Here is a 230,686-nt window from a genome sequence, read left to right on the forward strand (position 1 = left end):
GATGCCTCTGCAATGGAAAATGCCCCTGTAACCGTTGCAGCAATAGCAAATTTAAAGGCAACAAGTCCTGACGCATCGTTCATCAGGCCTTCGCCTTCCAGCAGTCTCATGATCCCCTTCGGCATATTCACACGGCTGGAAAGGGCACTTACAGCAACGACATCTGTCGGTGATAAAATCGCTGCAAGCGCAAATGCAGCTGGAAGTGGTATGCTTGGAATCATCCAATGGATGGTATATCCTGCGACAATGACTGTCGCAAATACGAGCCCTAAAGCTAATAGAAGAATGGGCGCTCTTAATTTCCACAGCTCGTCCCTTGGGGTACGCTTCCCATCATTAAATAACAGCGGTGCAATGAATAAAACGAAGAATAGCTCAGGATTTAAAGAAATATGTAAACCTGAAGGAAAAGCTGCGACCAATATCCCTAAACCCACTTGGATTAATGGAACTGGAATAAAGGGCAGAAAACGATTGATAATATTAGATGATGCAATGAGTGCTAGTAGTACGAGCACTGCCAAAAAAATCTCCAAGTACATGTCCCTCCCATTTCATTTTTTCCGTCATGTTTTGCTTACATGCAAAGATGTGTTCATTTCTTTCAGATCCATCCGTTCGGTCATGAGCGTTTCTTTAGTATCCCGCAAAAAGCGAAACCAACACATAACAATCCATCTAGGCAAAAAAAGACTGAATCTACATATTCAGTCAAATGACAACATTTTCATCTCGTGTATTGTTCCAATGATGAATAAAGAACCTACTTTTATTTTACACGAAAACAGCTTGACCTGCTGACATCAAGCTCGAATAACACATAAAAAAAAGAGCGACACATCGCCCTCTTTTCGTTTTACCCTTTATTTAAAAAATAAGATCTAGCGGGAAGCCGCCATTTGAATAAGTAGGAACAAACCCTGCATATAACGAGGATGACAAACAGCAGATATAAAGCAAGCTCTCCTTGCGCTAAGCCGAGTCCGACGAGTAAGCCGCCAAGGGCTGCCCATACTGCGTAAATCTCTGCTTTTAGCACAAGTGGCTTTCGTCCTGCCAATAAATCACGCACAATGCCTCCGCCGCTTCCAGTCAAAATCGCTGCCACAATGACCGCACTGAGCGGGAGCTCTCTTTGTACAGCAAATAATGCACCTTGAATTGCAAAGGCTGCTAAACCGATCGCATCCGAGAAATTCCCCCACGTGCTCCAGTGCTTGAGCAAAAGCTTTGGAAATAGAAACACGATCGTAATGGATACAAGGGCAATGGTAAACATTTTGCCCTGTGACCATAAAGCAGACACCGGAAGACCAATTAATAGATTCCGAATCGCTCCACCGCCAAATGCTGTGACAATCCCTAAAATGTACACACCAAGAATATCGTACTCTTCCTCCATTGCGACAATCGCACCACTAATGGCGAATGCCACAATGCCAATAATACTTAACACTTCCCATGCCATTTTCCGCTTATCTCCTTACCATTGTCTGATCATCTAACACTCTCCCCTTAATGTATATCTGACACAAATGAAAAGCAATACAAATTTTCTTTAAATTTTATCTTTTTGCAAAAATAAAAAATAGCCTGCTTAAAAGCAGGCTCAGATTGTTGACAAAGGGCTAAAATGAACTTGATTTTATCCCTTTGTCTTCATTTCAGCGTGATAGAAAACCTTTGCAGTCTAGGAAGGACGAGTACTGGCGCGGAGCGAATTTGACATTCGTGAGCACCAGCACGCAGGACTGACAAAGAATGCGAGGGTTTGTCTACACGCTGATAGCCTGCTTAAAAGCAGGCTATCTCCTCAATCTTCTTTTGCATTTAAAAGCAGCATACTAATGATGATCAGAATAAATGCAATGAGAGCTAAGAGTGGAATGGTGATAAAACCAAACCAGTTCAGATAATCAACGGAACAAGGAATACCGCTTAGACAAGGACGAATCGATGCAAAGCCTGGAATCTTTTGTTCCATATAATGATAGATGGAAAAGCAAGCACCAATCCCGGCCAAAGGGAGAACGTAGTACTTCACTTTGACATCGCCACGGAATGTAGCAATTCCAAGTAAAAGCACAAGCGGATACATGAAAATGCGCTGAAACCAGCACATATCACATGGAATAAACTTCTTTACTTCGCTTAAATACAGGCTGCTCATCGTCGCCACAATCGAGACGATCCAAGCGCTGTATAAGTAAATCAGTTTATTCTTCATGATTTTTTCCCTTTCAGCTCTTGATCAATTAATTCTTTGATTTCATCATAGTCATAAAAGTTTTGGACTTGTTTATTGTTAATGAAAATAGTTGGTGTTGCATTTACTTTGTATTGATTCACCAGCTGATCATCTGTGTTCAACTGTGGCTGATATGTTTTCTTTGATAGGTTATCTTTCAGCTTGTCCGTATCAATTTTCGTTGTCTTCTTCGCCAATTCGGTGAGCTTTGCTGGCGTTACCCATTCTGCTTCACTATCTGGTTGTGCGTTGTAGACCGCTTCATGAAATGCCCAGAAGTTTTTCGGATCTTCTTTCCACACTTCTTCAGAAGCCAGTGCTGCTAATACCGCACCGTCCCCATGAACAGGCAGTGGTAAGTTAATAAATGAGAAGGATACATCGCCATTATCTATGTAGTCTGCTTTCAATTTTGGGAAAATGTCAGTCTCAAATGATTTACATGATGGACATTTGTAATCCCCAAACTCGACAACTTGCACTTTTGCCTTTTGATCTCCCATGACAGGCTGTCCTTTAATAGACGGCTTACTGTCAACTGTTTGTGCTTCTTGGCTGTTGTTGTTACCGATCACAACGAAAATACCGATGAGAAGAGCTGCAATGATGGTTAATATAACTGCAAACTTGATGGATGAAGATTGATTATTTTTTTTACTCACAAAAGCACCTACCTTATCTTTTTCATTCATTCCTTCACAAAGAAAAAGGATAACAGCTCAAGAAAATGCCATTATCCAACTTCTTCTATTTTAACAAGAGGGGGTCTATTATGAAAGACGCTATTCATGAATTTTTCCTTACAATTTTATTTCATGACCCTCATCGCATTTAAAACAGCCAGTACAGTGACACCAACATCCGAGAAGACGGCTTCCCACATCGTTGCAATACCGAATGCACCAAGTATGAGAAAGACGGCTTTCACACCAAGAGCAAACGCAATATTCTGCCATACGATGGCTCTCGTTCTTTTAGCGACAGCAATAGCTTCCGCTACCTTCGATGGCTGATCTGTCATAATCACAATATCAGCCGCTTCAACTGCTGCATCTGAACCAAGTCCACCCATGGCAATACCTATATCCGCTCTTGCCAAAACCGGCGTATCGTTTATGCCGTCACCAACAAACAATAATTTGTCTTGAGATGCTTTTTTCTCATACATGTCTTCGATTTTGGCGACTTTATCCTGTGGCAATAATTCAGTGTGAACTTCGTCAATGCCGATCTGTTGTGCGACTGCATTTCCTACTTGCGCAGCATCCCCTGTAAGCATCACGGTTTGAATGCCCGCAGCTTTTAGAGAAGATATCGCTTCAACTGCATCGTCTTTTACTTCATCTGCAATCAAGATCGATCCCGCAAACTCACCGTCTATTGCTAAATACACAACCGTTCCGCTTCGTTTTTCTTTTTCAAAAGCAATGCCCTCTCGTTCCATCAGGCGATGGTTACCTGCCAATACATGAGCTCCGCGAATTGTCGCTTTGATCCCATGACCCGCAATATCCTCGTAAGATTCGATCTGGCTCTCATCAAGAGACGCCCCGTAAGCCGCCTTAATCGATTCCGCAATCGGATGCGAAGAATGCGCTTCTGCCAGTGCCGCAAAAGAAAGCAATTCCTCTTCTGACCATTTCTCATTCGCTGCTTCGATATGAGTGACTGTAAAGTTCCCTTTTGTCAAAGTACCTGTTTTATCAAACACCGCATAGCGCACAGAGTTCAAGGCTTCTAAGTAGTTACTGCCTTTCACTAAAATGCCTCGTTTTGATGCGGCACCAATCCCGCCAAAGAAACCTAATGGAATGGATACAACGAGAGCACATGGACACGAAATGACAAGGAAGACAAGTGCCCGGTATACCCAATCAGACAATTGAGCTGATGGGATGAGAAGCGGTGGTACAAAGGCAAGCAATAAAGCTAGCACGACCACAGCAGGTGTATAATATTTAGCGAACTTTGTGATAAAGTTTTCTGTCTGCGCTTTACGGCTGCTTGCATTTTCGACCAAATCCAAAATCTTCGTAACCGCTGACTCACTGAGCTCTTTTTGCACTTCAATTTCAAGAATGCCGTTTTGGTTCACAAATCCAGCAAGCACTTCTTTTCCTGCTTCCACATCTCTTGGAACAGACTCCCCAGTTAGTGCAGAGGTATCCACAAGAGAATAACCGTCTATCACGCGTCCATCCAAAGGAATTTTTTCACCTGGTTTAACGACAATACGGTCACCAGCTTTGACTTCTTCCGGCTTTACCTTTTTTGTTTCTTGCCCCACTTTGAGATTTGCGTATTCTGGACGTATATTCATTAATTCGCTAATTGATTTTCTAGAGCGATTCACAGCTGCCCCTTGGAACAGTTCTCCAATTTGGTAAAACAGCATGACTGCCAGTGCCTCAGGATACTGCTGAATCACAAAAGCACCAACTGTAGCTATGGTCATTAAAAAGTTCTCATCAAATACTTGACCGCGCACAATATTTTTCAGCGCTTTCAAGACAACATCTCCGCCAACTAGTAAATACGCGGCGAAAAACATGATGAACTTCAGTAAGCCATTGTCAGGTATAAAATAAGCCGCCGTTCCAATGACTGCACCACCAATTAATTTCAGTACAATCGTTTTTAAATTCTTTGTTCCATGATCGTGATCGTGGTGATGTCCTTCTTCTTTTGGTGATACACTCACATGAGGTTCAATGGACTGAACGGTTTTTTCAATACGCTTTGACATCGTTTCTTGTGCATCAGCATGTGTCACAGTTAATGTACCCGTCGCAAAATTAATTGAGCAGGCTTCCACTCCTTCAAGTTTGCTGACGCCTGTTTCAATTTTACGGGCACAGTTTCCACAATCAAGACCGCTTAATACGTATTCATCCTTCATCTTTTTCATGTTCTCACCTTTTTCTATATAAGTAGCCTTCCCTGATTCAATCAAACCTATCAGCTGCTGTAGATATTATATATGAGCACATATTCATATATTGAATTACCCTTATTATATGAGGAGTTCTTACAAACTGTCAATCATTTATAAGCAAATGTTTGAGATTTTTCGTATTCAAGGATGTCACGTGAATTTTCAATAATCCATGCTCATGTCCCCTCTTCGTTGCATAACATAAAAACGATCGCTTGATGGGAATATTCAGCATTTCTCTTTACAAAAGAAGGACATACGATTAGAATAAGATAAAAGTTTCCTTAAGGAAACAAATTAGCGTTAGAGAATCATTTCATCCTTTAGTCAAAATTATTAAATGTATGCATATATTTTTAGGAAACGCAATTGATGATCGAAAGGGGCCGCAAGAGATGTCAAATGCTTTAACAATCGACCGCCTGTATGTCTCATACCACGGACAGGATGCACTAGAAAACGTCTCTCTTTCCATACAGGAAGGAACGATGACTGGAATCATTGGTCCAAATGGTGCTGGTAAATCGACTTTATTGAAAGCTTGTTTAGATTTAATTGAAAAGGATCAAGGGGACATTCGTTTTTTTGAACAACCCTTTAAACAAGTGAGAAAACAGATCGCCTATGTACCGCAAAGAAATGATCTAGACTGGACGTTTCCTATCCATGTGCTGGATACTGTACTGCTTGGCACATACCCAAAGCTCGGATTGATCAAACGACCGAAAAAAGAAGACCGTGCCTATGCGTACCATTGCTTAGAAAAGGTCGGGATGCAGGACTTTGCCAAAAGGCAGATTGGGGAATTATCTGGCGGTCAGCAGCAGCGTGTCTTCCTTGCACGAGCACTCGCTCAAAACGCACAGCTCTTTTGTTTAGATGAACCATTTGTCGGAATTGATATGGCAAGTGAAGAAACGATGATCGGCATTTTGAAGGAATTACGAGATGAAGGAAAAACCATTCTGGTTGTCCACCATGATTTAAGTAAGGCCGATGATTACTTCAGCCATCTCGTTCTTCTAAATAAGAAGCTGGTCAAAGCAGGGCCTGTCCATGATATTCTTCGTCCTGAGGTCATGCTCCAAGCATACGAAACACAGCTACCATTTTTAAAATCAGCAGGAGGAGACGCGTAATGGAATTCTTAACCGGACTTTTTGAATATGCGTTTTTACAAAAAGCGTTATTTACATCCGTGATGGTAGGGATCATCTGTGGCGTCATTGGCTGCTTTATCATTTTACGGGGAATGGCTTTGATGGGAGATGCGATTTCACACGCTGTACTTCCAGGTGTCGCCATCTCTTATATGCTCGGCATTAACTTTTTCTTTGGTGCGGTTCTAACTGGTGTACTAACAGCCATCGGCATCGGATATGTCAGTCAAAATAGCCGTATTAAAAATGATTCTGCCATCGGGATCGTATTCACTGCTTTTTTTTCCATTGGGATCATTTTGATTACATTTTTAAAAAGTTCCAGCGATTTATATCATATCTTGTTTGGAAACGTACTAGCTGTTCGTTCATCTGATATGTGGATCACGCTTGGCATCGGCATTTTCATTTTGCTGGCTGTCATCGTTTTCTACAAAGAACTGCTCATTAGTTCATTTGATCCAGTGATTTCTTCGGTTTACGGTTTACCGAACCGCATGATCCATTATTTCCTCATGACCTTATTGACCTTAGTGACCGTGGCATCCCTGCAAACTGTAGGTATTATTCTTGTTGTTGCAATGCTTATTACACCAGCTGCCACCGCTTATTTACTGACAGACCGGCTATGGATCATGATTTATTTATCTGCTTTTTTTGGAGCAGTTTCAGCCGTCGTAGGACTTGGGCTCAGCTTTACGTATAACTTGTCGTCTGGTGCTTCCATTGTGCTGGTCGCGACCATATTATTCGGCAGTGCCTTTATCTTTTCACCGAAACAAGGGATATTGTGGAGATCCTTAAAATCGAAGCGAAAACGAACACAGTTAAAAAAGGAAGCGTCTATGTAAAAGGAGGACATATATGAAGAAGGTATTAGCAATCCGTTTGGCCGCAGTATGTATTGCCCTTTTGGTCATCGCAGGCTGTTCTACTCAGCAAAAGAGTTCCGGAAAAGATGACGGTACATTAAAAGTTGTCACAACCTACTCCATTCTTTATGACATTGTGAAGGAAGTAGGAGGACAGCATGTCTCTATTCACAGCATTGTTCCCATTGGTACAGACCCACATGAATTTGACCCACTGCCAAAGGATGTTCAGTATACGACGGATGCAGACCTTGTTCTATCTAATGGCTTGAACCTTGAAACAGGAAATGGCTGGTTTCAAAAACTGCTTGAATCGAGCGGAAAGGACGGGGATGATGCACCTGTAGCCGAGCTGAGTAAAGGCGTCAAAGTGAAGCATTTGTCTTCAAAAGGGCTTGAAAGCCAGCAGGACCCACACGCATGGCTGAATGTCGAGAATGGGATTCTTTATGCGCAAAATGCCAGAGATGCGCTCATTCAAGCAGATCCTGAGCATAAAGAGGATTACGAGAAAAATGCTGAAACCTATATCAAAAAGCTTCAAACGCTTCACGATGAAGCAAAAGACAAGTTTGATCAACTGCCAAAAGACAAAAAACTCCTTGTCACAAGCGAAGGGGCATTCAAATATTTTGCGGATGCGTATGGACTGAAAGCTGGCTACATTTGGGAGATCAACACAGAAAGTGAAGGAACACCTGGACAAATGAAGCGCATCATTCATTTTGTTAAAGACCATCAAGTTCCTGCCCTTTTTCTTGAAACAAGTGTAGATAAGCGCAGCCTTGAAAGCCTATCTGAGGAAACCGGAGTTCCGATTAAGGGGAAAGTATTTACGGATTCTATTGGCAAAGAAGGTGAAGATGGGGACAGCTACTATAAGATGATGAAATGGAATATTGACACCATTTATAAAGGACTGTCATCATAAGAAAAGACAGGTGGAGTAAATCCGCCTGTCTTTTTTGTCAACCTGCTATATTTTCTGGGTGTTTTTTCGGCCAAATGACGTAGCTGATGCTAATGATGAAATCAATGGTTAAGACCATCCCCCACACACTGACAAGCTGCATCAGAGATTCCGTTCGTTCTGGTGCTTGGATGAGATAGGTCAATCCATATAATAGCCCCGCTCCGATGACATAAGAGATGAAATGACGCGTCCAGCCCACCATTTCATACAAAGACCGCTCCTTCCCGTACTTTGGTTTCCCCTTTGGCTTAGAACCACCTGCAAAACGATAAGCAAACTTAGCATCCGCCCATTTCACCATTTGATGTCCAAAGGCCAGACTCACACCAATATAGACAGCCGCAAGCCCATGAATGACGCTCGCCACAGCCCCTTGCTTTAAATCTATATAAGTAGCCGCAAGAAGGATGAGATCTAAAACCGGCGTACAGACAAGAAAGAAAGCACCCCATTTTTTCTGTTTAAACACATAACGCAGTGTTAAGCCCATAAGAATAAACAACCAAAAACCAATTTCACAGGCCACAATCAATAAACCGACCAATTTCCCCACATCCTTTTTAACACAATTGTATTAAATAAAAAATAACACAACTGTGTTAAAAAAACAATAGCTGTGCTAAAATCAAGGTATGCCAAAAATCGTCGATCACCATAAACAAAAACAAAAGGTCGCTCAAGCTGCTATGAGAGTGATTAAACAAGAGGGATTAGAAAACGCTTCTGTACGAAAAATAGCCGTTGAAGCTGGCATTTCAGCCGGCTCTATGCGTCATTATTTTTCCACACAGCAAGAATTATTTCTATTCTCCATGAATTTAATTCAGGAAAGAGTGAAGGAGCGAATTGCTAAGCTTCCATTAAACGGTTCAACAAAGGAAAATGTATTCACATTATTGGAGCAGGTTCTTCCACTAGACGAAGAACGAATATTTGAAATGGAGGTGTGGCAGGCTTTTACAGTCAAGGCACTGACTGAACCAGATTTACAGCCGCTCAATGCAAAGATGTATGACGAGCTTTTTCAAACCGTTCAATTTTGCTTAATGAAATTGAAAGAGGATGAGCTACTGCTAGATCATATCGATCTTTTATTAGAAACTGAGCGGCTTTATGCGGTCATCAATGGGCTTGCATTGAATGGAATCGTACAGCCCCATCGTTTACCGCCTCAGCTCATGCGCTCCGTGCTACAGATGCATCTTCAATCCATCACAAAACAAGACATGCCCTCCTTATAGAGAGCATGTCTTCAGATTGTTGACAAAGGGCTAAAATGAACTTTATTTTGGCTCTTTGTCTTCTTTTCAGCGTGATAGAAAACCTTTGCAGTCTAGGAAGGACGAGCATCGGCGCGGAGCGAATTTGACATTCGTGAGCACCGAAGCGCAGGACTGACACCGAATGCGAGGGTTTGTCTACACGCTGAGACATGCCCTCCTTATAGAGAGCATGTCTTTTTTAATCTTCCATAAAAATGCGTTTTGCCTCGTAATAGAGCACCTGTACAAATTTCTTCACATTGATACGTGTGTGCTCTTCTCTTCCACTTGTCTCTTTTGTGAGTTCACTCATTTTCTTACGCACAATGGTAAAATCGAAAAATTTTGATGCATAGTTTTCAAAGGTTGGGTGAGAAAAATCGGTTAACCCGAGCGAGGCGATGTGTTTCAATGATTGGTTGATCGCACGTCTCACCCGCTGTTCCGCTGCTTTTGCTTCTCTTGCGATGTCTGCTGATGTAAAAGGTTCGTTTAATTTATCCTCTGTGATGCCAGTGAAAATCACTTTTAATGAAGGAAAAGAGTCGTGCTGATCGGCATGTAACGCTAAATACTGATCTGTGAAAAGAATCATATCTAGTAAATCCTTAGACCCCTTTTCACCGACAATCCCAAGCTCCGCGAGCAAAAACTGACCTGCCTCTGCAAGACTTTTCCCACGCTGCTTCGTTTTCGTGGTCTGTCCGCGCTGCTGGAACTGCATGACCGATTTGAGCGAATGCTGAATATTTTCAATTGAGTGCTCTAAATGCAGACGTTCAATCATGAGGTGGAGCACACTTAAGACCTCTACCCGATTGATCGGCTTTGTCACATAATACTCGACACCGAGCGTATATGCCTGGCCGATGAGTTCCTTTGTTTCTACCTGTGACAGCATTAAATATTTCCCGTGAAATTCATCCTTGATCGCTCGAATCGTCTCAAGACCGTCCCTTTCCGGCATCAGAAGATCAATACACAAGATATCAATATGCAAATCATTTAAGTAGCTCGCTGTTACTTCAGCACCATCCTCTGCTTCCCCTGCCACAATGCCAAGCTCTTCATCTTCAATGAGCTGTGCCAGTGAAGAACGAACGGCTTCATCATCATCAACAATAAAAAATCTCATCTCCCATTCCCCTCTTTTCTGCTGACTTGATCAATTGGTATCGTTAAAGTGAACCTCGTTTGTTGATTCGGGACACTCTTCATTTCAACACTGCCGCCAAGCTTCTCAGCTGTGTCTTTCACATAGGAAAGACCGATGCCGCTTGATGGGTTCCCGGCTTGGTCGTATTTTAAAGTGAAGCCCGGTTTAAAGATCACATGATGGTTACGCTCTTTAATGCCTGGCCCGTTGTCACTGACTTGAAAGATCACATCATTCTCTTTCCGTGAAATGGATAGTGATACCTCTCCATTCACCGGAATGGCTTCAATGGCATTGGATACAATGTTATTTAATAAAGATAGAATGGTATACACATGATAAGCAGGGTGCTGTCCTTCTTCATCATAATGAAAAACGATGTGTTTTTTAAGAGATTCCGCGTAATTTTCATGGATACGAATCACAAGTCCAGCGATATGAGCAGGACTTGCATACTCCTGAAAGTTTTCCTCATGAATCAGTTTTGATAAGGCAGAAAAAATCCGCTGATTATCCTTTTTGATTTCGTGTACCTCACCTGCAATTTGCAGGGCTGTTTTTCCGAGTTTTTTCAAATCTAATGATTCCGTATCCTTTGCATGATGCAGAGATTGATACAATTGATAGGAAGTAGCTGTAATGTGCTCAGCATGTGCAAGGGTTTTATAAAAATATGTAGATTCCGTATAAAGATTTGACAGCAGCATCAGCAGGTGTTCCTTTTCCTTCTTCATTTGGCGCTCTCTCGCCTGTTCTTCGTATAATCGAATCATCGTATAACAAGCCAATACGAAAAAGCTTCTGAAAATCGCCAATACAAATAGTTGAAACAGCGTTCTCACTGTTAAAATTTCATCAATGGCTCCCCTGAGTGCAATCATTTCAACTACACTTGCGCATAGTTCCATGATGATCCCTGTCGCCCCAATGAGCCAAGGCTTATCACGGAAACGTCTGACCTGTAATACATAAAAAAGCGTACCATAGACGACGTAATACAGCAGGGAAGGAAATCTTAAAGAAACGGCCTCTTCCAGCGCTAGGTGGCCTGACACAGCAGTATCAAGAAGCACCCGGAATGCAAACACTGATCCCCCCGCAATGATGCCGCTTGCCCATGCCGGGAATTTTTTCATTTGAAGCAGGATAAAGAAAAAGACAACGGTTCCAAAGCTGACCCGAAAGCTATCCTCAAATGGATAAAATTTCAGCTCTCCCCCAATCGGAGTCAGAACAATAAGCATGATAATTAAATAAGGCTCTGTATTCAACCATTTTTTCAGTAGATTCAAACGCAGTCACATCCCTAATAATTGACGATAGTATACTATGTGCGCTTCAGAAAAACAAACAGTCCATGAAAAAACGCACACCGGACATTTGTCGGTGTGCGCTTCTCATGATGCCGCTTAATCTTCTAAACGATCCTTTTCTAAAAGTGATGCGCCAGCAATACCTGGTTTCGTCATTTCAAAAGGATTTAAGATGATATCAAGCTCTTCCTCTGATAACACATCATTTTGCAGACAAAGCTCACGTACAGATACGCCTGTAAGTATCGCTTCTCTCGCAATTCGTGCAGCAGCTTCATAACCAATATGCGGATTGACCGCCGTCATGACACCAGCACTCTTTTCTACATATTCTTTTAATCTAGATTCATCTGCTTTTAGGTCACGCAAGCAGTTATCGACAAAGGATTCAAATACATTTTTCATCATGCTGAGTGACTGTAGTAAATTGAATATTAAAACTGGTTCCATGACGTTCAGTTCAAGCTGACCAGCCTCTGATGCAAGACAGATCGTGTGGTCATTTCCAATGACTTGGAATGCCACTTGGTTCATGACCTCAGGCATCACTGGGTTGACTTTCCCTGGCATGATAGATGAACCTGGCTGTCTCGGCGGCAAGTGCAGCTCACCAAAGCCCGCTCTTGGACCTGAAGCCATCAAACGAATATCGTTTGCCATTTTGGACATATTCATCATACATACTTTCAGTGCAGCTGATACTTCTGTATAAGCATCTGTATTTTGCGTAGCATCGACCAAATCTTCTGCTCCAACTAACGGCAATCCGCTAATGTCAGCTAGATAACCAACGACCTGGCGAATATATTTAGGATCAGCATTCAGTCCTGTTCCAACTGCGGTTGCGCCCATATTGACTTCATATAAATGCTGTCTAGACTGCTTGATTCGTTTAATATCACGAGCAAGAACCTTTGCATATGCACTAAACTCTTGACCAAGTCTGATTGGAACAGCGTCCTGAAGATGCGTACGTCCCATTTTGATGACATGATCGAATTCTTGCGCTTTTTCTGTCATGACTTGATGCATGTTTTCCATCGTATAAAGTAGTTTTTCAATCATATTCAATGTTGAAATATGAATCGCTGTTGGGAAAACGTCGTTTGTTGACTGCGACATGTTCACATGCGTGTTTGGACTTAGCTCAGTATAAGCGCCTTTTTCCTTTCCTAGTAGTTCAAGCGCTCTGTTTGCAATGACTTCATTGGCATTCATATTCATTGAAGTGCCAGCCCCGCCTTGAATTGGATCGACAATAAATTGATTGTTCCATTTTCCTTCAATCACTTCATCTGCGGCTTGAACAATTTTTTCTCCAAGACCAGCATATAGTCGCTTTGTATCCATATTTGCAAGTGCGGCTGCCTTTTTGACAATCCCTAATGCTTTGATGAGTTCCTCATGAACATGGTAGCCAGTAATTGGAAAGTTCTCTACTGCACGTAATGTTTGAATTCCATAATACGCTTGAGTGTCTACTTCCTTTTCACCTAGAAAGTCTCGTTCGATACGAACTTGCTTGTCCTGTAGCTTCGTCATTTGAAAAGATCTCCTTTTACGCTGCTTTTGTTTGTTGTTTTAATTCCTCAATATACTTCTTCGATTTCTCTTGATCAAACACTTTTTCCCACTTAGACATGACAATGGCTGCAAGTGAGTTACCAAATACGTTAACAGTTGTACGAACCATGTCAAGGATACGGTCGATCCCAACGATGAAGGCAAGTCCTTCAAGAGGAAGTCCCATTGCTCCAAGTGTTGTGATGACAACAACGATCGATGCACCTGGTACACCAGCCATTCCTTTTGATGTGAGCATTAAGATTAATAGTAACGTAATTTGCTCATAGATGGAAAGAGGCATGCCGTACATTTGTGCAACAAATATGGCGGCAATGGATTGATAAATGGCACTTCCATCTAAGTTAAAGGTATAGCCTGTTGGGATAACGAACGACGTGATCGCTTTCGGGCATCCGAACTTCTCCATTTTGTCCATTAATCTAGGCAATACAGCTTCTGAACTTGCTGTTGAGAATGCAAGAATGATTTCTTCTTTTAACACTCTAAATAGTGTAAAGACGCTTGTTCCAGCTAATTTTGCGATAATGCCAAGTACGACAATCACGAAGAATGCCATTGTGCCGTAAACGACAAGTACCAGTTTACCTAGCGGGAGAAGCGCTCCGACCCCGAATTTGATCACCGTCACACTGATGAGCGCGAATACACCAAATGGTGCAAACTTCATCACTTTATTGGTCACCCAGAACATTGCTTCGAGTATCCCCTCAAAGAATCCTAACACTGGTTTTCCTTTGTCTCCAACTGCTGCAATTCCTAATCCGAATAACACTGTAAAGAAGATTGTTGGTAATAGATCACCTTCTGCAATGGATTGGAACACGTTTGTTGGCACAAGATGCACAATCGTTTCAGAGAAACTAGCTTTTTCGGCAGAAGACTTAGATGTCTCTTCATATTTAGAGATATCGCCTTTCTCCATGTTACTCATATCAATTCCTGTACCAGGATGGAAAACGTTTGCTGCAAGCAGTCCAACTGCTAATGCAATCGTTGTCACAATTTCGAAGTAAAGAATCGTTTTCCCACCGAGTCTTCCGATGGTTTTCATATCGCCTACACCTGCAACGGCTACAATCAATGCAGCAATAACAATTGGAAGAACGATCATTTTAATTAAGTGGATGAATATATCGCCAATCGGCGTTAACACATTAATAACGGTTTCATTTTGATAAAATAGTGCTCCTACGACAACACCCAAAACAAGTGCGATGAGTATTTGAGAAGCTAACCCTAACTTTTTCATACGTGGACCCCCTTTTTTTGATAACGCTTTCTTTGTTGCCTAATCGCATCTTAACGATGAACCTACAAAAAACGACAAAAAGGAACAAAAAGAAGTGAATTTTTTATGAAAAATCTTTTAAAAGGTGGGTTTTTCCACAAAATTGTTAAAAAAAGACTTCGCTTTTGGCGAAGTCTCTGATTGTTGAGAAGAGCTAAAATGAACTTTATTTTAGCTCTTTGTGATAGAAATCCATTGAAGTCTAGAAAAGACGAGTACCGAAGCGCAGGACTTACACCGAATGCGAGGACTTCGCTTCTGATGAAGTCTCATGTTGCATATGATCAGCTGGCGGCTCTTGAAGAGGAGAAAGTTCGACATAAACCGCATAACCTATCAGTACAAAGGCTACATAAATCACAGCACTCAACGTCCACACCCATTTGACATTCAGCTTCATTTTGCTACACCCTCTCTGACAGGTTTCAATCGCTGTAATCTTAGTGCGTTCAGCACAACCGATACAGAACTAAAGGCCATTGCCGCTCCTGCAAGCCATGGTGCCAGGAACCCAAATGCGGCGACTGGTATACCAATACAATTGTAAGCAAGTGCCCAAAATAGATTCTGTTTAATGTTTCTCATCGTTTTTCTGCTAAATTCAAGTGCATCTGCAATGGCATGGAGATCTCCTGTCATGAGCGTAATATCTGCCGCTTCCATGGCAACATCTGTACCTGTTCCGACGGCCATCCCGATATTTGCTGTTGCAAGGGCAGGGGCATCATTGATGCCGTCTCCAACCATCGCCACTTTTTTTCCTTGTTTCTGAAGCGCTGCAATATGAGCCGCTTTTTCCTCAGGAAGAACTTCAGCGATCACATGATCTATGCCTGCCTCACTCGCAATCGCTTCTGCTGTGCGTTTGTTATCTCCTGTCATCATCACGACGTGAATCCCTTGCTCTTTGAGACGAGCGACCGCTTGAGAAGAAGACGATTTGATTGTATCTGCAACGGCGACAATACCTGCTGGCTCGCCGTCAATGGCAATGAGCATCGCCGTTTTCCCTTGTTCTTCAAGCTCAGTCACAACTGTTTCTAGTGCTTCGCAGCTGATATGATGTTTCTTTAGGAGCTTCCGTGTGCCAATCAAAAGCTCATGTCCTGCAGCCCTTGCTTCAATTCCATGACCAGGATCTGCTTGAAAAGCTTCAACCTCGACCGTTTGGAGACCCCGGTTCTTCATGCCTTCTGTAATCGCTCTGGCAAGTGGATGCTCTGACTGCTGTTCTGCCGATCCTGCTAACTGAAGCAGCGTATCTTCTGTCCAATTGGCAGACGCAATCACATCTGTAAGACTCGGCTCCCCTTTTGTCACAGTCCCTGTTTTATCTAGCACTACTGTATCTAGTGATTGGGTTACCTCTAAGTGTTCTCCGCCTTTAAACAAAATCCCTGATTCAGCTGCCCGGCCGCTGCCTGCCATAATAGAGGTCGGTGTAGCAAGGCCAAGCGCACAAGGACATGCAATCACGATCACAGCAATAAACGTCTCAAGTGCCGATGTCACATTTCCTGGATCAACAAAGATATACCAAATCAGAAAAGTGAGCACAGCCAATCCTACAACAATGGGGACAAATATCCCTGAAATTTGATCTGCCATTCTTTGAATTGGTGCTTTTGAGCCTTGCGCTTGTTCGACGACTCGAATGATTTGTGAAAGAGCCGTTTCTTTTCCTACTTTTGTTGCTTTCACTTTCACAAATCCATTTTTATTGATGGTTGCCCCGATGACTGTATCTCCTGTGGTTTTATCAACTGGCAGACTTTCTCCTGTAATCATCGATTCGTCGATCGCTGTTGTTCCTTCGATGATTTCTCCGTCTACCGGGACTTTTTCACCCGGCTTGACGAACACAAGATCATTCACTTTCACTTCAGAAATAGGAACGGTCATTTCTTTCCCATCTCGCTCTATCACAGCTTCTTTCGCTTGTAAGCCCATCAGTTTTTGAATCGCTTCTGATGATCTCCCTTTCGCTCTTGCTTCCATTAACTTTCCGAGCACAATCAACGTAATCAGCACAGCACTAGTTTCATAATAGAGGGACGCTTCATGTGTGCCTTGAACCGCTGATTGAATACTTTCATATAAACTATAGAAAAAAGCAGCCGATGTCCCTAGTGCCACAAGGACATCCATATTGGCACTTTTATTTTTCAACGCTTTATAAGCACCTACATAAAAAGGCCAGCCGACAATGAACTGGACGGGCGCTGCTAATGCGAGCTGAACCCATGGATTCATAAACGCTTCTGGCAACCAAATAAACGATGTGAAAGAAAAATGACTGACCATTGCCCAAAGAAGAGGCAATGACAAAATCATCGAGAACAAAAAGCGTGCCGTTTGTTTCTCAATCGCTACTTGGCGATGGTCTTTTTTTCCTTCCTCCGCATGCTCTTCGGCTGGTTCGGTTAATGAATATCCAATGGATTTCACAGCCTCTTTTATGTCACTTGGAGATATTTTCCCTGGATGATATGTCACCTGAAGTGACTCAAGCGCAAAGTTCACTGATCCTTGATCAATACCGTCCATTCGGTTGACTTTTTTCTCAATTCGGTTTGCACAAGCCGCACATGTCATTCCCTCTATATCAAATTCAGCTTGCTCCATCACCACATCATAGCCAAGAGATTGAATTTTTTGTTTTAGATCCTCTGCTGTGAGTTGTTCTGTTTCATACACAATGTGGGATGTTTCAAGCGCAAAGTTCACACTGGCGTCGTCCACACCTTCCAACCTGTTCAAGCCCTTTTCAATACGGCCTGCACAGGCGGCGCAAGTCATTCCCGTAATTTGAAAATCAATTTCTTTTTTCATTTATCTCACCTCTCCACATACTCCATGGGGGTATTGTAATTTTCAAAAAAATACGTGCTGTCTTATGCAGCACGTATGCTCATTTTATACGACATCATATCCCTGTTCTTCAATGACATCAGAGATCTGGTGTAACGTGATTTGATCTGGGTGAAAGGAAACCTCCACCTGACCCTTATCTAAATGGACTTTTACAGATTCAACACCTGCTAATTCTCCTACATTTCCTTCGACTGCTTTCACACAATGTCCGCAAGACATGCCTTGCACTTGTAGTGTTGCTTGTTCCACTTCTCATCGCCTCCATCAATCATTTTCTATTTTTACTATACCCTAGTAGGGTATAGTTGTAAACATAAATGATCCGCTTTTTGCTACGATTTTGTCAGCTTCGTGAAGACATTCATTAACTCCTCAATCGCTTCATCCCCATTACCGCTCTTAATGGCATCTGCTACGCAATGATGTGTATGCTTTTCCATTAATTGAAGACTCACTTTTTTTAAAGCTGCATTGACAGCAGAAATTTGATTCACGACATCTATGCAGTAACGATCGTTTTCAATCATTTGCTGAATCCCTCGCACTTGACCTTCCACTCGTTTTAAGCGATTGATTAATTGCTCTTTTTCCTTCTCAGCTCTAGGCGAAGCGATATGTCTTTCTTCATGTTCTGTCATCTGATCACCTTTTTTCTATCATACTTGTGTTACATTCAATTAAAGCATATCTTCACCTGAAAAGGCAAAGATATGCTTTGATCACCGTTTGCTTATCCTAGTTTGTTAGTTGTTCAATATCTTGCAAAAGGCTGACCGATTGCTGAAGCTGCTTCATGAGCCCTTGTTGATCCTCTAAAATAGCTGCAGCATCGAAGTTGTCCATTTTCAATTGCTGTAAATAGGTTTGAATCTCCTCTGACAGCACTTTATTTTTCTCTATGATTTGTGCATGCAGGTCTTCTGCTATTGATGGGGCTGTGAGTTCATTAAATTCTTGAATGTCTGCTTTCAATGATTCAAGTTGCTGCGTCAAATCTGCTCTTTTGGCAGCATCTTGTACAGCTTCTTCCGCAAGCTGTGGAAAATCCTCTGTGAATTGCTGAATATCCGTCACATACTCATTCGCCTCTGTGACATATGTCGTTGTATCGTTTACTTCGTCTAACAGTCCTGAACATCCACTTAACAAAAACGTACCGGTAAATAGAAACGCCATCACATATTGTTTCAAGATCCATCATCCTTTCATCTGCTATGTTGAAACCCCTCATTTGTCCAGCTCCCAACCACACAGATGCAAAAAGACCTTAAAAAAAGCCAGATCTTTGCCTCATGTGTGATAGGCAAAGGTCTGGCTAACATGTTCATGCCGGAATGGCCGAGAAACAAAGGATGTTTCTGTAATGACGACCAAACCGTAAAAGCTACTCCCCTTTAGGAAACCGTTCAAATGTTATGTTTATCATATCTAAATGAAGGACAACAGTCAATGAGAAGCAGGGGGAAGATCCTGCTTTTGGTATAGCATATAGCCCGAACCAGTTGATGCATAAATCCGATTACGTCCTTGGCGTTTTGACATATACAAGGCTTGATCTGCCTCAAATAGAAGCGTTTCTAATATAGAGGGATCATTCGCTGTATGGGCGACGCCAAAGCTTGCTGTCACTCTTACTTTCTTCTCATCTGTCTGAAAGAAACTCACTTCAAATGAATGTCTCATCTGTTCCGCAATATGACATGCCTCTTCAAATGAATGATGCGGGAGACAAATGGCGAACTCTTCTCCACCATATCGGCCAAATAAATCATCCATCTTCAAATGCTGCTGACAAATGGACACAACATGACGCAACGCCTCGTCTCCAATATGATGTCCGTGCGTATCATTGATTTGTTTAAAGAAATCAATATCAAATAGCAATATCGCAGTATCCTGCGCATCCTCTTCCAATAACATCTGCGTTCGTTCAATAAAAGAAGATCGATTGAAGATATTCGTCAAACCATCAATATATGCTCGGCGCTCCAGCTCTTCCTGCAATAGTCGCTGCTCCGTAACATCGCTGATCACAATTTGCCTGCCCTCGACTTCGCCTCTTCTATTAAAAAGAGAAGAAGCAGTGAGATGATAATAGAAGGGCTGCTCTTTTTCCCACATTAAATCATACTGTGAATGATCCTGCGGAGAACGTAGCCACTGTATAAACGCTGGCTCTTTGATGATCCCTGAGAATATATCATCGATTTTATAGCCGATTCCCTTTTTAGCGAGCACAGGAATGATCAATGCAGCCGCAGGGTTATAATCAATCAGTGTTCGGTATCGATCCAATAGAAGAACACCTTCTGACATATGTTCAAACACACGCTCCATCGCAATGGGAGAGAGCTTAAAGAGATGAAAAGACATAATCGCCCATAAGTAGAGTGCATTGGTTAAAAACATCACCACTGGTACTGGGTCAATGTGAAAAGGCGTGACACCTAATAAATAGATAAAAGAGGTCGTGATCGGCAATAATATTCCAACGAGCAAGATCAGAACCTGTTTCAAATATTCTCTCTTCACACGTAAAAACCAAAGCAGCATAAAAATAGCGAGCATAGAACAGCCAAATGTATAGACCCCATGAATGATATACCAATAACCAATGGTAAAATCAGCTAATAAAAACCCGTCTACTGTATTCATCGTGATGCTTCGGTAAAAGAGTGAATGAAAAGAGTTGGTGAACACCAGAATGGTGGTTAAAATTGGAATCAGCAAGAAGAGAATCACGCGGCGCTTTGTTACATATTGATGGAAACCAGTAAACTGCAGCACAATCATCAGGCTGAACGGTGCAATAAACGGAAGACCTATGTATTGAAAACTAACCCAGAATGTAATTTCTTGAGGGGTGCGCGCCAATAATTCAAATGTATGTCCAAAAATATAAATCGCAGTTGCTCCAGACATATACATAAACAATTGACAGCCAATATACCGATGGCGATTTGCATGAGCAATGATTGATAATATTACGGACAGAATGCCAGAAACACTCATGATCACAATAAAATGTAAAACAATCGAATCCATGTAAACGCCCCAATTTCAGTTATTTAGAACTAGTCTAATCTTACTATATATGAGGACGTCTCAAATGGGAAGATGTGATTTTGAATTGGTTGGCGGTTTTTTGGAAAGCGTTCGTCATTTTACTAGTCGTGGCGCCCCATCTATTCATTACTTCTTACTTAATTTAAGGATAAAGCATATTGTTGCAAGTGAATTATCTGTACAATGTGGAGATGAATGAAAAGGAGGCTTGATAGGAGATGACTTTTTTGATCATCATGGCAGGTTTGTTTATGCTGATTCTTTTAGAAAAGCCATTTCAGAAGAAACGATCTGGGCTGTTATTTTTAATGGGTTATTTGCTGCTGATTGCGGTTTATGTGATTCAGACAACATTTGTGGAGATTATGCCTGATGGGCTTTTGTTGATGATGGCGGTGATAGTGGTTTGTCCTTTGTTTGTTCGAATGATCCAGTCTTTTCAGAGGAACGTTTGACTTAGTAATAGAAAAAACCTCTACTTGTACCCTCGCAAGTAGAGGTTTAACTTTAATGATTACGAGTAAATACTTCCTTCACCACTCGTTCACTTGCTTTTCCATCTTCAAGCGAACAGAATCTGTCATGGAATACATCGTATTTTTCCTTGTAAGCATCTTTTACGCTTTCAATGTTCTGAATGCTATGAAGCACTTCTTCAGACGTATACAATAACGGACCTGGCAGATCTTTTTCGACATCAATATAAAAACCTCTCAGCACATCTTTGTATTTATCAATATCATACGTAAAGAAAAGAATCGGCTGCCTTAGGTTTGCAAAATCAAAGAATACAGACGAGTAATCCGTGATAAGGATATCACTTGAAATATATAAATCATTGATATCATTATATTTAGAATAGTCAAAGGCAAACCCTTCAAACCCTGTTAAATCAATATTATCTGAAATGAAATAATGCATTCGTAAAATGATGACATATTCTTCGCCTAACTTTTCTTTTAACAAATTTAAATCTAAAGTGAGATTAAATTTGTATTGCCCCGCTTTATGAAATTCGTCATCTCTCCATGTTGGAGCATATAAAATGACTTTTTTATCAGCAGGTATACCAAGCTTCGATTTAATCTTCACTTTATCCGCTTCTGTAAAGTTTTTCAGAATATCATTTCTTGGATAGCCATATGTTAATATTTTTTCTTTCGGATACATAAATGCACTTTCGAAGATTTTTTCAGAATATGGGTTTGCTGCAATTAGGTAATCCCATTTTCGAGATTGTAAATAAAATTCTTTTTTATAATCGGGATTTGCAGATACTACATTATCCATATCAAATACTAATTTCTTAAGTGGTGTACCATGCCATGTAGATAAGATAATTTGTTCATCTTTTTTATAAAGTGACTTGGGCTGTCTCATGTTTAAAACAAAATATTTTGCCACTGTGACATAGTAAAAATAGCTCCAGCTAAATCGCTTAATTACTTTAACGTTCTTGTGCTGAAATTCTTCTTCATTTGCCACCATTTCTTTATCATTCAGAATCCAAACATGCTTCCATTGATTTGGCTCATGCTCAAGAAGATATTTAAATATAGCCTTAGGGCTATCCGAATAGTTTCTTCCTAAAAAGCTTTCATAGACAATGGTGTTAGGTTTAATAGGCAATCTTGAGAAGAACAATTGTTGAACGATTCTTTGTCTTGCTCTCTTCTTTTTCGGTTTTATGCCCTGATACAAATTATAATAGAGAACTCTCTTTTTACTTAGACGATATGCCTTATGATAATTCCCGACCTTAATTGCATTAATTTCTTTTAAATGTCTTTTCTTCAATTTGATTGGATTTGACTCTGCATTCAAAATGGTCTGACAGGACTGATAAATAGGTGTTAAACGTTGAATGCCCTCTTTAAACACTGGGCTTTTTACAACCTTATATAAATATTGGCTGATCGCTTCAAGCTTTACTTGTTTCACTAAAGCCAAATCGTCACATTGTTCGATTGATTTGCTTAATGTTCGGAACATTTCTTCAAATCGATGATCCTGTTCTTCCTGGGAAAGTGAAGGGAAATTGATAGGATCGTTATGGATCAGCTTATAGTATAGACAAATTGATGTTTCCAAAATAGAGAATGCATCTTGATAAATTTTCATTAAGAACGGAATATCACTATACAATGGTGCGCTTTCATCAAACTGTATTTGATTGTTCAACAAATATTTCTTTTGAACAACGAACCCATGTGATTTTAATTGATAAGAAATCTTCTTAAAGAACTTTTCCTTTGCAATTTCATGATAATGAGCTGATACAACGTTCTCCTCAAAAAGCATCTGCATGACTTCGTTTTCATTTGCATCAACATTTAATTTTTTCAAAACATGACTTAAGTTATCCAACGTATCATGCTGATACAAAGCCTGTTTCTTTTCCTTTAATGTTGTGTTTCTGTCTACAATTGTCTTTTTCGCTTTCAGCTTAAAAACATTCAATTGTTCTTGATCAATGATTTGCTTTGCATATATCAGCGCATTGGGATGTAAGAAATCATCAGCATCTAAAAATAAGATGTACTCTCCTCGAGCTTCTTCTATGCCTTTATTTCTACTAATGCCTGCATTTGTATGAGGTCCCATATTGATTGTTCTATAATTAAAAGTATAAGGCGCTAAAATTTCTTCTAGGTGTTGACTATCTTGATGGACCAAAAGGACTTCGAAATCTTTAAAAATTTGATCATCTAAACTTTTCATGCAGTTATCAGTATACTTTTTATTGGTATCCTTATAAGGAATAACAATAGTAAATAACATAAGATCCCTCTTCCAAATTTTATATAAACAACAATGTTTGATCTTTTCATCACTTAATATGATTTAAAAAACAATAAATATTATAACAAAAACGTGTTTTTATTCAAAAAAAAGATTCGTCTAAAAAGACGACTCACTAGAAATTCGTTTATCCAAAATGTTTTCCATCTATACTTCTATGATACAACAATTTATCATACTTAACATAAAAAAACCACTGTTCTAGCCGACTTGAAATAAAAATAATAAGAACGTATTTTGTCTGTATGATAACATCCAGTTTTGTTTAAAATTCAGATTGTTTAAGTTTCTAATAGCAAAGAAAAATGACGCTGTGATAGCGTCATTTCATATAACCATTCATTTTTTAAAGATACCAGACCCGCACCAAGGGCTTTCAAACCCTTGATACGACTGTATTCTAAAAGTTTGATGGAGACGGTGGGAGTCGAACCCACGTCCAGAGACATCGATTACTTAAGCGTCTACGAGCGTAGTCAACATATTTACGTGTTCACTCATCCTCATGCCTGCTGACGGGCGCTTGGAGAGCTAGTCTGATGGATCTCTTCTTACGTCCTCAGACGAAAACGTAAGCGTAGCCTACTTCATTGGGCTCCTCGCAGACACATAGGCGATGTCAGGAAGAGCTCGCTGCGCTTATTAGGCAGCTAGTGCTAAGTTTTGGTTAAAACTTTTAGTTTTGCCAGTTACATTTAGGTGCGTGTTAACGAGATCGCCTCTCGGCTCGCAGCCTAAGCTCGAACCATCCCTGTCGAATCCGTAACGTCCCCTTGTAAAAGGGATATACGGGATGGAAACGTTCTTTAGCTTAACTGCTTCCGTATATGACTATTATAACAATCTCATCGCTCGAAACAACTGGTGGTTTCTGTAAAAAGACGACGATGATTGTTTACTGCATAACATATTGTAGCATAATGCTTCCGCTCTCAGCAAGCCATCTGCATGCGTCTAGAATTGCTTTTGCCGGTCACGGAAAGCTCGCTCGATTTCACGTTTCGCATCTTTTTTCTTCAGATCTTCACGTTTATCGTATTTCTTCTTCCCTTTACCGACTCCAATTAGCACTTTGGCAAAGCCATTTTTCAAATAGAGTTTAATGGGAACAAGTGAGTAGCCCTCTTCCTTTGTCGCACCAATCAATTTACTGATTTGTTTGCGGTGGAGCAGCAGCTTTCTCGTTCTGAGCGGATCATGGTTATAACGGTTCCCCTGTTCGTATGGGCTCACGTGCATATTGTGAAGAAACACTTCTCCTCGTTCGATTTTGGCAAAGGAATCTTTTAAATTCACTTTTCCTGCTCGAATGGATTTGATTTCAGTTCCTTGTAATACAAGGCCGGCTTCATATGTTTCTTCTATAAAATAATCATGGTTGGCTTTTTTGTTTTGGGAAACAACCTTTCCCTCTCCCTTTGGCATTGGCGTACACCCTCCTTTTGACACAGACACGGTCCAAATCGTACGGATTATTTTATCAAACAATCCAGCTTTCGACAATGCTGCTGCCACGTGGTCAAAAAGCAAATAGAGCGTGATGCCCTATTTGCTTTTTGTCACGTTACTTTTTCTTTTTGCGCTTTTGTTTCGGTGCGTTATCAAATACGCGTTTTTTCTTTTTCTTCTTTTTACGACCTGTAAACCAGTCGCCGCCTTTATCCTCTTTGCCTTTTTCCCCAGAGGCCTTTTGACCTCCGCGTCCTTTTTTGGCTGGTGGATCTGTCCGTTTTTTGAACTTGAAGTCTTTTGGTGATTTACGGCGAGTGCCTTTCATCCCGACGATTTCAAAATCAATGGAATGCTCATCTTTATTCACACTCACCACTTTGACAGTGATTTCGTCACCGATACGGTAGACATTCCCTGTCCGCTCACCGATCATGGCAAAGTGCTGTTCATCAAAACGATAGTAATCGTCTGTCATGTAGCTCACATGGACAAGGCCTTCTATCGTATTCGGCAGTTCAACGAATAGTCCGAAATTCGTGACAGAACTAATCATACCATCAAACTCTTCACCGATTTTATCAAGCATAAACTCTGCCTTTTTCAGGTCATCTGTTTCGCGCTCAGCATCAACAGAGCGGCGCTCCATTGTAGATGCATGATCTGCGATTTCTGGCAGCAGTTGTCCCCATTTTTCAAGGGTCGCTTCGTCTGTCTTTTTCTCTATTAAATAGGTTCTGATCAGCCTATGCACGATTAAATCCGGGTAACGGCGGATCGGCGATGTGAAGTGTGTATAGAATTCCGTTGATAATCCAAAATGGCCAATGCTTTCTGGATCATACTTCGCCTGTTTCATAGAGCGAAGCATCACAGTTTGAATGACGACTTCTTCTGGTTGATCTCTGACAGCATCGAGGACACTTTGAAGTGCGCGCGGGTGAATGTTCGTTGACGTCCCTTTCACAATGTAACCAAACGTCGTCACGAATTCTAAAAAGCGCTGAAGCTTCTCAGGATTTGGTTCTTCGTGAATTCGGTAAATGAACGGAACATTCATCCAGTGGAAATGCTCGGCAACTGTTTCGTTTGCCACCAGCATGAATTCTTCAATTAGTTTTTCGGCAACAGAACGTTCACGAATGACTACGTCTTTTGCTGCGCCTTCATCATCTACAAGCACTTTTGCTTCCTTGAAATCAAAGTCGACTGCTCCGCGCTCCATTCGCTTGTCACGCAGAATTTCTGCAAGCTTCTCCATCTCTTGGAACATTGGTACTAACGGCTCGTATTTGTCTAAAAGCTCTTCATCTTGGTCAACTAAAATCTTATTCACATCGGAATAGGTCATTCTTTCCGTCGTTTTGATCACACTTTGGAAAATTTCGTGTTTGACGACTTTCCCATTTCGATCAATGATCATTTCACAAGAGAGTGTGAGACGATCAACCTTCGGATTCAATGAGCAAATGCCATTTGACAGGCGATGAGGAATCATTGGAATGACGCGGTCGACAAGATACACACTCGTTCCACGCTCATAGGCTTCCTGATCAATCGGCGAATTCTCTGTAACGTAATGAGAAACGTCTGCAATGTGCACGCCGAGCTTATATTTGCCATCATCGAGCTTTTGCACGGTTACGGCATCATCTAAGTCCTTTGCATCTGCACCGTCAATCGTCACGATCGTTTCATTGCGCAGATCACGTCTACCTTCAAGGTCCTTTTCATCGATCGTTTCAGGTGTGTCTGCTGCCTGCTGGAGCGCTTCTTCCGGAAACTCACCTGGTAGACCGTGTTTATGAATAATCGACAAAATATCGATGCCAGGGTCATTTTTGTGACCAAGGATTTCCGTCACTTCACCCTCTGCGCTCATTCTTCCTTCTGGATAGCTTGTCAGCGTGACAACGACTTTATGACCTTCGACCGCTCCGTTTTTAGCGGATTTCGGAATGAAGATATCGTTTGTGATTTTTTTATCATCAGGAATGACAAAACCAAAACTTTTCGTTTCTGTATAGGTACCGACAACCGTCTGAGTATTACGCTCCAGAATGCGGATGACCGTTCCTTCTTTTTTGGTGCCATTTGATTTGTGGCTGACACGAACCATGACGGTGTCGCCATTCATTGCTGTGCCTAGCTCATTTGGCGGAATGAAAATATCATCCTGTCCAAACTCTTCTGGTGTCACAAATGCAAATCCTTTTGCATGCGCAGACAGCTTCCCTTTTACCAAGTTCATTTTTTCCGGTACACCATAGCGGTCGCTGCGGGTACGGACGATAAGTCCCTGATCCTCTAATATCACAAGTGCTTTGACGAGCTCTTTATAATCATCTGGATTGGTAATTTCCATCATGACTTCTAATTCCTGCACCGTTAATGGTTTGTACGCCTCTTCTTGCATAAACGCAAGTAATTCATCCATAAATTCTTCTTTTTGCACACTCTAACCCCCTATATATTTAAATTGACCAATCGAGTGATTCTAAGAATGCATATACATCCTGATGAACCTTCTCTCGCTCTTTATCAAGCGTGATAACATGGCCCGATTCTTCATACCACTTTAAATGTTTTTCATCTGTCTCTACTTCGTTATAAATAATGTTTGCACTGTCTGTATTAATCATATGATCATGACGTGCCTGAACAACAAAAGTAGGTGAATAAATCATGTCAACATTGTTTCTGACATCTGCAATGAGTTCTTGAAGAGCCTTGAGCGTGCCCATTGGTGTTTTCTTGAACTCTTCCATCTCTTGCTCAATTTGATCCTCTGACTTACCCTCGAATTTTTTATAGTTACGGGCATAATCTAGTACACCCTGGTACATGACTTCTTCACTTTTTATGTACATAGGTGCACACATAGGTACAATTCCCTTTACAGGTACAGTGTAACCTAATTTCAATGAAAAAACTCCTCCGAGGGATAGTCCGCAGACCGCAATTTCCTCATAACCTTCGTCTTTTAAAAATTGATAGCCTTCTTCTACATCTTTCCACCAATCTGTAGGACCTGTATGAACAAGCTCCTCTGGCGGTACACCGTGTCCTTTGTATTGAGGTGCATGGCATGTATAGCCTCTTTCATTCAAATAACGCCCAAGCATGCGAACATCGGCTGTATTCCCAGTAAAACCGTGAAGAAGAAGCACCGCCTTTTCTCCACCTTTAAACGTAAATGGTTTTGGTGTAACAACTTTCATGATGTGACTTCCTTTCCTTCTGATATGGTTTATATTTTCCACTTGTATGTATGAAACAAACACAAAAGAGTGCTGATAATAAAAAAAGGTCTGAAAAAAGATCAGACCTTCTGTTACTCGCGCCTACACGCCTAAATATGCCAATGCAAGTGTTAAGATGAAGAAAAGCACTGACAAAATGACAGTTAATCGGTGAAGAATCAAGTCAAGACCTCTCGCTTTTTGCTTACCGAAAAGCTGCTCGGCTCCACCTGAAATAGCGCCTGACAGTCCTGCACTTTTACTTGATTGTAATAATACAACGATGATAAGTGCGATACTGACAATTACGAGTAATGTGATAACAAATGCGTGCATGAAAACACCTCCAGACAAACTGGTACACATAACTTTATTTTACATGAAAACAAGGTGCATGTCACGAAACATCAAAATAAAGATTTCCTATATATTGTCGACTCTATATGTCATTTTGATTCAATTTCGCTCCAATGGATTGTATGCAGCATTTTTTATATGCAATTTTTGAGGTTAAAAAACGTTTTTAGCGAGTTGCTTCTTCTTTTAAGAGCTGTTTTAATTCTACTAACAACCGCTCAGCTCCTTCAGGACTCAGCACGACGTTACCATTTCCATAGCTTTTGTTGTATTTCGTTATTTGGCCAGTTAATAAGCAGCTCTTATCTGCATCATATTTTTTCAGCATAATGGTTTGATCTTCGATGAAAATTTCCAACAGCTGCTCTTCTTTTATATTGAGTACCTTCCGCATTTCTGAAGGCAGAACAATTCTGCCAAGCGAATCAATGTGTCTTACCATTCCAGTTCTTTTCAATGAAGCCGCCTCCTTTATGATGATACGATGATTTCACTCATTGACTTTTGTCAACATTTTCATAGTAAAATAAATCTTCAAATTTTTTATCAAAGTAATGAATCATTTTGCCAATGACAAGCTGTCCTGGTTTCCGGTGACCATTCAATACCCTGCTGAGTGTGGCAGGAGAAATGCCAATTTCATCTGCGAGCTGATTTAAAGACATATCGTTTTCAATCATATACTGCATCACAAAAGCCCGCCTGATCTGAATCTTTTCGACCATCATTACAACCTCCTATAGGATCAATATGTACAACATGTAGGACTCTCATATCTCCCAGATCCATTAACTTATGTCAACACTTTTACGCCCTTTCTATTTCCTTTGGTCAATGATCATACTAAAATAAGTCATATACTGAAATGTGAGGTTCGATGACATGAATCACTTTGGTGAACAATTACGCATTTTAAGAGAGAATAGAAAGATGTCTGTCAATCAACTCGCCATGTATTCAGGCGTAAGCGCTGCCGGTATTTCTCGGATTGAGAATGGAAAGCGTGGTGTGCCAAAGCCTTTAACCATAAAAAAATTAGCACGCGCTTTGAAGGTGCCTTATGAGGATTTAATGCTACTTGCCGGTTATATTGAACAGGAAAAAGTGCATGAAATGAAACCGAAATATGAGTCCATATTAAAAATCTATCAAACGGCGCTTCAAAAGGATGTAGAACATCTCCCTATTTTCGATGGAGACCAATGGGAAACACTCACCGCACAAGACATCAGCCAGCTGAATCAATACTTTCTCACGCTCATTAACCAAAAAAAGGCGAACAAATAGCGGGGCATAAACATAAGATACATCCACCATTAACTAATGTCAATATTTTCATGGTGCACTTATTGCCAATAGTCAACAAATCAGGTACACTAGAGATAACTAATCTTTAACCATGTGAGGTTTTGAGTTGATGAACTTCGGTGCATATTTAAGAGCATTACGTGAGAAAAGGAAACTATCGGTGAACCAATTAGCGATGTATTCAGAGGTCAGCGCTGCTGGTATTTCTCGGATTGAAAACGGGAAGCGCGGCATTCCGAAACCTCCTACAATTAAAAAACTAGCAGGTGCATTAAAAGTACCTTATGAGGACATGATGCAGGCTGCAGGGTATATTGAAGAAGCATCTTCTGCCCATGTCATAAAGGAAGAAGAAACGGCTTTTACCCAAATAAGAGAAGCAGCTGAGCAATATGAACTTGATGATCTTGAAATATTTAATGGGGACATATGGTCCACCCTTTCTAAACATGAAATAGAGGATTTAAACCGCTATTTGTTATTTCTACTAAACAGCCGTTCGTCATCGTAAAATGTTTTGATCATTGACAAGCTTTTTGCGCCGATTTTTGACAGAATTACGGTATAATGGGTTCAGATTGGAGTGAAGAAAGATGAATCAATCTGATATGTGCCCGCGGTTTGAAAAAGCAGTTGAGTTATTAAGTAAACGCTGGGTGGCACTGATTGTTTTTCAGCTTCTCTCAGGTTCACAGCGCTTTAGTGAAATCGAAGCAGCTCTGACCAATTTAAGCGGAAGGGTTTTATCTGAGAGATTAAAAGAGCTGGAAGCAGCAGGCATTGTAAAACGGGAGGTTTTTGCTGAAACACCCGTGCGTATTGAGTATTCATTAACTGATATGGGGCGCTCACTTGCACCCGTTTTTGAGGAAATTGCGAAGTGGTCCTCTGAATGGATCACACTTGAATCATAAATGTCTCCTGATGTGAGCCGCCTAATCATGATAAAAAAACCTCCCCTACAGATGTAGAGGAGGTTTTGTCTTTTCAAGCATTTATGCGGACGTCATGTTTTTTTCAGCTAACGCCTTGCTTTCTTTTTTCTTGTTGGTTGGGCTTAAATAGCGTTCAAGCCAGCCCATGACAAGGTCGGCAATAATGGCCATGAGCGCAGTTGGAATAGCACCTGCTAAAATAATGGCTGTTCCGTTTGTCGCGTTTGATCCTCTGATGATGATATCACCAAGTCCTCCTGCACCAACAAATGTCCCAATCGCTGTAATACCGATTGCGATCACAAGTGCGGTTCTTAAACCAGCCATAATGACAGATAAAGCAAGCGGTAATTCAACCATTCTCAGCACTTGCCATTTCGTCATGCCCATCGCTTTCCCCGATTCTAAATAGGCATGCTCAATGCTGACAATACCTGTGTACGTGTTACGGATAATCGGCAGAAGTGAATACAAAAAGAGTGATAAGATGACTGTATTTGCGCCAAGTCCTAATACAAGCATCAACACAGAAAGCATCGCTAACGCTGGAATGGTTTGAATGACATTGGTTATTGCGAACACCCAATTGCTCAGTTTGCGATAATGCGCCACAAAGATGCCGACTGGTATTCCGACAATTGCCGCAAACAATACCCCATACGCTGACATGAGGAAATGCCGGTAAAATTCTTCTAACACATATGAACCGTTCTGTTGATAATACGCCCATAATTGCTGCAGTGTGTCCATCAGCTCTGACACCTCCCAATCTTACTCAAAGTAATTGTGTTTCTTTAGAAAATCTCTCGCAACAGTCGCTGGTTCTTTTAGTTCTCCATCGACTTGATAATTGAGCTCTTGCATTTGTTCGGTATCGATTTTTCCAATCAACCTATTGATCACCTTGTCCAGTCCTGGATTATCTTTTAATACCTTCTCAGGGACAACTGGTGATGCATCGTATGGTGGGAAGAATCGTTTATCATCTTTTAAGATTTTGAGATTATACGCTTTGATCCGGCCATCTGTTGAATAGGCAAGCACAATATCCATTTTTTCATTTTTCAATGCGTCATAGACTAGACCGATCTGCATCGGAAAAGTGCTTCCAAATTCAATTCCGTATGTTTTCACAAACCCTTCGTAACCGTCACCTTTCTTTTTCAGCCAAATATTATCCACACCGAAGCGATAATTTTTGGCATTCTTTTTTAAATCAGAGACTGTTTCTAGGTTGTTTTCCTTCGCCATCTTCTGCGTCACAGCAAAGGCATACGTATTATCAAACCCATAGGAATCAAACCATTTGTAATCATAGCGTTTTTTGAATTCTTTCTGGACGATTTCCATTGCACGCTTTGGATCTTTTTCTGCATCCATTCCTAGCGTACTTGTTAAATCCGTGCCTGTATATCGTGTTGCCGAAATGTCGACATCCCCGTTTTCCATTGCTTTCTGCTGCACCGTATTTGAGCCTAAATTCTTCACAATGGTTGTCTTTTTATCTGTGTAATGCTCAATGATGTCTCCCACCATATAGGCCATAATTTCTGATTCTGTAAAGTTTTGTGCACCGATTCGCAGCGTGCTCCCTGAAGAGCCGGCTAGTCCAGGAAGTGAACAGCCACTTATGAATAGCAAGCATCCGGCAAGCAGTGCACTGATCCATTTTGTTTTTCGATTCTTCACATGAGCCAACTCCTTATGAAACTTCCTTCAATCCTTTTAAGCCTTCTGGTGTTACTTTTTTCTCAAGCTTCATCAATGTAAGGTCAATGATGACGGCTAAAATAGTGACAGGGATTGCACCCGCAATAATGTATTCCGGCTGGTAAAGCTGAAGCCCAATTAAAATGTAGTCACCAAGACCGCCTCCACCGATAAAAGCAGCAAGTGTTGTCCACCCAATTAAATAAATCGTTGAGGTTCTGACACCTGCCATAATGACCGGAACAGCAAGCGGCAGTTCAACAAGACGAATTTGTTCCCATGTCGTCATGCCAATCCCTTTACCAGATTCGAGCAAGTTTTTGTTCACACCTTGAACACCGGCATACGTATTTCTTAAAATAGGCAAAACGGAATAGAAAAATAGCGCAACGATCGCAGGTATTTTTCCAACTCCCAAAATAGGAATAAAAAATGCAAGAATCGCTAAACTAGGGAGTGTTTGAAAGATATTCACGATACCGATGACAAAACCGGCGCCTCTTTTCATTCGTGTAAGAATGACGCCTAAAGGAACGGCCACGATAATGCCTAACACAACGGCAATTAAAGAAATGTATAAATGCTCCCACATTTTTGTGAGGAGTTCCCCACCATTTTTCTCAAGAAAATCGATGATTTGATCCATGTGTACACCTCCCTTAGTTCATTTCAGTGACAGCCTCCGGGGTATCTTCTCCCCAAATAGAGTCATATACGACATCTACAAGACTTGCACGTGTGACGATGCCTTTTAAGTGCCCTTTTGCATCGACAACCGGTACATATTTAATGCCGCGTATTAAGATCTTTCGGACAGTATCTCTAAGAAGCGCACCTTCTTGTACTGTATAAAATTCTGTATTTAAAATATCGCCAACGAAGGCTGCTTTTCTGCGGTTTGCATCGATGGTTTCAATGTCGATATAGCCTTTCAGCACATGATTTTCATCAACGACAAGCAGGGAATCAACCCGCTTTTCTCTCATAATAAAGATGGCATCTGTCAATGTTTTTTCGACGGTAATTGTGACTGGGGACGTGTTCATCATTTGTTCCACACGTTCCATATTCGGATTTGACTGAAGCAGACGTTCTTTCCCGATGAATTCTTCTACGAATTCGTTCGCAGGATTACGTAAAATATCATCAGGCGTGCCCACTTGGATAATCTCTCCATCTTTTAAAATGACAATGCGGTCTGCAAGTTTAATCGCTTCATCCATGTCATGTGTGACAAATACGATTGTTTTATTTAACGTTTTTTGCAGTTTCTTAAATTCTTCCTGCAATGAATCTCTTGTAATTGGGTCAAGTGCTCCAAATGGTTCATCCATCAGGATTAAAGGGGGTTCTGCTGCGAGTGCGCGAAGAACGCCGATACGCTGCTGCTGTCCTCCACTGAGTTCATGAGGGTAACGCTCTAAGTATTCCGGCCCCATGTCGACGAGTTTGAGCAATTCACGCGCTCGTTCTTTTCGTTTTTCTTCCGGCCACTTCAGCAGCTTCGGCACAAGGGAAATGTTTTGTGCGATGGTCATATGAGGGAAAAGTCCAATTTGCTGAATCACATAACCAATTTCTCTTCTTAATTGGACTGGATCTTTTTTCATAATGTTTTCTCCCTCGATCAATATGTTTCCTGAGGAAGGTTCAATCAGTCGGTTAATCATCTTCATGGTTGTCGTTTTACCACAGCCACTCGGTCCAATAAAACAAATAAATTCTCCTTTTGCTATTTCTAAATCAATATTTTTGACAGCTTTTTTTCCGCCTTTATACGTCTTAGATACATTCTCTAGTTTCAGCAAATGAGACACCTCCAATTAGTCGGATATATATTTTCAGAAAATTTACACCTTATTTATTATAGTGCAAACTTTATAAAATAAAAAGTTTACGATGTGTTTGTATTGCATAAGATTTATTTAAAATTTTCAGTTAACGGCCTGATATGTACCGATCCCTCCTTTTTTCTCCAACTTACGAGCAAATACTCAATATTTATTGTTTTCATGAACAAACAGGTATATGATATATTGTGTTACAAATTGTCAGTCGTGAAGGGATGAAGCGGGGAATGGACAAGCAAGCGTTAGGCGCCATTCAAAAAGCACAGGATCATTATATTGAAAAAGCTGCCGAGAACATGAATGCCTTTGGTCTTTCTGCCACAGTGGGTAGAGTGCTTGGTATCATTCATATGAACCGTAAACCAATGACGCTCGGTGAGCTCTCAGAGGCGACCGGCATGAGCAAAACAAGAATGAGTCAAGTCGTTCGAGAAATGCTTGATCTGAATATTGCTGAAAAGGTTTATGAAAAAGGAATACGCAAAGATTTATATGACGTTGAGCAAGATCAATATCAAACCTTTATTTCATTGTTTGCAGCCAATTGGTCACGTGTTGTCAGCAAAAATCGCAAGGCACATAAGAAGACATGCAAGGAATTGCTGGAGCTGCTTGAACAAGATGACCTGCCAGAAGAAACAGTAGATAAAATCAATCTTCTTCTTTCAGAAATCAAGGAAAGTCTCGATTATTATGACTGGATTAGCCGGTTAATTGAGTTCTTTGAAAGTGAAGAAGTATTTCAACATGTGCCAAAACCTTAAAAAAAGCTGTTTTATTTTACAATTTTGTAGAAGAAAACAGCTTTTTTATATACACTTATGACATTAGCATTGGGAACATCCCTTTGATCCCTGCGCCAATCATCTCTACTGCCACAACAGCTAGAATCAATCCCATTAATCGTGTCACGACATTCATCTCTGTTTTCCCCATTTTTCGCATAATGAAACTTGAATAATGAAATGCATAATAGGTCATGGCAAGTACAACCACAATGCCAATAAGAATCGCAAGCAGATGAAGCGTTACTTGGTGGCTTCCTGGCGTTAAGCTCATGACAGTCGCAATTGTACCAGGTCCGGCAATGATCGGAATGGCGAGCGGGGTCACCGAAACATCGGCCTTCTCTTTGCTCTCTGCCTTTTCATCCGAATGAGGGTTTTGAACATGTGATTCTTTTGCATTCAGCAAATTGTAAGCGATACCAAAAATAAAAATACCTCCGGCGATACGGAGTGCATGGATATCAATGCCAAACAATTTGAAAATGAGCCTGCCTGCCAAAAGAAAGGCAATCAAAATCATAAAAGACACAACAATCGCTTTTTTGGCCGTCTGGGCGCGTTCTTTTTCTGAGTAGCCTTCTGTTAAAGTGATGAAAAGAGGCACGTTTCCAATGGGATTTGAGACAGCAAATAATGACACAATGACATGAATCATAAAGGAAATCAACAGACACCCTCCTTTTTTCATAGTGTCTGCTAATCTGATGCGAATATTCCCTTGTTCTGTTAAAACCTGGTTTGTTTTAACCGATGATAATAGAGGTTTAACGAAAGGGGAATAGAACATGAAAAAAAACATCACGATCATTGTCCTGTCTGTGATCATCCTAGGTGCAACTGGCTGGATTGTGTGGCAGCAGCAGTCGCTCACCGCGGCAGAGAAAAAACACCAGCAAGAAATGAGAAAGAATGATGAGCAGCTGACACAATTAAAGTCAGAAGGAACGGATATGAAAGATGAAATGGATGGTCAAAAAAAGGAATTGTCCACCGTCACAAACAAGCTGAAGAAAGAAAAGAAGGCGCATCAAAAAGAAACCAAACAGCGTAAAGCGCTTGAGTTAAAAATAGATCAGCTTCAAAAAGAACTGGCATCAGCGAAAGCAACGGCTCAAGCGAATAAGCAGGCAGCACAAACGACTAGGAAAACAACTGTTAAGAAAGACCCAAATGTCACCCATCATCCTCCTTCTCAATGGGTGCAGGATCAATATGATTGGGGTGTTAAACAAGGGTATATCAAAGAATAGAGAGGATGAAATGATTTGATACAGATTCGGCCATTGTATCATGATCAATCTGTTCCTATGGATCTTTTACTATTAGCTGACCCTTCAACTGAAAAAGTCATTGCCTATGTACAATCTGGTTCTTGTTATGTTGCTTTTCATAAACAGGACATGATTGGTGTGTATGTTCTGACGCCTCTGTCTCAGCAGACAGTGGAAATCATGAATGTCGCCGTGAAAGAGTCATGGCAAGGAAGAGGAATTGGGAAGCAGCTGATCCGCCATGCTATTTCAGAGGCCAAGGCAGCTGGCTATCATACAATTGAAATTGGCACAGGCAACTCTAGCATTCAGCAGCTAGCCCTTTATCAAAAATGCGGTTTTCGCATGGCATCCATCGATCACGATTTCTTTCTGAAGCACTATGATGAACCGATTTATGAGAACGGTATTCAGTGTATGGATATGGTGCGGTTGTCACTCGTTCTTCAAGCAGACTGACTTCATTCAGCCTGCTTTTTTTATGTTCTGCTCTTTTTCACTGCATGAATCACATATTGAATCAAGAAGTAGAGAGCGGCACCCGCTAAAAAACAGACCACGCACCCAAAGAGCGTTGCCTCTGAGCTGAATTGATACTGTTCAATTTTCATGATATAAAAAGGCATACCAAATAGGGTTGGACTTGATTCAACATGATGAACCTCTAGCAACATTAAAAATACTGGCGTCATAAACACAGCAAACACATAAAGCATCGCAAGCGTTAAACCGCTAGAAAACGAATGAAATACTTTAACCATTTAGTTCTCTCCTTTCATCTCTTTTAAACTGGCGATGATATTTTTCCCGTCTGGGCAAGCTGGATGCAGCATCACTGTATTTAATAAAGAAAAAAGCAGCAATGGATGCGTCAATGGATGCCTCCACATGAAGAAAAGCACACCCGAGCAGATCACTGGAAACACAGGACCTGCAAGTGCGACCATCATATTAAAACCCGGCCGTGAAAATTTCTCATGGACAATCGACACGTGCTTCCAATCGATCATTACCACATAATCAAAGATGGGTCTTTTTTCGATTTTGTTGCACACCATCACCATCAGGATATGACCGAGTTCATGAATGAGCACAACTGCTATTAAGCAAAATAAAAGCGTCATCATCGCACAATCGGCCTCTTTAGCATGGCAGCATATATGAAGATGAAGAATGCGGCTGAACAAGCCATATAGGCAGTTGAGAGCAGCTGGGTATTTGCAGAAAGCCACTGGACTAAAAGCATATCCAACATACTAAACACAGCAATCATCATCACGATCACAAACAGTTTATTAAAATCACTAATCTTCACGACAAACCCGACACATGCCGCCATGACAGTGATCAATAAAATGGACAAACTCGCCAAACCGTGCCCTTCACTTTCAACCCCAATCATGAAATAAGCAAGCCCGATATAGACAAAATAAATCAATATATTCATTGTGTAATAAAATAAAATTCTTGATAATAAATAGGCACCCTTTGATGTATTTAACATAAAAATGGCTCGCTGATTGAGATGATATTCCCTGCCAATCATGAGCGGTAGCATAATAAGGATCTCCTTTAAGGCAAACTGCACAATAAAAGCATACAGCCAGCCAGTCTCTGCCGGAGTAAAGATGAATGGGAGACCTATCGTGAAACAGACAAGAAACAGGAACAAAATACCTTGTTCTTTAAACACAGCTGATCGGCTAAAATAAACAAGCTCCTGCCGCAGATGTGTGAAAAATGAAGAATCCGATCTAATTTTTTGGTAAGAAAACGACTTCACCTCTACCTTTAGCTGCAAAAACATCCGATTGACATAACAAGCCGCCAACCCTTTCAGCCAAAACCACCCTGCACATAGAAAGATCATCAGAAATACAAGATAGATAGACGGCCATACGTGAATCATCTCAACCGCTTTTTGAAAAAGGAGAAACAAGAAAGCACCGAGCGTCACAAATCCAATCGTTTGCAGCAGTAAATGCTCTTTTGTTTTTGATATAAAATGGCTCACACCAATGCGTATCAGCATCCAAGAAGCAAGCGTATACAGCGCCAATCCACAGCAAGTGATCCCCACCACAATGATCCAATACAAAGATAGTGTAACGCCGCTAATGATCAGCCCTAATAGGATGGGTAAAAAAAGCAGACCAAGCATGATGAAACAAAACAGCACTGGAAAGAAATACACACAAAGGACAAATGAGACACTTTGCATCGCACTATTCAAAAAGAAGAACTGATACTCTTGACGCTTCATTTTATGACGGGAAAAGACAATACCTGCTCCCAAAAGCAGCAGGGTCATTTTCACAAATTGAAGGTATAAAGCAACTGGTTCGCTCTCCCCTACTTGCATAAAAAAACGCAGGCTCATGACAACGTATATGGCGTAGATCAGCAATAAAAAAACGGCTGCGGCGAGAAGCTGCAAAGGATATTTTTTGCCGAGCTGCTTGATTTTCGTTGTGAGCATGCCCCATTCTATTTTATGAAGAACGTGTCGTGTCCAAGTCATTGAGCAACCTCTCCACCTGCATATAGTAATCTTGATTCACTTCTTTATAAATATCCTCAAGTGCTTGATGAGGGAATGTTTTGTTTGTTTCTTGACGTGACATATCCAGCTTGATATCACCGTTTCTTAAGATCATAAGGTGGTCATACAATGTCTCACCAAAGCCCAAATGATGGGTAGAAATGAGAATGCCTGCACCTTGATTTCTCAGCTTCATGAGCACCTTTTTTAAGATGATCATCATATCTGGATCAAGTCCATTTGTAGGCTCGTCGAATACATAATAATCACAAGACCTAAGGAGCTGTGAAATGATTTGGGTTTTCTTTTGATTGCCATGAGACAGCTGGGCAATTGGCTGATCCATATAAGGTCTCAGCTCAAACAGATCGACGAAGGCCTCTTCTCGAGGTCCATTTCGTTTGTCTGGAAGCTGGAGTAAATGAAAATATTCTCTCGGCGTTAAATAATCAAACAAAGCATGATCATCAGGAATATAGGAAACATGTTCTTTCAAAAAGGAGATATGTGCTGAGGATTGAAAATTCAGCTGTTTACCATCTAAAGAGACAACACCCGTAAATGGTGTCAGGCCAAACATAGACTGAATCATCGTGGTTTTTCCTGCCCCATTATGCCCCAAAAGCAGAAGCATACGTCCTTTCTCTACATTTAACTGAATATCGCGGAGAGAAAAGGTGCGGCTATACGTTTTTTCTGTTAAGTGTAATGTCAGCATCATGTCCCTCCATTTATTTCAGATAGAACAGATGACCTCGCATCTGTTCTCACCATTTGTTAGAAGCCGCATTTGATTTTAATATACAGGCCTAAAAACTTGAACTCTCCTAAAAATTTCGAGCCTTTTCCAAATGTTTTGCATGCCCAAATCAAAGCTGCAGCTGTCACAATGCCTAAGATAGCGGCAAGGACATAAATCCAAAATGCATTTTTCTGTACGTTCTTAGAAGTTAGAATTCGTTGCTTCCTTTCATCATATGCCGCCAGTAGGTGAAGGACATACATGTACACGCCTACTGGAAAACGAAGGCTAAAAGGATTCAGCATCTCATCACCCCCTAATATATGTAAAATGATACCACCCCCATGCAAATAGCATAAGTTCAATTCAGATCATATTTTTAGAAGAGTTTTCATGATTTATTGCTTATAAATCGTCAAGCTCATCGTTTCACCTCTGACTGAAGGATGATTTTTTACAAAAATAGGATATGACAAAGGAAGCAGAGCCTATTCGCTTGAGCCAGCTTTGCGTCTTTATTTCAACATAAAAAAAGCGCTGCGATACGCTCTTTTCAAAAGAGCGCACGTAGCGCGTTGCTTTACATTACTTATTCAAGTTGTAGAATGTAGCAATGCCGTGGTATTGAGCTGTTTCAGCCAATTGATCTTCGATGCGAAGTAATTGGTTGTATTTCGCCACACGGTCCGTACGAGACGGAGCACCTGTTTTGATTTGTCCAGCGTTTGTTGCAACTGCAATGTCTGCAATTGTGCTGTCTTCTGTTTCACCAGAACGGTGGGAGATAACAGCTGTATAGCCTGCACGTTTCGCCATTTCGATTGCATCAAATGTTTCAGTTAATGTACCGATTTGGTTTACTTTGATGAGGATTGAGTTACCAACGCCGTTTTTGATTCCTTCAGAAAGCTTCTTCGTATTTGTTACGAACAAGTCGTCTCCTACTAGCTGAACCTTGCTGCCAAGACGCTCAGTTAATAGTTTGTGACCTTCCCAGTCGTTTTCATCAAGGCCGTCTTCGATCGAGATGATTGGGTATTTCGATACCATATCTTCATACCAGTCAACCATTTCAGCAGATGTTTTCACAACACCTTCGCCTGATAAATGATATTTACCGTCTTCTTTGTTATAGAACTCAGAAGATGCAGCATCCATCGCAAGTTTCACTTCTTCACCTGGTTTGAAACCAGCTTTTTCAATCGCTTCTACGATTGTTTGAAGTGCTTCTTCGTTAGATCCAAGGTTTGGAGCAAATCCACCTTCGTCACCTACAGCTGTGTTTAAGCCTTTTGCACTTAATACAGATTTCAGGCTATGGAAGATTTGAGCGCCCATGCGAAGTGCTTCACGGAAGTTCGGTGCACCTACAGGCATAATCATGAATTCTTGAATGTCTACGTTGTTATCCGCATGCTCTCCGCCGTTGACGATGTTCATCATCGGTACTGGAAGCGTTTTGGAGTTGAATCCACCAAGGTATTGGTAAAGTGGAATTTGTAAGAAATCAGCAGCCGCACGTGCTACAGCGATAGATACGCCAAGGATTGCGTTTGCGCCTAATTTCCCTTTGTTTTCAGTTCCGTCAAGTTCGATTAACATTTTGTCAATTGCTACTTGTTCAGTGACATCAAAGCCCAAAAGCTCTGGTGCAATGATTTCGTTTACGTTGTTTACAGCTGTCAGAACACCTTTTCCAAGGTAACGGTCTTTGTCTCCGTCACGTAGTTCTACTGCTTCATATTCACCAGTAGACGCACCACTTGGTACTAGTGCACGGCCAAAGCCGCCAGATTCTGTGTAAACTTCTACTTCAACTGTTGGGTTACCGCGAGAGTCTAATACTTCGCGTGCATATACGTCAACAATGTATGGCATCGTTATTTCTCTCCTTTTGAATCAATTTGTTATTTTTGAATCAATGATGTTCCTGTCATCTCTTTTGGTTTTTCAAGACCAAGTAAGTCTAAAAGCGTTGGAGATAGATCGGCTAAAATGCCGCCTTCTCTAAGCGTCGCCCCTTTTTTCGTTACGATGACTGGAACAGGGTTTGTAGTATGTGCAGTATGCGGCTTTCCTTCTTCGGTAATGAGCACGTCTGCGTTACCGTGGTCTGCCGTGATGATGGCATGTCCGCCTTTTGCTAGGATTGCGTCGACTACAGCTCCTAAGCACTCATCTACTGCTTCAATGGCTTTGATTGTTGGCTCAAGCATACCTGAATGACCCACCATATCTGGGTTAGCAAAGTTCAGAATGATCGCATCATGCTTGTCCGCATTGATGTCTGCAACAAGTGCATCCTTTACCTCATAAGCGCTCATTTCTGGCTTGAGGTCATAGGTTGCGACATCTGGTGAATTGATTAAGATGCGGTCTTCTCCAGGAAATTCTTCTTCACGCCCACCGCTCATAAAGAACGTCACGTGAGGATATTTCTCTGTTTCAGCAATCCGCAGCTGCTTCAATCCATTTTGAGAAAGTACTTCTCCTACTGTGTTATCCAAATTCACTGGTTTGAAAGCCACATAGCCATCTACCGTTTCACTGAAGTGTGTGAAGCAGACGAAGTGTAAATCCTTCGGATGTGCTTCCCCGCGGTCAAACGAGCGGAAATCTTCATTTGTGAATGTGTTTGAAATTTGAATCGCACGGTCTGGACGGAAGTTATAGAAAATCACAGAGTCGCCGTCGTTTACTTTTGCTACCGGCTCACCATTTTCTCTCGTAATGACAGACGGAATAACGAACTCATCGTAGATTCCATTTTCATAGGAGTCATCAACGACATCATAGATGTTTTGATAACTTGGGCCTTCACCATACGCCATCGCGCGATATGCTTTCTCCACACGATCCCAGCGCTTGTCACGGTCCATTGAGTAATAGCGTCCAGAAAGTGTTGCGACTTCTCCGACACCGATTTCTTTGATTTGTTCTTCAAGCTGCTTTAAGTATACTTTGGCTGTCTTCTGACCAACATCACGTCCGTCTAAGAAACCGTGAATGTATACTTTTGTTAAGCCTTCTTTTTTTGCTAGTTTCAGCAAGGCAAAAAGATGCTGGATGTGGCTATGCACACCGCCGTCTGACAAGAGACCGAATAGATGAAGGGCCTTGTCATTTTCTTTTGCATAAGTCATTGCATCTAGGAACGTTTCGTTTTTCTCAAATTCCCCATCACGAATGGCCACATTCACTCTTGTTAAGCTTTGGTACACGATGCGTCCTGCTCCGATGTTCAAATGCCCAACTTCAGAGTTTCCCATTTGACCTTCTGGGAGACCTACTGCCTCACCTGAAGCCGTTAAGGTTTGATGCGGGAATTCGTTCCAGTAGCGGTCGAAGTTCGGTTTCTTTGCTTGGGCAACAGCGTTACCGACTGTTTCGCCTCTTAAACCGAATCCATCTAAGATGATTAATGCAGCTGGTTTCTTACTCATATTGACCTTCCTCCAATAATTGAACGAAAGACTGAGGTTCTAAGCTTGCGCCGCCTACCAAAGCACCGTCAATATCGGATTCTGCCATATATTCTTTAATATTCGCAGGTTTCACGCTTCCGCCATATTGAATGCGAAGGCTGTCTGCCGCTTCTTGACCAAATTCGCTTGCAACCGTTTGGCGAATGTGCGCACAAACATCGTTTGCATCTTTTGCTGTAGAAGATTTACCTGTACCGATCGCCCAGATTGGCTCATAGGCAATCACAGATTCAGCGACTTGCTGCTTCGTTAAACCAGCTAGTGCTTTCTTCACTTGATCAGCGACAAGTTCGTTTGTTTTGCCTGCTTCACGCTCTTCAAGCGTTTCACCTACACAGATGATTGGAACGATGCCATGCTTGAATGCAGCATGTGCTTTTTTGTTCACTGTTTCATCTGTTTCAGCGAAGAATTCGCGGCGCTCTGAATGACCGATCACTGAGTAGCCGATGCCAAGATCTTTAAGCGCAGCAGGGCTGATTTCACCAGTGAATGCACCGTTTTCTTCAAAGTGCATGTTTTGCGCACCAATTTTAAGGTCTGTTCCGTTAGAAAGGCTGTTCAGCTTTTCAAGGAAAAGGGCTGGTGCACAGACAATAGATTCCACTTTGTCAGGAGATGGAATAGATGACTTGACTTCTTCAACGAAGCTTACAGCTTCACCAAGTGTTTTGTTCATCTTCCAGTTCCCAGCTATAATTGGTTTTCTCATGATTGACACTTCCTTATAGCAGTTTTGGTCTTATTTATCGTTTAATGCAGTCACACCTGGAAGTTCTTTGCCTTCCATAAATTCAAGTGAAGCGCCGCCGCCTGTAGAAATATGGCTCATCTGATCGGCAAGACCAAATTTCTCAACAGCTGCTGCTGAATCTCCACCACCAATGACAGAATATGTATCTTTTGCTTCTGCCAGTGCTTCTGCGATTGCTTTTGTTCCTTTAGCGAATGCATCGATTTCAAATACACCCATTGGTCCGTTCCAGACAACAAGTTTGCTGTTTTTAATGACATCAGCATACTTCTCTCTTGTCTCTGTTCCAATATCAAGTGCTTCTAGATCACTTGGAATTTCAGAGATTGGCACAATGCTTGTATTCGCATCATTTGAAAAGTCGTCGGCTACCAGAACATCTGTTGGAATCAGGAAGTTCACGCCTTTTTCTTTTGCACGGTCCATAAAGGATTTCGCTAAATCTACTTTGTCTTCTTCTAATAGAGATTTCCCTACTTCGTGGCCAAGTGCTTTGACAAATGTATAAGCAAGTCCGCCGCCGATGATCAGGTTGTCCACTTTATCAAGAAGACTTTCAATTACACCGATTTTATCCTTTACTTTTGCGCCACCGATAATCGCTGTAAATGGGCGATCAGGGTTTGAAATGGCTTTTCCTAGAACCTCAAGCTCTTTTTGCATGAGGAAGCCTGAAACAGCCGGAAGATACGCTGCAATACCAGCTGTGGATGCATGTGCACGGTGTGCAGCACCGAACGCATCATTGACATACACATCGGCTAAATCAGCAAACGCTTTTGATAATTCAGGATCGTTCTTTTCTTCACCAGGATAGAAACGAACGTTTTCAAGCACTAGCACATCTCCTTCTTTTAAGTCAGAGATTTGCTTTTTCACGTTGTCGCCGTAAGCTTCATCTGCTTTTTTCACTTCTTGTCCAAGAAGCTCTTGCAGACGTTTTGCTACAGGTGTCAGACGCAGTTCTTCAGTAACTTGACCTTTCGGACGACCCAAATGACTAGCTAGTAGTACCTTTGCGCCTTGTCCTGTTAAATACTCAATCGTTGGTAATGCTGCGCGAATACGAGTATCATCCGTCACTTTTCCGTCCTTCATTGGAACGTTAAAATCTACGCGGCAGAACACAACTTTACCTTTTACGTCAATGTCTTTTACTGATTTCTTATTCATGCTCGTCAGGAGATCCTCCTTTATTCTGGTTTCCTTACGCATTAGACAAGTCTCTCTTTATCCTTTTCCCATTTTGCCCTCATCAAAACGAGAAATCGTGCAGAACGGATAAATACAGAGAAAAAGGGAAAGGGATGCTTCCCCTTCCCTTGTCCGTCTTCATTATATCGTGTCTCTAGGAAAGAACCAAGTGAGTTCCTTCAGTGTGAGAAATTAAAGACCTTGTTTTGCAATGTAAGCTGCAAGGTCAACAACGCGGTGAGAATATCCACTCTCGTTATCGTACCAAGAAATGACTTTCACCATGCTGCCTTCCATTACCATTGTAGAAAGAGCATCGATTGTTGAAGAGTTTGCATTACCATTGTAGTCACCAGATACTAATGGCTCTTCGCTGTAGCCAAGGATTCCTTTAAGTTCTCCTTCAGCCGCTTCTTTAAGTGCTGCATTTACGTCTTCAGCTGTCACATCTTGATTTAATTCAGCAACAAGATCAACTAAAGAAACGTTAGGTGTTGGAACACGCATAGCGCCACCGTTTAATTTACCTTTAAGTTCAGGCAATACAAGTGAAACAGCTTTCGCAGCACCTGTAGAAGTTGGGATGATGTTTTCCGCAGCTGCACGAGCACGACGGTAGTCTTTGTGCGGAAGATCAAGAATTTGTTGGTCATTTGTGTATGAGTGAACAGTTGTCATCATACCGCGTTTGATACCAAATTTATCGTTAAGTACTTTTGCAAATGGAGCTAAGCAGTTTGTTGTACAAGATGCATTAGAGATGACATCGTGGCTAGCTGCATCGTATTTGTCTTCGTTTACACCCATAACGATTGTGATATCTTCTTCGTTAGCAGGAGCAGAGATGATGACTTTTTTAGCGCCAGCTTCTAAGTGTTTAGCAGCGTCTGCACGTTTTGTGAAGAATCCAGTAGATTCAACAACGATTTCTACGCCTTGTTTACCCCAGCTTAATTTCGCAGGGTCACGCTCAGCTGATACTTCGATTGTTTTACCGTTCACTACTAAGTTCGTACCGTCTACAGAAACCTCTGCATCTAGTTTTCCGTGAACAGAGTCATATTGTAAAAGGTGTGCAAGCATGTTAGCGTCTGTTAGATCGTTAACCGCTACTACCTCAACTTCAGGATTGTTTAATGCTGCACGAAATACGTTACGTCCAATACGTCCAAATCCGTTAATACCGACTTTTACTGCCATGATGTTTCCTCCTTTTATAGGTCACAATGTTTTATATTGAGGGATCAATTGACTCCCTTAATAACTCTTTTGCGGCTCCTTCGTCTGTGACGAGAACCGTTCGGCGGGGTTTTTTGAAATAAGCTTCAATGGCCCCAGCCTTTGATGATCCACCTGCAACAGCAATGATGTGTGGAATGCTTTCTAAATCATCTAGCTGCATGCCGACGGAGTGCACTTTGTGGACGACCTCGCCATTACGATTAAAGTAATAGCCAAAAGCCTCTGTCACTGCGTCATGCTCATCAATCTTTTTTAAATCTTCAGCGGGTGTGTTTCGTCTCATCGCCATTGTTTTTGCTTCACCGATTCCATGAATGAGCATCGTGGATGATTTAATCGTTTGAAGCACTTCTTTGACAGACGGCTCTTCAATAATGGAAGAGTAAGCACCTTCTGACAGCTGTCCTGGAACAAACAGCAGTTTGTAAGTACCGGAAGCTTTTTCAGCCATGTGGGCACAAATGGTGTTTGCCTGATTTTTTACATTCTCCCCAAGACCGCCTCTCGCAGGGACAAACATCATGTCTCTGTTTTTGGCATCAGGGGTCATCATTTCGGCAACAGCTTCCATCGTCGTTCCGCCAGTGACGGCGACGATATTATTTCCAGTAAACCTTTTTTTCATACACTGGACAGCAGCTCTTCCCATTTCTTGCTTCACCCACGGGGATTCATCGCTGTCACCAGAAACAATGATGACTTCTTCCAGGCCTAATTTCCTCTTTAATGTATTTTCCAAAAAGGTTAAACCTAAAACGTCCTTCATCATTCCTTCAAGCATTTCAAGCAAAGCATGACCTTCAGTCGTCAGCATCATACCGCTCGTTTTGACATCCAGCAGATTTTGTTCCTTTAAGAACTGAACTTCAGCTCTTAAAATACGTTCACTCAGACCAAGACTTGTCGCAAGACTTCTGCGACCAATTGGTTCAGCTAATCTGATGTACTGCAAAATGTCGTAGCGTTTTTGCATAACTGTGAGAAGATCTGGTAATAATTTTTTTTGAGCTTCCAATAAACGATTCATGGCTAACGACCCTTTCTTTTCACGTTGGACTAAAAACGTCCCACTGTGACAAAAAACGTCCCGCCACAGCCAAAAAAAATCAATCCCTGCTTTCTTTAATTATTTTAACAGGATAATCTTGCATTTTCAACTCTTACAAACACATTTAGACAAAAAATAGACACATTTTGACCGATAACCTGCTTGTCATCTAGCTTTCCGCTATTTTATTTTTTTCAAACTATTTATTTTCTTCTATATTGAATGCATTTGTCTTTGAAAAGGTGCAGGCGGTCAAAAGCCGCCTGCTTATGTTTTCGGTATCGTTTCTTTCTCTTCATTAAATCGTTTCGCATCTTCCTTCGGTTTAATCTTGAGGTAGTAAATGATGTAGCAGGCGGCCATAAATGGAACTCCGCAATAAAGACCAATCCGCTGATCCTCAATAAAGAATAAACTGATAAGAACAATGCCAAATGCGATAAAGCCTGCTAATGGCACAAATGGATAAAAAGGCGTTCGGAAGACAAGATTCTTTACATCTCCGCCCTCTTTTATGAATTGTCTCCTAAAGAAGTATTGGGATAAACAAATAGACATCCAAACAACGACAAGCACCATACCCGAAATGGATATGAGCCAGACATATACCGTTTTTGGTGCTACAACACTCGTGAGCAGTGATAGAGCGGATACACCCATTGTCACCAATAAGGCATTGATCGGGATTTTACGTTTGGATAATTTTTTCGTGAAAACAGGTCCTTTCCCGTCTTTTGAAAGCGCCCATAGCATACGTGATGATGCATATAATCCAGAGTTCGCTACAGATAAGACGGCTGTAATGATGATAAAATTCATGATATCTGCGGCGTATGGTATGCCGACCTTGTCCAATACCACAACAAACGGACTATCCACTGCGCCGGCGGTCTGCCATGGAAGAAGGGCTGCAAGAACCGCAATCGATAAAACAAAAAAGACCATCGTCCGCCAAATAATATTCCGAATAGAACGCGGGAGTGTTTTTTCCGGACTTTCACTTTCACCTGCTGCAATCCCTACAAGCTCTGTTCCTTGAAAGGAGAAATTGACTGTGACCATGGTTAATAAAATCGCCAAAAGACCATTAGGAAAAAGGCCGCCATGATCCGTCAAATGACGAAATAGCGGGGCAGGTTCCCCGCCTTTTAAGTGAATCATTCCGAAAATTGCGCCAATTCCAATGATAATAAACAATAAGATCGCAGCAACCTTGATGGCTGAAAACCAGAACTCTGTTTCAGCGAAACTGCGTGCCGAGATGGCATTGATGGAAAATAAGATGACGCTAAAGGCAAGACACCAAAGCCAAACAGGGATATCTGGGAACCACCTTTGGAGTAGAATACCTGCTGATGTAAACTCAAGTCCAATTGTACATGCCCAGCTAAACCAATAAAGCCAGCCGATCATAAAGCCTGTGGACGGACCTATATATTTGGTTGCATACTCCTGAAAGGAACCAGCTGTCGGCATCGCCACTGCTAATTCACCAAGACAGAGCATCACCAAATACATGAGCAATCCGCCAATGATAAACGAAAGAATGGCTCCCCCTGGGCCTGCCTGATGAATAATGAGTCCTGACCCAAGGAAAAGGCCTGTTCCGATGACCCCACCTAAGGCAATCATAAAGAGATGTCTGCTTTTCATGGAACGCTCTAATTCATTATGCTGTTCTGGCTTCAAATCCGCTTCCCCACTTTCACTCTTCTATTCATCAACCTTTGACAAAATTCGCCGTTCATTGAAAGAGAAAGGGAGAATTTGAAGTCTTCTCCCTTGATCATTTATGCTTGAAATAACGCTTCGATATGAGCGATTGCCCAATCCAAGTCTTCTTTTGAAATGGTGAGCGGCGGTGCAAATCGAATTACTGTCTCATGGGTTTCTTTGCATAACAGCCCGGCTTGCTTGAGCTTCTCGCAATAGGGTCTAGCTGCCTCAGTCAGTTCCATTCCAATAAATAGTCCACGCCCGCGCACTTCCTTAATGACAGGACTTTGAATGCGTGACAGTTTGTCTTTGAAATATTCCCCAAGCTCCAATGAGCGCTCGGCAAGCTTCTCGTCGATTAAAACATCTAGTGCAGCTAGCGATACTGCGCACGCAAGAGGATTCCCGCCAAAGGTAGACCCGTGAGATCCTGGGTTAAACACACCTAAAATATCACGATTTGCTACAACACATGAGATCGGGAATACCCCGCCGCCAAGTGCTTTACCAAGAATCAGCATATCCGGCTCAATGCCTTCCCAGTCGCATGCAAACATCTTGCCAGTCCGCGCTAATCCCACTTGAATTTCATCTGCGATCAATAACACATGTTCCTTCTCACAGATCGCTTTTGCCTCTTTTATAAAGCCCTCGGGCGGCATGACAATGCCCGCTTCCCCTTGAATCGGTTCAAAGAGAAAAGCTGCTGTTTGCGGAGTGATCGCTTCGCGTAACGCCTCAATATCTCCATAAGGGATGAACTTTATGCCCGGAAGCATCGGACCGAAACCTCTTTGATATTCTGCTTCCGAAGAAAGTGACACAGCCGTCATTGTACGACCATGAAAATTCCCGGTACATGCAATGATTTCTGCCCGATTCTCTTCGATACCCTTGACATCATAGCCCCATCGTCTCGCTGCCTTTATCGCCGTTTCCACAGCCTCTGCTCCTGTATTCATCGGCAATGCCATCTCTTTATTCGTTAATTTGCAGATCTTCTCATACCATGGGCCAAGCTGATCATTATGGAAGGCCCTTGATGTGAGTGTCACGCGGTCAGCTTGTGTTTTAAGCGCTTCAATAATGCGGGGATGGCGATGTCCTTGGTTCACTGCAGAATATGCACTGAGCATATCCATGTAGCGGTTGCCCTCAGGATCAGTCACCCACACTCCCTCAGCCTCTGAAATCACAATTGGCAACGGATGATAGTTCGCCGCACCGTATTGTTCTGTTTGATGAATCAATGCTTTTGTCTGTGTCATCGTGTATTCCTCCTTCTATAAGCTTGCCTCTTTTGATTGGGTTCATCTTCACTCTTATGTTATGCAAGGATCATGCCAACTTAGTGATCGCTCTGTGCCTAGGATTGTGCTCATCTTTAAAGCAAAATAATTTTGCATATGCAAAATTATTTAGAGGAAACCGCAAAATTTTTCATGTAAAATAGAGGTAATGTCTGGAGGTGGCGCAAGTGAAAAAAGATCAGCATACCGCAAAGCTCGAAAATGAGATTGATCTATATAAACAAATGCTCGATTTAATTGATGTTGGGGTTCACGCCATTGACGAAAATGGCAATACCATTGTTTATAACAAAAAAATGATGGAGATCGAATCTTTAAAACGTTCTGATGTCCTTTATAAAAATGTCTTAGACCTCTTTGTGTTTCAGGACGAGATGCACAGTACACTTGTCCAAGCGCTGCGAACCGGGAAACAGACGGTTCATGCAAAGCAGACGTATCACAACTACAATGGAAAAGAAATCACAACGATTAACCATACATACCCGCTCGTTCGAGACGGTTTGATTCAAGGGGCAGTTGAAATTTCGAATGATGTCACGAAACTGGAACGGCTCATTCATCACAATATGAAGAAAAAAGGAAACACACGCTTTACATTTGATTCAATCATTGGGGAGAGTCCTGCCTTTTTAGAAGTGATTGAACATGCGAAACGAGCCACACGTACCTCTTCTTATGTGCTGATTGTTGGTGAGACAGGGACGGGGAAAGAACTATTTGCACAAAGCATTCATAATGGCAGCAGCCGTTCATCTGGACCATTTATTACGCAGAATTGTGCAGCACTGCCTGATAACCTGATTGAAAGTCTGCTTTTTGGAACACAAAAAGGGGCTTTTACAGGGGCAACAGATCAGCCGGGTCTATTCGAACAAGCACAAGGAGGTACACTGCTTTTAGATGAGATCAACTCATTACACCCAGCTCTTCAAGCAAAACTATTGCGCGTCTTGCAAGAGAAACGTGTAAGAAGGTTAGGCAGTACAAAGGAAATCGCCATTGATGTGAGAGTGATTGCTAATATGAATGAGGACCCTGTAGATGCGATCGCAGGTGGACGGATGCGAAAGGATTTATTTTACCGGCTTGGCATTGTCACCTTGTTTATCCCGCCACTCTCTGAGCGAAAAGAAGACATCCCCACATTTGTCATGCATTTTATTCAAAAATATAATGAACTGTTTCAAATGAATGTGAAGGCGGCTGATGAAGAGGTACTTGCCCTGTTCCAAACGTATCATTGGCCGGGCAATGTAAGAGAACTGGAGCATGTGATTGAAGCTGGGATGAATATGATGATGGACGAAACATCCTTAAGCTTGCATCACCTTCCTTACCATTTCCGATTCAAGCAAGGAGAAGGTCATCCTAGTGAACACATGCAGATGAGTCCGGTGCAGCCTACAGCTGCAGCTGATACCTTCGTCTACACGAGCTCAGAACATACGACTGATTTCCAAACCCAAATGGAACGATTTGAAAAACAATACATCGTCCATTACTTAAATAAAATGGACGACAATATTTCACAGACTGCAAAGATATTGGGCATGAGCAGGCAAAGTCTGCAATATCGAATGAAAAAATTGCATATTTCTCTTCAATAATAGAGCTGTGCCCTTATGCGGCACAGCTTAGATTGTTGACAAAGGGCTAAAATGACCTTTATTTTAGCCCTTTGTCTTCTTTTCAGCGTGATAGAAAACCTTTGCAGTCTAGGAAGGACGAGTACTGGCACGGAGCGAATTTGACATTCGTGAGTACCAGCGCGCAGGACTGACAAAGAATGCGAGGGTTTGTCTACACGCTGAGCTGTGCCGCTTTTCGGCACAGCTTATTGTATATCTGGCTTTCCTTCCTGTTCTTGCAGCACATCACCAAGAAGTTGTTCTACTTTTTCCAAATGTGTGAGCATCGCCCGCTCTGCTTCTTCTGGCTGTTTGTCCATGATAGCTTGATAAATTCGTTCATGGTCCTTGTAAAGCTGATGTATGGACGCTTTTCTTGAGAATAACACGACTTTTCTTGTTTCTCGCATCGTTTCCATTAACAAGGTTGAGACCTGATTCATTAAAGCCTCTAGTAAATGATTCTTTGAGGCTTTGGCGATGGCAAGATGAAATGTGAGGTCTGCCTCCTCACCAATTTCTTTATACGCTTCTGCACGCTTCATTTGTTCAAGTGCATCACGCAGTCGATGGAGGTCATCGTCTGTCCGCAGCAATGCTGCCTTTTTGACAGCACCTGATTCAATGATTGATCTCACTTCAAGAAGCTGCGCGATATCCTGCTGCTTCATCAAAAAAGCAGGAGATAAACAAAATGTGAGCTGCTCAGGATCGAACTGCTTCACATATGTGCCTTCTCCTTGCTTCATCTCTATTAATCCGATCGCTTTCAGAGCGGACAGCGCCTCTCTCACAGCGGAACGGCTGACTTGAAAGTTTTCAGAAAGTGCTTGAACCGAGTCTAATTTTTCCCCCGGAAGTAGCTCCCCCGTTCGAATGGATTCGACTAATGCGTCCGCAATTTCTTCATATATTTTTTTCGTTTTAATTTGTTTATATTTCAATTGGTCTCACCTCATCACTGTTGTCTTCCTATCAACTCATGCCCTATCTTATACTTTACCCCAAAATTCAGATCACACCTCTCCCCTTTTCTCAATTCTCAAGAAATCTTCGATCGCTCTTCCACTCATCAAAAAAGAAGCACGTGCCATTGTTTCTGGCATGTGCTTCTTTTTAATCATAGCGTTTCCGCAGCGTGGAAGACGGAAGGTTCATTTGCTCACGATATTTGGCAATAGTCCTGCGAGAGACACGGATACCAAAGGTTTGCTGAAGTTGCGTCATGATTTGCTGATCCGAATACGGTTTTTTCTTATTTTCTGATTGAATCAGCTCTGCAATGTGCGTCTTCACTGTGTAGCTGGATGCTTCTTCTAGCGAATGCCCTTCTAGTTTCGCTTGGAAAAACTGTTTCATTTCCATTAACCCATAAGGGGTCTGCACCATTTTCCCTTTGACTGTTCGACTCACTGTCGACTCATGCACTTGTAATATATCTGCAACCCGCTTCATCGTAAGCGGTTTCATTTTATGCTTCCCGGTCAGGAAAAAATCAGTCTGTTGTAAGATAATCTCACGAACGACATTTGTCATCGTTTGTTTTCTCTGCTTCAGCGCTTGAACAAGCCAATTGTACTGCTGCTGCTTTTCCTTTAAATATGCATATGCTTCATGCCGCTTTTGATCTTGAATCATGGCGAAATACCCTTCATTCATTTCAATGTCCGGAAAAGCACGCTGGTTCAGCTCGAATGTGATGTGACCTCCTGCAGCTGTAATCAACACATCTGGTTCTATATACACATCCTCTTCTTCATAAGAGAAATGAAGGCCTGGTCTTGGTTCGAGAAGCGACACCTCATCTTGTATGGCTTGCAGGGTTTTCAACGACATACCTGTTTTAGCTGCGATTTCCTTCCAAGCCTTCCTTGCGAAAAGAAAGAAATGCCCTTCGATGATCAGCTCTGCTTCATACCAGCGATCCTTTTTTCGTCTAAGCTGGAGCAGGATGCATTCTTGCAATGATCTAGCGCCAATACCGGCAGGATCTAATGACTGAAGCTGATGAAGAACAGCTTCTACTTCTTCTGCCGAAGCCCCTAGAGCAGCGGCCATTTGGTCAATCGGTTCATTTAAATAGCCATTGGAATCAATGGACTCAATCATAAATTGAAAAATCCTTTGATTCTTTTCACTTAAATTCAAATCAATGGCCTGTCTCTTTAAATACATTTGCAGGCTTTCTTTTTGATGCGTACGATACGGCTCTGTCATTCGATCTTGCGTTCTTTTATGATAAACTGGTTGATAGCTGTCCGTGTCTTTCCGCTCAATCAGAGGGTTCTCAAGCGCTAACTGATCCAGATACTCACCCAGCTCTGCACAATTCAATTGTAGCAGCGTAATCGCCTGCCTGAGTTCTTGCGTGAGTACCTGCTTTAATACTAGTTCTTGTTGCAGTTTAAGGCTCATTGTCTCCCCTCCCTCTCATCATTTTACATGAAGATTGACGGACCGTATATACGAAATAGGAGTGATTTCCATGTCTGAACTTTTTTCCGTTCCATACTTTATCGACAATTTAAAACAGCACATTGCCATGAATCAACATGAAGACAAGATTCATGCCATGAACGCTTATTATCGTTCGGTGGTTTCTACACTTGTGCAGGACCAATTGACGAAAAATGCTGTTGTCTTGAAGCGAATTCAGCATCTCGATGAAGCGTACCAAAAGGTGAAAAAAGAAGGCGAATAAATGGACGACAAACAACACCCTTTCTCATGATTGCAAAGGGTGTTTTTCATGCAGGAAAAGCTTTTGATCCAGCTTCGATTTGTACATCATCAAAAAGCCTGACCGCCCTAAAGTATAAATGATAAAGGCAAACCATAGTCCGTGATTGTGCCATATCGGAATGACTGCCGCTTGAACAGCCACAAACAAAATCATCGCAAAGAGCATTGAATTCCTAACAGGAGCAATTTCTGTCGCACCTGTGAATACACCATACATCACCAAACCAAAGCAAGCAGCAAACGGATAAAGAACGAGCCAATCGGCATATTGCAGTGTCACATCAAGAAGCTGAGGCAAATTTGTAAACAGGCTCAAAATCGGTACTTTAAAGAAAAAGTAACCTGCCGCAATGACACATGCCATCACAACTGCCCATTGTCTCGAAAGGGTTAAAGTTTTATCATAAAGCGCTCGGTCGTTCGCACCTACTGATCTACCGACAAGGATGCTGGACGCATTGGCAAATCCATCGAACAAATAGGCCATGATATAGTGAATTTGAAATAAAATGGCATTCGCCGCCAATTGCTCTGTTCCGAAAGAAGCTCCTTTTGCTGTAAACATGTTGATCACAACAAGCAGACAGATCGTTCGGATAAATAAGTCTTTATTCACATGAAACATTTTCTTTACTGCACGTGTGTCCATCACCTGCTGGATAGACGGCATCCGAAAACCGTTTGACGTATGCTTCAAGATGATCCAGGCCCCTAACACAAAAGCAGTGAGTTCAGAAATCAAAGTCGCCGCTGCCACACCTTTGACGGCAAAAGAAAACGCATGAACTAAGATCAATGCCAAGATCATATTCATGACATTGATCAAAATTTGTAAAGAAAGGGCTTCTTTCATTTTTGCCATCCCCATCAGCCAGCCGAGTATGACGTAATTCATCAAGGTAAATGGCGCTCCCCAGATCCGAATATGAAAATAGTCCGCTGCATGTTGGCGCACATCAGCAGCAGGAGAGATGATCCATAATGCGGATTGAATAATGGGCCATTGAAGAGCAATAAAACAAAGTCCGACGATAATAGCTAGCAAAAAAGGCCTTAGAAAAGCAAGAACACCCTGCTCCTCGTTCTGCGCTCCGTTTGCTTGGGCAGCAAAAGCAGAAGTACTTACCCGCAGAAAACCAAACAGCCAGTACAATGTACTAAAAATGAGACTGCCGACTGCGACGCCTCCTATATAAGCGGGGTTGGCAAGCTGGCCAACAACTGCTGTATCGACAGCTCCAAGTAATGGCGTGGTCATCGTTGAAATGGTTAAAGGGATCGCCAAAGCTAAATATGCTCGATGGTTCACGATGCCACCTGCCTTTCATGAAAAATAGCCTCTCTTAAAAGAGGCATTGAGGGAATGAAAAAGTTAACGAACCGGCCTGCCAATCGTTCGAGACAAAGGGTGGCTGGCGAGCGTTGCCTCCTTCATTTTCAGCACAGCTTCGTGCTCTGATATAAAGAAATCATCCTTCGATTGAAACTGAGCCACAAGCTCACCTTGATCAAGAATCGCTAATTGATCACTTAAATGATAGGCCGCTGTCAAATCATGTGTGATAAATAAGTATGCAAGCTTCAGCTCTTTCTTTAATTCGACTAACAAATCTAAAATGACTGCCTGCGTAACCATATCTAAGCTACTGACTGATTCATCCAGCACAATGAGCTTTGGCTGAAGCACCAGTGCTCTGGCGATGTTGATCCGCTGTAGCTGGCCGCCGCTAAATTGGTATGGGTACTTGGACAAATCCTGCTCACTGAGCCCTACTCTTTCTAACCAGTGAATGAGTATATGCTGACGATTTTTACGGTTCATTGGTTCATAATTTTCAAGCGGCTCAGATATAATTTGTTCCACTGTCCACCTTGGATTCACCGCTGAATATGAATCTTGAAATACCGCTTGTACATGTCGGCGGAAATGCTGATGTGTCCGCTGATCTGCACGAATGATATCCTGACCTTCAAACAGAACTTGTCCGCTACTCGGCTTCTCTAGTCCAAGGATGATGCGGCCGAGTGTACTTTTCCCTGCACCACTTTGACCTAATAGCCCAAGACAAGTGCCTTCTTCAATGGTCAAATGAACGTTTTTCAGGACAGGGGTTCTCCCTTTTGTCCTCATCAGAAACGATCGGTTGCCATATGAATGACTCACTGCTTTCACTTCTATTAAATGCAACGGTCTTCTCACCTCAAATCGTGCAAACAGCTGACATGGATGGACGAGCTGCTAAAAGTTTCTTTGTATAATCATGCTTCGGGTGTTCAAAAAGCTCAAGAACTTCAGCCTTTTCAACGATTTTTCCTTGTTTCATCACCACAACCTCGTCTGCCATTTCCGCAATCACACTAAGATCGTGGGTAATGAGCAAAATCGCCGTTCCGTATTCATGACGAATTTGATTCAAGTGCTCAAGCACCAGCTTCTGATTGTGTACATCTAATGCGGTTGTCGGTTCATCTGCGATGATCAGAGGCGGATGCATACAGGCAGCCATAGCAATCATGACACGCTGGAGCATCCCCCCGCTTAATTCAAAAGGGTACTTACTCAGTAATTGATCTGGATGCGGCAGGTTCATTTTCTCTAAGGCTTTAATTGCCTGGACCCGTGCCTGCCTTTTACTGACAGCTGTATGCCGGCGGATTGTTTCAATCAATTGATGTCCAATCGTCCATACAGGCGTAAAGCTATTCATTGGATTTTGCATGATATATGAGAGATCTTTGCCACGAATAGACCGCATATGCTGTTCACTCAAACCGATCAATTCTCGACCTTGTAGAGTGATACTGCCAGTCACTTCCGTTGTTTTTCGATCAAGCATGTTTAAGATCGACATACTTGTCACCGTTTTTCCGCATCCGCTCTCACCAATTAATCCAACAATTTGACCGCGCTTTACCTCAAATGCTATTTCCTGAACGAGAGAAATGGTTCCTTGCGGCGTTTTCGTATGCACATGCAGGTTCTCTATATTTAAAATAGACTCTTCCAACTGACTCATTCCTTTACACACGACGTTTGATGCCATATTTCTCTGAAAGAGCTTCTCCCAGTAAGTTGAATAGAATGACCACAGCCATAATCACAAGGCCCGGATAAAGCATCAGCTGAGGATTTGTTTGAATATAAGATTTTCCTTCATGGATCATCGCTCCCCATTCAGGCGTAGGCGGCTGAACCCCTAAGCCTAGAAAAGACATGGCTGAAATGTCCATAATCGCCCAGCCCATTTCAAGTGTGCCCACAACCGCGAGTGGCGGCAGTACATTCGGAATCATATGCTTTCTCATGATATTCCAATGGGAAGTACCACTAATCTTCGCAGCTGCAATAAAGTTTTGTTCCTTTAAACTAAGCACCATCCCTCGAAAGACGCGGGCGTAATACACCCACTGCACAAGCATCAAAGCCAGCACCACTTGAGAAAGCCCTGGTCCAAAAATACCGACTAATCCGAGGATCAGCACCAAATTCGGAAATGCCATGACCCCGTCGCACAATCTCATCAATACGTGATCGATCCAGCCGCCTTTATATCCAGAAATCAGCCCTACGATTAAACCGATAGATAAAGAGGAAACAAAGATTAACAACGCACAGCCTAGTGAAATACGAGCACCATATAGAATACGAGATAAATTGCATCTTCCCAATTGGTCGGTGCCTAGAGGATACTCCCATGAAGAACCCTTTAGCTTCATTGCAAGATTGACAGCCGCTGGGTCATGCGGAGCGATCCATGGTGCACATATTGTCACAATGAGCAGGAGACCGAGCAGCAGCACACAGATCGAGATCATCTTTTGATGATAGAAAAGATGTTTTACTTTTGTCATCATGGCTGGCGGCCTTCCTTTCTAGAAATACGGGGGTCAATGAGCAGCAGAAGAAGATCCACTATCAAGCTGCTTAAGATAAAGATACACGCTGCCATCAACACATAAAATTGAATGACCGGCAGATCTCGGTTAAAGATCGCTTCAATAAAAAATCGTCCAAATCCAGGCCATGAAAAAACAGCCTCTACAATAATGGTCCCTGTGAGCAGCTTGCCAAGATTCACGCCAAGTCCTGTCAGCATCGGTGATATCGCCATTCTGAAGACATGTTTGAACATAATCGATTGTTCCTTTAACCCTCTCATTCTCGCATATTGAACAAAAGGCTCGTGAAGCGTCTCACTCACACTCGCTCGCAATAATCTCGTATACATCGCAATTAACGGCACAGCCAGTGTAATGGATGGCAGTACAAGATGTTCCCATGTACCAACACCTTCAACAGGTAAAAGATCGAGTTTCACTGAAAAAAAGAAGATGAGCAAATACCCCAAAACAAAGGTCGGGATAGATGCTCCTAGGAAGGAAATCAACCGGCTCACATGATCTACAACGCCATTTTTTCTCACCCCGCTGAAAAAACCCAGTGGAATACTGACACAAATTGCGATCAGCAGACTAGTGAACGCCAATTGAATCGTCGCAGGTATTCGATAGATCACCTCATCAAGCACAGGCTGATTGGTCATATACGACCGCCCAAAATCAAGACGGACGACTTTTTCAATCGTATGAAGGTACTGCATGTAAAAAGGTTCATCTAAACCAAATTCACTTCGTTTTTGGGCTAATACCTCATCAGTAGGCTGAATATGAGCCGCTGCTAAATATGCCTCCGCTGGATCAACTGGTGACAGATGAATCATACCAGTTGTGAACAGTGTGGCTAGTAGAAATACAGGAATGATAGATAACATTCGTTTGATGATATAGCGGCTCATTTGCTTACCTTCCTTCTGTTACTTCAGCTTGATGCCTGTGAAAGGATGTTCATCTCGATTCGCAGGGAAATCAAAGTCTTTCACATCTTTTTGATAAACAGCTGTCTTTTTAAAATAAGAGATTGGCATAATCGCCCCTTGATCTTGCAAGGAAGATAAGACGGACGAATAAAGTGCTTTGCGTTTGTTTTCATTTGTTGTCGATGGAATCTCCGTCATTTCTTTGATCAGCTTATCTTTATTCGGATACGCTGAGATCGCCTCTTTGAATCCAAAACCATCTGATGAGACAACGTTCATAAATGTATGCGGATCATACGGCGCTCCGTAATTGCTAAAGAAGTTCATATCAAATTTGTTCGCTTTAAACCGCTGAACCTGCGTCGCCAGCTCGACACCTTCAAGTTTGACGCCAACCCCAATGGCTGCCCATTCTGCCTGCAGTGTTTCAGCCATTGTTTTTTGAATCGATTCTGCTGAGTCATACATCATACTAAACTCAAGCGTTTTTCCGTCTTTTTCCCGTATGGTTTTTCCTTTTGGAAGTGTCCAGCCCGCTTCATCCAGTAAAGCCTTCGCTTTGTCCACATCATACTGGAAAGATTTCACCCGGATGCCTGACGTATATGGCATGTTTGTCGGCAAGATGTGATCTGCTACATCCTCTAAGCCAGAGGTCACACCTTCCACCAATGATGTTTTATTGATCGCATACTGAAGGGCGTGACGCACTTTCTGATCTGACAGCTGATCGACTTTTGTGTTCATGACAAGCTGTCTTGTGGCTACAGGCTCTGACATCTTCGTTTCATACTTGCCGCTCGCCTCTAGTTGTTTAAAAGCATCAAGGCTAATCGTTCCTTCTCCATAAAGTAAATCTACATCGCCTTTTTCAAATGCCATCACTCTTGTTTCAGCATCTGGAATGACCTTCACTTTGATTTCTTTGACCTTTGGTTTCTCTCCCCAGTAGTGGTCATTTCGTTCAAAAATCGCGTAATCATCTTTTTTGTACGTCTTTAATACCCAAGGACCTGTCCCCACTGGTTTTTCGATTCCTTTTGATGTATCTCCGTTTTTCGGAAAACCTGCTTCTCCTAGGAAACGAACAGGGCGCACAACAGCTAACTCCTGAACAGTTGGATAATAAGGCTCAGTTAATGTGAGTTTAAACGTTTGCTTGTCCACTGCTTCTGTCTTTTTGATTTTCTTTATGACACCTAACCAGCTATGTACTTCTTTGTTTTTTAAAATCGTATCAAAATTCTTTTTCACAATGTTCGCATTAAATTTAGATCCATCTGAAAACGTGACATTGTCTCTAAGATGGAACGTATACACCTTGCCATCCTTGGAAACATCCCATGATTTTGCTAATTCAGGTTTAAGCTTTCCATTTTTCTGATAGCTCACCAATGGTTCGTAAATCATGGATTGGGCAAACAATTGTGATGGATTGTATATGTGTGGATTCATTTCGCCAATATCTCTTGGCCATGCCATGGTGATCATATCAGGATGATCCTTGTCTCCACCTGCTCCATTATTTGCTTGAGAACAGCCTACTAGTAAGAAGATCAGTAGGATAGGTAATATTGTATTTATTTTAATTTTCGGAAAATTACTCCAAATCGACATAAGTTGGTTGCTCCTCCTAATTGATGCTGATAATCATTTTCATTTTAAGGAGGATGGACTCTGTTGTCAATATCATATTTGAAACGAAATAACAATATATATTCCTTATTATTCCATAAATTAAGGGATTTGTTAAAAAGAGAGGCAGGCTGCTGATGAACGAGCAGCCTATGAGGAGGGTAATGCTTTCTTTTGCAGGGCGTTGTACAGTGTATCAATGACCAGCTCCTGTTCCGCGTCTGTCATGCTTGTACCAGATGGCAGGCAAAGACCTGTCTCAAATAACAACTCAGATGCAGGGACTTCATCGGCTGTTGTATAAAAAGGATAACCATGAAAGAGCGGCTGCTGGTGCAGTGGCTTCCATACACGCCTTGCTTCGATCTGCTTTTGTTCTAAAGCATCTATCATCTCTACTGGAGACATCTGTGCATGATGATCAATGGTGAATGTGGTCAGCCAGCGGTTTGATGTGGTTTCTTGATATTCTGGCATAAATTGAAGGCCTTCAATATCGGCTAAAGCATCTTGATAACGCTCGAAAATGCGGCGTTTTTGCTGAACACGCTCCTCTAACACTTCCATTTGTGCAATTCCTACACCTGCGAGCAGGTTACTCATCCGATAGTTATATCCCTCCTCTTGATGTTCATAGTGTAGGGCATGTTCTCTTGCCTGTGACGCGAGAAATCGGCAGCGGTCGATGGCTGCTTCATCATCACTGACAAGCATTCCGCCTCCTGATGTTGTAATGATTTTATTTCCGTTAAAAGAGTACACACCGAACCTGCCCATTGAACCACTTTTTCTTCCTTTATATATACTGCCTAACGATTCAGCCGCATCTTCAATGATTGGCACATCATATGCCTCACACACCGCTATGATTTCATCCATTTTCGCACTTTGTCCGTATAAATGAACGACAATAACCGCACGGGGTCTTTTCCCAAGTCGTTTTGTTTCAGCAAAGGCTTTCTCTAACGCCAGCGGACACATATTCCATGTCTCTTTTTCTGAATCAATAAAAACAGGCGTCGCTTGTTCATATAAAATAGGATTTGCACTGGCAACAAATGTGAGAGTGGAACAAAAGACCATATCTCCCTTTTGAACGCCAATGAGTTTTAAGGCAAGGTGAATGGCTGCTGTTCCTGAAGATAATGCCGCTCCACTCTTCACGCCTGCATAATCCGCGACCACTTGCTCAAATTCATTTACAAGCGGTCCTAATGGTGCAATCCAATTGCTTTTAAATGCCTCCTCTATTTTCTTCTGTTCTTTTCCACTCATATGAGGAGGAGATAAGTAGATTCGTTTCCTGTCTCTCATGATTTCCCACCTTCTCTTCGATCTTTGATCTCAATTGCAGGAACGCCTACGGCGACTTTCTGATCATGTATATCTCGGGTCACTGCCGCTCCTGCGCCGATTACTGCCCAGCTTCCAATGGTTCTGCCAGGTATGACAGCAGCCCCAGCTCCAATATGAGCACCCTCTCGCACAGAGACACAGCCGGTGAGCACGGCTCCCGGGGATAGGTGCGTAAAGGATTCGAGAAAGCAATCATGCTCCACGATAGAACCGGTGTTGATAATGGCATGCTCACCAATCACTGCATCTGCTTGCACAACAGCCCTTGCCATCACAACCGTTCCCCGGCCAACCTTCGTTGACGAGCTCACAACTGCCTCTGGATGAATCAGTGTGGCAAATGCCCTCTCTTCAAATGCGAGACGTTCTTTGATCCTCTGTCTGATTTCGTTTTGCCCAATGGCAATCAGCCATTGCATATCAGGTATTTCATCTCTTACCTTTTGACTGATAGAAATCGGACCATACAGAATGCCGGTTTGAGTGTCAGCTTCCTCAAATCGATCGTCTAATACCGCACACAATGAGTAATCAGGATGCAAAAAAATCAACTCCTGAATGACCTTACTGTGTCCGCCAGCCCCTATTAAGCCAATGGGCTGCTCTTTACGTATCAGTTCCTTTGAATTTTTCAGCTGTTGCATGATTTGGCTGCTGCACCCCTTCTGTTTTGATGACTTTCAGCAAGGTCATCCATAAGATTTTCATATCGAGCCAAAACGATTGGTGCTCTACATACCAGAGGTCATAGGTGAATTTCTCCTCCCAAGAGAGAGTATTTCTTCCATTCACCTGGGCCCATCCAGTGATACCAGGCTTTACAAGATGACGCTTCGCTTGCTCCTCTGTGTACATTTGTAAATACTCCATTAAAAGCGGTCTTGGTCCAACGAGACTGATTTCCCCTTTGAGTACATTGACAAGCTGCGGCAATTCATCAAGACTGAGCTTACGAATAAAGGCGCCGGTTTTTGTTAATCGAAGATGGTCTGGAAGCAGTACGCCATGTTCATCGCGTTCCTCGGTCATCGTCCGAAATTTATAAAGCATAAACGGCTGTCCGTACAGACCAGGCCGTTCTTGTCGAAACACCACAGGCGCTCCGATTTTCCACCGAATGAGTCCATAGATGAGAAGGAAAAGAGGACTCCCTGCGATGAGCAGTGTCAGTGCCACGACCACATCTATTATTCTTTTCATCATTGCTTCTCCTTTCCACACTAGCGGGAGACAGCTCGTTCAATAGCAGCTTGTTTCACCTTACGCATGAGCTGTATCCGCTCTTGTTTTGTTCCTGCAAATTGATACAAATAGCCTAAGTAGAGAACGAAACATATTCCGCCAATACAAAATAGCTCCCACCATCTCGTCACATCATACACAGCCTGAATGCCGGCACAGATCCCCCATATGAACAGAGCCCCAAACAGCGGAACGACTGTATGTTTATAAAAGATGGTACTTTTCTGTTTCGTGATCTTGGCTGTATACAATGGGAGAAAGACGATATTTTTCATCAATAAAACAACGGCTCCTGCTGATGCAATGCCATATAACCCGAGCTGAAGTAGGTGAGTCAGTCCATAGGCGAACAGGACATTGGAACCGCCTAATATGAGTGTCACAACCGCCGGCACTTTAAATCGGTTAAAGGCAGTCGGTACATAGGTCAGCGGTAAAAACATCAACGTGAAACACAAATAAGCCGCATGAATCATCAGCAGCCATTTCAGCTCCTCAAAGGCTGGTCCAAGCCATAACAGCATGAGCGGACCGGCAAGACCTCCTAACAGAGCCGCGGGGAATGCCACAAATAAACCACTCCATTTCATGGCTTTGGCAGCGTATTGAATGAGCCCCTGCTCGTCTTGATTTGAATATAATTTTGTGATCGTTGGCGCAAACACAACCGCAAGTGTCCCTGCAAGGGTGCGCAATAATAATGGAAATTGTAAAATGGCGGCATACTGTCCAGTCGCTTCTGCCCCAATCAGTAAGTTGGTCATCAATAAATCGATTTGTAAAAACAACAAAATGCCCATTTGTTCAAATGAATGCCACACCCCTGATCGAACCAGCGTGAGACTTGAAGATAAAGAAACGTACCGCCACTTAAACGAAAACCAAGGAATGAGTTTCTTAAAATAATAGAGACCCATTCCCAAAGCGGCGAGACTCCCTATAACGGCTGCAAGCGGAATATGCCAAATGGCTGGTGTTGTCACGGTAAATAACAGAACAATCACAAGCGCCCTGCCAAACATCTGAATGGCCTGTCCAACACTCGATACATATAATTTGTTCGCATAAAATGGTGCCGCCCCAATACCAGACATGACGAAATTGAGCATAAATAAAAGACCCCCTAACACAAAGGCGATCTGTGTATCTTTTGCAAGATGAGCAGGCACATGGAGCCAGTCAACCAGCTGCTGAGACATGAATAGACAAAGTAAAAAAAGACAGATGGATAAAAAAAGAGAACTGACAAAATAGGAAGCGAGATAGCGCTGCGCTTGTTCCATCTCTCCTTTATGAGCGGCAACAGAAAAAAAACGCACCACCACAGCACTTAATGAAGCCGTAATGACCGATAAATAATTGATCATATTTTGCGTCAGATGAATCAGACCAAACGCTTCCACTCCAAGTGTATGAACAATGTAAGGCGTTAAACAAACAGACATCAGCATCATCAAGATAAACGTCATCACATTTGCACTGACATTGTAAAGAAACGCACGGTTCATGGTGATTTCACGCAGTGTTTAAGGGCCTTCATCCAGCTTCCTCTCCCTTTTGTCCGCTTGTTTTCATATGCTGATGAATGGCCTTTTTCACCGCTTCCTCCGTTGGTTCCTTCAAAAGGGTCATAAATGGCAAGTGCGCTACCCATTCATATCCTTCCATGACTTTATGATCAAACGACCTGATGACAACACACGGTGTATGTGTGATCGCACAAAAGATCATGCCATGCAGTCGATCTGTCACGACGACTTGTGCCTGTCTTAACTGCGTCCATAACGTGGATAATTCCTCTAAACGAGTCGTTCGATTCACTCGCTTCCCAATGGTTGTTGTGATAAAACCAACTTGATCATACGTTTCTTTGATATGCTCCTGCAGTTGTTCTCGTTTCTCTTTCGTGAGATATGCCTCCTTATCCTCACGCAGACAAAGCAGCACTCCTTTACGGGTTTGACTCTTTGATGTTTCGTCTAATGTCAGGACCATATCAGGCTGTTTCCACACCTCTTTATTAGGAAAATGCTGCTTCATCCATTGATAGGTGGTTTGATCTCTTGCCATCAAAAGAAGCCTCGGGTGTTGCTGATATGCTTGAATGGCGCGGCGTTCTTCTCTTTTCCCTCTCTTTGTTTCTGTAAAATGAGCAGTAGTGGGCAGCTGAATGACGGAATAGGACTTAAAGGCATTCATGATAAATTGTCTTGTCCATTCTTCATATCGATATAAATCGCCCATATTGCCCCCACCGATGATACAGACAATGTCCTCTGGGTGCCGCGCGTGCTTCAGCGGACGTGCTAGACGATACATCTCCTGCATGTCTACTTCTATGATTTGATAGTCTGGAAAATGCTTTTGTAAAAAACAGCAGCTCGCATAGGCAATCGCATGATCACCTAAGTTGTCATGTGCCGGTAGCAGCGTGAGAATGATCTTCTTCTGATGACGCAGCTCTGGCAGTCTTTGGCGGCTCAACCTATATTGAAGTGGATACTTGACCTTTAAGAGCAGCCACTCTGCGGCATGTGCTTTTAATTGCTGGAATGTCACACTCATCACCCCGATTTTCTCGTTTGATATTCAATCCATTTTTGATAGCTTGAAGCTGCGGCAGAGAGCGGATACACCCACTGCAGCCTAGCAAGGAATAAGATCATTCGCTTTCGCACAGTCAGCTTCGATGGTTCCACTTGTTTCACAGCCTTCTGAAAAGCTTCATGTGTCACCATTTCACGCATATGACCAAGCTTTTTTTGAAAGGACAGGGAATTTTGGCTCTTCCATTCATTGAGCATACAATGCAGCGTATGATTCACGATAAAAAAACAAAAAGCCTTCTCATATGGTGTCAGCTCATCATGCTCTTTTAAAAACAAACGCTGCGCGTCATAAAACGCCAGTCCATGCTGAAAATACTGCTTTTGATATCGCTGGACAATGGATGACAAATGAACCCGGTAATAATAAAGCGGCTCATGAACAAAGGCAATGACACGTGATAAAGAAAAACAGCGCAGCGTGACATATTGATCTTCAATATTCTCAAGCTCACCTCTCAACGGAAAACGGATATGATGCTTTTCGATAAATGCCCGCCGATACAGCTTATTCCATGAAAATCCCGTGATCTCACCATGTAATAACGATTCTATTAAACTTGTCTTATCGGCTTTCTGCTGAGCTAACAGCGTCGTCGGTATGATCCGTTTTGACTGTTCAAACTGAATCCAATATTCACTAACAACAAGATCGGCACCAGTGTTTTCGGCTTCTTGATATAAAGCCTCACAGTATTGAGGAGCGAGAACATCGTCTGAATCAACAAAGGCAAGATACGTTCCTGTTGCTTCTTCTATGCCCCTGTTCCTCACCGCTCCCAGCCCTTGATTGGTTTGGTGAATCACCCGAAATCGCTCATCACGCGCAGCAAACGCTTCAAGGATGTCTCCACTGTGATCGGTAGATCCATCGTTAATGAGGATGACCTCTATATCTGAAAAGCTTTGGTCTGCAATCGATTGAAGACACTGCTCCACATATTGACTAGTGTTATAGACTGCGACCAATAGACTGATAGCTGGCATGACAGTAAGCCCCACCTTTCTTCAAATCTACTTTGTAAAAATCGTTCGGTACGGTAAAACAGAAGAATCAAACGGCATCAGCATGATGCTGTACAAAATATAGCAAACCCCAATTCCGATATACATAAAAAAATTGGTTCGCTGATCAAAAATCCGTGTGAAATAAGGCAGTAAAATGAGCTGATACAGACCAAAGTAAATATGAAATCTTGCATAAATGACATCCTTCGTTGCAAGGATGCCAAACAAAAATCCAAGCAAGCAAAAATTCACAATATAATCACTCTCTGGCGTCAGCTCACGAAGTCGTTTTCGATAAAAGAACGCAAGCAATAACGGCAAAATCAAGACACCAATTTTCGTCACATTCATTCCATTCGTATTCGTTGTCAGCCACTCCTCGTAATGACCATAAGAACTCCCTTGCAGCATCACCACAAACACGGAGACAAAGCGGTCATACAGAGCGGTTAAGCCTAGAAAAATCATACATAACACAAGCATCATCCAAGACCATGCCTTTGTTCTGACGATGAAATAGACTGGAATCATAATGAGTGCCGAGGAATGAAACAGCGCGCATACAAGCACGAGCGGAAAATACCATTTCCACTGACCTTTGATGACAAATCGGATGGCATAAAAAAGAATCGCCGCCACCATATACTGCCGCATGCCATTAAACGAAGCGTAATAATGAAATGTGCCGAGAAATAGCAGCATACTAAGCTCAAATGGCCGTCCATATCGCACAAGTGTTTTGATAATAAAAAAATAGGTGATGATCCCAACTGTGATATACATGATTTGCGGCTCATGTGACAGTTGATTGAGCATCCACAAGATCAATGTAAAGCCCGGATCAGTGGCGGCCTTGTCTACACCGAATCCGAAAATATGCCAAGGCTTGTCATAGTTGACGGAGAACTCATACATTTGTCCATAGGTGACGAAATCAGTTCCTACTTTGTAGCGTATGCCCGCCACAATACAAAGAAATAAAAATGGAAAAAACACCAGAAGCTTGTTCGGCCGCCAGCCGCTTTGTATGGTATCATCACGTCTGCCATAAAATGCAGCAAAGCTCGACCATAAATAGACCATGATCATGTTCACCAAATAAACCGCCATCTGCCAATCCTTCCTTATAATCCATACACATTCATCACACGGGTGATGTTCTGTTTCACATCAAATCCTCTAATGCCAAGCTGAGAAATAATCGTCTCCTGAAGAGGAGGGTCTGCATGGTAGGCTTCTAGTATGGCTTTCATCCACTCATGTGCTGAATCTTGCAAGGACTTCCGTTTCACAAGCCCACAACCTAAATCGACTTCCTTTGTGATATGATCTGAAATCACACATGGGAGTCCAGATGCCTGCGCTTCCAATAATACGAGCGGAAGACCTTCAAACAAAGACGGCATCACAAACACATCAAATGCTTTCATATACTGCGGAACCTCTGAGACAACGCCCGTAAACACAATGTCTTCCATTAATCCTGCTTTCACTGCATACGATTCAACCACTGGCCGGAGCGGCCCATCTCCTATGAGAACTAGCTGAAAGGAGACCCCTTGTTTTTTCAGTGTCTGCGCTAATTCGATGAAAAAAACATGGTTTTTCTGCTCATGAAATCGGCCAATATGTCCAATGATCAGTTTTCTCTCGTGAAGATGGAGGTCTTTTTTCATCTTCACCTTCGCTTCTGGCTCCAACTGAAAAAAAAGGTTCAAATCAATCCCATTTGGCAAAATGTCCACTCGTCCATCGTGCATTCTTTTTTGTCCAAATAAAAAGACACCGGCATCTTCACCGCATGCAACAAGCTTCGTAGAAAAGGCAAAGATCAGCTGACGAAATCCTTTGAGCATCAAATGATCCACCCGGCTAGGAGACTGTTTCCAAGCCGTATTATGTGAATGGCAAATGCGTATCTTCACACCTGCCAGTTTCGCAGCAAGGGCAGAAAAGCCCGTTTGAAAATCTGTATGTGCATGCACCGCCTGATAAGGTCCCGTTTGCTTAATCGTCTTCGTCAACGTTTTGACAAACGTCCATGGAGAGGACGCTCCAATACTTGGGACATAAAAAATCCGCCCGCCAAGCTGACGAATTTCCTCATCGTAATCACAGACATCCTCTCGGTGGGTAATGAAATCAAATTGAAGAACATTTCGGTCGATTGCACGATAGATGTTCATGATCATCGTTTCTGCACCGCCTCTGTTCATTCCGCCCACAACATGAAGTACACGCTTTGGCTCACTCATCCCGAATCGTCCTCCTTTTCACCATAGATCCTCCAAGTTTCCGTTGATGATAAAACCTCATGATCTTTGGTGACATACAGGCACGGATGACCGGCTTAAGCGCAAAGAGATAATCAAACGGCGACAATTTTAATTGCTTGCATGCTTTTAACACAAGCCAGGCATTGTCCATTGAGTATCGGAATTTCCGGCGCTGAAAGGCCGCTTCATCCTCCCTTACAAGGTATAAGGGCTCTTGCAGATTAAAGCCTTTTCTCCCCGCAGCAAAAAAACGAATCCAAAGATCGATATCTTCCATCCGTCTGGTTGTTTTGACAGAACGATAGCCATTTAAAGCCTTGTAGGCAGACGCTCTCATCATAATCGTCCCATGACAAAAAGGCGTTCCTCTTGCTAGCACCCTTCGATCAGGCTCTGAGACAAGTGCTCGAACGCCCTTCGTCCCTGACTCATCAAACACCGTCATCGCCGTACCAACTACATCATATTCCGGATGTGCATCAAGGAAACGAACCTGTTTTTCTAATCGTGTAGACACCGATATATCGTCGCCATCCTGTCTTGCAATCAGTTCTCCATTCGTTTCAGTGAGACAACGATTTAAACTGGCGGCAAGTCTTTGATTGTGTTCATTTCGGATGAGGCGAATTCTATCGGGTTCACGCATGGTATAGTGCAGCACTTTTTCATAGGTGCCATCTGTTGATGCATCATCACATATGATGAGCTCCCAGTTTTCATAGGTTTGACGGAGAATCGATTCAATGCTTTCTTCTACTGTCTCTTGGCAATTGTAAACACCCATGATAATCGATACTTTCGGCTGACGCATGCTCACATCACCTTCTCTGTTTGATCCATATACGTTGTGTAAATTTCCTCCATTGCACTCACCGTTTGCTCCTGTGCAAATGCGTGAGCCATAGACCGTCCCGCTTTCCCCATCAGATGGAGCTGGTCCTTTTTATGATAGAGCTGCTGTAAATAAACGGCTAAACCATTCACATCATGCGGTTTGACTAAAAAGCCGTTCACTCCATGTTTGACGAGCTCACAATGCCCTCTATTTTCTGTTGCAATCACCGGCTTTTCAGCAGACATCGCTTCAAGAAGATTCATCCCAAGTCCTTCTCTCAAGCTGGTTGATACACATACATCGCTCATATGCATCCAATCTTCGATGTGTTTGCAAAATCCCGCAAACTGTACATGTTCCTCAAGATTCAGCTGACAGACCAGCTTTTCATAGGACGACCGACTTGTCCCTTCTCCAGCAAATACAATTTTCACTTGTGGTATATTCCGATACACCTGCGCGCAAGCTTTGATGAGCATTCCTTGATTTTTATTGTCATTTAATTCACCAGCACACAGCACGATAAAATCTTGCGTGGTAAAACCATATGCTTTGCGAAGGCGGTCTTTTTCTGTGTCATCAACTGGTGCAAACCGCTTCATATCGACACCCATACCGGGAACATAATGCACAGCTGCCTTCTCTTTTGACAGACGATCGGCTCTTTCATAGTCTTCTCCATTAATGGTGATGAGTGCATCTGTATATTGAACGAGCCATCTCTCAACTGGATAATAAAGCAGCCAATTTTGAAGCGGTGCCCCCTTCCAAAAGTGAAAGCCATGCGCTGTGTAAAGAACTTTCGTCCCTTTTTTGCGTGTTGTTTTCGCCGCTAGCCTGCCAATGACACTCCCCATCGGTGTGTGACAATGGATGAACTGATAATGCTCTTTTTCTAACAGCTTTTTCAGCTCCACATAAGCAAGCCGGTTGTGCAAATGAAAAGGGGAACGCTGAATCGGAATGGAATGCGCTTGATCCACATACGGCAGCTCCAGCTGGCCATTTGCCGCTGTATGCACTTCCCATCCTTGTTCCTGAAACCACCTGAAATACGGGAGATGGAACGCCTTAAAATGATAATCAACCGTTGCGCAAAACAAGACTTTTTTCTTCATTAGCAAGTGGCTCCTCCTCTCGTTGCATCGGTTCAGGCAATACATCATGCGACTCAATGGCGGCAAACAAGGCCTGTCTTAATTGATCGTCACTCATCATGTTAAATTCGTGAATAAAGCGGTTCAGCACATACGGATCACCATCCAAGGCATGGCCGATATGGATTTTCGGGAAAATTTGCTCCTGTGCTTTTTCATGCTGGTTGAGTAACTCCTCGTACATTTTCTCTCCGGGACGAATACCCGTAAATGTGATTGGAATCTGGTCTGTGGTGTAGCCTGAGAGGTGAATGAGGTTTTCTGCGAGGTCGACAATTTTGACTGGCTCCCCCATATCTAAAACAAAAATCTGCCTTCCTTCTGCTAGTGCACCAGCTTGAATAACAAGCCTTGATGCTTCTGGTATCGTCATAAAATATCTTGTCATGGCTGGGTGCGTGACGGTCACTGGCCCGCCTTTTTCAATTTGTTTTTTAAAGATTGGAATGACACTCCCCCTGCTCCCGAGTACATTCCCAAACCGAACGGCGACAAATTTCGTTTCACTGCTTGCCCCCATTTGCATAATCACCATTTCAGCAAACCGCTTTGTGGCTCCCATCACATTGGCAGGGTTGACCGCTTTGTCAGATGAGATGAGGACAAATGTTTCAACTCCGTGCTCATGTGCAGCTTCTGCCACATTTTTTGTCCCGATAATATTGTTTTTCACCGCTTCTTTCGGGCTAATTTCCATGAGCGGGACATGTTTATGAGCGGCGGCATGATAAATCATATCCGGCTGAAAATGACCAACGATTTCACTCATTTTTTGTTTATCTTGAATATCCGCAATTTGTGGATATAGGCTAATGCTATCTCCATACAATTCTTTCAGCTCTAGTAAAATAGAATGAATGCTAAATTCTCCATGTCCCACAAGCACGATCGCCCGAGGGGCAAATACACAAATTTGACGACAGATTTCTGACCCGATAGACCCGCCAGCTCCTGTCACCATAATCGTTTTTCCTTTTAGGTGAACGGATAGACGGCTTGTATCTAATTGAATCGGCTCTCTTCCAAGCAAATCCTCTGGCTGTACATCCCGCAATTGATTCAGCGCATGGGTTCCTTTTAAAATCTGTTCCATTTCCGGCATAATCTGTGTTTTGATTCCAGTCGCTACACATTCCTTATACAGTCCTTTTAATGTGTGACTGCTTTTGGATGGAATGGCGATAATGATTTTTTGAATATCCATCATCACAACAGCCGTTTGAATATGTTCTTTTCCCCCAAGAACAGGCAGCCCCATAATTTCAAGCTTATGCTTTGTTTTGTCATCATCAATGAAAGCGACCGGCTCAATATGTACATCACTCGACTGCTGAAGCTGACGAACGATAATGGTCCCGGCTGATCCAGCGCCAATGATTAGTGCCCGCTCCTTTTCAACTTGATACCGCTTCGCACCATCATGAAACAGCCTGGATGCCATACGAGATGCACCGATGAATAACACATGGAAAAGCCAGACAATAAATAAAAAGCGAAATGGCCATGTCTGCACAAAAATGTACAGCATCGTCATGGAAAATAAAAATGAACACGCAAAGGTCTTCATTAAAGAAAATAGCTCTCTAACCCCTGTATAGGCCCATACTTGCTTGTACACGTGAAAAATATACGAAAACAAATGGTGCCCGATCAGTAGACTGAGCGAAGAAATGACGAGCATTTCAAATGTATATACGGTTAACGCTGCCTCTTGAACAAATTGAAAGCCAAAAAAGACGGCTACTAAAATGAGATATGAATCTAGTGCCACGATGATTGATAATCTTTGGGCGTAAGTCAACGCTCCTCCCCCTTTTTAATGCATCACTATTCTTACATAAAATGGGCATCAAACCCGTCCTCACATCCCACTACCGATGACGAGCATCTAAGGCATATGTCATGCCCACAGCAGGATCGAGTGCCTCCGTTGTTAAAGATTAGGAGACATCACCTATCAATCTCTTTAATACATATAGTGCCTTCCCTTTTTCACTTTCTTGCCATTTAGCATCGCCCCAAGCAGTTTCCCTGTCGTCCCCTCTAATACTTCTTTTGATTTCTTCACAGCGGCAATCTTCGTTTTACCGCTTAAAACCACAAGAATGCTTCCATCCGTTCGGTTCGCTAATATTTTTGCATCGGCTACAGGCAGAAGCGGTGTGGAATCAACAATCACCATGTCATACTGCTGCTCAATCTCGTAAAATAGCTGCTTCATCACAGAGGAGGAAAGCAGCTCAGCGGGATTTGGCGGAATGGTCCCACTCGGAAGCAGCTCTAAATGCTCAATCGGAGTAGGCAAAATAGCTTCCTCCAAACTGCAATTATTTAATAGCACATTGGTCAAACCGGTGTGCGGACTCAGATCAAAATATTCATGAATGGCTGGTTTACGTAAATCAGCATCCATGAGCAAAACCCGTTTTTTCTGCTGTGCAAAAACAGCTGCCAAGTTTGCAGCCGTAAATGATTTTCCTTCCTTCGGCAAGGAGGATGTGACCAATATCGACTTCAGCCTCGTTTGAATCGACGTGAATTCGATGTTCGTTCGGATCGTTCGGAATTGTTCCGCAATGACAGAGTGAGGATTTAATACAGAAATACAGGATAAATCTCTTTTTTCTCGTTTTTTCCTCTTAAAAATCAATGTTCTGTCCTCCCGTTATGACGGACTGCTTGTCTTTTTTTGCCCTCCTGTCTGCATGCATCTGATAGACACTACCGAGCGACGGCAATCCGATCTCTTCTCTTATTTGATGTGTTCGTTTCACCGTATCATCGAGTAAATTCATTAAGAAAATGAGTGTCATTCCCCCTAATACAGAGGCGCCTAGTGCCAGAACGATGTGAACGAATTTACGTGAGTTCATTAGTATCGTGTTGGACAGCTTGGCTTCAGACAAAACATTAATGCGATCCATATTCATGGTTTTTTTGATTTCTTCTTGCAGCACCTCTGTGGCTGTATTCGCAATGGCTACTGCCTTCGCTCGGTCCTCATCTTGTACAGAAATATTTATGACCTCTGACTCATTTTCTGTACTTGTGGCAATTTTGTGTTTTAATCCTTCCGCCGATTCTGTAAGATTGAGTGTTTCTTTTACTTTTTCAATAACGATTGGACTTTTTAATAGGACTTGAAAGGTACGTGTATATTGAAGGTTCATCTGAATATCGTTTAAATTCGCTTGTGCATCATTGCTTCGTTTATGAACAAGAATTTGAGTGGTTGCCTGATATACAGGAGTCGAGACATAGAACTGATAGTAGGCTGAAATGCCCGTTACGATCAGGACAATCAGGATCAGAAGGGCCATTTTCTCTTTTATGACAGAAAACAGCTGCTTAAAACCTATATTCTCATTCATAGATACCTCCCGATTTCATCATAAAAAGGTTATATATGGTTTCTTTTTGTTAATGATTGGATTATAAAAGATAATACCCGCAAAGAAAAATGTCATAATAGGTCTTATAGTTCTTTTTAAAGAACGAAATCGTTCGTTTTCTTTTGTTTACTTCCTGTTTCTTACGTTTTTGAATTTTATAAAGAACAATTTATTTCTTATAATGAACGAAAAGGTCGCAGAACGATTCGCCGGGGAGAAGGGAGATCATATATCGAATGATAGGAAAGGTGATACGCATTTACCGAAAGAGGAAAGGATACTCAATCCAGCAGCTGGCTGAAGATGCCCATGTCTCTAAATCGTATTTGAGTAAAATTGAGCGTGGTGTCCATCGTAATCCATCTGTCCAGTTTTTAAAAAAGGTATCCTCATCACTAGACATTGATTTACAAGAGCTGTTTGATGCAGAAACGATGATGTTTCATTACGCTGAGGGCGGTGAACAGGAGTGGCGGGATCATATCGTTCATGCCGTCCAATCTGGCATGCCTAAAGAAGAACTGTATCAGCTGCTCCAAACCTACAGAAAGGAGCAGGAAGGAAAGACGTTACATGTCCATCATAGAAAGCTGACCGACTCAAATATGTCAGAATGGAAGCGTCTCATGAGTGAAGCAAAGGCCATTGGCTTAACCATCGAGGAAGTGAAAGCGTTTCTTACCAATATGGGAGAACACCGGGCGTAAGCCACTGAGATCAAACCAATTTGCGGGGAGAGGCGCTTGTCGCTTCGATGAAATAGAGCCTTTTTATATGAAAAGGCTCTTTTCAGTTTATGGACAAAGGGCTAAAATGAACTTATTTTAGCCCTTTGTCTTCTTTTCAGCGTGATAGAAAACCTTTGCAGTCTAGTAAGGACGAGCACCAGCGCGCAGGACTGACACCGAATGCGAGGGTTTGTCTACATGCTGAGAGCCTTTTTGCATGAAAAGGCTCTGTTTTCTGTTATTCTTCTTTTTTGGTTCGTGCTTTTTTCGTAATATCATTGTTCTTCCAATAGGCCCATAGTGATGTGATGCCAAGAAAGGCTAACGTAATGAATTGCTGCACACCTTCTTCATCAATTGGAATTGGGCTTTTTCCTGCAGCAGTGAGAGCGCTGTTCACAAGTGCCAATAAAAGCAGCACAAGCCTCGCAATAGTGCCTGCACTAATTTTTTGAACCTTCAACTGTAACCCCTCCCCTTATCCTTTCATACGGGCGATACTGCTCGTTCCCTCTCATATGTATGCAAAAAGCGAATGAATAGAAGAACGAATCAAAAAAAGAGACATCATTCCTAGATGCGGAATGATGCCTTGATTTATCTGCTGTTTATTTAGAGAACATCTTTTTTGCTTCATCCATTGCCATTTTGTTTCCTAGAGCTGAATAATCTAACCATGGCTGATCTGCAATCGGATACACTTGGTTTTTCTTCACGGCTTTTAGGCCTTTCCAAATCGGCGTCTGCTCTAACTGTTTGAATGCCTGTTGCGCCTTATCATCACGGTTCACGACGACAAAAATAGCATCTGCATCAAAGTCAGGAAGCACTTCTTGAGAAATGACTTCAAATGGACGTTTGCTGTCCAGTTTTTTCACACCATCTACAGGTGTCAGTCCTAAATCATCGTATAAAATTGGCCCCATCGGACGTTTCATACTAAATACTCGAAGCTCTTTTGCTGTTACACGAATCGCCATCACTTTTCCATTTCCAATCTTTTTCTGGATGAGTGATTTGACTTCTTTTGCTTCTTGATTGTAGTCCTTAATATATTGATCGGCTTCTTTTTCTTTATTGACGAGCTTGCCGATTTTTTTTAAATGATCACGCCATGTGCCATCATTTAAATTAAACACTTCGGTTTTGGCGATTTTCTTGTATTTTGATAAGTCTTGTCCAGCTAGTTCTTCATCGACGTAAATGACATCTGGTTTTAAAGCAAGCAATGACTCCATATCAGGATCTGCTGCGATGCCCAGCTTCTTCGTTTGGCTAAGCTGCTTTTTCGCATGTGGAAGGAAATCTTTTAAGTCTCCCCCTACAACAGAGCCAGCAGGTTTTATCCCGAGTGCTAATAAGTCATTTGTTAAATGAATTGACAAGGACGCAATCTTAGGTGTTCCGTTTTCATCTTGATTTGTTGTCTTCTTTGTTTCCTGTTGACCACAAGCGGCCAGAATCAAGAAACAGAGCGTTAAACCAAACACAAGTACTTTTTTCATGATGAGTTCCTCTTTCTTATTTTGTTTTTGTTAATAAATAGAGAAAATAAGGTGCTCCGATAAAAGCCACAACCACACCCGCTGGGATGGCATTTGGGGCAAATATGGAACGTCCGAGTGTATCGGCACTGACCAAAATCAACAATCCAAGCAAGGCGCTCACTGGTAAAAAATATTGGTGCAGTGAGCCAACAAGACGCCTCGCCAAATGAGGTGCAACAAGGCCAATAAAACCAATTCCGCCTGTCATCGATACACTTGCACTCGCTAGACCAACAGCTAAGGTGAGTAGCAACAGACGTTTACGCTGTACACGTACGCCAACACTTGAGGCGACGGCATCACCTAACGTTAACGCATTGAGTGTGCTGGACTGCATGAGCGTAAGCGGGACAAGACATACGATCCAAGGCAGGAGCGCAAGTACATGAATCCAGTCTCTTCCCCATACATTTCCCACAAGCCACCTTGAAGCGAAGGTATATGTATCTTCATCCAGTTTCAATGACAAATATAACGTCAATGCACTAAACCCCGCAGCTACGGCAATTCCAACAAGAATCAGCCGGATAGGTACAAGCCCTTCATGCCTGTCGTACGCAAGAAGAACGATGACTGACGCCGCAAGTAGGCCTCCACCAAATGTAAAGAGCGGAATGAGTAAAGATGGATTTCCTTCTAGTACGTGAAAATACGTCACAAAGATGATTAAGCCGAATGCGGCTCCTGCATTCAGACCAATAATCCCAGGATCAGCCAGTGGATTGCGGGATAAACTCTGCAAAATGCCACCTGCGATGCCTAGACCTATTCCAGCTAGTATCGTCACGACGATTCGAGGCAGACGATAATCAAACAGCACCGTCTCACTTTGGAAATCTCCAAAGCCAAATAACGTTTTGACGACAACGAGAGGACTGAGTTTCAGCGTGCCGGTATTTAAACTATACAGCACGACAGCCGCACTCAGACAAAGCAAAACGGCTGTCACGACAAGAGCACGCCGTTTCTCTTTCATGACAGGTTCCTCCCTTCTTTTCTGGCAATATATAAGAAGAAAGGAACACCAACAAGTGCCACCATAACGCCAATGGCAAGCTCTCTTGGCGGATTTACTGTCCGGCTGGCAAGATCAGCGAAGACGAGAAGCATTGCGCCTAAAATCGCTGACATCGGAATGACGAAACGATAATTGACCCCAACCAGCTTTCGTGCAATATGTGGAATGACAAGCCCGACAAACCCAATAGACCCAACCGCCGATACAGACACGCCTGCCAGCAGAACCGCAGCAGCCATACCTAGTATTCGCACTTGCCTGGTTTTCACCCCTAAATTCGCAGCTACATCTTCACCAAGTGATAATAACGAGAGGGATCGTCCTAATAACATCGCCCAAACGATGACAATGAGAATGACTGGAGCAAGGATCATCAGCTGCGGCCATTTGACACCTGCCACACCCCCTGCATACCAAAAAGCCAGATCCTGACTGAGATCAAAGTAAATGGCGATACCCGAGCTTAGCGCATGCAGCAATGCGGCAACAACAGCTCCAGCTACAGTGAGCCGAAGTGGGGTCAGCACGCCGCCAGCCGCCCCAATGGCAAAGATCAGCAGTGTACTGAGAACGGCACCAAAAAAAGAAAATAACATCAATGCGGAATAAGGCATTCCTGGAAAAAAAGCAAAACAGAGAGCGACTACAAACATCGCACCGCCGTTAATGCCTAATATCCCCGCATCTGCCAGCGGATTTCTTGTAATGCCTTGCATCAGCGCACCTGCCACAGCAAACGCCGCTCCAACAAGCGCCGCTCCTAGCACACGAGGAAGCCTTAATTCATGAATGATCTGCTGCTCTGTCACATGAGAGTGATAGTCAAACACAGCTGTCCAGACCGTTTGCAAAGACAATGACTTTGCACCGTAGGAAACAGCCAAAAACATAGCCGCCAATAAACCAATGACAGCGAGAAAAAACAATAAAAAGAACAAAATAGGTGATGATCGTTTTTGTTGAGATGTTCGCTTATCCGGCAAAATCGGTGTCATCCTTTTCTTCATTAAAAGTCAGTTTGAAAATGAGAATCATAATCATCAAAATTATAGCCGTCAGCCTCTGAAAAATCAATGTACGGCTCAATTTTTTAATTATTGAAGGTATTGGTAGACGGCAAATAAGAGAATTCTTTCCTTCTGCTTTTTTTCGTTCTGAAAGACCTATCATTTTTTACAGTAGTTTAATAGGAAAATAGTTGACATTCCGCATGAAAATCCCCTAAAATTACAAAAGTAAGTCAAATGTTATAAAAATATTACAAACAGATGTCAAAGAAATAAAGAATGACCCGTCATGAGAGGAGAATTGAAAGTTGTGTCAGTAAAGGGAAAATGGAGTATCATCCTATTTGCGCTTGCCATCGTCATTGGAGCAGTTGCATTCTTTCAAAATCAGCAAGCAAGCGGTACAGAGAAGAAAAATGTGAAGCAGGATACGAATTATAAAAATGTTGAAATTGTCACTCTTGTAAATGACGGGAAGTTTATGAGATATGCGGTGAACTATCCACTTTTTCATCAAAAAAAGCTAGATGACAAGATTCAAAGCTATGCGAATTCAGCATTAGAGCATTTCAAAAAGACATTTAGTGAAGCAAAGGACATTGATGAAAACAAACGGTTTGAACTGAATATTGACTATGACATGGTGCACTATGCAAAACAATCTGCGGCCATTTATTTTACGACCTACACATATACAGGTCAGCAAAATGGGACCACTCATCACGTCACAATCAATTTTGATTTTCAGAAAAAAGACTTTCTTGACACAAAAGATTTATTTCAACCCAAAAAGGACTATTTGAAAAAATTATCCTATATTACATACACGGAGCTTAAAAAAGATAAAACCTTGTCTAAGGATCTATCACTCCTTCAAAAAGGAACAGCCCCTACTGATCAAAACTTCAGTCAATTCGCCTTAAAAGAGAAATATATAGAGTTCTATTTCCCAGCTTCTCAAGTAGCCGCAAAGGACTTAGGTCCGCAAACGCTGGCGATCAAAAAGACGCTACTAAAAGATATCTTGAAGCCGGAATATATGAATAAGACCAAAAATCAGAATGAAATCAAAGAACCAAATCCAAAAAGAAAAGCCGTCAAGCTGCCGCAAAAGCCAAAGCTTGATCCGAATAAAAAAGCCATCGCACTCACATTTGATGACGGTCCAAACCCAGCCACAACTTCAACCATTTTAGCAGCGCTAAAGGAAAATAAAGGACACGCCACCTTTTTCGTATTAGGAAGCAGGGTTCAGTATTATCCTGGAATGCTTGCCGACATTTTAAAGGGCGGAAATGAGATCGGAAACCATTCATATAATCATCCTTTATTAACGAGACTCCCTCTAAAAGAAGCGGTCAAACAAGTAAAAGACACGCAGAAACTGATTGAAAAGGCCAGCGGTTATACTCCTACGCACTTTAGACCGCCATATGGAGGAACAAATCCCGACATCAATCAAGCGGTTGGCATGAACGTTTCATTGTGGGATGTCGATCCTGAAGACTGGAAAATTCGCAACAGCCAGCAGATCACAAACCATGTTCTCTCACATGCAGCAGATGGCAAAACCGTACTCATGCACGATATTTATGACAGCTCTGCTCGAGCAGCAGTGAAGATCATACATGAACTCACCAAACAAGGCTACCAGCTTGTCACAGTCAGCGAACTTGAACAATTGAAAAAAGAACGAAACGAACAGACCCCTGTACAGTAAACACAGGGGCTTTTTTTATGACTCTAACAACTTCTTTCTTTTTAACAATGCTTGAAACGTCTCTTCAAGCTCACGAGAAGGCTCGATGCTTAAACGACTGAGCACTTCAGACAGCTGCATATCAATCAGCAGGAGCTCTTCTTCTTTCTTTGTAGCAACTGGCTTTTCTTCCTTTTGTTTATATTCTTCATAGGTGCCATCAAAGCGTTCAATGGTCCCCTCGTGCACATGAAGAATACGAGTAGCCACCTGCTCAATGAGCCTCCTGTCGTGGGAGACAAACACAACTGTGCCCGGGTAATCTTTTAAAAGTCCTTCAAGCGCTTCAACTGCCGCAAGGTCTAAAAAGTTCGTCGGTTCATCAAGCATCAGAACATTGGCATCACTGACGAGCAGCTTGGCAAGCATCGTCTTCACCCGTTCCCCGCCGCTTAATACGTTCGTCAGCTTATACACATCGTCTCCCCGAAACCCAAGTCTCGCTAAAACGGTGCGAACGACAGTCTCATCTTGAATCGCCTGTTCCAGTGCATTTTGTAAGATCGATTCATCTAGATTCAGTTCTGAAAGATCTTGGCTGAAATAACCAATCTTCACGGCTTCTGAACGAAAAATCCCGGGATGACCGTTTACAAGCATTCGGAGAAATGTCGTTTTACCGCTCCCATTCTTCCCAATGATCGCGACTTTGTCTCCGCCTCTTACTTCTACATTCGCCTTTTTCCAAAGGACTTTATCTCCTGCCTTGCCATCTACATGTTCGACACGAAAAATGGTGCGGCTTGCCACTTCCTTCATGGTGTGCTGCGTCATTTGAAGAGGCTGGGCTTCCTTTACCTTCTCCACCTTTTCTAATTTCTCCATTCTTGTTTCGATGGATTTGGCTGTTTTTTGAAGCTTTTTTTGCTTGTTTGCATAGTAAGGCTTTGCAATTTTAGGCCCCGAGGATTTCAGCTTTGGAGATGGCTTTGTCGCTTTGTCGGCCTTTTTCATTTTCTTTTGCATGGCATGTTCTAACTGTTTTTTCTTTTGGGTATACGCCTCGTACGCCTCCATTTGCTGACGATGTTCGAGTTCTTTTTCCCGGGCAAAATCGCTGTAGTTGCCTTTGTATGGTTTGAGTTTCCCATCCTCCAATTCCCAAATGTCTGTACATAACGCATCTAAAAAAGCACGGTCATGCGAGACGACAATCAGAGCACCTTGATGATAACGAAGCTTTTCTTCTAGCCACTCAATATGCTCCGTATCTAAGTGAGTCGTGGGTTCATCGGCTAATAAAAGGGCAGAAGGCCGACTTAAAGCTCTCTCAATATAAGCTTGAGTCATCTCTCCGCCACTTTGTCTGCCATCTCCTGTCTTTAGTTGAGGAAGCAGCGTACAAGTTGTAGTGTGTGCAAATGTGCCGCTGTCTGGTTTTTCCCTACCCGCCAGTACATGGAGCAATGTCGTTTTCCCACTGCCATTCGTTCCCACAAGGCCGATTCGGTCCCCTTGATGAATGGCCAGCTCCTCTATATCAAATAACAAGCGATCCTTTCTAAATACTTTTAATTGGTGGGCTCTCAGTAACATCCAACCCTCTCCTTTCGTATCAGGAGACATGAAAAAGCCTCCCATTCTCAGAATAGGAGGCAAAATGGTGTACAAAAATAAGAGCGTATCGATACAGAATGACATGCGGTTCATCAAATAAGCACACATATCCCCCGTATCCATCACTTCAATCTTTGATTCCCAAGCTGTACCATCCTATTCCGAAGCTAAAAAATGAAAACGCAGCAAACATAGCAACACATATCGTTTGCTCACTGCCTTCGTTCTTTCATTTTGCTTACAGGTCATAGGATTAGTACTTCATTGCATTGGGTCACCCTTCCGTCGTTTGTTACGTATACGATAAAAGATTGGTTATTTTTTGTCAAGCTGAAAAGGCATGAGTGAGTCTATTAGCTTGAGCGTAAATGGATGAGTCGCTTCAAACAGCTGGTCACTTTTACATTCTTCCACAAGTTTTCCCTCATGTAAAAAAAGAAGTCGATCACATAAATAAACGGCTGCCTCTAGATCATGGGTAATCATGAGAATGGTCATATCTAACTCTTGCTTTAATGTCTCAAGAAGCTCCAATATTTGAACTTGGACAGAAACGTCAAGTGAGCTAAGGACTTCATCTAAGATGAGAATGGCTGGATTCGTCGATATGGCTCTTGCTATGCATACACGCTGGAGCTGACCGCCGCTTAGCTGATGAGCATATTGATTTAGCAAAGACGATGGAAGTCTTACTTGCTTGAGCAGGGACAACACTTTTTGGTTCATATTCATGTTTCGCTTTATTATTTGCATGGGTTCTGCTATGATCTCTTTCACTGTAAAGGAAGGATGGACAGAAGATAGATAATCCTGAAAAACAACACTCATTTCCCCCCGGTTCATCTTACGCCATGTATGAGCTGGCCATCCATCTATCTTTATCTCTCCGCCGTCTAATGTTTCTAAACCAAGCAGCGTACGTGCTATTGTACTTTTACCACTACCGCTCTCACCGACTAACCCGACACATTCACCTTCTCCAACCTGAAATGAAACCTGAGCTATGCGTGCTATGGATTCCTCTTTATGAAAAAAGCGCCCTTTATCTTCTCCATGTTTAAGTAGTTGATTTGCTGTGATCAGCATGGGAATGCCCTCACTCTCTTCTGCTGCCTCAGTGCTTCAAGGGGTGCCGATAAGCGAAGCCTCGTTTCTAGTAAATGCCTCGTTTGAGGATGCTCAGGTGATGTAAATATCTCTTTTGCATGACGATGCTCAAGCATCTTCCCTTGGTGCATCACCAACAATTCATCAGCGATTGCCTGAACGACGCCTAAATCATGAGAAATGATGATCAAGGCAGCTCCTGTTTCTTCTTTCAGCCTCTGTAATTGTGTGATGACTTCGCGCCGGTTATATGCATCTAATGATGCTGTAGGCTCATCGGCAATGATCACGTCAGGAGAAAGCATGATCGTAATGGCAATCATGACACGTTGAAGCATTCCTCCCGACAGCTCATGAGAATATTTTTTCATTAACATATGCGGATTGTTTAAATGGACACGTTCTAGCCCAGTGATCGCATGTGCTGTCCCTTCTTTTCCACGTAAACCCAAATGCCGCTGGAACGTTTCAAGTATTTGATGACCAATTGTTTCAATTGGATTGAACGCATTCATAGCATCTTGTGGAATGTAGCCAATTCGCTTTCCTCTCCACTGCTGTGCAGTCTGACTTGTCAATTTTTCACCGTCAAACAAAATGGTCCCAATCATCTCTAGCGAAGGAGGGATAAGGCCAATTAATGCTTTTGCAACGGTTGATTTTCCGCTTCCACTTTCTCCAATAACGCCTAAACAACGTTGTCTATGTAATGTAAACGTGATATTTGCCGCCAAATCCTTTTGTTGAATCGGATCATGTACGGACAGGTTTTTTATCTCGATGAAAGGCAAATCGTCTCCCCCTTTTTTTGTTGCTAAGATGCATGGCAGGGTTCATGACCTGCTGAAGACTGTCTCCTAAAAAATTCAGTGCCATGACCACAAATAAGATCGCAAGTCCAGGCGGGAGCATATGAGCCGGGTGCGTCACCATGACATTCTTCGCCTCGTTGAGCATCATGCCCCATTCCGGTGTAGGTGCACTCACACCTAATCCAAGAAAAGACAGAGCAGAAATATTTAAAATGACCCAGCCTGCGTCAAGTGTAGCAAAGACAGCTATCTCTCCTGAGATGCGAGGAAATAGATGTTTTCGAAGGATATAAAAAGGTGAACCTCCAGATACTTTCGCAAACTGAACAGATGGTTCATTCGTATATTGCAGGACTGACGAACGAATCATCCTTGTATACCAAGCCCATTTTGCAAGGACATTGGCCAAAATAATATTGAAAAGCCCAGGTCCCATAATGCCCACAACAGCCAAAATCATCACCTCTGCTGGAAATGACAGCATGACATCACATATTCTCATCAACACTTCATCAACTTTCCCTCTAAAAAAGCCAGCTAAGAGTCCAAGTATCGTGCCAATGAGCATCGTGATACACATTGTCAGCACGGCAGCAAGCATCGTTGTCCGAATACCATATAAGAGCCGGGACAATACGCATCTCCCCAGCTGATCGGTTCCGAGGGGATATGTTAGACTCACACCAGCATATTTTTGAAGAATGTTCGTGTCAGTTGGGTCATGCGGCGCTAGAAACGGTGCAAACAGCCCAGCTAATGTGACAAGTACCAAAAGCCAGATAGACAGAATAGCCATTCGATCTTTTCTTAATTGATTCCATACGATCAAATTTTTTAGACCTCCTTTCTTAACTGCGGGTTCATGATCATTTGTATGACATCAGCAACGAGGTTGCACACAACGAACAGGCATCCCATCACAAACAAATAGGCTTGAATAATAGGGAAATCGGCATGAAAAATAGCTGTTACACACAAACGGCCAACCCCTGGCCAAGCAAAGAGATTTTCAATAATGACGGTTCCTGCAATGAGCTTTGGTACTGACATACCGAGTGCTGTTACTGCTAGTTGAAGGGCATGTCTCATCACCTTCAATTGAATGGTTCGTTCCTTTAAACCACGAGCTCTTGCATAAAAAACAAAGGGCTCGTGCTGAAACTTTAGGATTTGATTTCGAATGAGTCTCACATAGGTCGATAAGTAGCCAAGTGATAAAGTCATCGCTGGCAAAAGAATCGATTTAAATCCTTCCATTCCACTCGTGTTGACCCAGTTAAATTTGACTGAAAAAAGCCAGATAAACAAAATGCCCAACCAAAAACTAGGCATGGAAGCTGCAATAAACACAAATGCTCTCACGATTCGATCCAACCATGTATGTGCCGCATATGCACATACCATTCCGAATAACAAACTCAGCACAATAATAAACAAAAGGGACATCCCTGCAAGCTGTAAAGTCGCAGGAAGTGCCTCCATCATCAGGTCAAGTACAGGCTCATGTGTGACATAACTACTGCCAAAATCACCTGTTAATCCGTCTTTAAGCCATGTGACATAGCGTATGAAAAACGGTTGATCTAAGCCTAGCTCTTGACGCATAGATTCAACCATCTCTTCCGTTGGGGTTACTTGGTTCACACGTAAAGCGACCTCAGCTGGATCACTCGCACGCATCGCAAGTAGCACAAACGCAAAAAACGTAATGAATACAATGAGCGGCAAAAGAAGCAATAATCGTTTTATGATATAGCGTGTCATGTCTCAGCCTCCGATTTATGACGAAAAATACATTCGATCAAAGGGAATTTCATACTGAGATACATGAAAATCTACACCTTTGAGGCGCTTATTATAAACGGCCTTTGTCACAGAATAGGAAATAGGGATATACACATTTTCATCATGAATATACGTCAAAATATCTCGGTACATTTGTGCCCTCTTTTGCTCATCCGGCTCCACCAATACTTTCGTAATGGTCTCATCCAGCCACTTTTTCTTTTTCAATCCTAACTGAGCTTGATAATCAGCATGGGATGCAACACGGAATGAAGAGACGTATGTTTGAGGGTCATAAGGAAGTCCCCAAGATAGAGAGTACATAAGATCAAACTTTCCTGTTTTTTGACGATCTAAAAATGCCTGTTTTTCTTCACCTCTAATATCCAGCTTGATTCCAACCTGCTTGAAGTCCTGCTGAATCGATTCACTAATCGTTCTTTCACCTGCATTATCCGAATTATAATAAATGGTCACGCTGAGCGGCTTGTCTTTTTGATAGCGATAGCCGTCTTCTTTTAGCTTCCAGCCTGCCTCATCTAATAATGCCTCTGCTTTCTTTTTTTGATAGGTTTTCTTTTTAAGCGGAATATTTGCGTAAGGGACTGATGGGGCGAGCAGTGTATGTGCCACCTGTTCAGTTCCATTTAAAATCCCTTCTGTAATCATCTCTTTTTGAATGGCATATTGAAATGCTTCTCTTACTTTTGGATCTTGTGTTATTGGTTGATTGGAGTTGATTACAATAGATCTTGAACCAACAGGAGGACTCACAGTCACACCATATTGACCAGCTTCTTTTAAAGCCTGAAATGAATCTCCATCAATCATGTCACCATCTGCTCCAAATAAGAGATCAACCTCCCCTTTTTGAAGAGCGAGTAAAATGGTTTGATGATCTGGCATGACCTTCCATTTCACCGTTGAAATCTTTGGATTCTTTCCCCAATAGTGATGATTCACTTCAAAAATGGCATATTGATTTTTCTTATGTTCCTTTAACACATAAGGACCTGTACCTGCATAACCTTTTACGCCTTTTGATGTGGTGCCATCAATAAAGCTTTTGGGAGAAATAAAACGGAATGGACGTGTTAAACCAAGTTCTTCTAATGTTGGATAATAGGGCTCCTTCAATGTGAGAACAAAAGTATGTTCATCTACAGCCTTTGTGGATTTAATTTCTGACACGAGATTGAGCCAAGCATTTTTTTCAATATTTTTGACAACTGCATCAATATTCATTTTGACAGCCTTCGCATTAAATGGCTCACCATCTGAAAAAGTCACGTTTTCTCGAAGATGAAATGTGTAGGTTTTTCCATCTTTAGAAATATCCCAGCTTTGGGCCAGGGCAGGTTGAATGCCTTTTTCCGTATTCACAACAAGCGATTCAAACACCATATTTTGAGCGGCCATCTCCCCGCCATATAGATGGGGATTAATGTCTCTTATATCTTTTGTACTTGCATACACCAGTTCATCATCTTCTCTTCCACTTAAACTGGAAGAGGTCTTATTTTCAGAACAAGATGCCAATAGAAAACAAGCCATGACTGAAAACAGCATCAAGGTATATGTCACAAAGGACTGCTTTTTCTCGTCCTTTTTCTTTATGTAATCAGGTTGATGATTCATATGTACTTCCCCCAAATGTTCATTTTATCGTAATCATTACGATTATTAATCGAAATGATTACGAATTGAATATTAGCATACAGATCTGGGAAATACAATGGCTTTTTTCACCGAAAAAACAGACTCATGATTGAGTCTGTTTCGCTTGCATAAACTGATCAATGACACGTAATGCTTTTTCTGTTCCACCTGCTGTTTGGAAACTTTCTTCAATCTTTTCAATCCCAGCACGATATGTGTCACTTCCGAGTACACTCTCTACAGTATCTCTCAGCTGTTTTGCTGTCAGCTGGTCTTTATCGAGTGCACGAGCAGCAGAGAGATCAGTCAGTCTTTTTGCCACCATCGGCTGATCTTTGTCAACCGGGATGACAACCATTGGAACATGATAATGAATACCTTCATTGACACTGTTCATCCCGCCGTGGGTCACAAACACATCTGTCAGTTCAAGGACTTCAAGCTGCGGCACATAAGGCTCGATAAGAAAATGAGATGGCGCTTCTTTTAGGAGAGACATGTCGATTTTTTCACCAGTTGCGAGAATCACTTTTCCATCAAAGTCGGCAAAAGCATCAATACACATATTAAAGAATGCTTCAGTATCTCCAAGAACCGTTCCCATTGAAATAAAGACGACCTTCTCTCGCTCAAGCGCTTCTAACGGGAAATCATGCTGGTCAGCACGTTTTAGAAAGCTCGGTCCAATGAAGACAAACGAATCATCCAATGCATCAACAGACGGCTGAAAATATTCACTTGTATACACCATATTCAGTTCTCCGCGGTTTTTCATGAATTGCATCAAATGTGTTGGCTGAACGCCAAAACGTTCATGTATTTCTTCTAACAGATGAGCCGCCTTCTCATCTTTTCTGTATAAAGGTGTATCAAAATGCGCCTCCTGCAGCACAAAAGAAGGATTCGAACCAATGCCTGGAATTTGTAAGTAATCCCGCACAAGCTCACCTGCTCCAAACATATCAAAATAGACCAAATCAAATGAATGCTGTTGAGAAAGAGTTTCCACCACTTCTAAAATGTCTAATGACGTTTGCAGCATGGCATGGAAAAATGGCTGCATGGACTCTAAATCGCTTTCTTCGACACTTAATGTGCGAATATAATCTGGATGTATATGTACGTGAGCGCCTAAGCGTTTGATCCGCTTTTGATAATGTTCAGTTGTGACCACATGCACTTCATCACCTCGATCAACAAATGCTCTTATCATTCCTAACATTGGGTTCACATGTCCTTCAGCTGGAAACGTAATCATTAAAACCTTCGCCACAAGAATCCTCTCCTTATTGTCAATTCTCTACCATGTTAATCTTATACAGTGATCGGGCTCAACAAATACGCCTGAAAAGGGGATAAATGAGACTTATGGCTAGTATTTTAAGAGGATAGCAGAAAAAAAGACAAAGCCTCCTGTTTAAGTGCTTTGTCTTTTAGATCGGATCTGATATTTTGATATTTATTCAAAGCAGGCTGAATACACATTTCCTATATTGAAAAATTCAAGTAGTGCTCTTTTTGCTTCAGGACTAGCATTTTTCGCTGCTTTATTTACAGCTGTTTTTACAGCATTCGCCTTACTTTTTCCTGCCTCTCTAGCCGCTTTATACGCTGGAATCAATGTTTTAACAAATTTTGTAGCACCTCCTGCAGCTTTTAATGCGGACTTGACTTTTGCGATTTTTGCTATCGGTATAACATTGGTTATAATGGCAGTTCCAACCGCGGAAATACAACCAACTACCCCCATAGTAACAACCTCACCTTGTCGTTGAAGAGGGATATTAGAGTTCTCTTCCAACCATTTAACTACAGCTTCATCCCCTTTGGCAATAACGCTGTCAGGTAAAGCTTCAATCGCCAATAAAACCTCTAGCAACTCTTGATACTCTTCATCCACTTCTGAATTAGGACTAATTGCTGTTGCATTCGCAGTAAAAATCGTTGACAATAGCATGAAAAGAGCTGTTATGAAGCATATTACACTCTTTTTATGAAAAATAGTTTTCATCCAATATACCCCTTCCTTGTTTATTTTTTGAATACGAGGTAAAAATATCATATTATAATAATTGTTTCAATTTTATAGATTCATATTGGAGGGATATTTTGTGAAAGTCTTGGAGAAATACAGTTATTTAATCATCATTCTTTGTCTGGCGGCAATGATAGTGACAAACTTCACTGTGAATGACAATATAGTAAAAAATACTGTATCCGTGATTGGATTTATCATTGTTCTTTTTACAATTATACCTGCGGCTATTTACAGGAAAGGCCAAAAAGGCAGGTAACCCCTTTATAGCAATCAACCCCATTCTTATGTTAAGAGTGGGGTTGATTTTATTATACTCGGATAGATGTTGCTGGCTTGCAGCCAAACCATTTTATCACTTGCTTATCCTAACTTTATTAGAAGAAAACGATCAATTCGATTAAACATAAAAAACCCCTCTTCATATGAAGAGGGATTCATGAAAGACCTTTATCATCGTAAGCAAGGTCAAGTACGCGCTCGGAGGGATTCGAACCCCCGGCAGACGTGGTACCGGAAACCACCGCTCTATCCAACTGAGCTACGAGCGCACGATATGTTTTTTAAACGTCAGCATATCAAATTATAAGGGAAATGCTGCAAGAAAGCAATGATTAATCGCTATCCCTGTCGATGCATTTTCTTCATTCCCATACATATACTCATATGATGGTTTGAAGTGGAAGAGTTTTGGGGAAAATGGATAGGGGTATTTGATTTTAGGTCAGCATTTTGTTTGACCTTTATTGACCAAAAATGTATCATTGAATTACATACTTACCTAAAAGGTGAAGGAGGAACATTATGAATTTAATACCTACAGTCATTGAGCAAACAAATCGTGGGGAAAGAGCTTACGACATTTATTCTCGTCTTTTAAAAGACCGTATTATCATGCTTGGTTCTGCGATCGATGACAATGTTGCCAACTCCATCGTATCACAGCTTCTCTTCTTAGAAGCCGAGGATCCTGAAAAAGATATCTCTATCTACATTAACAGCCCTGGCGGTTCGATCACAGCTGGTATGGCCATTTATGATACGATGCAATTTATTAAACCAAAGGTATCAACTATTTGTATTGGTATGGCTGCATCTATGGGTGCGTTCCTGCTTGCTGCTGGTGAAAAAGGTAAGCGTTATGCCCTTCCAAATAGTGAAGTGATGATTCACCAACCACTAGGTGGTGCGCAAGGTCAAGCAACAGAAATTGAAATTGCGGCAAAACGAATCCTTTCTTTACGCGATAAACTGAACCAAGTACTTGCTGAACGTACTGGTCAGCCAATTGAAGTCATTGAGCGTGATACAGATCGTGACAACTTCAAAACAGCGGAAGAAGCACTTCAATACGGACTCATTGACAAAGTCTTGACCCGTAATACAGAAGAACAAAAATAATCACAAAACAAACCGTCTGCTCTTTGAACAGACGGTTTTTTGTTATGCATCTATTTTAAGACAGCTCCGTCCATTTCTGCTGAAGAGACGGTGTTTGATAGGAAGCCATCTGTGACATCAATTCTTCCGGTTCTCCAGAGGCATGTAGTAATTGAAGATGTGATTCATTCGAAAAACCTTCCTGTACACTAAACTTCACCATGTCTATGAGCGGATTGAAATAGTCATTCACTTGATACAATCCGATTGGCTTTTGATGGATGCCAATTTGCGCCCAGCATAGCACCTCAAATAATTCTTCATATGTACCAAAACCACCTGGCATGGCAATAAACCCATCGGCCAGCTCGCTCATTTTCGCTTTTCGTTCATGCATCCCTTTGACTTCAATGAGTTCAGTGAGCTCTTGATGCACAACTTCTCCTCTAAAAAGCCCTTTTGGCATGACTCCGATCACTTGCCCGCCGTTTTTCAATACCTCATCCGCTATAGCTCCCATTAAGCCAATTCGTGAGCCACCGTATACAAGGCGGATTCCTTGCTCTGCCATATAAGCCCCTAGCTCGACAGCTTTTTGTTTGTAGATGTCATTCACACCTGGATTCGAACCAGCAAACACACAAATCGTTTTCATCAAAACAGCTCCATCTCTCTCTATGATTTCTTCACCCACTCATTCTACTATAATTCATTGTAAAGAAACAGCCGCTTCATCTATATATAGTGTAAAATCAGAAGATGAACACCATATAAGGAGCTGTATAAAGAGAATGCAAACAACTGAAATGGAAAAATGGATCAAAGATTTCTACAAAATGAGAAATTGGACAGAATACGGGCCGTTTATCAGGTTAGGTTTCCTGATGGAAGAAACAGGTGAACTCGCTCGCGCAGTCAGGGCGGTCGAAATTGGACGCGATCGACCTGATGAGAAAACACAGGAGGACGCTGCGTTAAGAAAGGACCTTATTGAAGAAATGGGAGATGTCTTAGGAAATCTACTTGTTCTAGCTGATCTCTATGATGTAACAGTAGAAGAGGTCTTCTCTTCCCATCAACAGAAACTCACACAACGGTTTTCTAGTGAAAAAGAGCAGGTAAAAAGCCCGTGACCGACATGTCACGGGCTTTGACAAAGGGCTAAAATGAACTTGATTTTAGCCCTTTGTCTTCTTTTCAGCGTGATAGAAAACCTTTGCAGTCTAGGAAGGACGAGTACCGGCGCGGAGCGAATTTGACATTCGTGAGCACCGGCACGCAGAACTGACAAAGAATGCGAGGGTTTGTCTATACGCTGAAGCACGTGACCGACATGTCACGTGCTTTTTTTAGCCTTTTATAGCTGCTGTGGTGAAATATCATCCGTTCGTTCAAAGAAATGCTGCTTTCCAATGTGATGGAAAAGACCGGTACGATGTAAAAGCTCTTTTGGCTGTGATTGAAGCCCTACAATCATCAATTTTCCATTGTGATGCTTTAAACGATTGGAAATGTTCATCAGAACCGCTTCTGCTGAGGTGTCCATATAATTCACTTTGTTCATAAGCAAAATGAGTGTTTTCGGCTTTGTCTGAACATGATCCAAAATCGAATTTTCCAATGAATCGGTTGTACCGAAAAAGAGTGGCCCTTCAATCGAATACATACTAACCCCTTTCTGATCGGTCTCCCTTTCTAAGGCAGCCGCCGTTTCGATTTGAGGAACAGCGACATTTGTGTGGATATTCGTTGTCTGGCTCATTTTTTTGATAAAGGCGATAAACGCTAAAATGAGACCTGCAGTCACCCCAATTATCAAATCACCGATGACCGTTAGCAGGAAGGTCACGACAAGCACAAGGGAATCCGCATTTTTGACTTTGACAATATTGATAAACTCTTTTTTCTCACTCATATTCCACGCCACAAACATCAAAATCGGTGCCATGGCAGCAAGTGGAATCATCGATGCATATGGTGCAAATAACATTAAGATGAGCAAGACAACGACACCATGCACGACTCCTGAAATGGGGCTTGCTCCACCATTTTTAATGTTTGTTGCCGTACGAGCAATCGCTCCCGTCGCTGGGATCCCTCCGAAAAGCGGTGCCGCCATATTGGCAATTCCTTGCCCGACAAGCTCCTTGTTGCTGTCATGCTTTGAGCCTTTCATATTATCAGCAACCATAGCTGACAAGATGGACTCCACGCCGCCTAAAAGGGCAATGACAATAGCCGGCGGCAGCAGATAAATCATTTTTTCAATCGTCAATTCAGGAAAAGCGAAAGTTGGCAGCTGACGAGGGATTTCGCCATATGCAGAGCCGATGGTTTCAACTTGTCCTTGAAAAAAGAGAACAGCTATAAATGTTGAAACGAGTAGACCTAATAGAGCACCAGGTATTTTGGGAATGTATTTTTGTGCCGCCAAAATCACGATGAGCCCAACAATCGCTGTGAGAATGGCGAAACTGTTTGCGGTACCAAGATGGACCACGATTTCTCTCATATTGAGGAAAAAGCTTTCATGCTTTTCAACACCCTTTAATCCGAGGAAGTTGGCAATCTGTCCTGAAAAAATAATGACAGCAATGCCGGCAGTAAAGCCGATGATAACCGGACGAGGAATAAATTTCATGAGCTTCCCTAGTTTGAATATTCCGAATAATACAAGCATACAGCCTGCCATAAAACCAGCAATGAGTAAGTTTTCAATACCGTACTGACTGACGATCCCGAATAAAATTGGAACAAATGCCCCGGTCGGTCCGCCGATCTGATACTTTGAACCACCAAACAATGAAATCAAAATGCCGGCAACGATGACTGTGTATAATCCGTATTCTGGTCCGACACCAGATGCAATGGCAAAAGCCATGCCTAAAGGAATTGCCACAACGCCCACGACAAGCCCAGCGATTAAATCGCGTCTAAACTTTGATGAATCATAACCTTCAAATCTTCCATAAAAACGCATGGTATGTGTTGGCCTCCTTCAAGTATGTGTAGATGATTTAGGTATACTGTGGGTCGATCTGTTTATCTTTTATAACGACATCCAGCTTTCCTGTTGCCGGATGAATCACTAGTCCATGAACAGCTACATCACTTGGCATGAGCGGGTGCTCTTTGACTAATTTCACACTTTGGGATACGCTCTCTTCCACTGAATCAAAGCCTGTCAGCCAGCCCTTTAAATCGACACCTGCGCTTTTCACAATGCTCAAACACTTTTCCTCAATTCCCCGTGCTTTTGCCTTTTCAAGTAAAGGGTCTGCCGCAAGGCCTGCCATTCCGCATTCATGATGGCCGACAATGCATACTTCCTCTGCTTTCAGCTCATAAATGGCTAGTAAAATACTCCGCATGACACTGCCAAATGGATGTGTGACGATGGCTCCTGCATTTTTAATGATCTTCGCATCACCATTACGAAGCCCCATGGATTGCGGTAATAATTCCAACAGGCGTGTATCCATACAAGTTAATATAACCAATTTCTTCTCAGGAAATTTTCCCGCCTTGAAAGGCTCATACTGTCTCTCTTTCACAAAATCTGCATTGTGCTGAAGAATCTGTTCTAATGTTGATCCCATCCTGTCATCTCCTATCTTTTTTAAGTGATTGTAACGCCTTACCTGGCCTCCTTTTCCCTTGTGTGTTCTCAAGCATAGAGAAGAAAAATGATAGAAAAAAAAGAAAAAAATGAGAAAACGATGAGAGAATATGTAAACATTTTCTCTATTTTGCTCTTTGTTCCGCTTCAGCACAGGGGATATGCGGCTTTTGCTTACAAACGATGGCTCTCATTTCACCAAAAGACGATGAAATGGTTTAGTAGAAAATGACCATCCCGTTTAATACACTGCAAATATAATAAATTTTCTACCAAAAAGTCTCGATCTATTTTCCAGTTTGTCAGATTATCTCCCGAAACATCTAGCATTTTTCTATGACTCATCTACTAATCACTCGTTTTTCTACATCATAAAAAGACATCAGATGGCCATGTCATTTACTCTTTCACTATAAAAATCTCTCCTTTTCCGTTATTTCAGTATATTAAATATTGAGCAGCTCATATTCAAACGTGTACTGCCAAAATGGTTGCTTTATAATAAAAAGAGAAAGATGACCATGTGAAAGGAGCGAGTTGATGATGAAACCACATATTTTTGTCGCCAAACCCTTACCTGCCTCTTTTGAAGACATGTTAAAAGAACATTGTACATATGAGGTATGGCAGTCAAAGGACCCGATCCCAAGAGATCTATTATTTGAGAAGCTGCAGAAGGCTGATGGCCTTTTAACATCAGGTACGAAAATTGATCAAGATTTATTAGATCATGCACCTCAACTCAAGGTGGTAAGCAATAATTCAGTCGGCTATGACAATTTTGATCTAGAAGCCATGAGACAAAGAGGCGTGATTGGTACGCACACGCCTTATACACTCGATCATACCGTTGCTGATCTTGCCTTTTCGCTCATTCTCTCTTCTGCGAGGAGAATTGCCGAGCTTGATCGTTTTATCCGCAAGGGAAAATGGACAAAATTTGTTCAAGAAGAAGATATATTCGGCATTGACGTCCATCATCAAACGCTTGGGATCATTGGAATGGGACGAATCGGAGAGCAAGTAGCCAAACGAGCCGCTCATGGTTTTGATATGAACGTCCTCTATCACAACCGGAGCCGGAACGAGAAAGCCGAATCGGCCTACGGCGCTGTATATTGTGCACTGGATGACTTGCTGAAGCAAGCTGATATCATTGTGTTAATCACACCGCTGACGGATGAGACGTACCATATGATAGGAGAGCGGGAATTGAAATTAATGAAGCCGACAGCTTTATTTGTGAACATCTCCCGCGGAAAAACCGTCGATGAGAAAAGCCTCATTCAAGCACTACAGGAAGGGTGGATTAAAGGAGCTGGTCTGGATGTGTATGAGCAAGAACCGCTTCAGGAAGATCATCCTTTCAAGGAGATGGACAATGTCACACTTGCCCCGCATATCGGTTCCGCTACTGAAACGACAAGAGATCTTATGCTGAAACGAGCCATTCATAATGTGATTCACGGAATTGACGGTAAAGCCCCTGTTGATATTGTGAAGGAGCTTGCCTCATCTTAATTGAAAAAAGGCGCAGGGAACTGCGTCTTTTTGTTTACGTCATCTAGAGACAGTAGGTCAAAAAGCCTCATTTTGTCCAATCTCCTGATTCTTTACATTCTCTTCATATGCCGGTGCTATAATATGAGGTAGACAAGCATCAAGAGGACGGCATCCCATTTCCTTTTGAGGAGGATCAAGATGAAAAAAATAAGTTCGATTTTTACTCTGTTCGCTCTGATTGCTGCCATTCTGTTTTCTGGATTTATCCCGCAGCAAGCCCATGCAGAAACACCACTTACACCAACAGCCACAAATGAAACTGCTTCCGTACAGCTTGCACCAGACCTTCGTACCCTTGCCGTCATTAATACCTTTGATGGTGTAGCAGATTACTTAATCCGCTATAAACGACTACCTGATAATTACATCACCAAATCACAAGCGAGCGCCCTCGGATGGGTGGCATCAAAAGGAAATTTAGCTGAAGTCGCGCCGGGCAAAAGCATCGGTGGAGACGTATTCTCTAATCGAGAGGGACGCCTTCCATCAGCTAGCGGCCGTACATGGCGTGAAGCCGACATCAACTACGTCTCCGGCTTCCGTAATGCTGACCGCCTAGTGTATTCAAGTGACTGGCTCATTTATAAAACAACCGATCACTATGCGACATTTACGAGGATTCGTTAATCATTATAAAAAGACAGCCCTAAGTCAAAAGGGCTGTCTTTTTTCATATTGTTTACGGAAGCAGTTTTTGTACGTACTCCTCAAACGGTTGTGAGAGTGGTTTCTTCGATACTTCTTCCTGTTCATGTATCGTGACATGATCCTCTGTCACGATCACACGACCTGTTGGTGTCAGTTTGGATGCAAGCGGTCTTTTGTTAAAAGGAGAGGCTTCATTTTCATAAATCTCATGCCTCAATTGCACAAGTGTATCTTCACCGACTTCTTTCAATGTGAAAGCATAACCTGTTTCAGCACCTGCTCCCCTATCCAATTGGAGTAGATGGGTTCCTTTTTCTGTTTCCTCTGCGTTCACTCGAAAACGAAGAGACGGTGCTTCCACCCATTCACCTGTAAAAGGGACGGGCTGAAGGGGTAAATTCACACCAAATCCGGCATCAATGAGGTAGCGCTCATGGTGATGTTGAAGGACGATGGCTACATGCGTCCCATCCAGTGCCCACTTCTCTGCTTCTTTGTTATATACGGTCCCTTGAACGAGCTGTACGGCGAGACCTGCCTCTTTTAAGACATAATATAAGAGCGGATTGAGGTCATAGCAAAGCCCACCTCTGCTGCCTTCCAGAAGATGATGCTTCAAACCTTCTTGATCCAAAGCATAGGCGTGTTTACCCACCACAGATCTATTTTCAAAAGGAAAGGTATAAGCCATCTTCCTTAGTAAATCCGGTAATTGATCAAACGTAATGGACGCAGCTTCGTATCCAATTTTCTGTAAAAAGGCTGATTGAATCACAACTTTCCCTCCTAAAAAAACTGAGCCCTTGAAAGAGACTCAGTTTTCTTGATTGATAAAATCCGTTAACGCATCGATGGCTTCTTGTTCATCTGCTCCATCAGCTATTAGTTTGACGGTGACCCCAGAGCTGATCGCAAGACTCATTAGTCCCATAATACTCTTCGCATTGACCTTTTTCCCATCTTTCTCTAGAAAAATATCAGCACCAAAACGATTGGCTTCTTGAACGAACAAAGCAGCCGGACGTGCCTGCAAACCCGTTTTCAGCTGAATTGTGACCGTTTTTTCCACCATATGATCTGCCTCCCTTTTTTATTTCCCTATTTGAGTGTAACAGCTTGTCCGTTTCTTAATTGTTCTGCAATTTGATCTAGCTTTCTTAAACGGTGATTAATGCCTGATTTGCTGATCTTGCCGCTTTCCACCATTTCGCCAAGTTCCTTTAGTGTGACTTCTTGGTAGTCAATACGCAGTTGCGCAATTTCACGCAGCTTATCTGGCAGGGCGTCTAGTCCAATCTTTTCGTCAATGAATTGAATATTTTCAACCTGGCGCAGTGAGGCACCGATCGTTTTATTCAAGTTTGCTGTTTCACAATTGACGAGCCGGTTCACAGAATTCCTCATATCTCGGACGATGCGCACGTCTTCAAAACGAAGCAATGAGTTATGAGCACCCACAACACTTAAGAATTCCGTAATTTTCTCCGCTTCCTTCATGTATGTGATAAATCCTTTTTTGCGTTCAAGTGTTTTACTGTTAAGATGGAATTGATTCATGAGCTCACAAAGGGCATCATTATGTTCTTTGTATAGTGAAAAAATCTCAAGGTGATACGAAGAGGTTTCTGGATTATTCACAGAACCTCCTGCTAAAAAAGCACCTCTCATATAGGAACGCTTGCAGCATCTTTTCTTCACAAGTTCTTCTGAAATGTTGCGTTCAAATACAAATTGTTCACCTAATATCTTCAGGTCCTCTAAAATGGTTTTCGCTCGTTCTACCAGTCTGACAATATACACATTATTCTTTTTTAATCTCATTTTTTTACGAACGAGCAGCTCAACGGTCACATCGTATTTCTTTTTCAAAAGGGTATAAATACGTCTTGCAATGGCTGCGTTCTCTGTCTGTATATCTAAAATCAATTTTCGATTAGAAAAAGATAATGAACCGTTCATACGGATGAGGGCAGAAAGCTCTGCTTTTGTGCAGCAGTCCTTCACTTCCAGATTAGTCAGCTCTTTTTTTGTTTCGGATGCAAATGACATCCTTGCCACCCCCATTCCTATTTTTTCTGATGCAGCAAATCGACAAGCAGCGCGGCTACTTTCAGCGTATCATGACGAATCACATGCTGGTCATATGTAATAATTTCCCCAGGGATGACTTCTAGTCCCATGGCTTTGAGTACATCTGTGTCGAACTGTACAGGCTGCGCCTGTTCTTCTGCATATTTTGCTTTGATTTCTTCTGGAATTTCTTTATTGTTCACAAATATCGTATCGATAAATGGTCGGTCCATATGATCGTTTAGTGCCTGCACATGATCAGCTGCACTGTAGGAAAGCGTTTCCCCCGGCTGTGTCATGACATTGCAAATATAGACTTTTTTCGCCTTAGAACGAATCACTTCTTCGCCAATATGCGGTACAAGCAAGTTTGGCAAGATACTTGTATACAAGCTGCCAGGTCCAAGGACGATCAAGTCGGCTTCACGAATGACTTGAATCGATTCTGGGAGCGGCTCAATCGTATCGGGTGTGAGGAACACTCGTTTAATTCGCTCACCATAGGTTGGGATTTTTGATTCTCCTGTTACCACTTGCCCGTTTTCTAATTCCGCATGAAGAACAACACTTGAATTCGCTGCTGGCAATACTTTTCCTCTCACATTTAAGACCTTGCTCATTTCTGTGACGGCATGAAAAAAATCACCGGTTATATTCGTCATAGCCGCAAGAATGAGATTGCCGAGAGAGTGGCCTGTTAAGTCATTCCCTTTATTAAAACGGTGCTGAAATAAATCTTCTACAAGCGGTTCAACATCAGAGAGAGCTGCAAGGACATTCCGAATATCGCCTGGAGGCGGAATATTCAAATCATGTCGCAGTCTGCCTGAGCTGCCTCCATCATCAGCTACCGTCACAATGGCGGTAATGTCCACTGGCTTTGTCTTTAATCCTCTAAGTAAAACAGATAAGCCAGTGCCTCCGCCAAGAATGACAACCTTTGGTAGTGTCGTCATCTATTTTCTACTTCTCTTTTCAATGTCCCGGTGAGTGACATGAGTATAGTAGTCATTTTTAAAATACTCCGATAAGTAGTTCGCTAGCGTCACTGATCGGTGCTGTCCGCCTGTACAGCCAATAGCGATCACCAGCTGACTTTTCCCTTCTCGTTTATAGGACGGAAGCATAAAACTGAGAAGGTCAATTAATTTCTCTGTGAATTTTTGTGTCTCGCTCCATTTCATGACATAGGAGCGCACTTCTTCATCGTTTCCGGTCTGTGGACGCATACTCTCAATATAGTAAGGATTCGGCAGGAATCTCACATCAAATACAAGATCAGCATCAATTGGCAAGCCGTACTTAAAGCCAAATGACATCACATTCACTGTAAACACTTGCCCCTGATTCGTAGCAAAGTGTGTGACAATCTTTTCTCGAAGCTGTTTCGGTTTTAAATCCGATGTATCAAAAATCATTTGAGCCCGGCCTTTTAACTCTTCTAACAGATCGCGTTCCATCTCAATTCCTTCGAGCGGCAAACCTGTAGTCGCAAGGGGATGAGAACGTCTCGTTTCTTTATATCTTGAGACAAGCACCTTATCGTTTGCATCTAAAAATAGAATCCTTGGTGTGATCCAGCCGATATCACTCATCTCATCTAAGGCAGCAATTAAGCTATCAAAGAATTCGCGTCCACGCAAATCCATCACAAGGGCCACCTTGCTCATCTTTGAATTTGATTCCTTCATGAGCTCTAGAAACTTCGGTAAAAGTGATGGCGGTAAGTTATCCACACAAAAGTAACCTAAGTCTTCAAAGCTTTGGATGGCAACGGTTTTCCCCGCACCTGACATTCCTGTAATAATCACAAGCTGAATATCATCTTGTTTGTGCGTATTCATGCCTGCTCCCTCTCCTTCTTTATGAAAACGGTTCATTTATTAGTCTCCTTGAGGATCTAATCGATAAGCAATCAGCTCAAAATCTGGTGTATACGTAAAAGTGCCGTGGAGTAATCCTTTCCCTTTCAACATGAAGTCAAGAATGTGGGAATCTCCTGGAGCCATCGGCAAGCTGGGCACATCTTTTACATCATGCCATTTTAAAATGCCTTCCTCCGACTCTGATACGTTTTTTCCTGTAAAGGAATCTGCCATAAAGGTGAACATCATCCACTCTTGAACGATTTGATCGCCTTCTTTTATGATAAAGGTAAATACGCCTTTTAGCTGCGGATTTAAAATATAAATGCCTGTTTCTTCTCTAAATTCTCGAACGACTGAATCCTTGACCGATTCTCCGCTCTCCATTTTGCCGCCAGGTGCTACCCACCAGCCTCGTCTTGGCTTTTGCAGCAAGAGAACTTGATCTTCGTGATGCAGCACACAATTGGTTACTCGTTGCATCAGCTGTCACCTACTCTTTTATGTCTTTTTCTTATTATACAGGTTCATCATGACTCCCACAATGAACATGCCCGTTCTTCACTGAAAACAGACAGGTTTTCGTATGATTATGGTGACGGGCACTTTCTCTATTCTTTATTTTACAACATCTAACGGTTCTCCATGCGTCATTTGTGAACATCTCGTGAATTTCTGATTTTAAGCAAAAAAAAGGACACGGATTCACATCCGTGCCAAACATGTATTCCTTATAAAAGGGGGTCAATTACTAGTTTCATCATAACGGATAATTGTTTCACCCGTGTTACATTCCAGTTAAAAGCCCGTGACGCAATATTAAGGATTTACGACAGCTGTTTATTTCATTGCTTTTAGCTTTTCAGCAAGCTCTTCTACATAATGCTGTGCACTCTGTGCTGCAATACTTCCATCACCTGTTGCTGTGACGATTTGACGAAGTGTTTTCTCACGAATGTCTCCAGCTGCGAAGATTCCTTCAACTTTTGTTTCCATTCTTTCATTAGTCTCAATGTAGCCCTCTGCATTTGTAATCCCTAGATTTTCAAATGGTTTAGACAGCGGCAGCATACCGATGTAGATAAAGACGCCATCTGTTTTGAAGTCTTCTTCCTCACCTGTCACAGTATCAATTAATGTCACACTGCCGACTTTCCCGTTCTCTTCATTGATTTCTTTGACGGTTTTGTTCCACATAAAGTCGATTTTTTCATTATCAAATGCACGTGCTTGTAAGATGCTTTGGGCACGAAGTTTGTCGCGTCTATGGACAATTGTGACTTTAGACGCAAAGCGAGTGAGGTAAACACCCTCTTCTACTGCTGAGTCTCCTCCGCCAATCACGACAAGCTCTTTGTTTTTAAAGAAGGCACCGTCACATACAGCGCAGTATGATACGCCGCGGCCGCCAAGTTCTTTTTCGCCTGGTGCACCGATTTTTTTGTATTCAGCACCTGCCGCAATAATGACAGAGCGTCCTTTGTATTCTTTGGAACCAGCTTTGACGATTTTGTACTCTTCTCCATCTACAATTTCTTTAATATCGCCATACGCATACTCGGCACCGAATTTCTTTGCATGCTCAAACATTTTATTTGAAAGTTCCGGCCCTAAGATGCTTTCAAAGCCCGGATAGTTCTCGACATCTTCCGTATTCGCCATTTGGCCGCCTGGAATTCCTCTTTCAATCATCAGTGTTGAAAGATTTCCCCGTGATGTATAAACAGCGGCTGTCATTCCGGCAGGACCCGCTCCAATGATGATCGTATCGTAGATTTTTTCTTCTGACACAACTGTCACTCCCTCTTCAATTGCTGCTAGCATTTCTTATTAGAATGCCCTTGGGTGATGCTTCCATTCATGACAGAGAGCATCATTTCCACTCTTAGCTTTTATGCCTTACCCATATCCTATTAAATCTGCGGATAATAAGCGAATCATTTGCTCATATCTTCAAAAAAAGAAAAAGCTTCCTTAAACTGCTGTTTAAGGAAGCCTGTTTACGGTTATATAGTAAGTAATGATTTATTCAACGACTCTTCTTACAACGCCATTGAATGCTTTTTTCCAGTAAACGTTGCTCATAGAGTCAACTGAAACACCGCGAGAGCTGTTATCGTTCAAGAATGTACCGTTTCCTAAGTAAATACCAACGTGGCCATTTACTTTGTACGTATCAAAGAACACAAGGTCTCCACGTTTCATGTCAGATGCACTTACAGCTCTTCCTTTACCTACAAGCGTATCTGTTGTTGTACCGCCAACTGGTCCAAGGTTGATGCCTGCTGATGCAAATGCCCAGCGAACGAATGAAGAACAGTCAAAACGACGTGCGTCAATATCGGCTTGTGATCTGCCGCCGCCCCATTTATATGGAGATTGCCCTACAATCGTAGAACCTGTGCTGATTGCACCTTCGATACCGCCTACGTTATTGCTGACAGGTGATCCACCGCCAGAAGATGGCTTTTTGCTTGGTGAACTGCTGCTATTGTTATTTGAAGATCCACTGTTATTTGAAGAAGAACCGCTGTCGTTATTAGAGCTGTTGTCTTCTGCTTGAACACTAGCTTGACGCTGCTGTTGTCTTTGTGCTTTTTCTTCTTTTGCCTTTTGAGCAGCTTCTCTTGCTTCTTTTTCAGCTTGTTTTTGAGCAGCGATTGTTGCGTCTTTTTCAGATGCAATGCTGTTTGCCTCAGTGTTTAACTCGCTGATTTGAGAAGAAGCACTTCCTTTTTGCTTTTTCACTTGCTTGAATAGCTTGTCTTTCTCATCAAGCTGTTTATTTAAGTCTGTTTGAAGTGTTTCAAGCTTTGCAAGCGTCTTTTGAACATCTTCAAGCTTTGTATTTAATTCGTTTTCAGACTTTTGTAATTCTGCTTTGTCTCTTTCTTGTTCTTTAATGATTTCGCTGTCTGCGTTGATTAATGTAGATACAGCACCTGCACGGCTAATGAAATCGCTAAAGCTTTTTGCTCCTAGTAATACATCTATGTATTTCGTAGAACCACCGCTTTCTTGAAGCGCACGTACACGCTTTTTCAAGAATTCGTTTCTTTCTTCGATACGTTTTTCTGTATCAGCAATTTCTTTTTTCAGTGCTTTGATTTCTTTTTTTGTTTTTTCGTTTTCTTTTTGTTTTTCTTCGATTTGATCACTTGTTTTTAAAGCTTTTTCGTCAATTTCTTTTAGCTTTAGCGCAAGTGCCTCTTGTTTTGCCTCAAGCTTTGAAAGCTCTTCTTTTTTCTTTTGAAGATTCTTGTTTACCTCTGACTGCTTGCTGTCTAGTTCTTGTTTCTTTTGTTCAAAGTTCTGTGCATTTGCTTCATGAGTAAATGGAATAAATAAACCGCTCGCTCCAATCACCGAAGCTAAACCGAAAGTAATAAACTTTTTCACGTATAGTTCCTCCTTTGACAATTTCCCAAGCGACATGAGAAAGCAGCAAATTCTCTGCGACCAATCTGTGCTTCCTGTGTCTTTCTTCCTGATGATTCAGTCAGATGTTGACCAGATTGTTTCTATCACTAGGTGTTGCATTATGTATAGTAAAATATTTAAATATATGTCTTTGTTTTAATCCACGAGTTTCATTATACATGACACATCGACAAAATGAGCTAATATTTTTATTACATTTATGTTTCAAATAGATGTCGAGATTGTCATACTTCGCCAAATCCTAGCAAATCCCACCTTTTTATCCAAGAAAAAAGCATGACCTTTTCGGCCATGCTGCTGTTATCTGAATCTATTTACCTATTCAAACCATGAACGCACAAATAATATTCTCATATTTTGACAGCGTTTGAACGCTGATCTGAAAAGAAGCTGCGATCTCTTTTTTGCTGACAGCTGATTCTTCTTGTTCATTCATCCATAGATAATAAGAAGCTGCTGCCCATGCAATGGCATTTTTCTTCTCTACGCCTGAAGCGCGTGCTTGCTGAATAATATGGAATAACCAAAAATATGGCATGTGGCTATCAGGCTGCACCGCTTCTTCCAAAGCAGATGCCGCCTGTTTTGCGAAGACCGCATCTTCTGAAAACGATCGTTCTTCCATTTGATCTTCATATAAAAGTAACTCAATAAACTGCTGTTCAAAGGCCGTTTTCGCAGCGCGGGAATCAAGAACAGATTGCAAGACGTCACGTTCACCTTTTTGTTTGCTGACATAGTAGGCAGTGAGTCGTTCCTCAATTGAAACCATTGGCTCAGACTCCTCTGGTTTGTCTTGCCACGGCTTGATTTCATCTGCATCAATATCTTCTTCCACCATCTTATCCCAGACGGTTTGCGCCAGCGTTTTGTGGCCCGTATAATAGGCTGCACTTGCCAGCCAGTATAAAAACGTACTATCACCTTGGAAACCTGTTTTATACAAAGAATAAAGCCATTTAAATGCCCATTCAAATTCTCCAACAAGGGCAAATGTTGCGCCAAGCTTATAACGCTGTTCACTTAATATTGGATACACGTGCGTTAATTGCTTCGCTAACAGATTGACCTTTTCTTCTTCTTTTTCATAATGATAGAAAACAAGCTGATTACAAAGGGCATGCAGATTACCGGGATTTTCATGAAGGACCCGGTTCAACATTTCTTTTGCCTGATCGATTTGGCCAGAATAAAAATAGGCCAAAGCGAGATTATTATACGCTGACCAAAACTCTGGATACTCAACAATCATCTGTTCCAGCATCTCGATTGCTTCATCCAGCCTGCCGCTTTCTAGCAAATGGTTGGCTTGATCCTGCTTTACAATCAGATCATCCTGATCATAAGGAAAATCTTCATCAACATCGTCACTCATATCAAGCAGGTCGAGGAGATCGTCATTTTCATCTGCAAATTCCCCGTCTTCTTCCAGCGCAGCATAAGCAGTGGCGCATCTATATGCCTCTTGAAACAAACCGAGATTCGCATAATTATTGGCTTTAAAGTAGTGACACTCTGACATGTTCTCATCCAAATGTTCAAGGATAAAATCCAGCAGTTCATTAGATTGTTGGTAATGACCCATTTCAGTATAAATAATGGCAAGCTGCGACAGCATTTCTACATTTTCAGGCTCAAGTACGATGGCCCGCTGTATCAGCTTACTTGCCCTAGACAGATTTCTTTCTCTATATGCTTTTAGACCTTTATGAAAAAAGTAATGCCCATCTTGGAATAGCTGGACGACTTGTGTGTGATTATTTTGAGAAGTGTATTTACTCACCGATACCCTCCATTTCGAACAGTGTACCGTGTGTAGTATAACATACTTCATGAGTCGTCACATAGAACAAAAGGAAAGGAAGGATTTGTTTTTCATTTAAAAGCAAAAAGCCGGGGGTACCCCCAGCTTTTCATTCCGCTTGATGACGCTTTTTCAATACCTTTAATACATCATCAAGAGACAGCTGCTGTTCACGCAATAACACAAGAAGGTGATACAGGAGATCTGCTGTTTCCCATTTCAATTCTTCTTGATCACGGTTCTTCGCTGCAATGATGACTTCAGAAGCTTCTTCCCCTACCTTTTTCAGGATTTTGTCGACTCCTTTTTCAAATAAATAGGTTGTATACGCTCCTTCTGGCATTTCCATCTGACGCTTCGCAATGACCTGTTCAAGTTCATTTAAAATGGCAAAGCGGTCTTGTTCTCCCCTTTGCTGTTTCACGCCCTCTTCCGAAAAACAGCTATAGCTGCCTGTATGGCAGGCTGGACCGCTTGGTGTCACTAGAACAAGCAGGGCATCTTGATCACAGTCATAGCGAATAGATGTAACACGCTGGGTGTTTCCAGATGTGGCTCCTTTGTGCCAAAGTTCATTTCTCGATCGGCTAAAAAACCATGTTTCCCCTGTCTCTAATGTTTTTTCATAGGATTCTTGATTCATATACGCCAAAGTAAGAACTTCCTTGCTTTGAGCATCCTGTACAATGGCAGGAATGAGACCTGCATCATTAAAGGTTAATTCGTTTGCCTGTTTCATCTTACCTTCACCCCGTGTTCTCTCAAATATGTCTTCACCTCTTGAATGGAGGTTTCTTTATAATGGAAAATAGAGGCTGCGAGTGCGGCATCAGCTTCACCTTTCGTAAAAGCCTCCAGCATATGCTGCGCATTGCCAGCACCTCCTGAAGCAATAACTGGCACTGTGACTGCTTCTGATACAAGCCTCGTCAAACGATGCTCAAAGCCCGTTTTCTCACCATCGGCATCCATGCTAGTCAGCAAGATCTCGCCTGCTCCTCTTCGCACGGCTTCTTTCGCCCAGTCACTCACTTCTATATCCGTTTGACGGCGTCCTCCGTGCGTATAGACCATGTATGCTTGTTTCTCTTCATCGTATTTCGCATCAATCGCAACAACGATGCACTGTGAACCAAAAAAGTCGGCTCCTTCTGTTATTAGCTCCGGTCTTAAAACAGCTGCTGTGTTCACAGACACCTTGTCTGCCCCCGCTCTTAAAATACGCTTCATGTCATCAAGGTGGTTAATCCCGCCGCCCACCGTGAACGGGATAGCGAGAGTGGATGCCACTTGTTTGACCACATCCACCATTGTTTTTCGGCCTTCATGAGAGGCAGATATATCAAGAAAGACGAGTTCATCCGCACCTTCCTCGTCATAGATCTGCGCTAATTCGACTGGATCACCAGCATCCTTCAACCCTAGAAATTGGATCCCTTTGACCACACGCCCTTCCTTTACATCAAGACATGGAATGATTCGTTTTGTCATCATATGCTGTCAAGCCCTTCAAACGCTTCTGCTAAAGTAAATTGCTTTGTGTACAGCGCCTTGCCAATGATTGCACCAGACACACCTGTCTGCTTTTGTGCTGACAGCTTTTGCAGATCACCTACTGCACTGACACCACCTGAGGCAATGACTTGTTTGCCAGTTGCTTCTGCTAATCGAACCGTACTTTCCACATTTGGACCAGACAGCATGCCATCCATTTGAATATCCGTGAAAATGAAGACCTCTGCGCCTTCCTTTGCCAGTTCCTTACCGAGTTCCTCCGCCTTCACTTCCGATGTTTCAAGCCAGCCTTCAGTCGATACAAAACCGTTTCGTGCATCAATGCCAATGGCGATTTTCTCCCCATATTGCGCCAACATTTTTTTCACAAAAACCGGGTTTGACACCGCTGAACTGCCAAGAATGACTCTCGATACGCCATTGTTTAAATAAAATGCAACATCTTCTTCTGTCCGAATGCCGCCGCCAATTTGAACATTCACATCTAATGAGGAAGCAATCGCCAGCACATGCTCGTGATTCACGCGTTTTCCTGCTTTTGCGCCATCTAAATCAACGAGATGTATCCATTTTGCTCCTTCATTTGCAAACCGTCTCGCCATGTCTAACGGTGAATCTCCATAAATGGTTTCTTGGTCATAGTCTCCTTGCACAAGTCGTACACATTTGCCATTTCTCATATCAATTGCTGGATATAATGTAAATTCACTCATTTGCTCACCCTCTGTTCGTTTGCTAATTGAATAAACTGTTTCAGCAGTGCCATTCCTGTTGTACTGCTTTTTTCAGGGTGAAACTGCGTTCCAAACACATTCCCCTTCCCAACAACGGCAGGTACTTGCACACCATAGGGTGCACTTGCCAATAGGTCTTCTGGATTCATGCCGCTCACATAATAAGAGTGAACAAAGTATGCAAATCCTTCTGTCACACCTTCAAACAATGGAGAGGGCTGATGAAATGTGAGCTCATTCCAGCCCATATGAGGCACTTTCAGCCTTTGTCCATCCTGATCACGATCCTTCAAAAGAACGACACGTCCTTTTAAAAGGCCTAACCCTTTTGTTTTTCCTGCTTCTTCACTTTCTTCAAACAACAACTGCATGCCAAGGCAAATGCCAAATAACAGCTTTCCTTCCTGCACGACTTGGTGGATAAACGCCTCAAGTCCCGTCTGTCTTAATAGCTGCATCGCATCACGAAACGAACCGACGCCTGGCAAAATGTACGCACCTGCCTTTTTCAGCTCCTCTGCTTCAGAAGACACGATATAAGACGCTCCTGCTCGTTCCAGTGCTTTTGATACGCTAAACAAATTTCCCATCCCATAGTCAATGACGCCAATCATTAGAGCATCCCCTTTGTCGACGGAATCCCTTTCACACGCGGATCAATGGTTGTTGCTTCATCTAAGGCGCGTGCCATCGCTTTAAAAATGGCTTCAATCATATGGTGGGTATTGGTTCCATAGTGAACGATCACATGCAGATTGATTCGTGCTTCAAGGGCAAATTTCCAAAGAAACTCATGAACCAGCTCCGTATCAAAGGTGCCGACCTTCTGACTCGGGAAATCCGCTCTCATTTCCAAATGAGGACGATTACTTAAATCCACGACGACTTGGGCGAGAGTTTCATCCATTGGAACAAAACTAGAGCCGTAGCGCTTAATTCCTTTCTTATCCCCCAGCGCTTCTTTCAACATCTGCCCAAGCACAATGCCAATATCTTCTGTTGTGTGGTGATCATCGACATCTGTGTCTCCTTTTGCATCGACGGTCAAATTAAAGTGTCCATGCTTCGTAAAAAGATCGAGCATGTGTGTCATAAAAGGGACATCTGTTTGAATATCCGCTTTTCCATCTCCATCAATCTCTAACGCTAATGAAATATTCGTTTCATTTGTTTTTCTCGCTGTTTCCGCCTGTCTCATTTTGATTCCTCCCGCTTTCTCGCTTCAATCGATCTTGCATGTGCTTCAAGCCCTTCTAATCTGGCAAAAGCCGCAATGCTTTCCCTATGTGTTTCAAAAGCTTCTTTGCTATATGAAATGATGCTCGTTTTCTTTTGGAAATCCGTAACGCTGAGCGGACTAGAAAATCTTGCCGTCCCGTTTGTTGGCAGCACATGGTTCGGTCCTGCGAAGTAATCCCCTACCGGCTCTGGGCTGTAACGCCCTAAGAAAATCGCTCCAGCATGCTTGATTTGACCAAGTAGTGATGCTGGATACGCCGTCAGCACTTCTAAATGCTCTGGGGCTAACTGGTTCACGATATCAACTGCACGATCCAAGGATTCTGTCACGTAAATATGGCCATGGTCTTGAATGGATTGTGCTGCGATTGATTTTCTTGGCAAAGTGTCCAGCTGCGCTTGCACCTCTGCTTGCACTCTTTCAGCCAGTACCTTGGATGGTGTCACCAAAATACTAGATGCCAACGCATCATGCTCTGCCTGTGAAAGCAAATCAGCTGCCACCTCATGTGCAGCTGCCGTTTCATCTGCTAAAACAGCAATTTCACTTGGGCCCGCAATCATATCAATGTCTACTTGACCAAATACTTCCCGTTTGGCAAGTGCTACATAAATGTTTCCTGGACCGGTGATTTTATCAACAGGCTGGATACTGTCCGTTCCATATGCAAGAGTGGCTATCGCCTGAGCACCACCCATTTTGTACATTTCTGAAATGCCCAGCTCCTTCGCTGCTACTAGTACAGCGTCAGACAGACGACCGTCTTTTCCTGGCGGTGTCACAAGGACAATTCGCTCAACGCCGGCTACAAGTGCCGGGATCACATTCATTAAAACAGATGATGGATAGGCGGCCGTTCCGCCTGGGACATATACACCGACCGCATCGAGCGGTGTTACTTTCTGACCTAGCATTGAGCCGTCCTTTTGGTGATAAAACCAAGAGGAGGTTAGCTGACGCTCGTGGTATGTTCGAATATTCCGGATCGCCGTTTGGATGATTTTGATCATCTCCGGGTCCAAACGTTCGTAGGCTTTTGTCTTTTCATCCTCCGTCACAAGTGGCTGTTCAATAGAGACACCGTCAAATTGCTTCGTGAAAGTCCGTACCGCTTCGTCACCATTTTTTCTCACTTCTTCGATTATTCGCTGAACAGCCAATCGCTGCTCTTCCGTTCCTGTATCTAGAGAACGCTTGAGTGAGAGAGTGTCTGTCTCACCATCTTGTATGTAGGTGATGTTCATGATGTTTCCTCCCCTTCTCCTTCGATGATTCTTGCCAGACGCTGCGCCATTTCATCGATTACCGCATCCTTCATTCGATAGCTCACAGGATTGACAATAAAACGTGACGTAATGTCACAAATATGTTCCGTTTCGACAAGTCCATTTTCCTTAAGTGTTTGACCGGTGGAGACAATGTCAACAATTCGATCGGCAAGCCCGATGAGCGGTGCTAATTCAATGGAACCATTTAGCTTAATGATCTCCACCTGCTCACCTTGTTCTCTAAAATAAGAAGAAGCGACATTTGGGTACTTTGTAGCCACACGCGGTGCGACACCGCCCCAGCTGGCTCCTGGCAAGCCCGCTACAGCTAAATGACATTTGCTAATGTTTAAATCGAGCACTTCGTACACATCCCGTGCTTCTTCAAGCATGACGTCTTTGCCTGCAATGCCCACATCTGCTACACCGTGCTCTACATATGTCGTCACATCCATTGGCTTCGCTAAAATGAAGCGAAGATTTTCTTCCGGTACATCAATGATTAATTTTCTTGAATCTTCGAATTCCTCCGGCAGCTGATATCCAGCCTGTCTTAATAGCCCTGCTGCTTCTTCAAATATCCGCCCCTTTGGCATTGCCATTGTCAACACTTTACCCATTTTGCTCTTCCTTTCTAGCGCCGATAAAATAAGTCACTTGCTCAAATGCCTTGGTCATGGCATCGATATTTTCAATACCTGCTAAGTCTTGGAGAACAATCCTTTTGCCCTTTGTCCGCTCTTTTTCTGCAAAATCAAATGCTTCAAGCCGCTGTTCTTTACTAAAAATCACAGCCTCTTGGGGCTCATTTATTTCTTTTGCGTCGAGCGCCTCAAGAAGACGGTCTAATCGAAGTCCGAAGCCTGTAGCGGGTGCGGGTGCATCAAAGTGAGCAAGCAATTGATCATACCTTCCTCCACTTCCGATCACAGACCCAACATGATCTGCAAATACTTCAAACAAAATCCCCGTATAGTAGCTCATATGACTAACCATGCTTAAATCCAAACGGATATATTCTGTACAGCCGTAATCTTCAAGTGTCTCCCACAGCGCCTTTAACTCCGCCAGCACTTCTTTGCCCTCTTGTGACACCACAATTTCTTCAGCCTGCTGGGTCACTTCTTGACTGCCGCGCAGCTCTAAAAGCTGGAGCAGCCTTGTTTTATCGATGGATGAGAGCGGCAATTGTTTGACATGCTGCCTGTATCCCACATAATTCTTTTCATATAAAAATCGGCGCAATACGTTCGCCCGCTCTGTATTCCCTAGTACATCTAAAAACAAGGTCTCAGCCAAAGCCACATGCCCGATCGCAATTTTGAAGGATTGAAGTCCAGCATTTTTTAATGCAAACACGACAAGCGCTATGACTTCAGCATCTGCACTAATCGAACCATCACCGATCAACTCAATACCGACCTGCTCAAATTCAGAAGGTCTTCCGCCTTCTCTTTCCTGTGCCCGAAACACGTTGGCTGCATAACCGACTCGAAGCGGATACGCCTGTTCGTGAAGCTTTGAAGCCGCCACTCTCGCAATTGGTCCCGTCATATCAGGTCTAAGCACAAGGGTTTGACCATTTTGATCAAGAAGCTTAAACAGCTGCGTATCTGTAATCGCCGATTGAACACCGACTGTATCGTAAAATTCAAGCGTTGGCGTTTCCATTAAACGATAACCCCAACCATTCATGACCTCTGTTAAAGAATGCCTGACTCTTTTCTTCGTCTCATACAATCCTGGTAATGAATCTCGCATACCATATGGTTTTTCAAACATGAACATGTTCTTCCGCACCTCCAACACATTAAAACAAAAAATTCCGAATCCTTTAGTTCGCTAATATGATAATATGCTAACAAAATAAAGTGATTAAATCAATCATTTTTATTTTCCCCTTTTTTTCCTTAATCATTTGTTCATATATTACATTAAAATGACACCTAATCCTTTTTGATCTCTTTGCTTTAGGAACATGCTATAATACTTAAAAATATTGAATAACACAGGAGATTACAGTGAAATTCATCCAGACATTAATCTTAACTTTGTTGTGCGCATGTCTTGTTTATTTCGGCTTTATTTACGTTTCACAATTCGACCAAGTCAAGAAAACAACGTCACCGCAAGAAGCCAAAGAAAAAGAAAATGATACCGCACTAGCAGCAGAAGAAACACGTTCTACGAAGAAAACAGAAACGACACATTCTAGTTTAAAAGGAAATAAAAAAGCCATGGACGTCATCCTCTTTAATCAAATGGATGCACCAAAGCTTTATAACGGATGCGAAGTCACGAGCTTAGCCATGCTTCTTCATTACAGCGGCTATGAGCATATAACGAAAAACGCATTGGCAAACGAGATGAAGCGTATCCCACTCAATTATGAGAATGGCTTAAAAGGAGACCCTCATGACGGGTTTGTAGGCGATATGGAGAATGGGCCAGGTCTTGGTGTGTACCACGAACCCATTTATCAGCTTGCGAAAAAATATGTAGGTAATCAAGCCGTTGACTTAACCGGCAAGCCAGTCAAAAAGGCCATCTATCAATCACTTGAAAAAGGTTATCCTGTCTGGGTCATTACCACTTCGACCTTTGCCAAAACAGATAACATTGAAACATGGAATACACCAAATGGGAAAATAGATATCAGCTTTAATATGCATAGCGTCGTCATCACTGGCTATGACAAAGATCATGTCTACTTAAATAACCCATACGGAGAGAAGAATCAAAAAGTCGATCGTGAACAGTTTGAGGATTCTTGGAAACAGATGGGCAGCCAGGCGATTATCATTAAAGCATAAAACCCCGCTAAATAGCGGGGTTTTTAATTTCTTATTCTGCTTCAGAAACCACAGTAAAACGTTCTCCAACATGAGCAGCTTGTTCTATCTCATCGACAAGCGCAACGGCGTAGTCAGCATAACTCACATAGCTGTCACCCTTTGAATTGACGATAAGATGGTCTTTGCCTTTCACATAAGCACCTGTCCGTTTGCCTGCTGGATTAAAGAAGGCTGCTGGACTTAAAAATGTCCAATTTAATCCTTCGGTCTTTTGAAGATCTTTTAAGTTTTCTCCTTGGTGTGAAGCAGTAGCAAGGTATTCCTTTGGAAACTCCGGTGTGTCCATCAGTCTAGTTGTTTTGGCCTCATCTACAAATAAACTTCCAGCACCTCCCACAACGATTAAACGCGTTTCTGGTGTCTCTTTCAAGAGATGAATGAGTTTTTTCCCTGCTTCTACATGAAGGTGCTCTTGTCCTGCTGGCGCACCAAATGCGTTTACGATCACATCAAAACCTTTGACGTCTCCTGCCTCTAAGTGAAAAACATCCTTTTCTAAAACAGCTGCTGATGAATTAGTCACTTTTTGTGCATCTCGAACGATTGCCGTTACTTCGTGCCCTCTCGATTGAGCTTCTTTTAAAATGTGTTGTCCTGCTTTACCTGTTGCGCCAATGATTCCAATGTTCATGTAAATTCCTCCTACAATATAAGGTTATTTTGATCGCTTAAGATGTAACCGCAATAGTTACAACAGAGGTAAAAAAAATTGAATAGATCATCCAATTTTTTTGATTAAAACCTGCGTTAATTCACTTAATTTGATCTCAGCAAGCACTTGCTCCATCGCACTTTGAGCACGGCACAAAATTAATTCTAGTACAGCTTGAATATTGGCACCGATCGGACAGTCAGGGTTTGGGCTTTCATGAATTTGAAACAACTCTCCCTCATCCACCACTTCAACCGCTTTATACACATCGAGCAGTGTGATGTCATCCTCACTTCGGTTCAATTGAGAACCGCCTTTGCCAAGACTCGTTGAGATTAGGCCTGCTTTTTTGAGCTTACTCATGATACGGCGAATCACCACTGGATTTGTATTGACACTTCCTGCGATATCCTCCGATGTCTGTAAAGAACCTTTTTCAAGTGATAGCAAGGCCAGAATATGGACAGCGACAGTAAATCTGCTGCTGATTTTCATGTTTTCTCACCTCTGTTGTAATCATTATAGTTACACCATGTTAGAATGTCAACAAAAAAGTCTGCCGAGCTACTCAGCAGACGAAGATTGACGTGCTTCCATTTCCTCTTTCGTATAAATCATCCGCATTGGATTTCCTCCAACAAAGGAGCCTGCCGGAACATCTTTGTTCACAAGAGTTCCCGCCGATACAATCGCACCATCACCAATTGTCACTCCAGGTAGGATCGTTGAATTTGCTCCAATTAACACTTCATCACCAATATAGACTTCCCCAAGCCTATACTCTTTAATCAAATACTCATGGGACAAAATGGTTGTGTTATAGCCAATCACACTATTTCGACCGACAGTGATTTTCTCAGGAAACATGAGATCGACCATCACCATTAAAGCAAACGCCGTATCCTCCCCGACTTTCATTCGAAGGAAGGTGCGATAAATCCAATTTTTCATTCCCATAAAAGGCGTATACCTTGCCAGTTGAATAAAGATGAAGTTTTTCACAACCTTGAGAAAGGGGACCGTCCGATAGACTTGTCTAAGCGAATTAACCCCTTTGACAGCATAACGATCTGTTTTTCTCAACTTAATCAGCTCCAACAATCGCCAAGAGATCACTCATTTTCTGCAGCATATAATCTGGGCGATGCTTTAACAGGGCTTCTTCTCCCTTAATAGACCAAGCAACACCTGCTGTTTTCGTCCCTGCCGCTTGACCAGATAAAATGTCGTGATAATTATCACCAACCATGATCGCCTCATGCGGATCACTGCCGAGCTTGGATAATGCCAGTTGAACTGGTTCTGGATGCGGCTTTTCATTTTGTACATCATCAAGTGTGACAATGACCTCAAAAAATGGCTCCAATCCAGTCAGCTTTAATCCCATTAAGACCGTATCACGGATTTTTGTTGTCACAATACCAAGCTTAAATCCCTGATCCTGAAGAATTTTCAACGTGTCTAACACCGTCTCATACTCCGTCACAAGCAGATCATGCTGTTCATGATTAAACGTTCGATACATCTGGATCATATCATCTGTCAGATTCGGATCCATTGCAGAGAATGTATCAAATAATGATGGACCAATGAAATGAAGGATATCCTCACGGCTGTATTGACCAGGGTAATAATGATCAAGCGTATGCTGAAATGAAGCAATAATTAATTCATTTGTATTGATTAATGTGCCATCTAAATCAAATAGCACTGTGTTAATAGTTGATTGGTTCATATAGCTTCCTTTCTAACAGCTGCATGTTCCCGCCTCCGCCAAATATAGCTGATGGCAGCTGTCAATAAAATAGCAGAAATAAGGCGAATAAGAAGAAGCGGCCATACTGGAATACCTAATGGAATGAAAATGAGTGTATCTTCGACCACCGCATGACACGCCACAAGGAAAATGAAAGCAAGCGTTAAATCCTTTTTGCTGACACCGTCCTCTTCCACTGCCTTCATCATGACGCCTGCCCCGTAGGCAAGACCAATGGTTAAACCAGCCACCATCGTCATAGACGTATTTTCTTTCATTCCAAGCATTCTCGTAAAAGGAGACAGCCACTTAGACAGCGTATGGAGCCACCCTAAGTCTCTCATGAATTGAATGATGATCATGAGAGGAATGACAATACAAGCTAGCTGCAGCACACCAAGAACAGCTTTCTGTAAAGCAAGAAGTACGATCATATACCAGCTAGAAGGCACATCAGCCGACTGAGCAGCTGTCAGCAAACCATATTGCGCCGGCTCCTCGCCTCCCTGCCATACGAGATGAATGACAACTGCTGACACGACGGCAAGACTGATTCTGACTAGCAAAATGACAGACACCCGCAGCCCAACCTTCGCCGCCACTGTTGATTCGATGATCAAGTTGTGACAAAAAGAGAGCATGACCGCTAAAATGAACACTTCCTTCACCGGGAGCTCTAATGTCAAGATGGCTGCAATACCCGCATACAAGTTCAGCATATTTCCTAAAACAAGCGGAATGGCCGCTTCCCCTGAAAGACCAAACAGACCCATAAATGGACGGATGAATTGTATAATCCAATCCATCACAGGTGTATGCTGCAAGATACTAACGAGAATGGTAACCGGAAAAATGACTTTTCCAAGTGTCCAAGTTGTCGATAACCCTGCTTTCAAGCCGTTTTTCCATGTCTCCCCCATCTCTTATCCCCCTTGCTCTTAATTTGATGAGTTGTTCTCTTTATACGGTATAGATGCATATCCCTTGATTCTTCTAAACACAATCAGCAAAACAGCCACTGCAAATATAGCAATTGAAATCATCTGTGCAATTCGAAGGTGCTCAGTCAGCATTAAGCTGTCTGTTCTCATTCCTTCAATGAAGAAACGACCGATTGAATACCAGATTAAATACGACAAGAACATTTCGCCTCGACGCAATGATGTTCTACGTAATAAGATTAATATCAAAACGCCTGCGATATTCCATAATGATTCATATAAGAACGTAGGGTGATAGTAGGTCCCGTCAATGTACATCTGATTAATAATAAACTCAGGCAGGTGCAAATTTTCTAAAAAGGCTCTTGAAACAGCCTCACCATGTGCTTCCTGATTAATAAAGTTCCCCCAGCGCCCGATGGCTTGCCCTAGTAAAATACTAGGCGCTGCGACATCGGCGATTTTCCAAAAGGACACCTTTCTCACTTTAGTAAAGACAATCGCTGTCAGCACCGCCCCTATCAGTCCACCATGTATGGCAATTCCGCCATTCCAAATCTTGATGATTTCATTTGTGTGCTGCTGATAATAATCCCATTCAAAGGATACATAATAAATTCGTGCACAAATAATGGCGATAGGAATGGCAAATAAGATGAGATCAATAAACATATCTTTATTGATGCCTCTTTTTTCACACTCCCTTAATGCGAGCCAGAGTCCAAGCAGCGCTCCGACCCCAATAATCACACCATACCAATGAACCGAAATAGGTCCGAGCTGAAAAGCAATCGGATCAATTGGTTGAATTGCTTCATTCATATAGACAGCTCCTATTCATCCTGGCCATTGTCTTCAATGACATCGGCAAGTTTACTTGTAAATTGTTCCGCTGCATTATGTCCCATTCGTTTCAATCTGAAGTTCATAGCAGCTACCTCGATGATGACCGCTAAATTTCGTCCCGGACGTACAGGGATGGTCAGCTTGGGTACATCTGTATCGATGATCCGCATTTTTTCTTCCTCAAGTCCTAAACGGTCATACTGTTTGCCTTGTTCCCAAAGCTCAAGGTTCATAACAATCGTAATTCTCTTATAGCTTCTGACAGCGCCCGCTCCAAATAAGGTCATCACATTAATAATGCCTAATCCACGGATTTCTAGAAGGTGCTCAATCAGCTCTGGTGCGCTTCCAACTAACGTATCCTGATCCTCTTGCCTGATTTCCACGCAATCGTCTGCAACCAGCCTGTGTCCTCTCTTCACTAGTTCTAAAGCCGTTTCACTTTTACCTACGCCACTTTTTCCAATTAACAGCACACCTACACCATATACATCCACGAGTACGCCATGAATCGCAGTCGTTGGTGCAAGCTTGCTTTCTAAGAAGTTCGTTAATCGACTCGAAAGTCTTGTCGTCTTTAAGCTTGAGCGTAAAACCGGCACTCCATTTTCGTTTGAAGCTTCGATCAATTCCTTTGGTACTTCACGATCTCGTGACAAAATGATGGCAGGGGTAATATCTGTACAAAGAGACATCATCCTCTGCTTTCGTTCGCGTTCTGGGAGCTGTTCAAAAAAAGAAAGCTCTGTCTTCCCTAAAAGTTGAACTCTTTCTTTTGGGTAATATGTAAAATATCCAGCCATTTCAATACCTGGTCTGGAAAGATCACTGATTGTAATGGGACGATTAATCCCTTCTTCCCCACTTACCAGTTCAAGATGAAATTGTTCCATTATGTCCTTCGTACGAACTTTCGGCACGCTTCTTCCTCCTTTTATCGCAGGCGTTTCAGAAATACAGCTCTATTTTATCACTTTCAATGATGAACCCAAAATAGTATTTTATCCTGATCCTGTTTCTTCACATTTACTGGTATAGACAACTATACTTAAAAAAGGTAAACTGAATCTAACGACGAGAATAAGGGGGCACAATCATGAGCAGTTCTTTATTGCTCTCCAATATTCATATTGTGACAAAGACAGAAATCATTGAAAACGGTTTTGTCGGTTTACGCGATGGCAAAATCGACTATATTTCAACATCACCGCCGACAGGAAATTATGAAAAAGTATATATTTCCCGGGAAAACTTTTATTTACTCCCCGGAATGATTGATATTCACATCCATGGGGGATATGGTGCAGATATGATGGATGCCACACCAGAAGCCATGAATACACTTGCTGATCACTTACCCGCAGAAGGAACGACAAGCTTTTTAGCAACAACCATTACACAAAATCACCAAGAGATTGAGCAAGCACTTAAAAATGTCGCACAGTGGAGACCCTATAATAAAAAGCAAGCTGGAAGTCAGGCACAATGTTTAGGCATTCATCTAGAAGGTCCTTTTATTTCTAAAGATAAAGCTGGAGCGCAGCCTGCTCAATGGATTACACAGGCTAACCTTCCTCTTTTTGAGAAATGGCTGAGTGCATCTGATCAGCTGATTCGAATTGTCACTTTTGCACCTGAGGAAGATACTGATTTTGCATTTCTTTCCCTGCTAAAAGAAAAAAATATCATTCCTTCTATTGGACATACAAATGCTCCTCATGACATGATTGAACTAGCAGCAAAGCACGGCGCGCGTCATGTCACGCATCTTTATAATGCGATGAGTTCATTTCAGCATCGTGAGCCAAATGTTGCAGGGGCTGCGCTTACAAACGAAAAGCTTTTGACTGAGCTGATTACAGATGGCATTCATTCACATCCTCTTTCCGTAAAGCTTGCGTATTTGGCAAAGAGTAGTGAACGTTTGATCATGATTACAGACTCAATGCGTGCAAAAGGACTTGGAGAGGGAACCTACGAATTTGGCGGACAGACTGTGACAGTCAGCGGTGAAAAAGCATTGCTAGCAGATGGAACACTTGCAGGATCGATTTTACAAATGAAAGATGGGGTAAAACGTATGAGACAGATCACACAATGTGGATGGATAGAAATTGCTCAAATGACCTCAACAAATGCAGCCACTCAGCTCGGGATCGATCATCAGCTCGGTTCGATCGAAGTTGGAAAACTGGCAGACTTGGTCATTTGGGATGAAGCTGGCGAACTCATGATGACGATCTGCCATGGACAAATCGTTTATGAAAAAAAGGAGGCCACACACTGATGAACATCATCGAATTTGCAGATAAAGATCAATTAGGAAAAGCAGCAGCTGCTTTCATTGCACGTACCATTAAATCAAAAACAGATGCGGTTCTCGGTCTGGCAACTGGCGGTACACCAATTGATACTTATAAAGAGTTAATTCAGTTGCATCAAACAGAACAATTGTCTTTCAAACAAGCAAGAACAGTGAATCTGGATGAGTACGTGGGAATTGATCCAAATCATGAAAATAGTTATATGACTTACATGAAGCGTCATTTATTCGACCATATTGATCTCCCATCAGATCAATATTTCCTCCCCAATGGTGCTGCTGCTCACTTGGAAGAAGAGTGCTTAAGGTATGATCAGCTCATTGAAGATTTAGGGGGTATTGATCTTCAGCTACTTGGTATCGGACAAAATGGACATATCGGGTTTAATGAACCTGGTACTCCTTTTGACTCAAAGACGCATGTCGTCCAATTAGATGAACACACTCGCCAAGCCAATGCAAGGTACTTTTCTTCTATAGATGAGGTACCTACACATGCCATTACAATGGGAATTGCAAGCATTCTTTCAAGTAAAAAAATTCTCCTTCTCGCATCAGGAAAATCAAAAGCGGACGTGATACAATATTTAGAACGAACTGAAATTCACCCAGACTTCCCTGCATCTGCTCTGAAACTTCATGAAGATGTGACGATTTTTATTGATCGAGAAGCTGGTTCACTACGCTAAACACGAGAGGATTTTCACATGTTTATTGATAAGCAGTCACCTATCCCCATGTACCATCAGATTATGGAGAACTTGAAAAAGCAGATTGAGGATGGAACGTTAGCACCTGATACACTCATTCCTTCTGAAAGAGAATATGCCGAACGCTTTGGTATTAGCCGAATGACTGTCAGACAAGCCTTATCGAACCTTGTGAACGAAGGATATTTATACCGGCAAAAAGGAAAAGGAACATTTGTTAGCCGAAAGAAATTTGAACAACCGCTTCAGGGCTTAACAAGCTTTACAGAAGATATGCGTCAACGTGGGCTTAAAGCTTCAAGTCAGTTGATTGATTTCAAAAAAGTCGCATGCCCAGAGCACTTGCTGCAATCATTACAGCTGTCGAACAGTGAAGATGTCTATGAATTAAAACGAATCCGCCTTGCAAACGATGAACCAATGGCTATTGAAACGAGTTATATTCCTGAAAAATTTGCTGGCGAGCTCACAAAGGAACATTTAACTGGATCTTTATATGAATATATAGAAGCGAACACAGGTCTAACCATCGCCCATGCCAAGCAGGAGCTTGAAGCCAATGTTGCATCAAAGGAAGAAGCTAACGTGCTGTCTATTTCATTAGGGGACCCTGTTCTCTCCATTGCAAGAACAACTTATTTTCAAAATGACCTTCCATTCGAGTATGTCATGTCCGTTTATAGAGGGGATCGATACAAGCTCACTCACACAATGGAAAGATAAAACTGTGCTCTTGAAAGCACAGTTTTTTATTTCCTAAGAAATGTTGATTGATCATCATTTTTTTGTATGAATTTTCCATATAGGAGAAATCGCTTTCCCTTCGAAACGGTCTTTTGCGACAGTGTACCAATAATATTCTTGATTTGGCTTTAACCCTTTCCATTCAAAGGTTGCTTTTTTACCACTTTTCACACCTTTGACTTCTCCAAGAAGAACGTTTGTGTAGACATTCAATTCAAAATAATTGGTTTTAACGGATTTCATTTTTGGTGTTAAATCGACATCAATTGAAAATTCATCTTGATCTCCATACGTTTTTGGATCATAAAAATGTTCTTGATTCAAGTAGGGTGAGTATGTGGTGAAATGAAGTTTATTTTTTTCTTGATCTGCAGTGATCAGCCGCATAAAACCTTGACCGCCTTCAGGACCTGACTGGTAATCTGCAAGGATTTGATATACTTTTCTGTCCACTTTTCCATCATGATCATCGTCAATCTCATCTACTTTTCGACTGGCTCCGTGGTAGTGGCCACTAAATACTGCGACAATATTCGGGTGACGTTTTACCACTTGATGGAAGATCAAATCTCCAATTGGGCTTCGATTGCCGCTCACTAACAAATACTCATGGAAATTTAAAATGACAATTCGATCTGGATGTTCAGAAATGACTCGATTTAACCAGTCAATCTCATTTTGCTTGATCCCCCAGCCCATATACACCATCATATAATCATTGCCACCAGCAGAGATAAGATCATAATGACCTCGATTGTTTTGATAGGATTCACCGTAATACGGCTTGTCTTCAAAGCGTTTCGCTCCAAAATATCTCCCATATTCCCTATAATGGCCGTCTTTGTGCCTGACATCATGATTACCAGCTAATACACCGTAAGGAATATGATGCTGATCTAACACACGCATAAATGTATCGGCACGATTCCACTGCTTATCCTTTGAATCATCCACAATATCACCTGTATGGAACACATATTGAATATTTAATGGGTCCCTTTGATCTCTGATCCACTCGACCATTTTTTTGAAGATATGAGGATAACTTCTGGCATAATATTGAGTATCAGACATCCACACCATCTTATAAGGCTTTAACGTCTTACTGATCTCATCTTGTACAAGCAAATCAAACGTTTGATTTTTCATATACTGTCTGACTGACAGCAGCCCTTTCAGGTAAAATTCCTTTTCATCCTTGGCAAAGTGATGAGTGATTTTATCCCACTTTTCTTGCTGATGATTCCAAGCGTACATCGTTACCTTTCTCCCTGATAATGAGCTTCCTTTCCATACAGCCTCGACAACATCCTTTTCACGTACATCGTGATGAACCTTGATTTGAAAGCGATGATAAGGAAAATGCTGTAGATCTTTCGTTTCCACTGATTTACCATCAGCAAATGCAATGCGATTTCTTTCTCGATTAGAAAAAATCATTTCACCTGTTTCATTTAAATGTTTTGGCGGCTCTGTTTCCGCTGCATATTTGAAAATCTTCATGGACGGATGCAGCGATGTATATTGATAGGCACGGTAAAAGGAGTAATCTAACTGATCATTAGTAGGATCATTGGTTAGCACTGTTTGCTTAGATGATTCCTTTTTTGTCCTATCTGACACTCTCTCTGGCGTTTCAGGGTGTTCATGTACCGTCTTAAAAACCTTTTTCAAAGTTGATTTGTTTCCAGCGGCATCTTTTGCTTTTATCTTCAACGTGTGCTCCCCAGGTTCTAATTCGCTAGAGGACGTTTGATAAGGCAAAGAGATCGGTTTTCCATCTAAATATGCCTTCATCTCCGCTATGTCACTCCAACGATCCGTCACCTTTGCCTTTAACGTAAAGACGCCTTTATATTGGTCATTTGCCTGTATATTACTCTTGATTTTCGGACCCGTGTTATCGACTTTCACACGTACAGATTGAGATTCGTCTGCGGTTTTAGCCTGAACAACATGTACTCCTTCTTTCAGCCTTCTTGTATCCCACTGAATATAGCTTGAAGCATATGCTTGCTTCGGGATTTGAAACTGAAATGCTCTTACTTTCTTAGCGCTTCCACCGTCGCCCATTTTCCATTCCTCATGCTGGCTCGCATTTAGAGGCAGAATTTGAGTTCCATTCGATAAAATCATCTGGACATTTTTCAATTCAAAATCATCGTGATTTTCTCCAGGAAATCGGTCAAACGGCGATGACTTCGTCCCAGCATGGAATGATATCGTTTGTGGACCTGCCTTTTCTAAGTGTTTTTCTGGTATTGGTATCGTATAGGTGCGATACACTTTTGTCGAATCATCAAAAATGGAAAGTAAGTGCTTACCTATAGACACACCATTCTTAAAATATAAATTTGTCCCTTTGACATCAAATGCAAGATATGGATCTGCTTCAAGTGCAGGGAATACTTGTCGAATTGATTTTCCATCTATCATTAATTTTATGCTTTTTTTCTGATCTGCTGTTGCTTTTAAGTGAAATACGCCAGAAACCGTATCTCCTTCTTCTACATTCAATCGAAGGCCGTGAGCTTTGCTTACTTGTTCCACATCAATTGTTTTTTTCATTGTCATTGCTTGATTTTCGCCGTCAGACGCTTCAATCTGATATTCCAATCGATCTTTACCGATGAGCTCAGGTGAATAAATAATATAGTGAAACAGCCGATCATTATGATCCTTTTGAAGCAGCACCTCTTTAAAATCTTCATGACGATTGGTTCGATATCGCAATTTGACCGTTTTGACGGACTGATCATCCTGCACATCTGCTTTCATTTCAATGCCTTCAGTTGGTTTTATCGGTTGATTGTCTGTCATGTCTTCGATCACAGGTTTATGAACATCTTGAGATATTTCTTTTTTTTCAGTTGGAATTTGTGCTTTTAACACTTTTCCGGGTGTCGGCTCTTCCTCCACTTTCGAGATCAGCTTCATTTGTGTCGTACCATCCATTGGATACTTGAACAGTAACGATCTGTGCTCGCTAAACAATGAAGGCTTTAAACGATAGGATGCCGACGATACCTCTTCTCCTATATTTGTTGTGATAGAAACAAGGCGGGATTTAGAATTGGACAATCCTTTACTCTCAATGATCGATAGATGCTCGCCCTCTTTTAAATGGCTTTTGTACATCGCATTAAAATCCGCTACCGTTAAATGCTCCTGTCCTTTTTTTCTAAGCCAAAATACGTACGGTTTTCCAGGAGAAATGGTGATCGGACTTGTGTGGAATGAATATATATCATCCATCTCCACGCCTTGCGCTGGATTGCGATAGCGAAGCTGATAATGTCGAAGTGAAATGGGTGCATGTGTTGTGTTATACACCTCGATGAATTCAAAAGCATCCTTGCCTTTGCGGTTTTTTGAATTCACGACGATTTCTGTCATCAATAGCTCAGGCATCTGTGAGAGATCCTCTTCAAATCCATTTAAGTGAACTGCTTGTTCGGTTGTTTTGATGACAGACTTCTGCGTCAAGAATTCTGTATAGTAATGAACTGTTGGATTCCACAATTGATCTGTCGGGATTTTCGCTGTGAATTCTGGTTTCATCCCCGGCAATCGTTCCATTGGGATCAATCGATATCCTAGTTCATCACTCTGTTTATAGTACAAGTTTGCAGACAAAATTTGCTCTGACTGACTAATAGATGCCCGAAATTGAAGATCACGTTTTTTTCCTTGAACCGGACGGACATCTACTTGAAATTGATCAAAGATAAAAGGTGAAAAGGGCTTATTTCGTATGTTCACTTGTGTTTGTGTCAAAGATCCTGCTGAAGCAGGCTGACTGAAACAAAAAAGAATGCTCAAAAAAAGCAAAAGAATGATTTGTCTGCTCACATTCACCATCGTGCACCGCCTCCCTTCGGATATTGTGTCTCCTGAAGACGGTTTTTATGACAGATGGAACGGGGAAACGATATAAATTCACACAAAAAAACCGTTAGCTTTTTTTCGCTAACGGTTCCACGATTCCTTTCTGTATGAGCAGATGGAAAATGGATAAAATGACAGCCATCCAAATGGCCGTTCCAAACCCATCAATGTTAAAACTATCTCCCATAAAGCTTGAGGTCATCATCAGTGTGATGGCATTAATGACAAAGAGGAACAATCCTAGTGAAAGTACTGTCACTGGCAGCGTTAAAATGATCAAAAACGGCTTCACTAAAATATTGAGCAAGGACAAAATAATACTTGCTACAATCGCTGCGCCAAAGCCTTCAATATACACACTACCAAGGCCTGGCAGAATGCCTGAATCAAAATATCCAGCAATGACGATTAAAAGTAATGCATTGACGAAAATACTAACGATCCATCTAAGCATTTAGTTAGTGCCTTCTTCCGGAACAACAAAATACCAGATGAAGTAGATCAAGAAGATCGGCATAAATGCTGTCATAAATCCGATGATCACCGTTAAAATACGAAGCAGGGATGCATCGACACTTAAGTATTCAGCAAGTCCACCGACAACACCCGCTATTTTTTTATCTGTCGCTGAACGATAAAGCTTCTTCATGTAGAATCACTCCTTGTCTGATTGGTGCTTTACTTGGATTGAGCCTGTTTTTGTTTCTGCAAAAATGGATATATTGTGCTCCGCCTGTTGATTGGCTTTGATCATTTTCTCTTTTTGCAGCGTTTCATTTTTCTCTTTAATCATATTTGCATCAAGCAGCTCATGAGAGATCGACCCGAGATTGCTTTTCAGCTCCGCAGTCACTGCACAAGCACGCGGAATCTGAACGTCCACACTGCCTGTTGTCGTTTTTGCATAGATCGAACGGCATTTCTCATCTGACAGCTGAACAGCAATGTTCCCATTGAAGCTCTGTGCATCAATTGATTCACTTTTCCCGCGCAGGTCAATGAGCCCATTAATGGTTTCTACTTCAATCATACCACACTCGTGATCAGCCAGTTTGATTTGTCCATTTGCTGTTTCAATTCCGACTTTTTCTGCTTGTAAAGAGGCAAAAGAGACGACGCCATTTGTTGTTTTTGCAGCCAGTTCTTTTGTCTTTAGCTTTTCCCCGCGAATCGGTCCATTAAACAGTTTGACTTTGATCTTATCGTATTGGATACGTGGTACATACAGGGTGACATTGACCTTCATGGTCTTCTTTTCAGTTCGGATAAAAAATTTGTCCCCTTCAAGCCCGCAATCCAGATGTTGAAGAAATTGCTGTCTGGCCTGCTCTCCATCCTCTGCACGGTAAATTTTCGCATGACACTCTGCCCGAACATCCCCATCATCCCAAGGCATCAAATTGAGACTGCCGTTTGCCAATTGAATATCTAAATGAGATAGTGCCGCGTCTTTGAATTGAAAAATGTGTTCAACGTCGACGGACTGTCCAAAGTTCAAATCAAGATCGACATCTTTGACCTTTTTCACCGCCGAATCTAACCATCCAAACAGCTTTGCACCGAGGTTTTCAGTACCAGTTCCTTTATTCTCTGTGCCAGCTTTTTCTTCATGAAAGGTATGATCAGCCGTTGATTTTTCTAGTGAAATGGACTGATTTTCTTCTAATTTTTCAAGTAGCGTAATTGCTTCTTTTGCAGATAATGTCCCGTCTTCTACTAATTTTAAAATGCGTTCTTTTTCATTCATACAAAGCCCTCCTACGATTTGATGGATTGAAGCACTTTAATACCTTGAATGATATTCCAAATGACAGAGATCAAAAAGCCAATGGCGACTAAAAAGGACAAGATAAGTACGGTGAACACTGGAACGAGTGAGTCGCTTGCCTGTGTCGTCAATAAAAAGGGGATAGCTCCAAAAACCAGCAGCACACACGCTGCGACTGGCAAAACATGTGACCACAATGCACGCAGCGAATGCCGTTTCGTTTCCTTTTGATCCACTACAAAATATGCCACGATCGGCACAATAAACGGCATGAAAAATACACTAAAATAACAAATAGATGCAATGATCGACTGATCTCTGTTCATATATATTCGCTCCTTCATGATGAAAATTCCTTTCTAACTCATACGTTTATGGCGTATAAAAAGTTTCAAACTCATTCGATTTACATATGACCTTAGACACAAATTATTTCTTTTTGCACCTAAGTGTAGATTCTTCATGGATTACCCTTTAAAATATGTTGAAAAGATGGTGATTATCATTATAGGGGGTAATTATTTTGACAGATCATCATAATGCTAACCACACGGCACAAACGCTTTTAGACCTTATACAGAAACAGAAAAGCATGAACAGCGATATGATCAAGGAGCTAGAGGCCATTCATCCGTCTCATCCGAAGTATGGTGATATCCGTTATTTAAAAGTACTGCTCGATAGTAGCAGCACTCATATTTTAAAGGATTTAACGCACCTCAGTAACTTAATGCCAAAGGAAGATGTGCAATAAAAGGAAAACCCCTCTTTCCGAGGGGTTTTTCTTTATGAGGATGTCACACTTTCTGTTTCTTTGACTAACTGTTTCATTCGCTCACGATCACGATCTAAAATCGGTTTTAAGTATCGACCGGTGTAAGAAGCTTCTTCTTTAGCAATGTGTTCAGGTGTTCCTGAAGCAATAATCGTTCCTCCACCAGCACCGCCTTCTGGTCCTAGATCAACAAGGTAATCGGCAGCCTTAATAATATCAAGGTTGTGCTCAATGACCAATACCGTATCCCCGTTTTCGACCAAGCGCTGGAGCACTTTTAACAACCTAGCAATATCATCCACATGAAGACCGGTTGTCGGTTCATCTAAAATATACAAGGATCTTCCGTTTGAACGGCGATGAAGCTCAGATGCCAATTTCACGCGCTGCGCCTCTCCACCAGACAATGTCGTGGCAGGTTGCCCAAGTGTAATGTATCCTAATCCAACATCAAAGATCGTTTGCAGCTTCCGCTTAATTTTCGGGATATTCTCGAAAAATTGAAGTGCGTCCTCTACCGTCATTTCAAGAACATCGGAAATATTTTTCCCTTTATACGTGACCTCTAACGTCTCACGGTTATAACGTTTCCCGTGACACACTTCACAAGGCACGTATACATCAGGTAAAAAGTGCATTTCAATTTTAATAATGCCATCTCCACGACATGCTTCGCAGCGTCCACCTTTCACGTTAAAGCTGAATCTCCCTTTTTTATAGCCTCGTACCTTCGCTTCATTGGTTTGCGCAAAGACATCCCGCACGTCATCAAATACACCTGTATACGTAGCAGGATTGGATCTTGGTGTACGGCCAATTGGAGATTGATCAATATCAATGACTTTGTCTAAGTGATCCATTCCTTTGATTTCTTTGTGCTGTCCTGGCTTCGCTTTTGCTCTGTGCAGTTTTTGGGCAAGGGATTTCAATAAAATTTCATTCACAAGTGTACTTTTCCCTGATCCTGACACACCCGTCACAGCGGTAAAGACACCTAAAGGAAATTTCGCATTCACGTTTTTAAGGTTGTTTTCTTTTGCCCCTTTAATTTCAATGAAGCGGCCGTCAGGCTTTCGTCTCTCAATCGGAAGCGGGATGAATTTCTCACCAGATAAATATTGTCCAGTCAACGATTTTGGGTCCTTCATGACTTCTTCTGGCGTTCCAGCTGAAATCACTTCTCCTCCATGAACCCCTGCACCTGGTCCAATATCAATGAGATAATCAGCGGCAAGCATCGTATCTTCATCATGTTCTACGACAATCAGTGTGTTTCCGATATCACGCATGTTTTTCAATGTCCCAATCAACCGGTCATTATCCCGTTGATGCAGACCAATCGATGGTTCATCTAAAATATAAAGAACGCCTGTCAGTCTTGATCCGATTTGTGTCGCCAAACGAATCCGCTGCGCCTCCCCGCCTGATAATGTGCCAGCAGACCGGCTTAATGTCAGATAATCTAACCCCACATTATTCAAGAAGGACAAGCGCTCTTTGATTTCACGTAAAATGAGCTGGGCAATCTGCAAATCTTTCTCAGACAACTCAATTTTCTCATAGAAATCAAGGGCATCAGATACAGACAAATCGGTCATTTCTCCGATATGTTTGCCATTGATGAGAACCGCAAGCGTTTCTTTTTTCAGGCGATACCCTTTACAGGTCGGGCATGGCTGATTGGCCATATATTTTTCCATTTGCTCCCGAATATAATCGGAGCTCGTTTCCTTGTAGCGCCGTTCAATGTTACGAAGCACACCTTCAAACTCGATTTCATTTTCACGGACCTGGCCAAAATCATTTTCATATTTAAAATAAATCAGCTCAGAGCCGCTGCCATATAAAATTTTATCAAATAAATGCGTCGGAATATCTTTTACTGGAATATCCATGTCAATTCCATAGTGTGTACATACCGCCTCAAGAAGCTGCGGGTAATATTGTGAGCTTTGAGGCTCCCATGGGGCAATGGCATGCTGACGTAAAGTCAAATCCTTATTCGGAATCACAAGCTCTGGATCTACTTCTAGTTTAGAACCAAGCCCATCACAGCTTGGGCAGGCACCGAAAGGGCTATTAAACGAGAACATTCTTGGTTCAAGTTCCCCAATAGAGAATCCGCAGTGCGGACAAGCATGATGCTCACTAAATAACAGCTCCTCTTGTCCAATCACATCAATCATCACACGACCTTCACCAAGTCGGAGTGCCGTTTCAAGAGAATCAGACAACCGTGCCGCCACGCCTTCTTTCACGACAATTCGATCAATCACCACTTCAATGGAATGCTTTTTATTCTTTTCAAGCTCAATCTCTTCTGACAGGTCCTCCATCTCGCCATCAACTCTGACTCGAACGTAGCCCTGCTTCCGAATTTGATCAAGTACTTTCACGTGTGTTCCCTTACGTCCAGATACGATCGGAGCAAGCACTTGTAGTTTCGTTCGTTCTGGATACTCTAAAATACGGTCTGTCATTTGCTCAATCGTCTGTGATGTAATTTCGATCCCATGAATAGGACAAATCGGTTTTCCGACTCGAGCATATAATAGACGCAAGTAATCATAAATTTCTGTAACTGTCCCAACGGTTGATCGAGGGTTCCTGCTTGTCGTTTTCTGGTCAATACTAATCGCTGGAGAAAGCCCTTCAATCGCATCTACATCTGGTTTGTCCATTTGACCGAGAAATTGACGTGCATAGGCCGACAGTGATTCAACATACCTACGCTGACCTTCTGCATAAATGGTATCGAAGGCAAGCGACGATTTTCCCGAACCAGATAAACCTGTAATGACCACTAGCTGATCGCGCGGGATATTGACATCAATATTTTTAAGGTTGTGGGCTCTTGCCCCTTTCACCTCTATTCGTTCCATAGCCATCTGGCATTCATCCTTCCGCTTTTAGCTCTAGCAATAGATCTCTTAATTCTGCTGCTTTTTCAAAATCAAGCGCTTTTGCTGCATCTTTCATTTCCATCTCGACGTTTTCGATCACTTTTTCTCGTTCTTTTTTGCTCATTTTTGACAACTTTGGTGCTGCTTTTGTTTCGTATTCTTCTGAATCCTCATGTACTTTTGTTGCCTTGATCACATCTCGAATCTTCTTATGGATCGTTTGCGGAGTGATACCAAATTTCTCATTATACGCTTCTTGCTGCTCACGTCTCCGCTTTGTTTCTTGTATGGCAATGTCCATTGATTTCGTCATATTGTCTGCATACATGATAACTCGGCCTTCTGCATTTCTTGCAGCACGACCAATCGTCTGGATGAGGGATCTTTCTGAACGTAAAAAGCCTTCTTTATCCGCATCTAAAATCGCCACGAGCGACACCTCTGGAATATCCAAGCCTTCTCGAAGAAGGTTGATCCCTACAAGCACATCATATTTTCCGAGACGTAAATCACGAATAATCTCAATCCGTTCTAGTGTCTTAATTTCTGAGTGCAGATAATTGACCTTGATTCCGATTTCTTTCAGATAATCTGTCAGATCCTCAGACATTTTCTTCGTTAAAGTCGTCACAAGCACACGCTCATTTTTCTCAACTCTTGCATGAATTTCCCCAATTAAGTCATCGATTTGTCCTTCAATCGGACGGACTTCAATGATTGGATCAAGCAAACCGGTTGGACGAATAATTTGTTCCACGACCTCTGGCGTTTTCTCAAGCTCGTATGGGCCAGGTGTTGCGGATACATGCACAATATGGTTAATGTGCTTTTCAAACTCATCAAATGTGAGTGGTCTATTATCAAGTGCTGACGGCAGACGGAATCCGTGATCAACAAGCACTTGTTTTCTTGCCTGGTCCCCATTGTACATGGCGCGAATTTGCGGGATGGTCACGTGTGACTCATCGACAACAATCATAAAATCATCCGGAAAATAATCAAGCAATGTATAAGGTGTTGAACCAGGCGGACGTAAGGTGAGATGTCTTGAGTAGTTCTCAATCCCTGAACAAAAGCCCATCTCTCTCATCATCTCAAGGTCATACCTTGTCCGCTGCTCAAGACGCTGTGCTTCAAGCAGTTTCCCGTTTTCACGAAGCTTTTCCAACTGTTCCTCAAGCTCTTTTTCAATATTAATAATCGCTTTTTCCATCTTTTCTTCTCTTGTGACGAAGTGAGATGCTGGGAAAATAGCAACGTGGTCACGATCACCGAGAATTTCTCCAGTGAGAGCATCTACTTCACGAATACGTTCAATTTCATCACCGAAAAACTCCACTCTGATACAATGCTCATCTCGTGAAGCAGGAAAAATTTCAACGACGTCTCCTCGAACTCTGAAGGTTCCGCGCTGAAAATCTATATCATTACGAGAATACTGAATATCCACAAGCTTACGCAGCAGCTGATTGCGTTCAATTTCCATTTCAGTTCGTAAAGACAGCACAAGCTCTCTGTATTCTTCAGGAGAACCTAAGCCATAAATACAGGACACACTGGCAATGATGATGACATCTCTCCGCTCAAATAATGAGGATGTGGCGGAGTGCCTTAGCTTATCGATCTCATCATTAATGCTGGCATCCTTTTCAATAAATGTATCAGTTTGAGGAACATACGCCTCAGGCTGGTAATAATCATAATAACTCACAAAATATTCGACAGCATTATTCGAAAAGAATTCCTTAAACTCGCTGTATAATTGTCCGGCAAGTGTCTTGTTATGCGCAATGACAAGTGTTGGTTTGTTCACTTCTTTGATCAGGTTGGATACAGTAAAGGTCTTTCCCGTACCTGTAGCACCTAACAGCGTTTGATGCTGTTTCCCCTGATGGATGCCCTCCACAAGCTTTTCAATGGCTTTTGGCTGATCTCCTTGGGGCTGATAGTTAGAAACTAATTCAAAGCGGTCACTCACATCAAAGCCTCCGTTTCGTTACGAAATCTATCTAATGAATATATTATCATAAAAGAACACAAAAATACGAACTAAAGTTCGTGTCTGACTTGATTTTTATTTCCAATACAACCATACCCTCTCTGCCGTGGCTCATAACCCTCTAAAGAAACCTTCCTTTCAGTATGGAACATTTTGGAGTGAGATATTCGATCAGCAGAAAAACCACAAAAAAGAAAGCTGCACTCACTAGAAATCGTAAGCACAGCTCCTGTATCAAAAACATTTTCTTTTCATCAAGAGGGATCACATCAATGATGTTTTTCAGCCTTCTCTCTTTTTTCGACTTCTTTCTTGGCCATAAACAATGCCCCGGCCACTAAAGAAATAATATCTAATCCTACGATAAAGTAGGTTTCTGTATAGCCTTTCATATACGAAGCAAATAAAAGCGCTGCTGTTAATGCAATGCCAACGTAATGATTATAAGTAACCTTTGAAAATAAAATAACGAGCAAGAAAGGAAAAACAAGTGCAAATATGGCTTTTGTAATCACAAAAACCCTCCCTCTACATGGTCTACTCCCTTGATTATAGTAAAGATTGGCATAATGAACAATTCACAGTTTTCGATTTCAGCTTTTTTTCTTCTCGGGTGAAGACTTTTGATATAGATGAGGAGGAAAATTAGTGAAAACGTCCCCTTTCTAAAGATAGGTCTTTACGTCTTTGACAGTTACATCCAATAAATTCTATGATGAAAATGATAGTGCGCACTATCATTCAAAAAAACAAAAAGAGACAAATGAAACCATTGGCTATTTGGATAAGGGGGCATTCCCATGTATTCAGTATTATTTCATGCGGCTGAAGAATCCGCATCACTCGCAGGGGCAAAAGGCGTGAATTTAATTAAATTAAACAATCACGGACTGCCAGTTCCAGATGGATTTATTATTAAAACGAACAGCTTTGCAAGCTTTCTTTCATATCACAATTTCCATCCAACTGATCAAAACCTTGCCCGAAAAATCACAGAAGCTTCGTTTCCTTCACAAATGGAGACAGAATTACTTTCATCCTTTCAATCATTGTTGAAAACATATCCATCCGTTGCAGTGCGATCCTCTTCTGTTGCGGAAGATCTCGAAGGCGCCTCCTTTGCAGGTCAATACGAGACCTATTTAAATATCAAAACAAATGAAGAATTCTTGCAAGCCGTCAAAGAATGTTGGTCGTCTTACTTCGCAGCAAGAGTCACAGAATATAAGGAAGAAATGATTGAGAACGAGGAAGAGATGCCGCTCATGGCTGTTGTTGTACAAGGATTGATCCATTCTGACATCTCTGGTGTCATCTTTAGTGAGAATCCTGTATCAGGAAAAACAAACGAAGTCATGATGACTGCAAGCTATGGACTAGGAGAAGCCATCGTCTCCGGCCTTGTGACGCCAGATACATTTATTGTAAACAAAGAAACGTACTCTATTGAAAAATCACTAGGAACAAAAGAACTGCAAATTGTCCCCTGTCAAGAGGGCGTCATTGAACAACCCGTAGGTGAAGAGATGGCTGGCCAATTTTGTCTTCGAGATGATCAATTGATCCAAATCACGAAAATGACAAAACAAGTAGAAGAACTTTATGGACATGGAGTAGATATCGAATTCGGCATGTCAGATGGTACTTTTTATTTACTTCAAGCAAGACCGATTACTGCTTCTTTTTCCAATACAGCAAATGGCTCCTCAGGTGCAGCCTTTCAATTGAAACCTGAAGAGCTGCAAGACTTCTGGATCTCAATGGACGATCATATGCCTGGACCAACAAGTCCTCTTTTTTCAAGTTTGATCATACCTGCTTTAAAAAACGGGATGAAGAAAAACGGAGAGAAGTATCAAGTACCAGACCTTAATATTAAAGATATCAAGCTTTATAGAGGACATCTGTATTCTTCACCGTCTATACCAGAAGCGACAGATGAACCAGTTTTTGACGAGAGCCTATTCGAACTGTTTCCTCGTTTAAGCGAAAGAATGTATCGCATTTTAGAGCAAAACTTGTTCCCATTATACGAAAAACTTGATCGGCAAATCACTCAATCGCTGACAATTGATGAAGCCATTAATGGCTTTCAAGAATTAAAAGAGATTTATCTAAGAGCGTATGACGACCATTTTGACATTGTCATACCTCAAGTCATTCTATCAGCAATCATTGAAGACATGCTTGTCTCATATGATGGCGATCAAACACAAGTCGTCCTGTTGCATGAAATGATGATAGGTGTGATGAACAAGTCTCTTGAAACAGATCAAAAGCTATTTCACTTGGCAAAAGACGTCCTTCAAGATTCGGAACTTCTTCAGGCATTTACAGATCATTCAGCGAATGCTGAACTATTATATGCACTCAATCATACAGAAAAAGGGAAAAACTTCATTTCCAAAGTAGAAGATTTTCTCCAAGTCTATGGTTGGCGGTCTGTTAAAAGCCATGATTTCACAGAGGAAACATGGGTGGAAAATCCTGAATTTGTCTTGGACATCATTAGAAACAACATTCGGTACCAATCTGATTTTGATGAAGAATTTGCACAAGCCGTGATCAAAAGGCAAGAAACGTATGAACAGTTTATCAGTCAAGTGACAGATGAAGCGTTTAAAACAAAATTTGAAGAACTTTATCATTTTGCACTCCATGCAGCCAATATTCGAGATGATCATCACTTTTACATTGATGCCATGTTAGATGCAAAAGCGAGACTCTATCTCTTAAAGATTGGTGAACTTCTTGTTCAAAAAGGAGCAATCCCTCATCAAGAAGACCTTTGGTATCTTTACGATGATGAAGTACTCAATGCGCTCACAACTTCGACCACATACGATTCGATCATTCAGCAAAGAAAAATTGAAATGAAGGAAAATGAATCCATCCAACCACCAGCTTATACAGGAACGCCTTCTGAAGCTGAATTACAGCAAGTAGAAAGAATGCTCGGTTCGCTAAGGGAAAATGAAAACAACACAGACGATTCAATCTATGGAATTGGTGCATCTAGCGGCATTACTTCTGGAAGAGTCAGAGTCATTACATCTGCTGATGAATTTTCACAATTTGAAAAAGATGACATTTTAGTTTGTAAAACAACGACACCTTTATGGACCAGCTTATTTAGAGACGCAAAAGCAGTCATCACCGATTCTGGCGGCATTTTGTCCCATTCCGCTATTATCGCTAGAGAATATATGATACCGGCTGTCCTAGGTACACGGATCGCAACTGAAAAACTAAAATCCGGTGACCTCGTGACAGTAGATGGAGCCAATGGGCGTATCCAGTTATTAAATCAGCATTCACGGTCATAGTCGTCACTGTTTGAATCATATTGGCGGTCACAGATTTTATCGGTATACTTACTTTGTTGCAAACACATTCATAACCTGAGGTGAGTATGCTTGTTAAAATCAACAAATCAACGGATCATTCGCGCAACAATGGAATTATTGTCTGAAAAGGGCTATCAAAAAACAACGACAAAAGAAATTGCGACAAAAGCGAATGTAAGTGAAGCGACAATTTTTCGTAACTTTAAAAACAAACGCGGCGTGATTGCTGCCATTATGAAAATGAAATCAACACCGACCAAAACCCTTGAAGCAGAATTTAAAGACGATTTATACACCGATTTAAAATTTCTCGGTAGCTATTTCCTTGAAGATTTGACTTCAAAAAAAGAATTTATCTATATCAGCATGAGAGAACCCGCTATGTTTAAAGATTTAACAGACCATGAAAAAATTTATCCTCAAGAATTGAGAGACATGCTGATTCATTATTTCAAAAAAATGGGTGCTCAGCATCGTGTATTAGAAGGAAAAGAAGACATCTATGCAGATATATTTATTAGCACGTATTTTGGCTTTTTCATTCAACAGCTAGAGCAAGACATTCAGCTTGTTTTAACAAAAAAAGAAGACTTTATTGAGACATGCACACACATTTTCATGAGAGGAATTTCCCCCACTTAATTGGGTGAAATTCTTCTTTTTTACAAAGGTGGTAAACACATTGAATCTTAAAAAAGAGAACTTGATCATTTATTCTTTGCTGCTTGGAGCTATTTTAGTTCCAGTCAATTCAACCATGATCGCAGTCGCTCTATCATCTATATCAACTTATTACGATCAATCCATATCAAACATTACTTGGGTGGTCACGATTTATCTAATTGTCATGGCAGTCACTCAACCTATTGCGGGTAAGCTGGGAGATATATACGGCCACCGCAGCATGTATTTAGCTGGTGTGATACTCTTTTTGATTGGCTCCATTGGATGTGCTTTCGCACCTAATCTTGCTTTTCTTATTAGCTTCCGATCAATTCAAGCGGCAGGCGGAGCTATATTAACGCCGAACAGCATTGCTTTAATTCGTGCAACAGTATCACATGAAAAACTTTCTAAAACTATGGGTTTTTTCGGTTTTGGAGCGGGAATTGGTGCCGCACTTGGACCTTTTATCGGCTCTATTCTCATTCAGAGCTTTGACTGGCATTCCATTTTCCTAGTGAATATACCATTTTTGATTCTCACACTTGTGACAGGCGTTTTTATGATTCCGAAGATGAAACATACACGTTTACAAGCCAATGTAGATATCATCGGTTCGTTATACTTAACAATCGGGATCGCCACACTCATTTTGTTTACTAAAAGCCAAGTATTAAACGAATACATGATCTATGGCGTTCTAGCGGTCATTTCCATTCCTTTATTTTTCAAACACGTACGGAAAGTTACAAATCCCATCATTGATTTGACACTATTTAAAAACAGTACTTTTACGAACGCTAACCTTTCTATCATGCTTAGTAATTTTGTGATGTACGCGATTCTTCTCATCATGCCGCTGTTTATGGAGCAAAAACTCGCGCTTTCTCATACACAAAGCGGGATTTTCCTTTCGATCTTTTCACTCTGTATGTCTATTAGTGGATTACTCGGAGCAAAGCTCCATCCAATAAAAGGTGCCAAAAAAATGATTCGATTTTCATTTCTATGCCTTACTTTATCCGGTGTTATGCTGATCACACTAAGCAGCTACCCAAATTTACCACTCCTTATCATCACATTAGTCGCTGGGGGGATCTCATCAGGTATTGGCATGACTAGCATGCAGATGGCTTCTTTAACATCTGTTGATCAGAGTTTATCCGGCTCTGCATCTGGGATTTTTTCTACCTTTCGATATTTCGGAAGTATCATTTCATCTACTTTAATTGGTATATTAAGTGGTTTTCAATCTTTATTTATCGTATTAATGGGCGCAGGTATTCTTGGTTTCCTCCTCTCTCATCGTCTAAAAACGAAACCCACTTCTCATTCATCTGAACACTCTGCTTAATGACTCCCTTCGCTCTATTTAGGGCGGGGGAGCTATGATTATTTGTTACTGTAACCGATTATGGATACAATGATCAAACTGTGAAAATGATCTTTTACTCATGAAAAAATGTCATATGAATAAACGAAAAAGAAATTTCAACTTTCATTCAACTCTACTTCCCCACCTAAAAACTTCTTTTCATATCTTCCAGCATTCATAACTTCGATTTTTTTTCACAATTTTTGTGTTATGCTTTTTGAAAATAGAGCACCAAAGGAGCAGAAGGATGAAACGAGTGAAATATTTTTTAATATGCTTGTCAGCTCTACTATTTTTCCTAGCAGGCTGCGGAAAAGACCAGCAATTTACGCCACCTGGCAGCTCTCAATCAATTGCTGTCATTTCTCAACTAAAAAAAGCCTCCTTTTCAATCGTTGATTTACAAAAAAATAAAATTGTCTCTTCCGTTGATTTAAAACATCCTCTCACTGATCTTGTTCACATCAACAAAGATGTGATCATTGCATCAAGTAAGGAGGGACAATCTCTTATAGAAATCAATCTAAAAAAAGGAACAGCAGCGGACTATATGGATGTGAATAAAGGTCTGACTTCACTTGCGTATGATGCGGAGACCAACACTTTACTTGTGACCGATTCAGAGAAAAATGTCGTTTATTTTATCGATACAGTGCACAAGAAAATAAAAGCAACTGTGAAGACCGGGACATTACCCTCTTCTATGGCGTTGTCTTCTTCAGGAACGTTGTTTGTTTTAAATGCAAAAAGTCATTCTGTTTCAGTCATTGATATTGAAAAGAAAAAAAAGATACGAACGATTTCCGTCCTAGAACGGCCATCTGGCATTCATTTTGATGGGCATTCCATTTGGGTTGGAGGGCACGGTAAACCGGGCACATTAAATAAGAGCATTTTTGCTTACGACCCTAAAACAGGTAAAAAACAGCGAGAAATCAAACTAGGTGTTATGCCAGTCGCATTTTTTTCAGAAAAAAACTCTTCTACTTTATATGTATTATGTCATGGAGACCACACACTATATAAAGTAAATACCGAGAAAAACAAACTGCTTTCCTCTGTTGAGACCGGTCAAAATCCGAATTATATCACTGCTGATTCCTCATCTATATATGTCAGTAACTTAGATGACAATTCAGTATCCGTCATCGACAAACATACATTTATGTTGAAGAACCGACTGAACATCCCAGCAGGACCTTATGCTATCATGTTGGAGGAAAAGAAATGAAAGAACAGATGAATATTTTAATAGTAGATGATGAATTAGATATGCTTGAGTTAATCGGATCCTTTTTGCAGAGACAAGGCTTTCACGTGATAACTGCAAATAATGGCACGGGCGCCTTACATCAGCTTGAAAAAGAGGCCATTGACCTTGTTGTATTGGATATTATGATGCCAGATATGGATGGATTCGAAGTCTGCCAGCGCATCAGGCAAACCTCCCAAATCCCCATTTTATTTTTAACAGCTAGAAGTTATGAAGAAGATCGCATTAAGGGGCTGGAAATTGGCGCAGACGACTACATCATGAAGCCTTTTAGTCTACGTGAGCTTGCAGCTAGAATTGAAACGACATTAAGACGAATTAGAGGTCTTTCTTTAAAGCGCAGTCGAATCATGATTGGTGACTTGGAGATCGATCAAGACGGCAGACAAGTCTATCTCAAGCAAAAGCCCATCAATTTAACAAGAAGAGAATTTGATTTACTTATGTTTCTTCTGCTCAATCAAGGCCAAGTCTTTTCCCGTGAACAGCTCTATCAAAAATTGTGGGAATCACACTCACCTAGTGGCTCTTTAAGAACAGTCGATACACATATTAAAACACTAAGACTGAAATTAAAGGAAGCGGAACGGTATATTAAGACCGTTTGGGGTGTCGGCTATAAGTTTGAGGAGGACAAATGAAGCCATTATCTATTAAAAGGAAAGTGCTTTTCTTAATCCTTTCCGTTATAGGCATCGTTGCTGCCTCAGCTCTTGCCCTGACTTATTACTTATACCAGCACTTATATATAGATAAACAGATTGACTCTTTAAGTTTACAAGGAAAGAAGCTGGCAGAAATCTATCACAAACACGGGAAAGACACATATTTTACTGACAGAATGAAGTGGGCAAATGACTCAAGTCAGGCAAGTGTTATTTTTACTGATGATCCTATGGAGCTTTCAAGCGGTATTCCTTTTGATACGAATACAAACGATAACCTCATTACGTTTAAAGAACGCCAAAAGCTTCTTCAGGGGGAAACAGTTGTGTTAATTAGAGAACACCCCCAGTTTCATCAAGATATTCTCGGGATTGCCATCCCTGTGTTCTCAAACAAAAATGATTTATCAGGAACCATTTTCCTCTCTATGCCTTTATCTGATGTGTATGAACCGTTTGTTCAAATTCGATTAACGCTTGGCATCTCTATTTTAATTATCCTGCTTTTGATTTTCTTTATTGGATATAAAAGTTCTAATAAAGTCGTAAGGACGATCAATCAAATGAAAGAAATTGCAATGGAAATGGAATCTGGTGATTTTTCAAAACGCATGGCTGTGACCAAAAAAGGGGATGAGTTAAATCAGCTGAGCCGTTCCTTTAATAAACTGTCCTCTACGTTAGAAAAAGTTGAACAGCATCGCAGAGAGTTCCTTGCTAATGTCTCCCACGAACTGAGAACGCCTTTAAGTTATATGAAAGGCTATGCTGAAGGAATTGAAGAAGGCATTATTGATCAAAAGAAAGGCATGCAGATTATTCAAGACGAATCCACACGATTAAGCCGGCTCGTACATGACCTTCTTGATCTCGCACAGTTAGAGGGGGAATCTTACCCACTAACGATGGAGCCGATCGTCTTTGCGCAGCTTATTCATGATGTTCTTGATCAAATGACATTCATTGCTAGTCAAAAGAGAATCTCGTTCAACCGCGAACTCGAAGAGGATTGTATTATTTATGGTGATAGCGATCGACTTGAGCAAGTCGTTCGTAATTTATTGGACAATGCCATCCATTACACGCCTTCAGGAAAATCGATTTCCATTGAATTATTCGTTCACCAACAAACTGCTGAATTGAGAATTACAGATGAAGGCAGCGGAATTCCAAAAGGAGATCTCCCTCATGTCTCTGAGCGTTTTTATCGAGTGAATAAAGCCCGCACAAGAAAAGATGGCGGCTCTGGTCTTGGACTAGCCATTGTTTATCAAATTATAAAAAAACATCGTGGCACGTTCGTTCTTCAATCTGAACAAGGCTTAGGTACGTCCGCTATTATACAATTACCAAGTGCAGAGACCACTGAAACTCCGCCTGTCTCCTCATAAAATAAGATGACATCTTAAACCAAACAGCTCTTTTCTAGAGCTGTTTTTATTCAACAGAAAAATAAAGAATTGGCCTTTTTTTATTAACAATTTATTCATATTTGCTTGTTACACTTTTTTCAAGTTAAGAAAAAGGAGTGACAAGCTTTTGATTAGACGCTTTCAGAAATTTGATCTTTATTTATTTTTCATATTGATTTTATCTGCCATTTTAAACATTTATAACATTTGGAACGACGATACGGTGAACGCTTATTATACAGCGGCGGTTACAAGTATGATGCAAAGCTGGCATAATTTCTTCTTTGCTTCGTTCGATCCCTCAGGTTATGTCACGGTGGATAAACCACCGCTCGCCTTCTGGCTGCAAACGATCAGTGCCAAAATTTTTGGCTTGCATGGCTGGAGTGTGATCTTATCCCAAGCTTTAGCTGGCATTGGATCTGTTTATTTAATCTACCGCCTAGTCAAACCTACATTTGGCCTGGCTGCTGCAAGAGTGTCAGCGCTCATTATGGCGTGTACACCAATCGCAGTTGCTGTATCTCGTACAAATAACATTGACAGCTTACTCGTCTTTATTCTTTTACTCGCAACAGCCATGATGTTCAAGGCTGTGAAACAGCAGAAAGTGCTTTGGGCGATTGCTTCTTTTGCAATGATCGGTGTCGGTTTTAATACAAAAATGCTGCAAGCGTATATGATTGTACCGGCTCTCGTCCTGTTTTACATCATCGCCTATCGAACGACATGGAAGAAAAAGTTGTTATCGCTGATGATTTCGATGATTGTTCTTTTAGGTGTATCTGCTTCATGGTCTATAGCGGTTGATCTCACTTCCAAAGACAACCGTCCTTATATGGGATCAAGTCAATCGAATTCAGCACTAGAATTAGCCTTTGGTTACAATGGTCTTCAGCGGTTGACTGGTCAACAGTCTGGCGGAGGAGGCGGCACAAATCAGGGCGAGGGACAGCCACCTTCACAGCAGGGTGATCAGCAAAATGACAATAATTCATCCACCATGCCTCAGCCGCCATCAAATGGAACTCAAAACAACTCAGACAATTCAAACCAATCATCCAGTCAGGAACAGCCTTCAATGCAAGGACCACCAAGCAGTGCAAACGGCTCAACACCACCTGATATGCCTTCAGGCGGTAATGGTGATGGACCGCCAAATGGCGGGGGCGGAAAAATGGGAAGTGGTTCTGGCATGTTTGGAACAGGAACAAAAGGGCCATTACGTCTGTTCCAATCTGAACTGTCCGATCAAATCAGCTGGCTGCTTCCATTTGCGCTCTTCGGTGCGATTGGTATCTTCTTCTCGACAGCCTTTGAAAGAAGACGTCTCAATACAAAACAAAAAGAAACACTATTTTGGCTAGCTTGGCTTATACCTGTTGCTGCATTCTTCAGTGTAGCTGGATTCTTCCATCACTATTATTTAATCATGCTGGCACCGCCAATTGCTGTATTAGCAGGAGCAGGATGGGTTTCTATGACTCAATTGTTCCAAACAGGAACTGGCTTTAAAAAATGGTTGCTTCCAATTGCGATATTCGTCACAACCGCATTTGAAATCTTTATCCTATCCACTTTTACAAGCACGATTGGACTTGGACTAAGCATCGCAGTAGGTATCATTGGTGTTGGAACGATCCTTTCTCTGCTCTTGATAAAAGGGAAAGAAAAACTAAAACAATTCATGTCTCTCATTGCCATCCTTGGGATGCTGATCGCACCACTATACTGGGCAAGCACACCTCTTCTTTACGGAGGAAACAGTATGCTGCCAGAGGCTGGTCCTCAGCTTGCAACTTCAAGTGGCAGCATGAGTTCACAAGTCAATGAAAAGCTGATCAGCTATCTTGAGAAAAACAATACGGGAGAAGAATTCCTATTCGGGACAACAGATGCAACCACTGCTTCGCCTTACATTATTAAAACAGGAAAAGCTGTTATGGCATTAGGTGGATTTAGTGGATCTGATAACATTCTCACGCTTAATGAATTCAAACAGCTCGTTAAAGACGGCAAAATCAAATACTTCTATCTTTCTGGTATGAGAGGCGGCAGCTCTGACATTCTCACTTGGATTCAAAAAAATGGCAAAGAAGTATCTGCTTCTAAATGGCAGAACAGCTCTACATCCAAAACGAACCAGCAAACAGACAGCTCAAACAGCCAACAATCAGAACAAAATGATCAGTCAAATGGACGAATGGGCGGAATGGAGAGCGGTACTCTTTATGAACTATCCGTTGATTAATTCATCTATTAAAAGGGAGGAACGATGACTGATGGAAAAGAACATACAATACTCTGTTGTAGTCCCAGTGTATAATGAAGAACTTGTGATCCATGAATCGTATCAGCGCCTCAAGACCGTCATGGATTCGACGGGAGAAGCATATGAGCTTCTCTTCGTCAATGACGGCAGTATGGATCGAACAGCTGAACTGATTAAAGGGTACTGCCAGACTGATCCGCATGTGAGACTTATTGATTTTTCTCGTAACTTTGGGCATCAAATTGCCATTACAGCGGGAATGGATTATGCAAAGGGAGAAGCTGTCGTAGTGATTGATGCGGATTTACAAGATCCACCTGAATTGATTTTAGACATGATTGAAAAATGGAAGGAAGGCTATGAGGTCGTATACGCGGTCCGCACGCAACGAAAAGGCGAAACAGCTTTCAAAAAGTACACGGCTTCCCTTTTCTACCGAGTGCTACGTCAAATCACTGAAGTAGATATTCCTATTGACACCGGCGACTTTAGATTGATGGATCGTAAAGTGTGTCATGAAATGAAAAAAATACGCGAGAAAAACCCATTTGTCCGGGGATTAGTGAGCTGGGTTGGCTTCAAACAGATTGCGGTAGAATATGTTCGGGATGAGCGGTTGGCAGGAGAAACAAAGTACCCTCTCAAAAAAATGCTCAAGCTCTCGATGGATGGGATCACATCTTTTTCTTACAAACCTTTAAAGCTAGCCAGCGTAGCAGGTATTGTCCTTTCAGCTATTGGCTTCATTTCGATGTTTCTAGTTTTATATTTAAAGCTTTTTACTAACAGCACCATCACCGGCTGGAGTTCATTAATTGTCATTCAGCTATTCTTTAGTGGGATCATCCTCTTTATGTTAGGCATGATCGGGGAGTATATCGGCCGAATCTACGATGAAGCCAAGGACCGGCCGCTATATATCGTCAGGGAGAGCTATGGCCTTCAGGCAAAGCCCCATCCCGTTCAATCCCCTGTCCACTTCAAGCAATATAAACAGCATTAAAAAAAGCGTGCGAGACCCTTCAAAAGGTCCTGCACGCTTTTTAATAAATTAGACGGCTGTTTCAAACCGTTTTCTGTTAATAAAGAAAGAAAGTGTAATGATTAAATAAATGCCCATGGTGACCAGCGTTTGAACAATTGGTGTATTGAATACAACGCCGACAAAAATGGCCATGATCGCAATAACTGAAAACCACGTTGTGAAAGGATACAGCTTCACGCGATATCCGCCTGGCTGTGCGACGCTTCGAGATTTCAAATGACCGACGGCAATGATAAACCAGATGAATAGAACTGTGTAACTTAAAGAGCCCATCAAGTAATTAAACGTTTGACTTCCTACAAAAAGAGAAATCAATACAGCTGCATACAAGGTGGATGTACATACAAGGATGGCTCGAACAGGCACCTGCTGTTTTGACAGCTTGGAGAATCCTTTCCATACACGGCCATCCATTGCCTGTGTATAAAGCACCCGTGATGAAGCATACAAGCCAGAGTTCATAGAAGACAAAATCGCTAGTAAGATAATACCATTCATGATGTCACTAGCATATGGTACTCCGATCGTTGCAAACACCGTCACAAATGGACTTACTTGCTCATTGTTTACTTGATTCCAAGGGATTAAGCTGACAATGATAAAGAACGGCAGTACATAAAAACCGATGATGCGTACAAACGTACTTTGAATGGCCTTTGGGATGACTTTTTCAGGGTTTTTTGTTTCTGCTAACGTGACCCCAATCATCTCCGTCCCACCATATGAATACACGACAACCAGCATTGCTGCAATTAATCCGCCAGTACCATTTGGGAAAAATCCACCGTGATCCGTTAAATTAGACAATCCAGGTGCTGCATGCTGTCCGAATGAGACAAATAGCATGGTAAATCCAATGATAATAAATAAGATGATGACAGCAATTTTAATAGAAGCTAACCAATACTCTGTCTCAGCAAACATTTTGACTGAGCAAACATTAATGATTGTGACTACAAGTGAAATGATTAACACAAGTATCCAGATTGGCACTTGTGGGAACCAGTACTGAATAAAGATGGCCGACACAATCGCTTCTGCTGCAATGTTCAGCACCCACATCTTCCAATAGATCCAGTCTAAGAAATAGGCCGGATATTTTCCTAACACAGGTTCAATCAAGTCACGGAATGTTCTTGCTCCAGGTCGTGCAACGGTCATTTCGGCAAGTCCTTGCATAATAAATAATAAAATAAGACCACCAATCATGTATGCCAAAATGACAGCAGGACCCGCAATATCAATGGCAGAACTGCTTCCTTTAAACAGACCAGCACCGATGGCACCGCCAAGCGCAAGCATCATAATATGCCTTGATGTCATTGTTCGTTTTAACTGCACATGTTCCTTTTCCATTTTCTATAGCTCCTTTAAATTTGAATCTTCAGACAAATATGAGATAAAAGCATATAAAAAGGCCAGCCATCTCCTGGAAGAGACGACTGACCTTGCAACCGCGTTACCACTCTTATTGATTCAGCCATGGCTGAATCCAACTTAAAACCCGATAACGGAGGTCACACGTAAAGACTTACTATTCATTCAGTCTTACCGCTCTTTGAGCGAGTTCAATGATTCGTTTTACTGCGTTGCACCGACCCGCAGCTCTCTTAAAAAACGGATGTTCATTTACTATTCTCAAGTCAAAGCGTTTATAGTCAAATTTGTATATTCGTCAAAGATTTTATTTTTTAAATATACTGACTAACCACGCAATTGTCAACAGCCTTTTTCAGACAAACAGCGATTAACGAATCCAAACAGCTACTTCATCCATCGGGCGACGTGTTTTGCCGCGTTTTGGCTCAGTGACACGATAACCAAAGGCTGCCATGACAGAGATGTCGTATTGACCGTCCTCCAGTAACCCTTCTTCTTCTAAGATACGATGGATGTGATCGTAGCTAAATCCTTCAACTGGGCATGAATCAATGCCGATCTGTGCCGCAGCTGTCATCATGTTACCTAAGGCAATATACGTTTGTTTTGAAGCCCAATCAAATAATGTACGGTCATTTTCTAGCAGATGAAGATCGTTCTCTTGGAATTCTCTGTAGCGCCCCTTGACCATTTCAAACGTTTCGTCTGTCATTCCTTTGATTTGCTTGTTGATGTATTCTGCATATGCTGAATCATAGCGGGCATCTGTTCTTGCCAAGATGATCACAAAATGGCTGGCAGTTGGAAGCTGCTTTTGCGCCCCCCATGTATACTCTTTTAATTTTTCTCTAAATGCTTCATTTTGAACAACGAGGAACTTCCAAGGCTCAAACCCTACAGAGCTTGGAGAAAGTCTTCCTGTTTCTAAAATAAATGCAAAATCATCCTCTGGAATCTTTTTCGCTGGGTCAAACTCTTTTGTCGCATGACGGAATTCATACGCCTCAATGATTTCTTTTTTTAACTGCTCTTTGTCTCGCATTTTATTCATCCTTTCTAATGAACAGGTGTGTTCCCACAATCCAATTTCTTTCCATTCCCTCATAGAAATTGTTATGATAGGAAAACAAACAACCCGAATGTGTGATGTCCTATCTCTATGGTAAAAGAAAAGCTTCCATTGATTCAAGTACGCACATTTTTGTTCGTTAGGTACAAACATGTTCGTTTATGACCATTTTCGTTTAAGAAAGGAATGTTGAGATGAGTGCACCATCCAATCCAGTCAGTATTGTGAATCATGGCTGTCCCGTGTCTATCACTACAAATGTCATCGGAGGAAAATGGAAAGGCGTCATCCTTTATCATTTGACTTGCGGTCCAAAGCGTTACAACGAAATACGCCGGCTTCTGCCAAGAATTTCGCAGCGTGTCCTGACGTTGCAATTACGAGAACTTGAACAAGACGGGATTGTTCACCGTGAAGTCTATGAGGAAGTTCCTCCTCGTGTCGAGTATTCACTGACTTCTCTTGGAAATACGTTAAAGCCCATTATCTTTGCCATGCGTGAATGGGGCGAATCCTATGGGAGAGAAACGCGCCCAAAAGAAAAAAGCTGCCATCTCTAGCAGCTTTTTTAAGATGAAATCGCCGTTGGCTCTTGCTGAGGATCGTCCTTCACAAACAGGATACCAAGCTGGTGATGCTCCCCTTCGTAAGAGGCGCGTTTCTCAAACCTTGTCTGACCATTGAGACCAATGATCTCAAGCTTTGTCAGAGCACGATTGGTTTGTAGTGCTTCATAAAATTCTGAAACGGTTTTGATCTCGATTCCATTGACCTTTGTAATCATTTCTCCGATCTCAAGCTTTAAATCAGCCGCAGGGGTATTCGGAATGATACCAAGCACCATAAGCCCTTGATTCCGCTTAGAGAAAAAGAATGGTGCAGCGTTGTCATTCGCCCTCTGCTTCCATGATAAAAAGGCTCTTCCTGCAATCGCTAGAACAACAGCTCCCCACGCAATCGGCTCAAACCAAATACTTGCCGCACCTACTGCAGCAACAGCTAGACCGAGCATCATAATTCGGCGTGACGTAATTTGAATACTCACAATTGGCAGCGATCCTTGAATACGCTGGCCAAAGCCGATGATGTACGGGATCACAATAAATGAAAAGCTTTGATCGTGCACTTGAAGCACAGGCCACCATGGCAGAGAAGAAGTCCATTCACCTGCCGGCATCAGCAAAACAAGTGGTAGAAGCCACAGACGGTTTGCTCGCTGCTGGCCGATCAAAAGTCCTCTCGCACTCATCACCATTGCAGGCGATGTACGTAAATGCGCCGTTCGATAGGCTAAGATGCCTTCGGTCATTAACAGTAGCCCTAACAGGATCACAACGGCTGATGCATTCATCATTGAAAGCTGCGGCAGCCAAGATTGGCTCACTTGAACAGACATCAGTCCAAATGCCGCAATAAAACTGAAACCGAGTGTGTATGCAGACGAAAGCGCACTCGCCTTAAAGAATAAAGAGAAAACGATGGTCATCGCTGCAATCAGCACGATGAATCCAGGCGGAAGGGAAATCCCTAAGCCTACAGATATGATCGATAGACAAATTCCTGGAACCCATCCCTTTGAATATGTAAATTTCAGTTCATCGTAAACATCTTCTATTCTTGTTTGAAACGCTTTTCTCTCCCGCTTTACGCGGATGTAGCCATATAATAGGCTGATTAATATCATAAAATAAAAAAGAGGATGGATTAAAAACAGACCGACCGCTTTTAATCCGGCTCCCATCCACTCCGAGCTCATTATCGTTCACCGCCCAAGTCAAGCATTTTCTCTTATTCTATCAAATAAATCGATGCTTGACATCAGGTTTATTTCTCCTGATTCATCCAAAGTGTGACATTCGACAGTGAAAAATCTTTTAAATAGTGATTCACATCTACATCTAGTATGCCGCCGAGAAGCTGCATGGACCTCTTGATGTCGGTTAAGTTTATACCAAGTCTCTTATGATTATCCATTAAATAATTGAAGTATATCTCAGCACAGTCTTCATCGATCTCGTCGACTGATTCTACCGTTGTGTAATTGACCAAGTACCTGCTTAACAGCATGAGTAGACTTAATGCCTTTGTAGCCGAAAACGTCACATCTTTCGTACGACTCTTAAGCTCCTCTACCAACTCGTAATATTTTTTCTCTCTCACAATACTTGCCCTTTTCAATTGTGTACCCCCATTTACTAGTTCTTTTAAGAAAAGCGCAAACCTCGGTACAGCTCAATGCTTAAGCTGAATATCCGCAAAAAATAAAATATTTAAAATGAGTGCTACTTTTTATTGTAAGAATTATTTATGTAACATACAACTTTCAAAAGTTTCATTTTCATGACATGTTTAAATCAACAGAAAGTCTCTTATATAAATATGTTATCGGGTAAATTCGAAGGAATGTTATGTTTTTTGTAAAATAAATGAATATATTTCTCGATATAATATATTTTTAAGAATAAATTATTACATGTTCGTAACACTTATGAACCAAAAAAAAGAGGCATTTATTCGCCTCTTTATTTTTTGAGATATAGTGCTTTTAGTGCAGTTTGCAGCTGAAGATCATTCTTTTCATAAGATTTCACTTCATCTACCATCTTGTTCATCATTTTCGCTGTCTTTAAATCAATCACGCCTGATTTTTCGAGATTGTATGTGCTTTGAAATGCGAGTACAGCCTTTTTCGTTTCTTCGTCAAAATATCCATCTACTCTGCCAGGGTCAAATGATAATCCTTTTAACAATGTCTGTGCTTGTCTGACTTCTTCATTGTTCATATCAAGCTGAAGCGGTTCTTTCAGCTGGAGCGGGCCAACGGTGAAGTAATCTGGTTGATGAATCGCAATGGTCGGCACAACGCCTTTTTTGTGAATCCAATTCCCTTTCGGTGTCAGCCACTTATACAGCGTTAATTTAATGTTACTTCCATCTCCCATTGGTACCGCCTGCTGCACAGTTCCTTTACCAAAGGAAACGTCACCTACCACTTCATACTTCCCTGCTTCTTTCATGGCACCAGCCAGAATTTCAGAAGCGGATGCACTTCCTTTATCAATTAAGACATTGATTGGGTATGGTTTTTGTTCTTTTCGTTTTGAAAAATATCGTTTTCGATCGCCATTCCGTTCTGCAATTTGAATATATGGCTGATCCTTTGTGATAAAATGTTTCAAAATATCTTCCACACTTTGTAGATAGCCGCCAGGATTTCCTCTCACGTCCAGCACAAGGCCTTCCATGCCCTTTTTCTCGAGCTTATTCAAGCTTGCCGTGAAATCCTTCGCCGTATCTTCAGAGAAGCTAGAGATCGCGATATAGCCTGTTTTATGACCATTGACCTCTTTCATTGAAGCCGTTACGGTTTCAAGCGGGATTTCTTCTCGTTTGATATGGAATGTTAGCTCTTTTTCAATTCCATTTCGTCTGATTTTCAAGTCGACAGACGTTCCTTTTTTTCCTCTTATTTTCAGTACAGCATCGTTTAGGCTTTTTGCTTTCATCGTCTCACCGTCAATGCTGATGATTTCATCTTTCGGTTTCAGACCCGCCTTTGCCGCAGGGGATTTTTTAAAGGCAGAGACAATGATAATCTTTCCTTCATCCATTCCAACTTCTGCCCCAATTCCTTCAAATGAGGAATCAAGTGAATCCGAAAATTGCTTTGCGGTTTGCTTGTCCATGTATACTGAATACGGATCATTTAAGGTTGAAAGCATTCCTTGAATGGCACCTTCAAGCAGCTTTTGACGATCCACTTCCTCTACATATTCATTCGAAATGAGGTCATAGGCTTTCTCAATTTTCTCCATTCCGTTTTCCTTCGCTCGATCACTTGATTGAGCTTGTCCAGCCACTGCAGCAGCCGCTTTCGGTGACTCCGCCTGAGTCGCCTCTTTATGCGTCACAACCCCTGCACTGATGATGAGAATGACACTTGCCATGATGGATGCGATTTGTTTTTTCATATTTGGCCTCCTTCTTCAACTCTTCCTGATGACCTGAGTTATTATATGCCAGAAGAAGGGATTTCATGTAAAGACATTCTCCTAAGGAGGCTTGACTAATCATTTCATTAGGTGTAATTTTTATTTTGTTACGATCGAGAAGGAGTCTTCGCTATGTATATTATATTGACGATGCTTTTATTAGGAATTTTACTAGGGTTTGTAGGAGCTGGCGGGGCTGGTTTTGTCATCGCATTGCTGACGTTAATCTTTGATGTACCAATCCATACTGCACTTGGGACATCTTTAGCTGCTATGGCATTTACGACTTTATCTGGTGCATACAGCCACTACCGAGAAGGAAATATTCAGCTCAAATCAGGTTTGATTGTCGGTGCACTAGCTTGTATTGCTTCATTTGCCGGAGCAAAAGTGGCTCCTTTTATTCCAGAGGATAGCCTGCACTATTTAACAGCTGGTATGCTCTTTTTATCTGCTGTTTTTATGATGATCAAATTGTTTGTCCTAAAAGAAGATGCTGAGCAGCAGCCGCTTTCTTCACGCCAATTGCTGATCAGGGGCATTATATTAGGCCTTGTATCAGGGATGCTTTCAGGGATGTTCGGTATCGGATCAGCACCATTTATTCAAGTGGGGCTTTTGATTTTGCTGAAGCTGTCTATTAGACAAGCTGTTGGCACAACGATGCTAGTGATTATTCCAATCTCTATTGGCGGTGGGATTGGTTATATTTCAGAAGGCTATGTTGACTTTATCCTGCTCGTTCAGATCTTAATCGGTACCGTATTAGGAGCTTTTATTGGGGCAAAATTTACACGCCTTGCGCCGAAACCTCTCTTAAAATCCGCTGTGCTTTTAACACCTATTATTGCCGGATTACTGCTGTTATTTTAATTTCATCTACATGAAAAAAGCCGATAACATGCTGTTATCGGCTTTTTGTTAGCGGATATATTGCGCTGGATTGACTGCATTTGATTTCGCGCCATTCCATAATCCTTTATGAATTTCAAAATGAAGATGCTGGCCATAAGACTGACCTGTGTTGCCCATATATCCAAGGAATTGACCTTGCTCGACTCTTTGACCTGTTGACACACTTCTTGTTGAAAGATGAGCGTATACCGTTTGATACGTTTGGCCATTGATGTTATGTGTAATGAACACCACGTTCCCATAACTCGACGAGTAGCTTGAGTTCGTGACTGTTCCAGATGCGGCTGCAACGACAGATACAGTGCCTTTTGCAGCGATATCTAATCCGTAATGCTGTCCGCCAGAACGTCCGCCAAAGCCTGATGAGAAACGGCCTGCAGCTGGTTTAATGAAACCTGAGCTACTTGCTGGTGTATCTGACACTTGATCAGATCCTCCACTTGGTGCAGGTGCACTTTTTTCAGCAGCTGCTTGTTCTGCTTTCTTCGCTTCTTCTTTTTGACGACGTGCTTCTTCAGACTTTACCGCCGCTTTCTGATTCGCTAGAATTTCTTGTTCATTTTCAAGCTTTCCTAGTTCATCATGTGCATGTTCTTTTTCTTCCGTTACATGACCAAGGACTTTTCCTTTTTCTTTTTGCTGTTTAGATAGGTCCTTTTTCAACGTTTCAAGCTCTTTCAAAGATGTTTCAAGTCCACTTAGCTGTTTATTTAGCTCTGCTTCTTTTTGCTCTACTAGCTCCAAATCATTTTCGTGTTCTGTAATCATGTCTTTATCTGCTTCGACAATGGTTGTAACAGCTCCCACACGACTGACAAAATCACTAAAGCTACGAGCACCTAGCAGCACATCTAAATAGTTGATTGTACCGCCACTTTTTTGCATAGAACGAATTCGATCTTTGAAAATCGCTTTTCTCTTTTCAATTCGCTCGTTGATGACTTCAATCTCTTTTTTTAGTTTTTTGATCTCTTGTTTCGTCTGTTTGACCTCTTTTTCTTTTTCAGCGACTTTTTCAGTTGCGGCACTTACTTTTTGGTCAATTTTTTCAATTTCTTGCTTTAGCTTTGATTCTTTCTTTTCAAGCTTTGCCAGTTCTGATTTCTTTTTCTTCAAGGTTGATTCAGTCTTCGATGTTTTCTCTTCAATTTGTTGACGTTTTTGATCTAGGTCTTCGTATGCGAATGCACGATTTTCGTTCCCTGGAATGTATAGCCACGTTGTTCCAATAAACGCTGCCATTCCAGCCATCATCAGCTTTCTTTTCAAAACGATATTCCCCTCCCATGACAACTGCCTGCATAAAGAGTCGACCGGATGAATTGGATCAACCGGTCACATCTTCTATAGAATCTTCGAGTGCTGCCATCAATATAAATAGATTTATACTTTCAAGAATTTACGGATGGACGTTAAACTTCCCCACACACCGATAATGGCACCGATCAATAGAAGGATCAGTGATACTTGATAGACAAACGGATTGTATGGAAGCATTGAAATAAATGAACCTTGTACCCTTGGTGCCACCCAGCCGACAGCGTATTGATACGTGCCAAGCAATACAGCGATTGGTATAATCGAGCCAAATACACCAAGTAGTAATCCTTCGATGAAGAACGGCCAGCGGATAAACCAGTTCGTTGCACCTACTAGTTTCATAATCTCAATTTCTTTACGTCTAGCAAAAATCGTAATTTTGATCGTATTGGAAATCAAGAACATCGCTGTAAATAAAAGCCCAATAATAAGTGCGATGCCGACATTACGCGCCACTCCGACAACATTAAAGAGTCGGCTGACCTCTTCTTTTCCATAAGTGACTTTATACGTCCCTTTTAGGTTTTCTAATTTCTTCGCTACTTTTGGTGTATCGTGGGGATCTGTTGTTTTCACAATAAACGCATCATTCAATGGATTTTCTTGATCAACCAATCCCATAGATTGTCCATTTTCACCAAAGCTTTTAATCAGTGCTTTTAGTTCATCATCCTTGGATGAATATTTCACATCACTGATTTCAGGAATCTTCTCAATTTCTGCTTTTAATTCATCCTGCTGCTTTTGATTCGCAGTTAAATCAATGAGAACTTTTACTTCTACTTCTTTCTCAGCGTTCGATGCCATGTTATTCAAGTTGAGCATAATAACAAGAAAAACCCCAACTAAAATCAATGTGACAGTGACCGCACTAATTGATGCAAATGTCATCCACGTGTTTCTTCCAAGTGAACGGAAGCTCTCACGTAAATGCCGCGAGAGAGTTTTAATCATAAATTCCGTACTCCCCTCTTGCTTCGTCACGCACAATCATTCCATCTTCGATTGCGATGACGCGTTTCTTCATGCTGTTTACAATCTCTTTGTTGTGTGTCGCCATGACGACTGTTGTTCCGCGGTTATTAATCTCTTCGAGTGTCTTCATGATTTCCCATGAAGTATCTGGATCAAGGTTTCCTGTCGGTTCGTCTGCAATGACAACCTCAGGATGATTGACGATCGAACGAGCAATCGATACACGCTGCTGTTCACCGCCGGAAAGCTGATCTGGAAATTGACGAGCTTTGTGCTTTAATTGCACCAAATCAAGTACTTCAAGCACTTTTTTCTTAATAATACTTGGCTGTTCACCAATGACTTCAAGAGCAAATGCCACGTTCTCAAAGACCGTGAGACTTGGAAGCAGTTTGAAATCTTGGAATACTACGCCAATTTCTCTTCTCACATAAGGAATTTCTTTTTCCTTCATCGAGCCTAAATCTTTGTTATTAATTAAGATTTTCCCTTTGGTTGGCTTCTCTTCACGATACATCATTTTAATGAACGTGGATTTACCAGCGCCACTGGGACCAACAACATACACAAACTCTCCTGGATGGATAGAGACATTGATTCCATTGATCGCCTTTACACCATTAGGATAGATCTTATAGACTTCCTTCATTTCAATCATGTAATCACCTAATCTTTTCTTATTCGCTGTCAAACAGCTTATCATGATGTTCTGACACTTCTCGTCAAAAAACGTTATGTATGGTCACGCACATACCCTTCGATACGCACAAGCAATTTATGTCCTTTTCATCCAAAAAGATGAAAAAATTGAATCATCTAAATTTCAACAACTCCAATTATACGTCATGAATCGACGCAATGGTATTACATTTATATTTCAAAACTTATAAATAAAAGGTAAATAGAGCAACCAAAACCGAAAAACATGTCTTTTTACCCTTATTTTTTAAATAAAATTTAATATAATACGTTTTCATACTATCCAAAAGTCTTTTTCTACAAATAGAAAATAAAAAAACCTTGTCGATTAGACAAAGGTTTTATTTTTTCTCTGCAAGCCATTTGGCGACTTCTTTTGCTTGTTTTTCATCTACCATTCCACTTGGCATAGATCCTTTACCGTTCTGGGCAATATCTGCAATTTGGCTTTCATTATATTTCTTCCCGACTTCTTTCAGGCTTGGGCCGCCTCCGCCAGATAAGTCTTTTCCATGACAGCCAATACAGTTTTGCTGATAAATCTCTTCACCACTGCTCACATTTGAAGCACTTTTACTGCCTTCTTTGTCACTGCTGCTTGAATTTCCTCCACAGGCCGCAAGTACAAAAAGCATAGCGACAAAAAGAAGCGTTAATCCGCTCTTTTTCATGTATTTCCCTCCCTTACAATCATTTGGTCAACGTTATTATATCCTTGTTTACGCCCTTTTAAAACCCTCACCCAGCACCTCTTTTGCATCCATGACGATGACAAACGCTGATGCATCGATCGCTTTTACCACTTGTTTCAACTTTGTGAATTGTGACTGCCCTACAACACACATTAAAATAGGCCGGTCATGGTCGGTGTACCCACCTACTGCTGAAATCTTCGTTACACCACGATCAATTTGATCAAACACCGCCTGTCTGACCTCATCCTCATGGCCCGTAATAATCATAGCCATCTTCGAGTGACTAAAGCCAGCCTGTACGACATCAATCGTCTTGCTAGAAATGAACACTCCGATCACAGCGTACAGTCCTTCTTCAATCCCAAAAACAGTCATGGCCGCCAAAACAATCAAACCGTCCATCATCGCTAAACAAGTACCTAACGTCAGCCCTGTATATTTATTGATGATTTTGGCCGCAAGTGCCGTTCCTCCCGTTGAACCATTGCCGAGGAAAACGAGCCCAATCCCGATCCCAATCACTACACCGCCAAATATTGCGGCGAGCAGTGCTTCATGGGTGACAGGAGCAATGTGTCTTGTTAAGAACACCATTAAAGGTAAAAAGACAGAACCAACGAGCGTTTTTACCCCAAATGTTCCACCTAATAAATAAAAGCCTGCGATAAAGAGCGGAATATTGAGACCCCATTGTACATATGCAGCTTCAAAACCGAATGATTGCATAATGGTACTGATTCCACTCACACCGCCAGCAGCAATCTGATTTGGTAATAATAACGTATTAAAGCCAACCGCTACGATAGCTGATCCTATTAAAATGAGTACATAATTTTTCACTTCAATCCAAAATTGAGAATGTTCCTGCTTCATGTCTTTCTTCCTCCGTTACTTCTGAATGCACACCTATTTTAAGCCCTCTCATTCGGATTGTAAATAACAGCCAAATGCAGTGCTAATGGATTAATACTTTATCACACAGCCGGATCAGCGTACTTGCCGTTTGGCAGAAGAGTAAATGATGGTATATTTAATATGTACATGAGAAAGAAGGGACATACGATGAAGAAAATACTGAAGATCACCGGTATTACATTACTTGCACTCATCATCTTAGCTTTTGGTGCTTTCTATACATGGAGCCGCTTTACATATGGACCATCGGAAGCGTTAAAAAAGCAGATGAACATTGAGCAGGTCGATCATAAAAACGGGGTATATTCATTTGAAGCATCAAAAAGCGATACTGGCATCATTCTATATCCTGGGGCAAAAGTTGAACCTCTTGCGTATGCCTATCTTGGGAATGCGCTGATGAAGAAAGGCTATTCGGTCTTTATCCCAGACATGCCATTTTCCTTCGCAATATTTAATACGAAGAAAGCAGACGATATCCTCAAAAGTCATCCGGCCATCAAGCATTGGTACATTGGCGGACATTCGCTAGGCGGAACAGCTGCCGCTATGTATGCAGAGAAAAATCAAAGCAAGCTGGACGGCCTCTTTTTCCTTACCTCCTATCCTGCATCAGATGATTTGAAACAGGCTTCCTTGCAAGTATTATCTATTTCAGGCGAAAAAGATGGTCTCGCAACACGAGAAAAAATCAAAAAATCGAAAAAGCAGCTGCCTTCTCAAACGGTGTATCATGAGATAAAAGGCGGTAATCATGCTCAATTTGGCATGTATGGCAAACAAAAAGGGGATCAGCCTGCAGACATTCCAGTCCTCACGCAACAAAAAGACATCGTTCAGACGATGCTGGAATGGGTAAAACCAGCAAAAAAGCTCCCGTAATGGGAGCTGCCAGATTGTTGACAAAGGGCTAAAATGAACTTGATTTTAGCCCTTTGTCTTCTTTTCAGCGTGATTGAAAACCTTTGCAGCCCTAGGAAGGACGAGCATCGGAGCGGAGCGAATTTGACATTCGTGAGCACCGAAGCGCAGGACTGACAACGAATGCGAGGGTTTGTCTACACGCTGAAGCTCCCGTAATGGGAGCTTTTCATTTTTTATGCCTTCGTCGCTTCTAAAAACTCTTCAGCATCTGCCACAGCCAGTGAAATGGCCTCTTCCCAAAATGCTTTTTGAGTAAGGTCGACACCTAGGTGCTTATATGCCAAATCTTCTACAGTCATTGACGCTGTATCTTTTAATAGCGCAATATATTTCTCTTCAAATGATGCCCCAGCCTGCAATGCTTTCGCGTAAATACCTAGCGAGAACATGTACCCGAAGGTGTAAGGGAAGTTATAAAACGGGACACCTGTAATATGGAAATGCAGTTTAGACGCCCAGAAATGCGGATGGTATTCATCTAAAGAGTCACCAAAGGCTTCCTTCTGTGCTTCTACCATCAACTCATTCAAGCGGTCAGCTGGCACTTCTCCTTGTTTGCGCTCTTCATAAAAACGTTGTTCAAATAAGAAGCGTGATTGAATATTCATAAAGAATGCCACACTGCGCTGCAGCTTATCCTCTAGCAAACTGAGACGCTCTTCTTCATTGGCCGCCTCTTTTAATGAAGCATCTGCCACAATCATTTCTGCGAATGTAGACGCAGTTTCAGCTACATTCATCGCATATTTACGATTCAACATCCGAACATCCTGCATGACTTCCTGATGGAACGAATGACCAAGCTCATGTGCTAGTGTCGCTACATTGGATGGAGTCCCTGAGAAGGTCATAAAAATACGTGATTCTCCGCTATCAGGGAAATTCGTACAAAAACCGCCCACTCGTTTGTTTGGGCGATTCTCAGCTTCTACCCAGCGTTCATTAAAAGCTTTTTCAGTAAAAGCAGCAAGCTCTTTTCCAAACCCTGCGAAATGCTTGATAATAAAAGCGGCTGCATCTTGATAAGAATAGGTTTTTGTCTCACTTCCAATAGGCGCTCCCACATCAAACCAGCTTAGTTTATCAACCCCAAGCATGTCAGCTTTACGTTGTAAATAATCAATGAATGGCTGTTTATGTTCATCAATGACAGACCACATTGTATCGAGCGTCTCTTGTTTCATCCGGCAAATATCAAGGGGCTCTTTTAATATATGATCCCATCCTCTTGCTTCATATACTTGTAGACGAAAACCAGCGAGATGATTGAGTGTGCTTGCAAACAAATGTTCATCCTGTGTCCATGCATGTTCTAAATTATGATAGACGGCTTTTCTCACTTCACGGTCTGAATCATCCATCGCATTTTCTGCTTGGCCTACAGAAATCATTTGTGTTTCACCATTTTGCTCAAAAGGAATGGTAATTTTGTTCACCAAGCTAGAATAAAGTTCATCCCACGCATGATACCCATCTACTGCTAGTTTTTGAATGAGTGTTTCCTGTTCAACAGGCAGTTGATCTTTCACATGTTCTCTTCGTTCATTTAATATGTAACGAACATCTGAGAAAGCGGCTGAATCCATTAATTCTTCCCACTGGCTAGTAGGAATCTCAGCAAGTGATTGATCAAACCCTGCTAGAATGGTTCCTAATTCAGCTTCCAGCTTGGCAATAGACCCTCGGAGACTGCCCGCCTTCATATCCTTTGTATTTTGAGATTGTAGACAGGATACAAATGAACCTGCTTGCGCTAGTTTTTTATATGTGATTTCATACGTTTCAAGGACAGTTGTTAACTTTTTTTCAATTTGTGTATCTTCTTTTGAAAAGGCATCTACCTTTTGTCGTAACTCATCTAATAGCTGCTGTATGTGCTGTAAGTATGTGATAAATTCTGATGAAGAACTGCCTCTTTTAAAAAAGGCATCTAAATCCCACGTCTCTTGTAATGGTTTTAATCCCAAATTATTTCCCCCTTTAATTGCTAATTTCATCATACAAAGGATATAGAGTCAGTATGGCATATGTATTCCTTTATATTCATTATATTTTCTCACAATTAAAAAAACCCGGCAAGAAGCCGAGTTTTTATGATAATTTTGAACGTAAATACGCATCGATAAAGGAATCTAAATCTCCATCCATCACCGCTTGAACATTTCCCATCTCCGTGTTGGTACGATGGTCTTTCACAAGGGAATATGGGTGGAAGACATACGAGCGAATTTGGCTTCCCCAGCCAATTTCTTTCTGTTCTCCTCTGATTTCATCCAATTCCGCCTGCTGTTCTTCGATCCGTTTTTGATAAAGCTTAGATTTCAGCATTTTCATTGCACGTTCTCTGTTTTTGATTTGGGATCTTTCCGTTTGGCACGTCACGACGACATTTGTTGGGATGTGTGTGATACGAACCGCAGAGTCCGTCGTATTGACGTGCTGACCCCCTGCACCACTTGCACGATACGTATCCACCTTAATATCCTCTGTACGAATATCGATATCAATTTCTTCATTAAATTCTGGCATGACATCACAGGAAACGAAAGAGGTGTGTCTACGGCCAGATGAATCAAATGGAGAAATACGGACTAAACGATGAACACCTTTTTCTGCTTTTAAGTAACCATAAGCGTTATGTCCTTTAATCAGTAATGTCACAGACTTAATTCCGGCTTCATCCCCAGGAAGGTAATCAAGTGTTTCGACCTTAAAGCCTCTGCGCTCTGCCCAGCGGGTATACATTCTGAGGAGCATCGATCCCCAGTCCTGTGATTCCGTTCCACCTGCACCCGGGTGAAGCTCAAGAATGGCATTGTTTTTGTCATACGGTTCGCTTAAAAGAAGCTGTAGCTCAAATTCATTAAACTGCTTCGTTAAGTTCTTCAGCTCTTTTTCAAGCTCTGCATGAAGCTCCTCGTCATAATCTTCCTTTAATAAGTCATGTGTCATTTGTAGTTCTTCATGCGATTCACTGAGTTCATGATAGGAGTTCACAGAATCCTTTAGTGCATTGGCTTCATTGATTACCCCTTGAGCCTTTTGCTGATCGTTCCAAAAATCAGCCTCTGACATCGTCGCTTCAAGCTCTGCGATTTTGACTTCTTTTGTTTCTAGGTCAAAGAGACCCCCTAAAATCAGCTAGCCTGCTAGCCATATTTTCAAGCTCTTGTCTAATTTCTACTAATTCCATATCCTTCACCTCATAGATGTATGGGGGCTGACATGAATAGAAAGAGGTTTTCACCTCTTTCCATTACTTATTCTGTCTTCCCATGACAATTTTTATATTTCTTGCCGCTTCCGCAGTGACATGGTGAGTTTCTTCCGATATCCACCACTTTACGCACCGGCTTTTTCTTCACTGTTTTCTCCTCATCGCCTTCTTGAGGCTGATGAGCAGTTGTTTGTCCTTGAACGACTTCTTCACGTTCTAGGTTGTTTTGGATTTCTGATTTCAGCACATATTTAGCGACGTCATCTTCAATTGAAGCGACCATATGCTCAAACATCGCAAATCCTTCCATTTGATACTCACGAAGCGGATTGGTTTGTGCATATGCACGTAAATGGATTCCTTGACGCAGCTGATCCATTGCATCGATATGATCCATCCACTTCGAATCTACTGCACGAAGAACGATGACTTTTTCAAATTCACGCATTTGTTCATCGCCAAATGTCTCTTCTTTTGCATCATATTTCTCTTTAATCCGCTCCATGATGAATTCGGTGATCTCATCTGCTTCTTTACCGAAGATATCTTTGACCGAAATGGCACCTTCATCTAAATAGTTCGTGTTGATTAATTCAACAAGACCATCTAGTTTCCATTCTTCTGGAAGTTCTTCTTTCGGCGTGTAAGATCCAACAGCCCGCTCAATAGATGATTGAATCATATTGATCACAATCGATTTCAAGTTATCAGAATCGATGACTTCAAAACGCTGTTTGTAAATGACTTCACGCTGTTGACGAAGAACATCATCATATTGCAGAAGCTGCTTACGGGAATCAAAGTTATTCCCCTCAACACGTTTTTGAGAAGATTCAACAGCTTTTGAGACCATTTTACTTTGAATTGGAGTAGAGTCATCCATGCCGAAGCGATCAAGCATCGCCATTGTCCGCTCTGCACCAAATCGGCGCATCAATTCATCTTCCATTGAGAGATAGAATTGAGTAATTCCTGGGTCTCCTTGACGACCAGAACGACCACGGAGCTGGTTATCAATACGGCGTGATTCATGACGCTCTGTCCCAATAACAGCAAGACCGCCTAGTTCTTTCACACCTTCGCCAAGCTTGATGTCTGTTCCACGTCCCGCCATGTTTGTCGCAATTGTGACGGCACCTTTTTGTCCAGCTTCCTCAATAATTTGTGCTTCACGCTCATGGTTTTTCGCGTTTAACACTTGATGTGGGATGCCTTTATTTTTAAGCAGTTTTGAAATTAATTCAGATGTCTCAACCGCAACAGTTCCGACAAGGACCGGCTGTCCTGTCATATAACGCTGTGCGACGTCTTCAGCTACTGCTTTAAATTTGCCATCCATCGTGCGGTAAATTAAATCAGGTCTGTCATCACGCACAACCGGTTTATTGGTTGGGATTGTGACAACCTGCATATTGTAAATGTTACGGAATTCCTCTTCTTCCGTTTTCGCTGTACCTGTCATACCAGATAGCTTTTCATACATACGGAAGTAGTTCTGGAACGTAATGGTTGCAAGTGTCATGCTTTCATTCTGCACTTCAAGACCTTCTTTTGCTTCAATGGCTTGGTGCAGACCTTCACTATAGCGGCGTCCTTTCATTAAACGTCCTGTGAAGGAGTCAACGATGACGACTTGGCCATCTTCCACAACATAATCAACGTCTTTTTGCATCGCAACATGCGCCTTAAGAGCCTGCGCGATATGGTGGTTAAGAGCGACATGTTTGACATCAAACAAGTTCTCGATGCCAAATGCTTTTTCCGCCTTCGTCATTCCGCTTTCCGTCAGCTGTACACTTTTTGTTTTAATATCATAAGTGAAATCGTCTTCTATTTTTAACGTACGAACAAAGGCATTTGCTTGTACGTAAAGTTTCGTCGATTTTGCAGCTTGTCCAGAAATAATAAGAGGTGTTCTCGCTTCATCAATTAAGATGGAGTCAACTTCATCGATGACGGCATAATGAAGTGGTCTTTGAACCATTTGCTCTTTGTACAGCACCATGTTATCACGTAAATAATCAAAGCCAAGCTCATTATTTGTTGAATACGTGATATCAGCAGCGTACGCTTCTCTTTTTTCATCTTTGTCTAAGCTGTTTAAGTTTAAGCCAACCGTTAAGCCAAGAAATTCAAAAATCTTGCCCATTTCCTCTGCATCACGACTTGCCAAATATTCGTTGACTGTCACAATGTGGACGCCTTTTCCAGAAAGAGCATTCAAATAAACAGGCATTGTTGAAGTCAACGTTTTACCTTCACCTGTTTTCATCTCAGAGATATTCCCTTCATGTAGGGCAATCCCCCCCATGAGCTGCACCTTAAATGGGAACATTCCTGTCACGCGGCGGGAAGCCTCACGAACCGTTGCAAATGCTTCAACCAAAAGGTCGTCTACAGATTGTCCTTTTTCAAGTTTTTCTTTAAATTCGATCGTTTTATTTCGTAAAGCCTCGTCAGATAATTTCTCAAAATCTTGAGCGAGAGCTTCGATTTCATTTGCCTTTTTTTCATATCGGCTGATCGTACGTTTCGTAGGATCAAACACTTTGTTTAAGATTCCAAGCATATAATAACGCTCCTCTATTTCATGCAATTTTTCGGCATGTCCAAAAGTTTGACAGGTCCATATTTACCTGCATTTATCATACCATACCTTCCTTGATTTCCAAAGAATTTGCAATGATTTAGCACAAAAAACCCGCCCCTAATGAAGGGAGCGGGTTTACTTTTTTTAGGTCATTTTCGGATCAAAAGGAACGAATGATTAAGCGTTCGGCTCAATGAGTCCATATTTACCGTCATTTCGGCGGTATACCACATTGGTCAAATTTGTCTCAGCATTTGTGAAGACAAAGAAACTGTGACCTAACATGTTCATTTGAAGAATGGCCTCTTCGCTATCCATTGGTTTTAAATTGAAGCGTTTTTGTCTGACGATTTCTGTTTCATCAATTTCTTCGTCATCTTGAACTGCTACTTCAGAAGCACCGTTTCCTCCAGCAAATAAATGCTTTTTCGCACCTTGCTCACGGAATTTACGGTTCACTTTCGTTTTATGTTTTCTAATTTGACGTTCTAATTTACTGGTTGCTAGGTCTACTGCATTGTACATATCCTCATTATGCACCTCTGCTCGAAGTGCTAGATCAGTCATTGGAATGGTAACCTCAACTTTAGATTCTTGATCGTTGTAAAATTTCAAGTTCACGTTGACTGAAGCATCAACATCTGACTCAAAATAACGCTCCAACTTTCCAATTTTTTTCTCGACATGATCTCTTAGTGCAGGTGTTACTTCGATGTTTTCTCCTCGGACATTGTAATTCATGTAAAGAACGCCTCCTTTAAAATTAAGGATATGTAAACTTATTTCTACTTTTCCCTCCTTTTCTCCTGCTCAAACGTAAAAAAAATGTGAATTTTTATTGAAATTTGTCGAATCCTGCGGTGCTTCAGCTTTTACTTGATAGGTGATGAATATATATTCGATTGATTCTTGAAAAAGACCATGGCGCTGTTAAATCTTGAAAGATGAAATAGATGTTTTCAGTGATTGAGACAAAGTTTTTAAATCTTCCGCTGCTGCTTTCATTTCCTCATTCGCTGCTAGTGATTCTTCAACAGCCGCCGACATGTACTCTGTTTCCTCAGAATTCCGCTTAGCACCTTCTTCAATAACACCAATTGTTTGAGAAATTTCTTCTGTACTAGCTGAGATTTGCTCTGTCGTAGCAGAAAGCTCCTCTGCTTTCATCGAGATATCACGGATGGATTCCAGAATTTCTTGAAAGCTCTGTTCAGACAATTGCGATACTTTCACACCTTCTGCTACATCTCGTTCCACTTTCGTCATAGATTGAGACGATCTTTCAGTATCTTTGTTCACGTTGGCGAGTAACTGACTAATTTGATCAGTCAGTTGACTTGATTCTTCTGCCAGCTTTCTGACTTCATCTGCAACAACCGCAAAACCTCGTCCATGTTCCCCAGCCCTTGCTGCTTCAATGGCTGCGTTTAAAGCAAGTAAATTTGTCTGATCTGCAATGGCATGAATATTCCCCAGCAGGTCTTGAATGCCGGTAAACTGTACTTGTACATTGGCCATTGTAGAATGATGTTCATTCACAGATTCCTTAATAGAACTCATTTGTTTCACAAATTGTTGAATGAGGGATGCGCCCTCTTCAGCCTTTTCAGTCACTGAAATTGAGTGACCCGAAACATCAGACGTATGTTCAGCCGCATTATGCATACCAGTCGAAACTTCTTGAATCGCCGAAGCTACTTTTCCTACTGCATCCGATTGTTCACGTGAAGCTTCACTGACCTGTTCAATCGAGCTAGACGTCTGTTCACTAGCCGAAATGGTTTGACTGATGGTTTCTTCAAATTGAGCAGCAGAATCAGCTAATTGCCTTGACCCGTTTTGCACCTGTAAGATGAGCTGACGCAAATGAGCTGTCATTTGGTTAAAAGCCGTACCGAGCTGGCCAATTTCATTTTTAGAGGTTACTTCAATCTCTTCAAGTGTGAGGTCACCATCTGCCATTCTTCTTGCTGCATGTGTGACAGATACAATCGGTTTTGTCATACGATGAACAAACCTTGTGCCAATGACTAAAAAGCCGACTATAATCGCTGCGCTAACGAGAATAAGCGTCAGCAATAATTGGTTACTTTCTTCATTGAGCTGACTGATTTTTTGATCACGCTGTTTCAATTGTGTTTGAGCAAATTCTTTTGTAAAGGTATGTATTTCTTGTTCGATAGGTTGTAATTCTTGACTGAGGCGGGTGTTGAATTCTTTTTGATTTTGCATATTCAATGAATTAAATAATCGATTTGTTGAGGTGTAGTAAAGATAATTTTTTTCAGAAATTTGATCTAACAGATTTTTTGCTTGTTTAACGGTGCTCATTTTTGATGCTTCAGTTGTTTTCTTATTGATTTCTTCATATGTTTGCTCAATCTTCTGTAAATTTTCAGCATCTTGAACAACCACATACGTTTTAATTTGTGCTTCTTGCTTTTGCAGCAGTGCCTCTAATTCCAGTGAGGTCTGGTACAGCTTTACTTCTTTGGTGAGGAGTGCTTTATATGATTGATCTGTTTTGTAATAGATAAAGCTAGAAAATCCTAAAATACTGACAAACAATACACATATGACAATAAGCCCAAATAAAAATTGATTTTTTAGTCTCATAAATTCCTCCGAATGGTCTGAATTGAACAAAAATTAATGAATGACATACGGCCTCATACAGGCATGTATTTCATCCATCCACTTTCTATATTCAGGTATAAAATATGATGTAAGGAATGACTGGAAGTGATTTGAAGGGAATGTATAGAAAGCTAGTATATCGAAACTTAAAAAAATTTGGTCAAACGATCGAATCGTCTTGGCAAAGTGCTCATTTTCAATAATTGAAAGCAGAAGCGGGTGTGTTGTCTCTAAATGAAAGAAGGCATGGATCAGATCATTAAAGATCCGATCCCCTTCTGTTTTAGCGAAATCCTTCTCAATTTCATCTAAATATTTTAGACTCTCTTCTATCGTATATAGAAGGTCATAATATGTGGTTAATAAAATATAGTCATCTGAACGATACGCCACAGGTCTCACCTATTTATTTCCGTTTATCGTAGTATACGCCGTCACTTGTCATGGGCTGATACGGATTTTGATAATTCAGCTGTTTTGTTTTCTTACGTTGAATGGCTTGAATATCTGCCTTGATCCCATTTTGAATCTCCGTTAATTGCTTGGCCATCAGTTGATCTGTTTGAATGATTTCTTTGATTTTCTCTTTTTCTTGAACGGAAAGCTCATGTTGAATGTCTCTCATTAGTTCGTCTCTCTCAACTAAAAAAGCATCAAAGTCTTCAACGAGTGTTTCGCTTTGCGGATTGGCCTCTATTTCCGCTGCCATTTTTAACGTTTGGTCGTGCAGTTGGTCCACAATACTCATAGAGATCCCCCAATAGAGTGGTGACGACCTTTTCGATCGGTTTGAATGACTTCCTTCCAAGCATCTCGGAAATCAGTCACATATTTCTCTACTTCATTCAGGATCTCTTCGTCATTTTGCAGATTGGCTTCAATCAGTCTTCGATAGATGTAGTCATACATACTTGCCATGCTCTTTGATACATCATACGTACGATTTAAGGTGACATTTAATTCTTGGATGATGTTTTGAGCCTTTTTCAGGTTCAAGTTTCTCATTTCAGCATCTTCTTTTTGAATGCCATGCTTTGCTAGTCTAATAAACTTTAAGCATCCTTCATAAAGCATAAGCGTTAACTCGGCCGGTGTTGCGGTCTCAATAGAATTTTTCTGATAGGCGGCATAAGGGTTCTGAATTGCCATATGTTATAAACCTCCAATTATTGTCCAAGCAGTTGAGAAAGATAGCCAGATTGGTTGTTTAGCTTTTGAATCGCACTATCCATGGCGTTAAACTTTTTGTAGTAACGAGCTTCCACCATTTTTAAACGATCTTGGAATGTACTCATTCGTTCGGTCAAAGAATCAAGGTCCTTACCAAGTCCGTATTCTTTTGATGCCATCGTTGTGCTACCAGCCTTTGTCTGAATGCTCTTCGAGAAGGCTGATAAGGAATTTTTGATACGATGAATGATTCCTTGTTCTTTATATTGCTGCTGCGCTTTATCTTTATCTTTTGAATCTACATTTAGCGAACCTGACATAAATATTTGACTAATCTTTTGTGGGTCTTCTTGAATAGCTTTTCTTAGCTTCGGTTCATCAATGACAAGCTTTCCGCCATCTTTATATTTATCTGAAGTGGCAATTCCGATTTGTGTCATGTGAATTTTATTCCCATCACTTGTCGTAATATCAACATAAAAATCACTTCTTAATTTAGATGCACCAGATCGTAAAATTGAATCACTTCTCAACAAGCCTGACTTCGCAGTCGTTTCCCATAGCTCGACTTCTTTGTCAGACATGGCTTTTTTCTCTTCAGCTGTTAATGGATAGTAGTCTCTATTTCTTTTTTCATTGACTTTACCATTGATCTCTTCAACAAGTTCATTGTATTTATCAACGAATTGTTTGATTTTATCAAAGATGGCATCGACATCTGTTGAAACGTTCAAACTGACAGGCTTATCTGTTGTTCCTTTAAGTTCATATGTGATACCAGCCTGCGTGAAGGTATTATTGTTATTTTCCATTTTGAGACCATTAATTTCGTATTGCGCTTTCTGCCCTTGAGTAGTCGCAACTAATTTATTATCTCCATCCACTTGGAATCCTAATTGCGTTAAAAATGAAGCAGAATTGCCATCTGCTGCCTTAATACTGACACCTTCACCAGTCGTACGCGAAGTCAGAGCGATCGTATCTACGTAGTTGGTTCCATCAAAGATCTGGCCTTTATAAGCCGTGACACCTAGTTGAGCGTTGTTCAATTTTGACACGATTGAATCAAGGGTATCTGTATCAGTTGTATTAATGGTAACTGTTTTAGGTGTTGTAGAATCTGGTGTCGTCACCTCAAACGTAAACGTACCGTTTGAAGCAGTAAATCCAGATGGACTAGAAGATTTGAATACGGATGCTGTCGCTAGTTGGGTCACATTAATCGAGCCAGAGGTAGCATTTGTTGAGCCAGTTGCTGTGACAGCAGATTCATTGGAGCTAGTGACCTTTTTTGCGCCATAAGTACTCGGATATGTTAAATTTAGTTTGGCAATGAGATCATCTAATTCTTTGACCTTTGAATTGACCTCGCGATAGCTGTCTCTTTGCCATTCAAGTGTTTGTTTCTGACGTGTCATTTTATCAAGAGGTGCTTGCTCAGTTTTCATTAACTTTGAGACGATTTCATCAATATCAAATACATTAGAAAATCCAGTAATTCGATTAACCATGGTTTATGTTCTCCCTTCAATTACATTCTTTTATCGACAAATAAACCGACAATCTCTGTCATTGCCGCATAGAAATCAAGCCATTCTTTGGAAGGAATCTCTCTAATGACTTCTTCGGTTTGGTTATCTACGACTTTGACATAATATTCATTGAGTTTTTCATGCAATTCAAATTGAAGATGAAATTGAGTAGGTTCAATCAGCTTATTTGCTCCTTGAAGCGTTTTCTCAATTTCTTCTTTTGAAACGACTTTTCCATTTGCTTGTAAATCAGTGTTTGCATTGTCATTTTGATGATTCGTAACACGGGTTTGAAATGCATCAATCAGTGGCTCTAGCGAAGTCAACTTACCAACAGACATAGTTATTCAGCTCCTGTGCTTTGATCTATCTTTTATATCGGCTTTGAATTATTAAATTAAATATAGATGGCCCGATTTGTTAAAGTTTCATATAGATGATGTACTTCTACGGTTTCACACGGAGGAGGATAGACAAATAGGATAAAAAAATCCTCACTTTTTTTGTGAGGATAATTGAGAAAGTAGATCAAAGGACAAGCTAGCAGCACGGCTGTTTTCTTCTTGAATAGACAGGTATACTTCCTTCCTGTGAATATCAATATGCTTAGGAGCCTCAATTCCGACTTTTACTTGGTCGCCTTCAATCGCAATAATTTTAACTTCAATATCGTCGCCTATTTGAATCGATTGATTTAATTTACGAGATAGAACTAACATGAGGAAGCCACCTCTAGCAAATGTTTTGTATGATAGGCTGAATCATGCAAAATGACCTGCTTGGCTTTCATGTTTTTCCGATTCACAATAATAGGCGCTCTTAAATTGGCTGTCGTTTTTTCAATAGAAGATCCCATTGTTAAAATAACCATGACTTCCACATCATTGGCATCTTCTACCCCAAGAATGTCTACAACCGATTCTTCTAAGTCAAATTCATATTGATTGAAGAACAAAAATGGGCTGCTGACAATAAAGCCTAGTTCTGTATTTTCCAAAGATTGGAGAACTAAAAATGGGGATTCTTCTGATAAAGGTAAAATGACAAATTGTTTTTGATCCAGAAATCCTGGTATCCCATTAGAGAAGTGAATGATTTGCTCCTCTTTAATCGTCACTTCGCCATGGTATTTTGTTTGAATGATCATAATTCACGACCTTTTTCATTTTTCTTAACTATACCTTATCACCATTTTGACCTGTTTCGTCAACTTCTATTTTTAATTCTGGGTATTGTAACATATCAATATGAACTTTACCTGGCTGGTAGTTAACAATTGGTTTATGAGGTGTTGCCTCTATAATAGCTTTTTGCGGCTCCACATCAATTTTAAGTTCAGATGGCTCATAATGAATTTTCACACTAAAAAATGAAGGAATCACACCGATGTTGAATTGTTTTGCTGGAGGACTGCCGTTGATTTTCGCAAACTCAGCAATCGCATTCCCACCATTCTCGATCTTGATGAGTTCACTTCCTTCTTCCGCTCTACGTCCCATTCCTTCTCCAATCGCACGTTTCCCCTCAGCCGCCCATTCCTCAGAACGCCTAAAAATCGACTTAATATCCATATCGGCAAATGCCTCGGTTTGATCTATGGTTAATTTCGACGGTGTCCTTGTGATATTCATGACAGCTCTTGGCTGCTGAATCTCAAGCTCCGCTCTTGGCTGCTCTACTTCTTGCTTGGAAGGGGTTGTCGACATTTGTAGCTTCGCATAAGTTTGCTCCATTAACAATTTAGGAATTTGCATAGGTTCACCTCCATGATGCAAAAAAGCACCCAACGGATGCTTTTTCTTATCTTAAGAAATCGACAAGGGATGGCTGAATCACTTTAGCTGTCGTCGCTAAAGCAGCTCTATTCACAGTCTCTTGTTGAAGAAGATCAAGAATGGCTTTTTCACTTTCTACATCTTCGGCATCTGATTTAGCCTTTTTCAGCACTTCAAATTGCGAAGTCAAACGGCTCCCGACTAAGTCGATACGATTGGATCTAGCCCCAAGATCTGAACGCTCAGCACTCATCACCTCTTTAAACTGATCGATATTTCCTAATGCATCATCTGAATTTGTAAACGTTCCATTTTTTAATGAGTTTTCTAAATCAGTCAGCATTTCAATGACATTTTGACCACTGGCAGATTGCCCACCAAAAGCTGAAAGAGGATTTGAATTCACATTTAATGTGATTCCATCAGAAATGTTCGACTGAACCACGTTTGCATCTGTATAGTTTTCAAAGTTAAATGTAAACGTACCATCTGCATTCTCTACAACTGGTTTAACATTGGTATTCGTCCCATTAAAAACAAACTTACCTAACATCTGCGTGTTCATTGCATCAATGATTTGATTCTTCATCTGACCAATTTCCACTCCGATAGCAGCTAAATCTTCTGGCTGTTTTGTTCCATTGGCCGCATCGAGTACTTTATCTCGTATATTTGACATGATATCAATTATTTCAGTGACACTTGTTTCAGATGTATCAATCCAGTTTCGCGCCTCATTTAAATTAGTTTGGTATTGCTCATTTCGAAACATGGCTGTACTATACTGAAGACTTTTCACTGCTGCAACAGGATCATCAGACGTTTTTGTGAAACGTTTTCCAGACTGTGCCTGCTCATTAATTTTAGAGAGTTTTTCATAACTTTTGCTAATATTTCGAAGTGAATTTTGAGAAATCATACTTTGCGTGACTCGCATCAGTTACCCTACCTTCCTACGACTCCCATGCCGTTTATTATTTTATCTAATACTTCGTCTTGCATCGTCATAATTCTTGCTGCTGCATTATACGCATGCTGAAATTGAATCATGTTCGTCATTTCTTCATCTATAGATACAGCACTAGTTGACATCCTGCGTTCATTGGCTGAATTCACAAGAGCAGCTGAACTGCTTTCAAGCGTCATGTTCTTTTTAGCTTGTATCCCCATTTCAGCAATAACATTCTGATAGTAATCCTGAATCGTAGTGGTAGTTCCGCCGATTGGCAGCTTTAAGTTTTGAATATTAGCTAATTTCGTAGCATTCGAACCATCACCTTGCGTTTGATTAAGAGATGCAGCAATGTTATCTGTCGATGCTAAAATCACGTCACTCACTTTGATACGTGCTGCCAAGCCTTTATTCAAATCATTGTTATTCTCAATATCGAAAAAGTCTTGTCCACTTGTGCCATTTAACGTGTACCCTTGCTTATGGACGTCGTTAAAAGTATCCATAAATACTTTTGCTACTTCATCCAGCTCAGCAAGCATATCCGGGTACATGCCTTTTTCAGCTCCATTAGACATATAGCCATACGCCTCAACAAGTGCTTTTACTTTACCATTCACTTGTAATTGATCAGCTGCGATGGTTGTCGTTCCAAATTGGAGTGAGTTAACAAGTCCTGTCGTATTATCATAGGAAAGTTGCAATTCAGATTTTTCATTGGTAATGCCATTTAAAATTGTTCCAGCAGATTGTCCATTTGCACCGATAATATCGATGTTAACGGTTCCTTCAGCAATTTCCAGAGCATTTCCTCCAGAAGGGTTGTAGCTCACTTTAATATCAACAAGTGAGGAAAGCTGATCTATAAGAGCGTCGCGCGTATCATAAAGATCATTGGGAAGATAACCATTTGGCTCAACTGTTGCAATCTGTTTATTCACTTCATCAATTTGAGTTAATAGGGTGTTCACATTTTTTGCCGTTGAATCGAGTTCAGTTTTTAAATTCTTTTGTATCGTTGTTAAAGAAGAATTTAGCAGGCGGAATTGATCTACTAAAGCCTGAGCACTTGTCTTAACAACTGTACGGGCTGAAGCAGTATCAGCATTTTTCGATTCCGATAAGACTTGTAATGATTTCCAGAGATTATCAAAGGCTCTATTCAAGCCTTCATCTGTCAAATCATTCATCACTCCTTCCATTTGTGAAAGAGCATCAGACTTCGTCGCATAATAAGACAAGTTATTGTTATGATCTCTATACTGAAGATCTAAAAAGCTGTCTCGAATTCTTTCAACAGTTCCAACTTGGACACCTGTCCCCATTTGGCCGTATGTCTTGCCATCATAAACAGAAATCACTGGGTAAGGATTCTCTGCTTTAAAGGTAACTCTCTGTCTTGAGTAGCCATCAGTATTTGCATTGGATACGTTGTTTGATGTGACATAAAGCCCTGCACGCTGGGCTGTGATTCCTCGTTTTGCCGTTTCTAGTCCCATGAATGTAGAACCCATAGATATCCTCCTTGTTTACGCCTTTGAATCAAACAAAGCCCTATGCTGTTTAGGCTTTGAACTCTCAAGACCATTTTGTCCGTAATTCATATTTTCTTTGTTAGGATTCACAAGATCGAATGTCAGTGAAATAAATTGAAGTGACTGCTGAATAAGCTGTTTGTTCAGTTCGTTTACATCTTTCAGTTCCACCATGATGTCATTCAGCTTCTCATATAACGAAATAAGCTCTTCTTGATCCGTTCCTGTAGCTTTTTCGATGCATGCGGTGATTGTCGGCGATTGATCACTTTGTAAAAATTGAACTGCTGCTTCAATCCGCTTTTCTTCTAATTGTGAAATGGCCTGAATATATTTTTGCTCAAGGTTCAGAACCTCTGAAAGAGCATCGATCTCATTATTTTTCAGCATTTCTGTTTTATTCTTAGACAGCTTTAGAAGCTGTTCATGTAATCCGTAGAGACGGTGCAGTTCTTCAATCATTATTTTTACTGACATTCACGCTACTCCCTTTTGTTATTGTTGTTTATAAAAATTCAACATTTTATCTGCAATGCCTTTGGTATCTACTTGATATGTTCCGGCTTCAATGCTTTTTTTAATTTGGTCTATTTTATCTTGACGTTCTTTCATGATATTCGGCACCTTTTGCATTTCGATTGCCTTTTTAGAAATTTCGACTTTGTCAGTTGATTTTGCTTGATTCGATTGCAACGTTTGTTTCTCATATGTTTTCTTGTAAGGATTTACTGGTTGTGTTCCATATCGATTAATTTTCACGGGATTCCTCTCGCTTTCCGTTACAGTCTGTCTTGATTCTATCCATTTTATCGACCAAACTGCAACTTAGTTTAGGGAATCAGTCGTTTTTAGGATTAATGGCATAATAGGTGTCTTTTTTCCTAGATTCAATCTCCCTTTTACGCTCTTCTTCTTGGTCCATTTGGCTGATTTGCGTCTTTATATCCTTTTCACAATGGCTACACAGCTTGTTTTTCCTGATCGGTTGGCCGCATCTTTCACAAGGATAATTGATATTAGGGAATTGACTAATTTGAAGTCTTTTCAAACGGATAAATTTCAGGATTAATTCTTCATCAACTTCTGTTGCGTCTACTATTTCAGCAATGGTTGATTGTCTATTACTTTGCTTACGCAAGAATTTATAAACGATATCAAAAGAACGTTCTTCTTCTTCAAAGCATTTGTTACAAACCGTTTGGATGGTGGTTTTTAAAAATAACTGATTACATTGTGGACAGTTTGCCAATTGATTCATAACCAAAACCCCTTACGTTATTTTCTTTTCTTAATATCGGTTGATTGTCATGATTTTTAACTACGAATCAACGTAAAAGAGGAAACACTTTTGGCGCCTGCGTCTTTTAAAATTTTTGCTGCATGATAGACTGTCGCCCCAGTTGTATAAATATCATCGATTAATATGATATCCTTTAGAACGATCGGGTTTGCCTGCCTTAATTGAAACAACTTCTGTTGATGTAAACGTTCATTTTTTCTTTTCTTAGACTGCTTCCTTTGATGTACTTTTATAAGTGGCTCCAATATAGGTCCGCCAATCATGGAAGCAAGCATCATTGACTGATTGAATCCTCTTTCCTTTAATCTCTCTTTACTCAAAGGAATTGGGACAAGCACCGGTTCTTTGATTGAAAAAGAACGTTTAAACGCTGACTGTACATCTTTTTTAAATAGATCAGCTAAAGCCGTATCACCTCGAAATTTAAATCGAGCTAGAACATCTTTCATAAAGTCGTTGTAAGCATAAACAGACCGATTCATTACAAGAATCTCAGCAAAATCCCGTCGTTTATTCCACCTTGAACAATCATGACACAATTGATCATTTGATTGCGCTCTTCCGCATTTGGGACAAGTAGGACCTTGAATCTTCATGAGGTGGTTCTTACATGCTACACATAAACGATCTTCATTTAATAGTAGGAATGATTTCCATGTAAAAGCAGCCACAAAATGGCTCTCACAAATTGGACAAATCAATGCTTTTCTTTGTTCAACGACAAATGATTTTCGCACCTTGGATATGTAGTGACCGTTGAAGCTGCTTCTGTCAGAATGACGAGCATCGCCGTATTCTTCTGTTTATCCACCATCTCGGATTTACTGTAGGATATTTTATCGATATCTGTTATATATTGCGGTTTCACTTGATTTAGAGAAATGGCTAATACATCTTCTATACATTTTTCACAATGACAAATCATGTTTAATTGGTTGAGATATTGATAGAGAATTTCTTTAAGTAGTATTTCTTTTGCGTTGAGTAGCATATTTTGTCTCTCCTGCCATTTGTGTTTTGTGAATATAATGTACCATGATTTAGTTGAACCCACACTATTTTTCAGAAAACTCTTTTTCAGCTGTATTATTCATTTTTACGATATGTTTCTTTGCTTGTTTCATACTTCTCGTTAAGCCAAAATGAAAAAAGTACACGTCTCCGTTAAAAAAATCTGGATGTCTCCCTGCTCTACCAGAAATTTGAACAAGTGCACTTTCTGTAAAAATAGGAGATTCCGCACCTAAGACGCCCACTTGAACATCTTGAATGGTAACGCCTCTTTCTAGAATAGTTGTTGTAACCAATACATCGTATCTATGATCTCTGAAATGCTGGACTTTTTGCTTCCTTTCTTGATCATCCGCAGAAACACCCTGTACATTTACATCTTGACCTTGAAGAATATGAGTTACCTTCTTCATAGTAGAAATAGAAGGAACAAAGAGTAACACTCTTTTTTTCTTTGTGATATGTTCATGCAGCCAGTTCATTGTAGATGCTGGAAGCCGATTTCTTTTTAATTTCTTTTTCCAATCTCCAACCCATTGAAATGTTGGGACAGGCAACGGTTTTTGGTGGAAGCGCAGAGGAATTTTGATCGCTTCTAATTGTCTACGAGCAACATCTTTTTGCATTTTTTTAGATGGTGTGGCACTTAAGTAAATTCTAACTCCTGTTTTTTTCATTGACTTTAAAACAGCAAACTGAAGCCGTTCATCTATTGAATAAGGAAAAGCATCGACTTCGTCTACAATGAGGACATCAAAGGCGTTTTTATATCTCATTAGCTGATGGGTTGTAGCGATCATAAGCGGCGCCATTTGAAATCTTTGAGAACTCCCGCCATAAAGTGCAGCTATATTCAGTCCTTGAAATGCCTTTCTCATTCGAGGTTCAAGCTCAAGTACAACATCGGTTCTAGGCGTCGCAATACAAACACTCATTCCGTTATTTAGCGCATATTTTATTCCATGAAAAAGCACCTCCGTTTTCCCCGCACCACAAACAGCCCAAACGAGCAGATCAAATTTGTTTTGGATTGCTTCTACTAGCCTATCGGACGCTCTCTTTTGCCCTTTAGAAAGCTCTCCCTGCCATGTTAATTCAACTTGTCTTGTTTCTTTCTTTTGTGGACCCGTCCATTCGTAGAGAAAGCCACATTCGCTTACTTTTCCCAGCATGATGCAGGATCTACAGTATACACAGTCTTTTTTACATGTTTCACACGGAGAGAGGGCAAAGTAGCGCTTGTTTGATACACCGCACCGGCAGCAGATCAAACCACTCGCCACCCTATCGACTGCAGGTGTTCTATGGATAAATCCTTGATTCTCCAGCCACTCCAATTCGGACTGTGTACATTGACATTCAACAGGAAGAAGGTGCCTTGATTGTAGCTTGTGACTGAGTTCCATTGCTTTTTCCAGATTCAATTTCACGCACTACCTTTCCATTCATGTTGACCCATTATGTACAAAGAGAAGGCCTTTCGTCTAATTGTAAAAATAGAAAAACAAATCCCCTTTTCCATGAGAAAAGGGGATTTTGATATCTACCTAATGATCCAGCCAAGTGCTAAAGAGCCTTCGCCTAGATGAGTGCCAATCACGGCACCAAAGTAGCTTTTATAAAATTCAACATGAGGATACTTTTCTAATAAGTGCGCAATTAATTCATCTGCTTCTTCTTCTCTATTACCATGTATCAGAGTTGCTCTCATTGGAACACCACGTGATGCATCTTCATCAAATAATTCAAAAATACGTGAAATGGCTTTTTTGCGTGTACGAATCTTCTCAAAAGGGACAATTAGCTTGTTGTCAAAATGCAAGATAGGCTTTACCTTTAAGAGGCTTCCAATAAAAGCCTGAGCACCATTTAATCTGCCGCCTCGTTGTAAATGAGTTAAATCGTCTACCATAAAATAAGCTCTTTGATTTTCTTTCAGATAATTGAGATGGGAAATCACTTCTTCTGGAGAAGCACCATCTTGGATTTTTTCAGCAGCTTCTAACACATAAAAACCTTGCGCCATACAGCTAGTCTCTGTATCAAACGGATAAATGTCGATTCCGTCAACTAGTTCATTCGCTGAGGCCGCACTATTGTATGTTCCACTAATTCCGCTTGACAGATGTATACTAATCACAGCATCATATGTTTCGCTAAGTTTTTCATATAATTCTATAAGTTCACCGAAAGCAGGCTGAGAGGTTGTTGGAAGATCTTTATGTTTCTTGACTTCTTCATAATATGTCTTCCAATCCATTTCTACTTCTTCACGGTATGATTCAGTACCAAAGATGACATTCAGAGGGATCATATGAATATGATGTTTATCACGTAGTTCTTGTGGTATATAAGCAGTACTGTCTGTTACAACGGCTATTTTCATTCTTAAATACCTTCCTTATCCGTTAAGTTGCTTTTTAAAAAAGAATGATCATTGTTTTTCACTAGATTTATAATACTAATCAAAAAAGCTTGCCTAATCAATAGGCAAGCCCGCTATATCCGAAAAAGACTCCTTACCTGCCTATCATTGCTCTCTAACTTGAATGTGAGAGAACTAAAAACAGGCGAAAAAGGAGTACTTGTTCGGAACATTATCTCATTTCTACCCAGCCGTTTTTAATTGCTACAACAACAGCTTGAGTACGGTCATTTACATTCATTTTTTGCAAAATGTTACTCACGTGGTTTTTGACTGTTTTCTCACTAATAAAGAGCGACTCACCAATACCTCTGTTGCTCTTTCCGTCAGCTAACATTTGAAGAACTTCACATTCACGTCTTGTTAAGATATGAAGTGGTCTGCGAATTTCAGGATATACCTCGTGCTGTGGATGTGCTGAAACGCCGCTTGTTGCTAAGCGTCGGAATTCATTTACTAAGTTATGAGTGACTTTCGGATGTAAATAAGAGCCTCCGTCAGCTACTACTTTTACTGCTTCAATGAGGGTATCTGCATCCATTTCTTTTAACAAGTAGCCTCTTGCTCCTGTTTTTAATGCATGTGTCACATAGTTTTCATCGTCATGAATAGATAGGATAATGACTTTTGATTCGGGATAAAGCTCTACTAGCTGTTTTGTAGCCTCCACACCATTTACATTCGGCATATTAATGTCCATAATGACAACATCCGGATGATAGTGTTCTACGATACGTGCAGCTTCGTCACCGTCGTCTCCTTCTGCAACTACTTCAAAAGTAGGTTCAAAATCTAAAATCCGTTTGACACCTTCACGGAATAATTGGTGGTCATCGATAATTACAATATTTACTTTAGTCACAAGCTACGCCTCCCCATGTTTATTGTTCTACACCTGAACTTTATGGTCAATATGTCTTTTGTCTCTATTTTACAATTTTATTTTGTAATGTTAACGGTACTCTAATCATGATGAATGTCCCTAGACCTATTTTTGAGTCTATGGTCATTTTACCTTCTAGTAAGTCTACGCGCTCTTTCATACCAAGTAACCCAAAGGATTTGTTTTTATTTGTTTTAACATCCTTCATATCAAAGCCTTTTCCATCGTCTTTGATAATTAAGGTGACAAAGTCTTTCGTCACTTCAACCTTCACAGAGATTTCTTCAGCTTCAGAATGCTTTAAAGAATTTGTGACAGCTTCTTGAGCTAGTCTAAATAGTGCCACTTCAAATTGAGAAGCAATTCTTTCGCTTTCAGTATCACCTAAGCACTGGAACGTAATTTTGGTTTTTCCATCATATTCTTCAATTGTGTTTAAGTATTTTCGCAGTGTCGGAATGAGACCCAAATCATCTAAAGCCATCGGTCTTAAATCATAAATGATTCTTCTCACTTCGTACAGTGCATTTCGCACATTCTGTCTTAGACTTCTAATTTCTTTAAATCCTTCTTCTGTTCCACGGTCTCTAAAAATTCGTTCAATTAGTTCTGAACGCATCATCACGTTTGCCAGCATCTGAGCAGGTCCATCATGGATTTCTCGTGATACCCTTTTGCGCTCTTCTTCCTGGGCTTCAATAATTCTTAGTCCAAAATCTTGTTTTGCCTGAGCATCTTCAAGTAAAACACCGACCTGACGTAAATCTTGGTTCAAGTAGTTGAGGACGACCGTGATCTGGCTCACAAGCGTTTCTGAACGTTCAATGACGTCTTGTAAGCTTAACAATCGTCTTTCGAGATCATCTCTTCTTTCCCTCAGCTGTTTTTCGCGCTGCTGGATCATGGTCAATTCTACTTGCAGGTTATGTGCTTTTTCATAGGCTTCTCGTATTTCTTCTTCGCTGAATTTGTTGAAGTTTCTGCTGACTTCAGATAAACGATTTCTAGCATGTCTCGTATGTACTTCTAGTTTATCCCCAAAATCAATTACTTCGTTGACTTGCTGTTTAATTTGCTTAAGCTCTTCTACTAGGCTTTCATATTGTTGACGGGACTGTTCGCCGATTCTAAATACTTCGTCCTTACTGCCATCAACTGTACTTAGCATTTTCATGATGATTGAATCCAATAACTTCGGATCCATTTTAGGTGTTGTCATGGCTTTTCCCTCCCGTAACAGTGATGTCATCTTTTTTTATTATAAATGTCATTGATCTGCATTTTATGTCGAATTATAATGAAAGAATGCGTATAAATCATGAAATTTTTATGACGACCCTTTTTCCGCTCCTATCATCATAACAAAATACGCTGTAAAATTCTAAAACCAATGCAAATTTTCTCTAGCCTTACAATTTGCTTGTCAGGAGGGTATGTCTTTTGCTGAACCGCTATCTCACAGTCAAAAGCCGTGGCGAGCATGAGATCGTCATTGAAAAATCACGTTTTATTTGTCATATACAACGTGCTGTCTCAGAAGAAGAAGCACAAGCCTTTATACAATCCATAAAAAAACAACATTGGAACGCCACTCATAATTGTTCCGCCTATTTGATCGGTGAACATGATCTGATTCAAAAAGCAAATGATGATGGTGAACCAAGCGGTACGGCAGGGGTACCCATGCTTGAAGTGCTTAAAAAACGCAAGCTGAAAGATACAGTTGTTGTCGTCACTCGTTATTTCGGCGGTATTAAGCTAGGTGCCGGTGGATTAATTCGCGCGTACGGAAAATCTGTGTCTGAAGCAATTAATCATGTTGGTATGGTAGAGCGCTGTTTAATGCGTACGATGCACACAACAATAGATTATACATGGCTTGGAAAGGTAGAGAATGAGCTTAGAGCCTCATCTTTTCAGCTAAAAGACATCCATTATGCAGAAGATGTGATTTTTGAAACGTATGTAGAAGAAACACAAACAGAGCAGTTCATTGAATGGATGACTGAGTTAACTAATGGAAAGAGTGTTACTAAAGAAGGCGAATTGATTTATTTAGAAAAGGACGTTGGTCCGATAAAGGAGACAGATGAATGGCACAACGAGTAAAAGTGCGTGTACGAAAGAAAAAGAGTAAGAAGAAAAAGATTTTCAAACGGATTCTGGTCTTATTTTTGCTTCTCTTCATCTGCATGGGCGGATTTGCAGTTTATAAGATTGTGAATACACTCCAGGCTGCTGACAAAACTTATGATGAATTAGAGCGTGGGGAGAAATCGAAACTCCGTGATGCTGTCATTGATATAAAGAAAAAACCTTTCTCTGTCCTATTTGTTGGCATAGAGGATTACGCCACAAATGGTGATCACGGCCGCTCAGATTCACTCATCGTCGCAACGATTAATCCTCAGGATAAAACGATGAAAATGGTCAGTATCCCCCGTGACACACGAGTACAGCTTGCTAGTGACACAACGGGAAATAAAGTAAAGATCAATGCGGCATTTGCTAAAGGCGGTAAAGACGAAACGATTGACACTGTCGAACAATTCTTGGATATCCCAATTGACAAGTTTGCAACAGTGGACTTTGACGGTTTTAAGGATGTCATTGATGAAGTTGGGGGAATCGATATAGACGTTCCATTTGACTTCAATGAAAAAAGTGACGTCAAAAAACCGAAAAAGATTTACTTTAAAAAAGGGAAGAGGCATTTAAACGGGGAAGAGGCACTTGCTTACGCACGAATGAGAAAACAAGATCCACGTGGTGATTTCGGGCGTAACGATCGTCAGAAACAAATCTTACGTGCCATGATTGATCAAATGGCGAAACCTCATAACATTGCAAACGTGGATAATATCGCAAAAGAAGTAAGTGATCATATAAAAACCAACTTTCACATCAAAGAAGGACTTGCTCTACAGCAAATTTACAGTGGTTTTAAAGGAGACGATACTGAAACATTATCTATTAAAGGATCAGACCTTTATTTAGGACCAAATCGAACATACTTCTTTGAGCCAGATCAAACCAACTTGGCTGAGGTGCAAAATGAGTTAAAGACACATTTAAAGCTTCCTGCTGAGTAATCGTCTTCAACTGAAACAAATACACAAACCGATTCATCTTCTGATGCAACAGGGTCAGCCGATACACAGGCCCCTTCGACCAGCACATCAGGACAATAATAGGAAAACAGCCCGTTCCTTGGAAGCGGGCTGTTTTTTATTGTCTTTTGACCATACGTTTGTAGAATTTCGTAAATGGTTTAAACTCTTCGTTCACCAAACCAGTGACTTCAGCAATAACTTGCATAAACATGACCAGTAAAAAGATGATGATCAATGACAGCCAAATGGTGGCACTTGTCAGCAAAATCGCGCTTAAGCTGAAGACTAAGCCAATCATGTAAATCACAATCACTGCCATTCGATGTGATAAGCCAAAGGCCATCAGTCGATGATGGATGTGTGATTTGTCAGGTGCTGAGATAGGCTGTTTATTCAATATTCGTCTGATGATCGCAAAGGTCGTATCAAAAATAGGCACACCTAAAATAATTACAGGGACAACAACACTAAACAAAGTAACACTTTTGTACAATCCTAAAAGTGACAGGACCGAGATCATATAGCCTAAAAATAACGACCCTGTATCACCCATAAATATTTTTGCTGGATGGAAGTTATAAAAAAGAAAACCGATGGTACTGCCAATGACGACAAGAGATAACGAAAGAATCAGTATCTTGTCCGCAGAAAATGCCATGACGGCAATCGTGGTTAAACCGATAACCGAAATTCCGGCAGCCAGTCCATCTAATCCGTCAATTAAATTGATCGCATTTGTAATCCCAACAATCCATAGTACAGTCAGGGGATATGCCATCCATCCTAACTCCAGTCGATCTGTTAAGAAAGGAACAGAGAAAAAGTCCATTTTTAAGCCCGTGCTCACGATTAAGCAAGCAACGAGGACTTGCACAAGAAATTTAAATTTTGCACTTAAATTATATTTATCATCAAATATACCTAAAATGACGATGAGTACAGCGCCAACTGATATAGCTGTAATTTTATTATGTAGAAACAGCCCGCCTGCTAGTGCTCCAGCCGCTACCCCAATAAAAATCGCCAAACCGCCCATTCGAGGCATTACTCTATCATGAACTTTTCGTTTATTCGGCTGGTCCACTGCACCAATCTTAATTGCAAACTTTTTGACGATTGGTGTCACAATTAAAACTGTAGCCAGAGAGACAAAAAACGCTAATAAGGCGCGTTCGTAATCCATAGGTCAGTCTCCTTCTAAATTGAAATCTGTATTTTGTATATTGGCCGCTCTTTCCATTATACAATTGAATATAGGATGATCACAAGCTCCCCCTAAGAAGAAGAAACAAATAAAAACGCACAATCCTGAATGAATTATGCGTTTTCTTTAATATTCGTTAATTCCACCATGTTTGTGAACAGTGCGTGCCAATCTTTTTTCATTGCCCGGCTTTGTCTTAGATGTCTGCATGTCATGTCATCTTTTTTACTGATCACTTTCTGGCAGGCTTCTACGAAGAGAGCTGGATCTTCGCCCTCTACATATTCATACACATCATTCTCTTTTAGCCTTTCCGTTGATGGAAGATTTAAACCAACAACAGGGATTCCGGCAGCTAAAAATTCATACAGCTTGAGCGGAAAAACCGCTTGATTGTAAGGAGACTGTTTGTATGGCATCATCCCTACATCAATTAATTTCATATAAGCAGGCACTTCTTCTGGTGCGACTGCTCCTGTCCATATGACATTGGGCAGTTTGAGTGCATGCTGAAAAAATGGATCTCCATTCGTTCCATCCGGACCGACAAATAAAAATGTCCAATCTGGCTGCATGCGAGCAGCTTGAGCGATCATGTCAAAATCGAGCTTCGGCTTGATCCCACCTATAAAGCCAAGAACCGTTCCCTCTCTTCCCTCTAGCACGTCTTCCCTGCTAGGGAGGTTGCTTTTTGCAAACACATCATACTCGACGCCATTTTCGACTGTAAAGACATCTTTCGGTTCACCCATGAGCCTTTTTTTGATTTGATCATGTAAGTATTGTGAAGAGCACGTAATGCTGTGTGCATATTTAATAATGCGGTTTTCTGCTTTTACAATGACTCGCTGTCTCATATAAGAGAGAATGTTGTTTTTTCCGCTGATGGGCTCTCCCCACAGGTCACTGCAATCATACACAATATGTTTCCATTCAAATAAAGAAGATAAGAGCGGAAATCCCGGAAACGTATACCATAAACAGACGGCTATGCCCTGCTTTTCTTCTTGACGCAAATGCTCAAGAAGAGGAGATAATTTATGAAAATAAAACATATCTTGATAACGGCCAAAGCGAAAAAACTTGCTCTTGAGCACATCAGGAATGGTCATTTGCTTCATTCGATCCGTTATAGGCTGAAAGGGAGCTGAATGACGAGTGGCAGATGGGCATACCCAGATGACCTCTTTCGTTTCTGGATCAGATGCAAGAAATTCCGCCAGTCGATGCCGTCTGTACCTTAAGCCATCGTGGCCCCATTCTCCCGTTGCGACAATCACATGTATGATCGAGTCTGCTTTCACCTTTATCACCTTTTTTCCCTTCTGTTTATAAGCGCTTTTTGACAGCATTTGTGGCATAGTGCATAAAACACCAAGATGCTTTCACAAAATGAAGCTGCTCAATTTCTCTATAAACAAACCATGTTTTTTTCGCTGCTTTCCACTTGTTACTAGAAATCGAGTTTCCCACGATGCGATATTCACTGAGTGGCTCACTCATTCCATAGGCAGTAAATCCTTTTTTTAAAATAGAGAGCCATGTGGCTAAGTCCTGCCTTGTTCGAATGTTTGGCATTTCCACATGTCCTACCTGTTGAAGATCGAGCATCACCGTCAAACAGCCGATAATCGTATTTTTTAAAGCTTCATTGTAGTTCAACTGAGCCGGCGCTGTGACGGTTTTTTGTAACGGCTCTCCATTTTCTGAAATGATGTCATATGCCGTGAAAGTAAAGGCATGATCATTTTCTAACATAAACTTGACCTGCTTTTCGAGCTTTGTCTGTTTCCACATATCATCGCTATCTAAAAAAGCGATAAAGCGGCCTTTCGCCTGTTTGATGGCTGTGTTTCTAGCAATAGCGGCTCCCCCGTTTTCCTCTAAATAAATGACGTTGATTCTGTCGTCCGTCTGACTTAATTCCCCTAACAGCTTCCTTGTGCCATCTGTTGAGCAATCATCTGCAATGATCAGCTCCCAGTTGGAATAGGTTTGGGCAATGACGGAATGAACTGTATCCGTTAAATAACGTTCCGCATTATACGCCGGTGTAATAATTGATACTAACGGTTGATTGTTCACCTAAGACTCATCTCCAGTTCATCATTAAGATTCTTTGAACACTTCAGGTAACACCACAAACATAAGCGAGATGCTAAGGCCAATGACAAGTCCAAGCAGTGCTCGTTTTTTCGCTGACATACCTTTGTTCCCTTCATCAAGCACTTGGGCAGGATCGACAATTTTTGCCTGCTTCATACCCAGCTTTGTCGATTCCAATTCATATAAAAATCGTTCTTTATCGACCTTGGAGTCATTGCTGACAGATTCATCTTCAAGAGCGGATAGTCTTCTTTCAATGACTTGCTGTCTTTTCGTAAATAAGGCTTTGTCCTGCTTTAAAAATGTATCTGACACTTGTTTCACTACCGCCAAAGCTCGAGCTTGATCAGCATCTGTAAACGACAACTGCAATTGTGTATCGGACTGGTTCGTGAGAATCAAACGATTTTTCACATCCTGCCTTTCTTCTTCCTTTACATCACGGAGTGCTTGATTCAGAAATGCATCACTTTTTAATAGAGATGTCACTTCTTCCATATTGTTATACACACCGTCGTCATATTTCCCAAGCGTCAAGGTCACAGCAGCTGTGTAACTAGACTGTTCTACTGTCCCCTTGGCAAAAAAGAAACCAAAAGCAGCCAATACAACGGGCAGCAGCACAAGCCATACGATATATTTTTTCATTCGCTTCCCTATTCTTAACATAAAACCAGACATGCTCATTCTCCCAACATTGACGTATTTGCTTTTTCACTAGTGTAGCCATACAAACTCAGCATCACACGTTTGCCCACGGCTTGAAGCGCTGTTTATTTTTCATGATATTGACCGCTGCGATCACTAGACCTAGAAACACCCAGTGGAAATATAAATTCGAGACCGAACTCGGACTGATACTTGAGACGAGAAAGCTCAGCATGGCAGCAAATAGACCTTCAATGATCATCTTGGCTGATCTCGTGTCAGCCAATTGGTATTGTTTGTACAGTGAGAACATGAGATAGGCATACACTGAGATATAACCTAGCATGACGGCAAACCCAAAATTCGTCATCACCTCTAGCAGCCAATTGTGAACTTCGACGACCTGATCTGTATCAAAGATAGAAAAGTGAGCTAAGTAATAAGACACATTGCCCGCTCCGACTCCGAAGCCATATGAATTCGTAAAGAAATGCCAGGCGTTTTTGATTAAATTCGCCCGGGCAATGTTGGACGGAAGTGGTTCGCTAAAAGAATGAGCGACCTGAGAAACGAGAAACAAGTCATCAAAGACAGAATAGATTTTGGCTGAAAAAATGGCGATACAGATGATACCAAGCCCGCCTGCTGCCATGATGGACCACTTTTTTAAAAAGCGAGGCATCAGTAGCCATACATAGATGACCGCTCCAGCTAATATGCCAAGCAAGCTGGCGCGCGATTCTGTTAACAAAATGAGATACAGCGCTAAGATGGCTCCTAGTAATCCGAACGCTTTGATATAACCATTTTTCATTTGGCGCATACACGCCACATATAAGAAAAAGCTAATAGATAAAAACGTCGCAAAGTCATTTTGGTTAAAGAAGACAGCCGTAGGATAGTGCTGTTTGTACGCTGGTCCAAGATACAATGAGGTATTCGGTAAATGATTCAAGGTCAAGTGATTATAGAACCCGATTCCCATCACAAATACAGTCATGACTAGCCAAATACTATAAAAAGTCACGATCTGATCCATTCGCTGAATGTACATGACCACAAGAAAGACAAAACCCATTCCCATCGCAAGAAGAGACATATATTTCAGGCCGTCTGTGACCGAATGAGCCCAAAGCAGTGAGATGAGCCCGTAAAGAAACCATGCAGCGAAAAAACCAAGAATGCCTTTAACACGAATTTGCTGCCACTGGGATATGTACGTTCCTTTGTCTCTCATCCGCCATATGAATAAAGCAAAGACAGCCAAGAGCATGATGCGGTAGAGAAAGAGACTAAAGAACCCAACACTAATAGAGAAAAAAGCATTATTGAGAAATGTTAATGCAATTAAAAGGTAAATGGCTGACATGAATATGTGTTCACCATTCATGTAGAGCTTCATACATATAACAGCCGCCATGAGCACCACAAGTAAAACCGGAATGACCACCATCTTCTTTAACCCGATAGGCTGTGCGGATGCCATTTGTACAAGCCCTATACCTGCTATTAATAAAATACATCCGATTATGATTTGCCATGCTGTTTGTTTCACACTCATACCCATTTTCCTCCTAAGCAACCCATCCGATTTGAGGGATTAAGCCTTTACTTCCTGTTCATAGTAGGAAATGGTGCGAGCCAAACCTTCTTGTAAAGTCACTACAGGCTCCCATGTTAAGACTTGTTTCGTTTCCTCATTTTCCAATGTACTATGCACAATATCTCCTGCGCGCTGAGGCTTATAAATCGGTTCAAGATCTGATCTCGTGACTCGCTTCATCGTTTGAAACAGCTCATTCACCGTGATGGAATGACCACATGAGATATTTAAACAAACGTTTGATTGAGCTGTTAAAGCTGCAACATTCGCTGCGGCTAGATCGCCTACATAGATGAAATCTCTTGTTTGTTCCCCGTTTCCGAAGATGAAAGGTGCCTCATGTTTTGCAAACTTATCAGAAAAAATTGAGACAACACCACCTTCACCAAGTGCGTCTTGGCGCGGACCATATACATTGCTGTACCGCATAATACAATAGTCCACATCGTAGAGTGATTTCGCCATCTCTAAGTATCGTTCAACTGTCAGTTTCGACAAGCCATAAGGTGAACCAGGCTGCAGTGGATGAGCTGTGTCGACCGGCAGATAGACTGGGTCTCCATAGACTGCTGCCGATGAGGCAAACACCACTTTCTCCACCCCGGCTTCAGCCGCTGCTTTGATCACATGCAACGAACCTTTAATATTGACCTCTTCGTCGTAGACGAAATGTTGAACCGAAACGGCTACACTCACTTGCGCTGCAAGATGAATGATATAATCTGGTGCAATGTGTTTGATCAAATCGACCGTTTCTGATTTTGTGACATCTGCTTCAATGCATTGTACGGAAAGATGAGCGATATTTTCCTTCGATCCAGTTGAAAAGTTATCAAGAACGATGGGCTCATAACCTTTCTCTAATAAAGCCTCTACCGTATGAGATCCTATAAATCCACTTCCCCCAGTTACCAATACTTTCTTCATCCAAGTTCCCCCTATTATTGTGCCTTTGATACCAATTCTGTTTCCCATACGCCTGGGCGGCCGATGGACTGGTAAATAAATCCTCTCTCTTTCATTTCTGCTGGATCGAACAAATTCCTTCCATCAATTAAAATGGGAGAACGTAGTAGCTGCTTGATCTGATCTTTATCCATCTTCTGTACATCATCCCATTCCGTTAAGATGAGACAAGCATCTGTATCTTTCACTGTTTCATAGAGATCATTGCTGAAGACCGCCTGCGGGCCAAGCTCTCTTTCTGCTTCTACATAAGCAATTGGATCATAGGCTTTGACAAAAGCTCCGAGCTCTCTCAGCATTGGGATAATATCTAGTGCTGGCGCTGAACGCATATCGTTTGTATTTGGTTTAAATGCGAGCCCTAAAACGGAAATCGTTTTTCCTTTAATATCACCGAAGACACTCATCAGTTTGCTGACAAGATGGGCTCTTTGGTGGTTGTTTGTTTCAATGACAGATTCGATCAGCTTGAACCGGTAGCCGGCTGTTTCGGCAATTTTGAGAAGAGCCATCGTATCTTTTGGGAAACAAGAACCGCCAAATCCAATGCCTGCTTTTAAAAATTTATGCCCGATACGGCTGTCTAACCCAACGCCTTCGCTGACTTTTTCCACATCAGCACCAACTCTCTCACAAATGTTCGCAATGTCATTGATGAATGAGATTTTTGTGGCGAGCATGGCATTTGCCGCATACTTAATCATTTCTGCACTTTCTAGATTGGTCTCAACCACTTCTGTTTGAAACGGATCATGCAATTTTTTAATGATCGTGGATGCCTGTGCGCTTGTAGAGCCAATGACCGCTCTCTCCATATTCATCGTATCTTGAATAGCTGAACCTTCCCGCAGAAACTCTGGATTGGAGACGACGTCAAATGGATATTTACTGCGTGAAGCCTTTTGAACAATGGCTTGAACAAGACGTCCTGTTCCAACCGGCACTGTGCTCTTATTCACGATGATTTTGTAGCCATTCAGGTGTTCCCCAACCGTTTGAGCCACAGCTTTCACGAATGTTAAATCCGCTTCCCCCTGAGGTGTCATTGGTGTTCCTACAGCAATATAAATAATCTCTGATTCTCGAATTGCAGCAGGAATATTGGTTGTAAAACACAATCTTCCTTCTTCTGTATTCTTCTCAATCAATTCCTTTAAGCCCGGTTCATAAATTGGAACGAGACCGCTTTTTAAGCTGTTGATTTTTGATTCGTCGATGTCACAACAAATGACGCGATTTCCGATATCAGCAAAACAAGTACCCGATACTAATCCGACATATCCTGTTCCAATCACAGCAATTTTCTTCAACATGTTTCATCCTCTCAGTAAAAGCATATTGGTCGTTCCAAACTGTTTATCTATCAGTCTTTGCACATTTCATCCTGTTTAAACGGTGGATGTTGATTGATTCAGCACCTCTTCATATTGCTGAATCAGGAGCTTAGCATTATGTGATGATGAATAATCTGTATGGACGATGTGGTGAAGATCGTTCTTCACTTGCTCGTTCCATCTGTTTTCATAAAGATAAGCGTGAATCGCTTCTTTTAGCTTACTCGTTGAACGCGGTTCAATGAGCAGATGTTGATAGGTAGAAAATAGTGATGGGAGACCACCAACCCGTGTTGCGATGACAGGCAGTTTTAAAGCGAGCGCCTCAAGGACGACAGTCGGCATTCCTTCACTGTAGGATGGAAGGGCAAACAGGTCAGCTGCCATTAAGTAATGTTTGACTTGTTCATTCGGCACCTGCCCCGGGAGTATAATGGATTCTCCCGCCCGTTCGGCCAGCTCCTTTGCGAGGGGTCCTTTTCCGACAAAGACGGCTTTCACACCCTCCATCCCGCTGACAGCTTCCGCTAATTCAAGCAAACCTTTCTCTTTGACTAAACGGCCAACAAAAACGATGAGCTTGTCGTGAAGCGGTAAACCTACCTGCTTTCTGATGGCTGTTTGATCCCCTGGTGTTCTAGAAAATGACTTGAGCGGAATTCCAAGCGGGAGACATTGTGCATCCACCTCTGTCATGTCATGTGTTTTCTTTGCCAGCTCCTCACTCACTGTGAGAACAGCAGACGCCTGTTTTACTGCTGCTTCAAAGGCTGCAAGCGCCCCTTTGCTATAGTTTGGATAGATGTTCACATCACTGCCGTGTAAGGTCAGAAGATAAGGGATGTTTGCTTCCTTTTTGATCACAGCTGCTGCGCCGCCAGACGGCATGGCAAAGTGCGCATGGATGAAATCCGGTGACAGTTCATAACGCTCCATTGTGCGCAGGACAGAAGCTGCGATTCTTTTACTCGGCTGAGCCCATTTTAGCTGTCCAGGCAGCGCTGTATAGGGCGGTCTGTAAACCGGCACGCCGCACCTCACTTCCTGCTCGGGAAGATCTTTTCTCTGACGATAGGAAGCTTTAAGCATCCGTAAGATGGGCGGATTGACAGGAGTAGGACAAATCACGCTCACTTCTACGCCTTTTTTGACCAGCTCCTGCACTTGCGTTTCATGGAAGACGCCTTCACTTGGATGTTTTTCACTAGGATATACACTTGTCAGCCATAGCACCTTCATGACGAACGACCTCTTCTCCATAATTTTCCTGCCATCTGCGGATACATTTTGACAAGTAGCAAGCTATATAAAACCGCACTTAAACCAATCGTGAGTAGTAATTGAAGCAGTATATCCGCTGATGTCAGCTTCATCCCTTGATGAACAGCCACTGCGCAGGCGGCCATTAACAGCGTCATGACAGCAGGCTTTACGAGTGATTTTACATACACCTTCATATTTAGCTGAATGACATAAGCCATCAGCCACCTGCCGACAATGAAGTTCAGCAGGCTGACCCCTGAGTAGACCCAAGCTACAGTCAATAGACTGCCGGTATGGACTCCTGCATATAAGGCGCATCCATATACGATGAGCATGCCTGTATCCCAATAAAAAGCTAAGTCAGCTCTTCCTTTTGCAAGAAGGATGGAACCATTTGGATTCATCAGCACACGGAGTAGACCAACAATGCACAAAATATTCAAAACCGGGACCGCCACTAGCCACTTCTCTCCAAACACCACTTCTATAAAGCTATCTGATACGGCAGCAAGACCGATGAGGAGTGGAAAACTAATGAGTGCGAGCATATTCGTCATACTGAGGAAGCCCTCACGCAGCCTAGAATGATCACGCTGACTTTTTGCGAAAACTGGGAAAGCCACTCTCGTCACAATCGGGTTAATTTTCAGCACCGGGATTGTGACGATTTGATAAGCCAGGCTGTAAATCCCTAAAGCCTCTGCTCCAAGAAACCGTCCTATTAAAATCATGTCGATGTTTGAGCCTGCCCGATTGACGAGCCTTGACGCCAGTTGGAAAGCCCCGAAGGAGAAAAACTCTTTCACTTCCCCTAATGCGAAAACGGGTGCTGGGCGCCACTTCTTCCAATAAGCCGCTGCATACATGAGTCCTTTTCCTGATTGAAGCAGTACTTGAGAGATCACATAGGCCACAATTGGATTAATAAAAAAGGCTAGAATCAGTAGAACAATCAGCGAAATGATCGTCGCTATCGTCTCAATCGTACTTAAGGTTTTAAAGGCTAAATCTTTCTGCATCATATATTGGTATTGCTGACCAATTGGTGCAATAAGAAACATGATCGATAATAACTTGAGCAAGCCTTCCAGCTCAGGTCTGGCATAAAAGGCGGCAATCAAGGGACTTGCGAGGATCAATACACAAAACAAGAGAATTCCCGTCAGCAAGTTGATCCAATATAATGTAGATAATTGACGTTCCGTCGTTTGTTCCTTTTGAATGATCGCAGCACCGATACCTAGATCAAGTAAAATCTGTGTAAATATTGTGACCGTTGTGATCATGCCAACGAGTCCAAATTCTTTCAGTGACATTACGTTTCCTAAAAAGGCGAACTGTGCAATTTGGATGATGGTAATGATCAATGCGGACAAGCTTGTCCATTTTGCTCCGCCCAGCAGGCGATTTTTCATACTTGCCATTTCTCTTCCCTACTTTACTTATCTGGCTCCGTCACCAGTCACGATGACTTTTAACGTTTTTACCATAATCTTCGCGTCGAGAGAAAATGTCAAGTTTTGAATATACTGTAAGTCGTGTGATAATTTCTCACTTGGACTCATTTCATATCCCCCATTTACTTGAGCAAGACCAGTCAGCCCCGGCTTCACTGTCAGTCTTTTTGTAAAGCCTGGAATCGTCCGATTAAATTCGGCAGTAAACATTGGTCTTTCAGGACGTGGACCTACAATACTCATTTCTCCTTTTAACACGTTGATAAATTGCGGCAGTTCATCAATTCTTGTTTTTCTGATGAATGCCCCCACTTTGGTGATACGAGGGTCATTTTTTTGCGCCCATTTCGCTCCTCCGCTTTCTGCGTTGGTTCTCATCGATCTGAGCTTCCATAATTTAAAGTAGACACCGTCTTTTCCGACCCTTTCCTGCATATAAAAGGCTGGCCCTGGTGTTTCTAGCTTAATTAAAAGGGCAAACAGTAAAATGATTGGCGTACTCAACATCAATCCGATGAACGAGAACACGACATCTATGAAACGTTTTGCAAATAAATATCGAACCATATGTTCTGTTAAAGCAAAAGAGTGGTTTCGTCTCACTTCATATTCTCTGTAAAGGTTCATCGCTTTCTCTGCGCTCACTGACCTGCACCTCACCATTCAAAGTAGTTGTTGTGTAAAGAGATGTTCTATGAAAGTCAGTTTAGCAGAGCAACATTAAGCAAATGTAAATGGGCTGTTAAGTCTTGTAAAAGTGTGTTAAGAATGTGCCCTTATATCAAGTTATGCCCTTTTAAACGTAAAAAAGACCCGCATTTCTGCGGGTCTACGTGTCTTTTTTTATTTTGCCTTTACGGATTCGATCGTCTTCAGTCTAAGCGTTCCGTTTGCATCTTTTGTATAAGTTACTTTCACTTTTGATTCTTCTTTTAGGCTGTTCACTTGTTTAGAAAATGTATTTCCGAATTGAATGGCTACTTCTTTTCCATCAATGTTGACAGCAATTGTATGTCCATCAGCCAAACCGACATATGTGCCTTCTTTGGTGACTTCATTTTTCTTCGTTGTAGATTCTTTTTTTGTTTTAGATTCAGCTTTTGACTGATCGTTTGTCGTTTCTTCTTTTGTGATTTCCTTACTTGAGCTTTCTTTTGCATCTTCATCAGATTGACCTGCTTGGTCTTCTGTTTGAGCAGCTGTTTCTTTGCTTTCATCATCTGCTTTTTCACTTGCAGACTTGTCTTCCGCCTTTTCATCTGTTGCATTTTCTTTCTTTTGATCTGCTGCTTCAGTTGTTTCTTTTTTGCTGTTATCCGTATTGTTATCGTTTGACTGATTTGATGTGCCGCATGCTGTGAGCATTACACCTAGAAGTAAAACTAAAAACGGCATTGTGATTAATTTTTTCAAGATCGTCACCTCTTCATGATTTGTCGATTTGCTGTCATTGGAAGGCAAATACGTGAAAAATCCACCCTCTATGTTTCGATTATAACAAAAATAACCTGAAATGAAATGTATTTTTAACTTGACATATCATTCATCCGATCTATTTTATTCAAAATATTGAGATACACCTGCTGCGATTCCTGAAGCCAGCCGCTCCTTGGCAGTCGTTGATTTTAATATACTGGCATCAATCGGACTGGTTACGAACCCCGTTTCAAGCAAGATGCTGGGCATTTTTGAATACTTGATCACGTAGAATCCTGCTGTCTTCACACCGCGATCTCTTGTGCCAAGGGCTTTCACCATCTGGGGCTGTACCTTTTGTGCCAGCTTTAAACTATTGGCCGAAGCATACGTCGCATCATAATACGTTTCTGTTCCATTTGCACCGCTATGATCATTTGCATTGGCATGGATGCTGATGAACACATCCGCACCAGCCTGTGATCCTTTGCTTACACGTGTTTGCAAGGAATCAAATGTATCAGATGTTCTAGACATGACCGTCAGCGCACCCGCTTGTTTGAGCCTTGCTTGCAGTTTTAACGCAACATCCAGATTAACATTTTTTTCAAACAGCCCATTTCCTACCGCTCCAGCATCCTGCGCACCATGACCTGGATCAATAAAGATGGTTTCACCTAACACATGATTTTTCAGCTGTGTGATCACACTGGTTCGTATGGTTGATGTTCCGCCCAACACTGTAAATGTTGAAATCTTTTTAGACCCAATGACACGACGAATCGCATCTGGCACAGATTGAGCATCTGTAAGAAGAAGGGTTTGCCCTTGCTTGGCTGCCGTACTTGCCGCAGCTGCCGCATCGGCATATGCATAGCCGTTACTCATATACGTTTGGGTTGTCTTCATCGGGTATGTTTTCGCAATTCGGGCTGCCACTTCATACCGATTGGCTCCGCTGATTCTCACGGGTGATGGCAGCTTTTGATAAGCTGCTTGATTGACACTTGTTTCCCCGCCAATCACAATCGTCCGTTTCACCGCTTTACTTTTTAATAGATTGGCTGTTTCCTGCCGCAGCCCCTTTGCATCGGTTAATAAAATAGGAAAGCCCTGTTTTGCAGCATACGGAGCAATCGCCACAGCGTCTGCATAAGCAGAACCATTCACAATCACAGCTGTATCAGCACTCTTCATTTGTTTAGCAACGTTTGCCGCCAATTCATATCGATTCTTTCCTTGTATTCGCGATACGGATAGATTCATTGCTTTTAGCTGCGCTACGACTTTTTGCGAAATGCTTGCGGTTCCGCCAAGAATGATGACACGCTTCGTTTTCAACTGCTGAAGACCTGACTTAGTTGCACCTGAAAGACTGCTAGTATTCGTTAACAGCACTGGGGCTCCTTGCTGAAAGGCATACGGCACAGCACTTAGCGCATCTGCATAAGCTTCACCGCCTACTAAAACAACTGTAGGTGCTGTCGACCAGCCTCGTTTTGCAGCGTTAACTGCCACCTCATATCGATTACTTCCCTCAATCTTAGATACATTGTGCTGCGCAAATGCTGTTGGTGCATATAAACATAGTGAAACCACAATTAAAACAAAACATTTGATATAAGAACGCATGAAGTCAACCTCCTTGGTTTTGAACCCTTCATCATGGAACCCAGGAAACACTTCATGTACTTTTGAAAAAAGGCTGCCGAGAGTCGTTTCTCGAGCAGCCTAAGAGGTGTATCTTCGGCACCCCTCATTTGTATGTTTTCTTATCTAAAATAGCCTGAAACACCGCTTGAAATACCTGACGCTAATCGATCTTTATAAGTAGCGGATTTCAAAATATTTGAATCAACTGGACTGGAAACAAAACCAGTTTCTAAGAGAACACTTGGCATCTTAGAATATTTAATCACATAGAAACCAGCTGTCTTCACGCCACGGTCTCTTGTGCCTAATGCACTGACCATTTTAGGCTGAATATTTTGAGCGAGCTTCAAGCTGTTTGTTGCCGCATATGTTTTGTCATAATACGTTTCAGTTCCATTTGCACTGCTGTTATCATTTGAGTTCGCATGGACACTGATGAAGATATCTGCATTTGCTGACGCACCTTTGCTCACCCGTGTTTGAAGACTGTCGAATGTGTCTGATGTTCTTGACATGGTAGTGAGTGCACCAGCATTTTTCAGTTTAGTGTTCACTCTCTTCGCTACGTCTAAGTTTAAATTTTTCTCATAAAGACCATATCCTACAGCACCAGAATCTTGAGCACCATGGCCAGGGTCAAGGAATACTTTTTTACCTACAACTGGGTTCTTTAATTGAGATGCTACAGTATTCGTCACTGTCGTTGAATTTCCGACTACTGTGAATTTCGATATGTTTTTACTGCCGATAATTGACCGAGTATGGACAGGCAGAGTTTTCTCATTTGTTAATAAAAGAGCTTTCTTTTCTTTTGCTGCAATTCCAGCAGCTGCTGGTGCAGAGGCATAACCAAATCCTCTCGCGACATACGTATTGCTCGTACTTAGTTTATACTTATTCACAATCTTTGCTGCAATATCATAGCGGTTAGCGCCCTTTATTCTCGTTGGCGACTTTAGCTTGTTGTATGCTGCTTTGGTAACATACGATTCGCCGCCAATCACAATTGTTTGCTTAATATTACTAGCTTTTGCGAAAGTTGAAATTTCAGAACGAAGTCCCTTTTTATCTGTATATAAAATTGGGAAACCTTTTTGTGCAGCATATGGCGCAATCGCAATCCCATGCGCATACGAATGACCTTCTACAACCACTACACCAGCTGGTTTTTTCATTTGCTTTGCAATATTCGTAGAGATTTCATATCTGTTCTTTCCCGTAATTCGTTTTGTTGAAATCCCTAGTTTTTTTACTTGATTGATGACATTATTTGAAACACTTGCCGTTGTTCCAATCGCAATCACATTTTTCGCTTTTAATGACGTTAATCCTTTCTTGGTTTCTGATGAAAGGTTTTTACTATTTGTAAAAAGAACTGGCGCATTATGTTGATACGCTAAAGGGACAGCTGCTGTTGCATCAGCGTAAGCTTTTTTCCCTACTAGCACAACGGTATTCGCTGTTCCCCAACCTTTTTTCGCCACATTGACAGATAAAGAGTAACGATTTCCCCCATCTATTCGTGATACAGAATTGTCCGCTGAAGCTGTTGGAACAATAATGAAAATGGCGATGAGGCTGAGGATGGCTGTTTTAATCATTGAGCGCATCTTCTGTGTCCTCCCTTAACTTTAATAATTTGTTAGTTTTGTACCTGGATAGTAGAACGAAAGTATAGAAGAATACGAGTTTCCAGATTCAGCTCTAGCTTTGGCGCCGTATTGACTCATCCCAATGCCGTGACCATAACCTTTTCCTGAAATCGTGAAATCATTTGTATTATTCTTTACTGACGCAAACGTACTTTTCACCTTTGTTGCGCCCATGACTGTTCTAAACTCTGTCATTTTCATACTTGCCGTTGTACTTTTGTTCACTGTATACGTACCTGTTTTGTTTTTCAGATGGTAATTCAGCTTGATTGAAACGGTCTTCGCACGCTGACCTTTTGTTTTTCCTGAGAATGTCAGGCTCGAAATAGATGCAATTCTCATGTCAGATGCAGCTGTTTCTTTATTTTTTAACAGCCATGATTTTAGACCAGCAAGGTCGGCAGCATTGGCTTCTTTTGCCTTAGACCACTCAGAAGCTGCTGTACTTGCAGTCAACGTAGTGCCTAATTGCTTTTTAGACAACTTCAGTGTCCACGCATTGACAGGATCTTTTGTGTCTTTTTTTGCGACTAAGTATGGCAGTGCATTTCCCCATACCTCTTCACTCGCCTCAGTGTATCCACCATTACTAGAATAATAGGTGGCTGAAATAAGTTGATTGTTGTATTTTAGAACCTTGCCTTTTGTGGCATCAACAGCTTTTGTTGAATTTGTGTACCAGTTATAACCTCCATATACTTGGAAGGCTGTTGTATCAGGTACGACTTTTCCAATGCTTTTCACTGAATACGTTCTAGCGGCAACCGCTTGTGCTTTTAATGCCTCAACATGCCAGCTTGCAGGCATTTCGTTTGGCACAACACCTTTTAGATAGTCTTCAAATGGAATATTTTCATTAGTCGGCCTGATATATCCTGATTCAATAGCAAAGTTGACGTTACCTAAGTAAGGCTTCCCTGCGATTTGAAGGACATTTTTGGTTGAATATTTCTCAGGAACAACTCTTACTGTGTTATATGTCTTAATGCCTTTTAATGAAATTTTTCCGTTAGAAATATTCAATTGGTAGTTTTGATTTTTTTTCAGATAGACTTGTTTGGCTAAAGCGTTTTTGAGCGTATCTGAAAGCACACTTGAACTGCCTGCTATATGATATGTATGTGTGCCGTTTTCTTTTAAAAGTTTCTTTAAAGATGAAGAGAAAGAATCTTTTTTGACATAAATCATAGTACGATTGTTTTTCGCTGCTAAAAGTGACATAGGAATTGCATATTTTGAGCTAGAACCTTTAGCAAGATATACTTTATCTACATTTAACTTTAATTTTTTAATGATGTTAACTGAAAGTTCATAGCGGTTTTCACCACTGATTCGTGTAACTTGTGAAGTCTTTTTTAATTGTTTTTCTACTTTTTCGCTAATGCTTTTTGTACTTCCAACTACAATTACCTTACTAGGAATCTTATAAGTCGGAATTGAATTTTTCTTTGTTAATAAGATTGGATACCCATTTCTAGCTGCATAAGAGATCATGGATGTCCCATTCATGAAAGAGGCTCCGCCCGCAACGATTGCTTGCTTATAGCTCCCCATCTCTTTGGCTACTTTTTGAGATATTTCAAATTTATCTTTTCCACTTATTCTTCTAATCTTCCCGTACTTTTTTAAGGTTTTCTCAGTTGTAGACGAAATACTTTTTGTATTCCCAATGATTAAGATGTTATCGGGTTTCATTTTTTTAATTTGGTTCTCAGTTGCTTTTGTTAGCTTCGCAGCACCAGAATAAAGAATTGGTGCATTTAATTTATAAGCCAATGGAGAAACGGTCATTGCATGATCGAAAGCATCCTTATTTACGACAACGATAGTTGATGGATTCTTCCAGCCAGCATCAGCAATACTATTGGCTACTTCGTATCTATTATTCCCCTCATATCTTTTCGTCACAGCAACATTGGATCCTGACAACTTGTATTCCCCAGTTGTTGAAATATCCATGCTTGTTTTGTTTCCGATATAATTAGACAATTTCACTGAAATTGTCGAGCTGGCCATGGCAGACTGAAAAGGTGCAATTAGTAGTGTCATTGTCATGAGAACGATAAGTGTAATGCCTGTTTTCTTCAATTTTGTTCATCCCGCCCATCTTTTTTTACTTCTGTTTTTCAATTTTTTGAATTTCTTTTTGACCATTGTCATTGATAAAGTAAGAGATTTCTACTTTGTCACCTGGTTTAAATTCATTTAATACATCTTTAAAATTATCCGTAAATTCATAGCTTAAGGTCGTATTCACTTTTTTTACTTCGACTGTATGTGCATCAGCCATTCCAATAAATTCAGCTTTTTCTTCCAGCACCTGAGGAGTTGAACTGCTTGTCTTGTTTTCTCCTGAGGATTGCTCAGCCGTTCCACATGCTGTGAGCACGATACCTAGTAGTAGTATTAAGAACGGTAAAACGACGATTTTCTTCATTTTTTTCACCTCATGTCTTTGTATCGTCTTATAACTTAATATTTTAAGGTAAATTTAAGGTTTTTTGAAACCTTTTTTTTGTTACAACGTCTATATCTAGGTTCAGAGTAAAAAAATAACTTGTTTATCAAGATTCGTAAACCTATAATCATGGAAGAATCATAGAAAAGGTGAGGGACATTATGAGAGCTGAGAGAAAAAGAAAGAAAAAGAAGGTTCTTTGGATTGTTTTATCGATTATTGGCTTATTCGTATTAGCCACTGGCGGATACGCGTATCATCTTTGGAATACAGCCGCATCAACTGTCGCAGGCATTCAAGAGAACTTAAAGAAGTCAGATAAGCGTGACAAAGATGTCGATTTAAGTAAAAAAGACCCGATCTCCATTTTAGTCATGGGTGTCGATGAAAGAAAGAATGACCGAGGCCGTGCAGATACATTAATATACATGACTGTGAATCCGAAAACGAAAACAACTGAGATGGTGAGTATCCCCCGTGATACGTATACAAAAATTGTCGGAAAAGGCACAATGGATAAAATCAACCACTCCTACGCTTTCGGCGGTACACAAATGGCTGCAGATACAGTAGAGGAACTGCTTGATGTACCTGTAGATTACTTTGTAAAAGTGAATATGGAAAGTTTTAAAGACATTGTGGATACACTTGGCGGCATTACGGTGAACAGCACGTTTGCTTTCAGCTATGATGGCCATTCATTTGGTACAGGAGAAATTAACCTGAACGGCGATCAAGCCCTTGCCTATACAAGAATGAGAAAGCAAGATCCTAAAGGTGATTTCGGCCGTCAGCAAAGACAGCGTCAAGTCATTGAAGGCATCATTGCAAAAGGCGCTAACATTTCATCTATTACGAAATTCGGCGATATGTTTAAAGTCGTTGAAAACAACATGAAAACCAATATGTCCTTTGACGACATGTGGACGATGATGAATGATTATCGTGATGCAAGACAAAATGTGAAACAGCACGAGCTAAAGGGAACAGGCACACGGATCAATAATATTTACTACTATCAACTTGATGACAGCAGTTTAGCGAAAGTGAAGAAGGAATTGAAGGATAGTTTGGAAGCTTCGTAAATAAAAAACACCTTTCTTATAGAAAGGTGTTTTTTTCATTATAAAAGAAGTTATCCTTGTTTTTCATCGCCTTCTTTTTGTTCTAAGAAGATCGCATCCACTACTCTTTTACTCGATTGACCATCCAATTCATCGAAGAAATACTGTACAAATGAATCTAACTTTTCGAATTCATACTGATTGTTCTTAACAATTGAAACGAGTTCACGACAAGTTCTAGCTAGTGGGCCTGGGATAAATGAGAAGTACTCATAATAAAAATCACGTGTTCGAATATACTCGTCCACATCATAACTAAAAAAGATCATTGGCTTTTGTAGCAAAGCAAATTCAAAACAAACAGATGAATAGTCAGTTATCAGAACGTCTGCAATTAACAACAGTTCATTGATCTCTCTAAAATCTGAAAAATCATAGAAAAATTCACTATATTGATATGGAATATTAATTTGATTTTTAACAAATGGATGAATTTTAAACAAGAAAATATATTCACTATTCAGCTCTTGATAAAGCTGATCATAATTTAATACTTCGAACGGATAATGAGCAGACTGCTGGCCATTTCCTCTAAAAGTCGGGGCAAATAAAATCACCTTTTTCCCTTTTAGAAAAGGATATTCTTCATATAAACTTGATCTAACTTCAGCTTTTTTCGCTTCATCGAAAAAGAAGTCTGTTCTAGGAACTCCTGTGGCAATGACATTTTCAATATCTACACCAAATCCCTCTGCATAATGCTTACGAATATGATCAGAACTGACAATGACCTTCGTATAGTTCCTATGATTTTTAGATGTCGGCGATGGGCCTCCTGGTAAACCTATACGACTATAACCAAATGTCTTAAATGCCCCCACAGCATGCCATAATTGAACCAGATCAGCATTTTTTCGGATTTTTAATGGATAGATGATTGGATAAAAATCATCTATTAAAATTTGTCGGCTTGTAGCAAAATGATAGGCCATTTGCACATATTCTGCGATACTTTTTTTCGTATTAATACTCTCTTTTAAGAAAAACTGAAAATCAAACGTTTCGTCTCTATTAAGAAGCTCTTGATAGACAAATTCAAAGTTTCCTGATAAATCAGTACGACTGTCTGATGCGAAAGTGATTTTATTCTGTTTTACTGGCAGGATACAAAATAGTTGATATAAGATTTGAAACATAACACGCTTCATTTTACGAATTATACGATTTTCATTTTTCATAGTCGTCTCTATTAACCCTTGGTCAATTTCTTGGAGTTTGTGTGATGATACATAAGCTGTTTTTTCCTCTTCATCGTATGTAACAATGAAATTATACTTCAATCTTTTCTTTCCTGAAAAATGTTCCATTTTGGTTGCATAGATATCCTGCTTCAGGAATTGATTTATATTTCCTAACGTATGAGTCTCATGGTATTTTATATTTTGTTCATCTAGTACTTCTAACTCTAAATATAAATGAAAATTCCCGTGCGGTAACGGCTTGCCTCCATTTACCTTTGAAAAGTTAATTTCTTGATAAAAACCAGCCCATTCGTACTCTTCAGAAAACCCCAGCCGCTGTCTTTCTGATTCGTCCAAACGATGATTTTTCAGAGGAATGGATTGTACGACCTCCCCTTTTTGAACGATTAACAACTTTTTTCTTACAGTGTCTTCTCTCAGCAAGGGAATACCATCAATATACATATACCCCTCAATTGTTAAGAATGATTCATACCAGTTAAATTTTGTTATCACTCTTATAGGTATATTCTTATTGGTGATGACATCTTCTGCTTTATCGAATAGTGAGAATAACTTTTCTTCACTTATTTCATCTACATGATTAAGATTTTTTTGAACACTCCTTTTCCTGAATAGTGTCCCTAGTTTAAATTTCAAAAACTCTCTCTCCTTCATTCAGTAAGCTTAGTATAATTGAAACAACACGTTCTGTAGAATGTCCATCACAACGATTCATGAACCGCTTTGAAAATGAACGAAAGTCTGTTTGTGTTTTATCCAAACTTACATTTTTCAAATCCTCTATTAATGGCTCCATTGTCGTTCTAATAGGTCCTGGTGCAAACTCATGAAATGGATAATAAAAGTCTCTCTCTTGCACATAGTTCTCTAGATCGGGACAATAGAAAAACATTGGCTTATTTAATAGACTATATTCAAATATAACTGATGAGTAATCTGTCACCAACACATCAGAAACAATCATCAACTCATATAAAGTAAACTTCTCAGATATATCTGCTTCTCCAAATGAACTTTTTCGCATATAAGGGTGCACATTAATGAGCAGTTCATAATGCTGTGGATTTAAATGTCTAAAAAGAGTTTCCTGATTCAAAAGAAGTTGCTCCCCATGCTGCTTATTAACTCCTCCTCTATAAGTTGGAGCATATAGCACTTTCACTTTATTCTTCAATTCTGGGTATTCCTCATGAAACCTCTTTTTCACTTCATGAATATGCTCTTCTGAATAAAAAAAGTCTGTTCTTGGCACTCCTGTCGCTAATATTTTTTGCTTAGGCATATTAAACGCTTCAGAAAACGGACCAATTGCTTCTTCTGAACTCACTATTGCAACATCATAATTTGAATGAACAGGCACAACTTTTAAATAAGCAGAAGAAGGTCCTCCCTGCTTATCCTTAATACTGTGACCAAATTTTTTAAAAGCACCACAAGCATGCCAAATTTGAACAACCTTTGTTTCTGAGCGCTTTTTAATTAAATAAAGAGGATAATAGTAATCATCTAATAAGAGCACCTTACAAGTAGCAATATGATACAACGTTCTTAATAAATAATTAATATAGAAAAACTTCCCTAGGAACCCGCTTTCTGATTTTCTGAATAATAGAACAATTTTTAAATGGGGCTGTTTTACCAATTCATTATATACGTTCTTGAAATTTTCATTTATTTCATTATCTCTATAGGAAGCAATCACAATTTTTTGCTGATTTACCGGAATTAATTTAGAAAAGACTGTGTAGACTATTTGGAAATAAAATTTCACAATTTTTGTCATATACATTGTGTTAGATTTCCCATTTCATGATAGTTTTCCCCCATGAAGAAGTCAAATCTTCTTCAAATGCCTTTCCAATATCCTCTATACTTCTCACAGTATGGACTGCTCCAATTAATGTCTCCAAATAATCTACAATCTCAGGAAATTCATTTAGTAGATTAACAGTATTAACAAAGTCTTTGCTGCCACTTCTACTGCTTCCAATGAAAATAATCCCTTTTTCGAGAATCATTCTTGTTGCTACCTTCACAGGGTATTCTGACACACCTAATAAAGCCACAGATGCCTCTGGCTGAGTATAATCAATGATTTGTTCTATTGCACTTTCACTGCCACGTCCACCGACGCATTCAAATGCATGGTCGACTCGAAGGTCTTTTGGGATGTCATTAATTTGATAAACTTCATCGACAAAAGAGAAATGTTCTAATTTATATTGGTTCTTTCCAAAAACGTATACTTTACAAGAAGGATAACGTTTTTTGAGTATTAAGGAGGTGATAAACCCGAGATTCCCATCCCCCCAAACACCAAATGTATCTCGTTTTTGGTGAGCCACTCTTTCAAACCTACTCATTGCATGAACAGCAATTGTAATTAATTCAATAAAAGCGGCTACATGAAGGTTCATTTGCTCTGGAAGGGCAACAAGGCGATCCGGATTCATGAACATATAATCTTGCATGAACCCATCATATCCACTTGACCTGAAATAACTTGAGCGCAGGTAGTTCTCCGCAATAAATTCATTTTCTTCATTTGGAATATTTGGGACCATCACCACATGTGTCCCTACTTTGAACGTTCCTGTAGGATCATACATCACTTTCCCTACACCCTCATGAATAAGCGCCATAGGAAGCTTTTTATCCATTGCTTCCTGACCTCTAGTACCTGTAAAATAACGCTGATCAGCTGCACATATTGACAAGTGGGTTGGTCTAACAACGACTTGACCAGAAGTAAATTCCTTATCCTTATAAGTCACTTCAAATTGTCTAGCAGAAACCAATCGATATGTTTGATTAATCATTTTTTATGTTCTCCTGTAAAATAGCATTCGCAACTTTTAGATCGTATGGTGTCGTTACTTTTATATTAAATACCTCGCCTCGGACTAAATTCACTTTTTGTCCTGCTAAAATACAAATTTTACACGCATCTGACAACACCTTTTTCTGTTCTTCTGTTAGTTCGCCATAAAGTCTTTTTAAGAGAGAGATCTTAAAACTTTGAGGTGTTTGGCCTTGATACATGTTGTCACGTACAGGAATATCAGTAATATTTGCTCCATCTTCTGATGTCACAATTGTATCTATAGCAGGGATAACAGTATCGACAGCATCGTGTTCTAAAACGGCATTAATATTTTCTTCAATAATTCTATGAGTTAAAAAAGGTCTTACTGAATCATGTGTAACAATGACATCATCATCATTTAGCCCATATTCTTTTTCAATAAAACGAACCCCACTCATAATCGATTCGTTTCGATCTATTCCACCCTCAATTACTACTAATCTATCATCAGCATGTATGTATTTTTCTAGTATATTCTTCGTATGATTGATCCATTCTTTAGGAGTTACAATAATAATTTTTTCAAAACGATCATTTAATAGAAATTTTTCAATAGTGTGAATAATGATAGGGCGATTATTTAACGGCAAGAACTGTTTTGGCATATTTACATTCCCCATTCTAGAACCTTTCCCGCCCGCTAATATTTCTGCATAAATCATACTTAATACCCCTCTCAATCATGTCAAATAAATAAAAATGGCAATATTTCAATATAAGTAGATTGTAAATTACATTACAAAGAATCCATTCATATCTTAATATATGCCATTATAATACCACATTTTTATATTTTTTTAATTATTGATTTAGAATTTGTAACATATATCGACAAATTTTTCTAACATATGAATGGTCATTTTCAAAATGACTGCGGCTTGACATCCGTTAATCCATATTGATAAAGAAGCATTTCAACAATTCGTTTCGATGCTCGTCCATCACCATATGGGTTAGAAGCCTTCGACATGTTATCATACTCTTGCTTGTCTTTTAACAGCTCTTTTGCCATCTGATAAATGGTTTCTTCATCGGTTCCTGCAAGCTTAAGCGTACCAGCTTTCACGCCTTCAGGACGTTCTGTTGTATCACGCAGCACTAATACTGGCTTTCCTAAAGAGGGAGCTTCCTCCTGCACACCGCCTGAATCCGTTAAAATAAAGTGCGACGCAGCAGCAAAGTTATGAAAATCAACCACTTCAAGCGGCTCAATTAAGTGCACACGATCAAGATCACTGAATTCCGTCTGTGCCGCATCACGAACAGCAGGATTTAAATGGACAGGGTATACGACTTGAACATCTTTAAATTCTTCTACAACACGGCGAATCGCTCTAAACATGTTCTTCATCGGCTGACCAAGATTTTCTCTGCGATGAGCCGTTAACAAGATCATTTTATCTGTGCCTATTTTCTCTAAAATAGGGTGTTGATACTGCTCTGTAACCGTTGTTTGCAATGCATCAATTGCTGTATTTCCTGTTACAAAGATGGTCTCTTCTTTTTTATTTTCAACTAAAAGATTCTGCTTTGCCTCATGTGTCGGCGCAAAATGAATATCGGCTATATTTCCTGTCATTTGACGGTTCAATTCTTCTGGAAACGGTGAGTATTTATTATGTGTTCTTAAACCCGCTTCAACATGACCTACTGAAATTTGGTGATAAAACGCAGCCAAACTTCCTGCAAAAGTTGTCGTTGTGTCTCCATGAACAAGCACAATATCAGGTTTTTCCTCTTTGAATAATTGATCTAATTTCAACAGTGCATTCGATGTGATTTCAGATAATGTCTGGCGTTCTTTCATAATATTCAAATCGTGATCGGGCTTAATATCAAAAGCTTTCAGCACTTGATCAAGCATTTGTCGATGTTGAGCCGTCACAGTAACTGAAGATTTAATTTGTGGATGTTTTTTTAGCTCAAGGACAAGGGGTGCCATTTTAATCGCTTCAGGCCTCGTCCCGAATACAGTCATTACATGTAATGTTCTCAATAGTCGATGCCTCTTTTCTTCTCAATTATTGTATGTTGTTCATTATACAAAAGAATAAGAACGAATCCTAATCATTCTATTCTTAATCTTTACATCACCTTTACTCTTTTCAACATGAATATTTACAGAAGTTCTTTACAATTGGTTTTAAATCTTTCTCGTAAATCATTTGTCATTTCTATCATTTGTAAGTTACACTTTATGAAAGATGAAAAATGAAGATCACATCATTTTTTCTATATGTAAGGAAGGTGCAAAGTTCATTGAAAAAAGTACGTAAAGCCATTATACCAGCTGCAGGTCTCGGGACACGTTTCCTCCCTGCTACAAAGGCTATGCCTAAAGAAATGCTACCAATCGTTGATAAACCAACCATTCAATATATTATTGAAGAAGCTGTTGAGTCAGGAATTGAAGACATTATTATTGTCACTGGAAAAGGGAAAAGAGCCATTGAGGATCATTTTGATTTTGCGCCAGAGCTTGAGCGCAACCTTGAAGAAAAAGGAAAAAGTGAACTTTTAGAAAAAGTGAGAAAATCCTCTAATATTGCTGATATTCATTACATCCGCCAAAAGGAACCTAAAGGACTCGGACATGCCGTTTGGTGCGCACGCAACTTTATCGGTGATGAACCTTTTGCTGTTTTATTAGGTGATGATATTGTCCAAGCCGAAACACCTGGACTTCGCCAGCTAATGGATGAATATGAAAAAACCCTTTCGTCCGTGATCGGCGTTCAGCAAGTCGCAGACAGCGATACGCATCGCTACGGGATCATTGATCCTCTTACCCAAGAAGGGCGCCGCTACCAAGTGAAAAACTTTGTTGAAAAGCCGCCGCAAGGAACCGCACCATCCAATTTAGCCATTTTAGGGCGCTACATTTTCACGCCAGAGATCTTTATGTACCTTGATCAACAAGAAATTGGTGCAGGCGGAGAAATTCAGCTGACAGATGCCATCCAAAAGCTCAATGACATCCAGCGTGTATTTGCCTATGACTTTGAAGGAAAACGATATGATGTCGGAGAGAAGCAAGGTTTCATTGAAACGACGCTAGAGTTTGCCCTTCAAGATGAAGAGCTCAAGAAAAAACTCATTCCATTTATGAAACAACTTCTTGAAAAAGAAGAAGTGAATTAAAAAAAGCTGCCGGCATCGGCAGCTTTTTATTTGCTCACTGAAACAGTCAGCGTATGCTGTTCATTATCAATGACAAACAGGTTATTTTCGCCCTTTACTGCGAACTTCGTTTTTTTCTCATTCAACCAGACATTCTGTTCTGTCAGTCCAAGTGTTGAAGGAGAGATAGGCATGATCTCGCGGAACACCATCGTATTCGCCAGACCATTTTGAATCACATAATCGGTTTTCTCAGTGGTCAGCCGCTCAATGGTATCGCCTTGTTCACTTTTGACCGAGCTAAGTGTCTGCATTCTTTGCTTCAGCACAGACTCTTCTTTTCCAAGGAAAGAAAGTAAGTACTCATACGAACCCGCAGATGCGGGCGATACGTAGGAATTGAACTGTGCTGGTCCTATGGATAACGGCTTCAATTCATCTGCGTTTTGTAGCGCATCAGGTTTCACATAATACGTCTCTGATGCTGTTTTGATTTGAACGACTTGTTTATTTTTAGCCACAGCCTTCACTTCTTGTCCAAACGATAATGTGACGTCTGCCTTTTTTTTCATGGCCCTGTCTGTATAAACCGTCATTGGATCTGCCTTAACTATAGCCTGTTGATCAATCTTTTTCATATCATCAGGGGCACCTTTCGTCTCATGGTTCGTTGACTGGGGCGCCTCTGTTTTACCTGAGGGAATTGCACCAAATGTCGCCAGTGTACGCAGCGGACGATCCGAAAACATAGAAAGGGCAAGTAAGATGGTTAAAACAGCTATTATGGTGACTTGAAACGCCGGTCCGAAAAAGGAACGTCGTTTTCCAGTGTCATTATACCTCGTGACCTTCTCTGTCGTTTGTAGGCCTTTTCGACCTTCCTTCTGTTCTGATTGATATTTTTGTTTCTCTTTCTTGGAAAGCTTGTTAAACCAATCAACAAACTCCTTATACTCTTTCACAACCTTTTTCGTATCATCAAACATACGAAGTTCACCATAATGCATCCAAGCCACCCGATCACAGATTTTTTGAATTTGACTAATGGAGTGACTGACAAAAAAGATCGTCTTTCCTTGATCTTTGAATTCGGTTATACGATCTACACATTTTTGATAGAAGGTTTGGTCTCCTACAGACAGTGCCTCATCAATAATGAGGATATCTGGATCAATATGTGCTGAAATGGCAAAACCAAGACGGGATTTCATTCCGCTTGAATAGCTCTTTACAGGTTGATCTATAAAGTCTCCAATATCCGCAAACTCTACGATTTTTTCGTATAGATCGTCAATTTCCTTATTTGTCAGACCCATCATTAAGCATTTTAAACGAATGTTGTCTTTACCGCTTAACTGATTGTTCAGCCCTGCCGCAATGGCAATTAACGAAGGCTGACCGTCCATATCAATCTCACCGCTTGTCGGTGGAATGATTTTCGCTAGAAGGTTCGACATCGTGGATTTCCCAGACCCGTTGATCCCTACAAAACCAATCGTCTCTCCTTCATAGACATCAAACGATACATCACGAACGGCAAAGAAACCTTTTTCATTTTTATTAGGTAAAAACAGCCCTTTAATCTTATCCGACTGTTTTTTATATAGGACGTATTGCTTGGATACGTTTCGAAACGAAACCTTTAGTTTCATCGTATAATCTCCTTACTTTTTAAAGAAAATCGACAAATTTATCCCTAAATTTCATATGAAGCAATGAACCGACTGTTAAAAGAAGAAGCGTAATCAACCAGAAATAAAGTGTATATTTCACATCATGGAAGAACCATTCTCCCTTTAACAAGCTATTTCTGAAACCATCAATAATGTAGAAAAGAGGATTTAATCTTAAAATATCTCCTATCCATGCTTTGTCTCCAGTGAGCTTCTCTGAGATATTCCAAAAAATCGGCAGCAAAAAGAAAAGTAAACGTGTCACTGATTGTAAAAGAAATTGATAGTCCCTTACGAGTACACTAATTGTTGAATTAAACAAACTAAACGAAAACATAAACGCGATCATACATATAAGGTAGTAAATATATTGTAGCCAATGCGCGTCAGGATATATGCCATAAGAAATCAGCACAATGAGATAGACACCCATCATGACAAAATAGCTGAACAAATTGGACATGATGACCACAGACGGCAGCGCACTAATCGGAAAATTCATTTTTGATACCATATTAATGCGTTTAAACACACTGTTTGATCCATCAAGGATCGTCGGACTAATGAAGAACCACGGTATTAATCCAGCAAGCATCCAGATGATAAATGGAATCTCCATGCCTCCAATGACAATTGGCTGTCCTCCGCGAATGCCTAAACCAAAAACAAACCAGTAAGCCAGCATTTGAATCAATGGATTTAAAAACTGCCATAAAACACCTAAATAATTCATCTGATATTTTGATTTTGTTTCATAAACAGCAAGTCGCATAATCAGCGGAAATGAGCTGATTTGCTCCTTTAATATCGTCAACATTGCGTTCATTCTAATCTTCCTTAGATATAAGTTTTTGGAATTACTTTTTTTAAAAGCACCGCTCATAATTGTAACAGAAGTTGATGAAGATTTCACTTTATATCATGATAAAAGGCTTACAAGCCATTAGCTGTAAGCCTTTATCTTGTTGATTTGATCTTTTCAAATACCGAGTCGACAACACGCTTAGATGATTCTCCGTTCTCCAAGTAGCAGAATTTCTCATAAAATGATGTGAATGAAGCTGGTAATGTAAAGGTCGATTTCTCTGTCTCTTTGATCCAGTCAATCACACTTGCTGTTTCTTTCACAAGCGGACCAGGTGCTTCTTGTTCAAAGTCAAAATAGAACCCTCTTAGTTTGTCGCGATACGTTTCGATGTCTGGAACATAGAACAGCATTGGACGCCTAAGGTTTGCATAATCAAAGAACACGGAAGAGTAATCTGTCAAGAGTAGGTCAGAAATCATATAAAGGTCTCGAATGTCTTCGTAATGGGAGAAGTCATAAGCAAAGCCTTCATATGGTCCGAGATCAAAGTTTTCCGCTACTAAATAGTGCATACGAAGGATGATGATATATTCTTCTCCGATTGATGACCTCAACTCATGCAGATCAAGATCCAATTCAAATTTATACTTTCCAATTGTATAATATTGATCGTCTCTCCAAGTCGGTGCATAGAGGATGACTTTTTTATCAAGAGGCAGGTTCATCTTTTGCTTCAGCGCTCTTATCGTTCCTTCATTATTCTGATTGTACAGAAAATCATTTCTTGGATACCCTGATTCAATCAGGGTCTGTTGAAATTGGAACGCACGTGTAAAGATCTCAGTCGAGTATGCATTAGGAGAAATAAGACAATCCCATTTCGATGCTTCTTTCGTGAAATTCTTTTTATATTTCTTCGTGTTTGCTCCAGGAATATAAACTTCGTCCATATCCACAGCCAGTCGTTTTAAAGGTGTCCCGTGCCATGTTTGCAAGTAAGTTGTGTGGCCTGGTTTTGGAATCCATAGCGGCAAACGGCTGTTTACAACCCAATACTCGGCTCTTGCCATTGCAAGAATCCATTTAAACGACAGACGATGAATATAATAGATGCCCTTTTCTTGAAACGGTGCTTCATACCCTTTTTTAACGCTCCAAATCAACGTATAGTCAGGGTGATTTTCTTTCATATACTCAAAAATAGCACGCGGGTTGCAGCTGAATTGTTTTCCATTAAAGCTTTCAAAAATAACCGTTTTCTTTTTTGGCTGCAGTTTACTGACACCCAAAAACAAGAGTTTAAAAACGATGATATATAAAATTGTAACGATTTTTTTCATTTTCATTCACATGCTTTCACAAAGAATACAGTTCGTTCTTTAATTGATCTTCCAAGAGTAGTAACCATTTTTCGTTTGGTAAGACCACCCATCTATTGACGAAGGTTTGTTGGTGAGCAGTTCTTCTTTCACTTCTAAACGCTGTAGTACCTCTTGATGATGTGTTTTTGACTTGCTTCGGATGTAAAAATCGACATATTTCGTTTGATTGAGTTCGATCTGTTTCTTTGTTTGAAAATGACCAATCGGGAAAATCACTTGTTGATTTTCGTTGATGGTTTGAGAAATAATTTCAGCACCATTGACTCGATCAAATCCTGCAAAATCTATTTCTACCTGATCCGCAATGTTCATTTCGCCTTCCATCTCAAGCTGCAGGTGAAGGACATGATGCTCAGAGCTTACATCACGCAACATCCATCTTGCATGTTCCACAACACTTCTTAGTTCTTCTTTAAGTACTCGATTATCAAGCATATTCTGAAGAGCTGGTCCCCAAGAAGAACCATCATCCTGTGGCAATAGATAAAAGGAAGATTGTTCCCCTAAAACTTTTTCGACATCTTCCTTATGTTTCGGATGACAAAAGAAAATAGCATCTACCTGCTGCTTCCTGATTTGTTTAAATAGTTCTTCATAATGAGTGTGCAATTGACGGGGATTTTCCTCGTAGTGTGCGTCATGCACAAAAGCAGCATAAAATACTGAATCGGATTTTTCCATTTTAAACAGATCGTGATCTATCTCTCGATCTTCTGCAATCATCAATTTCATGCGTTCATTTTTTGTTTGAATATCAGATAGCCATTGCTGTACGATATCGGATTTTTTCACAAATGTGGTGATGCCTGTCTTCTTGTACCAATTAATATGCCTTACTGTATTCTTCTTGGCACTCCCAGAATATATGGTTTCCATGTAGATACTTCTATCATCTCTAATGAATTCCTCCAGAAAAGGGACACCATTATGCGGAACATAGTGAAGTACTCTTCGTAAAGCGCCATGTATATCGTATTCTTCCCGTTTCATCAATTGCTGTTCTTCATTAAATTGATCTATATACAGAATGGGGGAAGAAGGTAGTTCGTATCTTGTCACTTGAACGGTTGAGTTGTCCTCAGATATAACGACTTCATTAATCGATTCCGATACGGTACCTGTAATAAACTCCGAATAAACCCTTTTACTCCCGCTCTCCGGTAAAATATAGTGTTCAAATACATTCAAGATGGAAATTTGAGGGTGGACATTCTCCTCCAGGCTTTGAATATGCCTCTTTACATTTACGTCAAAATTCAAAGTTAAGATGGTAGCTCGTTTATTCTTCTCAGCCAATGATTTTAATCTTAAGTTTAATGAATCCGTTAAGGTGTTGTCCTGTTTTGGCACATCCCCCATCATAAAGTAGTAGTCCATGTCAGGAATTTCAACTAAAGTCATCGTTTCATTTAGTTCAGGTTGATCCAATGTATCTTCAACTTTTTTCTTCATCCAATTTTGAAACAAAGGAAGCTCTCCTTAAAAATCATGATAACTTGCTCATTGTATTTTACATGAAAAAGCACTTCTCACCAAAAGATAAGAAGTACTTTTTTTCGATCTATTAAAGTCCCGCAATTTCTTCCTTAATTTGTGTTGTCGAAATACCTTCTGTTCTCTTCAAGTAAACGACTTCGCAATGCTCTTTCAAGAAATCGAATTTACCTTCCCAGTCATCTCCCATGACAAAGACATCAATGTCATGCTCTTGTACATCGCGGACTTTTTGATCCCAGCTGTTTTCTGGAATGACTTCGTCTACATAACGAATGGTTTCTAAAATCAGCTTTCGATGCTCGTAGCTATGATAAGCCTTTTTGGATTTTTGTAAATTAAATTCATCTGTCGAGATGGCTACCACTAAGTAATCTCCAAGCTGCTTTGCACGCTCTAGCAGCTTAATGTGCCCCCAGTGTAATAAATCAAATGTACCGTAAGTAATAACTTTCTTCATTGCAAACATAAACTCCTTTCTTCATTCCTTATTCGACTGCTTCAAGCAGTAATGTTTATCCGTAATCCTATTATCTTCGATCGTGTTTTTCGCTCTTCGGAACCTCATTATATCACAGCGCCTAACAAACGTTAAGCAGATGTAAAGACAAACTATTTCCAATTTAATGGGCACGGAACGTAAAGTCCGAAAAATCAATGTTTTATGAAGCACCTTCCATATGAAGTTATCAAAATGTCACGAAATTTAAAGGATTGTAAAGTTATTGTTAATATTTCATGGAGCAACTGTGATAAAATGATGAGTAGGCGAAGAATGAATTTACAATGAACGTTTCATAGATAACAAAATGAAAAAGGAGGTCTGAACAATGCAAACAGAAGTGGTCTCTAACCTTTCTTATGTTAATGGTGACTTAGATGAATTTATTAGCTATATCAACCAGCATCATATTTCCCAGAGAAGAGGCGCCATGATTGCGACAGTGAATCCAGAGATCGGCTATGCTGTCATGAAGGATGATGCATATCATCAAGTGGTTTCTTCCGCGGATTATGTACTGCCGGATGGTGTAGGTGTTGTGTTGATGTCACGCATGACGCAAAGTCCATTGAAATCAAGAATTGCAGGCTTTGAGGTCTTCATGTCTATGCTTGATCTCGCAAACAAGCAATCTAAAAGTATCTTTTTATATGGGGCGAAAGAAGAAGTGCTCGAGGCTGTCAAACAGCGAATTGATACGGAATATCCAAATGTGGTGATTGCAGGCAGCTGTGATGGTTATCAAGCGGATAAACGATTTGTGGCAAAACAAATTGCTCGTTCAAAAGCAGATATGGTGTTTGTTGCTTTAGGTTATCCAAACCAAGAGAACTTTATTTATGAATACCGTCATTTGTTCCCGCAAGCTGTTTGCATCGGTTTAGGCGGAAGCTTTGATGTATTTAGCGGAACGGTGAAGCGTGCACCACGCTGGATGATTAAAACAAATACGGAATGGCTGTACAGACTCATTGTCAATCCGTGGAGATGGAAACGAATGCTGAATATCCCAAAGTACGCTTTTGCCGTATTAAAAGAAAACAAAGGGAAAAAGCGCTACTATCCTGAGCAAGTAAAAGATCAGACGAAGCAGCTGTGAGAGACTGATACATGATGAATATACGCTCAATGATCATCTCATGCTATGCAGCTTTTGTTTCTTTTGCTGGATGGCTCATGAGCGGCGTGAAACCTCGTGACAATCAGGTGACGCTGCTTGTTTCATTCCAAGAGAATGCAGCTGCTCTCATTGATACTTATCAACAACAGGCGAATATGACAATGAGGCTCACTGTCCTCTATACGAAGCATGCTTCTGTGATAGAAAAGGACGTGCCTCATGTGTCATTTCGCTATTTTCATGAAAAAAATCCCATCCATCTCATTCAATGTATCTATACGATGCTAAAAAGCAAAGTCGTTGTCACAGATAATTATTTTCTGATGACAAGTGTGCTAAGAAATAGACCTTCTACCACTTGTATTCAAGTGTGGCACGCCAATGGTGCTTTTAAAAAGTTCGGTCTTGAAGACGCTTCAAATCATCACCGTAGTTCTCGTGATCTGCAGCGTTTCAAGCGGGTCTATGCGTCTTTCGATTATATCGTTACTGGCTCAGATCACATGCGCGAGATTTTCAAAACTTCATTTGGCGTCAAGGACGATCGTTTTCTGCCAACAGGTGTACCATTCACAGATGCGTACTATGATGAGCGCCCTATTTCCTTTCAGACGGATATTTTTCCAAAAGGCAAAAAAGTGCTGCTGTATGCGCCGACCTACCGGGACTTTGCAATGGACGGTCTTGTCTTACCTTTTTCTAAAGAACAATTGCATAGAGAGCTGAATGGTGACTATATCCTGCTCGTCAAACTTCATCCTGCAGTGAAACATTTAGCCAAAGCAGAAACAGATGGTGAGTGGATATTTGATGTGTCCGATCAGCCGCTCTTTCCATTGCTCTCTGTATGCGATGTCCTGATTACAGATTATTCGTCCATTGTGTTTGAATATGCGCTGCTCCGAAAGCCTGTTTTGTTCTTCACTTACGATCTAGAGACTTATCGCATGAAACGCGGTTTAGTCGAACGTTATGAAGACATTATTCCAGGAAAGGCTTGCGTCACACAAGATATGCTCTTAAAGGAGCTTAAGGGGCTAAACGAATCAGCCAATCAAGACTTATTGAAAACCTTTGCTGAGGAATGGAACCAATATTCAAAAGGGAAATCAAGTCAGCAGCTTCTTTCCTTTATTGAACATCAGCTCTTACACAAAAAACGTCCGGCTTCTCATTAAGAAGCACGGACGTTTTTTTATTTGTTATACACGGGGATATCATAATACAGCGTATAGTTATCAAGTAAGTTATACAAACTATACATACGAGTGACCTGTTTAGAAGCCCAGCCAATATCTGTTGCATATTGGTGAGTCGCTGTCGCAGACCACCGCATTTTGTAAATGGTATCTTGTTTGTATGTGGCGTTATTGATATAGCTGTTGCCAATGAATTTTGCCCCGCCAATAATGGCTGCCTCTGGTGTGAACCATTGCTGTTCATACGCATACTTTGCACCGAGGTAATTCGGGTTACTGTCATATGCACCAATGCCATACATGTTATACACGATTCTATCATTAAACTTCGTACCGTTCGCTAAAATGGAACTGCCGTTGCCTGTTTCAAGCAATGCATGTGAAATGAGATAGATTTCGTTAATATGATACGTTTTCGCTGCTGTGATAAAGGCTTGTCCTTTTCCGGCAAGAATGCCTTTCCCTGCTAAAATCTTCGTATTCACTTCAGTCGGGTTGAGATTTGCAGCTTCAGAGAGTTTGAGAAATTGAAAATAAGATTGAGTGCCCTCCGCGATATTCGCTGGGTCTACATATTTTAATACTTCTGCTGAACTCGCATTTCTCCAGCCGAGGCTGATCTTGATCCAGTTGCCTTCTTTTCCAAGCTGCTTCACTTTTGTTCCTTTGTTCAGCTGTGCGACGATGTTGCTAGCCGAACTTGAATCAGGTGTAGAACGTACATTTAGCCCGTCTGTATTCACTGTGGATGTCGCTGGGTCTACATATGTCGCATAGACATATGCTGCACCATCTGTCTGCGGCGATACCTTCATTTGTTTGTTTACCATCTCATTGACAGTGAGGTTATAATTCGTCTGCATCACCATTGGACCGTTTTTGATTTTTGTCGCTGTGGCTGTCCAGCCGTATTGGCTTTTCACAAAAGCAATGGCCGCATTCGCATTTGGTAACCCTGTAAACTGCTGTGTGATGTTGATTTTATATGCCGGTTTTGTCGTTGTTGTATAAGCAGCTGGTTCATTTCGTTTTTTGAAGAATGTCATGCCTTGATCTCTTAAGGCAGCAGTTGAAATAACCCCTGTTTTGATCTGATATTGACCATAATCAGTTGCTCCCGTTTTTTGAGCGGCTGCTTTCATTTTTTGTTTGGTTAAATAACTTAAGGCTTGATTCAGCTTTGTTTGATTCACAGTTGCCTCTGTCGTAATACGGTATTGCTTAACAGCTTCTGTTAATGTTTTTGTACTACTGGCAACTCCATTTTTTTTCATGATCTCTTGCGCCTGCTTTACTTTGCTTTGATCATATACAGGAGTTGTCATCAGGCTGTATGCTTTACTGACGGCTTGCCCCTTGCCTGTTGTGATGCTGCTTGTCACCTTTTGTGCTTTTAAGTATGCAGCACCTTTATTTACTTTTGTCTGATCCGTTGCTTGATTCACAACAAGTCGATACGTGCTGTCAGATGCTTTGCCTGTTTTTTTCGTTGTGGCGGATACTTTTTTCTTTTGGAAAAATGCCGTTGCTTTTTTCGCTTGATCATCGCCCAAAAGATTCCCAGTCACTACTTGATATGGCTGTGTAGAGGAGATCTTTTTAGATGTATAGCGCCATTTCTTTTTCTTGAAAAAGGCAACTGTTTTTGCGTAAGTTGTGTCATTTAATTGATTGAGCTTTACGATATAATTTTTCGTTTTTCCTACTCGCTGCACAGTACCTGACGCACCAGCTTGTTTTTTAATCTGAGACGCCGCTGAGGCTGCTTGCTTACTGTCTTTGAAATAGCCTGATTCCATGCTATATACATTTTTAACAGCTCCAGCCTTCTGAATCTTTCCGCTGATTTTCGCTTCTTTTTGCAGCTGGGTCAGAAGGGTTTGCGCTTTAGACTGATTCGTTTGTGCAGCAGATGTGACGATGTAATACGGTTTGCCTGTTGCTACCGTTTGGAGTACTGCTTTTAAACCAGATTCCTTTTGAAAACCTTGCAGGATGGTATTTGCCTTACTCTGTCCAACAATATTGCCTGAGATCAGCTGATACACGGTGCCGGCCTTGTTTTCAGTTTGGTATGTACTCGTGACTCCGGCCTGTTTTTGTAGTTCGGTTTGAATATTTTTGACTTTCGTTTCAGAATCAATGGCTCCTGAAATGACCTGATAAGATGGTCTGCTTTGATTGATAGCTTCATACGTGCTATTGAGTCCTGATGTTTTTGTCAGCTCGAGCGTCAGTTTTTTCGCCTGACTTTCATCGTTGATTGGATCAGATACGATTTTCTGTAAAGGAAGGCGGTCACCTACTGGAGACACCGTACCGCTCATGCCTAACTCTTTTTTTAATGCAGCGGCACTTGCATTAGCTGCTACTTGTGAGTCATATCCTGAGGCAGTCAGTTGATAAGTCGATGTATTTCCTGAAGTTTGATAAGTGGCTGTCCATTTCTTATCCTTTTTCAACGTGTCAACCGCTTTTTTCACTTCTGCTTCTGTTGTAAATACTTTTGAGGTGCTAATCGTATAAATAGATTGATCGACATAGGAGGCTGCTTGCACTTCTTTGCCTGTGTGTAATGTCATACCAAAGGCAGCTGCGAGTAACATAATCTTGATGGTTTTTTTCACGTTCCCTGTCCCTCTCTTAACTTTGCATAATAGTCTACTAATCTCTTTATCGACAAAAACAAGTCTCTTTCAAGTCCTTTATGCAATAGAAAAATAGAGGACCTCTCGAAGTCCTCTTTTTCTTTATATATGTGACACAATCAGTTCACAAGATCCTTCAATTGTGAAGTTCCCTGTTTCAGCAGGCAGGATAAAATGGGCTCCTTTTGGCAGCGGATATGTATGCCCATTATGCTCTAAGGACCCTTCCCCATTAATAACGCTGCACAGCAAAAACGGATAATCTTGCGATAGCTCTACTTTTTGATCAATTTCCCATTTATACACAGAGAAGTATTCTGCTTCTACAAATGTTCTAATGGTCACCCCTGGACGAGTTTCTACTGATTCATCTGCATAACCGTCTACATGAGGAACCGTTGTGACATCAATGGCCTGCGTGAAGTGAAGTTCACGTTCATGGCCATTTTGGTCTTTTCGTTCATAATCATACACCCGATAGGTCGTATCTGAACTTTGCTGCGTTTCAAGAACCAGTGTGCCTTCACATAGCGCATGAATGGTACCGCTTGGCACATAATAAAAATCACCCGGCTTAATTTTCACTCGCCGCAAAAGGCCTTCCCAATCTCCGCTGTTCATCATGGTCACAAGCTCAGTTCTCGTCCTTGCATTATGACCGTAGATCATTTCTGCGCCTTCTTTGCAGTCAATGATATACCAGCACTCTGTTTTTCCAAGCTCGCCATTTTCATGTCTTTCCGCATAATCATCATCTGGATGAACTTGAACGGATAAGTCTTGGTTTGCATCTAAAATTTTTGTTAAGAGCGGAAAGCGATCGCCTTCTATTCCCCCAAACAATTCTCTGTGATTGTCCCATAGTTCGATCAACGTTTTCCCTTTATATGGACCGTCTTGCACGACACTTGGTCCGTTTGGATGAGCAGAAATTGCCCAGCATTCTCCCGTTTGATCAGAAGGAATATCATAGCCAAATTGATCCCTTAAGGCTGTACCTCCCCATATTCTCTCCTTCAATTCAGGCAGTAAAAAAATTGGTGACTGCTTCATTCAGGATGACTCCTCCCTTTGCTACCCTTTGATAATCCTTGACTAGCATAATGAAAACTAGCAAGTCTCAACTTTTATTATGACGCTATCTAAAGAGAAGTCAATCCTTTCAGTACACCGAATGAAAACGATAACAAGAAAATCAATTTACCCTTTGACTGAGCCTGCAAGAAGCCCTTTCACAAAGTATTTTCCGAGTAGAATATAGACCAAAAGTGTCGGCAGCGCAGCCAAGATGGCCCCTGCCATTTGAACATTCCATTGCACAATTTGACTGCCTGATAAATTTTGCAACGCAACCATGACCGGCTGATTCTCTGCCGTGGTCATAGTAACCGCAAATAGAAACTCATTCCACACATTTGTGAACTGCCAAATGGCAACCACGACAAACCCTGTGATGGAAAGCGGCAGAATCATATGTCTGAAGATCCCGATAAATCCGGCCCCATCCATCTTCGCTGATTCAATCATTTCATCAGGAATGCTCACATAAAAATTGCGGAACATGAGTGTTGTGATTGGCAGGCCATATACGACATGGACAAGTACAAGTCCCGGAATGGAGTTATACAAGCCGATTTCACGTAAAAATTGAATAAGTGGAATGAGGATACTTTGGTATGGAATAAACATACCGAACAGCATGAAGGTAAACACCACTTCTGATCCTTTAAAGCGCCATTTAGACAGCACATAGCCATTCATCGCACCTAATACAGCTGACAATAAGGTAGCAGGAATGACTAGATAAAGAGAATTCATTAAATTAGGTGATAACTTTTCAAAAGCGATTTTGTAGCTTGAGAAATCAAGTGTAGATGGAAGCGACCACATTCGCTCAAGGGTCACTTCACCTAATGGCTTTAAGCTTGTGACGAGCATGACATAAACAGGCATGAGAAAAAACAAACTGCACAGTATTAATAACGCATAAAGAACTGGACGGACAAACCCTCTTGCGGTCATGATGAAGCCCCCTTCCGGCTAGACAGGAGATACGGCACGATAAAGACCGCAACAGAAATCAGCATAACGATCGCAATGGCGGCACCACCTGCATAATGGTTTCCTCTAAAGGTCATTTCAAACATATACACACCTGGCACATCGGTGACAAAGTTTGCACCTGGTCCTGTCATCGAGTAAATCAAATCGAAGATCTTTAAAGAAATATGTGCCATGATAATGACGACACTCGCTGTGATTGGTTTTAACAGCGGGAAAATGATTTTCCAGTAGATTTGCCACTCGGTTGCGCCATCCATTCTAGCAGCCTCTCTCACTTCCTCTGGAATGCCTCTAAGACCAGCCAAATACATCGCAAGTGAGAACCCTGTCATCTGCCACACAGCAGCGATGACAACTGCAATCATTGCTGCCGGTACACCAAACTCAATTTTCCCCCAGACAAATCCAGCTAAAATGTTCGTATCCGTGTACCACTTGGGCTGGATGCCGAGTGTTTTTAAAAACAGATTCACCCCAGTTGATGGATTTAGGATCCATTGCCACACAACACCTGTGACCACAAAGGAAAGGGCCATCGGAAAGAAAAAGAGATTCCGAAAAAGTGATTCCCCCTTGATCTTCTGGTCTAGTAAAATGGCCAGTACAAGCCCAGAAGCAATGACTGCTCCAATAAAGAATAATGTAAAAAAGACCGTGTTTCGAAGATCTGACTGAAAGCGAAAATCTTGAAACAGCATGACATAATTTTTCATACCTGCGAAAGAAAAATCAGGAACAAGCGAGGTCCAGTTCGATAATGAAACATATCCTGTCCAGCCAATAAAGCCGTAAACAAAAATGAATAATAAAACAGCTGACGGTGCTAAAAATAGCAGGGCAAGCAGCTGGTCTCCATTCCATTTTTTCCGAACACGTTTCACTTTTGCTGCTGGTGTTTTTGTGGTCGGCGATGTGTCCATGCGCATGAAGCTACACTCCTTTTTTTAAAAAAGAGGCGGTGCCTAACGGCCGCCTCTTTCATCTTTATTTCATTGAATCTTTTAAAGAAGAAACGAACTGGCTGCTGTCTTTTTGTGTCACGAAAATATTGACGGCTTGGTTCGCCTTCGTGACAAAACCTTCTTCAGCAGCTGAGCCATGCGCAAGAGACGGTGCCAGCTTTGACTCTTTAAACGCCTTCATTGCCGATTTTCCGTATTCATCATATTTTGATACATCTGCATCCACACGTGCCGGTATTGACCCTTTCAGCGGATTAAACGCATCCTGTCCTTCCACAGATCCTAAGACAGATAAGAATTTTTTTACGTTTTCTGGCTGTTTGACACCTTTCGGCAGTCCGAATGTATCCGTGATAACCATAAAGCTACCCTCCGTACCAGGAGTTGCCACGTATCCAAAGTCTTTATTTACCTTCAAATCTAGATCATTTACAAAGTATCCTTTTGCCCAGTCGCCCATGACATTCATTGCAGCTTCCCCTTTTGCCACGAGCTGTGAGGCATCCTGCCAGTTACGCGAGCTATGATCGTCGTTGACGTATTCGAGCATACGTCCAAAGATGTCTGCCGCTTCCTTCACTTTTGCATCATCCATTTTTAAGTCGCCCGCCCAAAGTTTTTGATAATCATCGGCGCCTAGTACACCTAAAAGAACGCTCTCAAACAAATGAGTTGCTGCCCAAGGTTCTTTATCCCCAAGCGCAAGTGGAGTAATCCCTTTTTTCTTTAAGGCATCGGCTGTTTTGAAAAATTCATCAAACGTCGTTGGCGGCTCTAAGCCCTGATCTTCAAATACTTTTTTGTTATACCAAAGCACATTGCCTCTATGAATATTCACTGGAACGGAATAGATTTTCCCGTCTTTGCTCACAAGGTCAATCAGTGATTCTGGAAATTTATCCTTCCAGCCTTCTTTCTCATAAAGGTCATCCAGCGGCTCCATTTTACCTGCGGCTACCCAGCTCTCATTCAGCTCTGCTCCCCCGTGTACTTGGAAAGTAGCTGGCGGATCATCTCCTTGCATCCGGCTTGTTAGAACAGCCTTTGCATTCGTACCAGCGCCACCAGCGACAGCTGCATTTTCAATTGGAATGTCTTTATTTTTCTCTTCAAACAATTGAATGAGTGCCTTCAGCCCGTCTTCCTCACCTGCACCAGTCCACCAAGAGAAAATTTCTAGTTTCTCCGCTCCGCCCTCTTTTTTTGCATCTGAGTTCGTCGATGAACTGCAAGCAGAGACGACCAGCATACAGAGTGCCAATAAAGTAAAGCCTAATTTAAACTTCATCATGGATCCCCCATCCCTATTTTGTAAGCGTTATCAAAATAAGTATACTGGCAGATCCTTGCCTTTTTTCAGGCAAACTTCTTCACTTTTTTATGAAATTCTTCATTTTTTTACGACCTGTTTTCGATATTCCTTCGGTGAACAGCCCACCATTTTTTTAAACACACGACTGACGTAATTTGGATCAGTATATCCAGCTTGATAGGTGATTTCTTTTAAACTAAGCGAACTCTCTTTCAGTAGCTTCTTCATTTTATCCATCCTACAGGTCGTCACATATTCTTTAAACGTCAGACCTGTCTCATCCTTAAAGCGTTTGGTGAAATACGTCGGGCTTAAATCAACATAGGCGGCCGTTTGTTCCAGCGTGATATGTTCGCAAAAATGTGTTTGAATGTATCGTTTCGCCCGTTCTATATCATTCACCGTCTGGGTTCTTGCTTCATACAGATCAAATAAATGTTCACAGCATTGGCGGCATTCTGTTTCTGTGGTGATAGCTAGAATTGGCACATCTGCACGAAGTCGTGATTTGAGTAAAATGAGCAGCTCTTTCACATGAGAAATGGTTGCCCCTTCTAATTGGAAGGCATCATAGTAAGCAAGAGCATCATCTCTTCTCCCTTCTTCTAGTGCCAGCATCATGTCATCGGCAAGCTCAGGCAAGTTGATCAATACGTAGGATTGTCTATCTGTATGGTAAAAGCCATAACGAACAGCGCCGTCATCTTTTTTTCGCTGATAATAGGAAAGCTTCGCTTCTGCTGCACTTTTCTGAAGTTGAAGCGGATTTGAGACAGGATGACCCAAGCCAACGACAGAGGAATGCTGCTCGCTTGTCATAGCAGCGCGAATGGCTTGCAGTACATTCGCCTTTAGGTGACCAGGTGATTGATGGCTGTAAATCAAGCATGTAAACAGCTCACCGCTCACTTGGATAGGCACTGCTTGAAAAAGAGCAGACTCCTGCAAATGATTCAGGAGTTGATCCCCGCCTGTCCGCTGAACAGCGATCACTAGACCTGCTTGAAAATCCTGAAACAGCCGCTCAAACGCTGTTGAAGTATAAGATTGACCATTCAACACATGAGCTTCCAGCCATTTTGACTGCTGATTGACTTTCTCCGCCTGCCGCAGGGAGACCTCCTGCTGAATTTCTGCCGCAACAGAACGAATCGCTGTAATGGTTTCGTCTTTATCAGCTGGTTTGACAAGGTATTGTTTGACCCCTTCCTGCATGGCTTGCTTGGCATAATCAAATGTATCGTAGGCTGTCAGCATAATAAATTTAGTATAAGGGCAGCTTGCTTTGATCTGTTTGATCGCTGTGAGTCCATCCATGCCAGGCATCTGAATATCCATGAGCACAAGGTCAATTGGCTTAGACCGCGCCAATTCCACCGCCTTTTTTCCATTCGCAGCTTCCCCTGCAATATGACAGTCTGGCAGCCATTCGGTCATGAACTTACGCATCGCCATTCGTTCAATTTTTTCATCATCCACAATCAGCACGTTCAGCATGCTCGTTCCTCCTTGATTGGTATTGTCAATTGAATCGTGGTCCCTTCGTTTGGCTTTGAATCAATTTGAAGGGCATCCTGCACTCCGTAAAACAAACGCAGCCTCGACATCACATTTCGAAGACCAATTCCTGTCGAGTGACCTTTACTACGTGTGTCTGGATGATCTTCTTCCTCTTGCGATAGCAATCTCTTTTTCTCTTGATCACTGATGCCAAGTCCATTATCCCGAATCCGAATCATGACAAAGCCATCATCTCGATCAATAGAGAGCTCTACAAGCCCACCCTCTTCTTTTGGTTCTACCCCATGAATAAAGGCATTTTCGACAAGCGGCTGCAATGTAAGGCTCGGAATGTGAACAGATAGACACGACTCATCTATGGTCGTTTTGCATGTAATACGATCGGAAAATCTTGTTTCTTGTATATGAAAATATTCTTTTACCACTTTCACTTCTTGTTCTAACGTAACAGATGCGCTGAGAGGAGATAGAGAATACCGCATCAGCGTAGAAACGGATTGTATCAATCTCGATGTCGCATCAGCTGATTCTAAGTACGCCATACGTGAAACGATGTTTAATGTATTAAATAAAAAATGTGGATTCATTTGATTTTGCAGTGTTTTCAGCTTCATGTCTTTAATTTTCTGATCTAAAGCGGCCTTTTGCTTCATCTCTTCAATCATGACCTTCATCTCTCGCCGCATTCGCTCAAAGGCATGATTTAACACAGAGATTTCGTCCTTTGATGACACATGCAAATTCGGACCATCAAAATTTCCTTCTGATACTTCTTTGGCACTTCGTGATAGATGAACGATCGGTCTTGAAATTCCGCCCGCAATGATATAGGCCATCCATAAAGCGATACCTATCGATAATGTAAACAGACATAGAGTAAAAAGCGCATACGTTTGATGTCTTTTTTGAAGGGATTGGTAGAGTACTTGATACTCAGATAATTCATCATCCAAAAGAGTCATTGTCTGCTCTTGGATATAAGAGGACACGGTTCTTACTTCTTTCACACTTGCAGCATATTCTTTGATTTCCCCTTCTTTGACATGATTCATTGTCGCATCACTTTCGTTTATGAGCGTCCGCATCATATATTGATATTTTTCAATGGAGGGGATGGCGGCATGAAGCCCTGCATCTTTGAGCAATGCTTGATCATATGATGTCATTTTCTGTTTTGATTCAGCATACCCTTTGGCAAACGCCTGATCCTTTTCGATGGCAAAGGCGTTGACCTTTTCATACATCGTTTTTGCCTCTGTGGAAATATCATTCAGCAGGAGAAAGGAACGAAAGCTCTTACTATATTCTGATGTGATTTTTGAACTGCTCCAATACACAAAAAAAGCGGCCACATTGCCAAGGAGCACAAGAATTAAAAAAGCCAATAATAACTTACTTCGAATTCTCTTCATGGCTGAACCCCCTGTGGTCTTTCCGTTTGATGAAGGGGCAGGTCTCCTCGCCGAATCACACTCGTCCCTGTGTACTGCAGCGGTTCTTGTTTATCCCCTTGCTGCAAACGAACAAGAGATTCAACCGCTTGATAGCCCATTTCATAAGGGTGCTGTACAACCACTGCATCGATTTTCCCATCATCCAGCGCTTGAATCGTATCAGGCAATGTGTCAAATGCGAGCACATAAACATCTTTAGACGAATGATATTGCTCTGTTGCTTGAATAATGCCGACACCGTCTAATGCGCTTGTTCCATAAAATGCGGTGAGCTGCGTATGATCATTCAACAATTTATACGCAGCACCGGAAGCACCTGATTTCGTAATCGCCGACTCTTCTATTCCAGCAATATGAATGCGTTTCTCACCAGAAACGGCATCTCGAAACCCCTTCACGCGAAGCTTCTGGTGAATCGCATCAAGCCGTCCCGTCACAATGCCCACATACTGCTCGCCTTTTGTATCAGCGATGAGTGCCTGTCCGGCGATAAAACCGGAATAATAGTTATCTGTCCCGACATACACTTGACGCTTGCTCCCCTCTGCATCGGTATCGACTGTGACGACATCTATACCTTTCTCTCTTGCTTTTTGAAAGAGCGGTTTATATTTCTTTGCATCAAGACCTTGCGTCATAATGCCATCCACATGACCAGCAATTGCCATATCAATGGTTTTCAGGTGATCATCCAAATCAGCCTGCTTTGGACCTAGGTATTCAAGATACACCCGATGAACTTCTGCCGCATCAGCAGCTCCCTTTTGCACCAATTGCCAATATTCATTATCAAGTTCCTCCGGTACAAGAACAAAGTGATATTGGTAAGTTGATACTGTCTCATCGGAAGCGCTTTCAATTTTAACTAAATCTTGACCTAATACAGATAAAAAAAGAACAGATACGACACAAAATGTGAGAAATGCGCCCATTCCGAACAACTTCGACCATTTCATTCACATTCCCCTCCTTCCATTGTTGCCGCATAAAAAAAGAGCTGCTTATAAAAGCATACTCTCTCGACCGCTATAATTCCTTTGTCATAAATAAACTGTTTGGATCTTCTTGGTATGAACCAAAAGGCGGACAATATTGAAAGCCAAAGCTCTCATATAATCTTCTTGCCGGTTCAAAGAAAGCAATCGCACCTGTTTCAAGGCTGACTCGTGTATAACCCCGCCGCTTCGCCTCTTGGAGAAGGTGAGTCAACAGATACTTCGCCACGCCTTTTCGCATATGGGCTGCTGCCGTCCTCATCGATTTGAGTTCACCATGTTCACTCGATAGCTCCTTGATGGCTCCGCAGCCAAGAAGCACCTCGCCATCCCTTGCACTCCATACTGTGACATCTTGTTTTTTCAGATCGTCTAACGGAAGGGCATGAATGCTTTCTGGCGGTGAATGTTTTTTCATCTCTTCTAAATGAGCTTGAATCAATTGTTCAATTTGACCATCTTTTAGTTCATCTTGTTGAATGTACATATCGACCTCTCCTTTATGCTCATTTTACGTGAAAAGATGCGTCTTCTGAGCTTTTTTGTCAGATAAACGAACAAACAACCGGCAGTCATCCGCCGGTTGTTTATGTGAACTACATGATGGTGGAAGAAAGAACAGCCTGTAATTCTTCCGCTGTACTGCTTTCAAGCTGGCTGCCGACACCTACTGCCACGGCTCCTGCTTCAAGCCACTTTGGCACATCGACTGGATGAATGCCTCCTGTTGGGATGAACTCAATCTCTGGAAACGGGCCTTGCAAATTTTTCATATAAGACAAACCGAAAGAGCCGCTCGGAAAAAGCTTTAACACGCTGTATCCATTTGCTTTTGCCTGCATAATTTCACTCGGGGTCAAAACACCTGGAACGTAAAGTGTATCGTGAAAAGATAGGTGCTCTCCGATGACAGGAAGATATCCCGGGCTGACGATGAATCGAGAGCCGGCTTCAATGGCTGATTGTGCCTGCTCAAGCGTTGTAATCGTTCCGGCTCCGACAATCAAGTCGTGGTCATGCTGGTAAGATGCAATGATCCGCTCTGCATTGGGCGTGGTATATGTCACTTCGATGGCCCGCACCCCTTTTTTCTTTAAACGACCAATCATCTCTATCCCCTCTGCTTCACTACCTGCTCTGACCACCGCAATGAGTTTACAAGCTGCGAGCTTCTCTTTAACGCTCATACTTGCTGACTTTCCCATACCTCTCATCTCCCTTCATATCGTGTCGCCTTTGATATCGTTTGGCTTCTTTTATAAATGCCTGAAGCTCTTCCCGAGTCGGCAGTCCCTCGTGATCTCCTGGGGACATGACTGCAAGTGCTCCAATGGCATTGCCTCTTGTCACCGATTTTTCATATGATAATCCGTCCAGCAGACCGCTCATCACTCCCACTGCAAATCCATCACCAGCTCCGACTGTATCCACGACATGAGACACATGAAAACCAGCCACTACACCTTGGCCGGATGCACTTTTGAAATAGGCTCCTTCTGCTCCCAGTTTAATGACCACAAGCTTGACACCTTTTTGTAAATAAACATCCGCAATCGCTTCCGGCTCATGACATCCTGTGAGTCTTTGACCTTCTGCAAGCCCTGGGAAAAACCAATCTACTTGAGCAGCCATCTCGTTCACCGTATGAATCATGTCTTCTTCCTCTTCCCATAGTTGAAGTCTAAGGTTCGGATCAAAGGAAATGGTTTTTCCTGCTTCCTTCATTTCTTTAAGGGCATGAAAAGAAAACGCTCTCATTTCACTAGACACAGCAGGCGGGATTCCGGTCATATGAAGATGTCCTGCCTGCTGAAAATAAGTGGACGGGAAATCGTTTGTGTTCAATGTGCTCGCAGCAGAGCCTTTTCGGTAGTACGTCACATCAGGGTCCCCATCGATGACTTTTGATTTAAGCAATATCCCTGTTTTGGCCCCATCATTTGAACGGAGCACTGCCTCAGTATCGACCCCTTCTTTTTGAAGCTCTTCTAAAATAAATGTACCAAGTGAGTCCGCCCCGACCTTGCTCATCCAGCCTACGCTAAAGCCTAATCTTGCCAAGCCGACCGCAACATTACTCTCTGCACCAGCAAGTGCTTTTTGAAACGTATGCACTTGGTGAAGCTCGCCAATTTCTTTTGCATAAAACATCGCCATTGATTCCCCAAATGTGATCACATCCAATGCTTTCACTCATTTCTCCCCTTTCTTGGTACCGGTTTCAAAATAGTTGAAAAAGAGAGAGCATGCACGTATATATACTCTTCTCTGCCTGATGTTTATAAAGATTTCCTCACAATGATTTCTCCATCAAGTTGAATGGTCTGGGGTGCACTCTTATCCCCGTCAAGACGCGTCATAATTTTTTGCATGGCTGCTTTCCCCATCTCATGAGATGGCTGCGCCACCGTAGTGATGCCTGGCCCGATGAGCTTATACCATTCTGTATCATCAAATCCGGCAATGCCTATCTCCTCAGGTATCTTCACCCCAAGATCGACGAGTTCACTGATGAGTTTCAGCATGAGTAATCCATTGCCTGCTAAAATCGCTTTTTTCTGATGGTTTGATTGTAAAAAACGACAAATCTCATCTCGCATTTGTTCCTTTTGCTTCAAATTGATTTCTGCAATCATAGGTTTCTTATGTTGACTCATGGCCGTCTGTTCATAGGCTTCTTTTCGTTCTTCACGAGGACTAATCCCATCGACAGGCTCAGTAAAGAAAGCGATATGTTCGTAGCCTTTTTCATACATCTGATGAAGTAGACGAGCCGTGATGTCACGGTTATTCGTTGTGACGGTATCGACCTTGAGTTCAGGTAACTTACGGTCAACAAGAACAATCGGTACACCGTTTTGCTTAAAGTCTTGCAAAATGTCATTGTTTTGACCGGTCGTA

At 41.3% G+C, this 230,686-nt stretch carries 218 protein-coding genes, 1 tRNA gene, 1 other RNA gene, 4 pseudogenes and 1 other annotated feature (2 of these 225 running past the window's edge); of the genes and pseudogenes, 41 read left to right on the forward strand and 183 right to left on the reverse strand.

Translation table 11 applies throughout. From position 1 onward, the window contains the following. The 5 genes from ACSBQP_RS10115 to ACSBQP_RS10135 all read right to left on the reverse strand — a co-directional run. Positions 1-539, reverse strand: partial view of a Na+/H+ antiporter gene (locus tag ACSBQP_RS10115; RefSeq protein ID WP_039963778.1) — the beginning only. 1,477 nt of this gene lie to the left of the window's left edge; only the first 539 of its 2,016 coding nucleotides appear in the window; the start codon lies at positions 537-539; the stop codon falls past the left edge of the window. A gap of 320 nt (positions 540-859) precedes the next feature. After that, positions 860-1,471 carry a trimeric intracellular cation channel family protein gene (locus tag ACSBQP_RS10120; RefSeq protein WP_007500242.1) on the reverse strand — a complete coding sequence of 204 codons (612 nt, stop codon included), beginning with the start codon at positions 1,469-1,471 and terminating at the stop codon, positions 860-862. Positions 1,472-1,816: 345 nt separating this feature from the next. Then, positions 1,817-2,230, reverse strand: a complete 414-nt coding sequence (locus tag ACSBQP_RS10125) for a disulfide oxidoreductase (RefSeq protein ID WP_007500241.1) — start codon at positions 2,228-2,230, stop codon at positions 1,817-1,819. Further along, positions 2,227-2,913, reverse strand: a complete 687-nt coding sequence (locus tag ACSBQP_RS10130; protein ID WP_017359241.1) for a DsbA family protein — start codon at positions 2,911-2,913, stop codon at positions 2,227-2,229. The genes ACSBQP_RS10125 and ACSBQP_RS10130 overlap by 4 nt, the downstream gene beginning before the upstream one ends. A gap of 146 nt (positions 2,914-3,059) precedes the next feature. Continuing rightward, positions 3,060-5,159: a heavy metal translocating P-type ATPase gene (locus tag ACSBQP_RS10135; RefSeq protein WP_144666047.1), complete on the reverse strand. Its 2,100-nt coding sequence runs from the start codon at positions 5,157-5,159 to the stop codon at positions 3,060-3,062. A 422-nt stretch (positions 5,160-5,581) separates the two neighbouring features. Between ACSBQP_RS10135 and ACSBQP_RS10140 the strand changes: the two genes are divergently transcribed. From ACSBQP_RS10140 to ACSBQP_RS10150, 3 genes are read left to right on the forward strand one after another with little or no spacing between them, the layout of a single operon-like run. Beyond that, on the forward strand, positions 5,582-6,325 hold the full coding sequence (locus ACSBQP_RS10140; RefSeq protein ID WP_008347622.1) for a metal ABC transporter ATP-binding protein: 744 nt from the start codon (positions 5,582-5,584) through the stop codon (positions 6,323-6,325). Then, entirely contained in the window at positions 6,325-7,197 is an 873-nt protein-coding gene (locus ACSBQP_RS10145) for a metal ABC transporter permease (protein WP_007500236.1), read from the forward strand. The genes ACSBQP_RS10140 and ACSBQP_RS10145 overlap by 1 nt, the downstream gene beginning before the upstream one ends. Positions 7,198-7,210: 13 nt before the next feature. Then, positions 7,211-8,149: a metal ABC transporter substrate-binding protein gene (locus ACSBQP_RS10150; RefSeq protein WP_007500234.1), complete on the forward strand. Its 939-nt coding sequence runs from the start codon at positions 7,211-7,213 to the stop codon at positions 8,147-8,149. A 37-nt stretch (positions 8,150-8,186) separates the two neighbouring features. On the opposite strand, the gene ACSBQP_RS10155 is transcribed toward ACSBQP_RS10150, so the two are convergent. Then, positions 8,187-8,735 (reverse strand): hypothetical protein, encoded by a 549-nt coding sequence (locus ACSBQP_RS10155; protein ID WP_435028373.1) that lies wholly within the window; start codon positions 8,733-8,735, stop codon positions 8,187-8,189. Positions 8,736-8,823: 88 nt separating this feature from the next. Here ACSBQP_RS10155 and ACSBQP_RS10160 point away from each other — a divergent pair, with 88 nt between their 5' ends. After that, positions 8,824-9,432 (forward strand): TetR/AcrR family transcriptional regulator, encoded by a 609-nt coding sequence (locus ACSBQP_RS10160; protein WP_435028374.1) that lies wholly within the window; start codon positions 8,824-8,826, stop codon positions 9,430-9,432. 220 nt (positions 9,433-9,652) lie between these two features. On the opposite strand, the gene ACSBQP_RS10165 is transcribed toward ACSBQP_RS10160, so the two are convergent. The 10 genes from ACSBQP_RS10165 to ACSBQP_RS10210 all read right to left on the reverse strand — a co-directional run bounded on the left by ACSBQP_RS10165 (position 9,653) and on the right by ACSBQP_RS10210 (position 20,716). Then, positions 9,653-10,588, reverse strand: a complete 936-nt coding sequence (locus ACSBQP_RS10165; protein WP_017359238.1) for a response regulator — start codon at positions 10,586-10,588, stop codon at positions 9,653-9,655. Continuing rightward, entirely contained in the window at positions 10,585-11,901 is a 1,317-nt protein-coding gene (locus tag ACSBQP_RS10170; RefSeq protein WP_435028375.1) for an ATP-binding protein, read from the reverse strand. The genes ACSBQP_RS10165 and ACSBQP_RS10170 overlap by 4 nt, the downstream gene beginning before the upstream one ends. A 117-nt stretch (positions 11,902-12,018) precedes the next feature. Next, positions 12,019-13,464: an aspartate ammonia-lyase gene (gene aspA / locus ACSBQP_RS10175; protein ID WP_007500224.1), complete on the reverse strand. Its 1,446-nt coding sequence runs from the start codon at positions 13,462-13,464 to the stop codon at positions 12,019-12,021. Between the two features lie 16 nt (positions 13,465-13,480). Next, on the reverse strand, positions 13,481-14,758 hold the full coding sequence (locus ACSBQP_RS10180; RefSeq protein WP_007500222.1) for a cation:dicarboxylate symporter family transporter: 1,278 nt from the start codon (positions 14,756-14,758) through the stop codon (positions 13,481-13,483). 271 nt (positions 14,759-15,029) lie between these two features. After that, positions 15,030-15,197 carry a hypothetical protein gene (locus ACSBQP_RS10185; RefSeq protein ID WP_193744060.1) on the reverse strand — a complete coding sequence of 56 codons (168 nt, stop codon included), beginning with the start codon at positions 15,195-15,197 and terminating at the stop codon, positions 15,030-15,032. After that, the gene (locus ACSBQP_RS10190) at positions 15,194-17,629 is read right to left on the reverse strand and encodes a heavy metal translocating P-type ATPase (protein WP_435028376.1); all 2,436 of its coding nucleotides are present in this window, start codon (positions 17,627-17,629) and stop codon (positions 15,194-15,196) included. The genes ACSBQP_RS10185 and ACSBQP_RS10190 overlap by 4 nt, the downstream gene beginning before the upstream one ends. An 84-nt stretch (positions 17,630-17,713) precedes the next feature. Then, complete coding sequence (copZ, locus tag ACSBQP_RS10195; protein WP_017368060.1) at positions 17,714-17,920, reverse strand: copper chaperone CopZ; 207 nt, start codon at positions 17,918-17,920, stop codon at positions 17,714-17,716. An 83-nt stretch (positions 17,921-18,003) separates the two neighbouring features. Beyond that, positions 18,004-18,309, reverse strand: a complete 306-nt coding sequence (locus ACSBQP_RS10200) for a metal-sensing transcriptional repressor (RefSeq protein WP_017359234.1) — start codon at positions 18,307-18,309, stop codon at positions 18,004-18,006. Between the two features lie 97 nt (positions 18,310-18,406). Beyond that, complete coding sequence (locus ACSBQP_RS10205; RefSeq protein WP_435028377.1) at positions 18,407-18,862, reverse strand: DUF6376 family protein; 456 nt, start codon at positions 18,860-18,862, stop codon at positions 18,407-18,409. Positions 18,863-19,117: 255 nt separating this feature from the next. Continuing rightward, the gene (locus ACSBQP_RS10210) at positions 19,118-20,716 is read right to left on the reverse strand and encodes a histidine kinase N-terminal 7TM domain-containing diguanylate cyclase (protein WP_025207981.1); all 1,599 of its coding nucleotides are present in this window, start codon (positions 20,714-20,716) and stop codon (positions 19,118-19,120) included. Between the two features lie 239 nt (positions 20,717-20,955). Between ACSBQP_RS10210 and ACSBQP_RS10215 the strand changes: the two genes are divergently transcribed. After that, positions 20,956-21,192 carry a hypothetical protein gene (locus ACSBQP_RS10215; protein WP_435028378.1) on the forward strand — a complete coding sequence of 79 codons (237 nt, stop codon included), beginning with the start codon at positions 20,956-20,958 and terminating at the stop codon, positions 21,190-21,192. Between the two features lie 52 nt (positions 21,193-21,244). Here the strand turns inward: ACSBQP_RS10215 and ACSBQP_RS10220 are convergent, their stop codons facing one another. From ACSBQP_RS10220 to ACSBQP_RS10255, 8 genes are all read right to left on the reverse strand, one after another. Then, positions 21,245-23,518: a CDP-glycerol glycerophosphotransferase family protein gene (locus ACSBQP_RS10220; RefSeq protein ID WP_435028379.1), complete on the reverse strand. Its 2,274-nt coding sequence runs from the start codon at positions 23,516-23,518 to the stop codon at positions 21,245-21,247. A gap of 430 nt (positions 23,519-23,948) precedes the next feature. Next, positions 23,949-24,312: a transfer-messenger RNA gene (ssrA, locus tag ACSBQP_RS10225) on the reverse strand. 181 nt (positions 24,313-24,493) lie between these two features. Further along, a complete protein-coding gene (gene smpB / locus ACSBQP_RS10230) occupies positions 24,494-24,964 on the reverse strand; it encodes an SsrA-binding protein SmpB (protein WP_008347658.1) in 471 nt (156 codons plus the stop codon). Between the two features lie 139 nt (positions 24,965-25,103). Then, positions 25,104-27,443, reverse strand: coding sequence for a ribonuclease R (rnr, locus tag ACSBQP_RS10235; RefSeq protein ID WP_435028380.1), 2,340 nt, complete (start codon positions 27,441-27,443; stop codon positions 25,104-25,106). Positions 27,444-27,462: 19 nt separating this feature from the next. After that, entirely contained in the window at positions 27,463-28,209 is a 747-nt protein-coding gene (locus ACSBQP_RS10240; protein ID WP_008347663.1) for an alpha/beta hydrolase, read from the reverse strand. Positions 28,210-28,332: 123 nt separating this feature from the next. Further along, positions 28,333-28,566 carry a preprotein translocase subunit SecG gene (secG, locus tag ACSBQP_RS10245; protein WP_003212746.1) on the reverse strand — a complete coding sequence of 78 codons (234 nt, stop codon included), beginning with the start codon at positions 28,564-28,566 and terminating at the stop codon, positions 28,333-28,335. 187 nt (positions 28,567-28,753) lie between these two features. After that, the gene (locus ACSBQP_RS10250) at positions 28,754-29,044 is read right to left on the reverse strand and encodes an AbrB/MazE/SpoVT family DNA-binding domain-containing protein (RefSeq protein WP_008347666.1); all 291 of its coding nucleotides are present in this window, start codon (positions 29,042-29,044) and stop codon (positions 28,754-28,756) included. A gap of 37 nt (positions 29,045-29,081) precedes the next feature. After that, on the reverse strand, positions 29,082-29,315 hold the full coding sequence (locus ACSBQP_RS10255; RefSeq protein ID WP_024719830.1) for a helix-turn-helix domain-containing protein: 234 nt from the start codon (positions 29,313-29,315) through the stop codon (positions 29,082-29,084). A gap of 154 nt (positions 29,316-29,469) precedes the next feature. Here ACSBQP_RS10255 and ACSBQP_RS10260 point away from each other — a divergent pair, with 154 nt between their 5' ends. The 3 genes from ACSBQP_RS10260 (at position 29,470) to ACSBQP_RS10270 (ending at position 30,809) form a co-directional block, all read left to right on the forward strand. Further along, a complete protein-coding gene (locus ACSBQP_RS10260; protein WP_007500204.1) occupies positions 29,470-29,874 on the forward strand; it encodes a helix-turn-helix domain-containing protein in 405 nt (134 codons plus the stop codon). 130 nt (positions 29,875-30,004) lie between these two features. After that, complete coding sequence (locus ACSBQP_RS10265; protein ID WP_061420173.1) at positions 30,005-30,406, forward strand: helix-turn-helix domain-containing protein; 402 nt, start codon at positions 30,005-30,007, stop codon at positions 30,404-30,406. 82 nt (positions 30,407-30,488) lie between these two features. Beyond that, positions 30,489-30,809 (forward strand): winged helix-turn-helix transcriptional regulator, encoded by a 321-nt coding sequence (locus ACSBQP_RS10270; RefSeq protein WP_007500199.1) that lies wholly within the window; start codon positions 30,489-30,491, stop codon positions 30,807-30,809. A gap of 81 nt (positions 30,810-30,890) precedes the next feature. Here the strand turns inward: ACSBQP_RS10270 and ACSBQP_RS10275 are convergent, their stop codons facing one another. The 4 genes from ACSBQP_RS10275 to ACSBQP_RS10290 are packed head-to-tail and all read right to left on the reverse strand — an operon-like array spanning position 30,891 to position 34,348. Next, complete coding sequence (locus ACSBQP_RS10275) at positions 30,891-31,580, reverse strand: ABC transporter permease (RefSeq protein ID WP_008347676.1); 690 nt, start codon at positions 31,578-31,580, stop codon at positions 30,891-30,893. A gap of 21 nt (positions 31,581-31,601) precedes the next feature. Next, positions 31,602-32,519, reverse strand: coding sequence for an osmoprotectant ABC transporter substrate-binding protein (locus ACSBQP_RS10280; protein ID WP_041507780.1), 918 nt, complete (start codon positions 32,517-32,519; stop codon positions 31,602-31,604). A gap of 13 nt (positions 32,520-32,532) precedes the next feature. Beyond that, on the reverse strand, positions 32,533-33,186 hold the full coding sequence (locus tag ACSBQP_RS10285) for an ABC transporter permease (protein ID WP_024719832.1): 654 nt from the start codon (positions 33,184-33,186) through the stop codon (positions 32,533-32,535). A 13-nt stretch (positions 33,187-33,199) separates the two neighbouring features. Then, positions 33,200-34,348 carry a betaine/proline/choline family ABC transporter ATP-binding protein gene (locus tag ACSBQP_RS10290; protein ID WP_116306223.1) on the reverse strand — a complete coding sequence of 383 codons (1,149 nt, stop codon included), beginning with the start codon at positions 34,346-34,348 and terminating at the stop codon, positions 33,200-33,202. Positions 34,349-34,617: 269 nt separating this feature from the next. Between ACSBQP_RS10290 and ACSBQP_RS10295 the strand changes: the two genes are divergently transcribed. Then, positions 34,618-35,154 carry a GbsR/MarR family transcriptional regulator gene (locus ACSBQP_RS10295; protein ID WP_017359221.1) on the forward strand — a complete coding sequence of 179 codons (537 nt, stop codon included), beginning with the start codon at positions 34,618-34,620 and terminating at the stop codon, positions 35,152-35,154. Positions 35,155-35,209: 55 nt separating this feature from the next. Here the strand turns inward: ACSBQP_RS10295 and ACSBQP_RS10300 are convergent, their stop codons facing one another. Then, positions 35,210-35,845 carry a MarC family protein gene (locus ACSBQP_RS10300; RefSeq protein WP_035389414.1) on the reverse strand — a complete coding sequence of 212 codons (636 nt, stop codon included), beginning with the start codon at positions 35,843-35,845 and terminating at the stop codon, positions 35,210-35,212. 118 nt (positions 35,846-35,963) lie between these two features. Here ACSBQP_RS10300 and ACSBQP_RS10305 point away from each other — a divergent pair, with 118 nt between their 5' ends. Both ACSBQP_RS10305 and ACSBQP_RS10310 read left to right on the forward strand, forming a co-directional pair. Next, positions 35,964-36,428 (forward strand): hypothetical protein, encoded by a 465-nt coding sequence (locus ACSBQP_RS10305; RefSeq protein ID WP_035389416.1) that lies wholly within the window; start codon positions 35,964-35,966, stop codon positions 36,426-36,428. 15 nt (positions 36,429-36,443) lie between these two features. Then, entirely contained in the window at positions 36,444-36,908 is a 465-nt protein-coding gene (locus ACSBQP_RS10310; protein WP_435028381.1) for a GNAT family N-acetyltransferase, read from the forward strand. Positions 36,909-36,928: 20 nt separating this feature from the next. Here ACSBQP_RS10310 and ACSBQP_RS10315 read toward each other — a convergent pair whose 3' ends face one another. From ACSBQP_RS10315 to ACSBQP_RS10375, 13 genes are all read right to left on the reverse strand, one after another. Beyond that, positions 36,929-37,210, reverse strand: a complete 282-nt coding sequence (locus ACSBQP_RS10315) for a hypothetical protein (RefSeq protein ID WP_008347692.1) — start codon at positions 37,208-37,210, stop codon at positions 36,929-36,931. Continuing rightward, on the reverse strand, positions 37,211-37,576 hold the full coding sequence (locus ACSBQP_RS10320) for a hypothetical protein (protein ID WP_146270561.1): 366 nt from the start codon (positions 37,574-37,576) through the stop codon (positions 37,211-37,213). It lies immediately after the preceding gene. Next, complete coding sequence (locus ACSBQP_RS10325; RefSeq protein ID WP_435028382.1) at positions 37,573-38,970, reverse strand: hypothetical protein; 1,398 nt, start codon at positions 38,968-38,970, stop codon at positions 37,573-37,575. Before ACSBQP_RS10325 ends, ACSBQP_RS10320 begins: the two co-directional genes overlap by 4 nt. Continuing rightward, entirely contained in the window at positions 38,942-39,709 is a 768-nt protein-coding gene (locus ACSBQP_RS10330) for an ATP-binding cassette domain-containing protein (RefSeq protein WP_008347699.1), read from the reverse strand. Before ACSBQP_RS10330 ends, ACSBQP_RS10325 begins: the two co-directional genes overlap by 29 nt. A 59-nt stretch (positions 39,710-39,768) precedes the next feature. Continuing rightward, positions 39,769-40,038, reverse strand: a complete 270-nt coding sequence (locus ACSBQP_RS10335; RefSeq protein WP_008347702.1) for a hypothetical protein — start codon at positions 40,036-40,038, stop codon at positions 39,769-39,771. A 280-nt stretch (positions 40,039-40,318) separates the two neighbouring features. Beyond that, positions 40,319-41,611, reverse strand: a complete 1,293-nt coding sequence (gene eno / locus ACSBQP_RS10340; protein WP_003212752.1) for a phosphopyruvate hydratase — start codon at positions 41,609-41,611, stop codon at positions 40,319-40,321. 29 nt (positions 41,612-41,640) lie between these two features. Then, on the reverse strand, positions 41,641-43,176 hold the full coding sequence (gene gpmI, locus ACSBQP_RS10345) for a 2,3-bisphosphoglycerate-independent phosphoglycerate mutase (protein ID WP_017359214.1): 1,536 nt from the start codon (positions 43,174-43,176) through the stop codon (positions 41,641-41,643). After that, positions 43,169-43,930 (reverse strand): triose-phosphate isomerase, encoded by a 762-nt coding sequence (gene tpiA, locus ACSBQP_RS10350; protein WP_017359213.1) that lies wholly within the window; start codon positions 43,928-43,930, stop codon positions 43,169-43,171. Before tpiA ends, gpmI begins: the two co-directional genes overlap by 8 nt. A gap of 30 nt (positions 43,931-43,960) precedes the next feature. Continuing rightward, on the reverse strand, positions 43,961-45,145 hold the full coding sequence (locus ACSBQP_RS10355) for a phosphoglycerate kinase (protein ID WP_017359212.1): 1,185 nt from the start codon (positions 45,143-45,145) through the stop codon (positions 43,961-43,963). 213 nt (positions 45,146-45,358) lie between these two features. Further along, the gene (gene gap, locus ACSBQP_RS10360; protein WP_007500174.1) at positions 45,359-46,366 is read right to left on the reverse strand and encodes a type I glyceraldehyde-3-phosphate dehydrogenase; all 1,008 of its coding nucleotides are present in this window, start codon (positions 46,364-46,366) and stop codon (positions 45,359-45,361) included. 31 nt (positions 46,367-46,397) lie between these two features. Beyond that, entirely contained in the window at positions 46,398-47,435 is a 1,038-nt protein-coding gene (locus ACSBQP_RS10365) for a sugar-binding transcriptional regulator (RefSeq protein WP_039963758.1), read from the reverse strand. Between the two features lie 288 nt (positions 47,436-47,723). Then, positions 47,724-49,109 (reverse strand): amino acid permease, encoded by a 1,386-nt coding sequence (locus ACSBQP_RS10370; RefSeq protein WP_048001988.1) that lies wholly within the window; start codon positions 49,107-49,109, stop codon positions 47,724-47,726. A gap of 137 nt (positions 49,110-49,246) precedes the next feature. Next, positions 49,247-50,440, reverse strand: coding sequence for an ornithine--oxo-acid transaminase (locus ACSBQP_RS10375; RefSeq protein ID WP_435028383.1), 1,194 nt, complete (start codon positions 50,438-50,440; stop codon positions 49,247-49,249). Between the two features lie 209 nt (positions 50,441-50,649). On the opposite strand from ACSBQP_RS10375, the gene ACSBQP_RS10380 reads away from it, so the two are divergent. After that, complete coding sequence (locus ACSBQP_RS10380; RefSeq protein ID WP_079920163.1) at positions 50,650-52,092, forward strand: sigma-54 interaction domain-containing protein; 1,443 nt, start codon at positions 50,650-50,652, stop codon at positions 52,090-52,092. Positions 52,093-52,319: 227 nt separating this feature from the next. On the opposite strand, the gene ACSBQP_RS10385 is transcribed toward ACSBQP_RS10380, so the two are convergent. Then, positions 52,320-53,057 (reverse strand): FadR/GntR family transcriptional regulator, encoded by a 738-nt coding sequence (locus tag ACSBQP_RS10385; RefSeq protein ID WP_079920534.1) that lies wholly within the window; start codon positions 53,055-53,057, stop codon positions 52,320-52,322. A 172-nt stretch (positions 53,058-53,229) separates the two neighbouring features. Next, on the reverse strand, positions 53,230-54,528 hold the full coding sequence (gene rpoN / locus ACSBQP_RS10390) for an RNA polymerase factor sigma-54 (protein ID WP_435028384.1): 1,299 nt from the start codon (positions 54,526-54,528) through the stop codon (positions 53,230-53,232). 70 nt (positions 54,529-54,598) lie between these two features. Here rpoN and yvfG point away from each other — a divergent pair, with 70 nt between their 5' ends. Continuing rightward, positions 54,599-54,814, forward strand: coding sequence for a protein YvfG (gene yvfG / locus ACSBQP_RS10395; RefSeq protein WP_008347725.1), 216 nt, complete (start codon positions 54,599-54,601; stop codon positions 54,812-54,814). Between the two features lie 24 nt (positions 54,815-54,838). Here the strand turns inward: yvfG and ACSBQP_RS10400 are convergent, their stop codons facing one another. From ACSBQP_RS10400 to ACSBQP_RS10490, 19 genes are all read right to left on the reverse strand, one after another. After that, complete coding sequence (locus tag ACSBQP_RS10400) at positions 54,839-56,164, reverse strand: MATE family efflux transporter (RefSeq protein WP_435028385.1); 1,326 nt, start codon at positions 56,162-56,164, stop codon at positions 54,839-54,841. 63 nt (positions 56,165-56,227) lie between these two features. Continuing rightward, a complete protein-coding gene (locus tag ACSBQP_RS10405; RefSeq protein ID WP_435028386.1) occupies positions 56,228-57,043 on the reverse strand; it encodes an ABC transporter ATP-binding protein in 816 nt (271 codons plus the stop codon). A gap of 13 nt (positions 57,044-57,056) precedes the next feature. Further along, positions 57,057-57,872, reverse strand: coding sequence for a nickel import ATP-binding protein NikD (gene nikD / locus ACSBQP_RS10410; protein WP_435028387.1), 816 nt, complete (start codon positions 57,870-57,872; stop codon positions 57,057-57,059). A gap of 4 nt (positions 57,873-57,876) precedes the next feature. After that, entirely contained in the window at positions 57,877-58,710 is an 834-nt protein-coding gene (nikC, locus tag ACSBQP_RS10415; RefSeq protein ID WP_017359202.1) for a nickel ABC transporter permease subunit NikC, read from the reverse strand. Next, positions 58,707-59,651, reverse strand: a complete 945-nt coding sequence (nikB, locus tag ACSBQP_RS10420; protein ID WP_017368084.1) for a nickel ABC transporter permease subunit NikB — start codon at positions 59,649-59,651, stop codon at positions 58,707-58,709. Before nikB ends, nikC begins: the two co-directional genes overlap by 4 nt. Positions 59,652-59,669: 18 nt before the next feature. Further along, the gene (gene nikA, locus ACSBQP_RS10425; protein ID WP_435028388.1) at positions 59,670-61,289 is read right to left on the reverse strand and encodes a nickel ABC transporter substrate-binding protein; all 1,620 of its coding nucleotides are present in this window, start codon (positions 61,287-61,289) and stop codon (positions 59,670-59,672) included. Positions 61,290-61,457: 168 nt separating this feature from the next. Further along, complete coding sequence (locus ACSBQP_RS10430; protein ID WP_435028389.1) at positions 61,458-62,621, reverse strand: DegT/DnrJ/EryC1/StrS family aminotransferase; 1,164 nt, start codon at positions 62,619-62,621, stop codon at positions 61,458-61,460. Next, positions 62,618-63,307: an acetyltransferase gene (locus ACSBQP_RS10435; protein ID WP_435028390.1), complete on the reverse strand. Its 690-nt coding sequence runs from the start codon at positions 63,305-63,307 to the stop codon at positions 62,618-62,620. Before ACSBQP_RS10435 ends, ACSBQP_RS10430 begins: the two co-directional genes overlap by 4 nt. After that, positions 63,270-63,863: a sugar transferase gene (locus ACSBQP_RS10440; RefSeq protein ID WP_017359198.1), complete on the reverse strand. Its 594-nt coding sequence runs from the start codon at positions 63,861-63,863 to the stop codon at positions 63,270-63,272. The genes ACSBQP_RS10435 and ACSBQP_RS10440 overlap by 38 nt, the downstream gene beginning before the upstream one ends. A gap of 20 nt (positions 63,864-63,883) precedes the next feature. Further along, on the reverse strand, positions 63,884-65,413 hold the full coding sequence (locus ACSBQP_RS10445; RefSeq protein WP_035389448.1) for an MATE family efflux transporter: 1,530 nt from the start codon (positions 65,411-65,413) through the stop codon (positions 63,884-63,886). A 28-nt stretch (positions 65,414-65,441) separates the two neighbouring features. Continuing rightward, positions 65,442-66,470: a polysaccharide pyruvyl transferase family protein gene (locus ACSBQP_RS10450; RefSeq protein ID WP_435028391.1), complete on the reverse strand. Its 1,029-nt coding sequence runs from the start codon at positions 66,468-66,470 to the stop codon at positions 65,442-65,444. Continuing rightward, positions 66,470-67,498: a glycosyltransferase family 2 protein gene (locus ACSBQP_RS10455; protein WP_017359195.1), complete on the reverse strand. Its 1,029-nt coding sequence runs from the start codon at positions 67,496-67,498 to the stop codon at positions 66,470-66,472. Before ACSBQP_RS10455 ends, ACSBQP_RS10450 begins: the two co-directional genes overlap by 1 nt. A gap of 27 nt (positions 67,499-67,525) precedes the next feature. Then, positions 67,526-68,629: an EpsG family protein gene (locus ACSBQP_RS10460; protein WP_017359194.1), complete on the reverse strand. Its 1,104-nt coding sequence runs from the start codon at positions 68,627-68,629 to the stop codon at positions 67,526-67,528. A 14-nt stretch (positions 68,630-68,643) separates the two neighbouring features. Next, positions 68,644-69,774 carry a glycosyltransferase family 1 protein gene (locus ACSBQP_RS10465; protein ID WP_435028392.1) on the reverse strand — a complete coding sequence of 377 codons (1,131 nt, stop codon included), beginning with the start codon at positions 69,772-69,774 and terminating at the stop codon, positions 68,644-68,646. Next, on the reverse strand, positions 69,767-70,606 hold the full coding sequence (locus ACSBQP_RS10470; protein WP_017368088.1) for a glycosyltransferase family 2 protein: 840 nt from the start codon (positions 70,604-70,606) through the stop codon (positions 69,767-69,769). The genes ACSBQP_RS10465 and ACSBQP_RS10470 overlap by 8 nt, the downstream gene beginning before the upstream one ends. Positions 70,607-70,608: 2 nt before the next feature. Next, the gene (locus ACSBQP_RS10475; protein WP_017368089.1) at positions 70,609-71,748 is read right to left on the reverse strand and encodes a glycosyltransferase family 4 protein; all 1,140 of its coding nucleotides are present in this window, start codon (positions 71,746-71,748) and stop codon (positions 70,609-70,611) included. Beyond that, on the reverse strand, positions 71,714-73,588 hold the full coding sequence (locus ACSBQP_RS10480) for a polysaccharide biosynthesis protein (protein ID WP_017368090.1): 1,875 nt from the start codon (positions 73,586-73,588) through the stop codon (positions 71,714-71,716). Before ACSBQP_RS10480 ends, ACSBQP_RS10475 begins: the two co-directional genes overlap by 35 nt. A gap of 165 nt (positions 73,589-73,753) precedes the next feature. Further along, a complete protein-coding gene (locus ACSBQP_RS10485; RefSeq protein WP_008347761.1) occupies positions 73,754-74,437 on the reverse strand; it encodes a CpsD/CapB family tyrosine-protein kinase in 684 nt (227 codons plus the stop codon). Further along, positions 74,427-75,158: a YveK family protein gene (locus tag ACSBQP_RS10490; RefSeq protein WP_025208009.1), complete on the reverse strand. Its 732-nt coding sequence runs from the start codon at positions 75,156-75,158 to the stop codon at positions 74,427-74,429. The genes ACSBQP_RS10485 and ACSBQP_RS10490 overlap by 11 nt, the downstream gene beginning before the upstream one ends. 257 nt (positions 75,159-75,415) lie before the next feature. On the opposite strand from ACSBQP_RS10490, the gene slrR reads away from it, so the two are divergent. Further along, a complete protein-coding gene (gene slrR / locus ACSBQP_RS10495) occupies positions 75,416-75,886 on the forward strand; it encodes an HTH-type transcriptional regulator SlrR (RefSeq protein ID WP_007500131.1) in 471 nt (156 codons plus the stop codon). A 259-nt stretch (positions 75,887-76,145) separates the two neighbouring features. Here slrR and ACSBQP_RS10500 read toward each other — a convergent pair whose 3' ends face one another. The 4 genes from ACSBQP_RS10500 to ACSBQP_RS10515 all read right to left on the reverse strand — a co-directional run bounded on the left by ACSBQP_RS10500 (position 76,146) and on the right by ACSBQP_RS10515 (position 79,479). After that, on the reverse strand, positions 76,146-76,370 hold the full coding sequence (locus ACSBQP_RS10500) for a phage holin (RefSeq protein WP_008347764.1): 225 nt from the start codon (positions 76,368-76,370) through the stop codon (positions 76,146-76,148). A 145-nt stretch (positions 76,371-76,515) separates the two neighbouring features. Next, positions 76,516-77,412, reverse strand: coding sequence for an iron-hydroxamate ABC transporter substrate-binding protein (locus ACSBQP_RS10505; RefSeq protein ID WP_007500130.1), 897 nt, complete (start codon positions 77,410-77,412; stop codon positions 76,516-76,518). Positions 77,413-77,428: 16 nt separating this feature from the next. After that, entirely contained in the window at positions 77,429-78,430 is a 1,002-nt protein-coding gene (locus tag ACSBQP_RS10510) for a FecCD family ABC transporter permease (RefSeq protein WP_048001964.1), read from the reverse strand. After that, positions 78,427-79,479: a FecCD family ABC transporter permease gene (locus ACSBQP_RS10515; protein WP_035389454.1), complete on the reverse strand. Its 1,053-nt coding sequence runs from the start codon at positions 79,477-79,479 to the stop codon at positions 78,427-78,429. The genes ACSBQP_RS10510 and ACSBQP_RS10515 overlap by 4 nt, the downstream gene beginning before the upstream one ends. Positions 79,480-79,789: 310 nt before the next feature. On the opposite strand from ACSBQP_RS10515, the gene ACSBQP_RS10520 reads away from it, so the two are divergent. Beyond that, complete coding sequence (locus ACSBQP_RS10520) at positions 79,790-81,199, forward strand: polysaccharide deacetylase family protein (RefSeq protein ID WP_017359186.1); 1,410 nt, start codon at positions 79,790-79,792, stop codon at positions 81,197-81,199. A 15-nt stretch (positions 81,200-81,214) separates the two neighbouring features. Here ACSBQP_RS10520 and abc-f read toward each other — a convergent pair whose 3' ends face one another. The 9 genes from abc-f to ACSBQP_RS10565 form a co-directional block, all read right to left on the reverse strand. Continuing rightward, the gene (gene abc-f / locus ACSBQP_RS10525; protein WP_435028393.1) at positions 81,215-82,774 is read right to left on the reverse strand and encodes a ribosomal protection-like ABC-F family protein; all 1,560 of its coding nucleotides are present in this window, start codon (positions 82,772-82,774) and stop codon (positions 81,215-81,217) included. A 336-nt stretch (positions 82,775-83,110) separates the two neighbouring features. Continuing rightward, positions 83,111-83,881 (reverse strand): ABC transporter ATP-binding protein, encoded by a 771-nt coding sequence (locus tag ACSBQP_RS10530; protein WP_046527391.1) that lies wholly within the window; start codon positions 83,879-83,881, stop codon positions 83,111-83,113. Next, entirely contained in the window at positions 83,875-84,693 is an 819-nt protein-coding gene (locus ACSBQP_RS10535; RefSeq protein ID WP_340968066.1) for an ABC transporter ATP-binding protein, read from the reverse strand. Before ACSBQP_RS10535 ends, ACSBQP_RS10530 begins: the two co-directional genes overlap by 7 nt. Then, positions 84,656-85,543 (reverse strand): nickel/cobalt ABC transporter permease, encoded by an 888-nt coding sequence (opp1C, locus tag ACSBQP_RS10540; protein WP_435028394.1) that lies wholly within the window; start codon positions 85,541-85,543, stop codon positions 84,656-84,658. Before opp1C ends, ACSBQP_RS10535 begins: the two co-directional genes overlap by 38 nt. Positions 85,544-85,548: 5 nt before the next feature. Next, positions 85,549-86,478 carry a nickel/cobalt ABC transporter permease gene (opp1B, locus tag ACSBQP_RS10545; protein WP_035389465.1) on the reverse strand — a complete coding sequence of 310 codons (930 nt, stop codon included), beginning with the start codon at positions 86,476-86,478 and terminating at the stop codon, positions 85,549-85,551. A gap of 15 nt (positions 86,479-86,493) precedes the next feature. Beyond that, positions 86,494-88,137 carry a nickel ABC transporter substrate-binding protein gene (gene nikA, locus ACSBQP_RS10550; protein WP_041091291.1) on the reverse strand — a complete coding sequence of 548 codons (1,644 nt, stop codon included), beginning with the start codon at positions 88,135-88,137 and terminating at the stop codon, positions 86,494-86,496. 124 nt (positions 88,138-88,261) lie between these two features. Then, positions 88,262-89,431, reverse strand: a complete 1,170-nt coding sequence (locus tag ACSBQP_RS10555) for a macrolide family glycosyltransferase (protein WP_129547833.1) — start codon at positions 89,429-89,431, stop codon at positions 88,262-88,264. Positions 89,432-89,617: 186 nt separating this feature from the next. Beyond that, the gene (locus ACSBQP_RS10560; RefSeq protein ID WP_017359180.1) at positions 89,618-90,169 is read right to left on the reverse strand and encodes a hypothetical protein; all 552 of its coding nucleotides are present in this window, start codon (positions 90,167-90,169) and stop codon (positions 89,618-89,620) included. A 499-nt stretch (positions 90,170-90,668) separates the two neighbouring features. After that, positions 90,669-90,744, reverse strand: a tRNA-Arg gene (locus ACSBQP_RS10565). Between the two features lie 253 nt (positions 90,745-90,997). Between ACSBQP_RS10565 and clpP the strand changes: the two genes are divergently transcribed. After that, a complete protein-coding gene (clpP, locus tag ACSBQP_RS10570; RefSeq protein ID WP_007500118.1) occupies positions 90,998-91,594 on the forward strand; it encodes an ATP-dependent Clp endopeptidase proteolytic subunit ClpP in 597 nt (198 codons plus the stop codon). 55 nt (positions 91,595-91,649) lie between these two features. Here clpP and ACSBQP_RS10575 read toward each other — a convergent pair whose 3' ends face one another. Then, positions 91,650-92,228 carry a TIGR00730 family Rossman fold protein gene (locus ACSBQP_RS10575; protein ID WP_129547907.1) on the reverse strand — a complete coding sequence of 193 codons (579 nt, stop codon included), beginning with the start codon at positions 92,226-92,228 and terminating at the stop codon, positions 91,650-91,652. Positions 92,229-92,364: 136 nt separating this feature from the next. Between ACSBQP_RS10575 and ACSBQP_RS10580 the strand changes: the two genes are divergently transcribed. Then, entirely contained in the window at positions 92,365-92,706 is a 342-nt protein-coding gene (locus ACSBQP_RS10580; protein ID WP_008347798.1) for a MazG nucleotide pyrophosphohydrolase domain-containing protein, read from the forward strand. A 224-nt stretch (positions 92,707-92,930) separates the two neighbouring features. On the opposite strand, the gene ACSBQP_RS10585 is transcribed toward ACSBQP_RS10580, so the two are convergent. Both ACSBQP_RS10585 and ACSBQP_RS10590 read right to left on the reverse strand, forming a co-directional pair. Next, positions 92,931-94,553 carry a SulP family inorganic anion transporter gene (locus ACSBQP_RS10585; RefSeq protein ID WP_136944566.1) on the reverse strand — a complete coding sequence of 541 codons (1,623 nt, stop codon included), beginning with the start codon at positions 94,551-94,553 and terminating at the stop codon, positions 92,931-92,933. Between the two features lie 37 nt (positions 94,554-94,590). Beyond that, positions 94,591-95,172, reverse strand: a complete 582-nt coding sequence (locus ACSBQP_RS10590; RefSeq protein WP_025208023.1) for a beta-class carbonic anhydrase — start codon at positions 95,170-95,172, stop codon at positions 94,591-94,593. A 563-nt stretch (positions 95,173-95,735) separates the two neighbouring features. On the opposite strand from ACSBQP_RS10590, the gene ACSBQP_RS10595 reads away from it, so the two are divergent. Next, positions 95,736-96,713: a 2-hydroxyacid dehydrogenase gene (locus ACSBQP_RS10595; protein ID WP_035390199.1), complete on the forward strand. Its 978-nt coding sequence runs from the start codon at positions 95,736-95,738 to the stop codon at positions 96,711-96,713. Between the two features lie 342 nt (positions 96,714-97,055). Continuing rightward, positions 97,056-97,382 (forward strand): annotated as a pseudogene (locus ACSBQP_RS10600) (ribonuclease); the annotation flags it as partial. A 52-nt stretch (positions 97,383-97,434) separates the two neighbouring features. On the opposite strand, the gene ACSBQP_RS10605 reads toward ACSBQP_RS10600, so the two are convergent. The 17 genes from ACSBQP_RS10605 to ACSBQP_RS10685 all read right to left on the reverse strand — a co-directional run bounded on the left by ACSBQP_RS10605 (position 97,435) and on the right by ACSBQP_RS10685 (position 113,128). Next, positions 97,435-98,178 (reverse strand): arylamine N-acetyltransferase family protein, encoded by a 744-nt coding sequence (locus ACSBQP_RS10605; RefSeq protein WP_341042187.1) that lies wholly within the window; start codon positions 98,176-98,178, stop codon positions 97,435-97,437. Between the two features lie 39 nt (positions 98,179-98,217). Continuing rightward, on the reverse strand, positions 98,218-98,475 hold the full coding sequence (locus tag ACSBQP_RS10610) for an HPr family phosphocarrier protein (RefSeq protein ID WP_008348124.1): 258 nt from the start codon (positions 98,473-98,475) through the stop codon (positions 98,218-98,220). A 26-nt stretch (positions 98,476-98,501) separates the two neighbouring features. Beyond that, positions 98,502-99,452, reverse strand: coding sequence for a DNA-binding protein WhiA (whiA, locus tag ACSBQP_RS10615; protein ID WP_008348125.1), 951 nt, complete (start codon positions 99,450-99,452; stop codon positions 98,502-98,504). Positions 99,453-99,469: 17 nt separating this feature from the next. Further along, positions 99,470-100,429: a gluconeogenesis factor YvcK family protein gene (locus ACSBQP_RS10620; RefSeq protein WP_008348128.1), complete on the reverse strand. Its 960-nt coding sequence runs from the start codon at positions 100,427-100,429 to the stop codon at positions 99,470-99,472. Beyond that, positions 100,430-101,317 (reverse strand): RNase adapter RapZ, encoded by an 888-nt coding sequence (rapZ, locus tag ACSBQP_RS10625; RefSeq protein ID WP_048001986.1) that lies wholly within the window; start codon positions 101,315-101,317, stop codon positions 100,430-100,432. 39 nt (positions 101,318-101,356) lie between these two features. Beyond that, positions 101,357-101,821 (reverse strand): 8-oxo-dGTP diphosphatase, encoded by a 465-nt coding sequence (locus ACSBQP_RS10630; protein ID WP_008348133.1) that lies wholly within the window; start codon positions 101,819-101,821, stop codon positions 101,357-101,359. A 357-nt stretch (positions 101,822-102,178) separates the two neighbouring features. Then, positions 102,179-103,129 (reverse strand): thioredoxin-disulfide reductase, encoded by a 951-nt coding sequence (gene trxB, locus ACSBQP_RS10635; protein WP_024719880.1) that lies wholly within the window; start codon positions 103,127-103,129, stop codon positions 102,179-102,181. Between the two features lie 234 nt (positions 103,130-103,363). Beyond that, positions 103,364-104,737, reverse strand: coding sequence for a PcsB-like coiled-coil domain-containing protein (locus ACSBQP_RS10640; protein ID WP_024719881.1), 1,374 nt, complete (start codon positions 104,735-104,737; stop codon positions 103,364-103,366). A 364-nt stretch (positions 104,738-105,101) separates the two neighbouring features. Continuing rightward, positions 105,102-106,562, reverse strand: coding sequence for a tetratricopeptide repeat protein (locus tag ACSBQP_RS10645; protein WP_041507811.1), 1,461 nt, complete (start codon positions 106,560-106,562; stop codon positions 105,102-105,104). A gap of 130 nt (positions 106,563-106,692) precedes the next feature. Continuing rightward, complete coding sequence (hisIE, locus tag ACSBQP_RS10650; RefSeq protein WP_435028395.1) at positions 106,693-107,322, reverse strand: bifunctional phosphoribosyl-AMP cyclohydrolase/phosphoribosyl-ATP diphosphatase HisIE; 630 nt, start codon at positions 107,320-107,322, stop codon at positions 106,693-106,695. Next, entirely contained in the window at positions 107,319-108,077 is a 759-nt protein-coding gene (gene hisF / locus ACSBQP_RS10655) for an imidazole glycerol phosphate synthase subunit HisF (RefSeq protein ID WP_041507812.1), read from the reverse strand. The genes hisIE and hisF overlap by 4 nt, the downstream gene beginning before the upstream one ends. Further along, the gene (gene hisA, locus ACSBQP_RS10660) at positions 108,074-108,811 is read right to left on the reverse strand and encodes a 1-(5-phosphoribosyl)-5-[(5-phosphoribosylamino)methylideneamino]imidazole-4-carboxamide isomerase (protein ID WP_045034000.1); all 738 of its coding nucleotides are present in this window, start codon (positions 108,809-108,811) and stop codon (positions 108,074-108,076) included. The genes hisF and hisA overlap by 4 nt, the downstream gene beginning before the upstream one ends. After that, positions 108,808-109,446, reverse strand: a complete 639-nt coding sequence (gene hisH, locus ACSBQP_RS10665; RefSeq protein WP_156061555.1) for an imidazole glycerol phosphate synthase subunit HisH — start codon at positions 109,444-109,446, stop codon at positions 108,808-108,810. Before hisH ends, hisA begins: the two co-directional genes overlap by 4 nt. After that, complete coding sequence (hisB, locus tag ACSBQP_RS10670; protein ID WP_046527623.1) at positions 109,446-110,030, reverse strand: imidazoleglycerol-phosphate dehydratase HisB; 585 nt, start codon at positions 110,028-110,030, stop codon at positions 109,446-109,448. Before hisB ends, hisH begins: the two co-directional genes overlap by 1 nt. Then, positions 110,027-111,316, reverse strand: a complete 1,290-nt coding sequence (gene hisD / locus ACSBQP_RS10675; RefSeq protein WP_052320277.1) for a histidinol dehydrogenase — start codon at positions 111,314-111,316, stop codon at positions 110,027-110,029. Before hisD ends, hisB begins: the two co-directional genes overlap by 4 nt. Next, on the reverse strand, positions 111,313-111,960 hold the full coding sequence (gene hisG / locus ACSBQP_RS10680; RefSeq protein ID WP_007500071.1) for an ATP phosphoribosyltransferase: 648 nt from the start codon (positions 111,958-111,960) through the stop codon (positions 111,313-111,315). The genes hisD and hisG overlap by 4 nt, the downstream gene beginning before the upstream one ends. Continuing rightward, on the reverse strand, positions 111,953-113,128 hold the full coding sequence (locus ACSBQP_RS10685) for an ATP phosphoribosyltransferase regulatory subunit (protein WP_052320278.1): 1,176 nt from the start codon (positions 113,126-113,128) through the stop codon (positions 111,953-111,955). Before ACSBQP_RS10685 ends, hisG begins: the two co-directional genes overlap by 8 nt. A 233-nt stretch (positions 113,129-113,361) precedes the next feature. Here ACSBQP_RS10685 and ACSBQP_RS10690 point away from each other — a divergent pair, with 233 nt between their 5' ends. Continuing rightward, positions 113,362-114,153 (forward strand): C39 family peptidase, encoded by a 792-nt coding sequence (locus ACSBQP_RS10690; protein WP_098680733.1) that lies wholly within the window; start codon positions 113,362-113,364, stop codon positions 114,151-114,153. A gap of 31 nt (positions 114,154-114,184) precedes the next feature. Here ACSBQP_RS10690 and ACSBQP_RS10695 read toward each other — a convergent pair whose 3' ends face one another. The 7 genes from ACSBQP_RS10695 to hprK all read right to left on the reverse strand — a co-directional run bounded on the left by ACSBQP_RS10695 (position 114,185) and on the right by hprK (position 119,310). After that, entirely contained in the window at positions 114,185-114,826 is a 642-nt protein-coding gene (locus tag ACSBQP_RS10695) for an NAD(P)-dependent oxidoreductase (protein WP_435028396.1), read from the reverse strand. A gap of 87 nt (positions 114,827-114,913) precedes the next feature. Continuing rightward, positions 114,914-115,342, reverse strand: a complete 429-nt coding sequence (locus tag ACSBQP_RS10700; RefSeq protein ID WP_003213266.1) for an Rrf2 family transcriptional regulator — start codon at positions 115,340-115,342, stop codon at positions 114,914-114,916. 69 nt (positions 115,343-115,411) lie between these two features. Next, on the reverse strand, positions 115,412-115,930 hold the full coding sequence (locus ACSBQP_RS10705; RefSeq protein ID WP_008348165.1) for an acyltransferase: 519 nt from the start codon (positions 115,928-115,930) through the stop codon (positions 115,412-115,414). Between the two features lies 1 nt (position 115,931). Further along, positions 115,932-116,582, reverse strand: coding sequence for a pyrophosphatase PpaX (ppaX, locus tag ACSBQP_RS10710; protein ID WP_007500058.1), 651 nt, complete (start codon positions 116,580-116,582; stop codon positions 115,932-115,934). Next, entirely contained in the window at positions 116,579-117,523 is a 945-nt protein-coding gene (locus ACSBQP_RS10715) for a nucleoside recognition domain-containing protein (RefSeq protein WP_008348167.1), read from the reverse strand. Before ACSBQP_RS10715 ends, ppaX begins: the two co-directional genes overlap by 4 nt. A gap of 18 nt (positions 117,524-117,541) precedes the next feature. Further along, positions 117,542-118,366 (reverse strand): prolipoprotein diacylglyceryl transferase, encoded by an 825-nt coding sequence (gene lgt, locus ACSBQP_RS10720; protein ID WP_008348168.1) that lies wholly within the window; start codon positions 118,364-118,366, stop codon positions 117,542-117,544. Between the two features lie 11 nt (positions 118,367-118,377). After that, positions 118,378-119,310: an HPr(Ser) kinase/phosphatase gene (gene hprK, locus ACSBQP_RS10725; RefSeq protein ID WP_003212943.1), complete on the reverse strand. Its 933-nt coding sequence runs from the start codon at positions 119,308-119,310 to the stop codon at positions 118,378-118,380. A 176-nt stretch (positions 119,311-119,486) separates the two neighbouring features. On the opposite strand from hprK, the gene nagA reads away from it, so the two are divergent. Genes nagA through ACSBQP_RS10740 form a run of 3 tightly spaced genes read left to right on the forward strand, consistent with a single transcriptional unit; the run spans position 119,487 to position 122,146 of the window. Next, the gene (gene nagA, locus ACSBQP_RS10730) at positions 119,487-120,677 is read left to right on the forward strand and encodes an N-acetylglucosamine-6-phosphate deacetylase (protein ID WP_035389630.1); all 1,191 of its coding nucleotides are present in this window, start codon (positions 119,487-119,489) and stop codon (positions 120,675-120,677) included. After that, positions 120,677-121,402, forward strand: coding sequence for a glucosamine-6-phosphate deaminase (nagB, locus tag ACSBQP_RS10735; RefSeq protein WP_035389633.1), 726 nt, complete (start codon positions 120,677-120,679; stop codon positions 121,400-121,402). Before nagA ends, nagB begins: the two co-directional genes overlap by 1 nt. An 18-nt stretch (positions 121,403-121,420) precedes the next feature. Continuing rightward, positions 121,421-122,146 (forward strand): GntR family transcriptional regulator, encoded by a 726-nt coding sequence (locus ACSBQP_RS10740; protein WP_017357890.1) that lies wholly within the window; start codon positions 121,421-121,423, stop codon positions 122,144-122,146. A 54-nt stretch (positions 122,147-122,200) separates the two neighbouring features. Here ACSBQP_RS10740 and ACSBQP_RS10745 read toward each other — a convergent pair whose 3' ends face one another. The 5 genes from ACSBQP_RS10745 to ACSBQP_RS10765 all read right to left on the reverse strand — a co-directional run bounded on the left by ACSBQP_RS10745 (position 122,201) and on the right by ACSBQP_RS10765 (position 128,149). Then, positions 122,201-126,028: a metallophosphoesterase gene (locus ACSBQP_RS10745; protein ID WP_435028397.1), complete on the reverse strand. Its 3,828-nt coding sequence runs from the start codon at positions 126,026-126,028 to the stop codon at positions 122,201-122,203. Positions 126,029-126,122: 94 nt separating this feature from the next. Further along, positions 126,123-126,509, reverse strand: coding sequence for a phage holin family protein (locus ACSBQP_RS10750; RefSeq protein WP_007500042.1), 387 nt, complete (start codon positions 126,507-126,509; stop codon positions 126,123-126,125). Then, a complete protein-coding gene (locus tag ACSBQP_RS10755; RefSeq protein WP_008348183.1) occupies positions 126,510-126,704 on the reverse strand; it encodes a PspC domain-containing protein in 195 nt (64 codons plus the stop codon). It lies immediately after the preceding gene. A gap of 6 nt (positions 126,705-126,710) precedes the next feature. Further along, the gene (locus ACSBQP_RS10760) at positions 126,711-127,802 is read right to left on the reverse strand and encodes a DUF4097 family beta strand repeat-containing protein (protein ID WP_007500040.1); all 1,092 of its coding nucleotides are present in this window, start codon (positions 127,800-127,802) and stop codon (positions 126,711-126,713) included. Positions 127,803-127,813: 11 nt separating this feature from the next. Next, positions 127,814-128,149 (reverse strand): hypothetical protein, encoded by a 336-nt coding sequence (locus ACSBQP_RS10765; RefSeq protein WP_008348186.1) that lies wholly within the window; start codon positions 128,147-128,149, stop codon positions 127,814-127,816. A 197-nt stretch (positions 128,150-128,346) separates the two neighbouring features. Between ACSBQP_RS10765 and ACSBQP_RS10770 the strand changes: the two genes are divergently transcribed. Further along, complete coding sequence (locus tag ACSBQP_RS10770) at positions 128,347-128,577, forward strand: hypothetical protein (protein WP_008348188.1); 231 nt, start codon at positions 128,347-128,349, stop codon at positions 128,575-128,577. A 32-nt stretch (positions 128,578-128,609) separates the two neighbouring features. On the opposite strand, the gene uvrA is transcribed toward ACSBQP_RS10770, so the two are convergent. The 3 genes from uvrA to ACSBQP_RS10785 form a co-directional block, all read right to left on the reverse strand. Continuing rightward, positions 128,610-131,486 (reverse strand): excinuclease ABC subunit UvrA, encoded by a 2,877-nt coding sequence (gene uvrA, locus ACSBQP_RS10775; protein ID WP_035389637.1) that lies wholly within the window; start codon positions 131,484-131,486, stop codon positions 128,610-128,612. 7 nt (positions 131,487-131,493) lie between these two features. Next, on the reverse strand, positions 131,494-133,479 hold the full coding sequence (gene uvrB, locus ACSBQP_RS10780) for an excinuclease ABC subunit UvrB (RefSeq protein ID WP_435028398.1): 1,986 nt from the start codon (positions 133,477-133,479) through the stop codon (positions 131,494-131,496). A gap of 290 nt (positions 133,480-133,769) precedes the next feature. Continuing rightward, a complete protein-coding gene (locus ACSBQP_RS10785; protein WP_008348197.1) occupies positions 133,770-134,015 on the reverse strand; it encodes a CsbA family protein in 246 nt (81 codons plus the stop codon). A gap of 285 nt (positions 134,016-134,300) precedes the next feature. Between ACSBQP_RS10785 and ACSBQP_RS10790 the strand changes: the two genes are divergently transcribed. The 8 genes from ACSBQP_RS10790 (at position 134,301) to ACSBQP_RS10825 (ending at position 145,510) form a co-directional block, all read left to right on the forward strand. Further along, positions 134,301-136,826: a PEP/pyruvate-binding domain-containing protein gene (locus tag ACSBQP_RS10790; protein WP_435028399.1), complete on the forward strand. Its 2,526-nt coding sequence runs from the start codon at positions 134,301-134,303 to the stop codon at positions 136,824-136,826. A gap of 90 nt (positions 136,827-136,916) precedes the next feature. Next, complete coding sequence (locus ACSBQP_RS10795) at positions 136,917-137,489, forward strand: TetR/AcrR family transcriptional regulator (protein WP_025208046.1); 573 nt, start codon at positions 136,917-136,919, stop codon at positions 137,487-137,489. 40 nt (positions 137,490-137,529) lie between these two features. Next, on the forward strand, positions 137,530-138,864 hold the full coding sequence (locus tag ACSBQP_RS10800) for an MFS transporter (RefSeq protein ID WP_019743411.1): 1,335 nt from the start codon (positions 137,530-137,532) through the stop codon (positions 138,862-138,864). 268 nt (positions 138,865-139,132) lie between these two features. Further along, a complete protein-coding gene (locus ACSBQP_RS10805) occupies positions 139,133-140,116 on the forward strand; it encodes a YncE family protein (protein WP_017357882.1) in 984 nt (327 codons plus the stop codon). After that, on the forward strand, positions 140,113-140,799 hold the full coding sequence (locus ACSBQP_RS10810; RefSeq protein WP_024719907.1) for a response regulator transcription factor: 687 nt from the start codon (positions 140,113-140,115) through the stop codon (positions 140,797-140,799). Before ACSBQP_RS10805 ends, ACSBQP_RS10810 begins: the two co-directional genes overlap by 4 nt. Further along, positions 140,796-142,214 carry a HAMP domain-containing sensor histidine kinase gene (locus ACSBQP_RS10815; RefSeq protein ID WP_108611019.1) on the forward strand — a complete coding sequence of 473 codons (1,419 nt, stop codon included), beginning with the start codon at positions 140,796-140,798 and terminating at the stop codon, positions 142,212-142,214. Before ACSBQP_RS10810 ends, ACSBQP_RS10815 begins: the two co-directional genes overlap by 4 nt. A gap of 148 nt (positions 142,215-142,362) precedes the next feature. After that, complete coding sequence (locus tag ACSBQP_RS10820; protein ID WP_435028400.1) at positions 142,363-144,486, forward strand: ArnT family glycosyltransferase; 2,124 nt, start codon at positions 142,363-142,365, stop codon at positions 144,484-144,486. 31 nt (positions 144,487-144,517) lie between these two features. Further along, positions 144,518-145,510: a glycosyltransferase family 2 protein gene (locus tag ACSBQP_RS10825; protein WP_099496864.1), complete on the forward strand. Its 993-nt coding sequence runs from the start codon at positions 144,518-144,520 to the stop codon at positions 145,508-145,510. A 48-nt stretch (positions 145,511-145,558) separates the two neighbouring features. Here the strand turns inward: ACSBQP_RS10825 and ACSBQP_RS10830 are convergent, their stop codons facing one another. Beyond that, positions 145,559-146,908 carry an amino acid permease gene (locus ACSBQP_RS10830; RefSeq protein ID WP_048001938.1) on the reverse strand — a complete coding sequence of 450 codons (1,350 nt, stop codon included), beginning with the start codon at positions 146,906-146,908 and terminating at the stop codon, positions 145,559-145,561. A gap of 75 nt (positions 146,909-146,983) precedes the next feature. After that, positions 146,984-147,208 (reverse strand) — a binding site (T-box leader). A gap of 91 nt (positions 147,209-147,299) precedes the next feature. After that, positions 147,300-147,974 carry an NAD(P)H-dependent oxidoreductase gene (locus tag ACSBQP_RS10835; protein WP_008348217.1) on the reverse strand — a complete coding sequence of 225 codons (675 nt, stop codon included), beginning with the start codon at positions 147,972-147,974 and terminating at the stop codon, positions 147,300-147,302. A gap of 221 nt (positions 147,975-148,195) precedes the next feature. Between ACSBQP_RS10835 and ACSBQP_RS10840 the strand changes: the two genes are divergently transcribed. Beyond that, a complete protein-coding gene (locus ACSBQP_RS10840) occupies positions 148,196-148,561 on the forward strand; it encodes a winged helix-turn-helix transcriptional regulator (RefSeq protein WP_017357877.1) in 366 nt (121 codons plus the stop codon). Between the two features lie 8 nt (positions 148,562-148,569). Here ACSBQP_RS10840 and ACSBQP_RS10845 read toward each other — a convergent pair whose 3' ends face one another. From ACSBQP_RS10845 to ctpB, 3 genes are all read right to left on the reverse strand, one after another. After that, positions 148,570-149,757 carry a PDZ domain-containing protein gene (locus ACSBQP_RS10845; protein WP_435028401.1) on the reverse strand — a complete coding sequence of 396 codons (1,188 nt, stop codon included), beginning with the start codon at positions 149,755-149,757 and terminating at the stop codon, positions 148,570-148,572. A gap of 68 nt (positions 149,758-149,825) precedes the next feature. Then, complete coding sequence (locus ACSBQP_RS10850) at positions 149,826-150,179, reverse strand: swarming motility protein SwrAA (RefSeq protein WP_007500014.1); 354 nt, start codon at positions 150,177-150,179, stop codon at positions 149,826-149,828. Between the two features lie 344 nt (positions 150,180-150,523). After that, positions 150,524-151,972, reverse strand: coding sequence for a carboxy-terminal processing protease CtpB (gene ctpB, locus ACSBQP_RS10855; RefSeq protein ID WP_435028402.1), 1,449 nt, complete (start codon positions 151,970-151,972; stop codon positions 150,524-150,526). A gap of 153 nt (positions 151,973-152,125) precedes the next feature. Between ctpB and ACSBQP_RS10860 the strand changes: the two genes are divergently transcribed. Continuing rightward, positions 152,126-152,866, forward strand: coding sequence for a sulfite exporter TauE/SafE family protein (locus tag ACSBQP_RS10860; protein ID WP_017368130.1), 741 nt, complete (start codon positions 152,126-152,128; stop codon positions 152,864-152,866). 48 nt (positions 152,867-152,914) lie between these two features. Here the strand turns inward: ACSBQP_RS10860 and ACSBQP_RS10865 are convergent, their stop codons facing one another. The 5 genes from ACSBQP_RS10865 to ACSBQP_RS10885 all read right to left on the reverse strand — a co-directional run bounded on the left by ACSBQP_RS10865 (position 152,915) and on the right by ACSBQP_RS10885 (position 157,470). Beyond that, positions 152,915-154,177: a murein hydrolase activator EnvC family protein gene (locus ACSBQP_RS10865; RefSeq protein ID WP_008348225.1), complete on the reverse strand. Its 1,263-nt coding sequence runs from the start codon at positions 154,175-154,177 to the stop codon at positions 152,915-152,917. A 114-nt stretch (positions 154,178-154,291) separates the two neighbouring features. Beyond that, positions 154,292-155,182: a permease-like cell division protein FtsX gene (gene ftsX, locus ACSBQP_RS10870; protein ID WP_024719915.1), complete on the reverse strand. Its 891-nt coding sequence runs from the start codon at positions 155,180-155,182 to the stop codon at positions 154,292-154,294. Further along, positions 155,175-155,861, reverse strand: a complete 687-nt coding sequence (ftsE, locus tag ACSBQP_RS10875; protein ID WP_008348229.1) for a cell division ATP-binding protein FtsE — start codon at positions 155,859-155,861, stop codon at positions 155,175-155,177. Before ftsE ends, ftsX begins: the two co-directional genes overlap by 8 nt. A 382-nt stretch (positions 155,862-156,243) precedes the next feature. Then, positions 156,244-156,573: a cytochrome c551 gene (gene cccB / locus ACSBQP_RS10880; protein WP_007500002.1), complete on the reverse strand. Its 330-nt coding sequence runs from the start codon at positions 156,571-156,573 to the stop codon at positions 156,244-156,246. A 48-nt stretch (positions 156,574-156,621) separates the two neighbouring features. Continuing rightward, positions 156,622-157,470, reverse strand: a complete 849-nt coding sequence (locus ACSBQP_RS10885) for a YitT family protein (protein WP_007500000.1) — start codon at positions 157,468-157,470, stop codon at positions 156,622-156,624. 189 nt (positions 157,471-157,659) lie between these two features. On the opposite strand from ACSBQP_RS10885, the gene ACSBQP_RS10890 reads away from it, so the two are divergent. Next, on the forward strand, positions 157,660-158,394 hold the full coding sequence (locus ACSBQP_RS10890; protein ID WP_435028403.1) for an alpha/beta family hydrolase: 735 nt from the start codon (positions 157,660-157,662) through the stop codon (positions 158,392-158,394). A gap of 215 nt (positions 158,395-158,609) precedes the next feature. Here ACSBQP_RS10890 and ACSBQP_RS10895 read toward each other — a convergent pair whose 3' ends face one another. The 25 genes and pseudogenes from ACSBQP_RS10895 to ACSBQP_RS11015 form a co-directional block, all read right to left on the reverse strand. Then, the gene (locus tag ACSBQP_RS10895) at positions 158,610-160,403 is read right to left on the reverse strand and encodes a M3 family oligoendopeptidase (RefSeq protein ID WP_268450028.1); all 1,794 of its coding nucleotides are present in this window, start codon (positions 160,401-160,403) and stop codon (positions 158,610-158,612) included. Between the two features lie 124 nt (positions 160,404-160,527). Continuing rightward, positions 160,528-161,629, reverse strand: a protein-coding gene (gene prfB / locus ACSBQP_RS10900) for a peptide chain release factor 2 (protein ID WP_096881918.1) whose coding sequence is annotated in 2 segments (ribosomal slippage) — positions 160,528-161,556 and positions 161,558-161,629 — 1,101 coding nt in all. Because the reading frame shifts where the segments join, the coding sequence is not laid out codon by codon here. A gap of 67 nt (positions 161,630-161,696) precedes the next feature. Then, positions 161,697-164,222, reverse strand: coding sequence for a preprotein translocase subunit SecA (gene secA / locus ACSBQP_RS10905; RefSeq protein WP_035701569.1), 2,526 nt, complete (start codon positions 164,220-164,222; stop codon positions 161,697-161,699). A gap of 198 nt (positions 164,223-164,420) precedes the next feature. Continuing rightward, the gene (gene hpf / locus ACSBQP_RS10910) at positions 164,421-164,984 is read right to left on the reverse strand and encodes a ribosome hibernation-promoting factor, HPF/YfiA family (RefSeq protein WP_007499992.1); all 564 of its coding nucleotides are present in this window, start codon (positions 164,982-164,984) and stop codon (positions 164,421-164,423) included. Positions 164,985-165,173: 189 nt separating this feature from the next. After that, positions 165,174-166,859 (reverse strand): methyl-accepting chemotaxis protein, encoded by a 1,686-nt coding sequence (locus ACSBQP_RS10915; protein WP_435028404.1) that lies wholly within the window; start codon positions 166,857-166,859, stop codon positions 165,174-165,176. A gap of 33 nt (positions 166,860-166,892) precedes the next feature. Beyond that, on the reverse strand, positions 166,893-167,273 hold the full coding sequence (locus ACSBQP_RS10920; RefSeq protein WP_008348244.1) for a hypothetical protein: 381 nt from the start codon (positions 167,271-167,273) through the stop codon (positions 166,893-166,895). A gap of 13 nt (positions 167,274-167,286) precedes the next feature. Beyond that, positions 167,287-167,628, reverse strand: coding sequence for a flagellar protein FliT (locus ACSBQP_RS10925; RefSeq protein ID WP_008348246.1), 342 nt, complete (start codon positions 167,626-167,628; stop codon positions 167,287-167,289). Further along, positions 167,625-168,029 carry a flagellar export chaperone FliS gene (gene fliS, locus ACSBQP_RS10930; RefSeq protein WP_007499989.1) on the reverse strand — a complete coding sequence of 135 codons (405 nt, stop codon included), beginning with the start codon at positions 168,027-168,029 and terminating at the stop codon, positions 167,625-167,627. Before fliS ends, ACSBQP_RS10925 begins: the two co-directional genes overlap by 4 nt. Positions 168,030-168,046: 17 nt before the next feature. Beyond that, positions 168,047-169,561 (reverse strand): flagellar hook-associated protein 2, encoded by a 1,515-nt coding sequence (locus ACSBQP_RS10935; protein WP_148779770.1) that lies wholly within the window; start codon positions 169,559-169,561, stop codon positions 168,047-168,049. A gap of 20 nt (positions 169,562-169,581) precedes the next feature. Next, complete coding sequence (flaG, locus tag ACSBQP_RS10940) at positions 169,582-169,923, reverse strand: flagellar protein FlaG (RefSeq protein ID WP_007499987.1); 342 nt, start codon at positions 169,921-169,923, stop codon at positions 169,582-169,584. Between the two features lie 153 nt (positions 169,924-170,076). After that, positions 170,077-170,301: a carbon storage regulator CsrA gene (gene csrA, locus ACSBQP_RS10945; protein WP_008348252.1), complete on the reverse strand. Its 225-nt coding sequence runs from the start codon at positions 170,299-170,301 to the stop codon at positions 170,077-170,079. Beyond that, positions 170,295-170,729 carry a flagellar assembly protein FliW gene (gene fliW / locus ACSBQP_RS10950; protein ID WP_148779771.1) on the reverse strand — a complete coding sequence of 145 codons (435 nt, stop codon included), beginning with the start codon at positions 170,727-170,729 and terminating at the stop codon, positions 170,295-170,297. Before fliW ends, csrA begins: the two co-directional genes overlap by 7 nt. Positions 170,730-170,757: 28 nt before the next feature. Continuing rightward, positions 170,758-171,336, reverse strand: a complete 579-nt coding sequence (locus tag ACSBQP_RS10955; protein ID WP_138826532.1) for a DUF6470 family protein — start codon at positions 171,334-171,336, stop codon at positions 170,758-170,760. A 46-nt stretch (positions 171,337-171,382) separates the two neighbouring features. Next, positions 171,383-172,294, reverse strand: a complete 912-nt coding sequence (flgL, locus tag ACSBQP_RS10960) for a flagellar hook-associated protein FlgL (protein ID WP_008348257.1) — start codon at positions 172,292-172,294, stop codon at positions 171,383-171,385. Positions 172,295-172,302: 8 nt separating this feature from the next. Next, positions 172,303-173,823: a flagellar hook-associated protein FlgK gene (gene flgK, locus ACSBQP_RS10965; protein WP_138826534.1), complete on the reverse strand. Its 1,521-nt coding sequence runs from the start codon at positions 173,821-173,823 to the stop codon at positions 172,303-172,305. 15 nt (positions 173,824-173,838) lie between these two features. Then, the gene (locus tag ACSBQP_RS10970; protein ID WP_007499977.1) at positions 173,839-174,321 is read right to left on the reverse strand and encodes a flagellar protein FlgN; all 483 of its coding nucleotides are present in this window, start codon (positions 174,319-174,321) and stop codon (positions 173,839-173,841) included. An 18-nt stretch (positions 174,322-174,339) separates the two neighbouring features. Then, on the reverse strand, positions 174,340-174,603 hold the full coding sequence (gene flgM / locus ACSBQP_RS10975) for a flagellar biosynthesis anti-sigma factor FlgM (protein ID WP_003213252.1): 264 nt from the start codon (positions 174,601-174,603) through the stop codon (positions 174,340-174,342). Positions 174,604-174,682: 79 nt separating this feature from the next. After that, positions 174,683-175,102 carry a TIGR03826 family flagellar region protein gene (locus ACSBQP_RS10980; protein WP_017357864.1) on the reverse strand — a complete coding sequence of 140 codons (420 nt, stop codon included), beginning with the start codon at positions 175,100-175,102 and terminating at the stop codon, positions 174,683-174,685. Positions 175,103-175,158: 56 nt separating this feature from the next. Continuing rightward, positions 175,159-175,626 (reverse strand): ComF family protein, encoded by a 468-nt coding sequence (locus tag ACSBQP_RS10985; RefSeq protein ID WP_017357863.1) that lies wholly within the window; start codon positions 175,624-175,626, stop codon positions 175,159-175,161. 51 nt (positions 175,627-175,677) lie between these two features. Next, positions 175,678-175,881 (reverse strand): annotated as a pseudogene (locus tag ACSBQP_RS10990) (hypothetical protein); the annotation flags it as partial. Next, positions 175,842-176,135, reverse strand: coding sequence for a late competence development ComFB family protein (locus tag ACSBQP_RS10995; protein ID WP_099496873.1), 294 nt, complete (start codon positions 176,133-176,135; stop codon positions 175,842-175,844). The gene ACSBQP_RS10995 and the pseudogene ACSBQP_RS10990, both read right to left, overlap by 40 nt. A 64-nt stretch (positions 176,136-176,199) precedes the next feature. Next, positions 176,200-177,579 (reverse strand): DEAD/DEAH box helicase, encoded by a 1,380-nt coding sequence (locus ACSBQP_RS11000; RefSeq protein WP_416232603.1) that lies wholly within the window; start codon positions 177,577-177,579, stop codon positions 176,200-176,202. Positions 177,580-177,698: 119 nt separating this feature from the next. Then, positions 177,699-178,541 carry a DegV family protein gene (locus ACSBQP_RS11005; protein ID WP_007499966.1) on the reverse strand — a complete coding sequence of 281 codons (843 nt, stop codon included), beginning with the start codon at positions 178,539-178,541 and terminating at the stop codon, positions 177,699-177,701. Positions 178,542-178,752: 211 nt separating this feature from the next. Beyond that, a complete protein-coding gene (gene degU, locus ACSBQP_RS11010) occupies positions 178,753-179,442 on the reverse strand; it encodes a two-component system response regulator DegU (protein WP_008348273.1) in 690 nt (229 codons plus the stop codon). A gap of 64 nt (positions 179,443-179,506) precedes the next feature. Continuing rightward, a complete protein-coding gene (locus ACSBQP_RS11015) occupies positions 179,507-180,682 on the reverse strand; it encodes a sensor histidine kinase (protein WP_003213166.1) in 1,176 nt (391 codons plus the stop codon). A 221-nt stretch (positions 180,683-180,903) separates the two neighbouring features. Between ACSBQP_RS11015 and ACSBQP_RS11020 the strand changes: the two genes are divergently transcribed. Beyond that, positions 180,904-181,572 carry a YigZ family protein gene (locus ACSBQP_RS11020; protein ID WP_017357860.1) on the forward strand — a complete coding sequence of 223 codons (669 nt, stop codon included), beginning with the start codon at positions 180,904-180,906 and terminating at the stop codon, positions 181,570-181,572. Next, positions 181,557-182,654 (forward strand): annotated as a pseudogene (locus ACSBQP_RS11025) (LCP family protein). The gene ACSBQP_RS11020 and the pseudogene ACSBQP_RS11025 overlap by 16 nt, the downstream one beginning before the upstream one ends. A 37-nt stretch (positions 182,655-182,691) precedes the next feature. Here the strand turns inward: ACSBQP_RS11025 and ACSBQP_RS11030 are convergent. The 15 genes from ACSBQP_RS11030 to ACSBQP_RS11100 all read right to left on the reverse strand — a co-directional run bounded on the left by ACSBQP_RS11030 (position 182,692) and on the right by ACSBQP_RS11100 (position 200,315). After that, complete coding sequence (locus ACSBQP_RS11030) at positions 182,692-183,759, reverse strand: glycosyltransferase family 4 protein (RefSeq protein WP_007499956.1); 1,068 nt, start codon at positions 183,757-183,759, stop codon at positions 182,692-182,694. Positions 183,760-183,893: 134 nt separating this feature from the next. After that, positions 183,894-185,141: a teichuronic acid biosynthesis protein TuaH gene (tuaH, locus tag ACSBQP_RS11035; RefSeq protein ID WP_217816120.1), complete on the reverse strand. Its 1,248-nt coding sequence runs from the start codon at positions 185,139-185,141 to the stop codon at positions 183,894-183,896. Continuing rightward, on the reverse strand, positions 185,110-185,865 hold the full coding sequence (gene tuaG / locus ACSBQP_RS11040; RefSeq protein WP_217816119.1) for a teichuronic acid biosynthesis protein TuaG: 756 nt from the start codon (positions 185,863-185,865) through the stop codon (positions 185,110-185,112). The genes tuaH and tuaG overlap by 32 nt, the downstream gene beginning before the upstream one ends. Before the next feature lie 24 nt (positions 185,866-185,889). Then, complete coding sequence (gene tuaF, locus ACSBQP_RS11045) at positions 185,890-186,567, reverse strand: teichuronic acid biosynthesis protein TuaF (RefSeq protein ID WP_035389676.1); 678 nt, start codon at positions 186,565-186,567, stop codon at positions 185,890-185,892. 61 nt (positions 186,568-186,628) lie between these two features. Continuing rightward, positions 186,629-188,095 carry a teichuronic acid biosynthesis protein TuaE gene (tuaE, locus tag ACSBQP_RS11050; protein WP_435028405.1) on the reverse strand — a complete coding sequence of 489 codons (1,467 nt, stop codon included), beginning with the start codon at positions 188,093-188,095 and terminating at the stop codon, positions 186,629-186,631. A 39-nt stretch (positions 188,096-188,134) separates the two neighbouring features. Continuing rightward, positions 188,135-189,064, reverse strand: a complete 930-nt coding sequence (locus ACSBQP_RS11055; protein ID WP_008348287.1) for an NAD-dependent epimerase/dehydratase family protein — start codon at positions 189,062-189,064, stop codon at positions 188,135-188,137. A gap of 14 nt (positions 189,065-189,078) precedes the next feature. Continuing rightward, positions 189,079-190,416, reverse strand: coding sequence for a UDP-glucose 6-dehydrogenase TuaD (gene tuaD, locus ACSBQP_RS11060; protein WP_081114517.1), 1,338 nt, complete (start codon positions 190,414-190,416; stop codon positions 189,079-189,081). Positions 190,417-190,491: 75 nt separating this feature from the next. Next, positions 190,492-191,676 carry a teichuronic acid biosynthesis protein TuaC gene (gene tuaC, locus ACSBQP_RS11065; RefSeq protein ID WP_435028406.1) on the reverse strand — a complete coding sequence of 395 codons (1,185 nt, stop codon included), beginning with the start codon at positions 191,674-191,676 and terminating at the stop codon, positions 190,492-190,494. Continuing rightward, positions 191,673-193,124 (reverse strand): teichuronic acid biosynthesis protein TuaB, encoded by a 1,452-nt coding sequence (gene tuaB / locus ACSBQP_RS11070; protein ID WP_056702950.1) that lies wholly within the window; start codon positions 193,122-193,124, stop codon positions 191,673-191,675. The genes tuaC and tuaB overlap by 4 nt, the downstream gene beginning before the upstream one ends. Before the next feature lie 18 nt (positions 193,125-193,142). Then, on the reverse strand, positions 193,143-193,802 hold the full coding sequence (locus tag ACSBQP_RS11075; protein WP_435028407.1) for a sugar transferase: 660 nt from the start codon (positions 193,800-193,802) through the stop codon (positions 193,143-193,145). A gap of 198 nt (positions 193,803-194,000) precedes the next feature. Next, the gene (locus ACSBQP_RS11080) at positions 194,001-194,570 is read right to left on the reverse strand and encodes a hypothetical protein (protein ID WP_435028408.1); all 570 of its coding nucleotides are present in this window, start codon (positions 194,568-194,570) and stop codon (positions 194,001-194,003) included. Between the two features lie 144 nt (positions 194,571-194,714). Then, positions 194,715-196,205 carry an N-acetylmuramoyl-L-alanine amidase gene (locus tag ACSBQP_RS11085; protein ID WP_435028409.1) on the reverse strand — a complete coding sequence of 497 codons (1,491 nt, stop codon included), beginning with the start codon at positions 196,203-196,205 and terminating at the stop codon, positions 194,715-194,717. A 140-nt stretch (positions 196,206-196,345) separates the two neighbouring features. After that, positions 196,346-197,836 (reverse strand): N-acetylmuramoyl-L-alanine amidase, encoded by a 1,491-nt coding sequence (locus tag ACSBQP_RS11090; RefSeq protein WP_435028410.1) that lies wholly within the window; start codon positions 197,834-197,836, stop codon positions 196,346-196,348. A gap of 21 nt (positions 197,837-197,857) precedes the next feature. Then, a complete protein-coding gene (locus ACSBQP_RS11095) occupies positions 197,858-199,966 on the reverse strand; it encodes a SpoIID/LytB domain-containing protein (protein ID WP_435028411.1) in 2,109 nt (702 codons plus the stop codon). Between the two features lie 25 nt (positions 199,967-199,991). After that, on the reverse strand, positions 199,992-200,315 hold the full coding sequence (locus tag ACSBQP_RS11100) for a hypothetical protein (RefSeq protein ID WP_024719258.1): 324 nt from the start codon (positions 200,313-200,315) through the stop codon (positions 199,992-199,994). Positions 200,316-200,497: 182 nt separating this feature from the next. Here ACSBQP_RS11100 and tagU point away from each other — a divergent pair, with 182 nt between their 5' ends. Further along, complete coding sequence (gene tagU, locus ACSBQP_RS11105; protein ID WP_341298971.1) at positions 200,498-201,421, forward strand: polyisoprenyl-teichoic acid--peptidoglycan teichoic acid transferase TagU; 924 nt, start codon at positions 200,498-200,500, stop codon at positions 201,419-201,421. A 50-nt stretch (positions 201,422-201,471) separates the two neighbouring features. Here tagU and ACSBQP_RS11110 read toward each other — a convergent pair whose 3' ends face one another. The 5 genes from ACSBQP_RS11110 to wecB form a co-directional block, all read right to left on the reverse strand. After that, positions 201,472-203,301 (reverse strand): CDP-glycerol glycerophosphotransferase family protein, encoded by a 1,830-nt coding sequence (locus ACSBQP_RS11110; RefSeq protein ID WP_235701825.1) that lies wholly within the window; start codon positions 203,299-203,301, stop codon positions 201,472-201,474. Further along, a complete protein-coding gene (locus tag ACSBQP_RS11115; RefSeq protein WP_435028412.1) occupies positions 203,291-204,454 on the reverse strand; it encodes a CDP-glycerol glycerophosphotransferase family protein in 1,164 nt (387 codons plus the stop codon). The genes ACSBQP_RS11110 and ACSBQP_RS11115 overlap by 11 nt, the downstream gene beginning before the upstream one ends. Before the next feature lie 4 nt (positions 204,455-204,458). After that, positions 204,459-205,484, reverse strand: coding sequence for a ribitol-5-phosphate dehydrogenase (locus tag ACSBQP_RS11120; RefSeq protein WP_217816110.1), 1,026 nt, complete (start codon positions 205,482-205,484; stop codon positions 204,459-204,461). Next, positions 205,477-206,193 carry an IspD/TarI family cytidylyltransferase gene (locus tag ACSBQP_RS11125; protein WP_217816109.1) on the reverse strand — a complete coding sequence of 239 codons (717 nt, stop codon included), beginning with the start codon at positions 206,191-206,193 and terminating at the stop codon, positions 205,477-205,479. The genes ACSBQP_RS11120 and ACSBQP_RS11125 overlap by 8 nt, the downstream gene beginning before the upstream one ends. Before the next feature lie 200 nt (positions 206,194-206,393). Further along, complete coding sequence (gene wecB / locus ACSBQP_RS11130) at positions 206,394-207,527, reverse strand: non-hydrolyzing UDP-N-acetylglucosamine 2-epimerase (RefSeq protein WP_217816108.1); 1,134 nt, start codon at positions 207,525-207,527, stop codon at positions 206,394-206,396. Positions 207,528-207,790: 263 nt separating this feature from the next. Between wecB and galU the strand changes: the two genes are divergently transcribed. Further along, positions 207,791-208,672, forward strand: a complete 882-nt coding sequence (gene galU, locus ACSBQP_RS11135; RefSeq protein WP_008343198.1) for a UTP--glucose-1-phosphate uridylyltransferase GalU — start codon at positions 207,791-207,793, stop codon at positions 208,670-208,672. A gap of 26 nt (positions 208,673-208,698) precedes the next feature. Here the strand turns inward: galU and tagH are convergent, their stop codons facing one another. The 5 genes and pseudogenes from tagH to tagD form a co-directional block, all read right to left on the reverse strand. Further along, positions 208,699-210,303 (reverse strand): teichoic acids export ABC transporter ATP-binding subunit TagH, encoded by a 1,605-nt coding sequence (tagH, locus tag ACSBQP_RS11140; RefSeq protein WP_435028413.1) that lies wholly within the window; start codon positions 210,301-210,303, stop codon positions 208,699-208,701. A gap of 19 nt (positions 210,304-210,322) precedes the next feature. Then, positions 210,323-211,150, reverse strand: a complete 828-nt coding sequence (locus ACSBQP_RS11145) for an ABC transporter permease (RefSeq protein ID WP_058336999.1) — start codon at positions 211,148-211,150, stop codon at positions 210,323-210,325. A gap of 131 nt (positions 211,151-211,281) precedes the next feature. After that, positions 211,282-212,475, reverse strand: a pseudogene (locus tag ACSBQP_RS11150) (CDP-glycerol glycerophosphotransferase family protein); the annotation flags it as partial. Positions 212,476-212,511: 36 nt separating this feature from the next. After that, positions 212,512-213,981, reverse strand: a complete 1,470-nt coding sequence (locus tag ACSBQP_RS11155) for an alpha-glucosyltransferase N-terminal domain-containing protein (RefSeq protein ID WP_435028414.1) — start codon at positions 213,979-213,981, stop codon at positions 212,512-212,514. 97 nt (positions 213,982-214,078) lie between these two features. Then, on the reverse strand, positions 214,079-214,468 hold the full coding sequence (gene tagD / locus ACSBQP_RS11160) for a glycerol-3-phosphate cytidylyltransferase (RefSeq protein WP_008343212.1): 390 nt from the start codon (positions 214,466-214,468) through the stop codon (positions 214,079-214,081). Between the two features lie 370 nt (positions 214,469-214,838). On the opposite strand from tagD, the gene ACSBQP_RS11165 reads away from it, so the two are divergent. Beyond that, entirely contained in the window at positions 214,839-215,609 is a 771-nt protein-coding gene (locus ACSBQP_RS11165; protein WP_435028415.1) for a WecB/TagA/CpsF family glycosyltransferase, read from the forward strand. Between the two features lie 11 nt (positions 215,610-215,620). Further along, complete coding sequence (locus ACSBQP_RS11170; RefSeq protein WP_435028416.1) at positions 215,621-216,808, forward strand: CDP-glycerol glycerophosphotransferase family protein; 1,188 nt, start codon at positions 215,621-215,623, stop codon at positions 216,806-216,808. A gap of 17 nt (positions 216,809-216,825) precedes the next feature. Here ACSBQP_RS11170 and ACSBQP_RS11175 read toward each other — a convergent pair whose 3' ends face one another. From ACSBQP_RS11175 to ACSBQP_RS11230, 12 genes are all read right to left on the reverse strand, one after another. After that, a complete protein-coding gene (locus tag ACSBQP_RS11175) occupies positions 216,826-219,456 on the reverse strand; it encodes an N-acetylglucosaminidase (RefSeq protein WP_060832701.1) in 2,631 nt (876 codons plus the stop codon). Positions 219,457-219,579: 123 nt separating this feature from the next. Further along, positions 219,580-220,530: a mannose-6-phosphate isomerase, class I gene (gene manA, locus ACSBQP_RS11180; protein ID WP_007499909.1), complete on the reverse strand. Its 951-nt coding sequence runs from the start codon at positions 220,528-220,530 to the stop codon at positions 219,580-219,582. Positions 220,531-220,677: 147 nt separating this feature from the next. Continuing rightward, positions 220,678-221,499: a carbohydrate ABC transporter permease gene (locus tag ACSBQP_RS11185; RefSeq protein WP_008343219.1), complete on the reverse strand. Its 822-nt coding sequence runs from the start codon at positions 221,497-221,499 to the stop codon at positions 220,678-220,680. Further along, the gene (locus ACSBQP_RS11190) at positions 221,496-222,467 is read right to left on the reverse strand and encodes a carbohydrate ABC transporter permease (protein ID WP_017359986.1); all 972 of its coding nucleotides are present in this window, start codon (positions 222,465-222,467) and stop codon (positions 221,496-221,498) included. Before ACSBQP_RS11190 ends, ACSBQP_RS11185 begins: the two co-directional genes overlap by 4 nt. Positions 222,468-222,525: 58 nt before the next feature. Next, the gene (locus tag ACSBQP_RS11195; RefSeq protein ID WP_035389707.1) at positions 222,526-223,794 is read right to left on the reverse strand and encodes an ABC transporter substrate-binding protein; all 1,269 of its coding nucleotides are present in this window, start codon (positions 223,792-223,794) and stop codon (positions 222,526-222,528) included. Between the two features lie 99 nt (positions 223,795-223,893). After that, on the reverse strand, positions 223,894-225,312 hold the full coding sequence (locus ACSBQP_RS11200) for a response regulator transcription factor (RefSeq protein ID WP_435028417.1): 1,419 nt from the start codon (positions 225,310-225,312) through the stop codon (positions 223,894-223,896). After that, positions 225,306-226,748: a sensor histidine kinase gene (locus ACSBQP_RS11205; protein WP_056704260.1), complete on the reverse strand. Its 1,443-nt coding sequence runs from the start codon at positions 226,746-226,748 to the stop codon at positions 225,306-225,308. The genes ACSBQP_RS11200 and ACSBQP_RS11205 overlap by 7 nt, the downstream gene beginning before the upstream one ends. After that, positions 226,745-227,746 carry a sugar-binding protein gene (locus tag ACSBQP_RS11210; protein ID WP_435028418.1) on the reverse strand — a complete coding sequence of 334 codons (1,002 nt, stop codon included), beginning with the start codon at positions 227,744-227,746 and terminating at the stop codon, positions 226,745-226,747. The genes ACSBQP_RS11205 and ACSBQP_RS11210 overlap by 4 nt, the downstream gene beginning before the upstream one ends. A 70-nt stretch (positions 227,747-227,816) precedes the next feature. Continuing rightward, the gene (locus ACSBQP_RS11215) at positions 227,817-228,272 is read right to left on the reverse strand and encodes a GNAT family N-acetyltransferase (protein WP_076821220.1); all 456 of its coding nucleotides are present in this window, start codon (positions 228,270-228,272) and stop codon (positions 227,817-227,819) included. Positions 228,273-228,381: 109 nt separating this feature from the next. Beyond that, on the reverse strand, positions 228,382-228,990 hold the full coding sequence (locus ACSBQP_RS11220; protein WP_435028419.1) for a bifunctional 4-hydroxy-2-oxoglutarate aldolase/2-dehydro-3-deoxy-phosphogluconate aldolase: 609 nt from the start codon (positions 228,988-228,990) through the stop codon (positions 228,382-228,384). Continuing rightward, entirely contained in the window at positions 228,962-229,978 is a 1,017-nt protein-coding gene (locus tag ACSBQP_RS11225) for a sugar kinase (protein ID WP_435028420.1), read from the reverse strand. The genes ACSBQP_RS11220 and ACSBQP_RS11225 overlap by 29 nt, the downstream gene beginning before the upstream one ends. A gap of 86 nt (positions 229,979-230,064) precedes the next feature. Continuing rightward, on the reverse strand, positions 230,065-230,686 hold the 3' portion of the coding sequence (locus tag ACSBQP_RS11230) for a LacI family DNA-binding transcriptional regulator (RefSeq protein WP_272511179.1). The gene runs 389 nt beyond the window's last position; 622 of the gene's 1,011 nt are visible here — the last part of the coding sequence; its start codon lies off the right edge, out of view — the gene reads right to left on this strand; it ends in the stop codon at positions 230,065-230,067.

The organism is Bacillus sp. G402, from assembly GCF_051172515.1.
In the GTDB taxonomy this organism is placed as follows: domain Bacteria; phylum Bacillota; class Bacilli; order Bacillales; family Bacillaceae; genus Bacillus; species Bacillus altitudinis.

What these genes read in the sequence shown, in the direction of transcription:
- ACSBQP_RS11090 (WP_435028410.1), bottom strand. Translation starts at nt 197,836, where the DNA reads ATGCGCTCAATGATTAAAACAGCCATCCTCAGCCTCATCGCCATTTTC.
- ACSBQP_RS10430 (WP_435028389.1), bottom strand. Translation starts at nt 62,621, where the DNA reads ATGAGAGACAGGAAACGAATCTACTTATCTCCTCCTCATATGAGTGGA.
- ACSBQP_RS11210 (WP_435028418.1), bottom strand. Translation starts at nt 227,746, where the DNA reads ATGAAATGGTCGAAGTTGTTCGGAATGGGCGCATTTCTCACATTTTGT.
- nagB (WP_035389633.1), top strand. Translation starts at nt 120,677, where the DNA reads ATGAACATCATCGAATTTGCAGATAAAGATCAATTAGGAAAAGCAGCA.
- ACSBQP_RS10335 (WP_008347702.1), bottom strand. Translation starts at nt 40,038, where the DNA reads ATGCTGAATCCTTTTAGCCTTCGTTTTCCAGTAGGCGTGTACATGTAT.
- ACSBQP_RS10750 (WP_007500042.1), bottom strand. Translation starts at nt 126,509, where the DNA reads ATGCTTAGATGGATCGTTAGTATTTTCGTCAATGCATTACTTTTAATC.
- ACSBQP_RS10530 (WP_046527391.1), bottom strand. Translation starts at nt 83,881, where the DNA reads ATGCTGATCACAGCAAATCAACTACTTAAACATGGAGAAGATAAAGGG.
- ACSBQP_RS10455 (WP_017359195.1), bottom strand. Translation starts at nt 67,498, where the DNA reads ATGCCAGCTATCAGTCTATTGGTCGCAGTCTATAACACTAGTCAATAT.
- ACSBQP_RS10465 (WP_435028392.1), bottom strand. Translation starts at nt 69,774, where the DNA reads ATGAGTGAGCCAAAGCGTGTACTTCATGTTGTGGGCGGAATGAACAGA.
- ACSBQP_RS10765 (WP_008348186.1), bottom strand. Translation starts at nt 128,149, where the DNA reads ATGAACAGAGATCAGTCGATCATTGCATCTATTTGTTATTTTAGTGTA.
- ACSBQP_RS11170 (WP_435028416.1), top strand. Translation starts at nt 215,621, where the DNA reads ATGATGAATATACGCTCAATGATCATCTCATGCTATGCAGCTTTTGTT.
- fliW (WP_148779771.1), bottom strand. Translation starts at nt 170,729, where the DNA reads ATGATCATTCAAACAAAATACCATGGCGAAGTGACGATTAAAGAGGAG.
- tuaC (WP_435028406.1), bottom strand. Translation starts at nt 191,676, where the DNA reads ATGAAGGTGCTATGGCTGACAAGTGTATATCCTAGTGAAAAACATCCA.
- yvfG (WP_008347725.1), top strand. Translation starts at nt 54,599, where the DNA reads ATGTCTGAACTTTTTTCCGTTCCATACTTTATCGACAATTTAAAACAG.
- ACSBQP_RS11205 (WP_056704260.1), bottom strand. Translation starts at nt 226,748, where the DNA reads ATGAAGAGAATTCGAAGTAAGTTATTATTGGCTTTTTTAATTCTTGTG.
- ACSBQP_RS10165 (WP_017359238.1), bottom strand. Translation starts at nt 10,588, where the DNA reads ATGAGATTTTTTATTGTTGATGATGATGAAGCCGTTCGTTCTTCACTG.
- ACSBQP_RS10440 (WP_017359198.1), bottom strand. Translation starts at nt 63,863, where the DNA reads ATGAAAAGAATAATAGATGTGGTCGTGGCACTGACACTGCTCATCGCA.
- whiA (WP_008348125.1), bottom strand. Translation starts at nt 99,452, where the DNA reads ATGTCATTTGCATCCGAAACAAAAAAAGAGCTGACTAATCTGGAAGTG.
- ACSBQP_RS10270 (WP_007500199.1), top strand. Translation starts at nt 30,489, where the DNA reads ATGAATCAATCTGATATGTGCCCGCGGTTTGAAAAAGCAGTTGAGTTA.
- ACSBQP_RS10160 (WP_435028374.1), top strand. Translation starts at nt 8,824, where the DNA reads ATGCCAAAAATCGTCGATCACCATAAACAAAAACAAAAGGTCGCTCAA.
- ACSBQP_RS10200 (WP_017359234.1), bottom strand. Translation starts at nt 18,309, where the DNA reads ATGACAGAACATGAAGAAAGACATATCGCTTCGCCTAGAGCTGAGAAG.
- ACSBQP_RS10220 (WP_435028379.1), bottom strand. Translation starts at nt 23,518, where the DNA reads ATGTTATTTACTATTGTTATTCCTTATAAGGATACCAATAAAAAGTAT.
- ACSBQP_RS11055 (WP_008348287.1), bottom strand. Translation starts at nt 189,064, where the DNA reads ATGAAGAAAGTATTGGTAACTGGGGGAAGTGGATTTATAGGATCTCAT.
- ACSBQP_RS10745 (WP_435028397.1), bottom strand. Translation starts at nt 126,028, where the DNA reads ATGGTGAATGTGAGCAGACAAATCATTCTTTTGCTTTTTTTGAGCATT.
- tuaF (WP_035389676.1), bottom strand. Translation starts at nt 186,567, where the DNA reads ATGTCTGGTTTTATGTTAAGAATAGGGAAGCGAATGAAAAAATATATC.
- nikA (WP_041091291.1), bottom strand. Translation starts at nt 88,137, where the DNA reads ATGAATCATCAACCTGATTACATAAAGAAAAAGGACGAGAAAAAGCAG.
- ACSBQP_RS10330 (WP_008347699.1), bottom strand. Translation starts at nt 39,709, where the DNA reads ATGCTGACATTACACTTAACAGAAAAAACGTATAGCCGCACCTTTTCT.
- ACSBQP_RS11015 (WP_003213166.1), bottom strand. Translation starts at nt 180,682, where the DNA reads ATGACAACACCTAAAATGGATCCGAAGTTATTGGATTCAATCATCATG.
- nikD (WP_435028387.1), bottom strand. Translation starts at nt 57,872, where the DNA reads ATGAGTCAGTTGGAAGAGTCTATTTTAAATATAGAGAACCTGCATGTG.
- ACSBQP_RS10830 (WP_048001938.1), bottom strand. Translation starts at nt 146,908, where the DNA reads ATGGAAAAGGAACATGTGCAGTTAAAACGAACAATGACATCAAGGCAT.
- ACSBQP_RS10505 (WP_007500130.1), bottom strand. Translation starts at nt 77,412, where the DNA reads ATGAAAAAAGTACTTGTGTTTGGTTTAACGCTCTGTTTCTTGATTCTG.
- ACSBQP_RS10630 (WP_008348133.1), bottom strand. Translation starts at nt 101,821, where the DNA reads ATGCAACGAGTAACCAATTGTGTGCTGCATCACGAAGATCAAGTTCTC.
- gpmI (WP_017359214.1), bottom strand. Translation starts at nt 43,176, where the DNA reads ATGAGTAAGAAACCAGCTGCATTAATCATCTTAGATGGATTCGGTTTA.
- manA (WP_007499909.1), bottom strand. Translation starts at nt 220,530, where the DNA reads ATGAAGCAGTCACCAATTTTTTTACTGCCTGAATTGAAGGAGAGAATA.
- ACSBQP_RS10320 (WP_146270561.1), bottom strand. Translation starts at nt 37,576, where the DNA reads ATGATGACGCTTTTATTTTGCTTAATAGCAGTTGTGCTCATTCATGAA.
- ACSBQP_RS10470 (WP_017368088.1), bottom strand. Translation starts at nt 70,606, where the DNA reads ATGCGTCAGCCGAAAGTATCGATTATCATGGGTGTTTACAATTGCCAA.
- ACSBQP_RS10715 (WP_008348167.1), bottom strand. Translation starts at nt 117,523, where the DNA reads ATGGGGGAGACATGGAAAAACGGCTTGAAAGCAGGGTTATCGACAACT.
- ACSBQP_RS10475 (WP_017368089.1), bottom strand. Translation starts at nt 71,748, where the DNA reads ATGAAGAAAAAAGTCTTGTTTTGCGCAACGGTTGATTATCATTTTAAG.
- hisH (WP_156061555.1), bottom strand. Translation starts at nt 109,446, where the DNA reads ATGATTGGCGTCATTGACTATGGGATGGGAAATTTGTTTAGCGTATCA.
- rapZ (WP_048001986.1), bottom strand. Translation starts at nt 101,317, where the DNA reads ATGAATACGCACAAACAAGATGATATTCAGCTTGTGATTATTACAGGA.
- hisG (WP_007500071.1), bottom strand. Translation starts at nt 111,960, where the DNA reads ATGGGTAAAGTGTTGACAATGGCAATGCCAAAGGGGCGGATATTTGAA.
- ACSBQP_RS10305 (WP_035389416.1), top strand. Translation starts at nt 35,964, where the DNA reads ATGAAAAAAAACATCACGATCATTGTCCTGTCTGTGATCATCCTAGGT.
- nikA (WP_435028388.1), bottom strand. Translation starts at nt 61,289, where the DNA reads ATGTCGATTTGGAGTAATTTTCCGAAAATTAAAATAAATACAATATTA.
- tpiA (WP_017359213.1), bottom strand. Translation starts at nt 43,930, where the DNA reads ATGAGAAAACCAATTATAGCTGGGAACTGGAAGATGAACAAAACACTT.
- ACSBQP_RS10255 (WP_024719830.1), bottom strand. Translation starts at nt 29,315, where the DNA reads ATGATGGTCGAAAAGATTCAGATCAGGCGGGCTTTTGTGATGCAGTAT.
- ACSBQP_RS10185 (WP_193744060.1), bottom strand. Translation starts at nt 15,197, where the DNA reads ATGAAGCTGAATGTCAAATGGGTGTGGACGTTGAGTGCTGTGATTTAT.
- eno (WP_003212752.1), bottom strand. Translation starts at nt 41,611, where the DNA reads ATGCCATACATTGTTGACGTATATGCACGCGAAGTATTAGACTCTCGC.
- ACSBQP_RS10145 (WP_007500236.1), top strand. Translation starts at nt 6,325, where the DNA reads ATGGAATTCTTAACCGGACTTTTTGAATATGCGTTTTTACAAAAAGCG.
- tuaH (WP_217816120.1), bottom strand. Translation starts at nt 185,141, where the DNA reads ATGCCACAAATGCTGTCAAAAAGCGCTTATAAACAGAAGGGAAAAAAG.
- ACSBQP_RS10510 (WP_048001964.1), bottom strand. Translation starts at nt 78,430, where the DNA reads ATGAAAGAGAAACGGCGTGCTCTTGTCGTGACAGCCGTTTTGCTTTGT.
- ACSBQP_RS11200 (WP_435028417.1), bottom strand. Translation starts at nt 225,312, where the DNA reads ATGCTGAACGTGCTGATTGTGGATGATGAAAAAATTGAACGAATGGCG.
- ACSBQP_RS10585 (WP_136944566.1), bottom strand. Translation starts at nt 94,553, where the DNA reads ATGCGTTTTTATGGAAGATTTGAAGGTTATGATTCATCAAAGTTTAGA.
- ACSBQP_RS10805 (WP_017357882.1), top strand. Translation starts at nt 139,133, where the DNA reads ATGAAACGAGTGAAATATTTTTTAATATGCTTGTCAGCTCTACTATTT.
- ACSBQP_RS10365 (WP_039963758.1), bottom strand. Translation starts at nt 47,435, where the DNA reads ATGAATCGTTTATTGGAAGCTCAAAAAAAATTATTACCAGATCTTCTC.
- ACSBQP_RS10375 (WP_435028383.1), bottom strand. Translation starts at nt 50,440, where the DNA reads ATGACACAGACAAAAGCATTGATTCATCAAACAGAACAATACGGTGCG.
- hisA (WP_045034000.1), bottom strand. Translation starts at nt 108,811, where the DNA reads ATGAGTGAATTTACATTATATCCAGCAATTGATATGAGAAATGGCAAA.
- ACSBQP_RS10180 (WP_007500222.1), bottom strand. Translation starts at nt 14,758, where the DNA reads ATGAAAAAGTTAGGGTTAGCTTCTCAAATACTCATCGCACTTGTTTTG.
- ACSBQP_RS10760 (WP_007500040.1), bottom strand. Translation starts at nt 127,802, where the DNA reads ATGAATGAAAAAGAACGCATTTTAAAATTAGTAGAAGACGGGACATTA.
- ACSBQP_RS11195 (WP_035389707.1), bottom strand. Translation starts at nt 223,794, where the DNA reads ATGATGAAGTTTAAATTAGGCTTTACTTTATTGGCACTCTGTATGCTG.
- ACSBQP_RS10740 (WP_017357890.1), top strand. Translation starts at nt 121,421, where the DNA reads ATGTTTATTGATAAGCAGTCACCTATCCCCATGTACCATCAGATTATG.
- ACSBQP_RS10450 (WP_435028391.1), bottom strand. Translation starts at nt 66,470, where the DNA reads ATGAGTGTGACATTCCAGCAATTAAAAGCACATGCCGCAGAGTGGCTG.
- ACSBQP_RS10845 (WP_435028401.1), bottom strand. Translation starts at nt 149,757, where the DNA reads ATGAGCTCGGAGTGGATGGGAGCCGGATTAAAAGCGGTCGGTCTGTTT.
- ACSBQP_RS10970 (WP_007499977.1), bottom strand. Translation starts at nt 174,321, where the DNA reads ATGTCAGTAAAAATAATGATTGAAGAACTGCACCGTCTCTACGGATTA.
- hisF (WP_041507812.1), bottom strand. Translation starts at nt 108,077, where the DNA reads ATGATGACAAAACGAATCATTCCATGTCTTGATGTAAAGGAAGGGCGT.
- ACSBQP_RS10980 (WP_017357864.1), bottom strand. Translation starts at nt 175,102, where the DNA reads ATGAATCAATTGGCAAACTGTCCACAATGTAATCAGTTATTTTTAAAA.
- ACSBQP_RS10315 (WP_008347692.1), bottom strand. Translation starts at nt 37,210, where the DNA reads ATGGTTAAAGTATTTCATTCGTTTTCTAGCGGTTTAACGCTTGCGATG.
- fliS (WP_007499989.1), bottom strand. Translation starts at nt 168,029, where the DNA reads ATGGCAATTCAGAACCCTTATGCCGCCTATCAGAAAAATTCTATTGAG.
- hpf (WP_007499992.1), bottom strand. Translation starts at nt 164,984, where the DNA reads ATGAATTACAATGTCCGAGGAGAAAACATCGAAGTAACACCTGCACTA.
- ftsX (WP_024719915.1), bottom strand. Translation starts at nt 155,182, where the DNA reads ATGATTAAAACTCTCTCGCGGCATTTACGTGAGAGCTTCCGTTCACTT.
- ACSBQP_RS10295 (WP_017359221.1), top strand. Translation starts at nt 34,618, where the DNA reads ATGGACAAGCAAGCGTTAGGCGCCATTCAAAAAGCACAGGATCATTAT.
- ACSBQP_RS11115 (WP_435028412.1), bottom strand. Translation starts at nt 204,454, where the DNA reads ATGTATATGACAAAAATTGTGAAATTTTATTTCCAAATAGTCTACACA.
- ACSBQP_RS11190 (WP_017359986.1), bottom strand. Translation starts at nt 222,467, where the DNA reads ATGCGCATGGACACATCGCCGACCACAAAAACACCAGCAGCAAAAGTG.
- ACSBQP_RS11145 (WP_058336999.1), bottom strand. Translation starts at nt 211,150, where the DNA reads ATGAACGCAATGTTGACGATATTAAAGGAGCAAATCAGCTCATTTCCG.
- ACSBQP_RS10590 (WP_025208023.1), bottom strand. Translation starts at nt 95,172, where the DNA reads ATGGGATCAACATTAGAACAGATTCTTCAGCACAATGCAGATTTTGTG.
- ACSBQP_RS10580 (WP_008347798.1), top strand. Translation starts at nt 92,365, where the DNA reads ATGCAAACAACTGAAATGGAAAAATGGATCAAAGATTTCTACAAAATG.
- ACSBQP_RS10685 (WP_052320278.1), bottom strand. Translation starts at nt 113,128, where the DNA reads ATGTTCATGTTTGAAAAACCATATGGTATGCGAGATTCATTACCAGGA.
- ACSBQP_RS10700 (WP_003213266.1), bottom strand. Translation starts at nt 115,342, where the DNA reads ATGAAAATCAGCAGCAGATTTACTGTCGCTGTCCATATTCTGGCCTTG.
- ctpB (WP_435028402.1), bottom strand. Translation starts at nt 151,972, where the DNA reads ATGAAAAAACAAATCGCATCCATCATGGCAAGTGTCATTCTCATCATC.
- ACSBQP_RS10840 (WP_017357877.1), top strand. Translation starts at nt 148,196, where the DNA reads ATGAGTGCACCATCCAATCCAGTCAGTATTGTGAATCATGGCTGTCCC.
- ftsE (WP_008348229.1), bottom strand. Translation starts at nt 155,861, where the DNA reads ATGATTGAAATGAAGGAAGTCTATAAGATCTATCCTAATGGTGTAAAG.
- gap (WP_007500174.1), bottom strand. Translation starts at nt 46,366, where the DNA reads ATGGCAGTAAAAGTCGGTATTAACGGATTTGGACGTATTGGACGTAAC.
- ACSBQP_RS10610 (WP_008348124.1), bottom strand. Translation starts at nt 98,475, where the DNA reads ATGGTGGAAAAAACGGTCACAATTCAGCTGAAAACGGGTTTGCAGGCA.
- ACSBQP_RS11100 (WP_024719258.1), bottom strand. Translation starts at nt 200,315, where the DNA reads ATGAAGAAAATCGTCGTTTTACCGTTCTTAATACTACTACTAGGTATC.
- lgt (WP_008348168.1), bottom strand. Translation starts at nt 118,366, where the DNA reads ATGAATGAAGCAATTCAACCAATTGATCCGATTGCTTTTCAGCTCGGA.
- ACSBQP_RS10915 (WP_435028404.1), bottom strand. Translation starts at nt 166,859, where the DNA reads ATGAGACTAAAAAATCAATTTTTATTTGGGCTTATTGTCATATGTGTA.
- ACSBQP_RS10595 (WP_035390199.1), top strand. Translation starts at nt 95,736, where the DNA reads ATGAAACCACATATTTTTGTCGCCAAACCCTTACCTGCCTCTTTTGAA.
- ACSBQP_RS11185 (WP_008343219.1), bottom strand. Translation starts at nt 221,499, where the DNA reads ATGACCGCAAGAGGGTTTGTCCGTCCAGTTCTTTATGCGTTATTAATA.
- ACSBQP_RS10355 (WP_017359212.1), bottom strand. Translation starts at nt 45,145, where the DNA reads ATGAATAAGAAATCAGTAAAAGACATTGACGTAAAAGGTAAAGTTGTG.
- tagD (WP_008343212.1), bottom strand. Translation starts at nt 214,468, where the DNA reads ATGAAGAAAGTTATTACTTACGGTACATTTGATTTATTACACTGGGGG.
- ACSBQP_RS10755 (WP_008348183.1), bottom strand. Translation starts at nt 126,704, where the DNA reads ATGAAGAAGCTTTATCGTTCAGCGACAGATAAAAAAATAGCGGGTGTT.
- ACSBQP_RS10790 (WP_435028399.1), top strand. Translation starts at nt 134,301, where the DNA reads ATGTATTCAGTATTATTTCATGCGGCTGAAGAATCCGCATCACTCGCA.
- abc-f (WP_435028393.1), bottom strand. Translation starts at nt 82,774, where the DNA reads ATGTTACTGAGAGCCCACCAATTAAAAGTATTTAGAAAGGATCGCTTG.
- ACSBQP_RS10215 (WP_435028378.1), top strand. Translation starts at nt 20,956, where the DNA reads ATGACTTTTTTGATCATCATGGCAGGTTTGTTTATGCTGATTCTTTTA.
- ACSBQP_RS10835 (WP_008348217.1), bottom strand. Translation starts at nt 147,974, where the DNA reads ATGCGAGACAAAGAGCAGTTAAAAAAAGAAATCATTGAGGCGTATGAA.
- ACSBQP_RS10190 (WP_435028376.1), bottom strand. Translation starts at nt 17,629, where the DNA reads ATGAAAAAAGAAATTGATTTTCAAATTACGGGAATGACTTGCGCCGCC.
- ACSBQP_RS11030 (WP_007499956.1), bottom strand. Translation starts at nt 183,759, where the DNA reads ATGGATTACGAACGCGCCTTATTAGCGTTTTTTGTCTCTCTGGCTACA.
- clpP (WP_007500118.1), top strand. Translation starts at nt 90,998, where the DNA reads ATGAATTTAATACCTACAGTCATTGAGCAAACAAATCGTGGGGAAAGA.
- ACSBQP_RS10955 (WP_138826532.1), bottom strand. Translation starts at nt 171,336, where the DNA reads ATGCAAATTCCTAAATTGTTAATGGAGCAAACTTATGCGAAGCTACAA.
- ACSBQP_RS10490 (WP_025208009.1), bottom strand. Translation starts at nt 75,158, where the DNA reads ATGAATGAGAATATAGGTTTTAAGCAGCTGTTTTCTGTCATAAAAGAG.
- ACSBQP_RS11005 (WP_007499966.1), bottom strand. Translation starts at nt 178,541, where the DNA reads ATGAAAATAGCCGTTGTAACAGACAGTACTGCTTATATACCACAAGAA.
- ACSBQP_RS10860 (WP_017368130.1), top strand. Translation starts at nt 152,126, where the DNA reads ATGTATATTATATTGACGATGCTTTTATTAGGAATTTTACTAGGGTTT.
- ACSBQP_RS10125 (WP_007500241.1), bottom strand. Translation starts at nt 2,230, where the DNA reads ATGAAGAATAAACTGATTTACTTATACAGCGCTTGGATCGTCTCGATT.
- ACSBQP_RS10265 (WP_061420173.1), top strand. Translation starts at nt 30,005, where the DNA reads ATGAACTTCGGTGCATATTTAAGAGCATTACGTGAGAAAAGGAAACTA.
- tuaB (WP_056702950.1), bottom strand. Translation starts at nt 193,124, where the DNA reads ATGGCAAGTATGAAAAATCGCCTGCTGGGCGGAGCAAAATGGACAAGC.
- ACSBQP_RS10575 (WP_129547907.1), bottom strand. Translation starts at nt 92,228, where the DNA reads ATGAAAACGATTTGTGTGTTTGCTGGTTCGAATCCAGGTGTGAATGAC.
- ACSBQP_RS10620 (WP_008348128.1), bottom strand. Translation starts at nt 100,429, where the DNA reads ATGACGACACTACCAAAGGTTGTCATTCTTGGCGGAGGCACTGGCTTA.
- ACSBQP_RS10325 (WP_435028382.1), bottom strand. Translation starts at nt 38,970, where the DNA reads ATGACTTGGACACGACACGTTCTTCATAAAATAGAATGGGGCATGCTC.
- ACSBQP_RS10810 (WP_024719907.1), top strand. Translation starts at nt 140,113, where the DNA reads ATGAAAGAACAGATGAATATTTTAATAGTAGATGATGAATTAGATATG.
- flgL (WP_008348257.1), bottom strand. Translation starts at nt 172,294, where the DNA reads ATGCGAGTCACGCAAAGTATGATTTCTCAAAATTCACTTCGAAATATT.
- ppaX (WP_007500058.1), bottom strand. Translation starts at nt 116,582, where the DNA reads ATGAACCAATCAACTATTAACACAGTGCTATTTGATTTAGATGGCACA.
- ACSBQP_RS10460 (WP_017359194.1), bottom strand. Translation starts at nt 68,629, where the DNA reads ATGGCGGTTTATTTGGTGAACATGATCATGGTCTATTTATGGTCGAGC.
- ACSBQP_RS10695 (WP_435028396.1), bottom strand. Translation starts at nt 114,826, where the DNA reads ATGAACATTGGAATCATTGGCGCAACAGGTAAAGCAGGACAACACATT.
- ACSBQP_RS10150 (WP_007500234.1), top strand. Translation starts at nt 7,211, where the DNA reads ATGAAGAAGGTATTAGCAATCCGTTTGGCCGCAGTATGTATTGCCCTT.
- ACSBQP_RS11165 (WP_435028415.1), top strand. Translation starts at nt 214,839, where the DNA reads ATGCAAACAGAAGTGGTCTCTAACCTTTCTTATGTTAATGGTGACTTA.
- flaG (WP_007499987.1), bottom strand. Translation starts at nt 169,923, where the DNA reads ATGTCTGTTGGTAAGTTGACTTCGCTAGAGCCACTGATTGATGCATTT.
- secG (WP_003212746.1), bottom strand. Translation starts at nt 28,566, where the DNA reads ATGCACGCATTTGTTATCACATTACTCGTAATTGTCAGTATCGCACTT.
- ACSBQP_RS10515 (WP_035389454.1), bottom strand. Translation starts at nt 79,479, where the DNA reads ATGAAGAAAAGGATGACACCGATTTTGCCGGATAAGCGAACATCTCAA.
- ACSBQP_RS10935 (WP_148779770.1), bottom strand. Translation starts at nt 169,561, where the DNA reads ATGGTTAATCGAATTACTGGATTTTCTAATGTATTTGATATTGATGAA.
- ACSBQP_RS10985 (WP_017357863.1), bottom strand. Translation starts at nt 175,626, where the DNA reads ATGAATCGGTCTGTTTATGCTTACAACGACTTTATGAAAGATGTTCTA.
- ACSBQP_RS10445 (WP_035389448.1), bottom strand. Translation starts at nt 65,413, where the DNA reads ATGAACCGTGCGTTTCTTTACAATGTCAGTGCAAATGTGATGACGTTT.
- aspA (WP_007500224.1), bottom strand. Translation starts at nt 13,464, where the DNA reads ATGACGAAGCTACAGGACAAGCAAGTTCGTATCGAACGAGACTTTCTA.
- ACSBQP_RS10140 (WP_008347622.1), top strand. Translation starts at nt 5,582, where the DNA reads ATGTCAAATGCTTTAACAATCGACCGCCTGTATGTCTCATACCACGGA.
- flgK (WP_138826534.1), bottom strand. Translation starts at nt 173,823, where the DNA reads ATGGGTTCTACATTCATGGGACTAGAAACGGCAAAACGAGGAATCACA.
- rpoN (WP_435028384.1), bottom strand. Translation starts at nt 54,528, where the DNA reads ATGAGCCTTAAACTGCAACAAGAACTAGTATTAAAGCAGGTACTCACG.
- ACSBQP_RS10995 (WP_099496873.1), bottom strand. Translation starts at nt 176,135, where the DNA reads ATGCTACTCAACGCAAAAGAAATACTACTTAAAGAAATTCTCTATCAA.
- secA (WP_035701569.1), bottom strand. Translation starts at nt 164,222, where the DNA reads ATGCTTGGAATCTTAAACAAAGTGTTTGATCCTACGAAACGTACGATC.
- slrR (WP_007500131.1), top strand. Translation starts at nt 75,416, where the DNA reads ATGATAGGAAAGGTGATACGCATTTACCGAAAGAGGAAAGGATACTCA.
- ACSBQP_RS10435 (WP_435028390.1), bottom strand. Translation starts at nt 63,307, where the DNA reads ATGCAACAGCTGAAAAATTCAAAGGAACTGATACGTAAAGAGCAGCCC.
- ACSBQP_RS10240 (WP_008347663.1), bottom strand. Translation starts at nt 28,209, where the DNA reads ATGAAAGTTGTTACACCAAAACCATTTACGTTTAAAGGTGGAGAAAAG.
- nikB (WP_017368084.1), bottom strand. Translation starts at nt 59,651, where the DNA reads ATGAGCCGCTATATCATCAAACGAATGTTATCTATCATTCCTGTATTT.
- ACSBQP_RS11085 (WP_435028409.1), bottom strand. Translation starts at nt 196,205, where the DNA reads ATGCGTTCTTATATCAAATGTTTTGTTTTAATTGTGGTTTCACTATGT.
- ACSBQP_RS10285 (WP_024719832.1), bottom strand. Translation starts at nt 33,186, where the DNA reads ATGGATCAAATCATCGATTTTCTTGAGAAAAATGGTGGGGAACTCCTC.
- ACSBQP_RS11120 (WP_217816110.1), bottom strand. Translation starts at nt 205,484, where the DNA reads ATGATTAATCAAACATATCGATTGGTTTCTGCTAGACAATTTGAAGTG.
- cccB (WP_007500002.1), bottom strand. Translation starts at nt 156,573, where the DNA reads ATGAAAAAGAGCGGATTAACGCTTCTTTTTGTCGCTATGCTTTTTGTA.
- ACSBQP_RS10925 (WP_008348246.1), bottom strand. Translation starts at nt 167,628, where the DNA reads ATGAGTATTGTGGACCAACTGCACGACCAAACGTTAAAAATGGCAGCG.
- uvrA (WP_035389637.1), bottom strand. Translation starts at nt 131,486, where the DNA reads ATGGCTATGGAACGAATAGAGGTGAAAGGGGCAAGAGCCCACAACCTT.
- hisB (WP_046527623.1), bottom strand. Translation starts at nt 110,030, where the DNA reads ATGAGACAGGCGGAAACAGCGAGAAAAACAAATGAAACGAATATTTCA.
- hisIE (WP_435028395.1), bottom strand. Translation starts at nt 107,322, where the DNA reads ATGAAACAGGCAAACGAATTAACCTTTAATGATGCAGGTCTCATTCCT.
- ACSBQP_RS10120 (WP_007500242.1), bottom strand. Translation starts at nt 1,471, where the DNA reads ATGGCATGGGAAGTGTTAAGTATTATTGGCATTGTGGCATTCGCCATT.
- tagH (WP_435028413.1), bottom strand. Translation starts at nt 210,303, where the DNA reads ATGAAACTAAAGGTTTCGTTTCGAAACGTATCCAAGCAATACGTCCTA.
- ACSBQP_RS10825 (WP_099496864.1), top strand. Translation starts at nt 144,518, where the DNA reads ATGGAAAAGAACATACAATACTCTGTTGTAGTCCCAGTGTATAATGAA.
- ACSBQP_RS10560 (WP_017359180.1), bottom strand. Translation starts at nt 90,169, where the DNA reads ATGAAAACTATTTTTCATAAAAAGAGTGTAATATGCTTCATAACAGCT.
- ACSBQP_RS10885 (WP_007500000.1), bottom strand. Translation starts at nt 157,470, where the DNA reads ATGAAGCAGGAACATTCTCAATTTTGGATTGAAGTGAAAAATTATGTA.
- nagA (WP_035389630.1), top strand. Translation starts at nt 119,487, where the DNA reads ATGAGCAGTTCTTTATTGCTCTCCAATATTCATATTGTGACAAAGACA.
- ACSBQP_RS11220 (WP_435028419.1), bottom strand. Translation starts at nt 228,990, where the DNA reads ATGGGAAAGTCAGCAAGTATGAGCGTTAAAGAGAAGCTCGCAGCTTGT.
- ACSBQP_RS11125 (WP_217816109.1), bottom strand. Translation starts at nt 206,193, where the DNA reads ATGATTTATGCAGAAATATTAGCGGGCGGGAAAGGTTCTAGAATGGGG.
- tuaD (WP_081114517.1), bottom strand. Translation starts at nt 190,416, where the DNA reads ATGTTGAAGAAAATTGCTGTGATTGGAACAGGATATGTCGGATTAGTA.
- tuaE (WP_435028405.1), bottom strand. Translation starts at nt 188,095, where the DNA reads ATGAGTGTGAAACAAACAGCATGGCAAATCATAATCGGATGTATTTTA.
- nikC (WP_017359202.1), bottom strand. Translation starts at nt 58,710, where the DNA reads ATGATGACAAAAGTAAAACATCTTTTCTATCATCAAAAGATGATCTCG.
- ACSBQP_RS10815 (WP_108611019.1), top strand. Translation starts at nt 140,796, where the DNA reads ATGAAGCCATTATCTATTAAAAGGAAAGTGCTTTTCTTAATCCTTTCC.
- ACSBQP_RS11215 (WP_076821220.1), bottom strand. Translation starts at nt 228,272, where the DNA reads ATGTACATTCAACAAGATGAACTAAAAGATGGTCAAATTGAACAATTG.
- ACSBQP_RS10135 (WP_144666047.1), bottom strand. Translation starts at nt 5,159, where the DNA reads ATGAAAAAGATGAAGGATGAATACGTATTAAGCGGTCTTGATTGTGGA.
- ACSBQP_RS10210 (WP_025207981.1), bottom strand. Translation starts at nt 20,716, where the DNA reads ATGGATTCGATTGTTTTACATTTTATTGTGATCATGAGTGTTTCTGGC.
- ACSBQP_RS10890 (WP_435028403.1), top strand. Translation starts at nt 157,660, where the DNA reads ATGAAGAAAATACTGAAGATCACCGGTATTACATTACTTGCACTCATC.
- ACSBQP_RS10260 (WP_007500204.1), top strand. Translation starts at nt 29,470, where the DNA reads ATGAATCACTTTGGTGAACAATTACGCATTTTAAGAGAGAATAGAAAG.
- ACSBQP_RS10275 (WP_008347676.1), bottom strand. Translation starts at nt 31,580, where the DNA reads ATGGACACACTGCAGCAATTATGGGCGTATTATCAACAGAACGGTTCA.
- smpB (WP_008347658.1), bottom strand. Translation starts at nt 24,964, where the DNA reads ATGCCAAAGGGAGAGGGAAAGGTTGTTTCCCAAAACAAAAAAGCCAAC.
- opp1B (WP_035389465.1), bottom strand. Translation starts at nt 86,478, where the DNA reads ATGACACGCTATATCATAAAACGATTATTGCTTCTTTTGCCGCTCATT.
- csrA (WP_008348252.1), bottom strand. Translation starts at nt 170,301, where the DNA reads ATGTTAGTTCTATCTCGTAAATTAAATCAATCGATTCAAATAGGCGAC.
- hisD (WP_052320277.1), bottom strand. Translation starts at nt 111,316, where the DNA reads ATGAACATCACCTACATACAAGATGGTGAGACAGACACTCTCTCACTC.
- ACSBQP_RS10370 (WP_048001988.1), bottom strand. Translation starts at nt 49,109, where the DNA reads ATGAAAAGCAGACATCTCTTTATGATTGCCTTAGGTGGGGTCATCGGA.
- tagU (WP_341298971.1), top strand. Translation starts at nt 200,498, where the DNA reads ATGAGAGCTGAGAGAAAAAGAAAGAAAAAGAAGGTTCTTTGGATTGTT.